221 protein-coding genes, 4 tRNA genes, 13 pseudogenes and 4 other annotated features (2 of these 242 running past the window's edge) are annotated in these 229,744 nt (G+C 57.8%); of the genes and pseudogenes, 95 read left to right on the top strand and 143 right to left on the bottom strand.

The annotated features are described in order from the left end of the window. Window positions 1-75, top strand: partial view of a cold-shock protein gene (locus BI364_RS09385; protein ID WP_070078517.1) — the end only. Its footprint begins 129 nt before the window's first position; 75 of the gene's 204 nt are visible here — the last part of the coding sequence; its start codon lies beyond the left edge, outside the window; the stop codon is at window positions 73-75. 181 nt (window positions 76-256) lie between these two features. Next, window positions 257-520: an RNA recognition motif domain-containing protein gene (locus tag BI364_RS09390; RefSeq protein WP_070078518.1), complete on the top strand. Its 264-nt coding sequence runs from the start codon at window positions 257-259 to the stop codon at window positions 518-520. A gap of 172 nt (window positions 521-692) precedes the next feature. On the opposite strand, the gene BI364_RS09395 is transcribed toward BI364_RS09390, so the two are convergent. Then, complete coding sequence (locus BI364_RS09395) at window positions 693-1,958, bottom strand: diguanylate cyclase (protein ID WP_197495656.1); 1,266 nt, start codon at window positions 1,956-1,958, stop codon at window positions 693-695. A gap of 254 nt (window positions 1,959-2,212) precedes the next feature. Further along, window positions 2,213-10,834, bottom strand: a pseudogene (locus BI364_RS09400) (GH36-type glycosyl hydrolase domain-containing protein). Window positions 10,835-11,105: 271 nt separating this feature from the next. Here BI364_RS09400 and BI364_RS18675 point away from each other — a divergent pair. Beyond that, window positions 11,106-11,391 (top strand): annotated as a pseudogene (locus BI364_RS18675) (IS3 family transposase); the annotation flags it as partial. Then, window positions 11,234-11,350 (top strand) — a sequence feature (AL1L pseudoknot). Its footprint overlaps the pseudogene before it by 117 nt. Before the next feature lie 78 nt (window positions 11,392-11,469). Here the strand turns inward: BI364_RS18675 and BI364_RS09405 are convergent. From BI364_RS09405 to BI364_RS09425, 5 genes are read right to left on the bottom strand one after another with little or no spacing between them, the layout of a single operon-like run. Continuing rightward, window positions 11,470-12,465: an ABC transporter ATP-binding protein gene (locus BI364_RS09405; RefSeq protein ID WP_070078519.1), complete on the bottom strand. Its 996-nt coding sequence runs from the start codon at window positions 12,463-12,465 to the stop codon at window positions 11,470-11,472. Next, window positions 12,462-13,484 carry an ABC transporter ATP-binding protein gene (locus BI364_RS09410; protein ID WP_197495657.1) on the bottom strand — a complete coding sequence of 341 codons (1,023 nt, stop codon included), beginning with the start codon at window positions 13,482-13,484 and terminating at the stop codon, window positions 12,462-12,464. Before BI364_RS09410 ends, BI364_RS09405 begins: the two co-directional genes overlap by 4 nt. Next, window positions 13,474-14,448 carry an ABC transporter permease gene (locus BI364_RS09415; protein WP_070078520.1) on the bottom strand — a complete coding sequence of 325 codons (975 nt, stop codon included), beginning with the start codon at window positions 14,446-14,448 and terminating at the stop codon, window positions 13,474-13,476. Before BI364_RS09415 ends, BI364_RS09410 begins: the two co-directional genes overlap by 11 nt. A 1-nt stretch (window position 14,449) precedes the next feature. After that, window positions 14,450-15,496: an ABC transporter permease gene (locus BI364_RS09420; protein WP_070078521.1), complete on the bottom strand. Its 1,047-nt coding sequence runs from the start codon at window positions 15,494-15,496 to the stop codon at window positions 14,450-14,452. Between the two features lie 5 nt (window positions 15,497-15,501). Continuing rightward, on the bottom strand, window positions 15,502-17,205 hold the full coding sequence (locus BI364_RS09425) for an ABC transporter substrate-binding protein (RefSeq protein WP_197495658.1): 1,704 nt from the start codon (window positions 17,203-17,205) through the stop codon (window positions 15,502-15,504). A gap of 1,739 nt (window positions 17,206-18,944) precedes the next feature. Here BI364_RS09425 and BI364_RS09430 point away from each other — a divergent pair. The 7 genes from BI364_RS09430 to BI364_RS09460 all read left to right on the top strand — a co-directional run bounded on the left by BI364_RS09430 (window position 18,945) and on the right by BI364_RS09460 (window position 25,186). Beyond that, entirely contained in the window at window positions 18,945-20,228 is a 1,284-nt protein-coding gene (locus BI364_RS09430) for a tyrosine-type recombinase/integrase (protein ID WP_070078523.1), read from the top strand. A gap of 95 nt (window positions 20,229-20,323) precedes the next feature. Continuing rightward, window positions 20,324-20,791, top strand: coding sequence for a hypothetical protein (locus tag BI364_RS09435; RefSeq protein ID WP_070078524.1), 468 nt, complete (start codon window positions 20,324-20,326; stop codon window positions 20,789-20,791). Window positions 20,792-20,871: 80 nt separating this feature from the next. After that, entirely contained in the window at window positions 20,872-21,375 is a 504-nt protein-coding gene (locus BI364_RS09440) for a hypothetical protein (RefSeq protein WP_156782694.1), read from the top strand. A gap of 92 nt (window positions 21,376-21,467) precedes the next feature. Next, window positions 21,468-21,998, top strand: coding sequence for an SGNH/GDSL hydrolase family protein (locus BI364_RS09445; protein WP_070078526.1), 531 nt, complete (start codon window positions 21,468-21,470; stop codon window positions 21,996-21,998). A 386-nt stretch (window positions 21,999-22,384) separates the two neighbouring features. Next, complete coding sequence (locus tag BI364_RS18340) at window positions 22,385-24,079, top strand: DnaB-like helicase N-terminal domain-containing protein (protein ID WP_322111779.1); 1,695 nt, start codon at window positions 22,385-22,387, stop codon at window positions 24,077-24,079. Next, complete coding sequence (locus BI364_RS09455) at window positions 24,076-24,438, top strand: hypothetical protein (protein ID WP_070078528.1); 363 nt, start codon at window positions 24,076-24,078, stop codon at window positions 24,436-24,438. Before BI364_RS18340 ends, BI364_RS09455 begins: the two co-directional genes overlap by 4 nt. A 10-nt stretch (window positions 24,439-24,448) precedes the next feature. Then, window positions 24,449-25,186: a hypothetical protein gene (locus tag BI364_RS09460; protein ID WP_070078529.1), complete on the top strand. Its 738-nt coding sequence runs from the start codon at window positions 24,449-24,451 to the stop codon at window positions 25,184-25,186. A 133-nt stretch (window positions 25,187-25,319) separates the two neighbouring features. On the opposite strand, the gene BI364_RS09465 is transcribed toward BI364_RS09460, so the two are convergent. Further along, window positions 25,320-25,646, bottom strand: a complete 327-nt coding sequence (locus tag BI364_RS09465; protein WP_156782695.1) for a hypothetical protein — start codon at window positions 25,644-25,646, stop codon at window positions 25,320-25,322. Window positions 25,647-25,748: 102 nt separating this feature from the next. On the opposite strand from BI364_RS09465, the gene BI364_RS09470 reads away from it, so the two are divergent. Continuing rightward, on the top strand, window positions 25,749-26,423 hold the full coding sequence (locus BI364_RS09470) for a hypothetical protein (RefSeq protein WP_070078531.1): 675 nt from the start codon (window positions 25,749-25,751) through the stop codon (window positions 26,421-26,423). Window positions 26,424-26,787: 364 nt separating this feature from the next. Here BI364_RS09470 and BI364_RS09475 read toward each other — a convergent pair. Both BI364_RS09475 and BI364_RS09485 read right to left on the bottom strand, forming a co-directional pair. Then, a tRNA-Pro gene (locus tag BI364_RS09475) sits at window positions 26,788-26,864 on the bottom strand. Between the two features lie 342 nt (window positions 26,865-27,206). Further along, window positions 27,207-28,435, bottom strand: a protein-coding gene (locus tag BI364_RS09485; protein WP_156782696.1) for an IS3 family transposase whose coding sequence is annotated in 2 segments (ribosomal slippage) — window positions 27,207-28,147 and window positions 28,147-28,435 — 1,230 coding nt in all. Because the reading frame shifts where the segments join, the coding sequence is not laid out codon by codon here. Continuing rightward, window positions 28,041-28,157, bottom strand: a sequence feature (AL1L pseudoknot). (Overlaps the previous gene by 117 nt.) Window positions 28,436-28,494: 59 nt before the next feature. Between BI364_RS09485 and BI364_RS09500 the strand changes: the two genes are divergently transcribed. Continuing rightward, window positions 28,495-29,552, top strand: a protein-coding gene (locus BI364_RS09500) for an IS3 family transposase (RefSeq protein ID WP_407639354.1) whose coding sequence is annotated in 2 segments (ribosomal slippage) — window positions 28,495-28,717 and window positions 28,717-29,552 — 1,059 coding nt in all. Because the reading frame shifts where the segments join, the coding sequence is not laid out codon by codon here. 426 nt (window positions 29,553-29,978) lie between these two features. Beyond that, on the top strand, window positions 29,979-30,851 hold the full coding sequence (locus BI364_RS09505; RefSeq protein ID WP_233279481.1) for a diiron oxygenase: 873 nt from the start codon (window positions 29,979-29,981) through the stop codon (window positions 30,849-30,851). 658 nt (window positions 30,852-31,509) lie between these two features. Here BI364_RS09505 and BI364_RS09510 read toward each other — a convergent pair. After that, entirely contained in the window at window positions 31,510-31,770 is a 261-nt protein-coding gene (locus tag BI364_RS09510; RefSeq protein ID WP_070078536.1) for a BufA1 family periplasmic bufferin-type metallophore, read from the bottom strand. A 382-nt stretch (window positions 31,771-32,152) separates the two neighbouring features. Between BI364_RS09510 and BI364_RS09520 the strand changes: the two genes are divergently transcribed. Beyond that, window positions 32,153-32,890: a hypothetical protein gene (locus tag BI364_RS09520; RefSeq protein WP_070078529.1), complete on the top strand. Its 738-nt coding sequence runs from the start codon at window positions 32,153-32,155 to the stop codon at window positions 32,888-32,890. Window positions 32,891-33,023: 133 nt separating this feature from the next. Here the strand turns inward: BI364_RS09520 and BI364_RS09525 are convergent, their stop codons facing one another. Then, on the bottom strand, window positions 33,024-33,350 hold the full coding sequence (locus BI364_RS09525; RefSeq protein ID WP_156782695.1) for a hypothetical protein: 327 nt from the start codon (window positions 33,348-33,350) through the stop codon (window positions 33,024-33,026). 102 nt (window positions 33,351-33,452) lie between these two features. Between BI364_RS09525 and BI364_RS09530 the strand changes: the two genes are divergently transcribed. Further along, window positions 33,453-34,127, top strand: coding sequence for a hypothetical protein (locus tag BI364_RS09530; RefSeq protein ID WP_070078531.1), 675 nt, complete (start codon window positions 33,453-33,455; stop codon window positions 34,125-34,127). A gap of 364 nt (window positions 34,128-34,491) precedes the next feature. Here BI364_RS09530 and BI364_RS09535 read toward each other — a convergent pair. Continuing rightward, window positions 34,492-34,568 (bottom strand) — tRNA-Pro (locus tag BI364_RS09535). Window positions 34,569-34,910: 342 nt separating this feature from the next. Beyond that, window positions 34,911-36,139, bottom strand: a protein-coding gene (locus BI364_RS09545) for an IS3 family transposase (protein WP_156782696.1) whose coding sequence is annotated in 2 segments (ribosomal slippage) — window positions 34,911-35,851 and window positions 35,851-36,139 — 1,230 coding nt in all. Because the reading frame shifts where the segments join, the coding sequence is not laid out codon by codon here. Continuing rightward, window positions 35,745-35,861, bottom strand: a sequence feature (AL1L pseudoknot). (Overlaps the previous gene by 117 nt.) A 59-nt stretch (window positions 36,140-36,198) precedes the next feature. Here BI364_RS09545 and BI364_RS09560 point away from each other — a divergent pair. Both BI364_RS09560 and BI364_RS09565 read left to right on the top strand, forming a co-directional pair. After that, a protein-coding gene (locus BI364_RS09560; protein ID WP_407639354.1) for an IS3 family transposase occupies window positions 36,199-37,256 on the top strand; the annotation gives its coding sequence in 2 pieces (ribosomal slippage) (window positions 36,199-36,421 and window positions 36,421-37,256; 1,059 coding nt in all). A 426-nt stretch (window positions 37,257-37,682) separates the two neighbouring features. Beyond that, window positions 37,683-38,555 (top strand): diiron oxygenase, encoded by an 873-nt coding sequence (locus BI364_RS09565; RefSeq protein WP_233279481.1) that lies wholly within the window; start codon window positions 37,683-37,685, stop codon window positions 38,553-38,555. Window positions 38,556-39,213: 658 nt separating this feature from the next. Here the strand turns inward: BI364_RS09565 and BI364_RS09570 are convergent. After that, a complete protein-coding gene (locus BI364_RS09570; RefSeq protein ID WP_070078536.1) occupies window positions 39,214-39,474 on the bottom strand; it encodes a BufA1 family periplasmic bufferin-type metallophore in 261 nt (86 codons plus the stop codon). A 156-nt stretch (window positions 39,475-39,630) separates the two neighbouring features. On the opposite strand from BI364_RS09570, the gene BI364_RS09575 reads away from it, so the two are divergent. Then, window positions 39,631-40,230 (top strand): sigma-70 family RNA polymerase sigma factor, encoded by a 600-nt coding sequence (locus tag BI364_RS09575; protein ID WP_197495660.1) that lies wholly within the window; start codon window positions 39,631-39,633, stop codon window positions 40,228-40,230. Next, window positions 40,227-40,511, top strand: a complete 285-nt coding sequence (locus BI364_RS09580; protein ID WP_156782698.1) for an anti-sigma factor family protein — start codon at window positions 40,227-40,229, stop codon at window positions 40,509-40,511. The genes BI364_RS09575 and BI364_RS09580 overlap by 4 nt, the downstream gene beginning before the upstream one ends. Before the next feature lie 94 nt (window positions 40,512-40,605). Here the strand turns inward: BI364_RS09580 and BI364_RS09585 are convergent, their stop codons facing one another. Both BI364_RS09585 and alaC read right to left on the bottom strand, forming a co-directional pair. Beyond that, window positions 40,606-41,916: a homoserine dehydrogenase gene (locus tag BI364_RS09585; protein WP_070080005.1), complete on the bottom strand. Its 1,311-nt coding sequence runs from the start codon at window positions 41,914-41,916 to the stop codon at window positions 40,606-40,608. A gap of 63 nt (window positions 41,917-41,979) precedes the next feature. Then, entirely contained in the window at window positions 41,980-43,158 is a 1,179-nt protein-coding gene (alaC, locus tag BI364_RS09590) for an alanine transaminase (protein ID WP_070078538.1), read from the bottom strand. A gap of 105 nt (window positions 43,159-43,263) precedes the next feature. Between alaC and BI364_RS09595 the strand changes: the two genes are divergently transcribed. Continuing rightward, window positions 43,264-43,638, top strand: coding sequence for an Mth938-like domain-containing protein (locus BI364_RS09595; RefSeq protein ID WP_070078539.1), 375 nt, complete (start codon window positions 43,264-43,266; stop codon window positions 43,636-43,638). 36 nt (window positions 43,639-43,674) lie between these two features. On the opposite strand, the gene rpoS is transcribed toward BI364_RS09595, so the two are convergent. The 4 genes from rpoS to surE form a co-directional block, all read right to left on the bottom strand. Then, complete coding sequence (rpoS, locus tag BI364_RS09600; protein WP_070078540.1) at window positions 43,675-44,790, bottom strand: RNA polymerase sigma factor RpoS; 1,116 nt, start codon at window positions 44,788-44,790, stop codon at window positions 43,675-43,677. Window positions 44,791-44,861: 71 nt separating this feature from the next. Further along, entirely contained in the window at window positions 44,862-45,638 is a 777-nt protein-coding gene (locus BI364_RS09605; RefSeq protein WP_070078541.1) for a peptidoglycan DD-metalloendopeptidase family protein, read from the bottom strand. Between the two features lie 428 nt (window positions 45,639-46,066). Then, window positions 46,067-46,741 carry a protein-L-isoaspartate(D-aspartate) O-methyltransferase gene (locus tag BI364_RS09610; protein WP_070078542.1) on the bottom strand — a complete coding sequence of 225 codons (675 nt, stop codon included), beginning with the start codon at window positions 46,739-46,741 and terminating at the stop codon, window positions 46,067-46,069. Continuing rightward, the gene (gene surE / locus BI364_RS09615; protein WP_070078543.1) at window positions 46,729-47,481 is read right to left on the bottom strand and encodes a 5'/3'-nucleotidase SurE; all 753 of its coding nucleotides are present in this window, start codon (window positions 47,479-47,481) and stop codon (window positions 46,729-46,731) included. The genes BI364_RS09610 and surE overlap by 13 nt, the downstream gene beginning before the upstream one ends. A 77-nt stretch (window positions 47,482-47,558) precedes the next feature. On the opposite strand from surE, the gene BI364_RS09620 reads away from it, so the two are divergent. The 5 genes from BI364_RS09620 (at window position 47,559) to BI364_RS09640 (ending at window position 51,705) form a co-directional block, all read left to right on the top strand. Further along, the gene (locus tag BI364_RS09620; RefSeq protein WP_156782699.1) at window positions 47,559-48,113 is read left to right on the top strand and encodes a Smr/MutS family protein; all 555 of its coding nucleotides are present in this window, start codon (window positions 47,559-47,561) and stop codon (window positions 48,111-48,113) included. A gap of 184 nt (window positions 48,114-48,297) precedes the next feature. Continuing rightward, window positions 48,298-49,890 (top strand): cytochrome ubiquinol oxidase subunit I, encoded by a 1,593-nt coding sequence (locus tag BI364_RS09625; RefSeq protein WP_070078545.1) that lies wholly within the window; start codon window positions 48,298-48,300, stop codon window positions 49,888-49,890. A gap of 19 nt (window positions 49,891-49,909) precedes the next feature. After that, entirely contained in the window at window positions 49,910-51,061 is a 1,152-nt protein-coding gene (cydB, locus tag BI364_RS09630) for a cytochrome d ubiquinol oxidase subunit II (RefSeq protein WP_070078546.1), read from the top strand. Between the two features lie 46 nt (window positions 51,062-51,107). Continuing rightward, window positions 51,108-51,302 (top strand): hypothetical protein, encoded by a 195-nt coding sequence (locus BI364_RS09635; RefSeq protein ID WP_070078547.1) that lies wholly within the window; start codon window positions 51,108-51,110, stop codon window positions 51,300-51,302. A 91-nt stretch (window positions 51,303-51,393) separates the two neighbouring features. Next, window positions 51,394-51,705: a cyd operon YbgE family protein gene (locus tag BI364_RS09640; RefSeq protein WP_070078548.1), complete on the top strand. Its 312-nt coding sequence runs from the start codon at window positions 51,394-51,396 to the stop codon at window positions 51,703-51,705. A gap of 292 nt (window positions 51,706-51,997) precedes the next feature. On the opposite strand, the gene BI364_RS09645 is transcribed toward BI364_RS09640, so the two are convergent. After that, window positions 51,998-52,867 carry a decaprenyl-phosphate phosphoribosyltransferase gene (locus tag BI364_RS09645; RefSeq protein WP_070078549.1) on the bottom strand — a complete coding sequence of 290 codons (870 nt, stop codon included), beginning with the start codon at window positions 52,865-52,867 and terminating at the stop codon, window positions 51,998-52,000. Here BI364_RS09645 and BI364_RS09650 point away from each other — a divergent pair. From BI364_RS09650 to BI364_RS09660, 3 genes are read left to right on the top strand one after another with little or no spacing between them, the layout of a single operon-like run. Next, complete coding sequence (locus BI364_RS09650) at window positions 52,866-54,401, top strand: ArnT family glycosyltransferase (protein WP_070078550.1); 1,536 nt, start codon at window positions 52,866-52,868, stop codon at window positions 54,399-54,401. The two genes, BI364_RS09645 and BI364_RS09650, sit on opposite strands and share 2 nt — an antisense overlap. Beyond that, window positions 54,398-55,753: an FAD-binding oxidoreductase gene (locus BI364_RS09655; RefSeq protein WP_070078551.1), complete on the top strand. Its 1,356-nt coding sequence runs from the start codon at window positions 54,398-54,400 to the stop codon at window positions 55,751-55,753. Before BI364_RS09650 ends, BI364_RS09655 begins: the two co-directional genes overlap by 4 nt. Then, window positions 55,746-56,486 (top strand): SDR family oxidoreductase, encoded by a 741-nt coding sequence (locus BI364_RS09660; RefSeq protein ID WP_070078552.1) that lies wholly within the window; start codon window positions 55,746-55,748, stop codon window positions 56,484-56,486. Before BI364_RS09655 ends, BI364_RS09660 begins: the two co-directional genes overlap by 8 nt. Here BI364_RS09660 and BI364_RS09665 read toward each other — a convergent pair whose 3' ends face one another. After that, entirely contained in the window at window positions 56,487-57,701 is a 1,215-nt protein-coding gene (locus BI364_RS09665; protein ID WP_197495661.1) for a methyl-accepting chemotaxis protein, read from the bottom strand. Window positions 57,702-57,992: 291 nt separating this feature from the next. Between BI364_RS09665 and BI364_RS09670 the strand changes: the two genes are divergently transcribed. Together BI364_RS09670 and BI364_RS09675 are read left to right on the top strand one after the other, a co-directional pair. Continuing rightward, a tRNA-Ala gene (locus BI364_RS09670) sits at window positions 57,993-58,068 on the top strand. Window positions 58,069-58,666: 598 nt separating this feature from the next. Beyond that, entirely contained in the window at window positions 58,667-59,146 is a 480-nt protein-coding gene (locus tag BI364_RS09675; RefSeq protein ID WP_197495662.1) for a DedA family protein, read from the top strand. Between the two features lie 318 nt (window positions 59,147-59,464). Here the strand turns inward: BI364_RS09675 and BI364_RS09680 are convergent, their stop codons facing one another. From BI364_RS09680 to BI364_RS09695, 4 genes and pseudogenes are all read right to left on the bottom strand, one after another. After that, window positions 59,465-60,232: an SDR family NAD(P)-dependent oxidoreductase gene (locus BI364_RS09680; protein ID WP_070078554.1), complete on the bottom strand. Its 768-nt coding sequence runs from the start codon at window positions 60,230-60,232 to the stop codon at window positions 59,465-59,467. Between the two features lie 42 nt (window positions 60,233-60,274). Then, window positions 60,275-61,527, bottom strand: a pseudogene (locus tag BI364_RS09685) (thiolase family protein). Beyond that, a complete protein-coding gene (locus BI364_RS09690; protein ID WP_070078555.1) occupies window positions 61,524-62,318 on the bottom strand; it encodes a crotonase/enoyl-CoA hydratase family protein in 795 nt (264 codons plus the stop codon). The pseudogene BI364_RS09685 and the gene BI364_RS09690 overlap by 4 nt, the downstream one beginning before the upstream one ends. A gap of 48 nt (window positions 62,319-62,366) precedes the next feature. Continuing rightward, the gene (locus BI364_RS09695; protein ID WP_070078556.1) at window positions 62,367-62,825 is read right to left on the bottom strand and encodes a MarR family winged helix-turn-helix transcriptional regulator; all 459 of its coding nucleotides are present in this window, start codon (window positions 62,823-62,825) and stop codon (window positions 62,367-62,369) included. A gap of 147 nt (window positions 62,826-62,972) precedes the next feature. Here BI364_RS09695 and BI364_RS09700 point away from each other — a divergent pair, with 147 nt between their 5' ends. The 3 genes from BI364_RS09700 to BI364_RS09710 all read left to right on the top strand — a co-directional run bounded on the left by BI364_RS09700 (window position 62,973) and on the right by BI364_RS09710 (window position 66,804). Then, entirely contained in the window at window positions 62,973-64,058 is a 1,086-nt protein-coding gene (locus tag BI364_RS09700) for an IS5 family transposase (protein WP_070077189.1), read from the top strand. A gap of 326 nt (window positions 64,059-64,384) precedes the next feature. After that, window positions 64,385-66,295 carry a feruloyl-CoA synthase gene (locus BI364_RS09705; RefSeq protein WP_083251295.1) on the top strand — a complete coding sequence of 637 codons (1,911 nt, stop codon included), beginning with the start codon at window positions 64,385-64,387 and terminating at the stop codon, window positions 66,293-66,295. A 104-nt stretch (window positions 66,296-66,399) separates the two neighbouring features. Next, window positions 66,400-66,804, top strand: a complete 405-nt coding sequence (locus BI364_RS09710) for a hotdog fold thioesterase (RefSeq protein WP_207644988.1) — start codon at window positions 66,400-66,402, stop codon at window positions 66,802-66,804. Between the two features lie 23 nt (window positions 66,805-66,827). Here BI364_RS09710 and BI364_RS09715 read toward each other — a convergent pair whose 3' ends face one another. Further along, window positions 66,828-67,991 carry a glycerol-3-phosphate dehydrogenase/oxidase gene (locus tag BI364_RS09715; RefSeq protein WP_070078559.1) on the bottom strand — a complete coding sequence of 388 codons (1,164 nt, stop codon included), beginning with the start codon at window positions 67,989-67,991 and terminating at the stop codon, window positions 66,828-66,830. Further along, the gene (locus tag BI364_RS09720; protein WP_070078560.1) at window positions 67,991-68,725 is read right to left on the bottom strand and encodes a glycerophosphodiester phosphodiesterase family protein; all 735 of its coding nucleotides are present in this window, start codon (window positions 68,723-68,725) and stop codon (window positions 67,991-67,993) included. Before BI364_RS09720 ends, BI364_RS09715 begins: the two co-directional genes overlap by 1 nt. Window positions 68,726-69,076: 351 nt before the next feature. Here BI364_RS09720 and BI364_RS09725 point away from each other — a divergent pair, with 351 nt between their 5' ends. The 3 genes from BI364_RS09725 (at window position 69,077) to BI364_RS09735 (ending at window position 71,541) form a co-directional block, all read left to right on the top strand. Continuing rightward, window positions 69,077-70,180 (top strand): porin, encoded by a 1,104-nt coding sequence (locus BI364_RS09725; RefSeq protein WP_070078561.1) that lies wholly within the window; start codon window positions 69,077-69,079, stop codon window positions 70,178-70,180. A gap of 166 nt (window positions 70,181-70,346) precedes the next feature. Continuing rightward, window positions 70,347-70,736, top strand: a complete 390-nt coding sequence (locus BI364_RS09730; protein ID WP_070078562.1) for a hypothetical protein — start codon at window positions 70,347-70,349, stop codon at window positions 70,734-70,736. 136 nt (window positions 70,737-70,872) lie between these two features. Further along, entirely contained in the window at window positions 70,873-71,541 is a 669-nt protein-coding gene (locus BI364_RS09735) for a DUF502 domain-containing protein (protein WP_070078563.1), read from the top strand. 9 nt (window positions 71,542-71,550) lie between these two features. Here the strand turns inward: BI364_RS09735 and ispD are convergent, their stop codons facing one another. The 10 genes from ispD to BI364_RS09785 form a co-directional block, all read right to left on the bottom strand. After that, window positions 71,551-72,249: a 2-C-methyl-D-erythritol 4-phosphate cytidylyltransferase gene (gene ispD, locus BI364_RS09740; RefSeq protein WP_070078564.1), complete on the bottom strand. Its 699-nt coding sequence runs from the start codon at window positions 72,247-72,249 to the stop codon at window positions 71,551-71,553. Next, window positions 72,246-72,593: a cell division protein FtsB gene (gene ftsB, locus BI364_RS09745; RefSeq protein ID WP_070078565.1), complete on the bottom strand. Its 348-nt coding sequence runs from the start codon at window positions 72,591-72,593 to the stop codon at window positions 72,246-72,248. The genes ispD and ftsB overlap by 4 nt, the downstream gene beginning before the upstream one ends. Before the next feature lie 19 nt (window positions 72,594-72,612). After that, on the bottom strand, window positions 72,613-73,890 hold the full coding sequence (eno, locus tag BI364_RS09750; RefSeq protein WP_070078566.1) for a phosphopyruvate hydratase: 1,278 nt from the start codon (window positions 73,888-73,890) through the stop codon (window positions 72,613-72,615). Window positions 73,891-73,914: 24 nt separating this feature from the next. Further along, window positions 73,915-74,772, bottom strand: a complete 858-nt coding sequence (kdsA, locus tag BI364_RS09755) for a 3-deoxy-8-phosphooctulonate synthase (protein WP_070078567.1) — start codon at window positions 74,770-74,772, stop codon at window positions 73,915-73,917. Then, window positions 74,772-76,424, bottom strand: a complete 1,653-nt coding sequence (locus BI364_RS09760; RefSeq protein ID WP_070078568.1) for a CTP synthase — start codon at window positions 76,422-76,424, stop codon at window positions 74,772-74,774. The genes kdsA and BI364_RS09760 overlap by 1 nt, the downstream gene beginning before the upstream one ends. 112 nt (window positions 76,425-76,536) lie before the next feature. Continuing rightward, on the bottom strand, window positions 76,537-77,106 hold the full coding sequence (locus tag BI364_RS09765; protein WP_070078569.1) for a YqhA family protein: 570 nt from the start codon (window positions 77,104-77,106) through the stop codon (window positions 76,537-76,539). 26 nt (window positions 77,107-77,132) lie between these two features. Beyond that, on the bottom strand, window positions 77,133-78,284 hold the full coding sequence (tilS, locus tag BI364_RS09770) for a tRNA lysidine(34) synthetase TilS (RefSeq protein WP_233279483.1): 1,152 nt from the start codon (window positions 78,282-78,284) through the stop codon (window positions 77,133-77,135). 167 nt (window positions 78,285-78,451) lie between these two features. Further along, on the bottom strand, window positions 78,452-79,408 hold the full coding sequence (gene accA, locus BI364_RS09775) for an acetyl-CoA carboxylase carboxyl transferase subunit alpha (RefSeq protein WP_070080007.1): 957 nt from the start codon (window positions 79,406-79,408) through the stop codon (window positions 78,452-78,454). A 56-nt stretch (window positions 79,409-79,464) separates the two neighbouring features. Beyond that, a complete protein-coding gene (gene dnaE / locus BI364_RS09780) occupies window positions 79,465-82,983 on the bottom strand; it encodes a DNA polymerase III subunit alpha (protein WP_070078570.1) in 3,519 nt (1,172 codons plus the stop codon). 28 nt (window positions 82,984-83,011) lie between these two features. Continuing rightward, on the bottom strand, window positions 83,012-84,010 hold the full coding sequence (locus BI364_RS09785) for a sodium:calcium antiporter (RefSeq protein WP_070078571.1): 999 nt from the start codon (window positions 84,008-84,010) through the stop codon (window positions 83,012-83,014). A 93-nt stretch (window positions 84,011-84,103) separates the two neighbouring features. Between BI364_RS09785 and cysZ the strand changes: the two genes are divergently transcribed. Then, entirely contained in the window at window positions 84,104-84,835 is a 732-nt protein-coding gene (cysZ, locus tag BI364_RS09790) for a sulfate transporter CysZ (RefSeq protein ID WP_070078572.1), read from the top strand. A gap of 133 nt (window positions 84,836-84,968) precedes the next feature. Then, a complete protein-coding gene (locus BI364_RS09795) occupies window positions 84,969-86,204 on the top strand; it encodes a hypothetical protein (protein WP_070078573.1) in 1,236 nt (411 codons plus the stop codon). A 59-nt stretch (window positions 86,205-86,263) separates the two neighbouring features. Here BI364_RS09795 and BI364_RS09800 read toward each other — a convergent pair whose 3' ends face one another. After that, the gene (locus BI364_RS09800; protein WP_070078574.1) at window positions 86,264-87,163 is read right to left on the bottom strand and encodes a LysR family transcriptional regulator; all 900 of its coding nucleotides are present in this window, start codon (window positions 87,161-87,163) and stop codon (window positions 86,264-86,266) included. A gap of 136 nt (window positions 87,164-87,299) precedes the next feature. Here BI364_RS09800 and BI364_RS09805 point away from each other — a divergent pair, with 136 nt between their 5' ends. Then, window positions 87,300-88,859 (top strand): MFS transporter, encoded by a 1,560-nt coding sequence (locus tag BI364_RS09805; RefSeq protein WP_070078575.1) that lies wholly within the window; start codon window positions 87,300-87,302, stop codon window positions 88,857-88,859. 22 nt (window positions 88,860-88,881) lie between these two features. Here BI364_RS09805 and BI364_RS09810 read toward each other — a convergent pair whose 3' ends face one another. From BI364_RS09810 to BI364_RS09900, 19 genes are all read right to left on the bottom strand, one after another. Next, a complete protein-coding gene (locus tag BI364_RS09810; protein ID WP_070078576.1) occupies window positions 88,882-90,057 on the bottom strand; it encodes a pyridoxal phosphate-dependent aminotransferase in 1,176 nt (391 codons plus the stop codon). Further along, window positions 90,054-91,508, bottom strand: coding sequence for a ribosome biogenesis GTPase Der (der, locus tag BI364_RS09815; RefSeq protein WP_070078577.1), 1,455 nt, complete (start codon window positions 91,506-91,508; stop codon window positions 90,054-90,056). Before der ends, BI364_RS09810 begins: the two co-directional genes overlap by 4 nt. Before the next feature lie 91 nt (window positions 91,509-91,599). Next, on the bottom strand, window positions 91,600-92,766 hold the full coding sequence (gene bamB, locus BI364_RS09820; RefSeq protein WP_197495665.1) for an outer membrane protein assembly factor BamB: 1,167 nt from the start codon (window positions 92,764-92,766) through the stop codon (window positions 91,600-91,602). A 2-nt stretch (window positions 92,767-92,768) separates the two neighbouring features. After that, entirely contained in the window at window positions 92,769-93,419 is a 651-nt protein-coding gene (locus BI364_RS09825) for a YfgM family protein (protein WP_070078579.1), read from the bottom strand. Further along, window positions 93,416-94,705: a histidine--tRNA ligase gene (hisS, locus tag BI364_RS09830; RefSeq protein WP_156782701.1), complete on the bottom strand. Its 1,290-nt coding sequence runs from the start codon at window positions 94,703-94,705 to the stop codon at window positions 93,416-93,418. Before hisS ends, BI364_RS09825 begins: the two co-directional genes overlap by 4 nt. Before the next feature lie 16 nt (window positions 94,706-94,721). Next, window positions 94,722-95,669 (bottom strand): helix-turn-helix domain-containing protein, encoded by a 948-nt coding sequence (locus BI364_RS09835; protein WP_070078581.1) that lies wholly within the window; start codon window positions 95,667-95,669, stop codon window positions 94,722-94,724. Window positions 95,670-95,673: 4 nt separating this feature from the next. Further along, the gene (gene pilW, locus BI364_RS09840; protein WP_070078582.1) at window positions 95,674-96,441 is read right to left on the bottom strand and encodes a type IV pilus biogenesis/stability protein PilW; all 768 of its coding nucleotides are present in this window, start codon (window positions 96,439-96,441) and stop codon (window positions 95,674-95,676) included. Then, window positions 96,438-97,547 (bottom strand): 23S rRNA (adenine(2503)-C(2))-methyltransferase RlmN, encoded by a 1,110-nt coding sequence (gene rlmN / locus BI364_RS09845; RefSeq protein WP_070078583.1) that lies wholly within the window; start codon window positions 97,545-97,547, stop codon window positions 96,438-96,440. The genes pilW and rlmN overlap by 4 nt, the downstream gene beginning before the upstream one ends. Before the next feature lie 9 nt (window positions 97,548-97,556). Further along, entirely contained in the window at window positions 97,557-97,988 is a 432-nt protein-coding gene (gene ndk / locus BI364_RS09850) for a nucleoside-diphosphate kinase (RefSeq protein ID WP_070078584.1), read from the bottom strand. 159 nt (window positions 97,989-98,147) lie between these two features. Then, a complete protein-coding gene (gene iscX, locus BI364_RS09855; protein ID WP_070078585.1) occupies window positions 98,148-98,348 on the bottom strand; it encodes a Fe-S cluster assembly protein IscX in 201 nt (66 codons plus the stop codon). Between the two features lie 19 nt (window positions 98,349-98,367). Beyond that, entirely contained in the window at window positions 98,368-98,706 is a 339-nt protein-coding gene (fdx, locus tag BI364_RS09860) for an ISC system 2Fe-2S type ferredoxin (RefSeq protein WP_070078586.1), read from the bottom strand. A 52-nt stretch (window positions 98,707-98,758) separates the two neighbouring features. Beyond that, a complete protein-coding gene (hscA, locus tag BI364_RS09865) occupies window positions 98,759-100,630 on the bottom strand; it encodes a Fe-S protein assembly chaperone HscA (RefSeq protein WP_070078587.1) in 1,872 nt (623 codons plus the stop codon). Between the two features lie 35 nt (window positions 100,631-100,665). Next, window positions 100,666-101,217: a Fe-S protein assembly co-chaperone HscB gene (gene hscB, locus BI364_RS09870; protein WP_070078588.1), complete on the bottom strand. Its 552-nt coding sequence runs from the start codon at window positions 101,215-101,217 to the stop codon at window positions 100,666-100,668. 15 nt (window positions 101,218-101,232) lie between these two features. After that, a complete protein-coding gene (iscA, locus tag BI364_RS09875; protein WP_070080008.1) occupies window positions 101,233-101,556 on the bottom strand; it encodes an iron-sulfur cluster assembly protein IscA in 324 nt (107 codons plus the stop codon). A 32-nt stretch (window positions 101,557-101,588) separates the two neighbouring features. After that, window positions 101,589-101,996, bottom strand: a complete 408-nt coding sequence (iscU, locus tag BI364_RS09880) for a Fe-S cluster assembly scaffold IscU (RefSeq protein ID WP_070078503.1) — start codon at window positions 101,994-101,996, stop codon at window positions 101,589-101,591. 33 nt (window positions 101,997-102,029) lie between these two features. Next, window positions 102,030-103,253: an IscS subfamily cysteine desulfurase gene (locus BI364_RS09885; RefSeq protein WP_070078589.1), complete on the bottom strand. Its 1,224-nt coding sequence runs from the start codon at window positions 103,251-103,253 to the stop codon at window positions 102,030-102,032. A 23-nt stretch (window positions 103,254-103,276) separates the two neighbouring features. Beyond that, window positions 103,277-103,789, bottom strand: coding sequence for an Rrf2 family transcriptional regulator (locus BI364_RS09890; protein WP_070078590.1), 513 nt, complete (start codon window positions 103,787-103,789; stop codon window positions 103,277-103,279). Window positions 103,790-103,842: 53 nt separating this feature from the next. Further along, window positions 103,843-104,652, bottom strand: coding sequence for a serine O-acetyltransferase (gene cysE / locus BI364_RS09895; protein ID WP_070078591.1), 810 nt, complete (start codon window positions 104,650-104,652; stop codon window positions 103,843-103,845). A 37-nt stretch (window positions 104,653-104,689) separates the two neighbouring features. Continuing rightward, the gene (locus BI364_RS09900) at window positions 104,690-105,445 is read right to left on the bottom strand and encodes an RNA methyltransferase (protein ID WP_070078592.1); all 756 of its coding nucleotides are present in this window, start codon (window positions 105,443-105,445) and stop codon (window positions 104,690-104,692) included. An 86-nt stretch (window positions 105,446-105,531) separates the two neighbouring features. Between BI364_RS09900 and BI364_RS09905 the strand changes: the two genes are divergently transcribed. Beyond that, window positions 105,532-106,320, top strand: coding sequence for an inositol monophosphatase family protein (locus BI364_RS09905; RefSeq protein ID WP_070078593.1), 789 nt, complete (start codon window positions 105,532-105,534; stop codon window positions 106,318-106,320). A 100-nt stretch (window positions 106,321-106,420) separates the two neighbouring features. On the opposite strand, the gene secF is transcribed toward BI364_RS09905, so the two are convergent. The 5 genes from secF to queA all read right to left on the bottom strand — a co-directional run bounded on the left by secF (window position 106,421) and on the right by queA (window position 111,783). Then, on the bottom strand, window positions 106,421-107,350 hold the full coding sequence (gene secF / locus BI364_RS09910; protein WP_070078594.1) for a protein translocase subunit SecF: 930 nt from the start codon (window positions 107,348-107,350) through the stop codon (window positions 106,421-106,423). Window positions 107,351-107,364: 14 nt separating this feature from the next. Then, entirely contained in the window at window positions 107,365-109,218 is a 1,854-nt protein-coding gene (gene secD, locus BI364_RS09915; RefSeq protein ID WP_070078595.1) for a protein translocase subunit SecD, read from the bottom strand. Window positions 109,219-109,242: 24 nt separating this feature from the next. After that, window positions 109,243-109,581, bottom strand: coding sequence for a preprotein translocase subunit YajC (gene yajC / locus BI364_RS09920; RefSeq protein WP_070078596.1), 339 nt, complete (start codon window positions 109,579-109,581; stop codon window positions 109,243-109,245). Between the two features lie 64 nt (window positions 109,582-109,645). After that, complete coding sequence (gene tgt / locus BI364_RS09925; RefSeq protein WP_070078597.1) at window positions 109,646-110,761, bottom strand: tRNA guanosine(34) transglycosylase Tgt; 1,116 nt, start codon at window positions 110,759-110,761, stop codon at window positions 109,646-109,648. Next, on the bottom strand, window positions 110,758-111,783 hold the full coding sequence (gene queA, locus BI364_RS09930) for a tRNA preQ1(34) S-adenosylmethionine ribosyltransferase-isomerase QueA (RefSeq protein ID WP_070078598.1): 1,026 nt from the start codon (window positions 111,781-111,783) through the stop codon (window positions 110,758-110,760). The genes tgt and queA overlap by 4 nt, the downstream gene beginning before the upstream one ends. Window positions 111,784-111,855: 72 nt before the next feature. Between queA and BI364_RS09935 the strand changes: the two genes are divergently transcribed. Next, window positions 111,856-111,942, top strand: a tRNA-Leu gene (locus BI364_RS09935). Between the two features lie 48 nt (window positions 111,943-111,990). Here the strand turns inward: BI364_RS09935 and BI364_RS09940 are convergent. Continuing rightward, window positions 111,991-112,752, bottom strand: a complete 762-nt coding sequence (locus BI364_RS09940) for an EAL domain-containing protein (RefSeq protein WP_070078599.1) — start codon at window positions 112,750-112,752, stop codon at window positions 111,991-111,993. Between the two features lie 130 nt (window positions 112,753-112,882). On the opposite strand from BI364_RS09940, the gene BI364_RS09945 reads away from it, so the two are divergent. The 3 genes from BI364_RS09945 to BI364_RS09960 all read left to right on the top strand — a co-directional run bounded on the left by BI364_RS09945 (window position 112,883) and on the right by BI364_RS09960 (window position 116,069). After that, entirely contained in the window at window positions 112,883-113,449 is a 567-nt protein-coding gene (locus tag BI364_RS09945; protein ID WP_197495666.1) for a hypothetical protein, read from the top strand. A 370-nt stretch (window positions 113,450-113,819) separates the two neighbouring features. Further along, complete coding sequence (locus BI364_RS09955) at window positions 113,820-115,352, top strand: ATP-dependent DNA helicase (RefSeq protein ID WP_267887980.1); 1,533 nt, start codon at window positions 113,820-113,822, stop codon at window positions 115,350-115,352. A 429-nt stretch (window positions 115,353-115,781) separates the two neighbouring features. After that, window positions 115,782-116,069, top strand: coding sequence for a hypothetical protein (locus tag BI364_RS09960; RefSeq protein ID WP_070078602.1), 288 nt, complete (start codon window positions 115,782-115,784; stop codon window positions 116,067-116,069). A 217-nt stretch (window positions 116,070-116,286) separates the two neighbouring features. Here the strand turns inward: BI364_RS09960 and BI364_RS09965 are convergent, their stop codons facing one another. Further along, entirely contained in the window at window positions 116,287-119,544 is a 3,258-nt protein-coding gene (locus BI364_RS09965) for a DEAD/DEAH box helicase (RefSeq protein WP_070078603.1), read from the bottom strand. A 266-nt stretch (window positions 119,545-119,810) separates the two neighbouring features. Here BI364_RS09965 and BI364_RS09970 point away from each other — a divergent pair, with 266 nt between their 5' ends. Further along, the gene (locus BI364_RS09970; RefSeq protein WP_070078604.1) at window positions 119,811-120,527 is read left to right on the top strand and encodes a hypothetical protein; all 717 of its coding nucleotides are present in this window, start codon (window positions 119,811-119,813) and stop codon (window positions 120,525-120,527) included. Between the two features lie 66 nt (window positions 120,528-120,593). Here the strand turns inward: BI364_RS09970 and BI364_RS09975 are convergent, their stop codons facing one another. The 3 genes from BI364_RS09975 to relB form a co-directional block, all read right to left on the bottom strand. Continuing rightward, window positions 120,594-122,297, bottom strand: a complete 1,704-nt coding sequence (locus BI364_RS09975) for a hypothetical protein (RefSeq protein WP_070078605.1) — start codon at window positions 122,295-122,297, stop codon at window positions 120,594-120,596. 128 nt (window positions 122,298-122,425) lie between these two features. Then, a complete protein-coding gene (locus BI364_RS09980; RefSeq protein WP_070078606.1) occupies window positions 122,426-122,695 on the bottom strand; it encodes a type II toxin-antitoxin system RelE family toxin in 270 nt (89 codons plus the stop codon). Beyond that, the gene (gene relB / locus BI364_RS09985; RefSeq protein WP_070078607.1) at window positions 122,679-122,906 is read right to left on the bottom strand and encodes a type II toxin-antitoxin system RelB family antitoxin; all 228 of its coding nucleotides are present in this window, start codon (window positions 122,904-122,906) and stop codon (window positions 122,679-122,681) included. Before relB ends, BI364_RS09980 begins: the two co-directional genes overlap by 17 nt. 216 nt (window positions 122,907-123,122) lie before the next feature. On the opposite strand from relB, the gene BI364_RS17425 reads away from it, so the two are divergent. Together BI364_RS17425 and BI364_RS09990 are read left to right on the top strand one after the other, a co-directional pair. After that, window positions 123,123-123,443, top strand: a complete 321-nt coding sequence (locus BI364_RS17425; RefSeq protein ID WP_083251298.1) for a type II toxin-antitoxin system RelE/ParE family toxin — start codon at window positions 123,123-123,125, stop codon at window positions 123,441-123,443. Next, window positions 123,430-123,738, top strand: a complete 309-nt coding sequence (locus tag BI364_RS09990; RefSeq protein WP_070078608.1) for a helix-turn-helix domain-containing protein — start codon at window positions 123,430-123,432, stop codon at window positions 123,736-123,738. The genes BI364_RS17425 and BI364_RS09990 overlap by 14 nt, the downstream gene beginning before the upstream one ends. Window positions 123,739-123,830: 92 nt before the next feature. Here BI364_RS09990 and BI364_RS09995 read toward each other — a convergent pair whose 3' ends face one another. Together BI364_RS09995 and BI364_RS10000 are read right to left on the bottom strand one after the other, a co-directional pair. Next, entirely contained in the window at window positions 123,831-124,034 is a 204-nt protein-coding gene (locus BI364_RS09995; RefSeq protein ID WP_070078609.1) for a hypothetical protein, read from the bottom strand. After that, the gene (locus BI364_RS10000; RefSeq protein WP_070078610.1) at window positions 124,031-124,210 is read right to left on the bottom strand and encodes a hypothetical protein; all 180 of its coding nucleotides are present in this window, start codon (window positions 124,208-124,210) and stop codon (window positions 124,031-124,033) included. The genes BI364_RS09995 and BI364_RS10000 overlap by 4 nt, the downstream gene beginning before the upstream one ends. On the opposite strand from BI364_RS10000, the gene BI364_RS10005 reads away from it, so the two are divergent. Together BI364_RS10005 and BI364_RS10010 are read left to right on the top strand one after the other, a co-directional pair. Further along, window positions 124,209-124,838: an IS607 family transposase gene (locus BI364_RS10005; RefSeq protein ID WP_070078611.1), complete on the top strand. Its 630-nt coding sequence runs from the start codon at window positions 124,209-124,211 to the stop codon at window positions 124,836-124,838. The genes BI364_RS10000 and BI364_RS10005 overlap by 2 nt on opposite strands. Further along, window positions 124,835-126,037 carry an RNA-guided endonuclease InsQ/TnpB family protein gene (locus BI364_RS10010; protein ID WP_070078612.1) on the top strand — a complete coding sequence of 401 codons (1,203 nt, stop codon included), beginning with the start codon at window positions 124,835-124,837 and terminating at the stop codon, window positions 126,035-126,037. Before BI364_RS10005 ends, BI364_RS10010 begins: the two co-directional genes overlap by 4 nt. 123 nt (window positions 126,038-126,160) lie before the next feature. Here BI364_RS10010 and BI364_RS10015 read toward each other — a convergent pair whose 3' ends face one another. The 4 genes from BI364_RS10015 to BI364_RS10030 form a co-directional block, all read right to left on the bottom strand. Next, complete coding sequence (locus BI364_RS10015) at window positions 126,161-126,346, bottom strand: hypothetical protein (protein ID WP_070078613.1); 186 nt, start codon at window positions 126,344-126,346, stop codon at window positions 126,161-126,163. Beyond that, window positions 126,343-126,735: a hypothetical protein gene (locus tag BI364_RS10020; RefSeq protein ID WP_070078614.1), complete on the bottom strand. Its 393-nt coding sequence runs from the start codon at window positions 126,733-126,735 to the stop codon at window positions 126,343-126,345. The genes BI364_RS10015 and BI364_RS10020 overlap by 4 nt, the downstream gene beginning before the upstream one ends. 149 nt (window positions 126,736-126,884) lie before the next feature. Further along, window positions 126,885-127,472 (bottom strand): DUF5983 family protein, encoded by a 588-nt coding sequence (locus BI364_RS10025; RefSeq protein WP_156782702.1) that lies wholly within the window; start codon window positions 127,470-127,472, stop codon window positions 126,885-126,887. Further along, a complete protein-coding gene (locus tag BI364_RS10030; protein ID WP_156782703.1) occupies window positions 127,465-127,878 on the bottom strand; it encodes a hypothetical protein in 414 nt (137 codons plus the stop codon). Before BI364_RS10030 ends, BI364_RS10025 begins: the two co-directional genes overlap by 8 nt. Before the next feature lie 167 nt (window positions 127,879-128,045). Between BI364_RS10030 and BI364_RS10035 the strand changes: the two genes are divergently transcribed. After that, window positions 128,046-128,237, top strand: a complete 192-nt coding sequence (locus BI364_RS10035; RefSeq protein ID WP_156782704.1) for a hypothetical protein — start codon at window positions 128,046-128,048, stop codon at window positions 128,235-128,237. A gap of 455 nt (window positions 128,238-128,692) precedes the next feature. Here the strand turns inward: BI364_RS10035 and BI364_RS10040 are convergent, their stop codons facing one another. After that, complete coding sequence (locus BI364_RS10040; protein ID WP_070078618.1) at window positions 128,693-129,187, bottom strand: hypothetical protein; 495 nt, start codon at window positions 129,185-129,187, stop codon at window positions 128,693-128,695. 272 nt (window positions 129,188-129,459) lie between these two features. On the opposite strand from BI364_RS10040, the gene BI364_RS10045 reads away from it, so the two are divergent. Continuing rightward, entirely contained in the window at window positions 129,460-130,494 is a 1,035-nt protein-coding gene (locus BI364_RS10045; protein WP_070078619.1) for an IS630 family transposase, read from the top strand. On the opposite strand, the gene BI364_RS18680 is transcribed toward BI364_RS10045, so the two are convergent. From BI364_RS18680 to BI364_RS10075, 9 genes and pseudogenes are all read right to left on the bottom strand, one after another. Further along, entirely contained in the window at window positions 130,481-130,798 is a 318-nt protein-coding gene (locus BI364_RS18680) for a hypothetical protein (RefSeq protein WP_233279651.1), read from the bottom strand. The two genes, BI364_RS10045 and BI364_RS18680, sit on opposite strands and share 14 nt — an antisense overlap. A gap of 36 nt (window positions 130,799-130,834) precedes the next feature. After that, window positions 130,835-132,195, bottom strand: a pseudogene (locus BI364_RS18990) (DUF4942 domain-containing protein); the annotation flags it as partial. 67 nt (window positions 132,196-132,262) lie between these two features. Beyond that, on the bottom strand, window positions 132,263-132,511 hold the full coding sequence (locus BI364_RS10055; RefSeq protein WP_070078620.1) for a phosphate-starvation-inducible PsiE family protein: 249 nt from the start codon (window positions 132,509-132,511) through the stop codon (window positions 132,263-132,265). Beyond that, window positions 132,493-132,651, bottom strand: a complete 159-nt coding sequence (locus BI364_RS17905; RefSeq protein WP_156782705.1) for a hypothetical protein — start codon at window positions 132,649-132,651, stop codon at window positions 132,493-132,495. Before BI364_RS17905 ends, BI364_RS10055 begins: the two co-directional genes overlap by 19 nt. Before the next feature lie 121 nt (window positions 132,652-132,772). Continuing rightward, window positions 132,773-132,883: a DUF7230 family protein gene (locus tag BI364_RS19305; protein ID WP_456049106.1), complete on the bottom strand. Its 111-nt coding sequence runs from the start codon at window positions 132,881-132,883 to the stop codon at window positions 132,773-132,775. Window positions 132,884-133,035: 152 nt separating this feature from the next. Beyond that, the gene (locus BI364_RS10060) at window positions 133,036-134,766 is read right to left on the bottom strand and encodes a cobaltochelatase CobT-related protein (RefSeq protein WP_070078621.1); all 1,731 of its coding nucleotides are present in this window, start codon (window positions 134,764-134,766) and stop codon (window positions 133,036-133,038) included. A 405-nt stretch (window positions 134,767-135,171) separates the two neighbouring features. After that, entirely contained in the window at window positions 135,172-136,158 is a 987-nt protein-coding gene (locus BI364_RS10065; protein WP_070078622.1) for a DUF3150 domain-containing protein, read from the bottom strand. Window positions 136,159-136,220: 62 nt separating this feature from the next. Continuing rightward, a complete protein-coding gene (locus BI364_RS17910) occupies window positions 136,221-136,430 on the bottom strand; it encodes a hypothetical protein (RefSeq protein WP_156782706.1) in 210 nt (69 codons plus the stop codon). A 155-nt stretch (window positions 136,431-136,585) separates the two neighbouring features. Continuing rightward, window positions 136,586-137,041, bottom strand: coding sequence for a nucleoside/nucleotide kinase family protein (locus tag BI364_RS10075; RefSeq protein ID WP_070078624.1), 456 nt, complete (start codon window positions 137,039-137,041; stop codon window positions 136,586-136,588). 203 nt (window positions 137,042-137,244) lie between these two features. Between BI364_RS10075 and BI364_RS10080 the strand changes: the two genes are divergently transcribed. Further along, on the top strand, window positions 137,245-137,463 hold the full coding sequence (locus BI364_RS10080) for a hypothetical protein (RefSeq protein ID WP_070078625.1): 219 nt from the start codon (window positions 137,245-137,247) through the stop codon (window positions 137,461-137,463). 39 nt (window positions 137,464-137,502) lie between these two features. Here BI364_RS10080 and BI364_RS10085 read toward each other — a convergent pair whose 3' ends face one another. The 10 genes and pseudogenes from BI364_RS10085 to BI364_RS17915 all read right to left on the bottom strand — a co-directional run bounded on the left by BI364_RS10085 (window position 137,503) and on the right by BI364_RS17915 (window position 144,661). Beyond that, window positions 137,503-137,841 (bottom strand): type II toxin-antitoxin system PemK/MazF family toxin, encoded by a 339-nt coding sequence (locus BI364_RS10085; RefSeq protein ID WP_156782707.1) that lies wholly within the window; start codon window positions 137,839-137,841, stop codon window positions 137,503-137,505. 218 nt (window positions 137,842-138,059) lie between these two features. Next, window positions 138,060-138,920, bottom strand: coding sequence for a WGR domain-containing protein (locus tag BI364_RS10090; protein ID WP_070078627.1), 861 nt, complete (start codon window positions 138,918-138,920; stop codon window positions 138,060-138,062). Window positions 138,921-138,924: 4 nt separating this feature from the next. After that, a complete protein-coding gene (locus tag BI364_RS10095) occupies window positions 138,925-139,884 on the bottom strand; it encodes an AAA family ATPase (protein WP_070078628.1) in 960 nt (319 codons plus the stop codon). A 199-nt stretch (window positions 139,885-140,083) separates the two neighbouring features. Beyond that, window positions 140,084-140,980 (bottom strand): annotated as a pseudogene (locus tag BI364_RS10100) (YqaJ viral recombinase family protein); the annotation flags it as partial. Window positions 140,981-141,285: 305 nt separating this feature from the next. Continuing rightward, window positions 141,286-142,032: a hypothetical protein gene (locus tag BI364_RS10105; RefSeq protein WP_070078629.1), complete on the bottom strand. Its 747-nt coding sequence runs from the start codon at window positions 142,030-142,032 to the stop codon at window positions 141,286-141,288. Window positions 142,033-142,121: 89 nt separating this feature from the next. Continuing rightward, the gene (locus tag BI364_RS10110; protein WP_197495668.1) at window positions 142,122-142,640 is read right to left on the bottom strand and encodes a hypothetical protein; all 519 of its coding nucleotides are present in this window, start codon (window positions 142,638-142,640) and stop codon (window positions 142,122-142,124) included. Beyond that, window positions 142,582-142,878 (bottom strand): hypothetical protein, encoded by a 297-nt coding sequence (locus BI364_RS10115; RefSeq protein ID WP_070078631.1) that lies wholly within the window; start codon window positions 142,876-142,878, stop codon window positions 142,582-142,584. Before BI364_RS10115 ends, BI364_RS10110 begins: the two co-directional genes overlap by 59 nt. A gap of 120 nt (window positions 142,879-142,998) precedes the next feature. Next, entirely contained in the window at window positions 142,999-144,102 is a 1,104-nt protein-coding gene (locus BI364_RS10120; RefSeq protein WP_070078632.1) for a ribonucleotide-diphosphate reductase subunit beta, read from the bottom strand. A 165-nt stretch (window positions 144,103-144,267) separates the two neighbouring features. After that, window positions 144,268-144,456 (bottom strand): hypothetical protein, encoded by a 189-nt coding sequence (locus tag BI364_RS10125; RefSeq protein WP_156782709.1) that lies wholly within the window; start codon window positions 144,454-144,456, stop codon window positions 144,268-144,270. Window positions 144,457-144,502: 46 nt separating this feature from the next. Further along, a complete protein-coding gene (locus tag BI364_RS17915; RefSeq protein ID WP_156782710.1) occupies window positions 144,503-144,661 on the bottom strand; it encodes a hypothetical protein in 159 nt (52 codons plus the stop codon). A 143-nt stretch (window positions 144,662-144,804) separates the two neighbouring features. Here BI364_RS17915 and BI364_RS10135 point away from each other — a divergent pair, with 143 nt between their 5' ends. Then, window positions 144,805-144,996: a hypothetical protein gene (locus tag BI364_RS10135; RefSeq protein ID WP_070078635.1), complete on the top strand. Its 192-nt coding sequence runs from the start codon at window positions 144,805-144,807 to the stop codon at window positions 144,994-144,996. A 68-nt stretch (window positions 144,997-145,064) separates the two neighbouring features. Here the strand turns inward: BI364_RS10135 and BI364_RS10140 are convergent, their stop codons facing one another. The 4 genes from BI364_RS10140 to BI364_RS10155 form a co-directional block, all read right to left on the bottom strand. After that, window positions 145,065-145,289 carry a hypothetical protein gene (locus BI364_RS10140; protein WP_070078636.1) on the bottom strand — a complete coding sequence of 75 codons (225 nt, stop codon included), beginning with the start codon at window positions 145,287-145,289 and terminating at the stop codon, window positions 145,065-145,067. 279 nt (window positions 145,290-145,568) lie between these two features. Next, complete coding sequence (locus BI364_RS10145) at window positions 145,569-145,835, bottom strand: hypothetical protein (protein ID WP_070078637.1); 267 nt, start codon at window positions 145,833-145,835, stop codon at window positions 145,569-145,571. Window positions 145,836-145,845: 10 nt separating this feature from the next. Continuing rightward, window positions 145,846-146,994, bottom strand: coding sequence for a DNA polymerase III subunit beta (gene dnaN, locus BI364_RS10150; RefSeq protein ID WP_156782711.1), 1,149 nt, complete (start codon window positions 146,992-146,994; stop codon window positions 145,846-145,848). 180 nt (window positions 146,995-147,174) lie between these two features. Continuing rightward, complete coding sequence (locus BI364_RS10155) at window positions 147,175-147,696, bottom strand: lytic transglycosylase domain-containing protein (protein WP_156782712.1); 522 nt, start codon at window positions 147,694-147,696, stop codon at window positions 147,175-147,177. A 171-nt stretch (window positions 147,697-147,867) separates the two neighbouring features. On the opposite strand from BI364_RS10155, the gene BI364_RS10160 reads away from it, so the two are divergent. The 5 genes from BI364_RS10160 to BI364_RS10180 all read left to right on the top strand — a co-directional run bounded on the left by BI364_RS10160 (window position 147,868) and on the right by BI364_RS10180 (window position 151,183). Beyond that, window positions 147,868-148,608 (top strand): hypothetical protein, encoded by a 741-nt coding sequence (locus BI364_RS10160; protein WP_070078639.1) that lies wholly within the window; start codon window positions 147,868-147,870, stop codon window positions 148,606-148,608. Between the two features lie 5 nt (window positions 148,609-148,613). Continuing rightward, complete coding sequence (locus BI364_RS10165; protein ID WP_070078640.1) at window positions 148,614-148,814, top strand: exonuclease domain-containing protein; 201 nt, start codon at window positions 148,614-148,616, stop codon at window positions 148,812-148,814. Between the two features lie 247 nt (window positions 148,815-149,061). Beyond that, window positions 149,062-150,348 carry an RNA-guided endonuclease IscB gene (gene iscB / locus BI364_RS10170; protein ID WP_070078641.1) on the top strand — a complete coding sequence of 429 codons (1,287 nt, stop codon included), beginning with the start codon at window positions 149,062-149,064 and terminating at the stop codon, window positions 150,346-150,348. A gap of 176 nt (window positions 150,349-150,524) precedes the next feature. Beyond that, on the top strand, window positions 150,525-150,827 hold the full coding sequence (locus tag BI364_RS10175; protein ID WP_070078642.1) for a hypothetical protein: 303 nt from the start codon (window positions 150,525-150,527) through the stop codon (window positions 150,825-150,827). Window positions 150,828-150,940: 113 nt separating this feature from the next. Continuing rightward, on the top strand, window positions 150,941-151,183 hold the full coding sequence (locus tag BI364_RS10180) for an AbrB/MazE/SpoVT family DNA-binding domain-containing protein (RefSeq protein WP_070078643.1): 243 nt from the start codon (window positions 150,941-150,943) through the stop codon (window positions 151,181-151,183). A gap of 20 nt (window positions 151,184-151,203) precedes the next feature. Here the strand turns inward: BI364_RS10180 and BI364_RS10185 are convergent, their stop codons facing one another. From BI364_RS10185 to tnpA, 5 genes are all read right to left on the bottom strand, one after another. After that, a complete protein-coding gene (locus tag BI364_RS10185) occupies window positions 151,204-151,797 on the bottom strand; it encodes a DUF4400 domain-containing protein (RefSeq protein ID WP_070078644.1) in 594 nt (197 codons plus the stop codon). After that, window positions 151,797-153,626, bottom strand: a complete 1,830-nt coding sequence (gene traD / locus BI364_RS10190; RefSeq protein WP_070078645.1) for a conjugative transfer system coupling protein TraD — start codon at window positions 153,624-153,626, stop codon at window positions 151,797-151,799. Before traD ends, BI364_RS10185 begins: the two co-directional genes overlap by 1 nt. Continuing rightward, entirely contained in the window at window positions 153,623-155,419 is a 1,797-nt protein-coding gene (gene mobH / locus BI364_RS10195; protein ID WP_197495669.1) for a MobH family relaxase, read from the bottom strand. The genes traD and mobH overlap by 4 nt, the downstream gene beginning before the upstream one ends. A gap of 208 nt (window positions 155,420-155,627) precedes the next feature. Next, window positions 155,628-157,025 carry a zinc ribbon domain-containing protein gene (locus tag BI364_RS10200; RefSeq protein ID WP_070078647.1) on the bottom strand — a complete coding sequence of 466 codons (1,398 nt, stop codon included), beginning with the start codon at window positions 157,023-157,025 and terminating at the stop codon, window positions 155,628-155,630. A 73-nt stretch (window positions 157,026-157,098) separates the two neighbouring features. Next, window positions 157,099-157,506 (bottom strand): IS200/IS605 family transposase, encoded by a 408-nt coding sequence (tnpA, locus tag BI364_RS10205; RefSeq protein ID WP_070078648.1) that lies wholly within the window; start codon window positions 157,504-157,506, stop codon window positions 157,099-157,101. Between the two features lie 180 nt (window positions 157,507-157,686). Between tnpA and BI364_RS18695 the strand changes: the two genes are divergently transcribed. Continuing rightward, a complete protein-coding gene (locus tag BI364_RS18695; protein ID WP_267887981.1) occupies window positions 157,687-157,926 on the top strand; it encodes a DNA methyltransferase in 240 nt (79 codons plus the stop codon). Window positions 157,927-158,128: 202 nt separating this feature from the next. Here BI364_RS18695 and BI364_RS10210 read toward each other — a convergent pair whose 3' ends face one another. Then, the gene (locus BI364_RS10210) at window positions 158,129-159,163 is read right to left on the bottom strand and encodes an IS630 family transposase (RefSeq protein ID WP_070078097.1); all 1,035 of its coding nucleotides are present in this window, start codon (window positions 159,161-159,163) and stop codon (window positions 158,129-158,131) included. Between the two features lie 308 nt (window positions 159,164-159,471). Between BI364_RS10210 and BI364_RS10215 the strand changes: the two are divergent. From BI364_RS10215 to BI364_RS17920, 6 genes and pseudogenes are all read left to right on the top strand, one after another. Further along, window positions 159,472-160,518 (top strand): annotated as a pseudogene (locus tag BI364_RS10215) (IS630 family transposase). 57 nt (window positions 160,519-160,575) lie between these two features. Beyond that, the gene (locus BI364_RS10220; RefSeq protein ID WP_070078649.1) at window positions 160,576-160,788 is read left to right on the top strand and encodes a hypothetical protein; all 213 of its coding nucleotides are present in this window, start codon (window positions 160,576-160,578) and stop codon (window positions 160,786-160,788) included. Between the two features lie 383 nt (window positions 160,789-161,171). Further along, a complete protein-coding gene (locus BI364_RS10230; RefSeq protein WP_156782713.1) occupies window positions 161,172-161,654 on the top strand; it encodes a hypothetical protein in 483 nt (160 codons plus the stop codon). Between the two features lie 70 nt (window positions 161,655-161,724). Next, on the top strand, window positions 161,725-161,958 hold the full coding sequence (locus BI364_RS10235; RefSeq protein ID WP_070078652.1) for a type II toxin-antitoxin system Phd/YefM family antitoxin: 234 nt from the start codon (window positions 161,725-161,727) through the stop codon (window positions 161,956-161,958). Next, window positions 161,955-162,353, top strand: a complete 399-nt coding sequence (locus tag BI364_RS10240; protein ID WP_070078653.1) for a type II toxin-antitoxin system VapC family toxin — start codon at window positions 161,955-161,957, stop codon at window positions 162,351-162,353. The genes BI364_RS10235 and BI364_RS10240 overlap by 4 nt, the downstream gene beginning before the upstream one ends. 27 nt (window positions 162,354-162,380) lie before the next feature. After that, window positions 162,381-162,527 (top strand): hypothetical protein, encoded by a 147-nt coding sequence (locus tag BI364_RS17920; RefSeq protein WP_156782714.1) that lies wholly within the window; start codon window positions 162,381-162,383, stop codon window positions 162,525-162,527. Window positions 162,528-162,529: 2 nt separating this feature from the next. Here BI364_RS17920 and BI364_RS10245 read toward each other — a convergent pair. Further along, window positions 162,530-163,078 (bottom strand): annotated as a pseudogene (locus BI364_RS10245) (IS630 family transposase); the annotation flags it as partial. A gap of 226 nt (window positions 163,079-163,304) precedes the next feature. Next, window positions 163,305-164,417 (bottom strand): phosphohexomutase domain-containing protein, encoded by a 1,113-nt coding sequence (locus BI364_RS10250; protein WP_197495670.1) that lies wholly within the window; start codon window positions 164,415-164,417, stop codon window positions 163,305-163,307. A gap of 690 nt (window positions 164,418-165,107) precedes the next feature. On the opposite strand from BI364_RS10250, the gene tnpC reads away from it, so the two are divergent. Next, on the top strand, window positions 165,108-166,670 hold the full coding sequence (gene tnpC / locus BI364_RS10255) for an IS66 family transposase (protein ID WP_156782848.1): 1,563 nt from the start codon (window positions 165,108-165,110) through the stop codon (window positions 166,668-166,670). 629 nt (window positions 166,671-167,299) lie between these two features. Here the strand turns inward: tnpC and BI364_RS10260 are convergent. Both BI364_RS10260 and BI364_RS17925 read right to left on the bottom strand, forming a co-directional pair. Next, the gene (locus BI364_RS10260) at window positions 167,300-168,262 is read right to left on the bottom strand and encodes an IS5 family transposase (RefSeq protein WP_070078194.1); all 963 of its coding nucleotides are present in this window, start codon (window positions 168,260-168,262) and stop codon (window positions 167,300-167,302) included. Between the two features lie 644 nt (window positions 168,263-168,906). Continuing rightward, window positions 168,907-169,083 carry a hypothetical protein gene (locus tag BI364_RS17925; protein WP_156782715.1) on the bottom strand — a complete coding sequence of 59 codons (177 nt, stop codon included), beginning with the start codon at window positions 169,081-169,083 and terminating at the stop codon, window positions 168,907-168,909. 217 nt (window positions 169,084-169,300) lie between these two features. On the opposite strand from BI364_RS17925, the pseudogene BI364_RS19175 reads away from it, so the two are divergent. Further along, window positions 169,301-169,513 (top strand): annotated as a pseudogene (locus BI364_RS19175) (DUF899 family protein); the annotation flags it as partial. 339 nt (window positions 169,514-169,852) lie between these two features. Here the strand turns inward: BI364_RS19175 and BI364_RS10270 are convergent. Continuing rightward, window positions 169,853-170,890 (bottom strand): IS630 family transposase, encoded by a 1,038-nt coding sequence (locus tag BI364_RS10270; RefSeq protein ID WP_070078656.1) that lies wholly within the window; start codon window positions 170,888-170,890, stop codon window positions 169,853-169,855. Window positions 170,891-171,051: 161 nt separating this feature from the next. Here BI364_RS10270 and BI364_RS17930 point away from each other — a divergent pair, with 161 nt between their 5' ends. The 4 genes from BI364_RS17930 (at window position 171,052) to BI364_RS10290 (ending at window position 173,047) form a co-directional block, all read left to right on the top strand. After that, a complete protein-coding gene (locus BI364_RS17930; RefSeq protein WP_407639355.1) occupies window positions 171,052-171,192 on the top strand; it encodes a transposase domain-containing protein in 141 nt (46 codons plus the stop codon). Then, window positions 171,189-171,776: a plasmid pRiA4b ORF-3 family protein gene (locus BI364_RS10275; protein WP_070078657.1), complete on the top strand. Its 588-nt coding sequence runs from the start codon at window positions 171,189-171,191 to the stop codon at window positions 171,774-171,776. The genes BI364_RS17930 and BI364_RS10275 overlap by 4 nt, the downstream gene beginning before the upstream one ends. 406 nt (window positions 171,777-172,182) lie before the next feature. Next, complete coding sequence (locus tag BI364_RS10285) at window positions 172,183-172,548, top strand: DUF488 domain-containing protein (protein WP_233279487.1); 366 nt, start codon at window positions 172,183-172,185, stop codon at window positions 172,546-172,548. 94 nt (window positions 172,549-172,642) lie between these two features. Further along, window positions 172,643-173,047 carry a hypothetical protein gene (locus BI364_RS10290; protein WP_070078659.1) on the top strand — a complete coding sequence of 135 codons (405 nt, stop codon included), beginning with the start codon at window positions 172,643-172,645 and terminating at the stop codon, window positions 173,045-173,047. A gap of 37 nt (window positions 173,048-173,084) precedes the next feature. Here BI364_RS10290 and BI364_RS10295 read toward each other — a convergent pair whose 3' ends face one another. The 9 genes from BI364_RS10295 to BI364_RS10320 all read right to left on the bottom strand — a co-directional run bounded on the left by BI364_RS10295 (window position 173,085) and on the right by BI364_RS10320 (window position 181,250). Next, window positions 173,085-173,426: an RrF2 family transcriptional regulator gene (locus BI364_RS10295; RefSeq protein WP_197495672.1), complete on the bottom strand. Its 342-nt coding sequence runs from the start codon at window positions 173,424-173,426 to the stop codon at window positions 173,085-173,087. Beyond that, the gene (locus BI364_RS18935; protein WP_267887955.1) at window positions 173,386-173,514 is read right to left on the bottom strand and encodes a hypothetical protein; all 129 of its coding nucleotides are present in this window, start codon (window positions 173,512-173,514) and stop codon (window positions 173,386-173,388) included. The genes BI364_RS10295 and BI364_RS18935 overlap by 41 nt, the downstream gene beginning before the upstream one ends. A 128-nt stretch (window positions 173,515-173,642) precedes the next feature. Then, entirely contained in the window at window positions 173,643-173,900 is a 258-nt protein-coding gene (locus BI364_RS10300) for a hypothetical protein (RefSeq protein WP_156782716.1), read from the bottom strand. Next, window positions 173,897-174,850: a transaldolase gene (gene tal, locus BI364_RS10305; protein ID WP_197496031.1), complete on the bottom strand. Its 954-nt coding sequence runs from the start codon at window positions 174,848-174,850 to the stop codon at window positions 173,897-173,899. The genes BI364_RS10300 and tal overlap by 4 nt, the downstream gene beginning before the upstream one ends. A 9-nt stretch (window positions 174,851-174,859) precedes the next feature. Further along, window positions 174,860-174,988 (bottom strand): hypothetical protein, encoded by a 129-nt coding sequence (locus tag BI364_RS18940; RefSeq protein WP_267887956.1) that lies wholly within the window; start codon window positions 174,986-174,988, stop codon window positions 174,860-174,862. A 343-nt stretch (window positions 174,989-175,331) separates the two neighbouring features. Next, window positions 175,332-176,723 (bottom strand): glucose-6-phosphate dehydrogenase, encoded by a 1,392-nt coding sequence (gene zwf, locus BI364_RS10310; protein WP_070078661.1) that lies wholly within the window; start codon window positions 176,721-176,723, stop codon window positions 175,332-175,334. Between the two features lie 13 nt (window positions 176,724-176,736). Continuing rightward, window positions 176,737-177,744, bottom strand: a complete 1,008-nt coding sequence (gene gnd, locus BI364_RS17440; RefSeq protein ID WP_083251302.1) for a phosphogluconate dehydrogenase (NAD(+)-dependent, decarboxylating) — start codon at window positions 177,742-177,744, stop codon at window positions 176,737-176,739. A 301-nt stretch (window positions 177,745-178,045) separates the two neighbouring features. Beyond that, window positions 178,046-180,574: an alpha-glucan family phosphorylase gene (glgP, locus tag BI364_RS10315; RefSeq protein ID WP_070078662.1), complete on the bottom strand. Its 2,529-nt coding sequence runs from the start codon at window positions 180,572-180,574 to the stop codon at window positions 178,046-178,048. Between the two features lie 40 nt (window positions 180,575-180,614). Next, window positions 180,615-181,250, bottom strand: a complete 636-nt coding sequence (locus BI364_RS10320) for a histidine phosphatase family protein (protein WP_070078663.1) — start codon at window positions 181,248-181,250, stop codon at window positions 180,615-180,617. Between the two features lie 411 nt (window positions 181,251-181,661). On the opposite strand from BI364_RS10320, the gene BI364_RS10325 reads away from it, so the two are divergent. Further along, window positions 181,662-182,138, top strand: coding sequence for a CBS domain-containing protein (locus BI364_RS10325; protein ID WP_197495673.1), 477 nt, complete (start codon window positions 181,662-181,664; stop codon window positions 182,136-182,138). A gap of 129 nt (window positions 182,139-182,267) precedes the next feature. Here the strand turns inward: BI364_RS10325 and BI364_RS19180 are convergent, their stop codons facing one another. The 5 genes and pseudogenes from BI364_RS19180 to BI364_RS10335 form a co-directional block, all read right to left on the bottom strand. After that, window positions 182,268-182,630: an ArsR/SmtB family transcription factor gene (locus BI364_RS19180; RefSeq protein WP_083251303.1), complete on the bottom strand. Its 363-nt coding sequence runs from the start codon at window positions 182,628-182,630 to the stop codon at window positions 182,268-182,270. Window positions 182,631-182,802: 172 nt separating this feature from the next. Then, complete coding sequence (locus tag BI364_RS19185; protein WP_407639356.1) at window positions 182,803-183,204, bottom strand: tetratricopeptide repeat protein; 402 nt, start codon at window positions 183,202-183,204, stop codon at window positions 182,803-182,805. Then, window positions 183,196-183,462: pseudogene (locus tag BI364_RS19190) on the bottom strand (tetratricopeptide repeat protein); the annotation flags it as partial. The gene BI364_RS19185 and the pseudogene BI364_RS19190, both read right to left, overlap by 9 nt. Window positions 183,463-183,480: 18 nt before the next feature. After that, window positions 183,481-183,663 (bottom strand): hypothetical protein, encoded by a 183-nt coding sequence (locus BI364_RS17940; protein WP_156782718.1) that lies wholly within the window; start codon window positions 183,661-183,663, stop codon window positions 183,481-183,483. Between the two features lie 279 nt (window positions 183,664-183,942). Then, entirely contained in the window at window positions 183,943-187,770 is a 3,828-nt protein-coding gene (locus BI364_RS10335) for an EAL domain-containing protein (RefSeq protein WP_083251304.1), read from the bottom strand. A 1,011-nt stretch (window positions 187,771-188,781) separates the two neighbouring features. Between BI364_RS10335 and BI364_RS17450 the strand changes: the two genes are divergently transcribed. Further along, a complete protein-coding gene (locus BI364_RS17450) occupies window positions 188,782-189,276 on the top strand; it encodes a disulfide bond formation protein B (protein ID WP_197495674.1) in 495 nt (164 codons plus the stop codon). A gap of 171 nt (window positions 189,277-189,447) precedes the next feature. On the opposite strand, the pseudogene BI364_RS19310 reads toward BI364_RS17450, so the two are convergent. Next, a pseudogene (locus BI364_RS19310) lies at window positions 189,448-189,771 on the bottom strand (winged helix-turn-helix domain-containing protein); the annotation flags it as partial. 378 nt (window positions 189,772-190,149) lie between these two features. Between BI364_RS19310 and BI364_RS10360 the strand changes: the two are divergent. From BI364_RS10360 to BI364_RS10420, 13 genes are all read left to right on the top strand, one after another. Continuing rightward, window positions 190,150-190,377, top strand: coding sequence for a hypothetical protein (locus tag BI364_RS10360; RefSeq protein WP_070078671.1), 228 nt, complete (start codon window positions 190,150-190,152; stop codon window positions 190,375-190,377). Between the two features lie 3 nt (window positions 190,378-190,380). Further along, entirely contained in the window at window positions 190,381-192,135 is a 1,755-nt protein-coding gene (locus BI364_RS10365; RefSeq protein WP_070078672.1) for a type IV secretion system DNA-binding domain-containing protein, read from the top strand. Then, the gene (locus BI364_RS10370; protein ID WP_070078673.1) at window positions 192,132-192,536 is read left to right on the top strand and encodes a hypothetical protein; all 405 of its coding nucleotides are present in this window, start codon (window positions 192,132-192,134) and stop codon (window positions 192,534-192,536) included. Before BI364_RS10365 ends, BI364_RS10370 begins: the two co-directional genes overlap by 4 nt. Window positions 192,537-192,555: 19 nt before the next feature. Then, a complete protein-coding gene (locus BI364_RS10375; protein ID WP_070078674.1) occupies window positions 192,556-192,828 on the top strand; it encodes a hypothetical protein in 273 nt (90 codons plus the stop codon). Then, complete coding sequence (mobF, locus tag BI364_RS10380) at window positions 192,792-195,590, top strand: MobF family relaxase (protein ID WP_070078675.1); 2,799 nt, start codon at window positions 192,792-192,794, stop codon at window positions 195,588-195,590. The genes BI364_RS10375 and mobF overlap by 37 nt, the downstream gene beginning before the upstream one ends. 4 nt (window positions 195,591-195,594) lie before the next feature. Further along, window positions 195,595-195,909, top strand: coding sequence for a hypothetical protein (locus BI364_RS10385; protein ID WP_070078676.1), 315 nt, complete (start codon window positions 195,595-195,597; stop codon window positions 195,907-195,909). A 5-nt stretch (window positions 195,910-195,914) separates the two neighbouring features. Beyond that, a complete protein-coding gene (locus BI364_RS10390) occupies window positions 195,915-198,023 on the top strand; it encodes a DotA/TraY family protein (protein ID WP_070078677.1) in 2,109 nt (702 codons plus the stop codon). A gap of 9 nt (window positions 198,024-198,032) precedes the next feature. Further along, window positions 198,033-198,236: a hypothetical protein gene (locus BI364_RS10395; RefSeq protein ID WP_070078678.1), complete on the top strand. Its 204-nt coding sequence runs from the start codon at window positions 198,033-198,035 to the stop codon at window positions 198,234-198,236. A 347-nt stretch (window positions 198,237-198,583) separates the two neighbouring features. Beyond that, on the top strand, window positions 198,584-198,808 hold the full coding sequence (locus tag BI364_RS10400; protein WP_070078679.1) for a hypothetical protein: 225 nt from the start codon (window positions 198,584-198,586) through the stop codon (window positions 198,806-198,808). Beyond that, window positions 198,805-199,320: a RadC family protein gene (gene radC / locus BI364_RS10405; RefSeq protein WP_070078680.1), complete on the top strand. Its 516-nt coding sequence runs from the start codon at window positions 198,805-198,807 to the stop codon at window positions 199,318-199,320. The genes BI364_RS10400 and radC overlap by 4 nt, the downstream gene beginning before the upstream one ends. A gap of 210 nt (window positions 199,321-199,530) precedes the next feature. Next, window positions 199,531-200,097 carry a hypothetical protein gene (locus tag BI364_RS10410; protein WP_070078681.1) on the top strand — a complete coding sequence of 189 codons (567 nt, stop codon included), beginning with the start codon at window positions 199,531-199,533 and terminating at the stop codon, window positions 200,095-200,097. Between the two features lie 118 nt (window positions 200,098-200,215). Further along, on the top strand, window positions 200,216-200,554 hold the full coding sequence (locus BI364_RS10415) for a type II toxin-antitoxin system RelE/ParE family toxin (RefSeq protein WP_070078682.1): 339 nt from the start codon (window positions 200,216-200,218) through the stop codon (window positions 200,552-200,554). Further along, window positions 200,551-200,832 (top strand): helix-turn-helix domain-containing protein, encoded by a 282-nt coding sequence (locus BI364_RS10420; RefSeq protein ID WP_070078683.1) that lies wholly within the window; start codon window positions 200,551-200,553, stop codon window positions 200,830-200,832. Before BI364_RS10415 ends, BI364_RS10420 begins: the two co-directional genes overlap by 4 nt. An 84-nt stretch (window positions 200,833-200,916) precedes the next feature. On the opposite strand, the gene BI364_RS10425 is transcribed toward BI364_RS10420, so the two are convergent. Beyond that, window positions 200,917-201,756 (bottom strand): hypothetical protein, encoded by an 840-nt coding sequence (locus tag BI364_RS10425; RefSeq protein WP_083251307.1) that lies wholly within the window; start codon window positions 201,754-201,756, stop codon window positions 200,917-200,919. A 125-nt stretch (window positions 201,757-201,881) separates the two neighbouring features. Continuing rightward, window positions 201,882-202,943 carry a site-specific integrase gene (locus BI364_RS10430; RefSeq protein WP_070078685.1) on the bottom strand — a complete coding sequence of 354 codons (1,062 nt, stop codon included), beginning with the start codon at window positions 202,941-202,943 and terminating at the stop codon, window positions 201,882-201,884. Window positions 202,944-203,709: 766 nt separating this feature from the next. On the opposite strand from BI364_RS10430, the pseudogene BI364_RS18700 reads away from it, so the two are divergent. Then, a pseudogene (locus BI364_RS18700) lies at window positions 203,710-204,059 on the top strand (Crp/Fnr family transcriptional regulator); the annotation flags it as partial. A gap of 60 nt (window positions 204,060-204,119) precedes the next feature. Here BI364_RS18700 and BI364_RS17460 read toward each other — a convergent pair. Further along, window positions 204,120-204,275, bottom strand: a complete 156-nt coding sequence (locus BI364_RS17460) for a DUF3309 domain-containing protein (RefSeq protein WP_083251308.1) — start codon at window positions 204,273-204,275, stop codon at window positions 204,120-204,122. Between the two features lie 104 nt (window positions 204,276-204,379). Then, entirely contained in the window at window positions 204,380-204,532 is a 153-nt protein-coding gene (locus BI364_RS17465) for a DUF3096 domain-containing protein (RefSeq protein WP_083251309.1), read from the bottom strand. Window positions 204,533-206,095: 1,563 nt separating this feature from the next. Between BI364_RS17465 and BI364_RS10440 the strand changes: the two genes are divergently transcribed. The 4 genes from BI364_RS10440 (at window position 206,096) to BI364_RS10455 (ending at window position 211,909) form a co-directional block, all read left to right on the top strand. Beyond that, window positions 206,096-208,453, top strand: a complete 2,358-nt coding sequence (locus BI364_RS10440; RefSeq protein WP_070078687.1) for a glycoside hydrolase family 15 protein — start codon at window positions 206,096-206,098, stop codon at window positions 208,451-208,453. After that, window positions 208,450-209,250 (top strand): glucose 1-dehydrogenase, encoded by an 801-nt coding sequence (locus BI364_RS10445; RefSeq protein ID WP_070078688.1) that lies wholly within the window; start codon window positions 208,450-208,452, stop codon window positions 209,248-209,250. Before BI364_RS10440 ends, BI364_RS10445 begins: the two co-directional genes overlap by 4 nt. 146 nt (window positions 209,251-209,396) lie before the next feature. Next, on the top strand, window positions 209,397-210,773 hold the full coding sequence (locus tag BI364_RS10450; protein WP_197495675.1) for a GMC oxidoreductase: 1,377 nt from the start codon (window positions 209,397-209,399) through the stop codon (window positions 210,771-210,773). Next, window positions 210,770-211,909, top strand: coding sequence for an MFS transporter (locus BI364_RS10455; RefSeq protein WP_070078690.1), 1,140 nt, complete (start codon window positions 210,770-210,772; stop codon window positions 211,907-211,909). The genes BI364_RS10450 and BI364_RS10455 overlap by 4 nt, the downstream gene beginning before the upstream one ends. A gap of 82 nt (window positions 211,910-211,991) precedes the next feature. On the opposite strand, the pseudogene BI364_RS18350 reads toward BI364_RS10455, so the two are convergent. Both BI364_RS18350 and BI364_RS19195 read right to left on the bottom strand, forming a co-directional pair. Then, window positions 211,992-212,566, bottom strand: a pseudogene (locus BI364_RS18350) (hypothetical protein). A 23-nt stretch (window positions 212,567-212,589) separates the two neighbouring features. Further along, on the bottom strand, window positions 212,590-212,724 hold the full coding sequence (locus BI364_RS19195) for a hypothetical protein (RefSeq protein WP_197496037.1): 135 nt from the start codon (window positions 212,722-212,724) through the stop codon (window positions 212,590-212,592). Window positions 212,725-213,100: 376 nt separating this feature from the next. Here BI364_RS19195 and BI364_RS18370 point away from each other — a divergent pair, with 376 nt between their 5' ends. Further along, window positions 213,101-213,244, top strand: coding sequence for a hypothetical protein (locus BI364_RS18370; RefSeq protein WP_197495678.1), 144 nt, complete (start codon window positions 213,101-213,103; stop codon window positions 213,242-213,244). A 449-nt stretch (window positions 213,245-213,693) separates the two neighbouring features. Here the strand turns inward: BI364_RS18370 and BI364_RS10470 are convergent, their stop codons facing one another. The 12 genes and pseudogenes from BI364_RS10470 to BI364_RS10540 form a co-directional block, all read right to left on the bottom strand. Continuing rightward, window positions 213,694-214,791: a TQO small subunit DoxD gene (locus BI364_RS10470; RefSeq protein WP_083251310.1), complete on the bottom strand. Its 1,098-nt coding sequence runs from the start codon at window positions 214,789-214,791 to the stop codon at window positions 213,694-213,696. A gap of 380 nt (window positions 214,792-215,171) precedes the next feature. Beyond that, window positions 215,172-216,364 (bottom strand): IS3 family transposase gene (locus BI364_RS10475; protein WP_407639316.1). Its coding sequence is split into 2 segments (ribosomal slippage): window positions 215,172-216,088 and window positions 216,088-216,364, totalling 1,194 coding nucleotides; the frame shifts between segments, so codons are not numbered across the junction. A 99-nt stretch (window positions 216,365-216,463) separates the two neighbouring features. Beyond that, window positions 216,464-217,691 (bottom strand): annotated as a pseudogene (locus tag BI364_RS10485) (IS3 family transposase). After that, window positions 217,298-217,413, bottom strand: a sequence feature (AL1L pseudoknot). It overlaps the preceding pseudogene by 116 nt. Before the next feature lie 435 nt (window positions 217,692-218,126). After that, window positions 218,127-218,843, bottom strand: a complete 717-nt coding sequence (locus BI364_RS17945; protein WP_156782721.1) for a hypothetical protein — start codon at window positions 218,841-218,843, stop codon at window positions 218,127-218,129. A gap of 706 nt (window positions 218,844-219,549) precedes the next feature. Beyond that, on the bottom strand, window positions 219,550-219,762 hold the full coding sequence (locus tag BI364_RS10505) for a transposase (protein WP_070078698.1): 213 nt from the start codon (window positions 219,760-219,762) through the stop codon (window positions 219,550-219,552). 307 nt (window positions 219,763-220,069) lie between these two features. Beyond that, entirely contained in the window at window positions 220,070-220,768 is a 699-nt protein-coding gene (locus tag BI364_RS10510; protein WP_070078699.1) for a cysteine hydrolase family protein, read from the bottom strand. Window positions 220,769-220,826: 58 nt separating this feature from the next. Beyond that, the gene (locus BI364_RS10515; RefSeq protein ID WP_070078700.1) at window positions 220,827-221,759 is read right to left on the bottom strand and encodes an acetamidase/formamidase family protein; all 933 of its coding nucleotides are present in this window, start codon (window positions 221,757-221,759) and stop codon (window positions 220,827-220,829) included. 35 nt (window positions 221,760-221,794) lie between these two features. Beyond that, window positions 221,795-222,727 (bottom strand): ABC transporter permease, encoded by a 933-nt coding sequence (locus BI364_RS10520; RefSeq protein WP_197495679.1) that lies wholly within the window; start codon window positions 222,725-222,727, stop codon window positions 221,795-221,797. A 51-nt stretch (window positions 222,728-222,778) separates the two neighbouring features. After that, entirely contained in the window at window positions 222,779-223,702 is a 924-nt protein-coding gene (locus tag BI364_RS10525) for an ABC transporter permease (protein WP_083251311.1), read from the bottom strand. Continuing rightward, on the bottom strand, window positions 223,696-224,553 hold the full coding sequence (locus BI364_RS10530) for an ATP-binding cassette domain-containing protein (RefSeq protein WP_070078702.1): 858 nt from the start codon (window positions 224,551-224,553) through the stop codon (window positions 223,696-223,698). The genes BI364_RS10525 and BI364_RS10530 overlap by 7 nt, the downstream gene beginning before the upstream one ends. Further along, window positions 224,550-225,575 (bottom strand): ABC transporter ATP-binding protein, encoded by a 1,026-nt coding sequence (locus BI364_RS10535; protein ID WP_070078703.1) that lies wholly within the window; start codon window positions 225,573-225,575, stop codon window positions 224,550-224,552. Before BI364_RS10535 ends, BI364_RS10530 begins: the two co-directional genes overlap by 4 nt. Window positions 225,576-225,717: 142 nt before the next feature. Next, entirely contained in the window at window positions 225,718-227,364 is a 1,647-nt protein-coding gene (locus BI364_RS10540) for an ABC transporter substrate-binding protein (protein ID WP_070078704.1), read from the bottom strand. Between the two features lie 319 nt (window positions 227,365-227,683). On the opposite strand from BI364_RS10540, the gene BI364_RS10545 reads away from it, so the two are divergent. The 3 genes from BI364_RS10545 to BI364_RS10555 all read left to right on the top strand — a co-directional run. Continuing rightward, the gene (locus tag BI364_RS10545) at window positions 227,684-228,082 is read left to right on the top strand and encodes a hypothetical protein (RefSeq protein ID WP_070078705.1); all 399 of its coding nucleotides are present in this window, start codon (window positions 227,684-227,686) and stop codon (window positions 228,080-228,082) included. 358 nt (window positions 228,083-228,440) lie between these two features. Further along, complete coding sequence (gene petA, locus BI364_RS10550; protein WP_083251313.1) at window positions 228,441-229,100, top strand: ubiquinol-cytochrome c reductase iron-sulfur subunit; 660 nt, start codon at window positions 228,441-228,443, stop codon at window positions 229,098-229,100. 62 nt (window positions 229,101-229,162) lie between these two features. Beyond that, on the top strand, window positions 229,163-229,744 hold the 5' portion of the coding sequence (locus tag BI364_RS10555; RefSeq protein ID WP_197495680.1) for a c-type cytochrome. 261 nt of this gene lie beyond the right edge of the window; the window shows 582 of its 843 coding nt (coding positions 1-582); it begins with the start codon at window positions 229,163-229,165; its stop codon lies off the right edge, out of view.

The following is a 229,744-nucleotide window of genomic DNA, read 5'->3' on the forward strand; positions in this document are numbered from 1 at the left end:
GAAGGTCAGCCAGTCAGCTTTGACGTGGAGAACGGCCCCAAGGGTCCGCAGGCGAGCAACGTCTCCGCGCAGTAAACGCCTCGTGAAGCCGTGCCGGTGTTCATGCACCGGGACGGTTGCGTATCGGGCCGGTGCCGTCCCTTCCGATAACGAAGGGCCTATGCATCCGGCCCGATTCGCATTTCCAGCCGCTAAAGCCACCACGCCTGGTGCAGCTCGGCGGCATCGTTCACATTCATCATTCGGGGGCTCACCGATGAAAACACTCTTCGTCGGCAACCTTGCGCCGCAAACCACGGAAAACGACGTCAAGGAACTTTTCTCGGAATACGGGACCGTTCGCAAGCTCGAACTACCGCGCGATGTCTTCTCGGGCAAGTGCAAGGGTTTCGCCTTTGTAGACATGGAAGGACATGAAGCGCGTGCCGCGATGGCAACCCTCGACGGCAAAACTTTTTTGGGCAACAGCCTCAAGGTTCGGGACGAAAAACCCAAAACCAAGGGACGCGGCCGGCGCTGACGCTGCGACGATAATTACAAGCTCGGCCCCGGACAAATCTCCCCTCGGGCCGGGCGACCGTCAAAACAGAGCATTACCTAAGCGAACGCAACAACCTACGCAACACCCCTATTTCCATCCTCGCAAATGCCGGAACGGCACGACCCACCCCACACTCGACATAGGGCCACGACTACCCTCCGCCCCCCTCCCAACGAATGCAATTACGGCCCGCCTGTTTTGCCTGATAAAGCGCGCGATCTGCCCGCTCGAATAGCGCCTCTATCCGCACATCCTCTGCCTGGCAGGCTGTCGCGCCGATACTGACTGTCATACGCAACTGCTCGCCTTCACGCGGGGTCAGCCGAAGATTCTCTATGCAGACACGTATGCGTTCACCCACCGTCTGCGCCTCGGATACCGGACAATCCTCCAACACGATGCCGAACTCTTCACCGCCGAGCCGACCGAATAGATCGACATCGCGCAGTTCCGATCCAACCGCCTTCGCAAAGGCGCGTAAAGCACCATCACCGCCCAGATGGCCGAATCGGTCATTGATTTTCTTGAACCAATCGATGTCTAAAATCATCAGCCCCATCGGCCGCCGCTGCCGCTGCGTGCGCTGCAACGCCGCCGTGGCGCGCTCGAAAAACACCCGACGATTGCAAATGCCAGTCAGTTCATCGGCGGTTGCCAGTACACGTAAGCGGCGTTCCAGCTGCTTACGCTCGGTCAGATCCCGAATAACGCCCTCGACCGCGATGTAATTGCCTTCGTCGTCAAACAGGGCATGCGAGCTGATCGAGACATCTACCAATTGCCCTTGCTTGCCGCGTAGTCGAACCTCGTAATCGGCGATACGCTTATCTCGCAGAAGCACCTCGATCAACGCGTCACGGTCTTTCGGGTCGGCATAGAATATGCTCGAATCCCGTCCCAGCAATTCGTCGCAGTGGTACCCTAGAATGCGCTCCACGGCTGGACTCGCCATCAGCAGCTTGCCCTGTGCATCGATACGGTAGTAGATATCCGTGGTGTTCTCGAATAGCCGAACAACGTTGCGTTCAGTTTCGCGTAGATAGGTCTTCATCCGACGGCGCGTAATATCCACCGCCACAGCAACTACCCCGTCCTCCGGCAACGAGGCCGCAGTAGCTGAAATGCTCACGCCACGCAACTCGCCACGACAGGTTCGGATCAACATTTCAACACCGCGGTAACGCCGCGCCTTGTCCTCAAGGCGACTCAGGCGCTTGGCGATGCGTACGCGGTCCAGCGGGTGTACAAAATCAAGAATCGATCGTCCTAGTACGGCGTCAGGTGAATCTGCCTCCAGCATTTCCAGAGCGGCAGGATTCACATACCTCAATACCGCGCCCCGCACACGTACAACCGGCACAGGAAGGCCATCAAAGGCCAAATTTTCCGCATCCCCTACCGTCATGCTATCGCCCATCTGGCCACTTCCTCTATCGTCCTTTGGCCTTGGCAACATCTCATCTGGATGCGACACACGCCCCGCCCACGCGACAGTTTAACGTCCACCGGGCGCCATGCCCAAAACTCTGATCGAATGGAAGATGCTTGCTAAGCCGTGACTCAGAAAATCTGGGCAATCGGATAAGTCAAATCGCAGCATGATCGCGAGCGATGCCTTTCCCGAAGATGGATGTAATGACGAGTCCAAAAGCCCGTTGGCACCATATGCCGTTAATTCAATTCCACCTCGACGAAATGATCTCGGCGGTCATCCACCAGGGGAATCATGCCTTGCAATTTCTCACGCCCCTCGATACTGGAGTCATTGATCACGACACCGTCCAGTGTCACGTGAATCACATGTTCCGGCTTCGCCCGAATGCGCTTGATTGTGATGTGGTAGAAGGTGTCGTGAAAGCGATATTGGATTTTGTACGAGGCCCAATCGGCTGGGATACACGGCGCAATGCGCAGATGATCCCCTTCCAAATGCAAGCCCAGCAAGGTTTCAACGGCCAGCCTGTACATCCACCCTGCCGCCCCGGTATACCAAGTCCAACCTCCCCGGCTGGTGTGAGGCGATGCGCCATAAATATCAGCGCACATGACGTACGGCTCAACTTTGTAGCGTTCAATATCTTGAGGCTGACTACCGTGATGGATAGGGTTGAGCATGGTGAATAATTCCCACGCACGCTCATTTTCGCCCAGCATGGCAAATGCCGTCGTGGCCCATATCGCGGCATGGGTATATTGCCCACCGTTTTCGCGCACGCCGGGCACGTAGCCCTTGATATAACCCGGTTCAAGGTCTGATGTGTCGAAGGGCGGATCAAGCAGCTGAATCAACTGTGCATCCCGCCGCACCAGGTGTTTGTCTACCGCCTCCATCGCCTGAATCGATCGCGCCGGATCACCGCCGCCTGAAATGATGGCCCAACTCTGACTGATCGAATCGATTCTGCACTCGTCATTTTCGACCGAACCCAGGGGTGTGCCATCATCGAAATAGGCTCGTCGATACCATTCACCATCCCAGGCATGGGCCTCGATGTGGGTGCGCAGTTGCGAGGCCTGATCTGTGCAAAGAATGGCAAAAGCTGCGTCGTCCCGACTATGCGCCAAGCTGGCAAACTGCTGCAGGTTGTCATACAGAAACCACGCCAGCCAAACGCTTTCACCCTTACCATCGCGACCGACGAGATTCATGCCATCGTTCCAGTCGCCGCAGCCCATCAGCGGCAATTGGTGCTCGCCGAAACGCAAACCGTGTTTGAGTGCGCGTACGCAATGTTCATAAAGGCTTGCCCCTTCGGCCGAACGTTGCGGATGATCGTAGTAAGCCTCCTCTTCCGGATTCAATTCGCGGCCCTCGATAAAATGCACGCACTCGTCGAGTACGCCCGTATCGCCGGTCGTGAGCACATATCGGCAGGTTGCATACGGTAGCCACAAATAATCATCGGAAAAATGGGTACGCACACCCTGTCCACCGGGCGGGTGCCACCAGTGTTGCACGTCACCCTGGAGAAACTGGCGCTCAGCGCACCGGATTAACTGTTCGCGGGCAAGCCAGGGTGTCGCATGGATCAGCGCCATGGTGTCCTGCAATTGGTCACGGAACCCGTAGGCACCACCAGATTGGTAGTAGCCACTGCGGCCCCAGAGTCGACATGAAAGTGTCTGATAAAGCAGCCAGCCATTCGCCATGACATCCAGTGCCGGGTCCGGTGTTTCCACGCGCACCGCGCCCAGGGTGTGGTTCCAATATTCCCACACCGATTCCAATGCCTGCCTTGCACCGGCTTCGCCACCGAATCGCTCGATGAAATACTGTGCTTCGTTGCTATCCTGCGCTGCCCCGAAAACGAACACGATCTCGCGTTCTTGCCCATCGGCGAGTTCGATTTGAGCCTGGATCGCAGCACACGGATCAAGTCCTGCACCGGTCTTGCCCGACAAACGCTTGCGTCGCATGGCTGCCGGGCGGCTCAAAGAGCCGTTACGACCGATGAATTCGGTCCTGTTTCCGGTCACAGAGCGTGATCGCTCGCTGAGATGCCCCCCGCCGACATGGGCAAAGACAACCCGATTGGCGCATTCGCGGCCATACGCATTGCGGGCAAACATCGCCCCGCTGCGCAGATCCGTTTCGGTCACGATGTGCATGAGATTGGCATGTCGCCATTCGCCCAGCACCAATTCCCAATAACCGGTCAATGACAACTTGCGCGCCCGCCCAGAATGGTTGCGCAACTTGACCACCATGAACTTCACCGGGGCATCCATGGCGACGTAGGTAAACATTTCAGAGGCAATGCCGGCTTCATAATGCTCGAAGGCGCTATAGCCAAATCCGTGCCGACATACATACCCGGATTGGCCACGGGCAGGCATCGGCGTCGGCGACCAGAACGTACCGGTTTCCTCATCACGGATGTAGAGTGCTTCTCCGCTACTGTCAGATATCGGATCGTTATGCCAGGGCGTCAGTCGGAATTCGTGCGCGTTTCCCACCCAGGTATACGCGCTCCCACCCTCGCTCACCACGGTGCCAATGTACGGGCTGGCAATAACGTTAACCCACGGTGCCGGCGTGGTCTGACCCGGCTCAAGCGTGATGACATATTCATGCCCGTCGGGTGTAAATCCCCCCAGGCCGTTACAGAAAATACGCTCGCGCGGCGACAGCGGATTGACCGGTTCGGCAACCGGAGGCAGCCAGGGCTCAAGAAGATCCGATACCCGCTCTGGCGATACCCGGCGATCTAATGTCTCGACCAATATTTCAGCCGCATCGGTGAGTACAACGCGAGCGACTGTCTGCAGCAAGACCCGCTCATCCTCTGAAAGATCTTCTGCGCGGCGAACGAAGACGCCACCCGGTTTATCGATGATTTGCGCATCAGGGCCCGCGTTGATCAGTCCCATGATTTGGTCGTGTAGCACTGCCCTGTAGCCTGAGAAATTTTCGTTCACGATGATCAGATCTGAAGCCAAGCCCTTCATCCGCCAATAAGCATGAGCTTGCAATATCTGCTTGACCAACTCGATTCGATTCAGATCACCGATGTGCAGCAGGATGATCGGCAGATCACCGGAGATAGCAAAGCGCCACAGCCCGGACTGCCTCAACTGGTTGCGGGCAATGACGCTGGGCGCAGCGCGGCGCAATGCATTGCCGTGAATGACGGAGCTGGCCAGGCGACCATAGACCTGGGCATCGGCCTCGCTTGCGTTGAGATGACGCAACACTTCCTGGCTCTGGAACCAGGCCATTTCAAATGCACGCTCAACGAAGTGGCGATCGCAATATTTCTCAAGCAAAATCAAGGCCCCTTCGCGCGTATCTGCAACACCGGAAATGATCTGCACGGTCGCCGATTCATCGGGAGACAGCGTAAGCGTGCGACGGATCGATACGATGGGATCGAGCACCGAGCCATCGGTGTTCGACAATTGCTTCCGACTACCGGCGTTATCCAGCATCACCGGGTTGCTCGCCGTTCGGCCACGCCCGATGAATTGAGCCCGGTCAGTTTCAAAAGACGGCTCGTCTATCGTCGCGCCGGGCGCCGCAAACAAGTGAAACATCCACGGCACCTGCTCCCCTGGGGTGCGGCGTCGCCGCGTGCAGAGGATCGCCTGCCGGTCTGACAAAATTTCAGTTTGCACGAACAGGTTACTGAAGGCGCGGTGGGCAAGGTCGGCATGCAATGGCGCCAACACAACTTCCGCGTAACTCGTCACCTCAATATAACGAATCCTGGATGAATGATTGGTGAGCGTAACCCGGCGGATTTCGACGTCGTCTTCCGGCGAAACGCTGATCTCGGTGTGTGTTTCGATCCTGCGATCACGCCGCCGGTATTCGGCCCGCGCCTGCACGAAGATGGCCTCGTAGTGATCGGCTTTCTGCAAGGTGGGCTGATACGCATTTGACCAATAACGTCCCGTATCGAGGTCGCGCAGGTAAATGAAAGTCCCCCTGTCATCCGAGGTGGCGTCCTCGCGCCAACGGGTGACGGCCAGGTCGCGCCAGCGACTGTAACCGCCACCGGCATGGGTCGCCATGACGTGATAACTGCCGTTGGACAACAAATGGACTTCAGGTATCAGCGTGTTCGGGTCGGTGAACACACGTATGTTCGCGCCTGTTTCTTCTGCAGGGCGCGCAGCGGCACTGACCTCAGCCGCATGCGGATGCAAAGTCGCGCCCTTCTTCGGCACACGCTCCTGCAGTAATAATTGCGTCGCCTGTACGAACGGATCGGACAAAAATCGGCGCTGCATCGGCTGATCGAGCAGCACATGCGCAAAGGCCAGTAAGCTCATGCCTTGGTGGTGCGCCATGAATGACCGCACGATGGCATATTGCCTACCCCTCGGGACTCGGGATGGGGTGTAGTCGACCGCTTCGTAGAAGCCATAGCCGCCGAGGAAATCCTGGGCGGCCATGGCCTGCAGGTTGATACACGCTTTCCGCGGCATCACCGTCAGCGCCAGCGCGCTGGCGTAGGGCGCGATGACCAGATCGTCTCCCAGACCGCGCTTAAATCCCAGCCCAGGCACACCGAACGCCCGATATTGGTAGACCTGATGCATATCGGTGGCGTTATAGCAGGACTCGGAAATGCCCCAAGGCACTGCGCGTTGGCGACCGTATTCGATCTGGCGAGACACGGCCGCCTTACAAGTCTGTTCCAGCAAGGTGTTCGCGTAACTCGGCATGATCAACTGCGGCATCAGGTACTCGAACATCGAGCCGCTCCACGAAATCAGACTCACGGCCCCACCATGACTGGTCAGCAAACGACCAAGCGAGAACCAGTGTTTTTGTGGGATTTGACCCTGCGCGATGAGCAAAAAACTGGTCAGGCGCGCCTCGGATGCCAGCAGATCGTAGCAAGCGGGATCGCGGCGCCGCTCGCCTACGTCATAGCCGATAGCCAGCAAACCGCACGACGTATCGTAAAGAAATTCAAAGTCCATCATCGCCAGTGCGTGGCAACGATCCACCAAATCATCAATAGTTTTAAGCCGTTCCTCCGCACGCTTATAACGGGATATAGGTGTCCCCACTTTGTGGCCGGCAACGCTTTCTCTGCCTAATTCCGCCAGGGTCGGCACCCTCTTGAAGTGCTCTGTCTCGGGCGTCAAAAATCCCAGCTCATCTCGAAGTGCGCGGGATTGCTGATCGAATGCCTGCGCCCAGTAATAGAGCTCGCCATCGATATCACACTCAGTGGGCAACCAGGCAACCAGTCCACCGGCAGTCCGGTGGATCTCTTCCAGCAGATCTTCGACGACAGAAAGCGCCTGGGGTGGCCCATTTACCGTGAACGGATGGAGTATGTCCTGCAGAAGCTTGATTTGGTTCGCAAGATCCGGAAGGGGAATCGCGGGCAGATGTTCGGCCAGTACTTGCAATGTATCGTGCAGTCCCTGAAACGCATTAGCGGACAGGATGGGCCGATCTTTCAGCTCGATCAGGCCTGCCTGCAAGGTGAGCAGGCTACCCGCCAGATTGCCACTATCCACCGAAGAGACATATTGCGGGTGCATCGCTTGCAGCGTGTGCGTGTCATACCAGTTATAGAAATGGCCTCGGTAGCGCTCCAGTTTTTCCATCGTAGCCAGCGTGTTTTCAACACGGCGTAGACAGTCTCCGGCGGACAGATATCCGAAGTCATACGCGGCCAAATCAGACAGCAGCGCCATGCCCATGTTGGTGGGCGAGGTGCGCGACGCGATGACCGGCGCCGGATATTCCTGGAAGTTGTCTGGTGGCAACCAGTTGTCCTCCTCGCCGACGAAATCCGCGAAGAAGCGCCAGGTTCGCCGAGCCGATGTTCGCAAGAATGCCCGTTGATCACCGGTCAAATCCGGCGCTGGAATCACGAGTGGCAAACTGATCCACCAGCCTACGACCGGCGATATCAGCCAGAGCATCAAGACTGGAGCCCAGAAAATCCATTCCGCCGACCGGATCTGCCCAAAAGGCCATGCGCCGATCAGAATCGCGGCCAGCACGAGCGCCATCGCCGGTGCGATCCACATTTCCTTGGAAAAATCAGCCAGTGACCGGCTAGCGTTGCGAATTGAGTAGGATCGCAGTTGCCAGAGCAACAATCCGCGTCGCGTGACCAACATTCGCATGCCCGAACGCATGATCGCATCCAGGCAAATCAGCGCCTCATAAGGCAAAAACACCACCGTCAGCAAGGCGAGCGCGAGGGGCCGCCCTGCGGACTTACTGGTCAAGATCAGATGCACCAGCCAGTCCCGTTCTGCAGGTTTCCGGATGAGGTCGATCAAGATTCCCAGCAAGATGGGCGCAAACAACACACCCGTGACCAGCAGCGTCCAGAACCATGCTGACCCTGCCCCCAAAGCCAACCACCTGCCAGCAAAGCAAGCAGCGCCGGCGATACCAGGCTGCGCCTAAGGTTGTCGAACAGTTTCCACAGCGACAAAGCGCTAAGTGGATTGGGTTGCCGCTTCGGCTTCGCACCATTGGGTCCGGGTACGCGCGGGAGCAGCCAGCCAGCCAGCTGCCAGTCGCCGCGTATCCAGCGGTGCCGACGGCTGATCTCGATGGCATAACTGGCCGGATGGTCTTCAATGAGATCGACATCGGTCACCAGTGCCGAACGCGCATACCCGCTTTCGAGCAAGTCGTGACTGAGGATGAGATTCTCCGGAAAGCGACCATCAACGGCCTGACGAAAAGCATCCACATCGTAGATACCCTTGCCGATGAATGCCCCCTCCCCGAAAAGATCCTGGTAGACATCAGAAACTTCGCGCGTGTAGGGATCGATGCCTGACTCGCCGGAAAACAGCTTCGTAAAGCGTGACTGACCGGCGCTGGTCAGGCTGATCGAGGCGCGCGGCTGCAGGATTGCGTAACCTTCGACAATGCGCCCCTTGTCTGCGTCATACACCGGTCGATTGAGCGGATGGGCGAGATTGCCTATCAAGGTGCGTGCGGAGTCGCGGGGTAGTTGCGTGTCCGTATCCAAGGTAATGACATATTGGACCGAACCGAGAATGGATTGATCGCCGACGATGTCCGCGAAGGCAGTTCGCGCGCCACCTCGCAGCAAGGCGTTGAACTGCTCTAACTTGCCGCGCTTGCGCTCATAACCCATCCACACCCGCTCGATTGGATTCCACATTCGCGGACGATGAAACAAATAGAAAATGCCTGGACGATCTTCCTGGTAACTTTCATTGAGCGCCTGGATCGCTGCGCGTGCGTGGGCGAGCAAAGGCGCATCCTCATCCTCTGGCAGCGATTGCTCAGGCGCATCACCGAAATCTGTCAGTAGAGCGAAGAACAGATTGGGATCGCGATTGCCGAGATATCGAATCTCTAAGGCTTCAATAAGGCTATCAACATCTTGCGATCGGCTCAGCAAAGTGGGAACGACCACCATGGTGCGGTGATCATCCGGAATGCCCTTCGAGAAATCCAGCCGGGGCAACGCACGTGGCGGCAAGATTAAGTGTGACCAACTGATTCACCAGCTGGATAGCGAGCGCCGAGCTTCCGATCAGGGTGGCAATTGCAAAAAACCCGATGCGCCAATCTCCCAGCCCGGATGCATTGAAGGAAATAAGCGCCCACGCGGTTGCCAGTGAGGTGAACAGGAAGATCGGGCTGAGGTAAAAAAACAGGCCGAAACGTCGACTCGCCCGACTGGCCTGCAATGTCCACGGCAGACGGAAACCGACCGCTCGCTCCAGATCAGGACGTCCGTTATCTATCAGGTAATAACCGACATGTGCGCTGCGGTCCTGGGTACTTAATTGCTCTACCGCGGTTTGCGCGAGAACAATGGCCTCGCGCGCCACCGCCCATTCACTACGGGCGCTGCGCCTCGACAGATCTTCAATGACATGCCGGTAACGGTCGCGCGTGGCGAAATCCTGACTGGCGTACAGATCCATCGGGTCTTCGCGCAAGATCTGTTCGACGACACTGAGAGACTCGACGTAAATCCTCCAGTCCATTGCGCCGATGAAACGCAAACTCCCGATGCTGTTTGCGATGGATATTTGGTTGGTTGCGGCCGCGCGACCGGCAGCTTCTGACAACTGCGTCGCCGTCACCCCCTGTTCGTGCAATTTCTGCTCGACCCAGATTTGAACGAACGCCATGGCCGATCCCTGTGCCTGGAGTCGCGCGTAGAATTCCTCCACAAACGGGGCAGTCAACGGCACATCGGCACTGGCAAACTCAGCCAGCAACTGGATAAGCTGTTTGGGTTCGCTTTCAGCCGTCGCGAGCATACGGTCGGCCCAGGATATCGCCGCGTCGATATCCTCGCGCCGACGCACGATACGTAGTCCAACGCGGCGCAGATTTTCCAGTAACGCCAACTGCAGCATGATTGGAAATGCCCACAACTCACCCAGTTTCAAGGGTTCAGCGGTCTGGTAGGCAGTGATGAATTGGGTGGCATTGTCACTGTCGACTCGGCCATCCATGTGCGAAATCAGCTCCAGTGCCAGGTCATAGATACGAGGGAAGCCCGCTGACGGGCCACTGGCCAGTCGTGGCAACTGTCGACTATAGCCGCGCGGCAAATGGCGACGCGCCAAGGCAATTTGCTGTTCGATGAGATAAAAATTGTCGAGCAACCAAGCCTCTGCCGCGACAATTCGCTGTCCTGGCGAGACTGCAGCTGTCACGACGTCATACGCAGCCAGCAGAACACGTTCATTGTCCACCAGCCGCGGTAGCAAGCTATCCGGCCCCGGATGTGGGTCGATTTTATGTTGTCCGGCCAGTGTGACCGCGTGACGCTTCAGTTGTTCGATGCTGAACAGCTCTGAGCGCAACAGCTCAGTATCATGATCGTCACGCAGCACATGGCGCGCACGCGCCATCAACCCGAATTCCTTGATTGTTATGACATTCTCCTTACCCGAGCGTTGGGTGTCAGCAATGAGGTGATTCCAGCCAGATCCTTGGGAACTTAAAACCGCCAACGATTCGATAACTGTTCAATAGACGTTTCTCAACGGTGTAGCTTTGAAACGACGTTTTGTCCGCAAGACATGACAGACTATTCCTGATCGGTAACGTCAGCTCATTTATTTCTTAAGGCAGGGATGGGTCAAGCGCACGGAGATCGATGCTGGTATGCGCCCGGTGTGACGAGCATCGAAATCAATGCATCAAGGAGTTGGAGCGAGCGGACAAGGAGCTGCCACCGTGCCAACGAGATTCTGCGCACGGCCAGCGTTTTTTACGCAGGCGGAACTCGACTGCAAACTCAAGTCGTAACGACCTATATTGATCGACATCGCGAGACCTACGGGGTCGAGCCGATCTGCCGCGTGTTGCAGGTCGCCCCGTCGGATATCGTCGCCGTGTCGCACGACTGCGATACCCGAGTTGTACAGTGCTTGTGCCCACAGCGCGATGCGGTGCTGTTGCCCGCTAGTATGGACGGCCCTTGGCTCAGCGCGGCCAACTACACTAACGGAAAATGGCACGCTACCGATCTCCCGTCTCCGAAAGCTTTCAACTGTGGCCTCTCCTGCCGACACAACGCTTGCGCCTGTGGACATCGTGTCTGGAACCGGCACCCCGAAGGCGGGTTCATCGGGCTCGGCAGATCGCCCTTGAGCAGGATGCGTCGTTTACGGCGCTCGCTGTCCAGTTCGGGTACCGGGACGGCCGAAATCAGTGCTTGCGTGTAGGGATGGGCCGGTTCGCGATACACCGCCTTGGTCGGTCCGATCTCGGCGATAGCGCCGAGGTACATGACGGCGGTGCGCGTTGAGACTTGGCGTACCACGCTGAGATCGTGGGCAATGAAGACGTAGGTCAGGCCGAACTGCTCCTGCAGGTCTGCGAAAAGGTTGACGATCTGGGCCTGGATCGAAACATCCAGTGCCGATACCGGTTCGTCGGCCACCACCAGGCGCGGATTGAGCGCGAGGGCACGAGCAATGCCGATACGCTGGCGCTGGCCGCCGGAAAACTCATGCGGGAAACGATGGAAGTGCTCCGGTTGAAGGCCGACCACCTGCAACAACTCTCCCACTCGTTCGGTGATTTCCGCGCGGCTCTGCCTAGTGTGCACACGCAATGGTTCGGCGATCAGGTCGCCGATTCGCCGGCGCGGATTCAACGAGGTGGAAGGATCCTGGAACACCATCTGTAGGCGCGGGCGCAGCGGCCGCAGCTCACGCATGCTTTGGTGCGAGATTTTATTGCCCTCGAACCACAATTCGCCTTCGCTGGGCTCTTGCAGACGCACCAAGCAACGCCCAAGCGTCGATTTGCCGCACCCAGACTCACCGACCAGGCCGAGCGTCTCGCCCGGATAGACTTGCAGCCAAACACCGTCGACTGCTATCACGCGCCGCCGAGTTTGCCCTAGCAGCCCGCTGCGTCCACCGTCGAAAAACTTACTCAGCCCCCGCGCCTCGAGCAGCGGCGCCTCTACGATGGCAGTGCTCATGTGGAAGCCTCCTGATCTGGATGCCGATCAACAGCACGGCGCCGGCCGGGCGGCAAGAAACAGGCGGCCAAATGTTCGCGCGTGCCACTCAGCGGTGGCAGCTGGTCGCAGGTCTCGAAACGGTAGGCGCAGCGCGGCGCGAATGCGCAGCCATCAGGTCTTTCGCTCAACGCAGGAGGACTGCCGGAGATAGATGACAGGCGCGTCGGTCGGCGACCTTCCAGCGGTGGGATTGAGTCGTACAGCCCCCATGTGTAAGGGTGGAGCGGCTCGCTGAACAGCTCGCGCGTAGTGCCGTATTCGGCGACGCGGCCGGCGTACATGACAAGCACCCGGTCAGCCGTCTCGGCGACCACGCCCATGTCGTGGGTGATGAGAATCACGGAGGAGCCGAACTCGTCCTTGAGTCGGTGAATGAGTTCCAATATTTGCGCCTGCACCGTCACGTCCAGCGCGGTAGTCGGTTCGTCGGCGATCAGCAGGGCGGGCTGGCAGGACAGCGCCATGGCAATCATGGCGCGCTGGCGCATGCCGCCGGAGAGCTGGTGCGGATAGCGGTCCACCGCCGTATAGGGCTGGGGGATGCCGACCGCATCCAGCAGTTCGACGGCACGCCGGCGTGCCGTCCGGCGCGAGAGCTTCTCGTGCGCGCGCACCTGTTCGACGATCTGCCAACCGACTGTGTAGACCGGCGTCAGCGCCGTCATCGGATCCTGGAAGATGACCGCGATCTCGCTGCCGCGCAGCGGACGCAATGCCGACTGAGACAGACCGATCAGCTCGCGGCCCTTGTAGCGTACAGAGCCCTCGATCACCACGTTGGGATCGCTGATCAGCCCCACGATGCTCATCACCGACAGTGACTTGCCAGAGCCAGACTCGCCGACTATGCCGACGATCTCGTGGGCACCAACCTGGAAAGAAACACCGTCGACGGGGCGGATCAGCCCATCTTCGGTGCGAAAGGACACACGCAGGTCGCGTACGTCCAGCAACGGCTCGGCGGCTTCAATCGTCACGTCGCACCCTCGGGTCCAGCACCACGTAGAGCAGGTCGACTGCGGCATTAGCCATCACCACGAAGAACGAGCCGTAGATCACGGTGGCCATGATCACGGGCAGATCGAGATTCTGCAATGCGTCGTAGGTCAGCTTACCAATCCCCGGTAGCCCGAACACGACTTCGGTCAGCACGGCCGCGCCGCCGACCAGCGCACCGAAATCCAGCCCGAACAATGTGACCAGGGTGATCAGCGAGGTGCGCAGCGCGTGGTGCAGCAGGATGCGTGTCTCGCTCAGGCCCTTGGCGCGAGCCGTGCGGATGTAGTCCTCCTGCATGGCCTCAATTAGATTCGCCCGCAGTACGCGACCGTAGAGTCCAATGTACATCACGGCCAGGGTGACCCACGGAATGACGAGTCCTTGGAACCAGGTCAGTGGGTTGCTGGCGAAGGAGTGGTAGCCAAGTGCTGGCACCCAGGAGAACAGCACCGTGTCGTGCAGGCGGCTCTGTGAGAGCAGGTTCAAGATCTCGCCCACCCAGTACACCGGCATCGAAATGCCGATCAACCCCAAGGCCATCAATACGCGGTCGAGCACACTACCGCGGGTGGCGGCCGAGAGCAGACCGATGCCCACGCCGAGCACCATCCATATCACCGCCGCGCCGGTGACAAGCGAAAGCGTGACCGGTGCAGCCTGCAGCACTTCTGGGATCACCTCCTGGCCCCGGTTGACGAAGGAGGTCAGATCGCGAGTGACGAACAATTTCTTCATCAAGATCGCGTATTGCACGGGTAGTGGCTTGTCCAGGCCGAAACTCGTCCTGACGGCGATCAGGGTTTCTGGCGAGGCGTTGCGCCCAGCGATGCGCGCAGCTGGATCGGAGCCCGGAGTAGCGAAAAAAATCAGGAATACGATGATGCTGATGCCCAGCATCACAAAGAACATGTGGCCGAGCCTGCCCAGAACGATTCCCAGCATCTCAGCCCACCCGGATGCGTACTTTGGAACGCGGATCGAGCGCGTCGCGTACGCCGTCGCCCAGGACGTTGAGCGCCAGCACGGTCAGCGCGATGGCCACACCCGGCGCGACCGCCACCAGCGGGCGTGTATACAGCAGGTTCTGCCCGTCCTGGATGATGGTGCCCCAACTGGCCGCAGGCGGCTGCACGCCGATGGACAGGAAGGACAGCGCCGATTCGGTGAGGATGCACAACGCCATCATCAACGGCACGAAGACGATAATCGTGGTGCTGACGTTGGGCAGGATGTCACGCAGCAGAATGCGGTGCGCGGGCACACCCAAACCGATGGAGGCGAGGACAAACTCGCTCTGCTTGAGTGACAGCACTTGGCCACGGATCGGCCGTGCGACATAAGGCACGTAGACGATGCCAACGATGAGTATCGGCAGCCACAGACTGCCAGAATTGATCGTGATCGGGCCGAAACTGATGCTTTTGTTGATCAGCACGATGGACAGAGAAATCGCCAGAAAGAAGATCGGAAAAGCCCACAACACATCGAGCAGACGGGAGACGACGGTGTCGACCACGCCGCCGAAAAAACCTGAAAAAGTGCCCAGCAGCGCGGCCAGAAACAGGCAGATCAGGGTCGACATGGTGCCGATCAGCAACGAGTTGAGCCCGCCGTAAAGCAGCCTGGCGGCGACGTCGCGACCCTGGTCATCGGCACCCAGCATATATGGGCCCAACTGCCAAGTCGGGCCGAGCGGCGTGACGCCCAGACCGAGGCCTGTGGTCGATGGCTGCATTACCGCCACCATCTTGCCATCGAGTATGAAACTGCCACTCAGGTTGGACTGGAACGGATTGCTCTTGGCGACGTAGGTGGCATACAGCGGTGCAGACAAACATAGGACGACGATGATGGCGAGCAACGCAATCGCCATCATCGCGGCGCGGTCGCGGCGCAGCTTGCGCCACGCCGTTGCCCACGGCCCGCGGCTCATGCGCCGCGGGCGGGCTGCGGGGACGCCGCCGTCCCCGTAGAACTTGTCCTCACCCATACCGCCTATTTCACCCAAGCCTGCGACATGACCCAATGGCGTTGGCTGCTATACATATAGTTACCGACGCGCGAGGAAACAAAGTCGATGTGCTTGGGATTGAACAGAATCGCGGCTGGTGCTTGTTCCGTAACTTGTTTATCGATCTTCGCCCACAGCTTATTCGCCGTTGCCAAATCGGTGATGGCCACCTTCATGGCATGCTGCATCTGCACATCGATCTTGGGATCGCAGAAGCCCGAGATGTTGACCGACGAATCCGAACCCGGATGGAAAGCATCGCAGGAGAACAACACGTTGAGGAAGTCCGAAGCCGCGGGATAGTCTTGGTACCACTGAGTCAGACTAATCTGCACCTTGTTCTTGGTGTTCTGGATATAGGTGAACTCGATGTTCGGCGAAATCGCCTTCACGCTGGCCTGGTAGCCGAGTTCGTTTAGCACGCTCTGTAAGTAGGTGCCGATGGCACGCGAGACAGCGGTATCCTCGACGATCAACGTAACCTTCTCGCCCGCTGTGCCGGACTCCTGCACCAGCTGCTTGGCTTTAGCCATATTCGGCGCGCTCCACGTCGCGCCTGGATTCTTGGTGTAGGGGCAATAGGGCTCATAGCCAGGGAAACCGGGGGGCAGAATCTGGCAAGATGGCTCGCCCAGACGCGGGCCACCGAACAGGTTGACTACCGCTTTCCGATTGATCGCGTAGCTAAGCGCCTGTCTGGCTTTCACGTTGTTGAACGGCGCGAGGCGCGTGTTCATGGGCGCATACCAAATCGCCTCCAGCGGACTCACATGCACCTGTTTCGCATAGCGGGTGCCAATTTCACCCAGGCGATCGGTCGGCGGCTGGTCGAACATCCAATCAGCCTGACCGTTTTCCACCTCGGTGACTTCCGCCTCGTCGGTCAGACCAAAGTGGTAGACCATCGCGTCCACATAACCGATCGGCTGCGCATCCACACTCCACTGCTTGAAGTAAGGGTTGCGCACAATCTTCATTTCCGTGTTTGGGTTGTAGTTAGCGATCATATACGGCCCGGTACCCGGAATCGGCGTGGTACCGGCATCCTTGTCAGGCGTCGACGCCGGCAAAATAGCGGCATGCGGCAGCGCCAATTTGTCGAAGAACTCTGAATCCGGCTGGGTCAGATGGAAGGTGATGGTCCCTGCCGTGGCGTCGGCGACAACGCCGCCAGCGAGGGTACAGGTGGCAGGCGTCTTCAGGCACTTATCCGCGCCGACGATATTGTTGTAGAACGTTCCCGAAGTCGGGCTAGACACCTTAAAAATACGTTGGAACGAGGCCACCACGTCGCTGACCGTGACCGGCTGACCGTTGGAGAATTTGATCCCCTTGCGCAGTTTGAAAACGTAGGTCTTACCGCTGCTCTTGGCCATGGGCAGAGCTACGGCCAGATCGGGCACAAGCTCAGAGCCGGCGTTTCCAGGACCCTTCTTGAACGCGACCAAGCCATCGTAGACGAACTGGTAGATCTGCCAAAACTCGGATGTGTAATTGATCTGCGGATCGATCGTTCCTGCCGCTGATCGCGCCACCAGCTGCAAGGTGCCGCCCTTATGTTTTTCCATTAGAGCAGGCGTCCAGAACTCCGACGCGTGCGTAACCGAGGAAACGAACAACAGGGTTATTGCCGAACCGCGAACCAGGGCGGTCATGAAACGCTTGTTCAATTTAATGATGTTTCGCACACGAAATTCCTCGCTATAACTCTAACGATAGCGCTTATCGAAAACATTCGAATTAGAGCCCCGTACAGACTTGATGACCTGCACGATCCACCCCCATGAAGCCATGGAAACGGTAGCAATCTACATGCCAGAATCCCCAGGCGCGTGATTGATAGATGGAATCGGTTTTTGTTCCGCTCGCGCTGTTCATCTGGGCGATCGAGCGCACCAATTACATGCGGCAAGCCCCCTCACCGCCCAAACTTGAGCCTGCATTCGTGCCTGCAAGACTAGGCTTGCAGACCAGGATTTCCTTTTCGCATGACCCAATCACGACAAAATCGACACTGCAATACGATCCAGACGGGCGATGGCACTCCAATTCATCATGGCCTGCTCACTTGGAATTCGCTCTGCCCGTTCATCGCGTGATAAACGGGTTGGCCGAGGCCAGAATGGCCCCAAATGTTCGAGCGACTCACCCGGTCTCGGCTAAATCCGAAAACGTGGCGGTCGTAGGACACTCGTGAAACTTTGTGATACTCGACGGGATCGGATGTGCGTCAAACTCTTCGTTTCATTCCGTGTTAAGGCTTCCCACTCTTCCTGCGACAAGGCTGTGCGCAAACGCTGAACCTCTCTCGACCAGAGCACCATCGAGGGGTGGTAAATTGGCGATAATGAGCGCGAGCAGACCACCTTGGACGACGGACTGCATGTTCAGCCACGAACATGCCTCCCCAGGATTACCCTAGCAGCGCAAAACTCCCGTCAATACCCCGTGTTTGTGGAAAGTTGTACAGTTCGACGCGGAAGAAATCGACGGTCCGGAACAGCCCAGAATGTCGGCTCAGCACCTGGCAGATACGTCGATCTGCCATTTTGCCGATCTGATCGCAGCCCCGCCCACTGACGGCCAGATCCTTGGCGCTGCTGACGTAGTCGCATGTCGCCGGCTACGCCGTGGAGGACCATCAAAGGCGTTTTGCCCTTTCCAAGCTCCCTGGTAATTCGATACCAGGTTTGGTAGCCGCAGAAATTCCGCAAACACTTCTTCTCTAGGTCAGGATTTCTCCCGATCCCAGACAGCAGTTACCGCACGCGTAACTAGAAAAGTGTATGGTTTTTTATGTCGAGTTCCGGAACTGGCGAGGAACAAATACAGGTCGAGCAACTGGCATTTGATGGCTTTGACCACCACCCGATTGCTGGCCCCGGATTTGAGCACCGCGGAATTGAGATGCAGGTGATTGTCGCGGTCAAACGATTCAATCTAGCGGTTATACGGTCGCATCGGTCAGGAAAACATGCGCCGTAGCCTGAAAGGGTCACGCCGTAACTTGTCAGAACCTTGTATGGTGAAGTTTCTGTGGCTCATAAAAAAGCGCACAATTCGGCCAAGATTCTGGCCAACGGTAACCTAAGGTGTAACCTAGATGCGCCGGAAATAAAAAGGGGCTAGCTAAAAAAGCTAACCCCTTGATTTTATTGGTCGGGGCGAGAGGATTTGAACCTCCTATCACCTGAACCCCATTCAGGCGAAATGCCCTTTCAATGGGAATCATGCCGTTCCAGGAAAATATATAACCCATTGGTTTTAATGCATTAGCTGTTTCATGTCGATTCAGCTAGAATCACTCAAAAGCACGCCACTGGTAAACGTGGCGGTAAACGTGAGAATCTACGTTTACCGTAATCAGAGGTGGTATGGTCGCTGCAGCGCCACGTTTACCACCGGGACTCCAGAACGAGGTCCGTAGATGGGCAAACTGACGGTCAAGCAAATCGAGAACGCTAAGCCTGGCGCCAAGGACGTCTACCTGCGCGACGGCGACGGGCTGGAGCTGCGCCTCTACCCGAGCGGCATCTGTGCGTGGCAGTTCCGGTACCGCGCCGGCGAGCAACGCCGCGTCATGGCACTGGGGCGCTACGAACACAATACGCTCAAGGAGGCCCGCACCGCGGCGCAGGCGGCACGTAAGCTGCTTGACCAAGGCATCGACCCCATCGAAGAACAGAAGCGTCAACAGGAAACCAGGGAGGCCGAGCGCAAGGCTCGTGAGAGCCGCCGCACATTCGGGCAGGCCTTGAACCGCTGGGCCGAGCTGGAACTTGCGGGAACCAAGGATGGGGGTTCCGAACGCATGCGCGCCATGCGCAAGGACGTACTGCCCATCCTGGGTGATCGCGACCTCGAAAGCGTCTGCCGTGGCGATCTGGTGGACATACTCGACGGCATCACCGCCCGAGGCGCCCGCATCCTTGCAAACAGAGTGCTAGGCGACCTTAAGCAGTTCCTGGGTTGGTGCGAAACCCGCGATTGGATCGAGTCCAATCCCATGCGCAGCGTGATCAAGGAACGAATCGGCGGCCGGGAAACAGAGCGCGACCGCATCCTGAGCCCTGATGAGATGGTAGAGCTTCGTGACAAGCTGCCGGTCGCCAACTTCGAGCAGCAAACGATCGCCGCCATATGGATCATGCTTTCGACGTTGTGCCGGGTGGGCGAACTGATTCAGGCGCGCTGGGAGGATATCGACCTCGAGGGCGGCACCTGGCGCATCCCGGCCGGAAATTCGAAGAACGCCAAGGAACACATCGTCTACCTATCGACCTACTCCCGGTACTGGTTCACGGTGCTGCACGCGCGCACCAACTGGAGCGGCTGGTGCCTACCCTCGAGTTTGAAGGACAACGCGCATGTGTGTTCGAAATCCATTACCAAGCAGTTACGTGACCGGATGCGCGACGTGGCCATGTCCAATCGCACCAAGGCCACAGGTGCTCTGATCCTATCGAGTGGCCCCTGGACGGCCCACGACCTGCGCCGCACCGGCGCGACACTCATGGGCGAGCTCGGCGTGCTGTCTGAAATCATTGAGCGCTGCCTCAACCATGTGGAGCCTAGCAAGATCAAACGCACGTACCAACGGCACGAATACACCGCAGAGAAGCGCGACGCCTGGCGACGGCTCGGGGATTACCTGGATGAGCTGCTGAATGGCAACGCGCGAAAGGTGGTGAGTATCGCCGAGGCAAAATGAAGAAACCGGCCCGGCGGATCCGGGAAAGCGGCGTACCAGGTGAAGCAACACCTGGCACGCCTGACCACAAACCGCCTACATAGGAGGCGAGAGTCATGGCTACCGAGAATCCTACAACCGCTGCAGGCGCTGTCAACATGGAAAGCGTCCAGCGACGACCTACTATTCAGTTCCCTCTATCGGGCAGCGAACTTGTCCTGAGTACATACGGAGCCCTCGAAAATGTTGTCGAACTACTAGGCGCTGCTGCGCCCATCGGGTACTCCAAGAAGCTTATGTGCCACGTTTATGGACCGGACCGAAGAGGAGCTAAAACCGCGGCCGGATGGCTCGCCGATGCCGGAGATCAGGCCCTGAATGGGCTTAAGGCAATAGGCTTTGTCCTCTCGGCGCTCGGCAGCGATAGCATCGAAAGCCATGGCGATCAGCTCATGGGGATCGGCAACGCAATCACCGCTCTCTCCGTGATCGCACAGAAGTCGCGCGAAGGCGCCTCTGAATTGGAGCACTACGCCGAACAACTCAAGAGCGCAGGAGTCGATTTCGTAGAGCCCGACGCCTGACAATCTCCGGGAGGAACCATATGAGAACGTTTCCAGAAAGACGCCGGCTCGAGGCCACTCAAATCGGAGAAACTGAAACAATGACCCAAAAACACACTGCAAACCCCTTACTTGACCCACCTTCTGGGGGGGCAATGTGTATCGGGGCATTCAATAGTGCCAACAGTGCCGCATCTCTGCCCGTACAAAATAGCGCGGCAGGAATGGCGGGTTTGGCAGAAATGGACTATGGCGCGGGTTACAGAGGTGGTTCCGTGGGTAGTTCTGCCATTCCTGCCAACACTGCCAAACCCAGCAAGTCGGGCATAGATGAGGACGACACCATGAGCATTCAACAGTCCGCCATTGGCGACCAAGTCATTCGAACTGAGTTCTTCGTAACCACCGACATTCCGTGTGACAAGAGATCAGGAAAGCTATTCCTGCATGGCGAGTTTCCGGCTGACGGTGGTGTCGTACGCATGCACCCCTTGGCCGGTCCCTTCGATACGGAACAGGAAGCGCGCGATGCGTTAGCGCATGTCCAGTTACCCGAAAATGCGCTGTGCGAGAAAGGGATAATTAAAAGCCAGCAGCTCCGATAATCTGTTGCGCCGCGTCTAGGCCGACGGGCCGAAAACCTGCTCCCTGGCAGGCTGGCGCGGCCCCCCCCTTACAGGGGCGTGAAAGGGGCGCCATGACAAACTCAAAGCTGCCGCTGCAGTTCATTCAGTCCCGCGTTTCTCAACTCGCCGTCGAACTGAAAGACGTGTTCGGAGATCGCGTCCTCAATGCCGATCCCTATGAGCCTTGGCGAGCCTTCCTATTGCCTGATAGACGCAAGCAGGTATCCCCTCGCTTCTGGTGCGAATATCGATTCCCCCCACCCGAGCTCCCCAGAAAAAGTAGCGCATACGCCTTGGACGACTTGAGAGAGGCGATTTGGGCGTACTGCGCAGGCCTCGAGTGCTTGCGGGAGTTTCAACCAGAAATTTACGAGGTATTCCTAGATTCGTTATCCGAGTGGAACAGGTGGAAACGAAGACTCGCGGATCATTGCGCTGCCAACGCATCTCGTAGCGGCCTGCGCCGATCCGACAACGAACTAAAAACTCGCATAAAACAGCTCTTTGAAGAAGGGCGCACCAGCAAAGAAATCGCAAGCGACGTGGGGCTAGGGATTAGAGCGATTCAAAAGCGCCTAAAAAAATACAGCGAACCTTCATAGCAGGTTCGCGCTCATCTTTCAGATGATGCCCCGGCATTACCAATCGCTATCAGCCGGGGGCATCATATGACAACCAACAGTAGTCAAACAGCGAGCCGTGATCGGCTCGTGCGCAACAAAGCGTCCGCCGATTTTCTAGGCATCAGTTACGCGACATATTGGCGCCTTGTGAGACGAGGAGAATTGCCACAGCCGGTTCGAATTACGGCGCAGATTGGTGGGCAACCCGAGCATGTGCTCGTTGATTTTCTTCGGTCGAAGGGCGCCGCATGAAAAATGCCCGCCGGGGGAACGGCGGGCATTTGGCCTCTCAGCCCGTAGATTTGTCGGCGAAGTCGACCGAGGCCAATTATCCGCGCTCAAAAAACTCTAATCAACCCGCGCCAGTGCGCGTTACACCTCACTCTATCGAGGCCGAGCAAGCAGTGCTCGGAGGCCTCATGCTGGACAATTCGACCTGGCACCAGGTCGCAGAGCGGATATATGAGGAAGATTTCTACCGCTTCGATCACCGTCTGATCTTCCGGGTGGCCAAACGCCTGGCTTCGCAGAATCAACCCCTTGATGTAATCACACTGTCAGAAGCTCTAGAGCGCACGGGCGATCTCGAACAGACGGGTGGACTAGCCTATCTAGGCGTTCTGGCACGTGACACGCCCAGTGCGGCCAATATTCAAGCCTATGCGGAGATTGTGCGGGACCGCGCGCGGTTGCGAAGCCTTATCGCCGCAGCCACCCATATCGCCGATAGCGCGTTCAATCCTAACGGCCGTGACTCGACCGAGATCCTCGACGAAGCACAGCGTGCCGTGACGGCCGTGGCTATTCGGTACGCCAACACATCTTCTGCGGTCATTCTTCTGCGCGGTGACCAATTAGAAATATCCGCAATTCAATGGTTATGGGTGGGATGGATCGCTCGCGGCAAACTTCACCTTCTTGTCGGTGCACCCAGCACTGGGAAAACCACCTTACTGATGGCATTGGCCGCGATTGTAAGCCACGCCGGCATGTGGCCTGACGGCACGACTGCCCCCGGTGGTCATGTAGTAATTCTGAGTTTCGAGGATGACCCACACGACACCCTCGTGCCAAGGCTGAAGGCCGCTGGCGCAGATATGAGCAAGATAGTCATCGTCGGTGATGTGCGTGAGGAAGATGGCGATCGCTGTTTCGACGCCGCGCGCGATATTCCGATTTTGGCAGCGGCTCTGGCCAGCATGCCGGAGCCGCCTGCGATGCTCATCATTGATCCGATCGTGAATCTAGTTGCCCGCGACTCAAATGCGAGCTCGGACGTACGACGCTCCTTGGCGCCATTGGTCGACCTCGGGCATCGAATCGGTTGTGCGGTGATCGGCATCTCGCACTTCACCAAAGGCACAACCGGCCGTGATCCTGTTGAGCGCGTCACTGGTTCAATTGCGTTTGGTGCCCTAGCCCGGGTGGTTCTAACCACGGTCCGCCGGCCAGATGACCATCCGGAAGGCCCCGCACGCGTGGTGGTACGCGCGAAATCAAACATAGGACCGGATGGCGGCGGGTGGAGCTATGAGATTGAACCCATCGAACTTGATGACCACCCTGGCCTGTTCGCGACTCGAGCCAAGCTAGGCGACGCGATTGAGGGAACAGCTCGGACACTCCTCACTGAGGCAGAAACCGTAGCCGAGGAAGATATGTCGCGCTCCTCGGCACTCGATGCGGCCGCCGATTGGCTAAAGAGGTTCCTGGCAGGTGGTGGTGAGTCCGCAGGAAAATGCCTTACCGAAGCGGCCAAAGAGAATATTAGCGAGCGCACACTCCATCGCGCGCGTCGCGAACTCGGCATCGAGAGCACCGTCTCCGGATTCGGGCGCGAGAAGACCTCGGTATGGTCGCTGCCCGCCGGGACATTCAATAGTGCCAACAGTGCTGCATCTCTGCCCGTACAAAATAGCGCGGCAGGAATGGCGGGTTTGGCAGAAATGGACTATGGCGCGGGTTACAGAGGTGGTTCCGTGGGTAGTTCTGCCATTCCTGCCAACACTGCAAAACCCAGCAACTCGGGCATAAATGACGACGGCGAGGTGGCCATATGACGCCCGACACCATCCGCCGAGCCTGCGCTGCAGAAGGACTTGTGCTCCAACTGCGCGAACCCGACACCATCGTCCTCAGCGGCCCGCAGGATGCCCGTGAGCGCTGGGCGCCAATAGTCCGCGAACACAAAACGGAATGCCTCCGGCGGCTGCGCCAAGAAGTCACCCACGGAGCCATGGGGCGTCGCCAGTTGGAAGTCCTGGCGCGCGAATTCCACGTCGACGCGCTCGACCTAGTCGACTGGTACCTGGATGACCTGGAAGAAATCGCGGCCATGCCACTGGCAAAGCTGCGATCCACTGTTCGCGATTACATCAAACACCGACCATTCTATCGCGGCGGATGCCGCCTTTCATGAGGAGCAAGCCATGCACGAGATCAAGCAAGCAGCAGAAACTGTCAATCAGAAACGAGAGGAACTCCAGATCGCGCAGGAGAAACTAGCCGACGTTAAGACAGCCGCCCAGCTACCACAGGCTGCACGTACACGCGTAGAGCAGATGCTGGCCGACCCTCGAAACGACCCGGCAAACCTTGTGCGGATTTACCGGGGTCCAACGGGTGGCGCGCAAACGTATGAACTCCATGAGCGCATCGAACAGCCGGCCGAAGATGACATCCTCGAACGCCTGCGCCAACAGCTGCAGGCAGAAGTCGGAAACGCTCACCTCGAAGATCGGACACCTGATGTCGCTGAGATAAATGCCGAGATCCGTGAGATCGAGGGCGCGCGCGCAGCCATGGCAGTGCAACAGGCGCGGGTGGCCAGCCTGTCGAATGAATTGGCGCAGCTGGAGAAAATTCTCGCAGATGCTGTCATAGAGTTTGCCCGTAGTCACTTTGACGCCGGTCGAACCGCATACAGGAAATCCCTGGATGCGACGTTGAATGCACTCACGATGATGGCGGCCGCCAATGCTCTGGGTTCCCAATGGTCCGCCCGAGGCGCGCGTGCATGGCCAGATCAGATCGAGCCATACCTTAATCAGCCCAACCGCCCGCAGCATCAGCCGGTCGACTTCCGCGCCGCGGTAACAGGAGATGCCTTCCAACGTGCTCGCGGCTTCTTGATAAACAAGCTCACGCAGTTGGGCGTCGAGATTTGATCAACGTGGCCCCGGCGACGGGGCCGCATAAACTCTAGGTGACGAACATGAAAATAAATTTTCCGATTCGGACAAGTGGCCTACGCGATCAACCCGGGCATGCGGTGGTTGCCAAGAGGCCGCGCACGCCGCTTCAGAGAGCAAAAGGAGCATCCGTGATGCCCAATGGCCATTCGGCCAAGAAATCGCCCCAGAGAAAGCCTGACGCGTCGCCAAGACCATGGATTGCCAGCGCGTCCAAAATCAAAAGCGCAATTATCAATGAGCGCACACGGTGCAAACGGATTTTTTCCGCCGGTATCGAACACGATTCCCTTGCGACAGCCTGCACGTTGGCCTTCAACACCAGCCTGTCGGCATACAAAGCGAAGCTTGTTCTCGCAGGAACAGCAGCCGATCGCCAGCGCCGCCAGCCACTGCGAAGCTCATATCGGCATGAGCCCATACCTTCGATGATCATCCCACACGTTGTACCGGATGGCGGCGAGAATCCAGATGGGAGGGTGCATATACAAGCGAAAGCGATCCATGCTGCAGCTGCTAAGGCGCGAGGTGCGGCGGCATGATCGAAATTTCCGTAAGGTCAAATCTCAAAGAGATCGAGAGGTCGCTGGAAGCATTCGTGCGCAAGCAGATTCCATTTGCAACTGGCCGCGCATTGACTGAATTGGCGGTTGAAGTGAAAAAAGCCGAGGTCAAGAACTTGCTGACCAAAATGCCTACGGCAACACCATTTACCCAGAAATCCATCGGATCGACCAAGGCCAACAAGCTGTCTCGTAGTGCGACGGTTTATGTGCGCGATGTCGCAGCTTCATATCTCTATCCGTACGAGTTCGGTGGATTGAACAAGCTCAACGGTTCAGCTCTATTGAAGCCTGAGAATGTTCGCCTCAACAAGTACGGCAACTTGCCGCGCAAGAGACTCGCTCAACTATTGTCTAAACCCGATGTGTTTGTGGGCAAGATCAAATTCAAGTCAGGCGATGTGGTGGATGGCATTTGGCAACGCGGCCTATATGGCAGTCGTCGCAAAGGCGGCTACATGGGTACCAAAGGAAAGCATCATATGATCGCAGGCAATCGATCAACATTGACGCTGCTCGTCCGTTTCGCTGATGCACATCCTGCCAAACCTAGACTTGGCTATCGTGTCACTGCTGAGTCTTTGATTGCTCGACGGTTCAACAAAATATTCGGGCGCGAACTGGCGCGCGCCATGGCCACGGCCCGATGAATGGGGTGGTCCTGGGTCCCTCCTGGCGACTTTGCATCAGGGGCATTTGCGAGCTGCGTTGTTTCCCCAGCTATGGGGGCAAAAAGCCGGTTAACACAATAAGTTAACTCTAGGCTTTTTCGTTAACCCAGCAAGAGTGAGGGTTTCAGCCAGAAGAATCGTAGTCGCCGTCTGCATCAAACTACTATCGAGCGATGCGTTTTCCGAGCTCGTATCATCGCTGCCCGCGCTACCAATTCTACCGAGTGCGCCGATAATTGGAGCACCTGCGCCTATCCACCGCCGCTGGTAAACGTGACGGTAAACGTGGAGCGCCAGAAACAAAAAAGGGCCGGCGCGAAAAACGCCAACCCCTTGATTTTATTGGTCGGGGCGAGAGGATTTGAACCTCCGACCACCTGAACCCCATTCAGGTGCGCTACCAAGCTGCGCTACGCCCCGCAAAGAGGCGAGAGATTACCCGAACGGACAGACCAAGGCAAACCTTCCTAACGTACATGCGGTCGATGTCACCAAGCGTCGACCATTTGGATGAAGGTTTAGGATAGATAGGCCCTCAGTGCCCAATCGGTCATCGCGACCCATAAGAACGCGAAGATGCTGACGTGCAACAGGCTTTTGCACGTATCGAGCGTAGTCGCCGCGCTTGGGTAATCCCCCCTCAAAGTAGTAGCGTTCAGAAGTGGAATTTTCCGATACTCACCGGTAAGGAGATTCCGCATGAAGAAATCGCGATACACGGACTGAATCGCCCCGGGTATCGCGGAGGCTGTTTGGTTTAAGTTAAGCAGCTACCGCTGTTTGACGGTTGAGTTGCTCGTAATAGTTTGCCTCAGCTTCTGCGGGAGGTATATGACCCAGTGGTCCCATCAATCTTTGATGGTTAAACCACGAGACCCATTCCAAGGTCGCCAGTTCCACAGATTCCCGCGTCTTCCAAGGCCCTCGACGATGGATAAGTTCGGCCTTATACAGTCCGTTGATGGTCTCGGCCAGGGCGTTGTCGTAGCTGTCGCCCTTGCTGCCAACCGACGGCGCGATGTCTGCCTCGGCAAGCCGCTCACTGTAGCGGATGGAGACATACTGCGAGCCCCGGACGCTGTGGTGGATCAGGGTATCCTCCGAGCTGGGCTGTCGGTCGTACAGCGCCTGCTCCAGGGCGTCGAGTACGAAGTCCGTGGTCATGCTGGTGCTGACACGCCAGCCCACAATGCGTCGGGCGAACACATCAACGACGAAGGCCACGTAGAGCCAGCCCTGCCAGGTTGAGACATACGTGAAGTCCGACACCCAGAGCTGGTTGGGGCGATCCGCCTGGAACTGACGATTGACCCTGTCCAGCGGGCAAGGTACCGATGTGTCAGGCGTCGTGGTGCGAACGATCTTGCCCCGACGTACGCCCTCCAGGCCCAGGCGACGCATGAGCCGCTCCACGGTACAGCGCGCTACGACAATGTCCTCGCGGTTCATCTGCTTCCAGACCTTCTCGGCACCGTAGACCTGCATATTGGCCTGCCAGACACGCTCAATATGCGGCATCAGCCATTCATCGCGCTTGGCCCTGGCGCTGCGCAGTTCCGGATTGCGCTGCCGTGCCGCATGACGCCGGTAAGCCGATGGGGCGACCTGCAACACGCGGCAGATCGGCTCGACCCCATAGGCATCCCGATGCTCGTCGATGTAGGCGTTCAGGACTTCAGCTTGCGGTCGAGCTCCGCTTGGGCGAAAAAAGCGCTGGCCGTGCGCAGGATGTCATTGGCACGCCGCAACTCCTTGATCTCGCGCTCCAGCTCCTTGATGTGCTGTGCCTCGGCTGTGGTCGTACCCGCGCGCGACCCGGCATCGATCTCTACACGCTTGACCCATTCATGCAGGGTGTTGGCCGAACAGCCGATCTTCGGGGCGATCGACTCCACCGCGGCCCACAGCGAGGGATACTCCCCGCGATGCTCCTGGACCATTCGCACCGCACGCTCACGGACCTCAGGGGAAAATTTGTTCAACTTGTTCATGGCTTCATTCTCTCAAGAGTTGAAGCCTCCTCAAAACCCGGGGCGATTCAGACAGCCAGATCATCAGCATTCTCAAGCAGGCCGAGGCCGGCACGCCCGTGCCTGAGCTGTGCCGCGAGCACGACATGAGCAGCGCCACGTTCTACAAGTGGCGGGCCAAGTACGGCGGCATGGACGCTTCGCTGATGGCCCGCCTGAAGGAGCTGGAGGACGAGAACCGGCGGCTGAAGAAGATGTACGCCGAGGAGCGTCTGGTTTCGGAGATTCGCAAGGAAGCCCTTGAGGGAAAATGGTAAGGCCCTCTTCGCGCCGGGAGAGGGCCCAAGACTGTGTGGCGCAACGGGGTATCAGCATCGGCCTGGCCTGCCGTGCGTTTGGGATCAGTCAGACATGCTATCGGTATCAAGCGAATCCGTCGGAAGAGAACGCGCGCATCGCCGACTGGCTGGTTCGGCTGACGCACAAGCAGCGCAACTGGGGCTTTGGGCTGTGCTTTCTGCACCTGCGCAACGTCAAGGGCTTTGGCTGGAATCACAAGCGCGTGTACCGCATCTACCGGGCGCTGGAACTGAACCTGCGGATCAAGCCCAAGCGACGGATCGTGCGCGACAAGCCCGAGCCATTGGCCGTGCCCGAGGCGCTCAACCAGAGCTGGTCGATGGATTTTATGCACGACAGCTTACAGGATGGGCGCCCGTATCGGCTGTTCAACGTCATTGACGACTACAACCGCGAAGGATTGTGCATCGAGGCCGACTTCTCGCTACCGGCCGAACGGGTTGTGCGCGCACTGGATCGGGTCATCGAATGGCGCGGCAAGCCGCAGGCGATCCGCTGCGACAACGGGCCAGAATACGTCAGCACGACCCTGGCCGCCTGGGCAGCCAAGCACGGCATTGCGCTCAACTTCATCCAACCCGGCAAACCTCAGCAGAACGCCTATATCGAGCGCTACAATCGCACCGTGCGCTACGACTGGCTGAACCAATACCTGTTCGAGTCGATCCACGAGGTCCAAAACTTCGCCACCCGCTGGCTCTGGACCTACAACCACGAACGGCCAAACATGGCCCTCGGAGGCATCACCCCAAAACAGAAGCTCGCCCTGGTGGCTTAACCCTTCCATTTCTGAACATCGCTAAAAATGGGGGATTACCCTTGTTGCGATCGTTTCAGGATCGATTCACCCTGGATACAGGCGAGATCACGGCAACGGTCGGTGACAGGCGAGTGGCCTTTCCTCAACGGTTACTGTCTCACAAGCAAGACCGATAGCGAAAATACCGGGTATGTTGGCAACATTCATCGATTGACACTGGAATGCATACCCAGCTCGCGACACGTGGGCTGATCAAGGCGCGGTGAGGACGATTGCGGTTCGTACGTCCTCTACCGGTGTTGGCAATAACGGATCAGCAACGAGATTATCACTCCGACCTCGCGCTGAAGATCTGGTGCGCCACATTCGTGCATCCGATTCATCATCAGTGCGCTCTGTCACATGGCGGCGTAATGCCTTAGAATACGGCGGCAAACCTCCAGCATGCACTCACTCATGGTTGCGCAAGCCAGCGCTCTTACAGAACAGCTCAATCGCAGCAGCAACCCCTATCGGGATCCGCTGAGTCGCATCGACTGGCAATCCCTGGACCTCGATCACTGGTGGTTGCCAGAAGCCGCCGTTAGCCTTCATGGCATCCCAGCCTACGATCACCTGCCTGAAGCACAGCGTAAACGTCTCTCGCAGTATGAATTCATCAACTTCATCGAGAAGGCCCTTTGGCTGGAGGGCATCTTCATGGAGAGGATCAGCCGCGCATTGGCAGATTCACTCGGCCAGCCATCAGAAACCCTTTACCGCCTGCATGAGTTACGCGAGGAAGCGGGCCACAGCCTCATGTTTATGGAGTTGATCCAACGCAGTGGATTGCCCATTGATCCGGCCGCCTTCAAGCGGCCACGACTGGCAACCTGGGTTGGCCGCCACGCGCCCTACCGTTCGGCCGCCTTCTGGATCGCGGTGCTGATCGGAGAACAGGTTCCAGATCACATGAACCGTATGATCCGCAAGCACCGCGCCCAGATTTCAGACACCATCTACGAAATCATCACCCTCCATGCAATCGATGAAGCACGCCACATCGTGCATGCCAGAGCAACCCTGGAGTATTGCCTGCCCATAGCCGGCCGCTTGGCCCCGATTTATCTGCCTCTTCTGAATCACGTTTTTCGCCAATTTGTCGAGGCCTTCTACTTCCCCGCTCCCGCGCTGTATCAACTTGCAGGCTTGGATCAGCCGGCACGCTGGGCACAGCGTGCCCACGCTAACACCGCGCGCATCACCTTTGTTGACGAATGCGTGGCCAGCACGCTACGTCAGCTGGCCGGCAAAAATTTGCCCATCAGCTGGCGCTAGCCGCTCTTCTCCACCGCAAATCGCATCCCAGACACGCCTCGTCATAACAACGAAGCAGCCTTGGCACTCCCAAACAACCGACTTGGGACTCGGGACCCAACACATAACTCTCAATTTATTGATCAGCAGGTTGGATCGCATATCCAGCTGATACATTCGATGGCGCTATCGGCCATTTCATACATGAAGAAATCAAAGTCGCCCTCTTCCAGCTGGATGAGCATTCAACATGTAGTGTGGATTGCACTCCTGCCAAAAAAATCATATACGCTACCCATGTGCATGTCCGCAAAGCCTATATAGCCGGTTTTTTTATGCTCATCTCACCTACCCCGTCGACTCTACGCTTCTGATGCTTTCTTTGGAGCATGCCTATGGTATGGCCAATATAAATAAAATATGAACGCTCAACAGAAAACAACCATTGAACAGCGGTGATGAATATATAGATACACGCCTAATCATCGTCACTTCCATGGAAATAAAAGACTCGATCAATAAAAAAACAATTTCACGCTGCGCAAGCGCCAATTTGGCGCGCACTTGGGTTCGAACCAACTCTTTACGCGCACACTTTAATTCTCAGTCTTCCAATTAAGTCGAGATAAAAATATCCGATGCCGCACAAATACGGCATCGGATGAATTAACACGCGTGGCTATGGCTTATCCAAATTCCCGCCAGAAATTTTCTGGCACACACCTACCGGCACAGCAATAAAGGCATGCGGGTCCCGGTCAACCGTGGTAGTGCCGGCACATGAATTCGTTGCTGTAGCGCAATCGTTGTGATGCGCCTTGCTAATGCCGTAGCATTTTTCCATCGCGGGTGCCGCGTATACGGTTGTAGTCATGCCGCCGACACCCAGTGTCAGCATCGCAGCCAGTGCATAGGTCAATTTGCGTTTACTCTTGTTCATTCCCATCCCCTTTTCGATTATTGTAGAACCAGCTCTTGAGGACTTTGCCTCAATTGCACTGTCGTTTCAGCCAATATTTTTCTTACAGGATGGAGCTACACGGGAATCCCAATACGATGTGCTAAGCTCAAAGTCGGGCAACGTGGTAATCGCATTTTGACAATCCTCACACACGAAACGACCACCCAACCGGATCTCTGGTTGGAACGCTATGGCAGCTCTCTGTACCGCCACGCATTGATTCGCACGGGCGACCCTGCCGTCGCTGAAGACAGAGAAATCGCGGCCATGCCACTGGCAAAGCTGCGATCCACTGTTCGCGATTACATCAAACACCGACCATTCTATCGCGGCGGATGCCGCCTTTCATGAGGAGCAAGCCATGCACGAGATCAAGCAAGCAGCAGAAACTGTCAATCAGAAACGAGAGGAACTCCAGATCGCGCAGGAGAAACTAGCCGACGTTAAGACAGCCGCCCAGCTACCACAGGCTGCACGTACACGCGTAGAGCAGATGCTGGCCGACCCTCGAAACGACCCGGCAAACCTTGTGCGGATTTACCGGGGTCCAACGGGTGGCGCGCAAACGTATGAACTCCATGAGCGCATCGAACAGCCGGCCGAAGATGACATCCTCGAACGCCTGCGCCAACAGCTGCAGGCAGAAGTCGGAAACGCTCACCTCGAAGATCGGACACCTGATGTCGCTGAGATAAATGCCGAGATCCGTGAGATCGAGGGCGCGCGCGCAGCCATGGCAGTGCAACAGGCGCGGGTGGCCAGCCTGTCGAATGAATTGGCGCAGCTGGAGAAAATTCTCGCAGATGCTGTCATAGAGTTTGCCCGTAGTCACTTTGACGCCGGTCGAACCGCATACAGGAAATCCCTGGATGCGACGTTGAATGCACTCACGATGATGGCGGCCGCCAATGCTCTGGGTTCCCAATGGTCCGCCCGAGGCGCGCGTGCATGGCCAGATCAGATCGAGCCATACCTTAATCAGCCCAACCGCCCGCAGCATCAGCCGGTCGACTTCCGCGCCGCGGTAACAGGAGATGCCTTCCAACGTGCTCGCGGCTTCTTGATAAACAAGCTCACGCAGTTGGGCGTCGAGATTTGATCAACGTGGCCCCGGCGACGGGGCCGCATAAACTCTAGGTGACGAACATGAAAATAAATTTTCCGATTCGGACAAGTGGCCTACGCGATCAACCCGGGCATGCGGTGGTTGCCAAGAGGCCGCGCACGCCGCTTCAGAGAGCAAAAGGAGCATCCGTGATGCCCAATGGCCATTCGGCCAAGAAATCGCCCCAGAGAAAGCCTGACGCGTCGCCAAGACCATGGATTGCCAGCGCGTCCAAAATCAAAAGCGCAATTATCAATGAGCGCACACGGTGCAAACGGATTTTTTCCGCCGGTATCGAACACGATTCCCTTGCGACAGCCTGCACGTTGGCCTTCAACACCAGCCTGTCGGCATACAAAGCGAAGCTTGTTCTCGCAGGAACAGCAGCCGATCGCCAGCGCCGCCAGCCACTGCGAAGCTCATATCGGCATGAGCCCATACCTTCGATGATCATCCCACACGTTGTACCGGATGGCGGCGAGAATCCAGATGGGAGGGTGCATATACAAGCGAAAGCGATCCATGCTGCAGCTGCTAAGGCGCGAGGTGCGGCGGCATGATCGAAATTTCCGTAAGGTCAAATCTCAAAGAGATCGAGAGGTCGCTGGAAGCATTCGTGCGCAAGCAGATTCCATTTGCAACTGGCCGCGCATTGACTGAATTGGCGGTTGAAGTGAAAAAAGCCGAGGTCAAGAACTTGCTGACCAAAATGCCTACGGCAACACCATTTACCCAGAAATCCATCGGATCGACCAAGGCCAACAAGCTGTCTCGTAGTGCGACGGTTTATGTGCGCGATGTCGCAGCTTCATATCTCTATCCGTACGAGTTCGGTGGATTGAACAAGCTCAACGGTTCAGCTCTATTGAAGCCTGAGAATGTTCGCCTCAACAAGTACGGCAACTTGCCGCGCAAGAGACTCGCTCAACTATTGTCTAAACCCGATGTGTTTGTGGGCAAGATCAAATTCAAGTCAGGCGATGTGGTGGATGGCATTTGGCAACGCGGCCTATATGGCAGTCGTCGCAAAGGCGGCTACATGGGTACCAAAGGAAAGCATCATATGATCGCAGGCAATCGATCAACATTGACGCTGCTCGTCCGTTTCGCTGATGCACATCCTGCCAAACCTAGACTTGGCTATCGTGTCACTGCTGAGTCTTTGATTGCTCGACGGTTCAACAAAATATTCGGGCGCGAACTGGCGCGCGCCATGGCCACGGCCCGATGAATGGGGTGGTCCTGGGTCCCTCCTGGCGACTTTGCATCAGGGGCATTTGCGAGCTGCGTTGTTTCCCCAGCTATGGGGGCAAAAAGCCGGTTAACACAATAAGTTAACTCTAGGCTTTTTCGTTAACCCAGCAAGAGTGAGGGTTTCAGCCAGAAGAATCGTAGTCGCCGTCTGCATCAAACTACTATCGAGCGATGCGTTTTCCGAGCTCGTATCATCGCTGCCCGCGCTACCAATTCTACCGAGTGCGCCGATAATTGGAGCACCTGCGCCTATCCACCGCCGCTGGTAAACGTGACGGTAAACGTGGAGCGCCAGAAACAAAAAAGGGCCGGCGCGAAAAACGCCAACCCCTTGATTTTATTGGTCGGGGCGAGAGGATTTGAACCTCCGACCACCTGAACCCCATTCAGGTGCGCTACCAAGCTGCGCTACGCCCCGCAAAGAGGCGAGAGATTACCCGAACGGACAGACCAAGGCAAACCTTCCTAACGTACATGCGGTCGATGTCACCAAGCGTCGACCATTTGGATGAAGGTTTAGGATAGATAGGCCCTCAGTGCCCAATCGGTCATCGCGACCCATAAGAACGCGAAGATGCTGACGTGCAACAGGCTTTTGCACGTATCGAGCGTAGTCGCCGCGCTTGGGTAATCCCCCCTCAAAGTAGTAGCGTTCAGAAGTGGAATTTTCCGATACTCACCGGTAAGGAGATTCCGCATGAAGAAATCGCGATACACGGACTGAATCGCCCCGGGTATCGCGGAGGCTGTTTGGTTTAAGTTAAGCAGCTACCGCTGTTTGACGGTTGAGTTGCTCGTAATAGTTTGCCTCAGCTTCTGCGGGAGGTATATGACCCAGTGGTCCCATCAATCTTTGATGGTTAAACCACGAGACCCATTCCAAGGTCGCCAGTTCCACAGATTCCCGCGTCTTCCAAGGCCCTCGACGATGGATAAGTTCGGCCTTATACAGTCCGTTGATGGTCTCGGCCAGGGCGTTGTCGTAGCTGTCGCCCTTGCTGCCAACCGACGGCGCGATGTCTGCCTCGGCAAGCCGCTCACTGTAGCGGATGGAGACATACTGCGAGCCCCGGACGCTGTGGTGGATCAGGGTATCCTCCGAGCTGGGCTGTCGGTCGTACAGCGCCTGCTCCAGGGCGTCGAGTACGAAGTCCGTGGTCATGCTGGTGCTGACACGCCAGCCCACAATGCGTCGGGCGAACACATCAACGACGAAGGCCACGTAGAGCCAGCCCTGCCAGGTTGAGACATACGTGAAGTCCGACACCCAGAGCTGGTTGGGGCGATCCGCCTGGAACTGACGATTGACCCTGTCCAGCGGGCAAGGTACCGATGTGTCAGGCGTCGTGGTGCGAACGATCTTGCCCCGACGTACGCCCTCCAGGCCCAGGCGACGCATGAGCCGCTCCACGGTACAGCGCGCTACGACAATGTCCTCGCGGTTCATCTGCTTCCAGACCTTCTCGGCACCGTAGACCTGCATATTGGCCTGCCAGACACGCTCAATATGCGGCATCAGCCATTCATCGCGCTTGGCCCTGGCGCTGCGCAGTTCCGGATTGCGCTGCCGTGCCGCATGACGCCGGTAAGCCGATGGGGCGACCTGCAACACGCGGCAGATCGGCTCGACCCCATAGGCATCCCGATGCTCGTCGATGTAGGCGTTCAGGACTTCAGCTTGCGGTCGAGCTCCGCTTGGGCGAAAAAAGCGCTGGCCGTGCGCAGGATGTCATTGGCACGCCGCAACTCCTTGATCTCGCGCTCCAGCTCCTTGATGTGCTGTGCCTCGGCTGTGGTCGTACCCGCGCGCGACCCGGCATCGATCTCTACACGCTTGACCCATTCATGCAGGGTGTTGGCCGAACAGCCGATCTTCGGGGCGATCGACTCCACCGCGGCCCACAGCGAGGGATACTCCCCGCGATGCTCCTGGACCATTCGCACCGCACGCTCACGGACCTCAGGGGAAAATTTGTTCAACTTGTTCATGGCTTCATTCTCTCAAGAGTTGAAGCCTCCTCAAAACCCGGGGCGATTCAGACAGCCAGATCATCAGCATTCTCAAGCAGGCCGAGGCCGGCACGCCCGTGCCTGAGCTGTGCCGCGAGCACGACATGAGCAGCGCCACGTTCTACAAGTGGCGGGCCAAGTACGGCGGCATGGACGCTTCGCTGATGGCCCGCCTGAAGGAGCTGGAGGACGAGAACCGGCGGCTGAAGAAGATGTACGCCGAGGAGCGTCTGGTTTCGGAGATTCGCAAGGAAGCCCTTGAGGGAAAATGGTAAGGCCCTCTTCGCGCCGGGAGAGGGCCCAAGACTGTGTGGCGCAACGGGGTATCAGCATCGGCCTGGCCTGCCGTGCGTTTGGGATCAGTCAGACATGCTATCGGTATCAAGCGAATCCGTCGGAAGAGAACGCGCGCATCGCCGACTGGCTGGTTCGGCTGACGCACAAGCAGCGCAACTGGGGCTTTGGGCTGTGCTTTCTGCACCTGCGCAACGTCAAGGGCTTTGGCTGGAATCACAAGCGCGTGTACCGCATCTACCGGGCGCTGGAACTGAACCTGCGGATCAAGCCCAAGCGACGGATCGTGCGCGACAAGCCCGAGCCATTGGCCGTGCCCGAGGCGCTCAACCAGAGCTGGTCGATGGATTTTATGCACGACAGCTTACAGGATGGGCGCCCGTATCGGCTGTTCAACGTCATTGACGACTACAACCGCGAAGGATTGTGCATCGAGGCCGACTTCTCGCTACCGGCCGAACGGGTTGTGCGCGCACTGGATCGGGTCATCGAATGGCGCGGCAAGCCGCAGGCGATCCGCTGCGACAACGGGCCAGAATACGTCAGCACGACCCTGGCCGCCTGGGCAGCCAAGCACGGCATTGCGCTCAACTTCATCCAACCCGGCAAACCTCAGCAGAACGCCTATATCGAGCGCTACAATCGCACCGTGCGCTACGACTGGCTGAACCAATACCTGTTCGAGTCGATCCACGAGGTCCAAAACTTCGCCACCCGCTGGCTCTGGACCTACAACCACGAACGGCCAAACATGGCCCTCGGAGGCATCACCCCAAAACAGAAGCTCGCCCTGGTGGCTTAACCCTTCCATTTCTGAACATCGCTAAAAATGGGGGATTACCCTTGTTGCGATCGTTTCAGGATCGATTCACCCTGGATACAGGCGAGATCACGGCAACGGTCGGTGACAGGCGAGTGGCCTTTCCTCAACGGTTACTGTCTCACAAGCAAGACCGATAGCGAAAATACCGGGTATGTTGGCAACATTCATCGATTGACACTGGAATGCATACCCAGCTCGCGACACGTGGGCTGATCAAGGCGCGGTGAGGACGATTGCGGTTCGTACGTCCTCTACCGGTGTTGGCAATAACGGATCAGCAACGAGATTATCACTCCGACCTCGCGCTGAAGATCTGGTGCGCCACATTCGTGCATCCGATTCATCATCAGTGCGCTCTGTCACATGGCGGCGTAATGCCTTAGAATACGGCGGCAAACCTCCAGCATGCACTCACTCATGGTTGCGCAAGCCAGCGCTCTTACAGAACAGCTCAATCGCAGCAGCAACCCCTATCGGGATCCGCTGAGTCGCATCGACTGGCAATCCCTGGACCTCGATCACTGGTGGTTGCCAGAAGCCGCCGTTAGCCTTCATGGCATCCCAGCCTACGATCACCTGCCTGAAGCACAGCGTAAACGTCTCTCGCAGTATGAATTCATCAACTTCATCGAGAAGGCCCTTTGGCTGGAGGGCATCTTCATGGAGAGGATCAGCCGCGCATTGGCAGATTCACTCGGCCAGCCATCAGAAACCCTTTACCGCCTGCATGAGTTACGCGAGGAAGCGGGCCACAGCCTCATGTTTATGGAGTTGATCCAACGCAGTGGATTGCCCATTGATCCGGCCGCCTTCAAGCGGCCACGACTGGCAACCTGGGTTGGCCGCCACGCGCCCTACCGTTCGGCCGCCTTCTGGATCGCGGTGCTGATCGGAGAACAGGTTCCAGATCACATGAACCGTATGATCCGCAAGCACCGCGCCCAGATTTCAGACACCATCTACGAAATCATCACCCTCCATGCAATCGATGAAGCACGCCACATCGTGCATGCCAGAGCAACCCTGGAGTATTGCCTGCCCATAGCCGGCCGCTTGGCCCCGATTTATCTGCCTCTTCTGAATCACGTTTTTCGCCAATTTGTCGAGGCCTTCTACTTCCCCGCTCCCGCGCTGTATCAACTTGCAGGCTTGGATCAGCCGGCACGCTGGGCACAGCGTGCCCACGCTAACACCGCGCGCATCACCTTTGTTGACGAATGCGTGGCCAGCACGCTACGTCAGCTGGCCGGCAAAAATTTGCCCATCAGCTGGCGCTAGCCGCTCTTCTCCACCGCAAATCGCATCCCAGACACGCCTCGTCATAACAACGAAGCAGCCTTGGCACTCCCAAACAACCGACTTGGGACTCGGGACCCAACACATAACTCTCAATTTATTGATCAGCAGGTTGGATCGCATATCCAGCTGATACATTCGATGGCGCTATCGGCCATTTCATACATGAAGAAATCAAAGTCGCCCTCTTCCAGCTGGATGAGCATTCAACATGTAGTGTGGATTGCACTCCTGCCAAAAAAATCATATACGCTACCCATGTGCATGTCCGCAAAGCCTATATAGCCGGTTTTTTTATGCTCATCTCACCTACCCCGTCGACTCTACGCTTCTGATGCTTTCTTTGGAGCATGCCTATGGTATGGCCAATATAAATAAAATATGAACGCTCAACAGAAAACAACCATTGAACAGCGGTGATGAATATATAGATACACGCCTAATCATCGTCACTTCCATGGAAATAAAAGACTCGATCAATAAAAAAACAATTTCACGCTGCGCAAGCGCCAATTTGGCGCGCACTTGGGTTCGAACCAACTCTTTACGCGCACACTTTAATTCTCAGTCTTCCAATTAAGTCGAGATAAAAATATCCGATGCCGCACAAATACGGCATCGGATGAATTAACACGCGTGGCTATGGCTTATCCAAATTCCCGCCAGAAATTTTCTGGCACACACCTACCGGCACAGCAATAAAGGCATGCGGGTCCCGGTCAACCGTGGTAGTGCCGGCACATGAATTCGTTGCTGTAGCGCAATCGTTGTGATGCGCCTTGCTAATGCCGTAGCATTTTTCCATCGCGGGTGCCGCGTATACGGTTGTAGTCATGCCGCCGACACCCAGTGTCAGCATCGCAGCCAGTGCATAGGTCAATTTGCGTTTACTCTTGTTCATTCCCATCCCCTTTTCGATTATTGTAGAACCAGCTCTTGAGGACTTTGCCTCAATTGCACTGTCGTTTCAGCCAATATTTTTCTTACAGGATGGAGCTACACGGGAATCCCAATACGATGTGCTAAGCTCAAAGTCGGGCAACGTGGTAATCGCATTTTGACAATCCTCACACACGAAACGACCACCCAACCGGATCTCTGGTTGGAACGCTATGGCAGCTCTCTGTACCGCCACGCATTGATTCGCACGGGCGACCCTGCCGTCGCTGAAGACATCGTTCAAGAAACGCTGTTATCGGCATGGCAACATCGTGAACAATTCGCGATGCGCTCCAGCGAGAAAACCTGGTTGATCGGCATACTTCGGCATAAAATCGCGGATCACTACCGCCAACACAGCCGCTCAAGGGAAACCAGTGTCGATTTTGATGCGCTCGAACAAGATGGATCGAACCTTGAGCGACGCGTCTTCGATGAAAATGGACATTGGCGCCAGGATCTAAGCAAATGGGGGCGTGATCCCCTCAAGGAAACCGAGGCCGATGCCTTGTGGGATGTGCTGGCGGTTTGCCTGGGCAGATTACCCGAGCTGCAGCGTGAAGCTTTTAACCTTCAAGAGTTCCAGGAAGGTAGCAGCGACGAGGTTGCATTGGCACTGGGCGTCAAACCCAATCACCTATATGTACTGCTGCACAGGGCCAGACTATCCATCAGACAGTGCCTGGAGGCACTCTGGTTCGGAGGACGCGCATCATGATGGGTATGCTCAGTTGCCGCGAAGCGGGATACTACCTGTCTCTGGAAAGGGATCAGACACTTGCGTGGCCGCTGAAAACGAAGTTGTCGCTACATTTGGCGGTCTGCAAAAACTGCCGCCGATACCGCGTGCAGCTTCAATGGATCGACGATGCGGTGGACACTATGGCGGAGTCGTCTCGCTCACTGACACTACCGGAGGAGGCGCGTTCGCGTATCGCCGCACGCTTGCGAACGCTGCATCAAGGCAACCCAGAGGACGACTCAACATCCTATCCCTGAGTCCCTAGCCTGTGTAACCCACCGGCCGCTGGCCTGCAAGAGGAAACGCGCCTCCTCGATTCTGCGCATCGCAGATGCTTGCGCCTGGCATAACTCAGCTCAGATTTTCCAGGCGTATCCGAGTCACGTGATCGGCCGTGGTTTCCAATGCTTCGATACGCCGTATCGCCTCATCCATATTCGCCTCGCGAACCGCTGCTGTAATGATGACAATCGAGGCATCCGTCGCTTCTTCTGCGGGCTGACGCTGCAATACGGCTTCGATACTAATCGATAGATCACCCAATATACGCGTGATATCAGCCAATACGCCGGGTCGATCCTGCGCACGTAAGCGCAAATAATACGCGGTAACTGCCTCGCCGATGGGCAATACCTGCAAATCGATAAGCGAGTCCGGGTGAAAGGCCAAGTGAGGGACTCGATTATTCGGGTCAACGGTCAGTGCACGCGTCACGTCGACCAGATCCGCAACCACCGCCGAGGCAGTCGGCTCAGCGCCGGCACCTGGCCCATAGTACAGTGTTGAGCCTACGGCATCGGCGCGCACCAGGACTGCATTCATGACGCCATCCACGTTAGCGATCAGCCGGCGATGCGGAATCAGTGTCGGATGCACGCGCAGCTCGATACCGGAATCACGACGACGGGCAATGCCCAGATGCTTGATGCGATAACCCAGTTCAGCCGCATAAGTGACATCCTCGCGGGTGATTCGAGTGATGCCTTCGGTATAAACCCGTTCGTATTGCAGCGGAATGCCGAAGGCAATCGAAGCCAGTATGGTCAACTTGTGCGCAGCATCAATACCCTCGACATCGAAGGTCGGATCAGCCTCGGCATAACCCAGACTCTGCGCCTCGGACAGAACATCCTCGAAGTCCCGCCCCTTGTCGCGCATTTCACTGAGAATGAAATTCCCGGTACCGTTGATGATGCCAGCAAGCCATTCGATAGTATTGCCGGCCAATGCCTCGCGTATCGCCTTGATGATAGGAATGCCGCCGCCGACCGCCGCCTCGAATGCCACGGTGACGCCTTGTTCGCTGGCGCGCGCAAATATCTCATTGCCATAGAGCGCAATCAGGGCCTTATTGGCGGTCACCACATGCTTACCCTGATCGATGGCGCGCATGACCATCTCGTATGCGATCGTAGTCCCACCGATAAGCTCGACAACGATATCGATTTCGGGATCATCAACCACGTCCTGCGCACGATTGGTCAACGCGATACCACTTAGATCACAATCGCGGCTTACCGACAGATCACGCGACGCGGCGCGGACAATGCGGATGGCTCGCCCTGCGCGGCGTGCAATCTCTTCGTCATTGCGCGCCAGCACACGCACAACCCCACAACCGACGGTGCCGAGCCCCAAAAGGCCGACTTTTACTGCTTCCAATGCTTCCTCCAAGGATCTTTATAATCCGCGTTTCAAATCGAACGCATTCAATCGTAATACAGGCTAGCCCGCCCGAAACATTTGTTTAAGGCCACGAATAGCCTGGCGTGTGCGATGTTCATTCTCGATTAGCCCGAAGCGGACATGATCGTCGCCATACGAACCGAAGCCAATACCTGGCGAAACCGCGACCTTGGCTTCCTTGAGCACGCGCTTGGAAAATTCCAGCGAGCCCAATTCGCGATAGCGCTCTGGAATTTTTGCCCACACAAACATGGTCGCCTTCGGGCGTTCGACTTCCCAGCCGATACCATTGAGTCCCTCGCAAAGCACATCGCGACGTCGGCGGTAGGTTTCACGGATTTCTGACACGCAATCCTGCGGGCCTTCCAGTGCCGTAATCGCGGCCACCTGGATCGGCGTGAACATGCCGTAATCGAGGTAGGATTTCATTCGCGCCAGCGCGGCGACGAGCTTCGCATTGCCGCACATGAAACCCACGCGCCAACCTGGCATGTTGTAGGTCTTGGAAAGCGAATAGAACTCAACGGCGACATCCTTGGCATCCGGCACCTGCAGCACGGAGGGAGCGACGTACCCATCGAAGGTGATTTCGGAGTAAGCGATGTCGTGCACAACCCATATGCCGTGTTCACGGGCGATCGCCACAACCTTCTCGAAGAAATCCAGTTCCACGCACTGTCCGGTAGGATTTCCGGGGAAATTCAGGATCAGCATTTTCGGACGTGGCCAACTGTCCTTGATCGCCTTATCCAGCTCTTGGAAAAAATCGACATCAGGCGTCATCGGTACATGACGGATATCAGCGCCCGCGATCACGCAACCATATGGATGAATCGGGTAAGCCGGATTCGGCACGAGAACCGCATCCCCAGGCCCGAGGGTCGCCAATGCCAAGTGCGCCAGCCCCTCCTTCGAACCGATGGTTACAATCGCCTCGGAATCCGGATCGAGCTCAACGTCGAAACGGTCTCGATACCATTGGCAGATAGCCCGTCTCAGGCGAGGGATGCCGCGGGAAACCGAATAACGGTGCGTGTCGCCCCGCCGCGTTGCCTCAATCATTTTTTCTACGATGTGGGGCGGCGTCGGGCGATCCGGATTACCCATACCGAAATCGATGATGTCTTCGCCACGGCTACGGGCCTTAGCCTTAAGCTCGTTGACTATGTTGAATACATAAGGCGGAAGGCGCTGAATGCGCGGAAATTCGTCTTTCACACAAAGGCCTACAGGGCAAAAAGGTGCCGATTTCAAAGCGATCGACATTACGCATGTGCATCGGGACTGTCAATCGCCCAGCCGAGTAATGATAAACTTACGGGTATGCGATTTACCGAAGACACCGCAGATGCCAGCTATGTCATTGATGCCTATGGCCCAGGCTGGGTCAGCATCAATCATGTTGCGTATACGCATAGCGTGATTGTGATGCCGGATCAGCTGCACACGCCGTGGCGGCCGACACATCTCACCGAGTTCACCGCCGACGACCTAGGGAAAATTCTGGCGATGACCCCCGAGATCATCTTGGTTGGCACGGGACGCCATCAACGCTTCCCTGAGACCGACATTCTCAAGCAGCTTGCGGCAGAAAGCATCGGCTGCGAGTTCATGGACACTGCTGCTGCATGCCGTACCTATACGGTACTAATGGCCGAAAAAAGACGGGTTGCCGCTGCATTACTGATGGCCGACTGACGCCCTCCTTGCAGAGAGGGCGACACCACCTGGAGATCAATTCTGCAGCAATGCCTCTTCCGAAAACCCGGTCCCTTCCAGTATTTGACGCAAACGGCGCAGCGCCTCCATCTGGATTTGCCTCGCTCGCTCCCGCGTGACGCCCAGGGCGCTACCGACCTCTTCAAGCGTCGCCTTCTCATATCCCATGAGACCAAAACGTCGGACAATTACCTCGCGCTGCTTTGAATCAAGCTGCCCTAGCCAATGACTGACATAGGCGGAGATATTTTCATCCTGAAGCAGCTCGGCAGGCTCCTGGGATTGCTCGTCGGGTATCATCTCCGACAGTGATCGCCCACTATCCTGCCCAATCGTGATATCCATGGACGTCGCCCGCTCACTGAGCTGCAACAGACGCTTGATTTCATCGACCGGGCGCCCCATTACCTCGGAAATTTCGTGCAAAGTCGGATCTCGGTTGAATTGCTGAGTCAGGGCCCGGACTGTACGCAAATAAACGTTCAACTCCTTGACGACATGAATCGGTAAGCGGATCGTGCGCGTCTGATTCATAATCGCACGCTCAATGGTCTGTCGGATCCACCAAGTCGCATAAGTGGAAAAGCGAAACCCACGCTCTGGATCGAATTTCTCCACTGCACGGATCAGGCCGAGATTGCCTTCCTCGATCAGGTCCAGGAATGCAAGCCCACGGTTCATGTAGCGACGTGCGATTTTGACCACCAACCGAAGATTGCAGACGATCATCTTATTCCGGCCGGTCTCATCACCACGCTGAGCAAGACGAGCGTAATAAACCTCTTCCTGCGGCGTGAGCAGCTTGGAATACTCGATTTCCTTAAGATACAGACGGGTAGCGTCCATCTCCGCAGACGATGCGGTAAGTCGCGGCTTCTTGACAGACTTAGGCTCTGGCTCGGCCGCCGCCGCCGCTACCTGAAGGATTTCGACGTCGGCGACGGTTTCATCTTCGCTCTCATCGTCGTCGTCATCGTCCGTCAATTCATCCAACCCCGACCCGGCAGCATCGACTGCTGGCACTGCGGTAAAATCCACCTCGATTCGCGATTCTCCTACGCCATCATCACCTAACTCGCGCTTTTCCAGATCGACCAGCGCTCGCGGATCCACATCTCCCCTGATATTCATACTTCACAACCCTCCATTCCACGTCAGTGGTCCCCGGTTGTTGATGATTTGTTTTAATTATATTAAATGTGCTATTTAGCCCTTCCAGGTAGATAGGTTATAGGGTTTACAGGATCGCCGTCCACTCTGATCTCGAAAAACAGCATCGGCTGGGTAATACCGGTACCAGTTTCACCCATCAAGGCGATTTTCTGCCCCTGCTTCACCACATCACCTTCGTTCACCAAAAGCTTCTGGTTGTGCCCGTAAGCACTCAGATAATGGCCATTGTGCTTGATGATAATGAGGTTGCCATAACTGGGTAGGCCATTGCCGCTATACACAACCTGTCCGGCAGCAGCGGCTATCACCGGCTGCCCCAGGCGACCGCCGATTTCGATCCCCTGTTCAGTCTTTGAATAGGCCTGCAGCAAACGGCCCTGGGTCGGCCACAGCCAGTGCAATCGGCTGGGTGCCGCCGCCTCTGCTGGGCGCGAACGGCCGATAGGCGAGGCCGGTGGCGGTGATGCGGGTCTATAGGGCCGCGCCTCACCAGGTGACGGCACCGCCGATGACTGAGGTCTGGCTTGAGGCGGCGCTGCACGAGCAAGCTGCTGATTCTGCCCGGGCGGGTTCATTCGAATCCATTGCCCTGGCGTCAGTGTGTAGGGAGCTGACAATCCATTCCAGCGAGCCACCTCGTGATAATCCAGATCAAAGCGCCAAGCAATCGCATACAGTGTTTCACCTTTGCGAACTTGGACGTAACCAGCATGAAAACCGCTTCCCTGATAAGGCATCACCGAACAGGCGGATAGCCAGGAAAGCAGCAAGGCAAGGATCAGACAACGCACAGAGCGATACATCATCCGTCAACATCTCTTACGGCACACCCTCCCCGATGCATCCACTCACAGGGCGAGGTGACGGGCAATCCAGTACACGATTTCAGGAAAGGCTGCATTTCTCGTTCTACCAGCGACTTGAGGGCGACACTTCAAGCTTACCCGAGATTAGGCCAGAGTAACGCGAGGGTTGCCAACAGGCTCCCAGCACAGCCCTTCTATAGAGTTTCGAAACTAGAGGGCAGCATACGACCCTGGCCAGAAGACGGAGACAAAAGACGCGAGCAACAGGGTCGCCAGACCCACCGTCATCGTGAAAACCTTCATCACATCGGGCGGGACTGGGGAGAGCATGGGGATTCAGCCAAACTTAGGCAGGCGAAACGCCGCCATGTCGCAGGACGTTCAACCCATTCGAGAACACCTCGGCATAAAGACCGACGAACAGGGCTTCAGGCCTCATGACCGGCACGCATCGGCACAAAGGAAACCGCATCAAGCGTGCGGTGGACAAAAATGTTTCCTTCACGCGTCACCATGACCAGGTGTTGTCGTTCGCCCGCACCAACCGGCGCCAGCAGACGTCCACCCGGAGTTAATTGCTGAAGCAGGGATTCCGGAATCTCTCCGGGTGCTGCTGTGAGCAATATCGCCTCATAAGGCCCCTGCTCCAGCCAACCCATATGGCCATCATCGAGCTTAAACTGGATGTTGCGGAAGCCGACGCCGTCCAGCAGACGCCGCGCCCGCTGTGCCAGCGCACCGATGCGCTCGACCGTGTACACCCTAGGCACCAGTTGCGCGAGCACCGCCGCCTGATAACCAGATCCCGTACCGATCTCCAATACACTGGTCGGCATACCAGCCTCCAGCAGCAGCTCCGTCATTCGGGCAACGACATAGGGTTGCGACAACGTCTGACCAAACCCGATGGGTAAGGCCGTATCTTCATATGCGCGCGTAGCCAGTGCTTCATCCACGAACAGATGGCGCGGCGTCGCCGCCATGATCCGTAATACTGAAGCGTTCTGAATGCCCTGGGTACGTAGACGCTCAACCATGCGGTCACGCGTACGCTGCGATGTCATGCCGATACCGCTAAGGGAATCCGTCGTCAAATCGGGCATGTGAGCAACCATTCCTGCAGATGCTCCACCGCTTCATGACGCGTCAAGTCGACCTTGATCGGCGTTACTGAAACGTAGTCATGATTGATCGCATGAAAATCTGTGCCCGGCCCGGCGTCTTGTTCCGGACCAGCCTGCCCCACCCAATAGATACTACGACCACGCGGGTCTGTGGTCTTAAGCATGCCCTCGGCACGGTGGCGGTTACCCAAGCGGGTCGCCTGAAACCCCTTAAGCTCGGTCAACGGACGATCAGGCACATTGACGCTGAGAATAGTATCTCGCGGCAGCGGATCGTCGCACAGCCGGCGGATAATGCCCAACATAGCGCTGGCGGCCGCCTCAAGATGCGCCGGCTGAAAGCTGGTTGACGATACTGCAATCGCCGGCAACCCCAAGAAACGCCCCTCCATGGCAGCCGCCACGGTGCCCGAATACAGGACATCATCGCCCAGATTTGCGCCATGATTGATCCCCGCGATCACCATGTCCGGCTCATTTTCCAATAAGCCGGTCAAGGCGAGGTGCACACAATCGGTTGGCGTCCCATCGACGCGGATATAGCCATTGGGCATCTGGGTTGCGCGCAACGGGCGCGTCAGCGTTAGCGAATTACTTGCGCCACTGCGATCCCGATCCGGAGCAACCACAGTGACGCGCCCCAGCGTACCCAGGGCTTCGGCCAATACCGATAGCCCCTCGGAAAGATAGCCGTCGTCATTACTTAGTAAAAAGTGCATAGGACCCCCGTACGATCGCGCGCTAATATACTGCAAACAGGCGGACTCCGCCCCTATGACCCGCGGGAGGATCGCGCATGCCAGATATGGACGACGAGGACGGAGAACTGTTCCGGCAAGCCATCGGTCAGGTGCGGCCCGTACGCACGGACCAGCACCCAGATTATCGCCCAGCCCCGCCGCCACGGCCGTTGCAGCGAGATCCAGCGCCAAGGCAATTGATTGAAGATTCGCTCCAGGACCCACCAGACGATCCCGATCTGCAACCCGGCGACATTCTCAGCTATGCGCGCCCAGGTACCTCACGGCAAATGATTCGGCGGCTTCGGCGTGGGCAGTATCGCATCGATGCGGAACTCGATCTCCACGGACTTGGGCTGCGTGAAGCGCGCCAGGCCCTGCTCGCCTTCGTACGTGAAAGACATCTGCAACGTCTAGGCTGCGTACGCATCATTCACGGCAAGGGCTGGCGCTCAGGCAACCACGGCCCGGTACTCAAACCGGGTGTCAACCACTGGCTCCGTCAGCTGGATGAGGTGCTGGCTTTTGCATCTGCGCGCCCGGTAGACGGGGGCACAGGTGCGCTGTATGTGTTGCTACGCGCCAATTCGACCTCAGCTAATTCAACTTAAATTGACCGATGTCAATTTTTCAGTATTAGCATATCAACATACTCTCTTCAGCGGCGCGGGTTAGCCTAACTGAATCATAACCAGGGGCACAGGCACCCTTGCCGCTAGCCAACGCCGTGCCGTGCGGTATCGAAAGGATGTTGCCGCGCTAAGGCTACCCCCATTCTGCTGAGGAGAGGAGAGCATGGTTCCAAGCGATCTCGTCGTGGACCTATCGCGTTGGCAATTCGCCGCCACCGCGCTTTACCATTTTTTGTTCGTGCCACTCACGCTGGGATTGAGTTTCATCCTGGCAGCCATGGAAACGGTCTACGTTACCACCGGACGTACGATCTACAAGGAAATGGCGCAATTCTGGGGCAAGCTCTTCGCGATCAATTTCGCACTCGGCGTGGCCACCGGGTTGACCATGGAATTCGAGTTCGGCACCAATTGGTCCACCTATTCATATTACGTCGGCGACGTATTCGGGGCGCCCCTGGCGGTTGAAGGCCTAATGGCCTTCTTCATGGAATCCACCTTTGTCGGCCTGATGCTACTGGGCTGGCATCGACTGAATCGTGTGCAGCACCTGACCGTCACCTGGCTGGTCGCGCTCGGCTCGAACCTGTCTGCATTGTGGATACTGATCGCTAACGGCTTTATGCAGGACCCACATGGCGCCACGTTCAATCCGTTCACTCAACGCCTTGAACTTACCAGCTTCATGCACTTACTGTTCAATCCAGATGCGCAGGCCAAATTCGTACACACCTCGCTCGCGGGCTACGTGACCGCGGCGATTTTCGTCGTCGGCATCAGTGCCTGGTATCTGAGCAAGGGCCGTCACATCGAACTCGCACGCCGCTCCTTGCGCATGGCTGCACTGTTCGGCGTGCTGTCCTCGGTTGGTGTAATCACTCTGGGAGACGCGCTCGGCTTCATTGACGGCGGTAAGCAACCGACCAAGTTGGCCGCGATGGAGGGTCTGTGGGAAACCGAGCAGGCACCGGCCAGCTTCAACGCCATCGCCTTCCCGAGTCAGGAGGAACAACGCAATCTGTTCGCAATCAAGATCCCCTACCTGCTCTCAATACTGGTCAAACATGACTTGAGCACACCCATCGTCGGCATCAATCAACTTGAACAGGAGGCCGCTCAGCGCATCAAAAACGGTATCCCAGCGCTGATGGCTCTGCAGGCAATCCAGAAAAACCCGGACAACAAGCAGGCACTGGCCACATTCGATGCACACAAACAGGATCTGGGCTATGCCTTCCTGCTCAAGCGCTACGCACCCGATGTAGCCAAGGCAACCCCGACTCAGATCGAAAAGGCCGCAAAAGACACGATTCCGGAAGTCTGGATACTGTTCTGGTCATTCCGGTTGATGGTTGCAGCCGGTTTCGCGATGCTCGTATTCCTGATCTTCGCCACGCTGTATTCGCTCAAAACGGACTGCAGACGGACCGGCTTCCTGAAGATAGCCCCCTGGTTCATTCCAGTCCCTTTCTTCGCCTGCGAGATGGGCTGGGTAACCGCCGAGGTGGGCCGTCAACCTTGGACGGTATACGAGCAGCTACCGACCTGGATATCCGCCTCGACGCACAGCGCCAGTTACATGATTTTTTCGCTGACGGGCTTCGTCCTCCTCTACACCTGCTTCATCGTGGTCGAGATGTATCTAATGACCAAGTTCGTCCGCCAAGGCCCCGATGAACCGGGCTCGCGCGCCGGCGGTAGCTTGGCCGGCCAGCCTGTGTTCGCCCATCCCCTGCTGGCCCCCCACCGCGACTGAGTGATCGAAAGAGGACATCATGGAAGTATTAACGACCTACGCAATACTCAAAATCACCTGGTGGCTACTGCTCGGCGTTCTACTCATGGCGCTGGCCATCATGGTCGGCATGGACATGGGCGTCGGCACCATCCTGCGCTACGTCGGGCGCACGGACGAGGATCGCCGCATCGCGCTCAACATCATCGGACCGCACTGGGACGGCAATCAGGTCTGGTTCGTCCTCGGCGGCGGCGCGATCTTCGCCGCCTGGCCGACACTCTACGGCACTGCCTTCTCGGGCCTCTACGTAGTCATGTTGGTATTGTTATGGTCGATGATCCTTCGACCACTGGGGTTTGAATACCGCAGCAAGCTCGCCTCCGCAAAGTGGCGTAACCTATGGGACTGGACCCTGTTCGTCAGTGGTTTCGTGCCAATGCTCGTTTACGGCGCGGCAATCGGCAACATCCTGGTCGGTTTTCCCTTCCATTTCGCTCAGGAAGGCACGGCGGTCTCCGTTTACACCGGTAGCTTCATCACCCTGTTCAACCCCTTCGCCATCCTCGCGGGCCTGGTCTCAGTATCTATGTCCACCCTGATGGGCTCGCTCATGCTGATGAATCGTGGCGAAGGTGCGTTGTACGAGCGTGCACGGCGCGTAGCGGGATTGGCCGGGCCGCTCGCCCTCATTCTGTTCACGATTGCGGGCATCTGGGTCGCCAACATGAAAGGCTTCGTGATCAACGGCACGCTCGACCCAGGCATGCAGGCATCGCCACTTACCAACCTACCCGTGAGCATCGTTTCTGGTGGCTGGCTGCAAAACTATGCCAATCACCCGATTCTCTGGCTGCTGCCGCTGCTCACCTACATCAGTGTCATGCTCGCCACCCTGCTGGCACGAATGGGACGCTCGCATGTGGCTTGGTGGCTGGGCGCCCTTGGCTGGATCGGCATCCTCGGCACAGTTGCCGCGGCCACCTTTCCGTTTCTCATGCCATCGGTAACAGACCCCGCCCACAGCCTCATGGTTTGGAACGCCTCATCGAGCGCCAACACGCTCGGCTGGATGCTCGGTTGGACGATCGTATTCGTGCCCACCATCATCGTCTACACCAGCTGGTGCTACTGGGTGATGCGTGGCAAGGTCACCGCCAAGCAAGTAGCCGAAGACGACCACGCCTATTGAGCACGCCGCGCACATCGGACGCCAAACTTCGAGGAAACCCAAAGCGATGCGATATCTTGTTTTTACTGTACTGGCGTTACTACTGATCTTCTTGACGGTCATTATCGGTGACTACGGCCCCTGGTACTTCGCCTGGATCGTGGGTACCGTCATGATCGTACTGGTCTCGGCCGCAGGCGGCGCCTTACTCGACACACAGATCGAGGCTCGGCAGGCGCGCGACGAGCACCCCAAGCACTAAACACATCACGCCCATGCAGCGCGGGCCACCTCTCAAAGGCTCGCGCTGTGCTTGTTTAGATCAACCATCCACCCTCACACTCGGGTGCTATATGCCCATCGGAATACGCACACACCTGATCAATGGCATCGCCCTGTTGGGCGGAGCCGCCGTTGCCTTGCTTGTTATGTCTTATCCCTGGACCATCGCCTTTTCAGGGGAAGGCATTCGCGAACCACTGTTCGTACTGACGACACTGGCCGCCGCAGGCGGCTTCGTCTATGGACTGGGATATCGTCCCGGTAGCGCGTTATTTCGACGTATCGTCACACCGTGGACCGTCTTCCCACTGATTTTGGTCAGCCTCGGTTGGATCGCCTACGCGCTTCACCTCGGCCCAGGCGCCTTATCGAGCGGGGGTTAAATACTCGTACGAACTGCACGATACCCCTCGAAAAAAATTACATAAGAGATTGAAATAAAATAAAAAAGAAGGGGCGCCAATGGCGCCCCATAAGCAGGAGGAGTCGACCAGGATCAAGGCATAACTTTGATCCTGTCTGTGTATAAGCAGGTAGCGTGCCAAATAAAAATCCGGGAAATCGGGCATATTTCATCCACTTATTGCACCAAAGTAACGCGACCGCGCATCGGAGCGCGTTACTTTGGTGCTGAACGAACAGCCCGAAGCGCCCTGCAAGCGTCTTGCAACTGCATCAGCGCAGCAAAACCAGCGTGGCACCCGCCCACAGTATTCCAACAGCCAGCAAGTGCGGATCACGGAACAGATCTGTGGAAGGATCACCACCACTGCCATGGCCGTATAGCCGGTACAAATAGCGGAACAAGCCGTAGATTACGATCGGCAGGGTATAAACAAGATTGGCAGTACCCTGCATCCGAATCACCTCGGGACTCATGGTGTAGAGCCCATAGGTAATAATGCTGCCGGTAGCCGTGATCCCGAGAATCAGGTCCAACAAAGCGGGGCTGTATTCGCTCAGCACCCGCCGCTGCCGAGTTTCGCCACCAGGCGATTCGACCTCCATCAGCTCGGCCCGACGTTTGGCCGCACCCAGGAACAGCGTCAACATGAAACCGCACAGCAGCAGCCAGCGTGAGGGTTCGATCGCAACGCCCTCGGTACCCACGAGTATGCGCAGCATGAAGCCCGCAGCGATGATAAAGATATCAAGGATCACGACGTGCTTAAGGCGCACCGAATAGGCCCCATTCATCACCACGTATCCAACCAACAGCCAGAAAGCCGTAAGCGATACCTGGAGGGATATCGCCAATCCCAGCAACAGGCAACCGGCTCCAAGCAACAAAGCCTGCAGCGGCGATACCGCACCGCTCGCCACGGGACGATGGCGCTTACGTGGATGGGCACGGTCCTGCTCCCGATCGGTCACATCGTTAAGCGCGTAAATCCCGCTGGAAGCCAACGAAAACGCCACTGCAGCGGAAATGACCTGATACCATAAGCCCGCCTCGCCCCAGCGGTGAGAAAACACGATACCAGTGAAAACAAACAGGTTTTTGGTCCACTGATGGGGTCGCAGCAGTCTGATGTATGCACGCATGTCTGGCGATGAAGTCCATAATCTGATGAGTCCGGCCGCGCGATCCGCGCGCCGCATGTTTTATGCCGCCCTAGCGGGGACGCTCATTCTAAGGCTTCTGTTCGCTGCGGTCCTGCCAATGACCGGTGACGAGGCCTATTTCGTGGTCTGGGGCATGCACCCGGCGCTCGGATATTACGATCATCCCCCGATGGTCGGCTGGTGGCTCACTGCGCTGCTTGCGCTCGGCAAGGCCGAATGGTGGCTGCGCATGCCAGCCATCCTACTCAGTGCATTCACCGCCTGGGGCATCATGCGCATCCTGCGCCCGCAAACCGGCGTCATGGCGTATTGGACGGCAACACTGTTCTTGATCTCGCCTGTCAGCCTCTACAACGTCTTCATCACCACCGACACCCCGGTCATCCTGTTCATTTTTCTCAGCGGGTGGGCCTTCTATCAGGCCAGCCGACATACCCGATTGCACGACTATGCGCTAGCCGGTCTGGCCGTGGGACTCGGCATGCTCTCGAAATACTTCGAGGGCCTGATGGCCGTTGCCATCGCCTCATACTGGCTACTGATCGATCGGCGCGCCAAGGCATTCCTCGGGCTGCTTTTAGTCGCCGGTATCAGCGCCCTGTTGTTCGCTATCAATCTTTACTGGAATTACGAGCATTGCTGGGACAACTTCCTGTTCAATCTGGCCAATCGCACACATAAAGGCCTGACCCCCAGCGGTCCTCCACTCTATCTGCTCACCCTGCTCTACCTGTTTACTCCACCGTTACTGTATGGACTCTATCGCGCACGCGGCGCCATCCGCTCACGCATTCGCGAACCCCTGGTCGGTGGTTTCGCCGCATTCGCTGGCATCCCCCTCCTCCTGTTTGGGTTACTGTCATTCAAGAACGTGATCGGTCTGCACTGGCTATTGGGTTTTTACCCCTTCGTATTCGTACTGTTCGGTGCCACCGCCGATCATCGATCGCATCGGCAGAGCCTGCGCTTCATGGCCGGCTTTTCCGCACTGCATATATTGTTGCTGGGAACCCTCTTGGCCTTGCCCGTCCACGACCTGCACTTTACCGGCAAAAACTACCCCATGGTCGTACTCGGCACGCAGACAGACAAAATATGGCAGGCCGCCCAGCCCTATGTGCAGGGCCGACACTTGGCCACGCGCGGCTACGCCTCTGCCTCCATACTCGAATATCACACAGGACACCACTTCGCTGTCTTCGGTAGCGGCTCTGACCACGGGCGTGAGGACGATGCACTCACGAACTTCATGCACTGGAACGGACAAAATGTGCTGCTAATCAGCACCAACAACCTACCGGTTTCGGTGTATACCCCCTACTTCGATCACGTCGAAAAACGCGTCGTCGACATCGACGGCGCGCCGATCAACCTGATCCTGGGCGACGGGTTCCGTTATCTGGCCTATCGGCGAGAAATCCTCACGCAGATACACCAGCGCTACTATCACTTCCCAGGCTGGCTACCGGTTGGCGCCTGCCCCTTCACTCAACGGTACTTTGACACCCGATGACAAGTCCCGAAAGCATTCAGACACTCGCCGGCTGGGGGCAATATCCCCGCTATGAATCGACCGTCGTACGGCCCGAGCGCTACCGCCTGCTCAGCGAACTGGACCATACAGACACACTGATCGCACGCGGTTGCGGCCGTAGCTACGGCGATGCCGCGCTGAGTGAGAGTGGTCGCGTGGTCGACATGCGCCGGCTGGATCGCATTCTGGACTTCGATCCAGACAGTGGCCTGCTGCGCGCCGAAGCCGGGCTCACACTAGAGGCATTGATCGACTGCCTGCTGCCACAAGGCTGGTTCCCGCCCGTGACCCCAGGCACCCGCCATGTCACCCTGGGTGGCTGCATTGCCAGTGACGTACACGGCAAGAACCACCATCATGAGGGCAGTTTTTCGACGCACCTGGATGGCTTGAGTCTGCTTGACGCCCAAGGCCACTCGCACTGGATCGACCGCGAATCCGCGCCCGATACATTCAACGCCACCACAGGCGGCATGGGATTGACCGGCATCATCGGCGAGGTCGCGCTGCGCCTGCGGCGGGTAGAAACCGCCTACATCGAAACTCGCCACCATCCGGCACGTGATCTGCGCGAACTGATGACACTGCTGGCCGATCCTGAGTATGACGACGAATACACCGTCGCCTGGATCGACTGTCTACGCGGAGGCCGCGGCATCCTGATGCGAGGCCATCATGCCGCGCTGGAGCGCCTGCCGAACGCATGGCAACCACACGCCCTCACACCACCGGCACGCGCGACAAGACGCATACCGTTCACCCCGCCACGCGGACTGCTCAACCGCCACACGGTCGCCATCTTCAATGCGTTGTATTACCGCCTGAACTTGCGTGGCAAGACGCAGGCAGGCCTGAGCGACTACCGACGATTCTTCTACCCCCTGGATGGACTGGGAGAATGGTATCGGCTCTACGGGCGCGGTGGATTCGTGCAGTATCAATGCGTATTGCCTGAAGCTGCGGCAACGGAGGGCCTGGAAGCACTACTGGCGCGCATCCAAACCGCCGGACTATCGCCCTTCCTCGCCGTCCTCAAACGCATGGGCCCGGAGAGCGCGGCACCGCTCAGTTTCCCACTCGCGGGCTATACCCTGGCAATGGATCTACCTCTGAGTGGCGACCGGGCGCAACAGCTGTCTGCCGAGTTAGACGCCATCACTTTGGCACACGGTGGCCGTCTCTATCTGGCCAAAGACACCTGCCTCGATGGCAGTCGTTTCCGGCACATGTACCCACGTTATCCAGAATGGCTACGCGTCAAGCGCGCCCAAGACCCGGATAACCGCTTCACCTCGGCTCTCGCCCGCCGATTGGATATCCCCAATGACTGAACCCGTGCTGATCGTCGGCGCCACCTCGGCCATCGCCAGGGCGCTGTCTCGTAAACTGGCGGCCGCAGGCCACGATCTCTATCTGGCGGCCCGGGATACCGATGAACTTAGACGCCTATGTGCCGATCTGCATACGCGCTACCGCGTCCATGTCGCCTTTAGCGTCTTTGATATCGAAGATACCGCGAGCCACGACATGCTACTCGCGGCGGTTGACGAGACGCTTGGCGGCCTCGGGGGTATCGTGCTGGCCAGTGGTGCATTGGGAGATGGCGCGCGCATACGGGAGGACGATGCCATGGCGGCACACGTCCTCGCCGTCAATTTCACAGGGCCAGCACTATTGTTAGGCCGCTGTGCACGCATGCTGGAAGCAAAGGGACACGGTTTTATCATCGGCATCACCTCCGTCGCTGGTGACCGCGGTCGCCAGAGCAACTACACCTATGGTGCCGCAAAAGGTGGGCTAGCGCTTTACCTCCAAGGCCTGCGAAACCGCCTGTATCGCGCAGGCGTTCATGTCATGACGGTCAAACCCGGTTTCGTGGATACGGCGATGACCTATGGACTTCCCGGTATGTTCCTCGTCGCTTCGCCCGAGGACATCGCGACAGACATCATGCGAGGTCTGAAACGCCGGCGTAACGTGCTGTACACCCCGTGGTTCTGGTTCGGGATTATGTGGATCATCCGCCATATTCCAGAACGGATATTCAAACGCCTGAGTCTCTGATCAGCCCAACCTGAACCGTGTAGTCGCCTTGCGTACCTGCCCGGCCAGGGTCTCCAGTCTACCGCTCTGATCGGCCGCATGTCCGGCGCTATCGCGAGCACGCCGCGTCCCCTCGCTAATCGCGGTCAGGCTTCGATTGACCTCTTCGGCTACAGCACTTTGCTCCTCTGCCGCCGTCGCGATCTGCGTTGACATCCGGTCGATGGTCTTGATCGCCTCGGCTATCTCGGCCAAAGAAATGGCCGCCGCCTCCACCTGCCCCTCGCTGTTGGCGGCCTCTTCGCGTACACCAACCATCACGGTCACGGCCTCCCGCGCGCCCCCCTGAAGACGCTCGATCATGCCCTGAATCTCCGCTGTCGACGCTTGCGTGCGATTGGCCAGCGAACGCACCTCGTCCGCCACCACGGCAAAGCCTCGTCCCTGCTCGCCTGCACGCGCGGCCTCGATAGCCGCATTAAGGGCCAGTAGATTCGTCTGCTCGGTGATGAGCGAGATCACCTCCAGAATCTTGCTGATGTCTTCGGTTTGCGACTCCACCCGCTGGATCACTTCCGTGGCCTTGACCACGCGCTGGCTCAGCATATCGATACTCGTAATCGCAGTCGTCGAGGCCAACGCACCTTGATGCGACAGTTCCTGGGCGTTATGTGTCGCGTCGGCGGTTTCCACCGCGCTACGCGACACCTCCTGGCTGGTAGAGGCCATTTGATTCATCGCGGTGGCGACCTGGACCGTTTCCGAATCTTGGAGCGAAAGCTCGCGATTGGTCCGTTCGGTGATGTCCTTGAGATCAATGACCGATTGGCAGACCTCGTCACCCGCCGTACGCATTTGACCGATAATTTCACCAAGCGCTTGTTGTACCCGCGCCGCCGCGACTGCGATTCGTCCCAGCTCGTCGTGCGTTCGCACCGTGCTCACACGTGAAAAATCGCCCTCAGCCAAACGCTCTAAATCCACAACCAAGGCCTTGGCCGGACGTACGATTGCCGCTTCGAGCACGGCGACAAACCATACGAACGAAATCAGCACGGCCAACGCCATCAATCCGAAGCTCAATTCGATATGCCAACGCATCCCTCCGCTCAGTTGCAGCATCTGCTGAACACCCGACGCATCCAGGGATTGCGCGCCCGTGAGCCGCATACCTATCGCCTCACTGCCGGACCAGGATACCCAAAGCCCATAAACGGAGGCCGCCAGCAGCATCATGGTTGCCAATCCAGTGATTAAAATCAATTTGTTACGAATACTTTCTCGAATGAATTGCATGTTCGCGTCATTCTCCTCAACCGCTGCGCAATCCAGCGTTATTGTTATGATTGCTTTACCGCCACGCACCACGATACGGCAGATTTACCGCTCTCTCAGCATATCGGCGGCAGACGGACCTTTCTTTAGGCAACAGATACCAACCCGCATATTCACAGTATCCGATTACGCCAAGCGCCATCACAGGGCTAGTCAGCGCACACGATTATCATTAGAATACGCGCCTCTGATGGGGCGGTAGCTCAGCTGGGAGAGCGTCGCGTTCGCAATGCGAAGGTCGGGAGTTCGATCCTCCTCCGCTCCACCAAATTTCCGATCACGCCTACAGCATAGTAGGCGAGCAACTTGGCCACGACATGAGTCGCGGCCAGATGTATGATCGTTTCAACTGACGTTTGGCGTCGGTTGCTCTCCAACACCAATCACCACACCGGCTAGCCCGTCGAACGCGATCAGCAGATCGAACCTTATATCGCTTCTCATGTACAACGCCCCAACCCGCTGAAACTCGGAGCCTAGCCGTAGACGCGCGATAGCACCAACACGGCGACCCGCTGCTCGACTACCTCATACACCCCCGCCATGCTACGTATCGGGCATCTGCCAATAGAAGTATTTACCGGTGATTGGCGTCAGATTTTCTGCGGTAGGCGTACGCGAGTGGAACAGATAAACTACACGCTGTATTTTCGGTGGTTTGTGGTGTTATTACTCAATAATCCAGCCAATGGCCGCTTGGTCCCTGGCACTCAAACACCCCACCAAATCGCACGCACCGACACAACGGCCTTGTCACATACCATTCCGCCTATCATGCCCAGACACCCATCTAACAACACATGAATGCCGTCGCCAATTTCTTTCTAGAATATATTCAACCGCTTATAAAGGATGTCGCCCCCATCTTGCATGAGTACGGACTGGTCGCTCTGGTCGGCATTCTATTCATCGAGAATATGGGGTTGGTGTTTGCGCCGGGCGAATCGATGGTGGTCGCCGCAGGTTTTCTGGCCGGTCGCGGCGTATTACCGGTCTGGCCATCCGCTACCGCAGCGATCATCGCGACCACGCTAGGCAGTTATCTCGCCTGGTGGCTGGGCGATCGTTATGGTCATCCGCTTGTGATACGTTATGGCCGTTATATCGGCATTACGGCGCCCCGCTGGGAAAAAGCACATCAGTTTTTCAACCGATTCGGCCCGGTCGTCGTCGCCGGCGGGCGGTTTATCGTGCCCCTGCGTCAGCTTCAGGGTTACGTCGCCGGTAGCGCAGAAATGCGCTTTCGTTCGTTCGCCCTGTGGAGTTCGCTCGGTGCGATTATGTGGGTGATCTGCTGGGGTGGCATCGCCTTCTGGCTGGCTGACCAGATGCCCATCGGGCATTGACCGGCACGCACATACCTTAAAACCTGAGAACGTCGACCTAGGCTCCTTGGGTACAGATACCAAGCCGCGCACGCCCACAGATGAAAGGCTTCGCCCTACTGCCGTCCATGCGCACCAGAAGGCGGTCTGCACGGATTTGGCAGCCTATGCGCCGTTTCCAAACCTATGCCCACAGCGACGTCGCCAGCAACACGCCCCCGAGTCCTTGCAATATCCCAGTCCTTTTCATGCGCCCCCTGCCTGATGGGGACCCGATGGCAAGCAATTCAGGTGATCGGATCGCGACGCAATAACTGCCGCCATCGCACGTCAACATTCTCAGCGCATCGGCAAGCGCAGCGCGCCATCGAGGCGGATCACCTCTCCATTGAGCGCGACATTGCCGATGCAATGCATCACCAGATCGGCGAATTCATCAGGTCGCCCCAGGCGCCTCGGGAAAGGCATCGCCGCCGCCAGTGCGTGGCGTGTCTCGGGTGTCAGACTATCCAGTAGAGGCGTATCGAACAGCCCAGGTGCGAATGACAGCACGCGGATGCCGAACTGCGCCAACTCGCGCGCAGCCGGCAAGGTCATGGCAGCGATCGCACCCTTGGTCGCGGCATAGGCCACCTGCCCGATCTGTCCATCGTAAGCCGCAATCGACGAAGTCAGTATGATGATGCCGCGCTCGCCATCCCGGCCCAGGGGTTCAAGCGTAGACATCTCATCTGCGGCCAGACGTAGCAGATTAAACGTGCTGAGCAGATTGTCGTTCACGATCTGGAGAAAATTGGCCATCGGCATCGGCCCCTCGCGGGTCACGAGCCGTGCTGCGCCGGCGATGCCTGCACAAGCAACGACGATACGAGCCGGGCCCTGACGGTCATGCGCCTCCGCCAGCGCACCGGCAAGCGCGTCTTCGTGCGCCACGTCACAGGCCACGCCCATGATATCCGGCCGCACCTTTGCCAGACGCGCCAAGGCCTCGCGGTCGCGATCAAATACCGCAACACGTGCCCCGCACGCACGCAAATGCTGTGCCGTGGCCAATCCCAGTCCAGAGGCGCCACCGCTGACAATCGCGGCCTGCCCGTCAATCTCCATATGCCCTCCTGACCCATCTCCCCAGGCACAAATGATCGGGCTTTATGACTCCGCTGACCATGCCCCGGTACATTCGAGCAGGAGAGCAATGCCCTGGCCGCCACCGATACAGGCCGAGACGATACCGAAACGCCCCCCGCAACGGGCAAGCTCGCGGGCACAGTGCATCGCCAGGCGGAGGCCGGTTGCCGCGAGTGGATGCCCAAACGCAATCGCACCGCCATTGACGTTCAGGCGCGATTCGTCAATCCCCAGTGCATGCACACAGGCCAACACCTGAGCAGCGAAGGCTTCGTTGATTTCGACACGGTCGATGTCTCCGACCTTCAAACCGTACGCGGCGAGCAGGCGATGGATCGCGGCCACAGGGCCAATACCCATTTCGCGCGGTGCGACGCCTACGATCGCTGCTGCGACCAGCCGCGCAAGTGGCCGCCTCCCGGCCCCTGCTGTATCGCGCCCGCCGGTCACCAGTGCTGCAGCCGCGCCATCGCAAATTCCGGCGCTATTGCCTGCCGTTTGCACGCCACCAAAGACCGGTTTGAGCGTCCCCAGTATTTCCACCGGGGAATGCCGGGGATGGCTGTCGCAATCCACACTGATCGCGCCGCGCAGGCGCAGATGACGGGGCACGAGGTCGCCACACTCGAAATCCTCGTCTTGCAGGCTCACCATTTCATCATCGAGGAATCCCGCTTCCCGCGCATCCAGTGCACGCATGAAGCTGCGGGCTGCATAAATATCGACGGCGCGGCGATCGATGTCGTATTGCTTCGCTAGGCATTCGGCCGTACCCCCCATATCGAGATCGCAGGCAGTATCGCGCAATGCCTCCCAGAGGAAATCGCGACACTCCGTACTGCCGATTTCATCCCTGCGATGGGTGTAACTCGTCATCGGATTACGGCTCATCGATTCGGCGCCCACGCACAACACTGTACGCGCGCGTCCCAGTTCGATGGCGTCTGCAGCCTGCACAAGCAGCTCCAGCCCGGTGCCGCAGGCACGTTGTGCCATCAGCGCCGGGACTTCAACCGGCACCCCGCGTACAAGCCGATATGGCGTGGCATCATGTAGGTGTCGTAGCTTGCTTGCGCCATATTGCCCACGATGACGGCATCGACTGTCTCCGGGGAAATTCGGCTACATTCGAACAGGCCTCGTGCGGCCTTAATGCCCAGATCCGTCGGCGAAATCTCGCTCAGAGCACCTCGATAATCGACAAAGGGCGTGCGCACGGCCACCTGCAACCATGCGTCAGTCCAGGCCGCGTAGAGACCACCCGAGGCACTCATGATGGGCCTGCCTTCTTCGCCCGCCCAGACAGAAAGTCCTGCAGGCGCAGCTTGGCCTCGTCATCGCCCTGTGCGATTGCCGCCATCAGGGACTCAAGGAGGTAGCCGGCGGCGTCATCGGCTCGGGCGATGCGCGGTAAGGCCTGCAGCACCGCGTAGTTGCTCAGCGGTGCATTGCATGCCACACGCGCCGCCAGCGCGAAGGCCTGATCCAGCCCTTCGCCGGGGGGCAACAAATATTGCGACAGACCGAACTGCTGCCCTTCCTTGGCCGAGAGTACTCGACCAGTCAACAGCATGTCGGTCATTCTCGCCACGCCGATCAGCCGCGGAATCCGAACCGCACCGCCGCCGCCCACGAAGATCCCCCTGAGCCCCTCAGGCAAGGCGTAATACGCCGATGTTTCGGCCACTCTCAGATGCGCGGCGCTGGCCAGCTCCAGTCCACCGCCGACAACCGCGCCCTGCATCACCGCGATCACGGGTACCGGGGCGTTTTCCACGGCATCAAAGGCACGTTGCCACAGACGCGAATGGGCAATGCCTTCACCCACCGACATTTCCACCGCTTCGTTCAAATCCAGCCCCGCACAGAAATGCGCGCCTTCGCCGCTGAGCACTATGGCCCTGATGCTCTCTGGCAAATCATCCATCGTCTGTAGGAGTGCTCGAATTGTCGTGAGATCGAGCGCATTACGCTTGTCCGGCCTTTCCAGCCGGAGCCATGCGATCGTGTCGCGTAGCTCGACTTTAAGTCCGGTTGCAACGACAGCGCCTGCCTGTTCATTCATGATCGAGTCTCATTCGGACACCAGCGCGAATCGAAGGTATCGATGCGCTCACCCGATCTTGTGCAGCAATGTAATCAGGGTCTCGCGCTCATCGGCGCTCAAGCGGGATGTCAGGTTCATTTCGTGTCGGTCGATGTACCCCAGCGCATCGTGCAGCGTCTTTTTGCCCTTGGGCGTCAGACGTAGCTCGTTCTGGCGCCGATCCACAGCCGAGCGTACCCGACGAATGAGGCCGCGCTCAGTCAAACGGTCGAGCGTGGCCACCAGTGTGGATTTATCCACACCAATACCGTAACTCAGCGTCTGCTGCGTCAATGCGGGATTACGGTCGATCAGGATCAGCACGCCTACCTGCCCCGGCGTCAAACCAGGTGCATCTTGACCCGTCATGAATCCCTGATAGGCTGCGATCTGGGCCTTGCGGAGCCGATAACCTACCAGATCCGTCAGTGGTCCAAAATCGAGTTCGCGTGTGATGTCTTGGATGCTGTTCGGTGTTTTTGCCATAAGCCGTTAACAGTTGAATTATGATCGCATGCTCGATTGTGCCTTGCATACGTAGGTTACGGTAACTGCCTTACCTTTAACAGGCTGTTGAAAAACTCCCCAGATTGTCGAAGATGGGGTCTCGGATAAATAAGGACGATAGCGAAGATGCGAGGAGCTGATATTCAGCAGGACGGGCTGTTCAGCACGGTGAGTCCGGAGCAACGAGTGCCGAAGGATCACCCACTTCGGCCGATCCGGCAGATGGCCGATGAGGCGCTTGCGGCATTGGATGGCGACTTCGATGCGCTTTACGCAGGACTGGGGCGCGACTCGATCCCACCGGAGAAGCTGCTGCGGGCCCAGCTGCTGATGGTGCTGTACTCGATTCGAAGCGAACGCCAGCTGATGGAGCAGCTCGACTACAACCTGCTATTTCGCTGGTTCGTGGGCTTTTCGATGGATGACAAGGTCTGGCACCACTCGACGTTCACCAAGAACCGCGATCGGTTGCTTGAGGGCGAAGTGGCGCACCGCTTTTTTGCCCAGGTGCTCAAGCAGGCCCGGGGTGCGGATCTGCTGTCCAGGGAGCATTTCAGCGTCGACGGCACCCTGATCGAGGCCCTGGCTTCGCTCAAGAGCTATCGGCCGAAGGATGAAGACGAACCGCCGACGCAGGGCGGCGGCCGCAACCCCTCGGTGGACTTCCGCGGTGAGCGCCGCACGCGCGACACCCATGCCTCGAAGACCGACCCGCAGGCCTTTCTCTTTCGCAAGAGCCAAGGCACGACCGCCAAGCTCAGCTACATGGGCCATCTGCTGATGGAGAACCGCCACGGCCTGGTGGTCGATGCGCGGGTCAGTCAGGCGACGGGCCGGGCCGAACGGGAGGTGGGTGCCGAGATGGTCGAAGCGCTCACAGGCACGCATCGGGTGACCGTGGGCGCGGACAAGAACTACGACACACGGGGCTTCGTGCGGCGGCTTCGCGAGGCGAACGCCACGCCACACGTTGCGCAGAACGACACCCGGCGTACGTCGGCGATCGATGGACGTACCACGGCACATCCTGGCTACCGCAGCAGCCAGACGATCCGCAAGCGGATCGAGGAATGCTTTGGGTGGGCGAAGACGATCGGTGGGCTGCGCAAGAGCCGGTTTGTAGGTCCCGAGAAGCTCGACTTTCAGTTCGTGCTGACGATGGCCGCCTACAACCTGGTTCGGATGCGCAATCTGGGGGTGGCGGCATGTTGAGGGCTGTCATTCGAGGGATTACTGCGTCCGAAACACCGATTTCCAGAACCATTGACCCAACAATTGGCGTAATTCATCCGTATCGGCATTTGCAGACGATCTTTCGCGCCCAAAATGCCGAGAAATCGCGGCCAATTTCAACAGCCTGTTAAAAATCCGAGCATTCCGCCTGGCTTTTGGTTTGACATGCCAACATTGTTGCCGGAATATTCTACAGCACTCACATCATCTGGAAGGTAGTCTTTCAAGGTTTCAGGGTAGCGCGCCAATCATCGCAACCCGACTTTCCCATCCGCGGATGCAGTGCAGTGACACAGAGGCCGCCCATGAACATTCCTCCTTATCGACCGGTTCGGCTGGCGGACTACCGACTTATCCTCGACAGTCGAGAGGATGGCACACACTACCTTCGGAACGAAATTCCGTTAGGTCCCTACCCCACATGCATCACCGAACGCTTGACCGAATGGGCCTCGCGCGCACCGGAACGCCTCTTTTTGGTCGATCGCGACACCGACGAGCAATGGCGTGGTGTGACCTATCGCGAAGCCCTGTCGATGGCGCGCCGACTTGGCCAGGCGCTGCTCGACCGAGGTCTGTCCCCCGAACGCCCGCTCGTGATCCTATCCGGCAACGACCTTGAGCATGGATTGCTGGCCCTCGCCGCTCAGCATGTCGGGATTCCATTCGCACCGCTGGCACCGGCCTACTCGCTGAACTCGCCGGATTACGCCAAACTCCGTCACGCACTCTCGCTGCTCACGCCAGGCATGGTCTATTTCAGCGATGGCGCCGCCTACCGCCACGTGCTCGATCTACTCGACCAACTCCCTGAACCCTGCGAGCGTGTGTGTCGGCAGCACCCACCGCCCGGCCAGTGCGTACGACTGTTCTCCGAGCTGGCGGCGACCACCCCGACCTCGGCCGTGGAGACCGCCCATGCCGCTATCAATGGCGACACGATCGCCAAATTCCTATTCACCTCCGGTTCCACCGGTTGGCCCAAGGCTGTCATCAATACCCAGCGTATGCTTTGCAGCAATCAGCAGATGAAACTGCAATCCTGGCCATGTATGACGGATGAGCCGCCCGTGCTAGTCGACTGGCTGCCATGGAGCCACACATTCGGCGGCAATCACAACTTCGGGCTCGTGCTCTACAACGGTGGGACGCTGTATATCGACGACGGCAGCCCCACCCCCAAAGGCATCGGGCGTACTCTGCGCAATCTTCGTGAGATTGCACCGACGCTCTATTTCAATGTACCCAGGGGTTACGAATTACTTATTCCTTCGCTGATGCGCGACCAGACACTGAGCGCGCGCTTCTTCGAACGATTGAGGATGTGCTTCTACGCCGGCGCCCACCTCAGACAACACACCTGGGAGGCATGGGATCACTTGGGCACCGCCCATTGCGGCTCGCGTATACTCATGATGACGGGGCTGGGCGCGACCGAAACCGCACCCTTCGCACTCTGTGCCAACCGCGACAGCCGTCAATCCGGGCTGGTCGGTCTGCCCGTACCCGGGGTTGAGCTCAAGCTCGCACCATGTCAGCAAAAACTAGAGGCGCGCATACGCGGCCCGAATGTCACGCCAGGTTATTGGCGCCAACCCGGCCTCTCGGTCGATGCCTTCGATGATGAGGGTTTCTATCGACTCGGCGACGCTTTGCGCTTTCTCGATCCCCTGCGGCCACAAGCTGGCTTGCTATTCGACGGACGTGTTGCCGAAGATTTCAAGCTCGTGACGGGCACTTGGGTGAGTGTCGGTCCCTTGAGAGCGAAACTCGTCGAGGCCGGGGCCCCACATATCAGGGAGGCGGTCATCACCGGACAAGATCAAAACACGATCGGCGCACTGATTTTCCCGGACATCGATGCCTGCCGCCAGCTGGCAGGCGCCACACCATCCACCGACAAAGATCACATATTGGCTCACCCGCGCGTGCGGGAACGCTTCGCCGGCATCCTTGAACAGCTTGCCAGCTCGGCAACCGGGAGCTCGACCCGCCTAACCCGGCTGTTGCTCGTCTCTGATCCACTCTCGCCTGCGCACAATGAACTCACCGACAAGGGCACGGTCAATCAACGGGCTGTACTCGAACGACGCCGCGAACTGGTCGAAGCGCTCTACGGTGCAAACGAATCCGCGTATCGCATCACCCTGAACAACCGACATACGACGCCCTCAACGGACACCTGTGCCGTTCACCATAGCTACTCAACAACATGACACGCAACGACGCAACGTGTCTCAGCCCCGCACCCTCGCCGCCTGAGCGAATCTGGAAACAGGACTCGGACCTGTCCGCAATCGCGGCCCTAGCATACGGCAGCATGAGTGCACACTTGGGCATTCGATTTATCGAAATCGGCCCGAATTTCCTGCGTGCCAGCATGCAGGTCGACCACCGCACGCGCCAACCTTTCGGGCGCCTACACGGTGGCGCCTCATGCGTATTGACCGAAGAAATCGGCAGCATGGCCTCATGGCTGTGCCTGGAAGATCCCGCCGTAGAAGCCGCCGTCGGCATACAGATCAGCGCAAACCACCTGCGCGGCAAACAGGCCGGACAGGTGATCGCCACTGCACGCCCACTGCATCTTGGACGTTCGACGCACGTCTGGGATGTACAGATCGAAGACGAGGAATATCGCCCAATTTGTATATCCCGACTGACTCTGGCAATTATTCGTCGGACCAGCACAGAGGGCATAACCGAAATCTGTTCACAAACCTGAGCACGATTAGTTTGTCGGAGACTTCATTGCGCCCGAAGACTAAGCCGACGCGTGTCGCCTCTTGCCATGCGTTCGGGCAGTTCGAGTTTATTCATAATACGTTCGGCGGTAGCCCGATACGCCGTCAATTTTCCACCAAGTACACTGAGCACGCGCGGCTTGTGCTTCCGGTCGGTCAAGAACAATGTCTCTCGTGGACGACGATTCGGATCGCCGCCCGAAGGCAGTACGCGCAGCCCGGCAAAGGCATTCGTCATCTGCGGTATTTCACCGGGGAAATAACGTCGATAGGTATCAAGCAGATAATCGACTTCGCCGGCCGTGGGCTTGATACATGTGGGATCGCCGTTAAAGACACGCTCTGTCGTACCGATCAGCGTCTGCCCTTGCCAAGGCATGATGAAGACCGGACGTCCGTCGCTTGCTTCAACATAGTAAATACCGACATCAAGCCGCCGATCGAGTATCACATGCGTACCCGCCACAAGCTCAACCGGCACTATGGATTGGGCTGGCATCACCCTATCCAGCACACGCAACGCCCAAGGCCCTGCAGCATTGACCAGCGCACGTGCTCGACAGTGAAATTCCCCTGCGTCCGTTTGAAATGTCACCTCGACACCAGCCGGATTCAATTCGATACACTCGGCCGTATGTGAAAGCCTCAATTCGGCGCCAAGTTCGATCGCAGAAGTCATCACCGCACGTGTCAATGCAGCGTCATCGGCCTGCCCATCGTAATAGCGCAGCACGGCACGTAGACCGTCTGTGCGCAGCCCATCCAAGCCATCCCAGGCACTTCGGGGCAATCCGTTAAAATGTGAATCCGCACGCAAGCCATTGAGCAACGCGTAAGCAGCCAACCCAGCCTTGAGCATGAATACTCCATGCCGCGCGCCTTCATACACCGGGATGTGAAAAGCCTTCAAACTCACCAAATCCGGTGCATTTTTAAGTAACAATGCGCGCTCACGCAGGCATTCACGCACCAGCGAAAACTGCCTCGTTTCCAAATACCGGAGGCCACCATGAATCAATTTACTGGAACGAGAGGAAGTGCCTTGCGCCAGCATATCGTACTGCTCGAAAAGTGCGACGGAATGACCTGCGGCAGCCGCCGCCTGTGCCACGCCGGCACCCTGAATACCACCCCCGATCACAATCAGATCATATTGTTCCACAGACATCAGTTTCTCATGGCATCAAGCATGAAACCCAAGCGGTCCGTTTCATAATCAAAAACATCTAATTTTTCAAGATAAATGACGTCATCAGGATGATTCACGCCATATATCACCCAGCGCCATGACCCCGACCATACCGAATGGGAAGAGGACTCCAGTGCGTGTAGCGAGGCGAATACGTAGTCAGGCCCCAATGCACGCAGACGACTTTCATCCCAAGCCTCATCCTCCGACAACACCCAACCGATCTTCCAACCCAAGCGCACTCTTGCTTGACGAATGATTTCATCATCGAAGGATATCAATGTCCATGAAAATTCAGCTCGGCACATGACTTCACTCAAGGACTTTAGCACTCGTGCCCAACCGTGACGCACGATACTCTCCTCTTTGATTTCGACAAAAATTTCTGGGTATTCATGTTGATTAAACAAGTTGATTGCATCAATCAACATTGGCAAACAAACACTTGAATATTGCTCGCCAAACCGTGCTGGCTCATGTGCGGAGATCCTCTCAAGCTGCGCCTTCGTCGAATCCAGAATGCTCCCAGAAATACCGCAGCATCTATCCAGATAGTCATCATGGCTGATTACCGCTTCACCATCTGCGGCAATCTGAACATCGAATTCAATGCCGTCCGCACCCAGCTTCAACGCAGATGCAAACCCGGCCAAGGTATTCTCAGGAAAAAACTCACGATCTCCACGATGGGCGATGAAACGGTATTTTTTCATGATGCGTCCTCAAGGCATACGAGACAACTTTATTCCATTGATATTTTTTTAATATAAACAGACGACATTAATGCTCTGCCAACATGGTCATAAAAACCTTCTCTCCCTTGCCCAAAGGGCGCGCAACATACCAAACCCCATCGACATCAAGAACATCTCAACAAAAAATCCACAAAACATTGATGTCCAGGTCGCCACCCCAACCAGCCGTCAATCAAGCATATGAATTTTTCGTTTAAATATCGCTTTGTTAGCCGCACGCGATTGATAAGAAAATAGAATCATCTGTATAAGTGCGGCCACCCAATATGGGTATTTCATCGACATTAAACTTCTAAGGGGTCAACGCACATGAAAAAGACGGTTATTGCAACCGCACTTAGCCTCCTGGCAGCCACACCTATCGCTGCGCAAGCTGCCAATGCCACATTGTATGGTCGGGTCTGGCTCGAAATGTACAACGCCGGCAAAACCAGCGCCACGGGCAACTCGTCGACCTATTTCGGTGACGACTCGAGCAACATCGGTGTCAAGGGTAGCGAAAAAATCAACGACTCCGTCACCGGCTACTACAAAATTGAGGCCGGATACAATGCCATGAATGCCAGCGCCAACGTTAGTGCCTACCATACCCCCAGCCCCGGCTTCTATACCCGCTTCGGCTACTTGGGCGTCAAGGGCAGCGACTACGGCAGCGTCACAATCGGGCGTCAGGTTGATTACTACTACTCGCTCATAGAAGACGCAACCTACGTGACCGACGTGGTTGCAGCCCCGATCAATCCGATTAACGCCAACGGCTATACCTACCGTGTCGATGCAATCAACTACCTTAGCCCGAACATGGGTGGTTTCCAATTGGGTGTGGCCTACGTCGGGGCCGGAACCGACAGCCAAGGTCAGCAGCAGGGGATGATCCAGATCGGTGCCAAGTACGCTTTCGGCGCCGGCGGCTATGTGAGCGCGGCCTTCATGTCCATTCCCAAGGACAATGTGGGCAGCAATACGGGTTGGTATCTGTCTTCACTCGGCGCAACGCGACTGGGCGATGCCAAGAACATGGCGGGTATCGCGGCCGGTTACAAATTCGGCGCCTTTGGTGTGGACGCCAACTTTCAGCGCCTGAGCCCGCGCGCGGATGGCCCAAGTCAGCTCGGCAACGTCACGGGCACTGCGGGCAGCGTCACAAGCGCCGTGCAGACTATCGCGCTGCAGGGCTCGTATGATGTGGGCAACAATTACACCTTCGTCCAGTATAGCCAGGCCAAGTGGGCCGCTGTCAGCAACAAAACAGCTAATCGAGTGACCCTGGGGCTGAACCATCACTTCAGCAAGCAATTCAGCGCGTCAGGCGAGCTCGAACTGAATAACCGCTACGCCAACAGCAAGTTGGTGGATAGCGTTAGTGCCAAGGCCAATACGGTGGTTGCCATCGGTATGCGTTACAACTTCTGATCACCCCTCATTTCGTAGCAAAAACAGCGGCTCGCGGTTGGTAGACAGCCATCGCGAGCTGCTTGCGAAGACAGCACAAAGACAAAGCTGTCAAGGCCCTTGAAGCCTATGCTAGACTTTTCTTATGAGACGAGGCAGGGCATGCCTCCGTATATGGGGGGGCGCAATGGCACGCGAATACATCAAAGGCAACAACGGGATCGAAATCACGCCCGAACGTCAGCAAAAGATCGACGATATTCTGCAAGGCGTCGATCTCTCCATCGATCAGCGTGGCAGTGCGACGCTGTTACCTGCCGAATTTTGGGCGGAGCACACGCAGCCACCACAACCCATCTATATCAACTTGAGCACCAGTGATGGTCAAGTCTTCACTCTGGTCAGCACGCATGAAATTGCACCACAAACCACGGGACGCATACGCTGGACTCGACGGGATGGCAGCACGGGCGTGACGACATACGGGACCGTTAGCCACACGCGGCACGGCAACCGGCAGGAGGATGGACGTTACCACCGTTTCGTCTCCAGATTCATCGCCGCAGAGCCGCTTTAGCACTGGTGTAATGCTATCAATGCGTTCGGCAACGTATATCCATCCTTCACGCACCCACGGCTTCCCAGGATAGGCAGCGACGTCCTGTGCGTCGGAATCGTCAAACTCAGGAAACACATACGCATCGGAATCATGCATGGCTGACACCGGCAGTGGATTCACGCAACGGGTCCAACGCTACCTGATCACGGGTGTTCTCACAGCCATACCACTATGGATCACATGGCTGGTATTCGACTTCATCTTCGCGCAACTCTCTGGATTCGGCATTCCCTGGATTCGAGCCCTAACGGACACGCTGGTTGATGGCACGCCTGCATCCCGCGTCTGGCTTTATCCATGGGTGCAGTCGTTATTGGCGATTGTTCTAACGCTCCTCGCGCTCTATCTGCTTGGCTGGGCCAGCACGCGCATTGTGGGGCGAAAATTGCTCAACCTCGTAGACCGACTCATGAGCCACATCCCGATGGCACATGCAATATACGGCTCGACCAAAAAATTGCTCGCGGCCTTGCAGCAGAAACCAGAAAACGTCCAACGCGTTGTACTGATCAATTTTCCATCACCAGAAATGCGCTCGGTGGGCTTAGTGACCCGCACGCTCATAGATGCCGATACCGGGCGCGAACTGGCCGCCGTCTATGTCCCCACAACGCCAAATCCGACTTCAGGCTATCTGGAAATCGTGCCCGTTGAGGATTTAATACCGACCGACTGGAGCATGGACGAGGCGATGAGTTTTATCATTTCAGGCGGCGCTGTGGCGCCAGAGAATATACGCTTCACGAAACGCCCACTGGATTGATTGAATCCGTCAACAATTGAGACCCGACAAAAGAAACTCCGCGAGTGGCAGATCCTCCGGACGCGTGATCTTCAAGTTGTCAGAATGACCTTCCACAACGCACGGCACATGGCCTGCGAGTTCCATTGCAGAGGCTTCATCCGTAACCGGATGGCCAAACGTAAATGCTTGATCCAACGCTTCAGCCAGCATCGCCAGGCGAAACATCTGCGGCGTCTGTGCAAGCCAAAGCCCCTCGCGCACCACGGTATCGGCAATCACACCCTCTGCAGACACGCGTTTGAGCGTATCCCGCACCGGGATTGCCAGAATCCCGCCAATCGGGTGCTCGTGCAATGTATCAAGCAGATTGTCGAGATCGCTAGCGCGCAGGCAAGGCCTCGCCGCATCGTGCACCAACACCCAATCATCCGGCGCGGCTAGTTGCGCCAGTTCACGAAGGGCATTGCGTACCGATACGGCCCGCTCTGGCCCACCCGCCACACAACGTATCGAAGACTTGCCAAGAAACTCAAGCGCCGGCCAATAAGAATCGTCGGGTGCCAAGGCTACGATAATGCCAGCAATATCCTGGCGAGACATGAAATGCGACAAGCTATGTTCGAGCACGCTCCGCCCGAGCAGGGGCAAATACTGTTTCGGTAACGCGGCGCGCATCCGCTGGCCGGTACCCGCAGCGGGAATGATCACCCAGCAACGCGTATTCACTGCTTGTTTGGCCCGCTCGACTGAGACGGCTCAGTCACGGCCGCATCGGGTGGCGTCCTGGCAGGCGCTACATATTGATAAAAAGTATCACCCTGTTGAATCATGCCCAAGCGGCTACGTGCCAATTCTTCCACCGCAGCCGTCCCCTGCTTGAGGGCGACAACCTCTGCGGCAAGTGCAGCATTACTATCCTTCAGCTTGGCATTTTCCGCGCTCTGCGCAGCCAGTTCCTGACGTAAACGATGGATATCACTCAGGCTGCCTTCGCCCAGCCAGAGCTTGTACTGCAACAGGATCAACATAGCCACCAGGGCCGTGATCAGCAGCTTGCTCCCCGTACTCATGGGATTCTCAGCGCGGGGATTAGCGCTTGAAGGCGTCCCGGCCAGGATAGCTTGCCTGCAGGCCGAGTTCCTCTTCGATGCGGATCAGGCGATTGTACTTAGCCACCCGGTCTGAACGAGACAGTGAACCAGTTTTGATCTGCCCGGTTTGCATACCGACTGCGAGATCCGCAATGGTAGTGTCCTCGGTCTCGCCCGAACGATGCGAAACAACGGCGCTGTATCCAGCCGTGTTTGCCATGCGGATTGCCTCAATGGTCTCGGTCAGGGTGCCGATCTGGTTGACCTTGATCAGGATCGAATTGGCCACGCCGGCCTCGATACCACGAGACAGGATTTCAGTGTTGGTGACGAAAAGATCGTCGCCAACGAGCTGAACGCGTCCACCCAGCGATGCCGTCAAGATACCCCATCCGGCCCAATCGTCCTCTGCCATCCCGTCCTCGATCGACAAGATTGGGTACTGGTCGACCCAAGCGGCCAGATATTCGGCGAAGCCGGTGGCATCATAATGGCGCCCCTCGGAGGCGAGCACGTACTGCCCATCCTTGTAGAATTCGGAGCTGGCCGCATCGATGGCGAGTGCCACGTCGTCGCCTGGGCGGAAACCCGCCAGACCAATCGCCTCCAGAATCACATGGATGGCCGCTTCGTTTGAAGGCAGATTGGGCGCGAAACCACCCTCGTCGCCAACCGCCGTCGCCATCCCCTGCTTTTTGAGTACCGACTTGAGTGCGTGGAACACTTCGGCACCATATCGCACGGCCTCCGTCAGCGAGGATGCCCCCACGGGTACGATCATGAATTCCTGCAGGTCAATGCTGTTGTCCGCATGCGCTCCACCGTTGATAATATTCATCATCGGTACCGGCATGGTCATCGCCCCATTCCCTCCCAGATGGCGATACAAGGGCAAACCGGCCTCGCTTGCAGCGGCCTTTGCCAGTGCCATGGAAACGGCAAGAATTGCGTTGGCGCCCAGGCGTGCCTTGGTCGGCGTGCCGTCAAGCTCGATCAATCGGCGGTCGATGGAAACCTGTTCTCGCCCATCCAACCCGAGGAGGTCCTCGCGGATCTCACCATTGACATGCTCGACCGCCTTGAGCACACCCTTGCCGCCATAGCGCTTCGCATCGCCGTCACGCAGCTCGACCGCCTCACGCGTACCGGTCGAAGCACCTGAGGGTACCGCCGCGCGGCCGAAGGCGCCGCTGGCCAGGCGTACATCCGCCTCTACGGTCGGGTTACCGCGTGAATCAAGCAGTTCGCGCGCGTGGACGTCGACAATCTCGGACATGGACGTATGCTCTCCTGAAGGGGGTTATTCGATTGATCCGGTGGCGATGAGCAATGCCTGCTCGGCCAGTGGCGAGGCCTTCACCAAGGCGTCGATCTGGACGAGCTGGGCCAGCAGCGGTTTCAGCTGGCCCAGCGGCCAAGCATTTGGCCCGTCGCTCAATGCCTGATCGGGGTTCGGGTGTGTTTCCATGAACAGACCGGAGACGCCGGCCGCCACGGCGGCACGTGCCAGTACCGGCACGAATTCGCGCTGCCCACCCGAAGCTGTCCCCTGCCCACCCGGCAACTGGACCGAATGGGTAGCGTCGAACACTACGGGACAGCCCGTATCGCGCATCACCGCAAGCGCGCGCATATCGGAAACCAGATTGTTGTATCCGAAGGACACGCCACGCTCGCACACCATAATTTGTGCATTACCCGTTTCGCGGGCCTTATCGACCACATTGCCCATGTCCCAGGGGGCCAGAAACTGCCCCTTCTTGATGTTCACGGGCAAACCCAGACGCGCAACGTTTTGAATGAAGTTGGTCTGTCGGCATAAAAAGGCTGGCGTCTGCAGCACATCCACCACCTCCGCCACCTCATCGAGTGGCGTGTCCTCATGCACGTCAGTCAGCACCGGCACGCCGATTTCGCGCCGCACACGTTCGAGAATACGCAGACCTTCGCTCAGGCCCGGACCGCGGAAACTCTGACTCGATGAGCGATTGGCCTTGTCGAACGAAGACTTGTAGATAAACGGGATACCCAGTTCATCGGTCATAGCCTTGAGGACGGCGGCGGTTTCGAGCGCCAGGGCCTCACTCTCGATGACGCACGGGCCGGCGATCAGGAAGAAAGGGCGATCTAGGCCGACCTCGAATCCGCACAGCTTCATCATGTCGACGACTCCAGCTTGCGCAGTTGTTGTTCGTGTCGTGTGCGAGCGGCCTTGATGAAGCCACTGAACAGCGGGTGGCCGTCGCGTGGCGTCGAGGTGAATTCCGGGTGAAACTGACATCCCAAAAACCAGGGGTGATCCGGCAACTCAACAACTTCGACCAGTGCGCCGTCAAGGGATTTGCCCGAGATGTGCAGGCCTGCCGAGGTCAATGGATCGAGGTAATTGTTGTTGAATTCGTAGCGGTGGCGGTGGCGTTCGGTAATGGTGTCTTCGCCATACAACTGATGCGCAAGGCTCCCGGCTACCAGTCGGCAAGCCTGCCCACCCAAGCGCATGGTGCCGCCAAGATCGGAATCCCCATCGCGGCGCTCGATTTGCCCGCTCTGATTCTGCCATTCCGTAATCAATGCGATCACTGGGTCCGGTGTCTGGGGATCGAACTCGGTGCTGTGCGCGCGTGGCAAGCTGGCCACGTGACGTGAAAACTCGATCACGGCGACCTGCATGCCGAGGCAAATGCCCAGATAAGGGATGGCATACCGGCGCGCGTATTCAGCCGCCTGAATTTTGCCCTCGATGCCACGTCGCCCGAAGCCACCCGGCACGAGAATCGCGTCCAGATGCGCGAGTAGCTCAATGCCATCCGCCTCGATTCGCTCCGAATCGATATATTCGATACGCACGCGTGTCTGCGTATGAATACCCGCGTGGGTCAATGCCTCGTTGAGCGATTTGTAGGATTCGGTCAGGTCGACGTATTTTCCGACCATGCCGACCACGACCTCAGCCTCCGGGAACTCCATCGCATTGACGACGTGCTTCCAGTCCGACAGATCGGCGGCGGGCGCCTCGATATGAAATTTGCGCAATACGATCTCGTCGAGTCGTTGCGCGTGCAACCACAGCGGTATCTTGTAGATATTGTCGACATCTATGGCCGAGATAACCGCCTTTTCCTCGACATTTGTGAACAATGCGATCTTACGCCTTTCCGTATCCGGCAACGGCATCGTGCTGCGACACATCAGTACGTCGGGCTGTATGCCGATGGAACGCAATTCCTTGACCGAATGCTGTGTAGGCTTGGTCTTGATCTCGCCGGAGGCTGGCAAATAGGGCACCAGCGTCAAATGCATGAACAGCACGCTTTCTCGCCCGAGCTCCACGCCCATCTGACGAATCGCCTCCAGAAAGGGCAACGATTCGATGTCACCTACCGTACCGCCGATCTCGACGAGGGCAATATCGGCGTCGTCTGCGCCATCACGAATGGAGCGTTTGATCTCGTCTGTGATATGCGGGATCACCTGTACCGTCCCGCCGAGATAATCACCTCGACGCTCTTTGCGGATGACGTTCTCGTAGATCTGGCCAGTCGTGAAATTATTGCGCGAGGTGGCCCGGAAACGCACGAAACGCTCGTAATGCCCGAGATCAAGGTCGGTTTCCGCCCCATCCTCGGTCACAAACACCTCCCCGTGTTGAAACGGGCTCATGGTGCCGGGATCGACATTGATGTACGGATCAAGCTTGAGCAGCGTCACCTTGAGGCCACGGGCCTCGAGTATGGCCCCCAGCGAGGCCGAGGCAATACCCTTCCCCAGTGAGGAGACGACTCCACCGGTAATAAAAATAAAACGCGTCATAGTATTACGCCCACGGGGCGGATGAAGTCGGGGGGATCACGGGGCGCGAGTTTAGCAAAGATCGGGCCGACGCCTCAATCGAACTGACCGGCACAAACCAACTATTGATCAATTATTCCTCGTGCTCGACCAAACGCGGCCGGGATAACACGCCCGGTTTATGTTCGGAGGAATGCGAAAAGTACAGGGCCAGCCCGATCAGCGCGATCCCGCCAGCGAAGTACAGCAGGTCGAGTGGGCTGGCGAATTTCATGCCCAGCGCGTGCTCGAAAAACTTGACGATCAAGATCATCAGCACGACCTTGCCCAGCCGCGCCTTGAGATCATCGAGGCTATGGATGACAAGCACCTTGGAGGCCATCTCGGAGCGCTCGGCCTCATCTATCTTACTGATAAACAGCTCATATAAGCCCAGCGCAAATATCAGCAGCACCGTAGCCAATAGGTAACCATCCAGTATTTCTACCACGTACGCGATGGTACTACCGCGCATCTGCGCGCGCGCGGCCTCGGTCAGCGAGGGAGAAGCATACTCACTCAGATGAACGATCATGTACCAGGCATCGATCGTAGCCGTGTAGAACATTGCCAGCGCGGAGGCGAGGCTGGCCACAACGGCGGCGAGCACCACCAAGCGACTCCGCCACAAAAAACCCTCGAATAGCCTTTCCAGTCGATTCATCCCTTACCCCTGGGCGTTAAGTCAATTCATGGCGGTCGCAGCCCGTCCTCGGCCTGATGGTCTTCGTGGCAACGCCAATAGCCTATCACCTCGACCAAATGCTCATCGGCATACAGCAGGGGTATGCGGTCACGCAGCCAAGGTGGCACACCCGCCTCCTGCAACAGGCTTTTGAGGGCACGACTGCGGCCTCGGGGTGACATCTTGCAGCGTTCACCGCCCCTGCGAAAGCGAATCGTGAGGTGCGCGCCAGCAGACATCAAGCTGGACAGGTCGCAACGCAGGTCCTCTTTCCTCAACACCAAACCCAGCCCCGGCAGATCCAGCGGGGTCGCCGGATCCCATTGGAATACCCGAGTCGAGTCATGCGATGATAAGGGGATGTCCGCATATAGTTCATCGCGGTAGCGGCGCAGCTCGGCCCCCGGCCAGCATAATTGCGCACGACCATCCCGCCTGGCTTCCAAGACCCGCCGCAGATCGGACAGACGACGTGCGTTTGGCAATGGCAGCCCCTTGTCGGAGAGCCACACGCGCACCGCATTGTGCAGGCGCGCATCCGGCAAGACACGCAGGGCAGACACACTGAGCACGCCAGGCCACTCGCCGGACGCCGTTTCAAGGTCGCGACGTCCCAGATGGCTCAGCAAACCCTGAGATTCTGCCTGCAGGCCGGCCGCCCTACCGAGCGTGGTGACGGTTGCAGGCCAGCGCGCCTCGATCAAAGGCAGAATGCGATGGCGTAGGTAATTGCGCGCGGGCGATAAATCGCTATTGGTCGGGTCTTCGATCCAGCCGATCCCTGCGCGTGTGAGGTAATCGCGTAATGCGGTACGGCGCAAGGCCAACAACGGGCGGGCATGCCAACCGCAGCCGAAGGGGGCAAGCCGCGGCATGGCCGCCAATCCAGCCGGGCCGGCACCGCGCAAGAGTTGTAGCAGCAACGTTTCGGCCTGATCATCGGCATGATGCGCGGTAAGCAGGCCATCGCCGCGCGCCATCACCGAACGCAAAGCGGCATAACGCAGCTCGCGCGCACGCGCCTCCGGGCTGTCGCCGCTACGCGGCGAAGCCGCGATCCGCAGAAGCTCGAATTCGATCCCCCATTCGGCACAATGCGCGGCGCACGTATCAGCCCAGGCGTCCGCATCGGCCTGCAAACCGTGGTGGACGTGCACAACACGTAGCGAACGCCCACCCGCCCCCCCTGAACGAGGGCATGCAGCAAAGCCTGAGAATCGCCGCCGCCGCTGTAGGCCAGAAGCCAACGCCCCGTGACGGGCAATTTGTCCAGCTGCTGCGCCAACCAAACAGGGTCGAGTGCCTCGACCTTTGCCATGATGGGCTATTCGACGATCGTGCTGTAACGCATGAGTCGTTCGTAACGACGCTGCAGCAACGCGTCCGGACTACTCGCGTTCAGGTGCTCAAGCGCCCGCCATAACGATTCACCCAACTGCCGACTGACCGTTTCGATGTCGCGGTGCGCCGCACCAGCCGGTTCTGGAATGACCTCGTCAATGAGATTGAGTGATCTCAGGCGCTGCGCGGTAATACCCAACGCCTCGGCGGCCTCAGGTGCCTTGTCGGCACTCTTCCAGAGAATCGAGGCACAGCCCTCGGGTGAAATGACCGAATACGTACTGTATTGCAGCATCATCACATGATCACCCACACCGATCGCGAGCGCGCCGCCGGAACCGCCCTCGCCAATCACCGCACAGATGATCGGTGTACGCAGACGTGACATCTCGAACAGATTGCGCGCGATGGCTTCACTCTGGCCGCGCTCCTCGGCACCCACACCCGGATAGGCGCCAGGCGTGTCGATAAACGTGATGACGGGCAAACGGAAGCGTTCAGCCATACGCATCAGGCGCAATGCCTTGCGATAGCCTTCCGGGCGCGGCATACCGAAATTGCGCTTCACTTTCTCGCGGGTATCGCGCCCCTTCTGGTGCCCGATAACCATCACCGGCTGGTTGCGCAGTCGCGCTATCCCACCCACGATGGCTGCGTCGTCGGCATAGGCGCGATCACCATGCAATTCCTCGAAGTCCGTAAACAGACGCTCGATATAATCCAGCGTGTAAGGACGTCGCGGATGCCGCGCTACTTGGGATACCTGCCAGGGTGTAAGCGAAGCGAATATGGACTGGGTCAGCGTGCGGGCCTTGCGCTCCAATCGGCTGATCTCTTCACTGAGATTGACCTCGCTGTCGTTGCCAACATAGCGCAATTCCTCGATTTTCGCCTCGAGTTCGGCAATCGGCTGTTCGAAATCTAGAAACTCAGGATTCATTGAAATGTCCGTGATCTGCCCGCTACTGGCCGTGGGCATGGATTGTAACCGGGGGTTCAGCGCTTGTCAGGGCCGTAGCGGAGTTTGAGCTGTGAAACGCCATGCAAGCGCTCCAGTCGTCGCAGCAGTTCGTCGCTCGGCCTGACGCGCCACTCGTCGCCCAGCACCAGCCTGGCATCCGCCTGCGAGCTGCGGTAGCTGAGCCAGACCGGACAACCGCTATCACGATAACAATAAGGTTTGAGGGTCTGCACCAAGCTCCCGGCAAGACCATTCAAGTGGCCGTCGTTAACGATTTGGATATCCAGCGCTTGAGCGAACCGCGCACGCGCCTGATCGATGGTATAGACATGCTGTGCTCGCACCCGCCGCCTGCCGCTGAAGGCATCGAAACCGATACTGCCCTCGATCACCAGCAGAACGTCCTTCGCCAGTAAGTCGGCATAATTCTGGTATTCCTCACCGAACAATCCGACGTCGAGCCGTCCGGTGCGGTCGTCCAGGGTGACGAAGGCAAAGCGACCCGAGGAGGCTGTGCGCACCGAGAGACCGACCACGAGCCCAGCAATGACCATGTCACGGTCATTACGCGCGCCACGGCCGCGACCTTCGGGCTCGTCCTCCTGGAGCCACGCAGCGATCGGGCGCGTGACGATGCGCGATAGCTCGTCTGCATAACGATCGATCGGATGCCCGGTCAGATATAGTCCCAGCGTCTCTTTTTCGGCATGCAGGCGCTCGTCGTCCTCCCACTCGGGCAGCTGCGCCAGCTCGATGATCACGGCCGCCTCTGGCGCATCGCCAAACAGGTCGACCTGTCCCTGATCGGCGTCTCGCTGCGCCTGCTCCGCCGCACGGATCGCTTCCGGCAGGCGCGCCATGTGGGTAGCGCGATTAACACCCAATGCGTCGAGCGTGCCGGCACGAATCAAGGCCTCTAGCACGCGTCGGTTCACCTTGCGGCCGATTACCCGGCGGCAAAGATCGCCCAGATCCGCAAACGGACCCCCGACCGAACGTTCATCGAGCAGCCCCTCGATGGCAGAAGCGCCAATGCCCTTGATCGCGCCCATGCCGTAGAGAATGGTTTGCTCATCCAGGACGGTGAAGCGATGAAAGGAGCGATTCACGTCCGGCGGCACGACCTTGAGCCCCAGCTGGCGACATTCCTCGATGAGATTGACCACCTTGTCGGTATTGTCCATGTCGGCGGACAACACTGCGGCCATGAAGGCTGCAGGATGGTGCTGCTTGAGCCAGGCGGTCTGGTAGGAAAGTAACGCATAGGCCGCCGAATGCGACTTGTTGAAGCCATAGCCGGCGAACTTCTCCATCAGGTCGAAGATGTAGGTGGCCACTCCGGCGTCTACGCCTCTGCCCACCGCACCCTGCATGAAGATTTCGCGCTGCTTGGCCATCTCCTCTGCTTTTTTCTTGCCCATGGCGCGCCGCAGCAGATCGGCGCCGCCCAGGGTGTAACCTGCCAGAACCTGGGCGATCTGCATGACCTGTTCCTGATACAGGATCACGCCATAGGTCGGCTTGAGGATTGGCTCTAGCTCGGGATGCGGGTACTCGACCTTGGCCCGCCCGTGCTTGCGATTGATGAAGTCGTCGACCATGCCCGATTGCAGTGGCCCCGGGCGGTACAAGGCAACGAGCGCGACAATGTCCTCGAAGTTGTCCGGCTGCAGACGCTTGATCAGCTCCTGCATGCCGCTGGATTCGAGCTGGAACACCGCCGTCGTCTGATGACGCTTGAGCAGTCCATAAGTCTGCGTATCGTCAAGCGGCAACTGGTTGACGTCGAGCTTCGCCTCGCCCTCGGGTCGGCGGGCGTTGATGGTCTCCACCGCCCAGTCGATGATGGTGAGGGTACGCAGACCGAGAAAGTCGAACTTGACCAGCCCGATGGCCTCGACGTCGTCCTTGTCGAACTGCGTCACCAGACTCTGTCCGCCTTCTTCGCAGTACAACGGCGAGAAATCGGTCAGTGGTCCCGGCGCGATCACTACGCCGCCGGCGTGTTTGCCAGCATTGCGGGCGAGTCCCTCTAGCTTGAGAGCGAGGTCGATCAGCGCTGTGACTTCCTCCTCCTGCTCATACGCGCGTCGCAGCTCTTCTTCCTGCGCCAGCGCCTTTTCCAACGAAATGCCGATCTCGAAGGGAATCAGCTTGGCGATGCGATCAACGAAGCCATAAGGGTGACTGAGCACACGGCCGACATCGCGCACGACCGCCTTGGCCGCCATGCTGCCGTATGTGATGATCTGCGAGACACGGTCGCGTCCGTAGCGCTCGGCAACGTAATCAATCACCCGGTCCCGCTTCTCCATGCAGAAATCCACATCGAAGTCGGGCATCGAGACGCGTTCTGGATTTAGAAATCGCTCGAAAAGAAGATCATAACGTATTGGATCAAGGTCAGTTATACCCAGCACGTATGCCACCAGCGAACCCGCACCCGAGCCGCGACCGGGGCCGACTGGAATCTGATTTCGCTTGGCCCACTGAATGAAATCGGCGACGATCAGGAAGTAGCCGGGGAAGCCCATCTGAATGATGACATCCAGCTCAAGAGCCAGACGTTCATCGTATTCAACCCGTCGTTGCTGCGCATTCGGCGTCGCCGGATCGATCACTTGCGCCAGTCTGGATTCGAGCCCCTTTTCCGCTTCCCGACGTAGAAAGGTATCGGTATCCATACCCTCAGGCACCGGGAACTGGGGCAGTACCGATTGGCCCAGCGTCAGGCCGAGCGAGCAGCGCCGGGCAATCTCGACGGTATTTTCCAGCGCCTCCGGCAGATCAGCGAACAGGATAGCCATTTCCTCCGGCGTGCGTAGATATTGCTGCTCCGTGTAGCGCCTGGAACGGCGGGGGTCAGCCAGCACGTCCCCATCATGGATACACACCCTGGCCTCGTGTGCATCGAAATCCGCTGACGACAGGAAGCGCACGTCGTTGGTGGCCACCACCGGGGTATCGGTGGCGCCCGCTAGGGCGATAGCGGCCTGCAGGTATTCCTCTTCACCCTCACGCCCCGTGCGCTGCAGTTCCAGATAGTAACGATCCGGGAACAGACGTCGCCAGAATTCCAGACGCGCCTCGGCCTGCGATTGCCGCCCCGCCAGCAGCGCGCGCCCAACATCTCCGGTACGACCACCCGACAACACAATCAGGCCGTCGCTCCTGCCCTCCAGCCAGTCGTAGTCGAGCATGGCGATACCGCCGTGCTGACCTTCTTGATAACTGCGTGAAACCAGCCGCGTCAAATTGCGATAACCCGTCTCGTTCTGACACAGGAACAACACCCTGGCGGGTGCTTCGGCCTCACCGCCCGGCATGCCAGGCGGCTCACGCAACCACGCGTCGACGCCGATGATCGGTTTGATCCCCGCACGTTGCGCTGCGCGGTAGAACTTGACCATCGCAAACAGATTGCATTGATCGGTCAACGCCACGGCGGGCACGCCTTGGGTGGCAAGCGCCTTCATCAATGGCCCGATGCGGAGCACGCTGTCGGTCAGCGAGTACTCGGTATGCAACGACAAGTGTATGTAAGTGGGTTCCATCGGTTCCGCTATCGATGCCGCACGGCCCTTAATAGGCCGCCAACAGATAAAAATAGGCCGCGTAGCACGCAGCATTCAAGAGCAGCCAGCTGGGGCGCAGGCCCTCCCGTCGGTTCGCGAATCGCAACCAACTGACCGCAATCAGCGTCAGCAATGCCGCATACAGCACCTCTCGGCTCGGCTGCCAGGGCGTGAGCCACAAACCAAGCGCAGGCAGCAACGAACCTTGGAAGACCAGCGCACCGCTCAGATTGCCCAGCGCGAGGGTATCCTTCCCCCGCTTCGCCCACAACAGGCTATTGACCTTTTCCGGCAGCTCCGTGGCCACTGGCACCACCAGCAACGAAAGGACGAGCACCGATAGACCCAGTGCACCCGCCAGATGCTCCACTGCCCCCACAAAACCATGCGCCGCCCAAACGATCAGGCCCACGCCGAACAGCAGTTGCACCCACATCTGCACGACGCCATGCCCCCAAAGCCGTGCCGTGAACAGTCCATTATCCGCACTGGCACCGTGACCACCCGCCACCAACCGGCTCGAGGCCCGCAGCGTAGTCCACAGATATCCCGCGTATCCGGCCACCAGAATCAGGCTAACCGCTAGGCGTAGCGCATGCGCCTGGGACGGAATAAACAGCGCTGCCATGCCAAGTCCGAACAGCATCTGGAACCACAGGAGGTCTCGCGCCAAACCACTGCGTTCCGGCTTCAATCGACGCCGCCATCCACCCTGGACCAGCATGAACGCGCCCAGCAACCCGAAGGACAGCGTCGAAATCATCAGTGGGGCGCCCAGAATAGCGCCAACGCTCACGGCTTGCCCTACCGCCTCCGCGCCACCAGAGAATAATGCCACCACCGGCACCATGGCCTCCGGCAACGCAGTCCCGATCGCAGCGAACACCGAGCCGACAACGCCTTCGGACAGGCCATAGCGCGCTCCCAGATGCTCCAGTGCATTTGTGAACAATTCCGCACCGAGCAAGATGCCCAACAACGCCATTCCGCCTATCAGCCAATCCATGCCCGCCCGTTCCCATCCGAATGCATACGCAATGCTGGCCCGAAATCATCCGAACCGGCACAATAAAAAGCCCCATTCTGTAGAGAGATACCCTTGATCGGCGATTTCGTGACCGGATTCGTGTACATCCCTCGGGGCCTTGCGCTCATTCTGCGCCCCGGTCTTCGCCGCTACGTCATCCTACCGGTTATCATCAACGTCGTGCTGTTCACCAGCGCCTTCGTATTGTTGCTCGAACACCTTGGCGGCTGGCTGGATGGTCTGTTGCCGCACAGCTTCGCTTGGCTGGCCTGGCTGATCCTACCCTTGCTCTTTCTCGCGCTGTCGCTGGGCGTGTTCTATACCTTCAGCCTGATTGCCAATCTGATCGCCTCCCCCTTCAGCGCGCTACTGGCCGAGCGCATAGAACTGCAGATGGGCGGACGCCCACCAAGTGCCAACGCCGGCTTGAAACAAGCGCTGCGCAGCGCGCTCATCGGCCTGATGACGCAACTCTCCGCCCTGGCTTATCAATTGATCCGCTTATTGCCGCTCTTGCTGCTGTTTCTAGTGCCCGTAGTGAATCTGGTCGCCACCTCGGTACTGATCGCATTTTCCGCCTGGATGCTCGCGCTGGGATATCTTTCGACACCCATGGGCAACCACGATATCGCCTTCCGCGAGGTTCGTTCGATCTGCAAGCAGCGCAAGGCCCTCATATTGGGGCTCGGCACCGGCCTGGTATTACTGACCTGGATTCCACTACTCAACTTGCTGGCCTTACCGGCTGGGACCGCCGCCGCGACGGCCTTGTGGGTTGAAAAGCTCTCGCCGGCACACCGTTAATCGGTTCGCACCTCCCGATAGACGTACCAATCGACCGGCGGGGGTGGTCCTACTGTGCCTGCTGCGCGATACTTAAAACTAATCGTCGCACGAACGGCGAGACGCCCAGACCCAAGCCCACAAGGACTCCGAAATGACCGTTTCACTGGATTTTGCGCGTCATGGTGACAAGCGCAATTCCGACTTTTTCGAAACATACCTCTCCCGCCTGCTCGAAGAACGCGATCGCGTCGGGCTGACCGATATGGTCCACGAGATCGATGCGCTGATGATCACCGTGGAACCCGGCCACTCGATCGACTACATCGCCGAATTGGCGCTGATGACGCCCTACCACTACCTCGTCACGCTCGAAAGCGAAGGCCATCTGACCCATGTCCTGCGTATCGACCTCGACAGTCCTGATGTGCTCATTCGTGAGGTCAAGGACCCGAATACGCGCGGTATCTTCCGCAGCCTCAACGAGGTCTACCCCGTCGGTACACACCGCCCTTACAGTCGCTACATCGGAGAAATCATCCGGGTCAGCAACCTGCACGAAGTCGTTCGCCTGCAGCGAGAACGCGAATTCCGCTTCTTCGGCGCCGACGACGTTCGCAAGCTCGAATTCCCCGGTAATTTGGCGGTCAGCAAGCCCTCGCCCTACACCCACAACATCGTCGCCTACCTGGAACGCGAGGCACATGATCCACGCGTCTATGCCCTTGGCGTCAGCCGTGTCGATGTCCAAACCCAGGCAGCCTACGAAGCCGCCAAAGAACTGCAATACAAGCTCGGCATCCACACGCTGCTGCTACCCATCGACCATTTGGCCACGCGCGTCTACAGTCAAAATCGCGAGGTCGCCATCCTTGAGTACCTGTCATCGTCCAGCTACTACTACTGGGGTTCCTACGACATCAAGGATCAGAACTCCTCGACCAACGTGACCAAGAGCGTTCACCACGCACAGGAATTCCGCAGCCCGGCCAAGGTATTCACCGCCAATAACACGCCCTATTTCGTGAATCACCTCGAACACCTGCCTTCACCTACGGAAACCTTCGTGCGCAACTATGGCCCGCGCCTGCACCACATCGCAGTCGCGGTGCGCGACGGCGAGACCGATGGTGTTGAAAATATCGAATATGCAGTCCGCTGCATTGCCGAACAGGGCAAAGACTTCCTGCTCGACGTGATCGGCTCCAAGGAAGAGGGCCTCAAACAGATATTTTCCAGTGCCTCGGAGCATTCCTCCTTGATCATCGAGTATGTCCAGCGCTTCGGCGACTTCGATGGCTTCTTCGCCAGACACAACGTCGCTGAACTCACCCGCGCAGCGGGTGTCGACGAATCGCTCAAGGAACTCGAAGCCTCGGCGCGCAACTGAGAGCTTCGCCAGCAGTCCGAACGTTCATGGCCGGCATTCACCCGCCGGCCATGAACGTTCTAATCTGCGTGCAGGATATCCAGAAAGGCGCTCAGCGCCGCCGAACGGTAAGTCGGCTTCGGCGCCGCCAGATACAAGGTCCAATACAAACCCTTCGGCGGATCCAAGCGCAGCGGCACCAATGCCCAGCGTGCCCGCCGCAAGGCGCCGACTGAGGCGAAACCCACACCCAAGCCTGCGGCAACCGCCTCGCGCACCGCCTCCACGCCCGTCACCTCGACGCTGTATTGCACACTCAAACCAGCCGCCAGCAAGGCATTTTCGACGGCTCGCCGCACACCCGAACCGGGCTCTCGCCAGATGATCGGATGCGCCAGCAGATCCTCCCAACCGACACCCACCTCCGCGTAACGAACCAGCGGATGGTCACTACGCACTAAGGCGACAATCTCATCCTCCATCCAAGGCTCCAGAGTACAAAATCCAGGTAGCCACGCTTGTGGGTTCTCGAATATCCCGTCGAGAAACAACAGGTCCCAGGTGCCTACCGCCTGTATGGCCCAGTCCAGCGCCCCGGTCTTGAGCACCAAGCGAATATCCGGATAGCGGCGACGAAACGCGGCCAGGCGTTCGGGCAGGAAGTAACTTGCCACCGTATTACTTGAGGCTATACGCAGACAGCCGTCCTGCAGCGTGCGCCTGCGTCGCACCCATTCCTCGACATTATCGAGCGCGGTACGTAAGCCTCGCGCCTCATCGAGCAACGCCTCGCCGGCCGGCGTGAGGGCAATCCCTCGCCCCACACGATGATACAGCGGCTCCCCCACCGCCTCGGTTAACTGGCGCAACCGCTCGGAGACCGCAGGCTGGCTACGATGCAAAGCGCGTGCACCCGCCGCAACACCCTTGTGTTCAGCCACTTGCAGGAAGGTCATCAGATGTTCTGGTTGTATTTTCATCCAAATTTTCGATGAATTATTCTCAAAAAACAGATTTGATCGATGATTGTGCCCGACTTAGTCTAGTCCTGCACGCACACCCAGCGACGACCGTACCGATCCCCGCTGTGACGCCCCGCAGATATTCAGACAAATCATGCAAGTAGACCAACCGCACCCCAACTCACCCCCATTGATACCCCTTTTCGTCGGCGTAGGCCTTGCCCTCGCCATCGGGTCGTTCGAGGGTGCCTCAGTCCTCGGCATCCTGCCCTACATTGGCGGGAGTCTCTCGACCAGCAGCGACCATGCCCTGTGGACATTGACCTATTTCATTGTCCATTGGTCTCTCGGTATCACCGTGATGCCCTGGTGCATGCGCCGCTGGGGCGCCCGCAAACTGTTCGAGCTATCCGTGATACTCACCTTACTGGGTACGCTGCTCGGAGCGGAGACAGGCAATCTATGGATCATGCTGATCGCCCGTGCGATGCAGGGGTTCGGTGCAGGATTGTTAGTACCGCTGAGCCAACATCTGTTTCTCCAGCGCAGTCCCAAAGCGCGTCATGGATTGGTCACCATCATCTGGAGCAATGCCATGTTGATCCCCTTTTTCGTCGGGCCGGCGATTGGCGGGTATCTGGCCACCACTTCCGGCTGGCGGGGAATTTTCTGGGTCTGTGCGCCGCTGTTGCTCTTGGCGGGATGGCTCGGCCGGAAGGGAATCGATGCCAGACCTACCGATCAAAACACGCCGCCCTTCGATTACATTGGCTTCGGGCTGCTTTATGCAGGTCTGTTATGTCTGCAGATGGTGATGGATCAAGGACAGGACGACGGTTGGTGGCATGCACACCTGATCGACTGGCTCAGTCTCGCGGCCACCAGCCTGCTGCTCGCATTTGCCTGGTGGGAGCACCGTTATCCATACCCCTTGCTCAGCTTCCGCTTCTTTCGACAACGCAACTACACCCTTGGTCTGCTGCTGCTATGCCTGGGTTGGTCTCTGTTCATGGCCTGGGCCGCCCTATTGCCCCTCTGGGCGGAGAGCGATCTTGGCTACAACGGTTTCTGGGGCAGTGCCTTGTTACTGCCGATAGCACTGGGCGCGGTGCCCGTCGCCTCCGCAATGGATCGGCTGCGTGGACTCATTGGCCTGCGTCGTCTGGCGACACTGTGTTTCCTGCTGTTCGCCACGGGCTACGGCATCGCCTACGTCAGTCCCGCGACCGGCCTCGCCGATCTCTTTCTACCCATGCTGATCGAGGGCCTGGGGGTCGGCATGCTATTCGTACCGCTGACCCTCATCGTGCTCTCCGGCATCGGGCCACAGGATATCCCGACCGCGGCCACGACCAGTAACTTCATCCGTGTCTTCAGCGCCAATGTCGGCGTGACGCTGCTGAGCGTCTACTGGATACGGCAAAGCGATGTCGCCGCCGCTGCGCTGCGCGCGGACGCCATACCAGGCAACTTCAGCCCGAGTGCTCAAAGCTTGGCGGGGCTCTATCGGATGATGGAAGCGGAGGCGCAGACTTTAAGTCTGGACAATTTGCTCAAGCTCTCCAGCTGGGTATGTCTTGCCTCTGCGGCATTGGCTTACTTCGTACTCAAGCCGCCTGCGGCGGTGGCCGCGCCGCATGGGCCACGTGGTTTCGTACAAGAACAGGAGATGGAATCCACGCTGCCCCCGGCTTCAAAGAACCCTGCAAACTAAAAAAGGCTGTAGCCCCCGACGCTCATGCACGCGCGAAAAAATCGCGCAGGCGGCCGACCGCCTCCCGCAGATCGTCCAATCCGGTCGTATAGGCAAAACGGATATGATGGGCCGCCCCGAATTCTCCGAAATCCACACCCGGCGTCACTGCCACGCCGACTTCTTCCAGAAGACGCGTTGACAGTTCTTGTGCATCCAGACCGAAACGCTCGCAATTGGCATAGAGATAAAAGGCCCCATCCGGGGTCACCGGAATGTCGAACCCCAGCTCACGCAAAGCCGGCAACAGATAATCTCGGCGCGCGCGAAACTCGGCGCGCCGAGTTTCCAATATTGCCAAGACCTCTGGGCGGAAGGCCGCAAGCGCGGCATGCTGAGAGGGCGTCGGTGCGCACAAGAAGAGATTCTGCGCCAATTTCTCCAAGGGACGGACATAGGCCTGAGGGGCCACGATCCAGCCCAGACGCCAACCGGTCATACCGAAATACTTAGAGAAGCTATTCACCACGAACACCTGATCGCTGATGCTCAAGGCCGTGCTATCCGGGCAATCGTAAACCAAGCCCTGATAGATTTCGTCGACGATCAGCGCACCGTCCCGATCTGCGACATAGGCCGCCATTTCGGCCAGCATTTCCGGGGCAATCACGGTGCCAGTGGGATTGGCCGGCGAAGCGACCAGCGCTGCGACCGTGCGCTTACTCCAGTGCGCGCGCAATAGATCCGCAGTGAGTTGGTAACGGGTATCCCGATGCACGGCCACCTGCCTGGCCCGCCCTTCGAACAGGCGCACGAAGTGTCGATTGCACGGATACCCCGGATCGGTCATCAGCACTTCGGTATCCGGGTTGACCAGCACGCCCAATACGAGTTGCAGAGCCCCCGAGGCACCGGGCGTCACGATAATGCGGTCTGGCGATATCTCCAGGCCATGACGCACGGCGTAAAAATTCGCAATGGCCCTACGCAGCTCGGGCAAGCCCAGAGCGGGTGTGTAGCGGGTGGCGCCGGCCAGCAACGCCGCACGTCCAGCCTCAACGACAGGTGCTGGCGTATCGAAGTCCGGTTCGCCGATTTCCAGATGGACGATACGGCGGCCCTCGGCCTCAAGCTCACGTGCCCGCGCCAGCAGATCCATGACGCGAAACGACGAGATATCGTCGATCCGACGAGCCGTACGCGGGGAACCCCCACTCATCGGTCGTTGCGTTTAGCGTGCTGAATCAAGCGCCGGCGCTTATGTTCCTGATAGGGCGTCAGGGTGTTACGACGCCCTGCGAAGGGGTTATCCCCGGTTTTGAACTCAAGCGCCACGGGAGTGCCTACGAGCTTGAGCGCGCGGCGGAAAGCATTCGCCAGATAGCGCTTGTACTCGCCGGTCAAACGCTCGGTCTGGTTGCCGTGGATCACGATTGTGAAGGGACGATGGCCGCCAAGATGCGCATAACGCAGCTTGATACGCCGGCCGCGCGACAGCGGTGGCTGGTGCGCGGTCACGAAGCCCTCCAGCAAGCGGTTGAGTTCAGCGGTGGATACCTGTCGGCGCGAGCTATCATCGGCTCGATGCGCCGCCGTCAGCAGATGACCCACGCCGGTGCCATGCAGGGCCGAGATAAAGTGTCTCTCGGCATAATCCAGGAAGGTCAACCGCAGATCCAAGCCACGACGGACGCTGGCCCGATCGCCTTCGGACAGTCCATCCCATTTGTTGATTGCCACGACCAGGGGGGCTCCCGCGTCGAGTGCCAAACCGATCAGATGCGCATCCTGCTCGGTGATCCCCGCGCGCGCATCAAGCACCAGAACCACGACATCAGCCGCGTTGATCGCGTCGAGAGCCTTGACGATACTGAATTTCTCCACCATTTCGTTGACGCGCGCACGTCGCCGGATACCTGCGGTGTCGACCAATACATAACGCCGGCCATCACGCTCGAAGGGCACGTCGATCGTGTCGCGCGTCGTGCCTGGCTGGTCGAAGACCACCACGCGGTTTTCACCGAGTAGTCGGTTCACCAAGGTCGACTTGCCGACGTTCGGCCGCCCCACAAACGCAATCCGTGTACCTTCGCTGCGAGGTGGCCGCGTTGTGTTCGCGGGTGCCTCCGTTGAAGTCGCCTCACCCGCTTCATCGGCAGGGGGAACTTCACCCGGAACTGCGGGTGGCATGGGTACGACGAGGTCGATCAAAGCCTCCAACCCGCTGCCCCGGGTGGCTGAAATCAGCATCGGCTCACCCAAACCCAGGCGATAGGCTTCGGCCAAGGCCGCCGTTGGTGCGGTCGTGTCGATCTTGTTGACGACCAGAACAACCGGCTTACCCATGGCCCGCAGCTCCTCGGCCAGGGCCTCGTCGCCGGCGGTCACGCCCGCTCGGCCGTCGATCATCAACAGCAGATGCGTGGCCTCGCGCATGGCGGCACGGGTCTGCTCGCCCATCAAGGCGTCGATGGCATCGGTTTCCTCGCCAAGACCGCCCGTGTCGATTACCAGATAGTCACGCTCACCCAGCCGGCCAAGACCGTATTTACGGTCACGTGTCAGCCCGGGCAGATTGGCAACCAGTGCATCGCGACTGCGTGTCAGGCGGTTAAACAGGGTCGATTTGCCGACGTTCGGCCGCCCGACCAGGGCGAGGATGGCTTGCATGTGTTTAAGTCTGCCCCTTGGGCTTGCTACGGCGGAATTGCCGTAGGTGAGTCATACCCGTTGGCGACGAAGAGCCGACAACGGGACATTTCTACTTGCCAATACGATACATCGCTAACGTGCCGTCCGCCGCTTGCACATAGAGATCATGCCCGACCACCACCGGCGGTGCGTCGATGGGGCTGTCGGTCAGGTGTTTACGAGCAACGAAGGCGCCATTCTGCAGCGACAACCAGTGCAAATACCCTTGATAGTCGCCCACCACGAGATAATCTCCATCGATAACCGGCACGGTCGCTTCGCGAAAACGCAGGGCGGACTGCTTCCACAGCGAGGCGCCCGTCGCAAGGTCGAGTGCCCAGATAGCACTGTGTGAGTCGGTAACATAAACCGCGTGGGTACCGACCGCCAGTCCAACGTAGGACGACATCGGGTGCGACCAGAGCAGCTGGCCCTTGCCCAGCGTTGCCGCAACGACCCGACCGTGATAGCTCGCGGCAAACACCACACCATCGATCACGTCGATACGGCCACTCACGTCGACCATGCGTTGCAGCTCCGAGGCGCCACGCGGCTCGGCAACCGTCAGTTGCCACAAAGGCGTGCCATCGCTAAGACTGAAAGCCGCGATCTGACCCGTCGAAAAACCAGTCACGACCGTATTCCCGCTGATCACGGGCGCCGTCTTACCACGCAGGATCAGATTGGGCGATTCAATCCCTTGATTCCAGATGATGTTGCCCGTGCTCACATCCAGAGCGATCACCTTGCCTGCATTGGTGTGAATCACGACCTCACCCTGCGCTGGCTTTGAAATCGCCATCACCTCGCTACCGAGCTGCGTACGCCAGATCACCCCGTGGGTCTTGATCGAGACGGCGACGACATTCCCGTTCTGGGTGCCCAGAAACAGCATGCCCTCGCCTCCACTGACCCCGGCGGTCAAGTGCTGGCCAATTTTGACGCTCCACAAATGATCGCCACTCGCCGCCTTGAACGCGTAGAGCTTGCCTGCCTGATCCGCGGCATACAGCACACCGCCGCTCACCCAAGGCTGGAGTCTCAGCAGATACCCCCGATTGCCACTGCCCAACGAGGCACTCCAAACCTGCTTCACTGCCAGCGATGACTTGATCGGCGCCAACGGTGCGGGTGGGCGGGTATTCACCGGCGTTTCGAATAGGCTGCAGCCACCCAACACCAGACTTGAAATCACAACGAGGCCTGCAACAGCCGCTTGCCGGAAAATACCTTGCATGGTCATTTGCCTCCTTGTGCCGCTGGCGCCGGCAATGCATCAAGCTTCATTTCGAGGGTACGTGTCGGCAAGCCCATGGCCTGCGCGCCCGCCAATGCTTCCTCGTAAGCGTCGCGCGCCTTGACGCGGTCGCCTTTGGCTAACCAGGCATCACCGGTCAGGGCCTGCGTCAGCGGCAGATAGGCTTCGCTGAATCCACTGGACAGCAGCTTCAGGGCCTCATCGGATTTCTTCTGCGCTATCAGAACTCGCGCAAGCCGAAGCGCCGCGATCTCGCGCAGCGCCTTTTGTGAGCCATGATCGACTACCCAGCGCAGATGCTTAGCGGCTGCATTGAGATGCCCATCGAGTACGGCCTGTTTGGCCAGCATGAATGAGGCGAGCGCGGCATAAGGGGTTTCGTCGTATTGCCGGATCAAAACCTCCGCCTGCCCCTCCCATTGCTTAGCATCGCCGCGCTTGCTGGCGGTCTGCAACTGGCTGTAGAGCGTCGAAGCCTTCAGGTCTTCGCGCCCGCGATAATAGGCCCAGCCCTTCCAGGCGAAAAAACCGATCAAGCCGACCACCAGCGCCAATACCAGCCAGCGACCATAGCGCCGCCACCAGCGTTTGGCCGATTCGAGCTCCTCGTCTTCCACATGGTATGCCGTCATGAATCCAGACTCTCCTTCGCGCACAGCGCCAACAAATTCGTGACCAATTCAGTTTGTGCCACAAGCCTCTGAGGCTCATCATCGCGCAACGACTTGAGCGCCACTGTGCCATCGCGCAACTCATCTTCGCCGAGGATCACCGCCACACGCGCACCGAGCTTGTCCGCGCGCTTGAGCTGAGCCTTGAGGTTTCCATCGCCGCAATGCGTAAGCACGCGCAAGGTCGGAACCGCTTCACGCACCGCCTCCATCAGCTTCGTCGCGGTGGCTCGCGCGCCGTCGCCGAGACTCAGACAGTACACATCCGGCGCCTCTTCGGCGGGCAGCAGTTGCTGTGCCTCCAGCAACGCGAGCAGACGCTCCAGACCCATGGCAAAACCGCACGCCGGTGTAGGCCGTCCACCCAGCTGGGGTATCAAGCCATCGTAACGCCCACCCGCGCAGATCGTGCCCTGTGCACCCAGGTCATCGGTAATCCACTCGAACACGGTATGCGAATAGTAATCGAGTCCGCGCACCAGGCGGGGATTGATCTCGTAAGCCACACCATTGTCGTCCAACAATCCGCACAACAAGTCGAAGTGCTGGCGCGAAGCCTCGTCGAGCGCGTCCAGTAGCTTTGGGGCGTCTCCCAGCACCGCGCGCGTACCTGCATCCTTGCTATCGAGGACACGCAGCGGATTGCTCTCAAGCCGACGGCGACTATCCTCATCGAGCGCGTCTTTGTGTTGCCGCAGATAGGCCGTCAGCGCCTCGCGGTAATGTATACGCGTCTCGGGACTACCCAGCGAATTGATTTCAAGGCGGATATCGCGCAGGCCAAGCTCGCGCCACAATCGCGCGCTGAGCAGAATCACCTCGACATCGATATCCGGCCCGGCCATGCCATAAGCTTCAACGCCGAGCTGATGGAATTGCCGGTATCGGCCCTTCTGCGGACGCTCGTGCCGAAACATCGGGCCGACATACCACAGGCGATGGAGCTGATTGTGCAGAAAGCCATGCTCGATGCCGGCGCGAACGCAGCCAGCGGTGCCTTCCGGCCGCAGACTCAGCAAATCGCCGTTGCGATCTGCAAAGGTATACATTTCCTTTTCGACGATATCCGTTACCTCGCCGATCGAACGCGCGAAAAGCTCGCTCTTCTCAACGATGGGCAGCCGAATCTGACGGTAGCCGTAGGCCGTGACGACACGACGCGCCACCTCTTCCAGGTGGCGCCAAGCCGTGGCGTGCTCGGGCAGGATGTCGTGCATCCCGCGAATGGATTGTATGCGGTCGCCCATGGAATTCCTTTCGTATTTAAGGGCTCGTCTTCGTGCCGGCATCGGACGACGGCGCCGACACTTCAAACCGTGCGGTATGGTTGGCACGGATATGCGGCGCAATGTCGATGGCGTGCCCGTCGATGCTTAGTTGGACACCCTGCGCGTAGCCCAGGAATATCGAAAAGGGCGCGGCCCCTGTCAGCAGACGCTGTGTACCGGTATCCAACAGGCCATAGACCAACTGCTTGCCGTTGGCATCGTCGATTTGGACCCAGCTGCGATGTGTGAGGTTCAGACGCAACTGCGATAGTCCGGCCGCCTGTACAGCGGCAGTGGAGCGGGTTGGGGACTGCTTGGGCGCTTCGACCGCTGGGAGAGACACCGCTGGGACAATTGCGACATCAGTCTGCGAGGCTGCAACCGATGGAATCGACGCCGCGATCGGGGTTCTGAGTGTGGATAATACCGGCAAGGCAAGCGTGCCAGAATGCCCCATCGCAGGCAATATCGAGGTTTTAGATTCGGGGACGCTCGGCTGCTCGACAGCCGCTACGGTCCGGGCAGCTGTTGTTTGCAGGTGGGTATACCACCATGCGGCCACCAGGATCAGCACCAGCGCGGCTGCGCTGCCGAACGCATAAATACGCCCACGCAGTGCCATATGATCGGTCATGTCCGTCGCCGACCGAAGAAGCGGCTCGGTGGGATGGGCCAGTGCCTGATAGCTGTCGATCAGCGCCCGCGTATCCAATTCGAGCAGTTGGCCATAGGCCCGCAGATAGCCCTTGATATAGGCTGGACCCGGCAAGGCCTCGAAGTTGTCGGCCTCCAATTCACGCAATACGTTCACATCCAGGTGCAGATGTTTGGCCGCATCCTCCAGCCGCAGCCCCATGGCCTCACGACGCAACTGCAGCTGACGGCCTATCGGCTCGGGGCTGACATCGGTTTCAGGCAACGGCTGGGCGCGGTCGTCATCCATGTCTTCACCGATTTTGTAACAGGGCGCGTGCCTGCGGTGAATTTGGGAACATTCGATACAGATCGCGAGCACAATCTGCGGCGCCGTTCATGTCACCCACCGCGCGTTTGACCTTGAGGCACAAGGCAAGGATATTGGGTGAGTAACGCGCCTCGCCAGTTATCCGCCCCAGATAGGCATCCGCCTTTTGATTATGCCCCTGATCAGCCGCCAGTTTGGCCAATTGATACAGCGCCGGCGAAAAACCCGGCTGTTCGTGTAGTGCTTGTTCGAAGCGCTGTTCCGCGAGTTTTTTGTCGCCCTGTTTGAGCGCGCAGATACCCGCATTTGCGTAGGCGAACTCGGGGGTGTTATAGAGCGGATTACTCCAGGCTTCCTTGAATTGCACGTAAGCGCGGCTGTAATGCCCCTGTTCGCACAAAAAGACGCCGAAATTATTATGGACATCGCCGTCGCTAGGTTTGAGTGCAACGGCCTTGGAGAAATTATCTTCCGCTTCATTATTCTTACCCAGGCGCTGCATCAGCAGCGCGTAGGCATTGCGCACGATGGAGGAATTCGGGTCCTGATTCAGTGCGCGTTTGAGTTTTTCATCCGCAAGCTTGAGATTGCCGGTACGCATGTAATCGATGCCAAGCTGGGCGTTAAGTACCGCGGCGCGATGTTGTTGCGCCTCTTCCTTGCGCTCCTGCGGCGAAGTCGCGCAGCCCGCCAGACTCGCGAGGGCGATGATGACCAGTACGCGTCGAATCCATGTGGCCCCAAGGCTCATACGGTCAAGTCCCGCTCAAGTCTGGCGAAGCGCAATGCGCGGCGGCTACGATCCTGAACCTTGCCGGCCAACTGACCGCAGGCGGCATCGATGTCGTCACCGCGCGTCTTGCGCGTGATCGTGGTCAAACCTGCCGCTATCAGAATATCGCGGAAACGATTGATCGTTTGTGGTTCGGAACGCGTAAACCGCGTTTCGGGGAATGGGTTGAACGGGATCAGATTGATTTTCGACGGCACGTCGTGCAGCAACCTGGCCAATTCACGGGCGTGTGCCGGACTGTCGTTCACATCCTTGAGCATGACGTATTCAAAGGTCACTCGCTGCTTGTGCTTCTTGCCTTCAACGAAACGACGGCAAGCTGCCAAAAGTTCAGCGATCGGGTACTTCCGGTTAAGCGGTACAAGCTGATCGCGCAGCGCGTCATTGGGCGCGTGCAACGAAACCGCAAGACTGACATCCAAACGATCTTTAAGCCGATCCATTGCCGGGATGACGCCTGAGGTACTGAGTGTCACCCGCCGCTTGCCCAGCCCATAGGCCAGATCGTCCATCATCAGCTCCATCGCATCGATCACCGCATCGTAGTTCAGCAGCGGCTCGCCCATGCCCATCAGCACGACGTTTGTGATGACTCGCGAACGGCCGGGATCCGGCTGCAGGTGGCGTTTAGCCACCCACAGCTGGGCCACGATCTCAGCGGCACTGAGATTGCGATTGAAACCCTGGCGCGCGGTAGAACAAAAGGTGCAATCGAGGGCGCACCCAACCTGCGAGGAGACGCACAAGGTGCCACGCCCCTCCTCTGGAATGAATACCGCCTCGATGCAGTTGCCATCGTCCAGGCGCAGCAACCATTTACGGGTGCCATCCGCCGAACACTGTTCCATCACCACCTCGGGTGCGCACACCTGCGCCTCTTCGATGAGACGCAGGCGCAAGGATTTCGCAAGATCGGTCATCTCCGCAAAATCCGCGACACCGTGATGATGCATCCATTTCATAAGCTGACGGGCACGAAATACCGCCTCCCCCCGTTCGCTGAAGTAGGATTCCAGCGCTTCGCGGGGCAAACCGAGGAGGTTCGTTTTCGTGTCAGACATCATGGATAGGGCTCAGCGCGTACGCGCGCAGACTTCATCGGGACCGAAGAAGAAATTCACTTCCTGGCTCGCCGTGTCGACCGCATCGGAACCATGCACCGCGTTTTCGTCTATGGAATCTGCGAAATCCGCACGGATGGTGCCCGGCTCCGCTTGCTTGGGATCGGTTGCACCCATGATCTCACGATGGCGGGCAACGGCATTCTCTCCCTCGAGCACCTGGGCCATCACGGGACCGGAAATCATGAAATCCACCAGATCCTTGAAGAATGGACGTTCTTTATGCACCGCATAGAACGCCTCGGCCTGCTCGCGCGGCAGGTGCAGCATGCGGGCGGCAACGATCTTCAGTCCAGCGCGCTCGAAACGGCTGTAAATTTCGCCGATGATGTTTTTGGCTACCGCATCAGGCTTGATGATGGATAGCGTGCGTTCAACCGCCATTGATTCAATACTCCCTTCCGTCGATAAATAACTTCAAGACGCCATACAGAACAATCGTCGTCTACTGTAGACCCATGCGAAGAACCCGCGTCTGACGCGGGTTCTTCGTGCCCATAGGGGCGGTAAGTTTACTCGCTGTCAAGCCACCCTGACAACGCACTAGCTCCGCTCTTCCATCCAGGCCATCTGAATCGCCTCCAATATCCGCTCATTCGAGCGCTCCGGATTATCCTCGAAGCCATCCAGTGCGCAAATCCATGCGTGCAAATCGGTGAAGCGCACAAAACGCGGGTCGACGTCCGGATGAGTCTCGTCTAGCGCGATTGCGATTTCCAGGCTGTCCTTCCAGGTAAGCGTCATGGGCGATATTCCTAATCCGTCAATGGTTTTCGGAAGCCAGATTGAGGGTATAGCGGGGGATTTCGATCTCAAGATCATCGTCACCCACCGCACTTTGGCAGCTCAACCGAGAATCTGGCTCCAGACCCCAGGCCTTGTCGAGCATGTCTTCTTCGTCCTCGCTCGGATCCTTAAGCGAATCCATACCCTTGCGCACGTAGACATGACAGGTCGTACAGGCACAGGCCTTTTCACAGGCATGTTCGATTTCGATGCCGTTGGCAAGCGCGGCATCGCAGATAGTGGTACCGCTCTCAACTTCGATGACCTTGCCATCGGGGCATAAGTTGGTGTGCGGCAGAAATGTAATACGCGGCATATGATCTCCTGAGCCCCCGGTGGAAACCAGGTCTCCCTGGCCTCCTTCATTATCAAAATTCGTCGACGCGGTGGCCGGACATGGCCGAACGGATCGCCGAATCCATGCGCCTGGCCACAAAATCTCGACTCGCCTCCTCGACCGCCTCGATGGCACGACGGATTACATCCGGATCATCGCTCGTCCGGCAACGCTCCAGCTCGGCGCGCGCCGATTCGATGGCAGAGCGCTCGATGTCGTTAAGCAGACGCTCGCCATCCGCGGCCAAAGCGGCATCCAACGCCTCGATGACGCGGGCGGCATCGACCTGCTCCTCCCGTCGACGACGCGCAAGCATGTCATCGCGCGCATGTTCGATGGAGGCGAGCAGCATTTGTTCGATCTCCTCCTCGGCAAGCCCGTAGGACGGCTTAACCTCCACGCCAGCTTGCACCCCGCTGGTCAATTCTTCGGCAGTCACGCCGACCAGGCCATCCGCATCCACTTGGAAGGTCACGCGAATACGCGGGGCACCCGCCACCAATGGCGGCAGACCGGACAATACGAAACGCGCCAGCGAGCGACAATCGTCGACCAGCTCCCGCTCGCCCTGCAGCACGTGGATTGCCATCGCGCTCTGTCCGTCTTTGAAGGTGGTGAATTCCTGCGCGCGCGCCACCGGAATCGTGGTATTGCGCGGAATGATTTTTTCGACCAGCCCACCCATCGTCTCGATGCCCAAAGACAAGGGGATCACATCAAGCAGCAGCAACTCACCGTCGGGTTTATTGCCGGCCAGAATGTCCGCCTGAATCGCAGCCCCCACGGCCACGACCTTGTCAGGATCGATATCGACGCGAGGCTGCCTGCCGAAGAAAGTCTCGACACGTTCACGCACACGCGGCACGCGGGTCGAGCCACCCACCATGACCACATCACCGATCGCCTCCTGCGATACACCGGCATCGCGCAGTGCGCGGCGGCATGCGGCCAGGGTTTTTTGGATCAATGGGTCAAGCAACGCATCGAGGCGCTCGCGAGTCAAGCGACCCTCCCAACGGCGCCCATCGTCAAGATCGAGCGCGACATCGACGACCTCTGCGTCGGTCAGTGCTTCCTTCGCAGCGCAGGCCTCACGCATCAGACGACGCATGGTGTAGTGGTCCGCCGAGGCATCGAGCCCGGCTTCGGCCATCATCCAAGCCGCGATCTCACGATCGAAATCGTCCCCACCTAGGGCGCTGTCACCCCCTGTGGCCAACACTTCAAACACGCCTCGATTAAGACGCAGCACCGAAATATCGAAGGTTCCACCGCCCAGGTCGTAGACCGCAATCAGGCCATCTCCCCCCTGATCCAGACCGTAGGCTACCGCAGCGGCCGTCGGCTCGTTCAGCAGGCGGAACACGTTAAGTCCAGCCAGACGCGCGGCATCCTTGGTGGCCTGACGCTGGGCGTCGTCGAAATAGGCCGGCACCGTAATCACCACACCCGCGAGTTCGTCGCCCAACGAAGCCTCTGCACGAGCGCGCAAGCTGCGCAGGATTTCCGCCGAAACCTCGACGGCCGTCACATCGCCGGCTGCGGTACGTATACGCGGGACCGTGGATTCGCCCGGAACGAACTGATAGGGCACATGGCCGGCCAGGGTCTTCAAATCCCCTGCAGCCCGCCCCATCAGTCGCTTGATCGAGGCCAATGTATTGAGCGGATCGTCGACTGCGGCGGATTTGGCGACCTCGCCGACGACAGGATCGGCGCCCGCACGATAGCGTACGACTGAGGGCAGGATATGCCTGCCTGCTTCATCGGCAAGCGTTTCCGGCACGCCACTACGTACCGAGGCCACCAGCGAATTGGTGGTCCCGAGATCGATGCCCGCCGCAAGGCGATGAGCATGGGGCGCGGTGGACATGCCGGGTTCGGCAATCTGGAGTAATGACATGGCTCAGGTATGTTTTCAGTCGGTTCGAGGTGGGGTTAGGCGTCTTGATCTTCCAGCCGCTCAGCCATTTGATCAGCCTCATTGAGAAGGCGCGCGTAGAAACGCAGCTGGAGCACCGCGCGCTTGGCGTCGTCCAGTTCGCCCACCGTGTAAGCTTCATTAAAGTGTTCGAACAAAAGCTCGCAATCTTCGCGCAACCCGCTCATCAGCACTTCCAGCGCCGCGAGCGGATTTTCGGCATCCGCAGTCGCCTCCAACGTCTCACGCAGCTCCAGCTGCCGCATCAAGAAGTCGGTATCCGAGGTCGTGTCACGCTCATCGTCGAACGAAACACCCGCAAGCTCCAGCAGATAGCGCGCCCGGCGTGCCGGATCGCGCAGCGTCTGATAACCCTCGTTGACCCAGGCCGAGGCCTGCACGGCCAGCCGCCGGTCACGTGCCTCGCCACCGGCATGCCGGTCGGGATGGTATAGACCTTGGAGTTCACGATAACGAGTATCGAGGGCGGTCGGGTCAATCGCGAAAAGCCTCGGTTGACCGAACAGCTCGAAATAGTCGCGCCCGAAATCGAATCCACTTAGATCCATCGGGGCGCTCCAACGCTAGACATTGAAGCTTTCACCGCAGCCGCAGCGATTTTTCTCGTTCGGGTTTGAGAACTTGAATCCCTCATTCAAGCCCTCGCGGACATAATCCAGTTCGGTCCCGTCGAGATAGACCAAGCTCTTGGCGTTGATCACGATCTTCACGCCTTGATTATCGAAAACCTCATCACCCTCATCGAGCGAATCGGCAAATTCCATGACATAAGCCATGCCGGAACACCCGGTAGTTTTCACACCAAGGCGCACGCCCACCCCCGCACCGCGATTCGCCATGAAGGTTCGCATACGGTTGGCCGCCGATTCAGTCAGAGAAATCGCCACTGGCTTCACCTCCAAAGTATTCAGCGCGTTGTTCAAGCGGACTGTGCCTGCTGTGTGTTGACGTCCTGCTTGTTCTGGTAGTCCTCGATCGCGGCCTTGATCGCGTCCTCCGCCAACACCGAACAGTGAATCTTCACCGGCGGCAATGCCAGCTCTTCGGCGATCTGCGTGTTCTTGATCGAGCCCGCTTCCGCCAGCGTCTTGCCCTTGACCCATTCCGTCAACAGGCTCGAACTCGCAATCGCAGAACCACACCCGTACGTCTTGAACTTGGCGTCCTCGATCACGCCCGATGCGTTCACCCGGATCTGTAGCTTCATCACGTCGCCACACGCCGGGGCACCCACCATGCCGGTCCCCACGCTCGCGTCGCCCTTGTCCAGGGTGCCCACGTTACGCGGGTTCTCGTAGTGATCTATTACCTTGTCGCTGTAGGCCATCTTCAGGTCCTCCGTTCTATCCGTCTCGCTGCCTTAGTGCGCAGCCCATTGAATGCTTTTGATGTCCACGCCGTCCTGGTACATCTCCCACAACGGCGATAGCTCGCGCAGCTTGCTCACCGCGCTACGTACCTGGGCAATCGCGTAGTCAATCTCGGCGGCATTCGTGTAACGACCGATCGAGAAGCGAATCGAGCTGTGCGCCAGTTCGTCGTCGCGGCCCAGGGCGCGCAGGACGTAGCTCGGCTCAAGACTCGCCGAGGTGCATGCGGAACCCGAGGAGACGGCCAAGTCCTTGAGCGCCATCAGCAGGCTCTCGCCTTCAACGTAGGCAAAGCTGACGTTGAGTATCCCGGCATAGCCGTGCGCCATGTCGCCGTTGAGATACACTTCTTCAAGGTCGTTGACGCCGTTCCACAGCCGGTCGCGCAGCCCGCGTATCCGTTCGAGGTCGGCGCCCATCTCTTCACGCGCTAGCCGCGCGGCTTCGCCCATGCCGACGATCTGGTGGGTCGCCAGGGTGCCAGATCGCATCCCGCGCTCGTGACCCCCGCCGTGCATCTGCGCTTCCAGTCGGACACGCGGCTTGCGCCGGACGTATAGCGCACCGATCCCTTTGGGACCGTACATCTTGTGTCCCGATACGCTGACCAGGTCGACTTCCAGCGCCTGGACGTCGAGCGGAATCTTGCCTGCAGACTGGGCGGCGTCTACGTGTAGCAGTACGCCACGGGCCCGCGTCAATGCCCCGATCGCGGCCAGGTCCTGGATCACTCCGGTCTCGTTGTTCACGTGCATCAGCGAGACCAGTACGGTGTCTTCGCGCAGCGCGGCCTCAAGCTTGCCTTGGTCGATCAGACCGCTCGGCTCGGGATCAAGATAGGTCACTTCGTAACCTTCTCGCTCCAGCTGCCGACAGCTGTCGAGCACGGCCTTGTGCTCGGTCTTGCACGTCACCAGGTGTCGCCCTTTGCGCTGGTAAAAATGCATCGCGCCCTTCAGCGCTAGGTTGTCAGACTCGGTCGCGCCGCTGGTCCATACGATCTCCTTCGGGTCGGCATTGAGCAATCGCGCCACTTCAGCCCGCGCATTCTCGACCGCCGCTTCCGACGACCAGCCAAAACTGTGGCTGCGCGACGCCGGATTACCGTATACACCTTCCCGCGTCAAATACCCGCACATCAAATCCGCAACACGACCGTCCACCGGCGTCGTCGCCGAATAGTCCAAATATACCGGTACCTTTACTACGTCCATCGCTCGCCTCATCCCTAACAGATTCAAATGCTGGTTTGCGTACCAACCGTGACCGTGACCGTTTCCTGAGCGTTCTCAGAGATGCGCAGACGCTGGTGATGCATCGCAATCTGGCGCTCCGCCACCTCGCGGACGCCTTGTCGGCGCATCAGCGCTCCCAGGCTGACGCCACCGAGAAATTCGCGTATCTGGTCGCTAAGATCACTCCACAAGTCGTGCGTCAAGCAACGCTCACGGTTTTGGCAATCGCTCTCACCACCGCAGCGGGTCGCATCGATCACCTCGTCTACCGCACTGATCACATGACCGACCGCAATCGCATCCGCGTCACGCGCAAGGTTGTAGCCACCACCAGGGCCGCGCGTACTCACTACCAGATTCGATTTGCGTAGCCGCGAAAACAACTGTTCTAAATAAGACAGAGAGATACCCTGCCGTGAGGAAACATCTGCCAACGTCACCGGTCCCGCGTCGTTGTGCAGTGCGAGATCCAGCATCGCGGTCACGGCATAACGGCCTTTCGTGGTCAGTTTCATTGCGAACCCCTAGACAACTCTTGAGCTAGACTAGCAATAACATAGCGAAACAGTCAACTATTAGGCGGGGCGGATGGGCGCGCTTCATCCCTATCTATTTCAGATGGTTCGGTCACGCGACTATCGAGTTCGCAATTGACGATCGGAGGCAACTTGCCCGCGTCGACTTCACCACCGAGGTCGCGCACTGTCTGACAAAGCTGAGCCAAACGCTCATCGACCAGATGCGTGTGATCCAATAGACAGTCGATCGCATGCGCGACCGGGTCCGGCGCATCACGAGTGACGCCGTAGGCATCGAAACCCAGCCGGCTCGCGAGTGCCTGCCGACGCTCCGCATCCTCGCCCGTACGCTGGCGAACGATATGCGCCGGAATGCCGACTGCGGTTGCGTGAGCAGGCACATCCTTGAGTACGACTGCATTCGAGCCGACACGACTACCGTCCCCCAGGTGTAGCGGCCCGAGAATCTTGGCGCCTGCGCCGACAACAACGTTGTTGCCCAGCGTCGGATGGCGCTTACCCGGTTTCCAGGAGGTACCGCCGAGCGTCACGCCATGATAGAGCGTGCAATCGTCGCCAATCTCAGCGGTTTCGCCGATGACCACGCCCATGCCGTGATCAATGAAAAAACGCCGACCGATGGTCGCGCCCGGGTGTATTTCAACGCCCGTCCACCAACGTCCGAAGGCGGACAGCATGCGGGCGGGCCAGCGCATGCCCAGATACCATAGGCGATGGCTTCCACGGTGGATCAGCACCGCGTGCAAGCCCGGATAGGTCGTCAGCACCTCAAAGGTGGTGCGCGCCGCGGGATCCCGCTCTAAAACGCAACGAACGTCCTCACGCAGACGATCAAACATGAATAATTCCTCAGTGGGCCGTCGGGAACGATGCCCGCTAGCCGCCGCGCGCCAGCTTGGCTTGGCGCTGTGCGGCGGTCAGGATACCACGCAGCAGATTGACCTCGGTGCGCAGCAAGCGTGTGCGGTTGAACAAGCGTTTCAGGCGTCGCATGAGCTGACGTGGATTCTCACGATCAAGAAACTCGATCTCAGCCAACGCCGCCTCAAGATGCACGTAAAACCGTTCGACTTCGATCTGCTCCGCGTAAGCCTCGCGCGGATCTTCTTCCGATATTGCGGGCGTCGGGTCGTCGACCGGCCCCGCTTCCGCGGCCAATGCCAGCTCGTAACATAACAACTGCACCGCCGCCGCAAGATTCAGCGAACTGTATTCCGGGTTGGCTGGGATATGCACGCGGTAATGGCATCGCTCAAGCTCCGAGTTCGTCAATCCGCTACGCTCGCGGCCGAAGACAATCGCAGCCTCCCCACCCGACTCGGCATTAATACGTTCGGCCGCCTGTCGTGGCGGAATCGTCGGCCACTCCAGACTGCGTGCACGCGCGCTGGTACCCAGCACCAACGTCACCCCACGCAAAGCCTCGTCCAAATCCTGACAGACCAGCGCCCGCGCGAGCACGTCGTCTGCACCCGAAGCACGTGCGGTGGCCTCTGCATGGGGATACGACTCGGGTGACACGAGATACAGCCGTGACAGCCCCATGGTTTTCATCGCACGAGCCGCCGCACCGATGTTGCCGGGGTGCGAAGGCGCCACCAGTACGATCCGAATCTCCTCCAGATCAATCATGCTGGGCGCCCTCATACCAGAATGTGGCATCAATCCAGACCTGAGTCTGGTATTCTTTCGCCCCCGTTTTGATTCGATCAAGCATCATGCATCCTTTTCTTAATACCGCCATCAAGGCCGCTCGTGCGGCTGGTACAGTCCTGCTCCGCAGCAGCGAGCGCATCGATACATTGACGATCGAGAGCAAGCAGCGCAACGACTTCGTCAGCGAGATCGACCGCCAAGCTGAAGAGGTCATTATACGAACCCTGCGCAAGGCTTACCCCGATCACGGCATCCTCGCGGAGGAAAGCGGCCACATCGACGGCAACGAATACGAGTGGGTGATCGACCCACTCGATGGCACCACTAATTATCTCCACGGCTTCCCGCAGTATGCCGTCTCCATCGCATTGCGTTACCGCGATCGCCTGGAACAGGGCGTAGTCTACGACCCATTCAAGGACGAAATGTTCGCCGCCACGCGTGGTGCGGGCGCCACCCTGAACAATCGCCGCATCCGCGTCAGCACCCGTGCCGGCTTAGATGGCGCACTGATCGGCACAGGGATCCCCTTCAGGGAACACCAGGAAATCGACGGCTACCTCAAGATCCTGCGCAGCTTCGTCGGGCAGCCCGCCGGCATCCGACGCGCAGGCTCCGCCGCGCTCGATCTGGCTTATGTCGCGGCGGGTCGCCTAGACGGCTACTGGGAATCCGGGTTGATGCCCTGGGATCTAGCCGCCGGGGCTTTGCTGGTGATGGAAGCTGGCGGTCTAGTCAGCGACTTTTCCGGCGGGGATCGCTATGCCGATAGCGGTGACATCGTCGCGGCCAGCCCTAAGGTGTTGCGTCATATGCTTGGCAATATCCATCAGGGCATGAAGAAGGACTGAAGCCCCTACCCCTTCTTTGCCCGCCGGAAGCACGCGCGCGGACCGGAGAAGGAAGCGTGGGGCACCTAGAGCCCCCGCTCTTCCCACAAGCCCGAGCACATCAAGGCCGGTCGTCGACCTCGCCCTTCTTCACCGGCATCAGATCGGCCTTGCTGATACCGAGCAGCAACGCCAGCGAACTGGCGATATACACAGAGGAATAGGTACCGAAGACCACACCCACCAGCAGCGCCACGGAGAAATTGTGGATCACACTACCGCCTAGGAAGAATAGCGAAAGCAACACCAACACCACCGTGAGCGAGGTCATCACGGTACGCGACAGAGTCTGGTTCACCGCCGTATTGACCACCTCCACGGGAGAACCTTTGCGCATTCTGCGGAAATTCTCCCGAATACGGTCATAGACCACAATCGTATCGTTGAGCGAATAGCCGAGCAGCGCGAGCAAAGCCGCGAGCACCGTCAGATTGAATTCGTATTGGGTGATCGCGAACACGCCCAGGGTCACGATAATGTCGTGCATCGAAGCGATGACCGCACCGATGGCCAGGCGGTATTCGAAGCGAAAGGCGACATAGACCAGGATCGCAATCATGGTATATAGCAGCGCCAAGCTACCATCCTGTCGCAATTCCTTGCCGACGACCGGCCCGACGAATTCCACCTTGCGCAACACGACCTGCCCCCCGGCCGACGCCTGTAGCACGGAAAGCACCTGATCGCCGATCTTGGAGCGGTCTTCATGCAGCTTAGGCGCCACCCGGATCATCACGTCCTGCGCCGTACCAATATTGGTGGCCTGTGCGTCCTTAAAGCCATGTGCATGCAGACTCTCGCGCACCTTTGACAGCGGCACGACCTTGTCGTAATGCACCTCGACCACGGTGCCGCCGGTGAAATCGATGCCGAAATTCAGTCCGCGCGTAGCCAAGGCCACGATAGAGAGAATCACCAGTATCACGGACATCGCCATCCACAAATGGCGTTTGCTCATGAAATTGATGTGGGTCTGTTTGAACTGAAACATGCTGTGTCGCGCTCTCAGATGGCCAGGCTCTTGACGCGCCGACGACCATATACAAGGTTGATAACCGCCCGCGTACCCATGATGGCGGTAAACATGGAGGTCACGATACCGATCGAGAGCGTGACCGCGAAACCCTTCACGGGCCCAGAACCAAAGGCGAACAGCATCACCGCCGCGATCAGCGTCGTGATATTGGAGTCCGCAATGGTACCGAAGGCACGCTCATAACCTGCGTGGATGCTCGCCTGAGGCGTGTTTCCGTTGCGTAGTTCTTCACGTATTCGCTCGAAAATCAGCACGTTGGCGTCCACTGCCATACCAACGGTCAGGGTGATACCTGCGATACCCGGCAATGTCAGCGTTGCCTGGATCATCGACATCACGGCGACGATGAGCACCACATTGGCGATCAATGCGAGGTTGGCGACCAGTCCGAAGATACGGTAATACACCGCCATGAACAGCACCACGAGCAGGAAGCCGATCACCGCCGAATTGAAGCCTTGCTGGATATTTTCCTTGCCCAGGCTCGGGCCAACGGTACGCTCTTCGATAATAGTCATCGGCGCGGCCAGGGAGCCTGCGCGCAACAGCAGTGACAGGTTGCGGGCCTGCTGAGGGCTGTCGAGGCCCGTGATCTGGAAGCGTTTACCCAGTTGTTCCTGGATACGCGCCACGTTGATGACCTCTTCGCTCTTCTGGTGACTCACGACCTTTTTGCCGGCGACCATATGCGTCACCGGTTTGCTCTCGATGTAGACCACCGCCATCATTCGGCCGACATTATTGCGCGTGGCATCGCTCATCAGGTGCGCGCCCTCGGCATTCAGGGTGATGAATACCGCAGGCGAATTGCTCTGCTGGGCAAAACCCGAGGCTGCGTTCACCACATAATCGCCGGTCAGGATGACGTGGCGCTGCAGCAAGATCGGCGAACCATTGCGTTCATGAAACAAGCGGGTATTGGGGGGAAGATTCCCAGTACGCTCGACGTTCGCGGCATTGCCCTGCTGCGACACCAGCCTGAACTCCAGCCCGGCCGTAGCGCCGAGGATATCCTTGGCGCGCGCGGTGTCCTGCACACCCGGCAACTCGACCACGATGCGGTCCTTGCCCTGCTGCTGGATCACCGGCTCGGACACACCGAGTTCGTTCACGCGATTACGTAATGTCGTGATGTTCTGTTCCATCGCATAACGCTGGGTCTCCGCCAGCGCAGCAGCACTCATGTGTACGGCAAGCGCGGGCACCCCGTCGCGTTGGACAGGCGAAAACGTGAGATCCGTATATTCCGTGCCCAGCGCCGTCTCCGCCTTGTCACGCTGCGTTGCGTCAGGAAAGCGGATGTATAACGCTTCCTTATCTCGGCTGACTTCCGTGTAACGGATCTGCTGGGCCATCAGGAAACGGCGCATGCCTGTCTCGTCGCGATCAAGCACCTGCTCCACCGCCGCACCCATGTCGATCTGCAGTAAAAAATGCACGCCGCCACGCAGATCGAGGCCAAGATACATCGGTTGCGCACTCAAATCCCGCAACCACTTAGGCGTCGCTGGCGCAAGATTGACCGCCACCACGTAACGACTACCCAACGCGGTTTTCAGTGGCTCGATGGCCTTGAGCTGCTGCTCGGTATCGTAGAAACGGACCAGATAGGTATCGCCTTCGTGCTCGATACGCTTGTAACGTATGTGGTCCTTGTCGAGAACAGTCCCAATCTCGCCACCCAGAGCAGCGCTCACCGGGGTGTCGCGATGGGAGATCTGGATCGCGGGATCTTCTCCGTAAAGATTGGGCAGGGCATAAAGCAGCCCGACCGCAATGACGGCGACGATCAGCAGGTATTTCCAGAGGGGATAACGGTTCATCCGGCAGTATGTCCTGGTGTCGGGTCAGAGGCCCTTGATCGTGCCCTTGGGCAGCACGGAGGTCACCGCCTGCTTCTGCAGCTTGACCTCTACACCTTCCGACACCTCGACCTGCACGAAATTATCGCCAACCGTGGTTACCTTGCCGACGATCCCGCCGGTGGTCACCACCTCATCGCCCTTGGAGAGCGCCTCGACCAAGCGCTTGTGCTCCTTGGCGCGCTTGCTTTGCGGACGGATGATCATGAAATACATCACCGCGAACATGATAGCGATCAAAATCATGAAGTCGAGACCACCACCCGGCTGGGAGGCGACCGCGCCACCCGCCTCGGCGTACGCGTTAGGAATCAAAAAACTCATCGCTCGCTCCTTAAAAAGGCATCGTGAGGTGCGAGGGTGCCCGTACCCCCGCAAAGGCGGCGTATTATGGCACAGCGTTGGCTGGATTTGCGCGCAGGGCCCGGAACTCGCTCACATAAGCCTCCAATCGCCCGGCCGCAATGGCCTCGCGCAGCTCGCGCATCAGCGTCTGGTAGTAATGAAGATTGTGAATCGTATTCAGTCGTGCCCCGAGAATCTCGCCGCACTTGTCCAGATGCCGCAGGTAGGCGCGCGAATAATGGCGGCAGGTATAGCAGCCGCAACCCGCCTCCAACGGCCCGGTGTCGTCGGCGAAACGCGCGTTGCGGATACGCATCACACCCTTGCGGGTGTACAAAAAACCATTACGGGCATTGCGCGTCGGAATCACGCAGTCAAACATATCCACACCGCGCTGCACCGACTCGACGATGTCCTCCGGCGTGCCCACACCCATCAAATAGCGAGGTCGATCGACCGGCAAGGCCGGCAGAGTCGCCTCCAGCGTCCGCAGACGCTCTTCCGCCGGCTCTCCAACCGCAAGCCCGCCGATCGCATAACCATCGAAGCCAATTCCCTGCAGCCCGGCAGCTGACTCCAAGCGCAGCGCCTCGTACATGCCACCCTGAACGATGCCGAACAACGCCGCCGGACTATCGCCATGCGCCACCCGCGAGCGCGCCGCCCAACGCAGCGACAGACGCATTGACTCGCCCGCCTCAGCCTCCGTGGCTGGATATGGCGTGCACTCGTCGAAAATCATCACAATGTCGGAACCCAGCGCGCGTTGCACCTCCATCGAACGCTCCGGCGTCAACATCACCTTGTCACCGTTCACCGGCGAGCGGAAGCTCACCCCTTCCTCGCTGAGCTTACGCAGCTTGGCAAGGCTAAAGACCTGAAAACCACCGGAGTCGGTCAGGATCGGTCGCTCCCAATGCATGAAATCATGTAGGTCGCCATGACGCGCAATGATCTCAGTACCCGGTCGCAGCATCAGATGGAAGGTATTGCCGAGCACGATCTCGGCCCCCAGCCCCTCCAGTTCCTCGGGTGTCATGCCCTTGACCGTGCCATAGGTGCCTACCGGCATGAAGGCTGGCGTCTCCACCGTGCCCCGCGGGAAGTGCAAACGTCCGCGCCGGGCGGGGCCATCCTGGGTCAATAGTTCGAATTTCATCGGGTTCGGGTCAAAAACATGGCATCGCCATAGCTGAAAAATCGGTAGGACTCGGACACCGCGTGCCGGTAAGCCGCCATCACGGGCTCGTAACCCGCGAAGGCGCAGACCAGCATCAGCAGCGTCGATTCCGGCAAGTGGAAATTGGTCACCAAAGCGTCCACCACATGAAAGCGGTAGCCCGGCGTGATAAACAGGCGGGTATCGCCAGCGAATGGACGCAATTCTCCATCCGCCGCAGCGCTTTCCAAACTCCGTACACAGGTCGTACCGACCGCCACCACGCGCCCGCCACGGGTGCGGCAGGCACGCACTGCCTCACAGGTGGCCTCATCGACCTCGGCATATTCCGCATGCATATGATGCTGCGTCGGATCGCTTACGCGCACCGGCTGGAAAGTACCCGCACCCACATGCAAGGTTACGCGCGCCGTCTCCACGCCTCGCTCGCGGATACGCGCCAGCAGCCCCTCATCGAAGTGCAGCCCAGCCGTCGGCGCCGCCACCGCCCCCGAGCGTTGCGCAAATATCGTCTGATAACGCGCACGATCCTCATCTGTGTCCTGGCGTCGGATATACGGTGGCAACGGCATGTGACCGTGGCGTTCCAGAGCATCCAATACACTGGGGACACCCACGAACTCAAGCACGAACAGCTCGCCCTCGCGTCCCTGAACGCAGACTTCCAGCCCGCCTTCGAGCATCAGCAAACTACCCGCCGGCGGACTCTTGCTGGCCCGCACATGCGCCAGCGCGGTGCATTCGCTGGTGATGCGTTCGACCAACACCTCCACGCGCCCGCCCGTCTCCTTTTGCCCGAACAAACGGGCAGGTATCACACGGGTGTCATTGAACACCAGCAAATCGCCCGCGCTCAGAAAGGTGGGCAACTCGGCGACAAGACTATCGACAAGACCGCGCCCGGCATCGAGCGCGAGCATCCGGCTGGCACTCCTGGGCTCTTGCGGCGCCTGGGCGATCAGCGTCTCGGGCAAATCGTAATGGAAGTCACGGGTCAACATGGCGCGCGATGTTAGCACGCCACACGCGCCGATTTGCCTACGCGACAAATTCGGGTACACTCCCGCGTCCATGCCGGGATGGCGGAACTGGTAGACGCGCCAGACTCAAAATCTGGTTTCCGCAAGGAAGTGCGAGTTCGATTCTCGCTCCCGGCACCACTGTTACTTATGGATTCAATAAGTTATCTGTTTTTGGCGTAATTAAAATCAAGCGCCCATTCTGGCAAGCTGCCGTTCCAGTGCGCGGTCGAAGTAGCGCCCCTGCAGATATCGACACCCGATCTTTCGCGCGTAGGCCACATGCGCATCGCGTTCCACCCACTCGGCCACCACCTCGGCGCCCAGGTTTCGGGCGATCTCAACGATCCCGCGGCACGCGATGTCTGCGGCACTCCGGTAGCCCGCCGCCCCGGCCTGAAACAGCGCGCCATCGATCTTGATCCAGTCGGGCCGCACACGGGTCGCGCGGTCCATCCAGTCGTGGCCCGCACCGGCATCGTCGATGGCGACGCCTACGCCCTCCGATTTCAGCGCATGCAAGCGTTTCGTGGCCTTCTCAAGCTGCGCTGGCAAGGCCGGCGTTTCCACCCATTCGACGACAATGCGCCCATGCAGCGGCAGGCGCTGGATTTCACGATAGATTCGATCGTCCGCCAATTGCCGGGTGGTCAGGTTGAAAGTGACATAGGGCGCGCGGTCGAGCGCAAAGGCCATGCCGCGGTCGGCCAGATGGCGGTACCACGATAGCCAGCGGCGGCTGTCTTCCGACGGCATTGCGCGAAACGGGAACTGCGGCCGGTACAGGATCTCAACCCCGCAGACCTGGCGCAGGCTGCTGGCGGACACCAGCGGTTCGAGACACAGGCGTCCAGGACGCATGCGCGCGGTGGCCCAGTGAGTTTGATACAGGCTGCCGGCTGCGGTACTTGCCGCCTCAACGCCCGTCAACAGATGTCCGATCGGTAGCATCGCTTCACCTCGAAGCCAGTCTATCAAAGATCGCGATGCGGGTGCCGCCTATCAAAACCTGCACAATCGGCTTGCGTTCCGCGCTCTCGCAGTAAACTGTGGATACATAGGTTTTTTCGGAGCTTTTCTAATGTACTGGCGCCCCGTGTTTCTCCTGACGGCCACCCTGTTCGCTGCGTTCTCAACGTCGCCGGCCAGCGCCTGGTGGCATGACTACCGCGACGCCAGGCACCCGGTGTTCCCGCGCCGCGATGCGCTGCCAAATCCGCGCCTCACGCCGGGTGCCCTCAACCCTGCCGTAACCCAGGCGAACATCCACGAAACCATTTGTGTGCGCGGCTATACGAGAAGCATACGACCGCCTGAACGGTATACCGAATCGCTCAAGCGGCGCCAGATTCGAGAATACGACTACCCACACGGTATGAACCGGTTGTGGTTCTTCGAGGAAGACCATCTCATCAGTCTCGAATTGGGCGGATCGCCGTCTTCGCCTCGCAACCTCTGGCCTGAGCCTCATCGCGTTGCCGGCGGATGGGGGTCCTATGCCAAGGACCGTCTCGAGAACAAGCTCAACCATCTGGTCTGTTCCGGCAGGCTGCCGCTCGCCGCCGCTCAGCACATGATCGCGCACGACTGGATCTCGGCCTATCGTCGTTACATCGGCCCGGTTCCTGACGATAAAAAGGTCTGGTGATGCCACAGAAATGGAATCAAGCTAATGAATATTGTTTGCGAACACGGACGACTCAAGCGCGAGTGCAAATTTTGTGAGAAGGACGCAGAAATTGCTCGCCTGCACTCTGAAATTGAGGCCCTGCAAGCGTGCCGTATACCGACTGAACCCACGACGGAGATGGTCCAGGCCGGCGTGTCCTTCGCTCTGCGGACATCGGTCGGCGATAGCTGGCATCGGTACATTAGCGATCTTTACCGGCACATGATAAGGCACGCGCCAAACCAACCACAGATGCGCTCCACACCTGCGCTGCGCTCGGGCGACGGACATGATTCGAACGACTTCTAATATGGCGGCTGCATTGGCACCGCAGGCACCTCCCGTGTCGATGAATGCAGATCAGGCGCGCGCGTTCGAGGCCCTGCGCCGCTTCATGCGGGGGCCGCCCGGGGAATGCGTGCTCAAGGGCTATGCCGGTACCGGCAAGACCTGGCTGCTGGTGCAGGCGGTGCTGCTGGCAGCCGAACTCGGCATCAAAACCGCAGTTTGCGCACCGACCCACAAGGCCGTCGCCGTCATTCGTGACAAACTGGACGCTGCGCTCGCCAGCGCTGGCAAAACCAGCGACCAGATAGCCATCCGGACGGGCACCCTGCATGCGTTGCTGGGTCTGCGTCTCAAAGAGGACCGATTCGGCGCTTATCGGGTGGAAATCGACAGAAACCCCGGCAACGAATACTTCGACGATTACCCGTTGGTCGTGATCGACGAATCTTCCATGGTGGGCGACACCCTGCTCTATCACATACATGAAGCGATGCAGGACAGCGATGTTCGGGTGCTCTATGTCGGCGATCCGGGACAGTTGCTGCCAGTCGAGGACAAGCCCGATAAAAACGCCGGCACGAGCGCTTTGCTGGCGAGGCTCCCGCCCGTCTTTGAAACCGTTTCCATGCAGCACGAGCTGAACGAGATCGTGCGCCAGAAAGCGACCGGACGCCCCCATCCGATCGTGCAGTTCGCCCAAGTCGTCCGTGGTTATATCGAGGGTGACACAGAGGGCGTGTTTACGCCGGAACGCGTCCGTGAATATGTCGTTCGGCAAAGCGATAATCTGGCTGGCCGGGTCCGCATCGCCTCGGTTTCGGATGTCGGAGCAGGACTCGTCAAGCTCAGGCGCGCGAGGCCCGATCAAGATATTCGCGCCGTCGCATGGCGCAACCGCGTCGTCGACCAGCACAACGCCTTCGTGCACCGGGAACTGGCCGACCTGTACGAGAGCCAAGAAGGCACGGGTGACGCACCCTTTTGGTCCGGCGAAACGATCATCGCGCGCGAGATGCTGCATGCGTTCCCCGCCGGATGCGGCAGCGAGTGGCGAGACGAACTATTCTGGGAGGCGATGCTTTCGCCCGGGAAAACATCATATGGGCATGGCAAAGCCAAGCGCAAAGAACGGGAAAAAGCCGCGGCCGGGTTCAAACCCATTTCCATTCAGAACAACACTGAAATGATCGTGCGCGAATGCCGTGCGATGGAGCACCCTTATCTGCATATCCCCAGCTGGCGAATACTGACCTCGACTTCAGAGGACGGCGAGGTCGAATTCTATATCGCCGACGATGCGGACGAGCATACCCGCATCAAGACAGCAACCTGGGCGCATTACCGCGAGCAGCAAAACCACCGGCTGCGCGAAGAAGAATTCGGCCGGGCCTGGGCGGTGACGCGCGCCTGCGCGCCGGTCATGCACGGCTATGCCATGACCGCGCACAAATCGCAGGGCAGCACATTTTATTGCTCGATTGTCGATGTCCGCGATCTGTATGGCATGGTCCGCAAGTCCGGCGCCGAAGATTATCATCGCGCTCTCTATGTCGCCGTGACTCGGGCGAGTGATTATGTCTGGCTTTGTATTTGAGCCCGAGCCGCCTTGTCCGGAATCCGCCGCATCGTCGAGCAGGTCGTGGCCGATATGACGGCAACCGGCGAGCCGGTGCCGCAGCCTTGGGATTCAAAAACCATGCGGCGCTGCGTGCAGCCCTTGCCGGCCGCGCAACCGCAGAGGCGCAGAAGCCGAGTAATGCCCGGCTGGTGCAGCGCCTGCGGCAATTCGGCTACGCCGCACCCGACGACCTGCGGCTGCCGAAGTTCAAGCGCTCCTATTCGCCGTTCAAGACCTTCCCGCTGCGAACGCAGCGCAGCGCGCGCTGGTGGGTCTGGCGAAATCTGATGGTGTCGGCTTGTCAACGCTGGCCTCGAACAGCGCCTGTTCGGGCTGTCGGAAGGCGAGAACTGGCCCGGTGGTGCCGAAGACAGTCATCACTGCGAGCGCAGCACCCATCGCTTCGTGTTCGATGGGGATCTGCCGGCGGTCGCCAGTGTGGATGCGATCAGCGGCGGCGAGCTTTCCATCAATGTTGTTCTCAAGCCTCAGAAAGCTGACATTCAGCCGGAGTGGTATTGCGATTTGAGCAGTGGGGACGCGGTGGCTTCTGGTAGGGTGGAGCGGCACTTGGGTGCCTGGCTTCAGGATGGTGGCGAGGATGTTCACTGCAAGCGTGCGTTGCAGTCGCGCATTGCAGATGTTGGGATCGAGCCTGCGGGTTACTCCGATCAGGGCAACTTCTTCATGTAGTTGACCTGCGGCGTAATAGCAGTCTCGGAGCAGGGGCGTGTCGGCGCGATGCGCCGCCGGGCTTTCGGACTGCGCCCCATGCCGTCTTTGCCGTCACAACCATTCGGCTTCAATCCCTCACGCCTTCGTGCCTATGGCGCTGCGGCTTCGCTTGCCTCCAGCGGATCTATGCAAGACCCGCACGCGCATCGCTCCCAGCCCAGCACGATTACTAAGGTTAGGGCGCCACTATCGCTTCGCACTCGGGAAGGCACTGGAGCGGCAAGAGATCCATGACATCGCGAAACAGCGACCGGTTCTGCCAGTCGTTCCGGTCGCCGATAACATAAAAACGTCGCTTGGCCCGCGTCGCTGCCACATTCAGCAGGTTGGGCTCTGAGACCGCCCAATCTCGTGCGCCAGAACCTTCGGTATTGCCGCCCAGCACCATGATAACGACTGGAGCCTCCTTGCCCTGCATGGCGTGGATGGTTCCGGAAACCATCGAGTCACCGAGCAGGCGTTTGAGGTTTTCCTGAACAGCCTTGAAGGGCGTGATCACCGAAATTTCGGCCGCATCCACGCCATCCACGCGCAACAGGGCGAGCAGCGCCCGCAAGGCCTCTCCTTCGGCCGGCACCCAGTTCCCGTCGGATGCTCCGCTGGCGTGAATCCATCCCGTCGGCAGGCGGGCGCGCGTCTCTTTGTCGGCGCGCGGTGCGAGGGTGCCATACACCATGGCACCGTCGTAGGCGATACGGTTGGCCAGCCTGTACATCGGCTTGTCGCAGCGCCGATGCACGACCAATGGCAACCCCACCCACGTCTTGCTGTCGGCTGGCCCCGCCAGGCGGCCCCATGTCGTGGCCTGATCCGCCAAGGTCTGCGCGGACTGTCTGTTGGGGAGCCAATGCGCATCGACGCGATAGCGTGTGCGCATGTGTTCCAGCACAGCGTCGGACACGGTGACGATGGGCTTGATTTGCAGTGGATCGCCCACCAGCAGCGCGCGTCGGGAGCGCCACAGCGCACCCACCGCCGCTTGCGGGAGGGCCTGTCCGGCCTCATCCACCAGCAGCCAGCCGATCTCCCCCGGCCCCAATGAGCGGAAAGAGCTTGCGAACGAGGCAAAGGTGCTGCTGAGTACCGGCACGACCATGAACAACGAGGCCCAAACCGAGCGAATCGCCTCGCGCGAGAATCCCTGCAGGTGCGCGCCGGTCAACATCGCGTTGATCAGAAACAGGTTGAAGCGCATCCGTGCCGCCTCCAGCTCGAAGAATGTCCGATGTAGCTTCAGTGCCTGAATGAAGACACGCGCTCGGGCCTGTCGCCAGCCCTCGATGTGCCAGGGTTCGGCCAGTTCGATGGCGTCGCCACGGCCGATCACGCCGTCGCGCAGCCATGCCAGTAGATGGTCGGCTCGACAAGCGCTAGCCAAATCGCTGGCCTGTTGCGTCAGGGATTGATCTTCCGCCCGCATTTTTTTCAACGCCTGCTGCGCATTGGCGATCTGCCTATCCAGTTGCTGCCTGGAGTCCTCGAATTGCTTGGCAAGCCGTGCGATGCGGTCGAACTCAGCCTTGGCGAGGCCATGCCGGTCTTGCAGCAGTTTCAGCGCAGTGTTCCAGGTGCGTGACGCTCCCCACAGACTGCATAGGTTCGCCCAGAACCCTGGTTTGCTGGCCTGGTGTTGGGCAAGCGCCTCCAGCGCATGTTTGAACGCCGCATTGGCGGGACGACCTTCATCGGCATCCAGGCGTGCCTGTTGTTCCGCCGTGTGCGCCAAGCGCTTTTCAAGCGCCTGCACGGTGGCAGTCGTTTCGGTGATCTTCTTCCTGGTCGTTTCCAGCGTCTGGATCAGAGCGCGGATGCGGGAGGCTTCGGCGCATACCAAGCGAACCTGCGCCTTGGCCTTCTCGTACTCGGCGACCGCCTGCTGCCACAGGGCTTGGCGTTCTTCCGGCCTGCGCTCCTTGTTGCGCTGGCTGTGCTCGCCCAACCATGCCATCAGGCCTTGCGGCGCTTTCTTCAGCGGTTGCTGAGATGCTTGCTGATCATTGGTCTCGGCAGCGGTGGCCGGGCCGGCAAACAGGGTCTTGGCGACATTCTCATCGTCGATTTCGTCGCTGGCTTCCTCGTTGTTGTCCACCTTGTCTTGGCCGGCCGCTGGACTCTGCCCATAGAAGTAGCGGTCTACGAACGCCTTGCGCCGCGCCTTGCTGCCCAGCGCACCAGAGATCAATCCCCAGGCCGGCTTGCCAGTGATCAGCTCACCCAGGTCGGCGAAGTGCTCGGCCTCGGGCAGCCAGTTCTCGTCGATCTTGTCGCGCTGGGGCAGTTCAAGGGTGACGTTCTCCACGGCGCCGTTGTTGGACGAAGCGACCACGATCTCGAAGCCGTACAGCGAAGGATTGAGCTTGAAGGCAGCCCGCTCCTTACCGCCATCGTTGCCGGTTTCGCGCGCGTTGCTGGCAAAACCGTCGGATGCGCGGCGCAGCGTGGCAAGCACGTCCGCCCGGCTGGTGATGATGGCGGCTATCAAATCGCGCAGCAGGGTCGTTTTGCCCGTGCCCGGCGGGCCATTGACTCCTAGAAGTCCCTGTCCGTCAGCGAGCTTGGACAGAACGGTGTTCACGGCCAGTTGCTGGGAATGCACAAGCCCCAGGTGCCGTTCGGAGGGCCAGCAGCTATCGGCATGGGCCTGCGGCATAAGCCGCTCGATCAGCGATGGGGAGGCGTCGTCGCTGTCGATATGCAGCCGCAGTTGCGGATCGTGGCGGCGCAGGTATTGGTTCAACGCTTCGCTCGCCACGCCCTTGCTGAGGCTGTCAGCAACGGTGGCTAGGTCGTCGAGCAGGAAGCTGTTGAGCGGATCGTCCTCCGATGCGGGCTTGTCGGGTTTGACAGGTTGGGAACAAAATCGCAGTGGCGGGCGCTCAATAGTCGCAAAGAAATCCGCCACGCCGAGAAACTGCAGCACCCACCGGGTGAAGTCCCGCAGCGCATCGCCGGAGACCTGGCCTTGTAGCTGCGTTCGCGCCTGCTCGGCGGCGGCCCGCTGATCGTCCTCGAATCCGCGTGTCCAGTCCTTTCTCGCCAGCGCCCGTCCGAGGAACCAGGCCTCGCTGGAGAGCACGAAACTATCTTCCACCAGTTGCCCGCGCATGGTGAACTTCGCGGCGAACATCGCAGACTCTCGGTGCTGTGGTTCGCGGTAGCCCTGGTCGGCGCCGTACAGTTTCTGGAGCGCGGCGGCGACGAGCCGGCTGTCGTACAGGTGTGCATAGAGCCTATGGCTCCATTCGCGCTTCTCGGGAAGCGCCTGCTTGCTAACGATGCTCTGGGGTGCCCAAGGAGGGATAGGGCGCGTGCAGGGCGTATCGTGAAGGAATGCACCATAGGCGCTGCTGCGTTTTTTGATCTTGGGGGCCGATTGCGGCTGCAGCAACTCGACTGCATGCCAGTACCGGACGATGTTCTCGGGCTCCTTCAAAATGCCTTTCCTTTCTTGTTCTTGGTTTGCTTCACGGTCTACTCTGCGTGGTATTTACTGTCCATCGGCATGAATTGTCATGGATGTCGAGTCCCCTTGCCACCCCCCATCGGCCGCCCTGACGCTGGCGGGTCGCGGACCGTCCATGGTTGCTTCTGGGGATGAGTCAGCGCGAAGCTTTCCGGCGATACGACCTGAGCTTGCATTCCCCCTCTCCCGTGCGATCCTAACCCTGTCCAAGAACACGATACACAGGAGAGAACACCATGATCCGCCCGCTCGCCCTCGCCGCCGCCCTGCTCGGCCTGCTCGCCCTCGGCGGCTGCGCCTTCAACCACGGCGTCACCCTCAACAACCCGCCCCCGGCCGCCAAGACCGCCTTCCTCAAGGGCCGCGCCTTCACCGTCGGCAAAGTCACCGTCGCCCCCGACGCCCGCCCGGTACACGAAACCGTCTACCACTGCCTGCCCGACCCGATGTACGCGAAGATGATGAAGTACAACCTCGAACTCGCCTTCCAGCGCGCCGGGCTGACTCAGGGCAAAGGCCCCGCCGTGCCGGTGAACTTCGAGATTACTTATCGAGCGTTCAAGGACAACATCGCTCAGGGGCTTGGCCCCTCCGGCCTTGTCGGAACCCTCACCTTCGCGGGGTTTCCGGTGATCATGCATATTTACGGGGTGGGCGGTGCCGGTTGGTTCAACACAGGTCCCTATTGGACGCGGCAACAACGGATCATGCCGGCCATGGCTGCAGCGATTACGGGTGGGCTGAAAGGTGTGCAGCACGGTAAGAGTTTCTACAGCAACCTGGATTTTTTCGGGTCGGATTCGGTTGGCGGATATTTCGGCGACAAAGGCGGATTCACCCACCACATCGTTACCCTGCCCTATCCGATGACGGTCAAGGAGTACGAGCAGATCACGGGCAAGTCGGCCGCGCAGCTGGCGGCGATCTGCAAGGCGAGGATCGCCGGGAAGTAACTTTCCAGGGAAGGAACGCAAAGGGCCGGGAGCACCCCGGCCCTTTTTGTGGAAGCAACCAGCCCCTTACGGCGCAGGCGGCAGTGCGCCGTAGATCGAACTCGACTGCCCGTTGGTGTACTGCCGGGTGATGCTGTCGGGCGTGTCGGGCGTCACGTTGTCGGCGCCTTTCAGCGTCGTGCGCGCCTGACTGCCGAGCGATCCGGGCGCGGTCAGCTGGTCGCTCGTGGTCGCGTTGGTCAGCGCGCCGATGACGCCGTTCGAACCGCCCGAGACGTTCGGGTTGCTCGCCTGCGCCGTGGTCGAGGTGCCCGCCGTGACGTTGGCCGAGTCCAGCGCCGCGATGTAGGCCGCGAGATTGTACTGCGAGACCGCGGCGCTTCCGGTCTTGCTGTTGCCGTTGCCCGCTAGGGAGCCCCACTGCGACTTGACGCCATAGGCCGCGCCCGCATTCGGCGTACCGGCGATCCCCAGGAACCCGGTGTCGTACAGCAGCGAGGCAGCGGCCGAGAAACCCGCCCCCGCGAGCGCGCCACCGGCAAAATCAGCCGAAAGGCCCGCAGCGGTCATGGCCTGGGTTGTGGCCAATACGGCCCCACTGCCAGCTACCCCAGAAGTCAACGCATACGCCGCCAATCCTCCCGTCACTGCGCCCAGGGCGACGGCAAAGACGGCCATCGTAAACAGCGAAAATCCGCTCTGCGACTGGCTGTACTGATACACCGGCCAGGAACTGGTATCCAGCCCGATCGGGTCGGCGCCCTGGTGGATGTACTCGACCCCCGCCGGGATCGTCAGCGCCGCCCAGTCCTGGCCCTTGTAGGTCATCGAGGACACCCCGCCCTCGGTCGTCGTGTCCGACCACAGCTGCGCTTGCTGCTTCGCTTGCGACAGCGAACCGGCGGTCATCGGCGTACCGCTCACCGGATTGCACAGCGGCAGCTTGTAGCCGGTGGTGAACCCGCCCGGCACCTCGCCAGACGGCAGCACCAGCGTCCAGATCGGCTTCGCGTCGTAGGTCACCGTCTCCTTGGTGTGCTTGACAAACAAGTTGCCCGACGACTGCGTGCTCACGTGCGGCGTCACGTCCATGGTCGCGATCAGCCCGCGCTGCGCGCTGAATTTGCGCAGCACCATGCCCACCGCCGCGTAGAAACCGTTCACGCCGGCATTCACGAAGGCGTAGGGGTCGCTCACCGTCGGGTTGCCGGCATTGCCCGGCACGAACTGCCAGAACGGGTTGTTCTTGTCGTAGCCGTAGGACAGGATGATGCCGTCCTCCGGCGCGAACGGCATCTGTTCGACCAGCACCTGACCGTTGACCCGGATGGCCCGGTCGATCCAGATCCGGCCCACGGAGGTCTGCGGGTCGTAGAAGGCCATGACCACCGGCGCCGCACCCATGGACTCGAAGTCGATGCGGCCATTGAGGTCCTTCTCGGGCACCTTGAGCAGAATCGCCCCGGTCAGGTTGTCGACGTAGGCGATGCCGGCGTCCATCGCCTTGAGGCTGTGCTTGCCCTGCAGGGTATTGTCGACATGGTGGGCGACCGCGCCCCACTGGTTGTAGATCGGCGTCGAGTCGTCCATGCGCTGCTCCGTGTTGGTCACCTGGCACTGGCCGAAGTAGTCGATCCCGTCGTGGAACGCCGGCGGCGCCGCGTAGGACGCCACCGGCAGCGCCAGCATGGACAACAGCGCCGCGCCCGTCAGCGTGCCGGCAGCCGTGCGGTAGAGGGTCTTGTGAATCGATCGAATGAGGTTGTGCATGGCGAGATCTCCTTGTGGAAGATCCCATGATCCATGGGCAAACCACCGCGTAGTAACCCAAATAACCCTAAATAGCGCGAACATTCGGGTTTTTTGCGCGCTCTATGCGCCCGGCAGCCTCGCGCGGCTCAACGGTATACGTGCCGCCTGTTTCCAATTCTCAGAACGAGAACGCAAAGTTCGGCGTCCTCGATGCTGGCGATAACGCGATAGTCGCCAACCCGGTATTTCCAGAATGCGCCCAGCTTGGCCCCTTTCAGCGCTTCGCCAATGCTTCGCGGGTCATCCAGCTGCGCCAGGCGGTCATGCAAGAAAACGAGAATGCGGCGCGCGATCTGCGGATCGAGTTTGGATAGTTCGCGCTCGGCCGATCGCTCGAACTTAACCGTCCAGACCATACCGCGCCATCAGATCATCAAGCGAAACAGCGTCCGACTTGCCTGCGCGCAGGTCTACAAGACGTTGCTCGGCGAGGTATACGTCTTCGAGATCATCAAGGTGATCGATGATCGCTTCGGTGGCGTAGAATGTCTTGCTGCGTCCCGTGCGCGCCGCCAACTCGTTAAGCCTGGCTTCAACATCGCTGGGGAGTCGGATTGAAATCGGCATGGTCTCGCTTTCCGCTCAAATGCGATACAAGTATCGCTCAAAGGGCCGCGCTCGTCAAATCTGCCGGCGAGACAGAGCAGGAAACTTTTCTGACCCCCAAAAAAGTATCCGAATTATCTGGTTGAAAGCCTCACCGGCACATCACTTCCGTATCTCTAACTAGATGCCGGGTAAGCGTGGTTGCCAATCCTACGGCAATGCCGTATATTATTCGTTATGTTCACGCTCATCGAATCTCCAATTTTTACCCGGCTGTGGCCGGACTACTGGACTGAAGAAGAGCGTGGTGAATTTGCAGCTTGGTTGGCCGAGAATCCTGAAGCTGGAGATGTAGTTCCAGGTTCAGGAGGTGTGCGGAAGGTTCGTTGGTCACGGGCCGGTCAAGGCAAGCGTGGTGGCGTGAGGGTTATTTACTTCTGTCAAACTGGCGAAAGCCTGATTTGGCTGCTAACCATCTACGCCAAGTCTCGTCAGGAGAATGCACCAGCACATATTCTCCGAGGATTGCGGCAGGAGTTGATCGATGGACAAGAGTGAAAAGGAACTGATTGAGCGTGATCTCAAGCGAGACGTTTGGCAGGAAACCTTAGATGCAGTTAAGAGCATCAAGGCCGGGGAGGTAGGTACTGTTCGCACAGTGGAATTATCCCCGGTCGTGGAGGCTCGCCGCAAATCTGGCTTGCCGCAGTCTCAGTTTGCTGAGCTTTTAGGTGTGTCTGTCCGTACTCTCCAAGATTGGGAGCAGGGTCGTAGGCAGCCAAGTCGAGCTGCTGTATCTCTAATTCAAATTGCCAGGCAGCGGCCTGATGTACTCCGTGAAGTTTTTGGCTGAAAAGCCTTGGCAACTGGTATCCAGTCTCAACCAGATAATTTGGATACCCAAAAAAAAGCGCGCCCCGAACTGGTCGGAGCGCGCTGGATGAACTAGTCGCCGATGGCGGACCAAACGGCCCAAGCCAAAACGATAACGACAATGGCGGCGGCCACAGCCCCTAGGGGTGTGATGCCGTGCATCAGTTTGAAAATGGCCGCGTAAATAACACCGTGGATCATGGCTGAGCCGATCGCATGGCCCAGCCAGTGGCTATGATAGCCGCCATGGTGCCAATAGACTTTGCGATAACTCATGTCGAGCCTCCGGTGACGTGATCGGCATTGAGTTTGTCGCTCAGCGCCTGCAGACCATAAACCAGGTCGTTGGCCCGGTCGATCAGTGCCTGCACGTCGATCTTGTAAGCTGCCGGGGCTTGAGCAGTTAAGCAATTACTTGCTCGATATTGCGCGTTCATATACAATTTGAACATGTCTAGTAAGATGGTCAGTATTCGCGAAGCCGCCGAGTTCCTGGGCGTCGTGCCTCAAACGCTGCGGCGATGGGAACGCGAAGGCAAACTTTTGCCCGATGAACGCACACCGGGCGGACGCAGGCGCTATGACCTTGCGCGGCTGCGTCCTGAGCAGTTTCGTGCGGATGATGCGCCACGTCGAACCATCGCCTATGCCCGCGTTTCAAGCCACGACCAGAAAGACGATCTGGAACGCCAAAAGCAGGTGCTGGAACTGTACTGCGCCCGCCAAGGCTGGACGTTCGAGGTCATTGCCGATCTGGGTTCCGGCATGAACTATCACAAGAAGGGCTTGAAGCGCCTGCTCAATGCCATTCTTGCCGGGAATGTCGGGCGACTGGTCATCAGCCACAAAGATCGGCTGCTGCGCTTCGGCGCGGAACTGGTGTTCGCCATCTGCGAGGCCACAGGCGTTGAAGTGGTGATACTCAACCAGGGCGAGGATACGACCTTCGAGGAAGACTTGGCCAAGGACGTGTTGGAAATCATCACTGTGTTCTCGGCACGACTGTATGGCAGCCGCTCACGCAAGAACCAAAAGCTGCTCGATGGCGTGAAGAAGGCCGTTGACGAGGCGCAGACATGATCCTCGCCCACAAAATCGCGCTTGACCCGAACAACGCGCAGGCGACCTACTTTGCCCGCGCAGCAGGCACGGCCCGCTTTGCCTACAACTGGGCGCTGGCCGAATGGCAGCGCCAGTACGCGGCATGGAAAGCCGACAACAGCCTGTCCAGGCCATCGCAAGCGGCGCTGCGCCGACAATTAAACGCCATCAAGCGCGAGCAATTTCCGTGGATGCTCGAAGTCACCAAGAACGCCCCACAGATGGCCATCATCCAGTTGGGACAAGCGTTCCAGAATTTCTTTGCCGGTCGCGCCCGTTATCCGCAGTTTCGCAGGAAAGGCGTACACGACCGTTTCACGCTCACCAACGACCAGTTCGCCATCGACGACTGTCGCATACGCATCCCCTATATCGGTTGGGTGCGCATGCGCGAGCCGTTGCGCTTTGCGGGCAAGATCCTGTCGGCCACAATCTCCCGGCTGGCCGACAGGTGGTTCGTCAGCATTGCCGTGGATGTACCCGACGCTTCACACCTACCCAAAGCCGAAAACCAAGGCGCGGTGGGCGTGGATTTGGGCGTCTCGGCACTCGCGACGCTCTCGACGGGAGAAACCATCAACGGCCCGAAGCCACACAGGGCGCTGCTGGCCCGGCTGCAACGGCTCTCGCGTAGTCTGAGCCGTAAACAGAAGGGATCAGCGAACCGGCACAAGGCCAAAGCTAAACTGGCCCGACTGCACGCCCGCATTGCAAATATCCGCAATGACGCCCTACACAAGCTCACGTCCGACCTCACGCGCCGGTTCCATACCATCGGTATCGAGGATTTGAACGTGCGCGGCATGATAAAGAACCGCCGTCTGTCCCGTTCAATCGCAGACATGGGTTTCTTTGAGTTCAGGCGGCAACTGGAGTACAAGGCGGCGATGCGAGGTGGCGTGGTCGTGGTGGCGGATCGTTTTTTCCCGAGCAGCAAGATGTGTTCAACTCCCGTCTGTAAATACACGCTGGATGACCTTGCATTGTCGGTGCGTCAGTGGACATGTCCAGAATGCGGCACAGTCCACGACCGTGACGTGAATGCCGCGATCAACTTGAAGAACCTGGCGGTGAGTTCCACCGCATCAGCCTGTGGAGAGGCGGGCACTGGCTCCGGTCGCAAGACCGGAGTGAAACCCGCCTCGACGAAGCAGGAAGTCAGCTTTGTTCCTGTTTGATCAGGAATGAGTAAGTCTGATGGAACGGCAGCTTTCTGCATATCCACCAGGTCGTTAACCAGAAAGACAGCCGAATGGCGGCTTTTGGTGCAGGTCTCTTCCAGAAGATTCATATCTCGATCCTCAGTTAGGCAATTTGCCGATGAGCCCGCGGTACCTCCCCCATCGTTCGGGATAGCGATTGACCAATGTTTCGAGGTCGCTATTGGTTAGCGGGTTGGTTGGATGCCGGGCCAGTTCCATCACGTGCCGGTCGGCTTCTGCGATACGCTTGTGCGCTTCCCAGAAAATCTCCTTTTGCGTTTTCATCGTTCAAGTCCTATTGCCAGGCGGGCTTTTTGGTATGCTTCAAAAAGAAGATCAGGCGAGAACCCATCGGATGGATTTTCCGGCTTGAAAGCTTCAACGAGATCTTCGCACGCCTTTCGTGCGAAATTTTCCCGCCTCATCTGAATCACCGATGCGTCCGGTTTCGGAAAAGCCTCGACAGCGGATTCGATATTGAATTCCAGGGATGAGCCCTCGACCTCATCGAATTCGTCGTAGAGCAACGGCATTTCAGGCGTATCGTCCCATATCGTGCCTTCGTCGAAAGCGTTCGCAGCTTTCTCAAGGGCTTTTTCTTCGTTTTCGGCCTCGATGCCCACATGCACTTCGTGAGCGTAGTCGAGTGAATACGAAACAACGTACTTCGTCATTGGATCTCTCCTGTTCTGTTAATCGATCATGTCATGGCCGGCATGCGGTCCGGCGGCCGTTGGAGTGTTTTTTTGCCGCATTTTTTCGTCAAAAAAACATGGGCGCCAAAGGCGCCCATGAGGATATGGATTGGTTTTTTCAGAAAGGCTTAATTGATCGTATGCGTCGAACAGGAATCTTCTTCACAACACTGGATATCCGGAATCGGTTCTGCATCCGCATCCAGGTTGAGAATGTACGCGCCGTTGGACATGGCGTAACGAATCAGACCGGACAGTTCATCGCTTGCGCCGAGCGCGGGGTCCAGGTAAACGAAATCTTCGTCGTCAAGCAGTTCCGGCAGAAACAGCGTCCAGCCATATTCGTGCGAAACAGTCCTGGGAAATCCGGCTTGGTTACGCGCGGCCATGTCGTCCAAGAGCTTGATATCGGAAGGCGAGAGGTGCGCGGTCGAAGCATCGACCATAGGCACCACGCCGGCCGGCAGTGTCTCGTCTGGCAGGTTGTTTGCCAACGCATCCAGCGTTGTCGCCAGTGCCTCACGATAGGCCTGAGAATCGATATCGAATCCAGCGCGCTGTTGCGCCAGTACCATGGATTCCAGTGCATCGATTGCGGCCGCCTCCGGCGACCCCGGTTCCAGTCCTTCATGCAATGTCTCGAGACTGAGTACGATGTCTTCCGGAATGTCCGGCATTACACGAATGTTCTTGCATTGCTTGCATCCATCACACATCGCCGATCTCCTTGAGCAGAAGCCGAGCGGCTTCGATGTAATTCATCAACGCCTGGTGAGACTCGATATAGCCGCCATCCGGTCCTTCGCATTCGGCTGTCGGTCTCCCCTGATCGCAGTCCCATTCCCACAGCGGCAAGTCTGCAATGGATTCGACAAACCGACGCATTTTCTTTTCGGGGGACAGTACCGCATATGTCTCGTCACTGAATTCGGCGACAGTCGCTTCATACCCACATCGAGGACACTTACAGCTGGACACATCCGTCCAGTTGTGATCACCGAATGTTTCGCTGCCATCGTCATGCACTACGCACATAACGTTGGTCGCGATATGAAAAGGCCAGAAGCTTCCGCAGTTCTGGCACTGCATGCCTTCAAGGCAGTTTGTGTTTGGATTTTCCATCTTGCCTCCAACGAGATTTTATGCCGGTAAGCGCCGGCATTCGCCTGTAAACGTTTTCGGGGCGGAGGCAACCCTGAAAACGCGCCCCGATAAGGGGCGCAGGCGTATATTGCATCTATCCTTTTATGCGCTATGCTTCAAGCAACATGAAATATGAGATGTATCACATGCCAGATCTCGAACTGATAAAGGGCCATCGAGACCAAGCCGTAAAACGGCTCGGCGAGTGCCTGCTTGAAAGCTTACGACGCGCTTCACAAAAAGATCGTGCTGATGCTGAACGTGAAATGCTCAACATCGATCGCCGCCTATCGAAAAAGGCAACCCTTGTTAGCGTTCAACGCGGCGAGCAGCCATAGACTCGACCCTGGCTAACATTTCTTCATCGATCAAGCGTATAGCCCTCTTGATTTCAGGCCGCAAATCCGAACTTTTGAGTTTTGCATAGAGAGAGACCAGATATTCCCTGTGTGACAAAAGGGATTCTTCGGTTGCGTTTTCGATTAGCGCATAAAATTCCTGCCAGAATTCACGATTCACTGTGTGCCTCCAAAATGAATATTGGATGCCGGTAAGCGCCGGCATTCGCCTGTAAACGTTTTCAGGGCGGAGGCAACCCTGAAAACGCGCCCCGATAAGGGGCGCAGGCGTGTTCAACTTTGCTTTGTTTTGCTTCGATGACTATAGGTCCGCTCTAGCGCGCGCAACCGCGTGCGGGCCTTGACGTAGGCCGGTGTGGCCTTTCTATGTTCTAGCTTGAGCAAACGTTTCCTGGCAACGCGAAGGCGTTCCAGCAGGCTTTTGTCTCTCCTGTTCATGCGCGTTGATCCATGAGGCTGGCCGCGCCCACGGTGGCTTCGTAACGATGTTTTGAACCACGCTTTGTGAGCAGCAGCTTTACCTGACCTTTGGGGAATCTCGCTGTTATGACGCCGCTGCTGAAACGCTGGCTTCCAAGTTGCAGATTGCGATATTTCTGACCCACCCTGACGTTCAACGTGGCGGCTGCAACCTCGTTTCTGGTGTCTGCGCGCCACTGTTCGACGCAACGCCTGGCGTAATAGACCTCCATGCCTCTGATGCCGTTTTCGACGCTTTTCAGTTCCGGGTCGTTCGGGTAGGCGAAAGTCTCACCCATCCGTTTCTCGACATAGCTGAAAACATCCGTTGTGTAAAACAAACCTTCGTCGAGCGCTTCTGTAATCACGGCCATGAGTATGAGCCGTTCGGGTTCGGATTCTCGACGTTCGTTTTGAATGTCGTTCCAAATCATAGATGCCTGATTGGTGTTCTCTGGGAATGGATACATGACAGTCATCCTCTTGAATGCGCGGCCTTGCGGTCGCGCGAATTAGATTGCTGAATGTTTTCCCGCGACGAAGCGCGAGAGAGAAGGCCGCGAGAGTCTGCGGCGGGACGTGAAATCCATTCCGAAATCGCCGGACGGCGTCTTTGGAAAGGCCCGAGCGCGCAAGGCGCTCGGGTGATGTTTCAGGCAGCGAACAGATCGTTCTGCCGATGAGTTACTCATAAGTCAGTAGATTAGGGAACAAATGGCGTCGACTTCGATCATAATTGGGTATGAAGAACGATGGACGGACATTGACCCGCGAGACGCTGGAAGCGATGCGCTTCATGGCGCTGGAGCGGATGGCGGAAGGCGAATCGCCGGCAGCGGTCTCGGCGTCGTTCGGGATGCACCGGACTTGGGCGTACAAGGTACGGCTGAAGGCGCGCGGGCGCGGCCAAGGCAAGCAGGCCCTGCAGTTGCGGCGGGCCCCCGGGCGGCGCCGGAAGTTGACCGATGCCCAAGGACGGCAAGTGTTCCGGTGGGTCAACGGCAAGAACCCGCGGCAGTATGGCTTCGACTTCGGTTTATGGACACGCCAGATCGTGCGCGAACTGATCGCACAGCGATTGGGCGTTTCGCTGAGCTTGGCCTCAGTGGGCGCGTTGCTGGCGCGGGTCGGCTTGACTGCGCAAAAGCCACTCCAGCGTGCGTATCAGAGGGACCCTGACGCGATCGAGCGCTGGCAACGGGAAACCTATCCGGCGATTGCCCGCCAAGCCAAGCGGGACAAGGCCGATATCTATTTTTGGGACGAGTCAGGTTTTCGTGCCGACTCGGTGCATGGCAAGACATGGGGCGCCAAAGGACACACGCCGGTCGTCTCGGTGCCCGGACAGCGTCAAGGGATCAGTGCCGCCTCGGCGGTCAGTGCCAAGGGGGCGTTCTGGTTCGCGACTTACAAGGGCGGCTTGAACGGCGACCTGTTCGTGACCTTCCTACAGCGCCTGATGCGCGGCCGACGCAAGCCGCTGCATCTGATCCTCGATAATCTGCCTGCGCACAAGACCCACGCCGTCAAAACGTATGTCGCCAAGTCAAAGGGCAAGTTGACGTTGCACTTCCTGCCCGGCTATGCCCCCGAACTCAATCCCGACGAGCTGGTCTGGAGCCACGCCAAGCGCACGGGCAATGCCCGCCGGCCGTTGCGTGCCGGAGAACGTCTGGAAGATCGCATCCAGTTTCAACTCGCCAACATGGCCGCACAGCCGAATCTGATCCGCTCGTTCTTCAGGCATCCAAGTGTTGCCTATATTACTGACTGCTGAGTAATGCGGGCAAATCCCGTTTTTCGTGCTCGATGACCGTGTCGATATCGATACCCTTTTCTTTCTGGATATCTTTCAGGATCTCATCGAGCAATGCGTTAGCTTTAGCCTGGTTTTCAGAATCGGCCGTACGAGACACCTCGCGAATCAAGCCATTCCAGAACGTCCTGTTCCCAGGATGCGCTTTAGCCCGACGGCAAACTTCCTTGTCGAACTTCTCGGCGTTTTCGTACTGCAGCCAGAATGACTTGTCGACGCGTTCATCTTCCGGCGGCAGCCATTGCCGATGTCTTCCGACAATCATGTTCAGTCGGTCGATATGCTTCCTGTTACCGGGGAAGAAATGAATGGTGCCCGTCCCAGGGTAATAGCGAATGTCGAAGAAATCGCACGAAAGCCTGTTGCCGGCCGCGAGTTCTGCGTACTGCGAATTAAAAAGATCCACCAGCCCGAAATGTTTTGCCTGTGGATTGCCGTCCAGTAGCGCAAAGGCCTTGTCGAAATCCTCCAGCTTGTTTTTGGCCTCCCAATCCAGGGCTTTGCCGGAATAATTCGGCTTGAAATAAGGCAGCACAAAACGCGTGCCCTTGATGCGCATACCGCAAGTGCGATGCTTGTCGTTGGACTTCCATCCGCGATAATGCACGCGATTTCCCGTGTGATACTTTGTGATCTCGTCAAAGATATCGCACAGCATTTCAACCTGGATCCCCCCTGATTTTCGACAAGACCAGAGAGAAAACCGCGAACATTGGCCACGGTAAAGTCCAAATCTTTGATTTCTTCGAAGCGTCGAGCGAATTCAGCCTTCATACCGGCTGTCAGCCGCGAGTTGATCTCAGTCATCCGAAGAATGTTGGCCCAGGCCGAGTTCTTCAGTTTCTGATATCGATCATGCAGCGCATCCCTGACCCACTCGGCTGAACGATGATCTCTTACATCGCCCTGCTCGCCGACGATCTGCTCGAACGTGGGACCGAGCAGATTCTGGTAATACTCGGCGCGGGCTTCCGCGCGCACCAGTTCCTGCGTGGCCACCCAGGCCGCATTGAATGCGAGCACTGCGTTTTCGATGTTTGAGTTCGGAATCGCCAAATCCTGATGACAATCGATCTCGATGCCATCCGCCGCTCCGCTGTCTTTGCTGAGATCGGCCAGCAATGTTCCCAGTAAATCCCGGCTGTCCGCCTTCTTTTCAAGGTGCACCAAGGCGATGTCGACATCGGTTTTGCGTTCGGCATTCGTGAAAGCGCCTTCAATGAACTCCACGCTGCCGTGATCTTCAATGAGATTGAGCAGATGCTGACGCTCCTGGCTAAACGGATTGCGTATCGTTTCAGCATTGAGAATCGCTACAATCTCTCCATGCCAAAGAATGTCCCAGGCATGCAAAACATGCTTGACGCCTTCGGCAAAGGGCGGGTTCATGATGATGTGAGAATACTGGGCGCCCTTGTCGTAAGACAGGAAGTCCAAACCCAGCACGGTCGCGCCGAGTTCGCGCAATCTTGGATGATGCCGCATGTCGATCTCGAGACAGTCGAAGTTCCGACGATACTCGTATTTATTCGGCATCCTTTCGAGCAAAGCTCCGCTTCCTGCTTCCGGCTCCAGCACGCGCTCGAACCGTCGATTGCGAAACAATGCCCACGCGCGGTCCGCCAAATCCGGCGGCGTTGGATAAAACTGATTGTCGATCATAAAAGTCTCCTGAACGCGGAGACACAGCCCAGCGGGACTGTGCCCCGCTGGGGTTGATGATGTCGGCTCAAGTCAGCCTGTAAATTTTCCCGGTCAACCAGCGCCCACCAAGGAGCGCCAGGAAGACGCCGATGAGGACGCCGGCACCCATGGGGGTGACATGGCCCGTGTAGGTCTTGTCGATGATTTCTCGCGCGATGAAAATCAGGCACACGTCCAGCAGAAACGCCAGGCGCAAGGCATGCTCCATCGCCCAGGTCGCACTCATCCAGGCGAGTTCAATCAAGGCAAGCGAGGTCAGAACGTCAGTGACCATCGAACGAATGTCGAGCGGATTGCTCGGGGGATGGCCAGATCGATGGCCACATGAACGAGACCGATCAGCGCCATCAGTTGCAGCAGCACCGACGCGACCCACATGAGGATCGCCGTGCCCCAGTAATGCAGTTTCTGCATGTATTTTCTCCCTGTGTTCCGCGATAACGCCGCGGAGACGTGAAAATGGGAGGCGGTGTCAAACCGTCTGCGATCATCCGTCTGCAAGGAGACAGGTCCGGGATATCCGGGCCTGCTTGGTTTACCGGCCTCTGCAGGCCTTGCGATTTCTCTGCTTCTTCTTGTCCTGAACCACTCGCGGCCGAAACCGTGGCGTACGGACTTGCTTGGCGACCGGGTTCCTGCGTTTCATCAGTAATTCCTCAACCGTTTTGCATGAGTTTTATCCGAATTTTGCTTTATTGAGTTATCCGGCGATGACCGCGCCGGAGCGGTATCAATCTTTTCGCAGCGCGAATGCGCTCTGGAAAGATCCCCGGCCGAAGCCGGGGTAAGGAAAAGACGTTATGCAGCCGCCATCAGGCGCGAACGCAAGGCGGACAGCACCGCTTCTGCGATCTGCGTGGGATTGGACAGCACGGAATAACGCGGGCAGAACTGCTGGACCGCATCCGCGCCGATACCCAGCCCATAGAGTTCGATGCCGGAATTCACCACACGCTGCGCAACTGCCTGGGCCGCCGGTAGATTGTTCGGCATCCCATCGGTTGCGATCATCAGGAGCTTGCGCTCCTCGCGTCTGGCTGCCAGCCTCAACCCGGCATGCCACAAGGCTTCCGCCGTCGGCGTGCCGCCGCTGGCGGCGACGCCGCCAATGATGGCGTGGGCGGTTTGCAGGGGCTGCTCGAAGTGCTTGAGGATGTGAACGGAACTGCCTGCAAATGCCAGCAGTTCGGTTTTGACGTTGATGATCTCGTTGACTTCCGCCAGCACGATCAACGCCTGCTTCGCCAGCAGGATTTCCTGTCCAGCCATGGACCCGGAACAATCCAGCACCACGGAAACCGCGGGGTATGGCAACGGCCGCTTGACCTTGTGACGATAGATGCGCCGATCGCCCATCAGGGCTCGATGAAGACGCCGACTATCCAGGCGGCCTTCCTCACTAACCATTTGACGGCGACGAGTCATCGACTGATATTCGGCGACGATGCGCCGCTGCAGTTCGCGGGTTTCGCCCCACACGGTCTCTTCCAGCTGATGATAGGCATCGGCATTCTTGCCGCCAAAACCATCATGTAGCGACTCGCCGGCCGTGAAGCCGCCTTCGGCTTCCGCCGTCGCCTCATTGATGGCCTGCTCGGCCGCTTTCGACCGATCGAGCAACGATTTGACTTCCGGGTTGTCATTCATCATTGCCCGGATGGCTTCTCCGCCGCCCGCGCCGTGGCCGCCCGTCTGCGCTTTTTCGTCACCAGCGTTCGGCGCGTTCTGACCAGAATCGTCGCCAGACGGCTGTCCTCCCGATGCAGGTGCGCCGGAATCGTTTTCAGTAGCGTCGTTGGAGGCGCCGCTTCCATTGTCGTTTCCGGCTTGATTGCCTTGAGCGCCCTGATGTTGTTGGTCTTGCTGCTGCTGTTCTTCATCGGCTTCGTCAGCGATTTCCTCGAGTAGTTTCTCGATTTTTCGCGTCAGTTTGAAACCGGCTTCGGTCGAATCGACCGAATAAAGATGCTGCGACAACAGGGCGTTAAGACGCACCCTTCCGTTTTCGCCCAGGGCTTCTTCGACGGGCTTGATCAGAGGTGCGTGAAGCTTCTCCACGTCGTGCCCTAGCACGTGCATCCTGCCCCAGGTGTCCACGTAGTGCGTCAACGCGGGACCCGGTGCGAGGGTGCTGGACGGCGCTTTTTCATCTTGCGCCATGTATTCCACCGAAAGTTTCAGGTTTTCACGGCAACCCAGGTATTCCTCGCCCAGGCGTCGTTCGATGAAGGTGTCCTCGATGGCATTGTGCAGGTTGTGTACGAACTGCCGACGCTTGGGGTCGACACTCCCCAGCTGCTTTTCGGCTGCAGAGAAATCCGTATAAAGCACATGCCCGCATTCGTGGTCGATATCTCCCGTGATGATGCGGGTCTGGCGTTCATCGGCGTCCAACGGCAACGGGTTCGAATAGATTGTGTTCCCGTCGGTCCGTGGTGGACCCCTGAAAACAAGCTTGATGCCTTTTTGCCCGGTCAGCGCCCGACACACGGCCGGTAACGAGCGAGCAAGATTCTTCGCCTTGTTCATGGGCGATTCTCCTTACGGTGTGCGCGCCGGATAACGCCGGCGCTCGTGGTTGAAATCCCAAACCGATACAGGGAACGGCCTGTATGGGATAGGGACAACAGGAGGCAGAGCAGGAAGGACCCGGTTGAGACGAACGCGGGCTGATTTATGGAAAATTAAAGTCGAATGTGCTTTAAGGCAGGCGATTATTTCACCCGAAAAGCATGAAGGGCGCCAAAGCGCCCTCCATGTGTGCCGAAAACCGGCGAATTATTTGTGATGTGTGTCCTTGCGATGGTCGGAATCGTGCTCGTTCCACCACACGACGATGCCGAAAGCCACCACAAGAAGGGTCACAACGATCAACCCGGGTACCGGCTAACGTGTTCCATTGATATTCTCACACGTGGCTGTAGCAGACGGAATTTACCAGATGACAGCTGTCTCGCTCTCGATTTCTCCATCGGCATCAGCTTCGCATTCTGCTTCTGCTTGGGTTTCGACCTCAAGATCTTCCGCCGTCACGGTTTCCGTTCCGGTTTCAGTCCCGGCGGATAACAGATCAGACGGCAGCGTGACATCAAACAGCTTTTGCCCATTCTTCAGCGCGCGCGCGAAGTCGCTTTCTTCGCTCAGGCGAAGCAGCATCTGACTGAGCGCAAGCGCGTGCAGCGGGCTGTAATCCGCGTTGCGGATGCCGCGAGGCACGCTGGCCAGTATTTGCTTGAGTTCCTGCGCAATGAGACGAAGCGGCGGCGCGATGTAGCCCAACCCCTCGACCTTGCGCGCGATTTCATCGAGCGCGGAAAGCTTGGCTTTCGGCGTCTGCGATCCCATCGCCTGCGCTGCGCGCTGCGCCACTTCGTGCAACGCGCTACCCAGTACGCCCTCGCGGACAATCCCTTCTTCAGAAGGCACCAGTTCGATGGTCTTGGGATTCAGATACTCGAACCTCAGCTGCTCGTCCAGGTAGTCCTTCGAAGGCTGCGCAGCGCTGACCACGCTGATAAAGGCATCGGTATGTTCGAAGCCTTCGGCGTCGCACGATTCTCGCAATGCAGCCAGATGTTGCTCACAGACTTGATCGTAGTGGTCGAGCAGAAGCTGCTTCTCGGCGTAGAACTCGGCCTTGATGGTTTCGAGTTCGCGCAGCAGTTCATCCTGCCGGCCCGGGTTGATGACCCAACCAAAGAACTCCGAACGGGTCGCATGCTGCATCAGCAGCGAACGCGCGCGGCCGCGTTGTTTCGCCAGGGGGTTGATGGCTTCCTGCGGCAGCACAGACTGACGCAGCAGCGGTTTCATGGCCTGCGGGATATGGTCAATCCCCAGGATGCGCTTGATGTCGTTCTCGCCGGCCAACCGTGACGGCGAGATCAGCGAGATGGCGACATTGAATACATGGACTTTCATGCGTCCTCCTTGTTGCCCGTGTGGGCAAGTGTTCAGTGACCGAAGCCGAAGCGACGGATGCGTCAGGAAAGAGAAGGGTCTTTCGGCCCAATGTGGAAATCGTGATCGCCGCACTCTGGCGGACAAGGCTTCAGATAACCGGCCTCGCAGTCTTCAAGAACTTGGCCGCAGGGCGCGATATCTCCCAATTTGCAGGCGCACTCGCCAGGGGAGTACAAGCCGTCGAAGCCGTTGGCTTCCAGGTAATTGATGATTATTTCGATAACACTCATTACGCCACCTCCGAATCGAGCAACATCCGGTCGACGACGCACTGCAGATCGTGAATCGTTCCGTGGTTGGGGACGATTTTGTCTACAAGCGCTTCGGCCAGAGCAGTTTCTGAAATATGCGCAGATACTGAAGAAATGCCCGTCCGTTCAATACGCTAAAAAAACGCATTCAGCGACATGAGCGCAGCGTGTTCATTCGGGAATCTCATGTCTGATACGACATGATTCATCTGTGGCTCGGCACGGATGTCTGGAATAACCGGCTCAACGAAATAATCCGGCTCCTTCGCCCGGCGGAAATCTCCCCATCGCTGGAGGATATAGCGCGGCGAAAAGACAGCGTCCAATTTCGGCCCATCTTTAGCCACGAGGTACGCCGTGAAGTCCGCCTTATGGCAGCGACTTAGTTTCAGCGCGTCCATCGGTCGCTCCTTGGTATCTCGCCTTGCGAGGACCTTGAACGGCACATCGAACGCCGCCGAAACCTCTTCGTATAACAGGTCTGCGAACGCATGGCGTTTGAATCCGTGTGCGCTCACCAGATAATTGGCGACCGTGTCCTTTCCGGAGCCGGCCGCGCCCGTGAGTCCTAAGATCATCTTGATCTCCATAGGTGTTCAGCCGACAGGCTGATAATGAATCAATACTCCAACTCAGAGCCGTTGGAGAGGCTGTTACGGCGAAGCCAGACAGGCTTTGCGGTAAGAGCGGTTAACTGTCAGCGTTGATTGCGATGAGTTGCATTCCGTTGTCTTTTGGTATGCTTTAGGCAGCTATTAGCGGCAAACACAGTTGCGAAAAAGAGGCAATGTCTATGTCCGATGAACTTGACTACGAATCGCGCGTGAGTGAGCGTAAACGGAATCGAATACCGCTTTCTGAAACGGACGATGAAAACCTAGAACACACCCTGTTTTTTACCGTCTTCTTGACGCCTGAGCAGCAGGCTGAAGTGCGAGGCACGGACGATTACTTGGAAAAGCGGCGGCTCATTGTTCGATATTCGGAAGAGTTCGCGGAAAGCGATGATTGAATATGCGCGCCACTTATAATCAGGTGGCGCGCATTATGCTTAATCCTTCATGCCTGCTGCGAGCGCAGCGTAATATAACTTGCGTAATGTTTGCTTAGGCAAAGAAGATACGTGCCCTAGCTTTTTCTTGACATCGACAATGGGAATATTCACTCTTTTCCCAAAATCAATCCTGCTCGATCGCGACAATCCAATCATGATGGCTTCTTCTTGGCTTAAAACTATTTCCGTTTGGAAAGCCTCGACAAGTTTTTGTGTCGAGATATAAACCAGCCTGGCGGAGACTGGCGTAGTTTCCCACACCAAAGCCGGCCTATATTTTTTAATTTCGTTTTCCATGTTGGGAAATAAGGCAAGCACAATATCGCCTTCTTTCACGAAGACCTCCAAACCTGACGCACCAGGTGTTTACCGGAGGTGCATATTTCCCGCGCCGGGGCCATATGCCCCGCCGGGGTTAAAAAATCCGCAATGCGGAATTCGATAATCCGACTCAAAGCCGTCGGAGAGGCTGTTACGGCGAAGCTCGTTACGCTTTGCGGTAACACAGCCGGAAAGGCTGGAAAATGCGCCCCCAATCAATGGGGGCGATGTGATTACCAGTAAACGTACTCAGAGGTGTTCGCATCTTCAAGAATGCGAACCTTTGTGTCGTTCGTAAACCAGCGCTCGCGCACAGCGCGCACCAGGTTTTCCTCTGGGTACCCTTGGGGGATTTTTATCCGATCCCAGTCCAGGCAGATACCCAATTTTCCCTTGTCGTCATCTACAGCGGAGAAACCGTCGGCGTTTCGAATCAAAACGGCAAGAAACAACGGCACGGTCAACTGATGCAGCGACTCGCCGTACTCCAGCGTTCCGCTGCCCCCACCATTGAGAGACAGCCAGCCGTCGCGGCTCACGTTGCGCTCCATAATTGCCTTGCGCGCTATTGGGCTCAACAAGCCATCTATGAACGCTTGCGGCGGATAACCGAAATGAAGGTCGTCGTCATCTACGGCGGAAAAAGTCACCTGCCCTTCTGGCGTCAGATGAACGCAAGGCGCCAGTCCCGCCGTATTCAGCACGGTATTGACCAGCGTGACCGCATCATTGAGATGGTCGATAGTTATAGGCTTTGGAGCTAACCATGCGACGCTGCGACCCGGGTTGGCGGGCGGTTCTTCCGAAACACCCTTGCCGACAAGCACCCCGTGTTCCAGAAACTTTTCGTCAAAGAATCGTTCCTGGTCGAAGTTGGGATCATTTGCGACAGCCGGGCCATAACCTTTTCGGGTTTTTTCATCCACTTTGGCGCGGGCACAGGCATTCGCTTTATAGGGCGAACTGAACGAATAGGTTTTCACTTGCCCCTTGGTGCCGTTACGCCCCCAGAAGACATAACACGTGCGGTTTCTGACGGAGACGGCCCAGAACTTGTCTGAGCCGTTTTTATCGTGGAAAAGGACGCTTTCCATAGCATCACCCCAGGTTCAAGCCGAACATCCGCTGGAACACTTCTCCGACAGCTGTGCGTTCGGTTTCGCCGAGCATGTCGAAATAGGCGTCGGCAAAGGCCTCTCCAATGTCTCGGAAAGCCAGCGTAGAACCCGCCCACTCCTTGAGGTTGCGAACCGTGAATGGCAGAGAGACTTCCTGCTCGGCCACGAGCGACCTGATAGCGCAGGCCGTTTCGACCATCAATGAAGACAAGGTCTTGTTGGTCTCAGGCAGTTCCACCACCGCGTTGATGCGCGGGAACGACCGCGTGATGATCTGTTCTTCCAGGTCGGGGGGCAGGTAATTCACCCGCAATCCGGCGAACCGGGAGCGCGTCGCGCCATTCTGAGCCTGGGAGCCGGCGTAAATGCCGGACTCGTCGATCCCGCCAGCGGTGTTGGCGGTGACCACGAATGTCACGTTATCGGCCGCCTTCACGGTTTCGCCGGTTTCCGGGATGGTGACCTCCCCGGTTTCCAGCAAACGGTTGAACTGCGCGGCCACCGTCGAGGGCGCCATGTTGAACTCATCGAGCACCACGATGGCGCCGGGTTCCCGCATGGCCTGAGTCAGCGTGCCGTAACGAAACGCCGTCTCGAACCCGTTCTTGCTTTCAGCCGCCTTGAGCTCGAAGGTTCCCAGCAGCTCGCGCAAACTGGTTTCCTCGCCGATGCTGATGACGTGGACGGGGCGCTTGAGACGCGCGCCGACCTGAACCATCAACTCCGTCTTGCCGCAGCCTGACGGACCGTGTATCCACATCGGTTTGCGGTTATTGATGTTCTTGAGCACGCGCTTGAGATTGCGATACTCGAACACATAGTTCGGGTCCGGCTGGACCTGCTCGTGGTCGCCCAGCGGGCAGATCTTGTCGAGCGGGATCTGCTTGGTATCCGCCACCGGAGAAGTCACGCCGAAGGCGTCGTAAAGGGAAATACTCATGAGTTATCCTCCTGATGGAGGCGCACACCCCTGTTCGGGGTATGAGCCCCGCGGGGGTTGATGGAAGGCCGGTTGTACGGTCCGGCTCCGTTGATGGAATAACGTGCACTGGCGCGCTATCCGATCAGCCGAATGTTTGGCGTTATTTCAGCACAAGGGCATCACCGGCCCGTTTGGGCCGGTGATGCCTTGAATCAAATCACCAGGCGAACTGACCCTCGCCTTCCTGTTGCTCGGCTTGCGCCGATTCCGCGATTGCGGCCTTGACATCAGCTTTGGCTGCCTTTTCGGAAACTTCCGAGGAAGGCGCCATGCGCACCTGCTGGCGCGGCTTCTTGCGATAGCCGTCCAGTTCCGCGTCACTGAGGTTCGGCAACAGGTCCTCGCGGACCTTGTTCCAGTCTACTGATCCCTGGACCTGAAAACGTGTCAGCTGCACGCCGAACGCATTGGCCCTGACGAATTCACCCATCAGTTGAACGAGCTTGTCCTGCTCGGCACCCATCGCCTGCTTGAGGTCCTTCACCTGTTCCTCGAGACGTTTGAGGTTGGACTGATGTTCGAGCCAAGCGCCGGCAGATGCTTTCCAGGCGCGAATGTCCGCCAGATTCTCGGGCACGAACTCATCGCGCTCGGGGTCCTTGGGCGGTTCTTTCCGGTCCTTGACCATCTGCCAGAAGGCCACGCCAGCTACGAGTATTTCGTCGATCGCCTGCGGGTCGCGCGCGATCTCGAACTCTTTCCAAACCTCTTCGCCGGTGTCGCTCTCTTCTGGTGTCAGATAAAAGCAAAGCACGCCCTTGTCAGCTTCGGTCACCAGCATCTGGTGCTGTACCTGCCACCAATACAGCTGGTAGGCCTCTGATGCCTCGCCTTGCTCAAGCACCTCCGCCATCACGCTGGATGACGGCGCCTTGAGTTCGACCGGGATGCGTTTATCTGTCAGACCGTCGAGCGAAGCGCGGAATAACGGATTTGCCGACCATTCGGCGCAGACAGGCAGCAGAACAACGTTGTGTCGTTCCTCATAGCATTGACGCGCTCTGTCTTCATTGCCCACGCCACGCCTGACGTTGGGGTTTCGCGACAAATCTTCGGGGCTACCTTGCCCGTTTTTTCAGCCCACAGACGCCAGGGGGTCTTGTACGGACTATGCCCGTGGTCACGGGGCTTTCGCTGGCCGTGATGCCATTTCTTCGCCAGTCGAGCCAGGCCTCTGACTTCTGGTCGAGATTCACTATCTTCACATTGATTACCTCCTTGCCGTCCAGTCAGTAAGGCGGACGGTGCCGTCATGAATCGGCGGTTACGGCAAAACCGGCTGGGCTTTGCGGTAATGAAATCCAGAGGTTTTTATTGGGGAATGAAGTGCCCGGATTTACCCGGGCACTCAAAGGGTTTTCAGTGATGGCTGTGCTCGCGCACGTCTTCATAATCCATCGCCTCGTCCAGAGGCATGGGTTCGAAGAAATCCGGGTCGATTTCCGGCGGCAGTTCCGCCGGCTCCGGTTCGGTCGCCGCAGGTTGCCGACGCTCGTCCAGATGCACGACCTTGGGATGCTGCACGCGCGGGGTGTCGGGATTCAGACTGACCCGCGTCTTATGGATGATGGCCGAGACGATCGCGGCGGCTTCCTCGGCATAAGCGCCCGAGAAATGCACTTCCTTGCCGCGGCGCACCGCGTTGACCACCTTCTCGATGGACTGACGGCCTTCCGACTGCCAGCGCGCACACATGTGCGCCGTGTAATCGCCGGCAAAGCCGGCCGGAGGCGCGAACGCTCCGCGTTTTCCGGGCGTGGTGTCGACCACGATCCGGTTTTTCGCCGCCGCCTTGATTTCGGCTTCGGCCTGCTTCAAGGCTTCCGCTTCCGCCCGCTTGCGGGCTTGGGCTTCCACCTTCTCACGCGCTGCCTGTTCGGCACGCGCGGTTTTTTCCGCTGCAGCGGCCTTGAAGGCGGCTACAGGCGCTGCCGCCGCTTCACCTGACGCGCGAGCGACAGGCTCGACCGCTTTGGCGGCCTTTCTGGCAAACAGCTTCGTACCCCTGAACATGAGGCGCAAGGGCAAATAAACCATCATCGCAATGATGGCGGAATCGAACAGGAAAAGCATGAAAAACCCGACTGCATTTTCCACTTGTTGCATGATAAACCTCCCATGGTGAGGCTGATGTTCAGCGGCGTCCCGCTGATCGTTTGTTCGACCTATGCCCCGGTCGAAATAGGGTGAAAACCCTAAGGCGCGGTCGCGCCATCATGGTGAAAGATCATGCGGGCGGCGCGCAGCGTATTGACGCTCAGCTGGCGACCAACCCACGGCACGCGAAACACGTATTGGTCGCGCACGGCGTCGTATGTCACCTCGTCGCCATCCGGCGTCCAGGCGGCTACGTCGAGCAGATACGACTGACGCACCAGGGCCGAATTGAAGGTTTCTTCGTCAGGCAGGCGTGAGCGCCACCAGCCCGTCACCAGTTCCCGATAGTCAGGCCCCAGTTTCTCTGCGGCCTGAAGACCCGGTTCCCACCAGATTGCGCTGACGCCTTCGCCCGGATTGAAATCGCCCACGGATCGAGGCGGCAACCGGCGAAAAGCCAGCAGCCTGTCTGACCTTACTAAAAACTGCAGACGGCGCTTGTGATGCGCTTCTCCCGTCAACCCGTCTTCCGGGTCAACGAGTTCCAGCACCTGACCATCAAGGGCGACGCTGATTCGGCCTTTGAGTTTTTTCATCAGCGGATGATTGAATGACATGGTGTTCCACCACTCCTTTGGGGTTGCTGTTTTTTCCGATGAACTGCCGGTACACGACCGACATCGGCTCGTCTCTGATTTCCCAGGTCACGAACCGTCCTTTGCGTTCGATCAGGTAGGCGGTTTTACCGCCGAAGATCGACCAAAAATGATGCGTGGCGTCAGGCGTTCGACACGCGCAGGAATCCTGCACGCGCGCGCCGCCCATGGCCGCCGCGAGTTCGGCAATAATGCTCATTGGGGTTTCCTCTCGATTGCTCCGCGAATGAAGGGAGGCGGAGACTCCGGTCTTCTGCTTCGCTTCGAAAAGCGGTTCAGAAGACCGCCGGCTGATGCCGGCGGGAGGAAGGTGGAGGTATCAGTCCCAGCTTAATGCGCCGCCGGTCTGATATTCAGTGACGCGCGTCTCGAAGAAATTCTTCTCCTTGCGCAGGTTCGCCTGCTCGTCCAGCCACTCGATCGCGTTCTCCGCGCCCGGGAAAGGCTCTTCGAGGCCGAGCTGCTTGGCGCGGCGGTTGGCGACGAAGCGGAACTGGTCGCTGTGCATCTCGGCGGTGTAGCCGAGGATCGGGTCGGGCAGGAGGTAGCAGGCGTAGCCGCTTTCGGCGGCCTCGGCCTCGTCCCACATCTCGCGGATGGCCTTGGGATCGGGGCGGATGTTTTCCTCCAGCATGATCTGCTTGGCCACGCGGATGCCGAAGCTGGCGTGCATGACCTCGTCGCGCATGATGTATTGCAGCTGTTCGGCGGTGCCCTTCATCAGGCCGCGGCGCTGCAGGGCGAAGATAGGGGTGAAGCCGTTGTAGAACCAGCTGCCTTCGAACACGGCGGCGAAGAAGATGTACGCCATGAGGAAGTTCATCAGTTCGCCGCGGTCCTTGAGGTCGATGTCGGGACGCAGGACGGAGTCGAGCCGGCGGTTGGCGATGCGGATCTTGGCGTGGATCTCGGGGACCACGCGATAGCGGTTGTAGATCTCGCCCTGGTCGAGGCCGATGGTTTCGATGCAGTGCTGGTAGGTCCAGGTGTGCAGGGATTCCTCGTAGACCTGGCGGGCCTGGTAGATCTGCAGCTCGGGCGCGGACATCTTTTCCATCACCGCGAGGCCGATGTTGCGCATGGCCAGGATGTCGGAGGTAGTCAGGTAGGCGAGCACGTTCTCGTAGACGTGGCGTTCTTCCAGGGTGAGCTTGTGGAAGTAGTCGTGCACGTCGGAGGCCATGTTGATGTCGAGCGGCGTCCAGTGGTTCTTGTTGGCGTTGAGGAAGTAGTTCCACGCCCAGGGGTACTTGAACGGCGCGAGCTGGTTTACGTCGGTGAGGCCGTTGACGACGCGCTTGTCGTCGGCCTTGACCGGCTGGCTCTCGCGTTCATCTTCGGCGGACCCGATAATGTCTTGCGCACCCGCGTTATCAGGCTCGCGCCTGACTGCGGGCGCAAGCGGATCGTCCCAGTCTTTCATGACGAGGCTCCTGTGGTTTTTAAGGGATAGGCCGGGCTGCGCGCCGGCTGACGTTGAAACCAGACCCTATGCGTGCGGGCATCCGGATAGGGTTTGGCTGGCCTAAAGTCGATGGGATAGCGTGACAGCCGCAGCGATGGCGGCGGAGTCACCCGCGACGGTGGATTACCGCCGCGAGTGTTTTTCCACGAAATACAGGACCATCATCAGCAGGCCGCTGATGATGCCTGTGCCTGTCGGAAGCCAAAAACTCACGGCTCCGCTCATGAACATGGAAACGAATACGGCCGAAAAAGTCGCGGCTACCAAAACCCAGGCGATCGCATGACGTGCTTTGGCGTGTGTTCCGTTCATGTTCGTGCTCAAGGGCTGTTGGCGGGCGTGCATGGTCTGCTCCATTCTATTTCGAAAGGAAAAGCAAGACAAATGACACGCCCGCCGCGAGCGCGGTTGCCCCGATATCCCAGGGCGTCGGGTCACCACCTGCAGCCAGGTGCTTCATCCCGAGCACAACCGCTCCCCACAGCCCGAGAGACATCAGTCTCAGGGCGTGTTTCATCTTCATTTCCTCATTCTTGATTAACGTTGGCGTTGTTCGACGGAGAAGGCCGTCGATCCTTTGGAGAACCCCATCATTCTGGCATGCCCAGGAAGGCATGCTAGGATGATGGCATCTCTCAACAAACACACATGAGGGCATCGATGAATACCGAAGACACCATCGACTTTGTCAGCTACCGCAAGCGTCCCGAAGTGCGCAACCGAGTGCTCACCCGTCGGCACGAGCGTCTCCGCAAAGAGAAGCCGGATCTGGCCGAAAAGCATCACCGACTACTGGAGGCAATCTTCGAAGATCCGGAAGTACAGAAAGTCTGCGAAGAAAACGACATTTAGACGCCGCCAGGCACCGAATCGAGTAAAAGAAGAGCCCGCATCAAGCGGGCTCTTCGCGATAGGGCGTATCAGTTGTACCGATACCCCGCAAGAAAGCCGTGAACCTCCTCGCTGGACAATCCGATCCTGTCGGCCGCCTCCCAGACCTTGGCTTCCGCCAGATCCGGATCTTTGGCATACAGGGCGTCGAAACGCGCTTCCAACACCGCAAGCGGCCGCACGCGACGGTCACGCGAATGCAGGTTGATGAACGCAGCGACGATAGGGTTTTCACGGTCGTTAATCATGGTCATGACAGTTCTCCTCGGGGCCGCTACTCCCTGAAGAAAATCTCATGTCCCATCCGCGTAGCGGAGAGGACATCATGACTCCCATCGCGGGAGAGATGTCCCGCAGATGGGTGCAATGTCCGGGATGCCTCCCGGAAGTTGTCTTGCGATAAGCTCGCAAGCGGCTATGTGAAATCTGATCGTTACGCCTGGCTGCCCACGCTGTCAAGCGCTCGCATATCGGGCATCGCTCAATGCCTGAAATGCGCCGCCCCGAAGGGCGGCAAATCGGTGTTAATTACGTTATGGGAACAGCCGGATTTGACCCTGGCTCTCCAATTTTGTGCGATACGACTGATCAGTGCAGTGCTCGATCGCCTGAACCTCCGTCTTGCAATATTCTCCGCATTCGGAACAAACCCAGTATTCGACCTCGCTGATCGTTGGCGGACAGCATTCCCGCGCCTCGTCATAATCCTCGTATTCCGCGCCGCATTCTTCGCAGCGGAATAGTTCTATTTTCTCGACGATGTGATTCGCCGAAAAATCTGGTTCGTTCAGGGTTTTCATTGGCACCTCCTTAGATGAGGCACTGAGACAGCGTGACCGAAAGTTCCGGGTCCTCGCTGGTCAGCAGCATCGGTTTGTTGCTGGACGCGATGTGGATGCTGACTTCTTCCCCGGACAATACTGAAATTGCGTCCTGCAAATAGCTGAGCGTAAAGCCAACCCGACAGGTGTCACCCTGATACTCGCAGTCGATCTCAATGTTGCCGGCATCGGCGCTCATCGCTGAATGGGCATTCAGCGCCAGCTTTCCGGGAGCAATATCCGCGGCCACGGCCCGATATTTCGCATCAGAAAAACCGCCAATCAAATCGACGGCCTCACGCAATTGCTCACGGTTGACCACGACCGGTGTCGGCACTTCTTTCGCCAGTATTCGACGATAATCCGGGTAAGTGCCGTCGAGCAGATTGGTGGTCAGGGCAAAGCCCTCCACCTCGAAGCGCGCTTGATGCTTATTCAACTTGATGACCATCGTCCCGTTGCTCTTCGGCAATGCACGGCTCAATACCGTCAAGGCTGCATGCGGAATAATTCCGCTCACCCCGGAGGCATCACCCGTGTAGATCATGCTCTGTACCAGGCAACGGTGACCGTCGGTAGCCACGCAGGTGGCGATTCCGTCGTCGAGCTGCAGATAGGCCCCGTTGAGATAGGTGCGCACGTCGTTTTCCGCGGCGTGCATAGCGGTGGACTTCATGGCCGCGTGCAGCGCCGATGTGCCAACCTCGATGCGGGTATCGTCTTCACCCGGTTTTTCTGGCATCGGGAAATCGCCGACCTCATAACTCGCCAGCGTGAAGCGGCCACGACCGCAGGTCACCTTGATCTTTGGCTCAACACCTTCTTCCGGCATGAATTCGATGTATTCGCCAAAACCGCCGGAAGCGATAGCCGTCAGCTTGTCCAGTGGGGCTGTGAACATTGCGTTACCGCCTTCGGCAGGCAGCATCGCGAACGCCCAGGACTTCAAATCTGTCGCCGTGATGACGAGCGTATCCTGTGTCACCGATACCAGCACATGACCGAGTATCGGCAGCACGTTCGCGCGCTTGACCAGCGCGGCAACACGACCGAGCGCGTCGGCCAGCGCCTTGCGTTCCACTTTGAACATGAGGTATCTCCTGTTTAAGACGCGCACGCAAAAGCCCCAGACGCGCAAAACGCGCGCACGGGTATCCCGCGTACACAAAAACCAATAGGAAGTGCGCCGTTCGGCGCGAATGAGTGCGGCGATTGCCGCGGTACAGATGTCCGGTTGCCCGGGAATTCAGTCCGGCGTTGCCGGAATCATTGGCCGCGATGCGTTCGCGGGGACGGTTTCCAGAAAATATATATCACGCTATCTTGGGCTGTGCAAGCCCGCGAGATCGCGTATCGAGGCGGCCACTTTCAGCTGGTAGCCGGCGGCCAGCCGGCGCGTGTGCGAGTGATACCAGCCGATCGCGCGGGCGAGATTGCCGTGAGCCTGCGACAAGTAGTTTTTCAGGATGGCGGCGGCCACCGCGAGGTTGATGCAGCCGTCATTCTGTACCTCCGCCCGCGTGATGCCAATCCGCGCCAGCTTCGGCATCCAGAGCGTGTTCACCTGCATCGGGCCTAGATCGTAGGTGCCGTTGCCGTCCTTCACCGCCTGCCCTGGCCGCCCGCCTTCCGTTTGCATGATCCCGAGCAATGCCCAGGGGTTGAGCTTGTCGGCTCTGGCCACCGTCAACACGCATTGCGGTGTCGGCCAGCGCGGCGCGGGCGCCGGAGCGCTCCACGCGGGCATCGGCAGACTGCCGGCGGCCATTAGGCCGACCGCGATGATCGTCCTGCTCACGAAACGAAGGTTCATGCCCGGATCATGTCCCGATTCGGGCATCAATGCCCGTCTCGCGAATCGGAAATCACGAAAAGACCCATTATTTCGGATTAGTTGAGGGGAAACGACCCAGACAACCACATCATCATGTCCTCGTTCGGGACGCGGCTTGCGTTTTCTCGGAAACCATTATCCTGATAATCAGAACATCTTTTATCGGAGGATTTTGCCGTGGATTTCGAATGCCCCAACTGCCACAGCCAGCAGGCCAAGCGCCTCGCGCTCACCTGGGCGTCCGGCCTCTCAAAGACCAAGACCAAGAGCGTCGGTGCCGGCGCCGCTCTCTTTTTCAACCACATGCCCTGGTCGCTCGTCGCCATGGTTTTCAAATGGGTCGTCATACCTTTCACCCTGGCATTCTCATTCCCCGCCGTGTTCGTCCACGCGGGTTACTCGTGGGGCACCAGCCAGAGCGTGCTTTCCGCCGCGACTCGGCCGCCCTGGCGGTTTCGCGTGCTGCGCAGCTTGGTGCAGGCCGTTTTCTTCACGCTGATCGTCGGCTGGGTGTTCGAGGTGTTCGGTTTCTGGGCCTCAGCCCATGCCCTCGTGTCGCTGTTTCATATCAATCCTCAGCATGCCTCGCATGCCGAGCAGCAGCGCATCCTTTATGCCGCTATCGGAATACCGGCCTCCGTCATCGCGTCCATCGTAATCGCCGCGTTCGTTCTCGGTATCCGTTACAACCTCAAGGTCTGGCCGAAACGCGAAGCCGTTTGGCAGCGGACGTTCTCATGCCAACGCTGCGGCACCCTGTACGTCGTACCCGAATTCACCCCTGCCGGCGAAAACGTCGTCCGCTCCGATAGGGCAGAAAAAGGCGGCTTGCTCCCGCGCTCGCCCGAACGCAAGAGCGAGGCCGAAGCCCTGGCCGACGCCGACAATGCCGTGTTGCGCAAGCGCGTTCGAGGGTAAACGGGATGCTGTTCGACACCACTTTCGCTGTCATCGATTGCGAGGCCACCGGGCTTGATCTGGAACAAGATCGGCCCGTCGAGGCCGCGGTTGCCCTGCTGCATCCCGACGGCCGCATAGAGCCCACGATCGATACCCTGATCGACCCGCAGATCCCGATTGTCGAGTCGCCGCCTTGCCACCTTCGCGCAGTCATCCATGACTGAACGGAGGCGCCAGGAGACTTGACCAGCCCGCCCTTCGAGGCAGACGACGCAAAGTGAAGTGAAAACGACTCACCGCCGGGTGCTTCTCCAGCCCGGCGCTCTGAGGCCAAAGTGGACACGGTAGGACGCGGCATACCGCCGACCATCAGGCTGAACGACCTTTGCGATCCGGGCGGGGAGACCGTAACCGTCTAGGCCTTCGGGCCATGGCGAGTCTATCGAGGCGCGTAAGCGCCATGAGGTAACAATGAACCGAGTATTTGTATTGAGCCGTACCCGCACGCCGCTTATGCCCTGCCATCCAGCACGAGCAAGAAAGCTGTTGCGCCACGGCCGCGCGGCTGTTTTTCGGCGGCAACCGTTTACCATCATCTTGTCGGATCGAGAGGCCGGTGAGATCCAGCCCGTGGTCTTCAAGGCCGACCCTGGCAGCAAGACCACTGGACTGGCGCTGGTAGCCGAGTTCCAACGGGGTCGGCAGGTCGTATGGGCGGCCAACCTCACCCACCGCGGGCATCGCATCAAGGCGGCCCTGACCGACCGACGGATGTTCCGCAGGGGGCGCCGTGGTCGTCATTGCCGATATCGCCCGGCACGTTTTGACAACCGCACGCGCAAAGCGGGCTGGTTGCCGCCCTCGCTCATGTCACGGGTCAACAACGTGAGCGCCTGGTACAGTCGTTTGCTCGACCGGACGCCAATCACCGCGGCCCAGGTCGAAACCGTGCGCTTCGATACCCAGGCGATGCAGACCCCAGGCATCTCCGGCGTCCAGTACCAGCAAGGCACGCTTGCCGGTTACGAGGTGCGCGAATATCTGCTGGAGAAATGGTGTCGGCGGTGCGCCTACTGCGGGGCAGAAAACGTACCGCTCGAAATCGACCACATCCACCCCAAAAGCCGAGGTGGCTCCGAACGCATCAGCAATCTCACGCTGGCCTGCGTGCCATGCAACCAGGCAAAGAGCAACCGGCCCGTAGAGGATTTTCTGGCCCGAGATCTTAAGCGTCTCGCCCGAATCAAGGCGCAAGCCAAAGCGCCGCTCAAGGACGCCGCGGCCGTCAATGCCACACGCTACGCCATCGGCGACACCCTCAAGACATTCGGCCTGCCGGTGTCGTTCTGGTCGGGTGGCCGCACCAAGTTCAACCGCACAGCGCAGGGTTACGCCAAGGCGCACTGGATCGATGCGGCCTGCGTGGGCGAGGAAGGCAGCGACGTGAAGGTCCCTTACGGCTTCCAGCCTTTGATCATCCAGGCCACGGGCCGAGGCCGACGCCGGGTGCGGGGTAACGATCGGTATGGCTTCCCGCGTGGGAAACCGCGCACGCAAAAGCGCGTCTACGGGTTCCAGACCGGCGATCTGGCCGAGCTGAAATGTCTCGCTGGAAAATCGGCTGGCGCGCACGTCGGGCGCATCAAAAGCATCCGCAGTCGCGGTTGGTTCGTGCTGGACAAGCATGACCGCCCGGCGCGGGAGTTTCGTCTGCTGCAACGGGCGGACGGCTACGCTTACACGGCGGCGACGGCATGAAGATCGCGCCGGCGCGTCCGTTCGCGGATCGGACAACGCACGGGTTGAAGCGGGTCCGCTCTGCCGCCGCACATGACTCAAGGCCGGCGGGTCGCAGCCCGTCCATGGGCTGCTTCGCGGCATGCCGCCGCGCTTTGGCTTGAACGTTATAGGGCCATTTAGCCGGAGGCCCGGCCATGCTTTCCGAACACGCGCGAAAACATCTGGATGCGGCCAAGGCCTTAACCGGCGACAAAACTTCCGCCAGGGCGTCCCTGGAGCGATTGCCCGGCCCCCTGCCCCGGTTACCCGAACAACGTACCAGCCGCAAGGCTGCCTGTAACCGCATTCAGCAAGAAGCACCGGATGTCGCAGAACTGATCCAGGAGGTCTCATCCGTTTTTGGCAAGCTGGCTGGATTGCGGGTGGTTATTCGTGGCGAAACTATCGTCGATACGACTACGAAGCCGTCGACAGACGGTCTCCGCCCCAGGTCCTAACTCATCAGTTGTGCGATGGTTGCCGCATCACGTCCTGTGCCCTCTTTAAATGGCATCCCGTTTGCAACCCGCCAGACCTTACATTAATGTAAGGATGAACGGGAGGCGCCTACATGACTACCGCTACCATCACTTCCAAAGGCCAGATCACGATTCCAGCCGATGTGCGCCATGCGCTCGCCGTCGACGCCGGGGACCGGGTGGAGTTCGTCCAGATTGAACCTGGGCAGTTCCTGTTCGTGGCGGCGAATCGGTCTGTAACGGAGCTCAAGGGCATGTTCGGCAAGCCGGTCAAGACCGTGTCCATCGCGGACATGAACGCTGCCATTGCATCTCGCGGAAAATCGGCGCGATGATCGGACTGGATACCAACGATTCAAATCCGCTTCTGCATCGACGCCGCCCACCACCTGAGACTGATCGCCACCAGCAGATAACCGCTTATGACGACCGCGGGCGGCAACGGGATCGGCAGCGCCACCAACAGCAGGGCAAGGTCGATTGCCCACAGCACCGTGCTGCGCGCCATCGTATGCCGGGCCGTCGAGGTGTATTCGTACCGCCACTGCAATATCCGACGCGCGATCATGCCGTCGAACAGTGCTCCGGCCAGCACCGGCGAAAACAATATCGCCACGCCCATGAAAAAAAACAGCCGCCACATGAACAGATAGAGCCCCATGTAGCCGGACTCAAGACGCTCCCGGAAAAACCCGGTCGCCTGTTGGTAGATGTTCGCCAGCCCCGTGGACGCATAGATCGCACGGGTGGCGTGCAACGCCATATGATCGAAAAACGCCACCGTGCCCAGACCCATCTCGCCGCCCGTGGCCGTTTCCTGCGCGTGTTGCAGTACCTCCAACCAGGGCAGCGGGGCGAACAGCACGATGGCGATCCAGGATACCAGCCAGATGCCCACCAGCTTGCGCTTGCGATCGAAGCCGCCGCCCTTGTTCCCGCCGCCGGCCATCAGCGCCTGTCCTCGCCCACGATGGGAAAACGGGCCTTGACGATCCGCCCGTCCGAAAAACGCGCGATGTAGTGCAGCGGCGGCAGACGCATCAGCAGGTCCGGCGTCACAAGGTCCACCTCTTGTTGCTCCAGCCCTTCGCTGTAGCCGCCGCCCCAGGCATCCCCGGGCGTCGGCTGTATCGACTGAGAGAAGCTGCGCTTGACCGAGCGCGCTTGATAGCGCGGCAGCGCCTTGGCCAGCATCTCGGCAGTCTTCGGGTCCTGCAAGCCCAGAATGATGACGTTGTTGAGGTTGCCGATCTGCTGCAGGGCTTCCGGTTCTCCGCCCAGACGAACCACCAGATCGGCCAAGGTCTGCGTCGCGATCAGCGTCCTAAATTTCGCGCTGCGTCCCTTGTTGAGCAGCTGCGTCAGCTGCTCGTTGCTGATCTCGGCCACTTCGTCCGCTAGGAGGTTGACCGTCGGACCGATGTCCCCGCTGTCGTAACGCTCACCGGCAAGCGCCGTCGTGTCGGCCAACAGAATCGAGCCGATCGCCGCGCCGATAATGGGGTCCGACATCGAGGACAACGACACATAGAGACCGCGTCCCTGCTTCACGATCTTGTCGATTGTGGTGATCTCGCGGGTATCGCCAGGCGTCACCACGGGCGACAGCAAGTCATCCAGCGGCGGCGTGGTCAGCATGGTCAGGATCGGCGTCAACGACACCACCATCTTGCTGAAATGTTCCTTGTCGTGATTGAAGTCCTGGATCAAGCCATCGATTTCGGGGGAATGCCCACTGCCCTTGCCCTGCCGTCTGCTCAGCACGCGCTCGTAAAACTCGATGTATCCCTGTACCTCCATGCCGGTCTTGGTCTTCGCATTGTTCACGTAGCCCATGTATTCCTCGGGCTGGGCGTATTGGGCGCACCAGGACTTGAGCACCTCGAGCACCAGGCCCGCAGAACCCATTTCCACCAGACGGCGCAGGGACATCAGGTTGGGTTTGCGACCCGCCAGCAGCTCGCCCTGCACCAGGTTGTTCAGGACTCGCCAGACGAAGGCCTTGAACGTGCCGTCCGCCTCGACCAGCGCGGTGACTCGCGAGGCCACCTCTGTCGAGCGACTCCAGTTCGCCAGCGGGTCAAGACGCACCGAGGTCTCCGGACGGGAAGCCCGGAACGCCGCGAACTTCTCGGGTACACCCAATCTCGCATAGGTATCGCGCATCAGGTCTTCGAGATCATGGTCGCCCTTCGGATCGAACGCGATGACCGGTTCTCCGCGTAGTATCGCCTGCGTCAGAAAATGGTCGAATAGCCGGGTTTTGCCCTTGCCCGTCGAGCCCACGATGAGCACATGCCCGTCCATCATGCGGTCGTTCAGCAGGACCGGCTTCGGCGCTTCGATCTGCTGTACCCACCCGGCGCTTTCGCGCCCATCGCGTTGTTTGAGATTCAGCGTTTCGCCCAGTCCTCTGGCGGCTACAAAGCGGATCTTTTCGGCCGTCGTCGGCGTGATCTCGAATCCTTCGCCCAGCCAGGTCGAGTGCTGCGCCCTGGCCCAGGCGTACCATTGGTTGGCCCGCGATCTTGGCATGAACCACAGCGAGTCGATCTGCTTGAGGCGGTTTCTCGCGATTTCGAAGGGGCGCCCTTTCCAGTATCGGTATCCGGCCATGCCGAACGACCCGCAGGCAATGCTCAGCCCCAGCGTGGCTGGCAAGCGGGTTGCAACCGTCATTCCCAGCGTGCCCAAGCCGGAAACCACCCAGCCGACGGCCGCCTTGTATTCATAGGGTGCGCGGAACGGCGGTTCGTAACTCAGCGTATCGTTGTTCATGATTTTTTCGCCTTCGCGGATGATTGAAGACGCGCGTAGCGCTTGTCCTTCTGCTTGCCGTTATCCAGCACGCCCGTCACGATCAAACCTTCGGATTCCAGCCAATCGACGATAGCGCCCTCGCCTTCGAACAAACGCCCCCAGGACTCGAACAAGACGACCGGAACGTAGCGTTGCGCCTTGATGTCCCGAACATCCTCCGTTTGATGACCTATCCATTCGGCCAGCCAGTCGCGAGCCGCACTACGCGCGTACACGGGGCCGAAGCCGGACAGACGCACGCCTTTGCCGCCCTCGATGTCGTGTGCGATTTTCTTGCCTTCGGATTCGGCAAGGCCCCCTTCGACCAGATCCTTGGCGACTTGCAGCGGCGTCATGCCGTAGCCGGCAAAGGCTTCCGGATAGCGCAGATAGACCGCGTCTTCGGCAAACACTAAGAGCGTTGAAGCCTTCACCCCGCTGGCAAGGTCTCCGAATACGGCTTCCGCCGCCGGGCATTCAAGCACCCGCTCGCGGAAGCTTTTGGCCTCCGGCGCCTGCGCCGTCTGGTGCGGCTTCTCCCCTCCTGCCGACGTATCCGGCGCGGCGGGTTCGCGGGCCTGGTCGGCCGCCTGCGGCGCCAGAGTATTGGTGGACTCGACCGCCTCGCCTGTAGGCTTCTCGTCGCCCAGCCATTCGCCGGCAACGCGCTCGCCTTCCACTTCTAGCGCGCCCGGCTTGAGCCTGACGCCCGCGATGGTCAATCCTTCCGGCAACCGATACCGCCAGGTAGGCGCCTCGTCAGGTCCCGCCTTGGCCGTACCCGTGTCCAGGAGCACATTGAGAATGGCGTCCGGCTGACGCATGACGCCCGGTATCCGGTGATTCGACAGCCAGTTTCCGATATCGCGCAACGCCTTGGGCCAAGCCAGCAGCACATGATCGTCATGGGTACGCAGGCACACCTTGCCGCCGGGTTTCCATTCGCCGGTACGCAGCAGACTCCGCGCGGCATCCAGAATGTGCGATTCGGCCGCGACGCCGGGTATCCGGTGGTCTTCGTTCATCTGCCCGCGACGGGCAAGGTCCTGCGCCACCGATATCCTATCGGCTTCGAGAATGATTTCCGGCAACAACCCCTGGGTTGCACCTGTCGTCACCGCGTCCACCAGTTGTAGCAAGGCGTCCTGTCCGCAGATTTCGCACAACCAGGCCATCTCGTCCGCGCCGGCCAGCCTCGGCAACATGACGGCGGCACCCAGCTTATGGCGATCCTCACGTCCAGACCGCCAGCGCAAGCGGTACCGCCGTTCCTTCCCAGCCGCGAGCCACGCAGTCAGGCTGCCCTTGACCGGATTCCAAAGATCGCCCGAGCGGTCGCCCACCACATCCACGTCCGTCAAGGGCTTCGCGCAATCGTGCAGCATCGCCCCGATAACCGCTGCCCATCGCATGCCTTGCTGGTAACGTTTGCGGTCCGCGGACGGCACTTCCAGGCCCACCACTCGGCGATCGTAAAGCCCGGCCGCCGCCAGGGCCGCCTCGAGGCCGTGCCGCAGCAATCCGCCTGCGCCGTAATGATGATGTTCGCGCGAGGCCGGCAACAGATGTATCCAGCGGGCATAGCGACGAATGACCGGCTGGTAGTGGCGAACCCATACGTCCGGCGATTCGCCCACCCCCTGCTCCAGTGCGATCAGCAGCTCACGCTGCGTCGCCAGTAATTTGTGCTCCGATATTGCAGGAATGCCCTGCTCCACCGGCGGCCAGCGCGGCGGCTCTGTGATATCCGTTTCAAGGGAGATATTCGACATGCACAACAGCATAAACGCAGGCTGCTACCGATAAATCTCCGAATGTTCTCCCTGAGCACGGTTATTCGGTGATTTCCTTGCCCTCTATATGGCGCATGCTGATTTCAACGGACTTGGATTTGCGTTCTCTGCGATTCGGGTATCGTCTGTTCATCGCTCATTACGGACCCGCAGCGGGGGTTAATCCGCTGGGCCAGCCGGCGGTGCCCTAACACCGTCTGTCTCTGGCACGAATGCCAAAGCTGGCGGGCAATGGCCCGCCCTTCGCCGCTTGAACAGCACCGGACACCGCTTTCCCCAGCAGCGATTCCACAGCGCACCAACCCTTGCGGGCTGATTCGGTGTCCAGTTTCCAAACGCCACCGTCCTCAAGGACATGCAGCGCCAGATACGCACTATACAAATCCCGCTGCGCACGCACGCCGCACGCGCAATCGTGCCAGCGCTTGCTCAACGGTTTCTTCACCACAGTCCCGCATTGACAGCTTTGCGAGAGTTTCGTGGTCCGGGTCGGAAATTCGATTATCTCGCCGCCGGCGCTTGCAGCCTTGCGACGTAGGTGCTCCATGAATTCTCCGGGCGCCCGGTCGCGGACACTCTTGCCGAACATCCGCTGAAAGGCTTTGTAGCTTAACTTTTCGGCCATGACCGTATCGCCCAAGGCGATAACGTGATTTGCCAGCCTGCCGTGCTCCGAGCGCCGGTAAGCGGCCAGCAATCGGTGCAATTCTCGCCGTTGGGCGCGCAGACGCAGGTAGCCGTTGGTGAACACCCATTGCAGACGCCGGCCATTTGCCGACTTTTTGATGGTTCCGTCCTTGTTGTAATTATCCGGATTCGACCCACGCTTCGACCGATCCATGGCCCGTTGTATTCTGCGAATCGCTTTTTGCAGATTGGGCACGTTGGCGCAGAACTGCGTCAGAAAGGCGTCTGTATCGCTGACGGCGGCGATGGTGGACGGGCCGATGTCGATGGCACTTTTCCCTGGGCGTACGGTTTTTTTATCTTTCCACTTTGGAACTCCAGCAAGGATCAACTGCACGAACCAGCGGGTCTTGCCATTCAGTATCCGTCGTACCAGGCGGCAGTATTTGACCGAGTTTTGCAGGGCAAATGCCTGGACACCGTGTGTATCTTTACAGTCGTAAATTGCCTTGAGTTTGAGTCCGTTCCATTCCAGATGATCGTTGCGCCAGCGCAGGCCGGTCGCGTTGCTCTTGCCCTCCATGGACGCCAGCGACTTCCACTTGGGTTTGAAGCGGGGTCGGCCACCCGTGCGGAACTGATAGCGTTGTGCAGCCTTGAATGCCCGTGTGCCGATTTTCCGGGTGGCGTGGGCATCCAGATGTTCTCCAATCCAGCAAGCATTCTTGCACTGCGTGGCATAGGCTTGCAGGTCGTAATCCGTAAAGCCAATCGCTTTGGTGATCAGCGAAAACTCGGTGGCGCGTGCTTTTTGTTCGGGGGAACCCGGCTTTCCTTTGGTCATCTTCCGAGCCGCTTGCCAGACCCTGGATTGCTTCATGAGATCCAGTCGCCGTAGCGCCTCGCCCAGCACCGCGTTATAGAGCTGTCGGCCCGCCTCAAAACGCACGCTGAGCATCCGGCTTTCGTGTGGGTTTGCCACCAAGGGCAACTCCAGAACGAAAGTGGGTTTCCCAGACCGGGCGCGCGGCTTAGACATGCTTTTGCTGCTCGATGTACTGTTTGACGATTTCCAGCGGTGCACCACCTACGGTGGAAACGAAATAACTGTTGGTCCAGAGGCTGGGCAGCCGGGTACGGCACCAGCGAAACTCCTGGCGCAGCAGGCGCGAAGAGCGACCCTTGATCAATTTAACCAGATGATGCACCCCAAACTGCGGGTCTACTTCGACCAGCAGATGCACATGGTCTGGCATGACTTCCATCTCCAGTATCTCGCTGTCCGTCTCGGAACACACCTGCTGTATAATCCACTTGAGTCGCGCATCAGCGCCGTTCACCAGCACGTCTCGTCGGTACTTCGGGCACCATACAACGTGGTACATACAAGAAAAAACCACGTTTCGATTCGATTTATAGGTAACCTTGTATTCTGACATGTGTATATTATAAAAGTTGAGTATCAGATAATAAACTGTATGCCGCTCACCCCATGTCTAAAGCCAGGGGCTTGCGCGGCAATTTAGGTCACTTCTGGGCGTATTCCGCGCAACTTTCTTGACCTGCCGCATGGATGCGCCTCGCAAAGCGCCTATAAAGCGGCTGCGAAGGCGGCTGGCCTGCCGGTTCACGGTGCGCCGTTTCCCGCTAAACTGGCCGAGTTTTTCATCAAGTTCCTGACGGTCGAGGGAGACCTGGTTGCGGACTTTATGGCCGGGTCGCTGACGGTGCCCGTCATGGCCGAATTGCTGGGGCGTCACTGGATCGCCTCTGATTTGATTTGGGAATATCTAGCCGGCGGCGCCCTGCGTTTTCCGGGGGCAGCACTGACCCCGCAATTTCAAGCATGCGGAGCCTAAGTGTTAATTATTAACGGAGCATGATTGATGCCGAGGTTTACGCAAAAAGCATTGATGCGAGATATTGTGTACGGCGCTATTGGCGACCGGAGAGAATATCTAAATTTGGTTTCCGGCGGCAGTAAAGATGACTTCGCCGAAGCAACACATGAGCTAGAGATGGTCTGCGGTTTGCGCGGAAAAACGCTCCGACGGGCATTACTCAGCAGTCAGTAATATAGGCAACACTTGGGTGCCTGAAGAACGAGCGGATCAGATTCGGCTGTGCGGCCATGTTGGCGAGTTGAAACTGGATGCGATCTTCCAGACGCTCTCCGGCCCGCAACGGCCGGCGGGCATTGCCCGTGCGCTTGGCGTGGCTCCAGACCAGCTCGTCGGGATTGAGTTCGGGGGCATAGCCGGGCAGGAAGTGCAACGTCAACTTGCCCTTTGACTTGGCGACATACGTTTTGACGGCGCGGGTCTTGTGCGCAGGCAGATTATCGAGGATCAGATGCAACGGCTTGCGTCGGCCGCGCATCAGGCGCTGTAGGAAGGTCACGAACAGGTCGCCGTTCAAGCCGCCTTTGTAAGTCGCGAACCAGAACGCCCCCTTGGCACTGACCGCCGAGGCGGCACTGATCCCTTGACGCTGTCCGGGCACCGAGACGACCGGCGTGTGTCCTTTGGCGCCCCATGTCTTGCCATGCACCGAGTCGGCACGAAAACCTGACTCGTCCCAAAAATAGATATCGGCCTTGTCCCGCTTGGCTTGGCGGGCAATCGCCGGATAGGTTTCCCGTTGCCAGCGCTCGATCGCGTCAGGGTCCCTCTGATACGCACGCTGGAGTGGCTTTTGCGCAGTCAAGCCGACCCGCGCCAGCAACGCGCCCACTGAGGCCAAGCTCAGCGAAACGCCCAATCGCTGTGCGATCAGTTCGCGCACGATCTGGCGTGTCCATAAACCGAAGTCGAAGCCATACTGCCGCGGGTTCTTGCCGTTGACCCACCGGAACACTTGCCGTCCTTGGGCATCGGTCAACTTCCGGCGCCGCCCGGGGGCCCGCCGCAACTGCAGGGCCCGCTTGCCTTGGCCGCGCCCGCGCGCCTTCAGCCGTACCTTGTACGCCCAAGTCCGGTGCATCCCGAACGACGCCGAGACCGCTGCCGGCGATTCGCCTTCCACCATCCGCTCCAGCGCCATGAAGCGCATCGCTTCCAGCGTCTCGCGGGTCAATGTCCGTCCATCGTTCTTCATACCCAATTATGACCGAAGTCGACGCCATTTGTTCCCTAATCTACTGACTTATGAGTAAACGATAGTCCCGAGGCACTTTTCTTGGCATGTGTTTGTACTGAAACCTGGTATGAAGGTCTTGCCACTGGTGGCACAGATGAAATTAGCCGTGATGCTGCCAAGAGTTACAAAGCCATCAAAAAATTTCGGCATGTTTATTTTGGGAAAAGTCGATTGGAAATCATGCTGGAGAGGGCGGAGAGTGTTTCTTTATAGATTCGGCACGCAAATAATACGAACTATCAAGTAATTGTCATGTCGAATTTTGCATGGACAAACAAGACGCAAGAAAACTGGATCCGGCGGCGCAATACGAACTGCGCAAGCAGGTTATCCGGGCATGGAAACGCGGGCGCAATCGAGTTCAGATCAGCGAAGAGATTGGTTTGAGCTACGTTGCGGTCTGCAACATCGTCAAGCGCTACCGCGCGAGCGAAGACAAAGGCATCAGCGCACTGGCTCCTGCACGACGAGGGCGTCGCGAAGGAGAATCCCGCACGCTCACGGCAGAACAGGAAACACACCTGCAGCGCCTGATCTGCGAGAAGCGCCCGGAACAGTTAAAGATGGTGTTCGCCTTGTGGAGCCGGGCTGCGGTCATGCAACTGGTCGAGCGCGAATGCGGCATCAAGCTATCCGTACGGGGTGTTGGCAATTACCTCAAGCGCTGGGGATTCACCCCGCAAAAGCCGATCAAGAAGGCTTACGAGCAACGTCCGGAGGCAGTTCAGAACTGGCTGGAAGAGGAATACCCCGCTATCGAGAAACGCGCCAAGACTGAGGGTGCCGAGATTCATTGGGGCGACGAGACGGCGGTGGTGAACACCGATGTACGTGGTCGCAGCTACGCACCGGCTGGAAAAACACCGGTGACTTTTGCGGTGGGCGGCACGCGCCAGAAACTGTCGATGATCGCCACCGTGACCAACCAGGGCAAGACGCGCTGGATGATTATTGATGAGGCGTTCAATGCGGACAGGCTCATCGAATTTTTGGGTGCTTTGATCAAAGACGCGGGACGCAAAGTGTTTTTGATTCTCGACAATCTGCGGGTACACCACAGCAAGGTGGTTAAGGCCTGGGTTGCTGATCGCACAGACAAGATCGAGTTGTTTTACCTGCCCAGCTACAGTCCTGAACTGAACCCGGAGGAGCGGCTCAATGCGGATTTGAAACAAGCGATTTATACAAAAGTGCCGGCGCGCACCAAAGCCAAACTGAAGGCCGCAACCGCCGAATAGAGGCAGACCTTGGAGGGCTCGCCAGAGCGCGTCAAAATGTATTTCCAGGACTCGCGCGTGAAGTATGCCGCTTAATACTATTTGCTGGCCGGATCAATAAGGTTGTGAATTAGTGGAGAACGGAGAACCGATATGCCTGACGAAATGATGCCTATTCAGCCTGTGCGTGATGGTAGATTTGTGTCGAATCGTATCGTCGAAAAGTTGCTGGAGCTGGAGGTTGCGCCGATCGATTTGAACGACATAGCCGCTATGAATTTTTCCCAAGCTGAGCGCGAACAGTTCGCTCAGTTGATTGGGTACTCACTTAGCGGATTTTCAGAGCTTAGCTATGTGAGTGACTAAACCTACGCTGTGGCGTGCAAGGTTGCCGGGGGCAAGAGTGAGTGCGAGTCCCGCAATGAGGCACTGAGAGAGCAGTTGGACGAGATTCGGCGCGGACTGCGAATTGCCGCTGCCGGGGCATTTAGAGTCCAGCCAGACGACTTGGTTGTTTGATTGGATAACGTGGAGCAGGAATGCACATCTTCATATTGCGGTATAAGGACGGCCCGGTTTCGCTCGAACGCGTGGTCGAAGCAACCGGGCGAGGACGACGCGACCCCGCAGAGCTTCTTGCCGATCTGTTGCGAGAAGCTGGTAGGCAGAGATGCGTGTTGAGTTGCGGAATTCCGCGTGGCCAGATCACCGCCATTCAGCGCCTCAACTGAGTGGAAGACGGCATTCGGATGCGAGCAATCGATCCTGCATTGCGCTACATAACTGAGGCGCACACAACTCGCAATGGCAGCTATTTCTTGGTGCGGGTTCCAGGGAAGCCTCAAAAGACGTTTGCTTATAAGTGCAAACAAGGGCGACTGGTCGCATTGGAATCTGCCAAGACGTACCGAAACAGTTTGTTCCATGATGGCAAGGCGCCGCCACAGAAGACGAAGTACGAAGCATCGGCCTCTAACACGAGCGGTTACATAGGGTTGCATCGCGCGCTGCGCTTCAAACGCGGCGCGTGGCAAGTGTACTGGGTCGCAGTGTTTCCACCGTCCACGGGCCAGCCGTACAACAAGGCGTTTATGGTGGGTAGCAGGACAGAGTGTGAAGCGTTCAAGCTTGCCGCTGCAGCGCGCTACGAGCGCTGCGGCGATCTGGTGCAGGTATCGCGAAACCCGAACGCCCCGTGTAGTCCTGGCGTGCCAGTTGAAAAGAGGTTTTGAGCAAATGACTACTTGAAATGGTCTTTTTTTGGTACAGTAGTGACTATCGTAATATGACCATGGTGAGTATATGCAAGAGCAGGTATCGAAGTCGCAGTTCAAAGCGAAGGCCTTGGAGATGTTCCGCCAGGTAGAGTCCAGCGGTAAAGCGGTGGTGGTCACTGATCACGGCAAACCAACCATTGAAGTTCGCCCATATCGCGACACGACTCGGAGCCCGCTGGAGCAGCTGAAGGGCAGCGTCGTTGAGTATGTCGATCCTTTCGAGCCGGTGGGCGATGACGACTGGAATGCCCTCGCATGATCGTACTGGATACGCATGCCTTGCTCTGGTGGGTGAGCGGCGATAAGCAGCTCTCCACGAAGGCGCAAAAGGCCATCGAAAATGAGCAGAGGGGAAATGGCCAGGTAATCGTTTCCGCGATCACCGCTTGGGAGATTGCCATGCTCGCATCCAAGGGGCAGCTGGTGCTGTCGAAAGATGTTGATGACTGGCTGGCGACCGTGGACGCTATCGAGGTCGTGGAGTTTGCCCCGGTGACTCAGGAGCTGGCCGTTCAGTCGGTACGCCTACCCGGCGACTTTCATCCCGACCCGGCGGATCGGATGATCGTCGCATTGGCTCGACACCTATCGGCTTCGCTTGTGACAGCAGACTCAAAAATCCGCGCCTATCGTCACGTTAAGACGATTTGGTAAACACAAGACATCATTGGAGACCGAACGATGAATCTTGCAGAAGTCCTGACCACTCCAGCAGTGAAGAGCGGCGATGCCTGGTTTCGTCCTGTTGCATGGCGTGGCGCCAACTGCGCCTATGCGCTCAAGGACGGACGCACATATCGGGTGCCTATTGATCCGGCCGGCAAATAGTATTACGCGGTATACTTCACGCGCGGGTCCTGGAAATACGTTTTGACGCGCTCTGGCGAGCCCTCCAAGGTCTGCATGTATTCGGCGGTTGCGGCCTTCAGTTTGGCTTTGGTGCGCGCCGGCACTTTTGTATAAATCGCTTGTTTCAAATCCGCATTGAGCCGCTCCTCCGGGTTCAGTTCAGGACTGTAGCTGGGCAGGTAAAACAACTCGATCTTGTCTGTGCGATCAGCAACCCAGGCCTTAACCACCTTGCTGTGGTGTACCCGCAGATTGTCGAGAATCAAAAACACTTTGCGTCCCGCGTCTTTGATCAAAGCACCCAAAAATTCGATGAGCCTGTCCGCATTGAACGCCTCATCAATCATCATCCAGCGCGTCTTGCCCTGGTTGGTCACGGTGGCGATCATCGACAGTTTCTGGCGCGTGCCGCCCACCGCAAAAGTCACAGGTGTTTTGCCAGCCGGCACGTAGCTACGGCCACGCACATCGGTATTGACCACCGCTGTTTCGTCACCCCAATGTACCTCGTCACCTTCTACCTTGACGCGCACCAACTATCCCAATCGCATGACCTCCCATATGCTTACCAAGCCATTAAAGCTCCCATTCACTCCGCACCACCCTATCTTGTTTCATGTTGTCTATCATTGCGCGATTTGTCGAGAGCATGACGTTTTGATCGCATGGTGGCATTCGCCGAGTTGCTCATACCTCAGTATCGCAGTCATGTACTCGGGATGCGCGAGGACAATGTGTTCCCCGAGTAACTGGGTTTTATCTGTTTGAAGACATGGATAACAGTTCGGATAGTGTTGTACCCCGCTCATCTATGTATCTGATCAACATCATGAGCGCGAACAGCGCATTGGACGTACCGGGTATGTCTGAGAACGCATAATGACCGTGATCATCAAAATAAAGGCTGGCGGCGTTTTTGTGTAACGCTCCCCATGCTTCGAAGGCACCTCCACCCACTGCTTCGGCGGTTTCGATATCCGATGGGCGAGGATGGCAAGCTGGATCGAACAAGATTTTGCGGTCAGGATACACTTCGGTTTGCTGACGTGCCAACAGCCAACCTAATGCTTCGGGCGACACGCTACTGCCTTGCTCATCGACTACAGCCAAGCATTCACCGCTGACATCAATGGCCGCTCCGAAATTGCAACCGTTATCCTTCACCACTCGAGCAAGACGTTTTAATTTATTGCGACCGAATGGATTAGGCCCACTGGTCTTAAATCCAGGATCTGACTCAAATCCCAGCGGCCAGACACGGATGCCATTGAGGTGCGAAAGGATTGCGTCTACTTGTACGCCAATCTGACCGTTCCCCGCGTCGAGCGCCAGCTTCATCAGCGCGACTGACCTCACCCACTGGCGAAGGGATGCCGCATAATCTGACAGCATTGGAAGCCGGCACAGTGTCTGGGTGCATTCCGTACTGAGCAAATCCTCCATACGGGACCAGCGGGAGGCGGCTTCTGCGATGGGTGCGACCGGCATAGGCTGTGCCTGTTTATGATAGAAGCGCAATCCATTCCAGTCGGGTGACGCATGCCCGCCTGTGATCATCATGCCACCACACAAATTGAGTTCCGAAATCGACCACTCCAAGCAGGGCGTAGTACATTCATCCAGGTGGGTGACGTGATGCCCTCCCGAACGTAAACCGATGCTGACCAGCTCTGCCAGCGACGCGGAACTGGCGCGCGCGTCGTGACCAATGGCGAACATGCCATCGCCTTGCGGCGAAGCAAGGTCGCCATAGGCTCTGGCCAGCACCAACACATCTGCGCAACGCAGTTGCGAACCCACCTCACCCAGAAAGGCGTAGCGCTGAGCCAATGTGTGATAGTGGTCAAGGTTAATATTAATTCCATTCACGGGGAGTCCCCTCTCTTTTGACTCAACTCCCGAGAATTTGCCAAAGTACTGCCGATCCATTACCTGACTTCTATCCGTTGATCACTTTGATGATGGATTATGCCAGCCACCGATAGACAGATGCTCCGCATACCAGAGTTATATCTCTAGACTGGCGAATAACATTGAAGTTCATGTTTGTCCAGCACGGGGAGCGAATCTTCCAGAAATATAGGTTATACGGGGTGAAAAGTGACCGTCCGCGTCGAAGAACGCTATGCCCCCGTCACCAGCCGCCCCCTCCCAGCTCATCGCCCCTGGCTAGATCGGCACGCCCGCGGTACACGGTAACTGAACGAGGTTTTTCCGTTTCGCGCCGTGGTGAGGACAATGATTCTCCGGTTCAATGCTCGGAGAAGAAACGATGTCAGGTATCAGGTGGCAGCGGCGAAGTGCGGAAGGGTGACGAGCGTTGTTGACGCGGTTTGCCCACTGTGGCCAGACGGCCAAGGTATTCTGCCAGCACGCGTCGGTCAGCCCGGCGAGCTTCTAGCGTTGGCGCTCGCACGGGATGGATTGGACCGCACTGAAACTGATGCTCGAAGGCATCGAGCCTGGACGCCAGCGCAAGCGTTGTCGGCTCAATCAATAGTGACCAAAACAGCCGTCAATACGGCCATGCATGTCGATGCTTCGGGTAAAAATACAGGCATGCAAAAAGCGACATCTACCCGCACGGAGGACACGACGGACATCGCGTCATTGAGCGTGCCGCAGATGATCACCCTAGTGCAGTCCGAGGATGCCAAGATCCAGACGCTGAAGCACCAGCTCGACTGGTTTAAACGCCAGTTGTTCGGGGCACCTGGCGCCGCTGCCCGATCCGACCCAGAGCTGTATCTGGGCGAGATGATATCGCCGCCGTCCACGCCGACAGCGCCGCCGTCCCGCACGGTAACTGCCCACACGCGGCGCGTCGCCCAGCGCGACCTGACGACCGACAGCGAGGCGGTACCCTTTTTCGACGAGTCTCGGGTGCCGATCCAGACGATCCATGTGCCCGATGCCGCCACGGCCGGGTTGACGGAAGATCAGTTCGAGGTGATCGGCGAGAAGGTCAGCTACCGCCTGGCACAGCGGCCAGGCAGCTTCGTGGTGCTGAAGTACCTGCGCCCGGTGACCAAGCGCCGCGACACCCAGGTGATCAGCTGCCCGCCGGCACCGATCAGCGTCATCGAGGGTGGCCGCGCCGACGTCAGCTTCGCCGCCGGGCTGCTGGTGGACAAGTTCGTCTATCACCTTCCGCTGTATCGCCTGAACCAGCGGCTGGCCGATAACGGGATCACCGTCAGCCGGCCGTGGTTGACCCAGCTGTCGCAGAAGAACATCGCGCTGCTGGAGCCGATCCACGACGCTCAGTTCGACGTGATTCGCGGCGGCCGGGTGATCGCCATGGACGAGACGCCAATCAAGGCCGGTCGACGCGGCGATGGCAAGATGAAGGTCGAGTATTTCGGGCCGGTGTATGGCGAACACGACGAAGTGTGTTTTCCGTTCTTCCCCTCGCGCGCCCATGCCAACGTAATCAACCTGCTGGGGCTGTCCCCTGCCGAGGGCAGCGTGCTGCTGTCCGATGGCTATGGCGCCTACGCCAGCTACGCGAAGAAGACCGGCCTGACCCACGCCCAATGCTGGGCGCATACACGACGCGGCTTCTTCGAGGCCCAAGCGGCCGCGCCTGAGGGCGCACGCGAGGCGCTGGAACTGTATGTCGTCGAGGAGCAGATCCGCGAAGGCAAGCTGACCGGCGAGAACAAGCGCCTGCATCGGCTGACCCACAGTAAGCCGCAGGTGGAACGGTTCTTCGACTGGATCGATCGCCAGTTCCAAGGTCTGTTGCCCAGCAACCCATTCACCAAGGCACTAGCCTATGCGCGCGAACGCCGACTGGGTCTGGAAGTCTTCCTGACCGATCTGGATGTGCCGATCGACACCAACCATCTGGAACGCGCCCTGCGGGTGATACCGATGGGCCGCAAGAACTGGAATTTTTGCTGGACCGAACTCGGTGCCAAGCACGTCGGCATCGTGCAGAGCCTGATCGTCACTTGCCGTCTGCACGGCATCGACCCCTATACCTATCTGGTCGATGTGTTGCAGAGGGTCGGCCAGCATCCGTCCTCGCGGGTCGCCGAACTCACCCCGCGACAGTGGAAGCAGCACTTCGCCGAGAACCCGCTGCGCTCGGATCTCTACGCTATCGACGCCGGCTAGGCAACAACGCCGCCCAGTTACCGCTGGTGGCATAACAGCCTCTCTGCTGTGCACCATGTGCTGTGACGATTGCCTACTTCGACCGGCTGGAAATCCGCGTCTCATGACCTCGATTTCTCAAACCGCCCGGTGCGAACCCGCATGCCGGCTGGTGCGACAGGGGAATCGTCAGCTTAGCTGATCGCCTCTAAGTCGATTACGGGTTGTCTGTTGACCCACATTCGTGTAAGTATTTGTGCGTGGTGGTCATCTCCCTCTAGCATCGGCCACTGTATTGGTATCTGCCCGCCCATGTGGCGGGCCTTTTTTTTGGGGGGGCATGTGATTTGTGTCACAGAATCACCCCACATAGGATGAGACCATTGTGGATAGCTATCGGCTCGGTAACAATCAATGGATGAACATGGATCTCACCGGGCGTTGTTGCTAGAACGGCTAAAGAGGGCAGAAGCGACATTACGCGAAAAAGAAATTACGTACCTTAAGGCAACGCTGAATAAGTCGTCACAATCAATCAACCCTCAAGGTTGATCAGTTTTGCCCCTGATCAGACGTCTAGATCCCGGTTTTTGCTCTCGGTTTTCACCCTTCTCGCGCCTTGAGGCACGTTGTGGGCCCTCAACGCGCTATCAGGTGGGTACTCGGGTCCGTGATAGGTACAGGTTAGCTAACCCGAGGACCACGAAGCTGCGGTTGGCATTCTTGTCCAAACCCCGGTAGCGCACTTTGCTGAACCCCCACAGCCGCTTCACCACCGCAAAGACGTGCTCGACTCGGGCCCGGATCCGCGATTTGTTGCGGTTACGCGAACGTTCGGCCTCGTCAACTTCGCCACGCTTGCTGATGCGTTGATTGGTAAAGTCCTTCGCCCGAGGGGCATGCGCCCGAATCAGCGCTTTTTGACTGGCGTAGGCACTATCGCCATAGACTCGACGCTCCTCGCCGTGCAGTAGGTCCGCGAGCAGGTGTTTGTCGTGCACGTTGGCGGCGGTGACCGCCGCGCTGTGCACCACGCCGGTACGACTGTCCACACCGATGTGTAGCTTCATACCGAAATACCACTGTTGGCCCTTGCGGGTCTGATGCATGTCGGGATCACGTGTCTTGTGGGCATTCTTGGTCGAGCTCGGCGCACCGATGATCGTGGCGTCGACGATCGTTCCAGTACCGACCTTCAGGCCCCGATCCTGCAGGGTCTGATTGACCTGTGCGAACAACGTCGCACCCAGGTCGTGCTGCTCCAACAGGCGACGAAACTTCAGCAGGGTCGTTCCGTCCGGGACCCGCTCGCGGCCCAGATCAATGCCCACGAATCGCCTCAGCGACGTGCTGTCCAGCAGCGCTTCTTCACACGCCTCGTCAGCCAGGTTGAACCAGTGCTGCACGAAGTACATCCGCAGCATCCGTTCCAGCCCCACCGGTGGACGACCTTTCCCTGCCTTCGGGTAGTGGGGCTCGATCACCGCACACAACGCGGACCACGGCACGAGTTCCTCCATCGTCGATAGAAACACATCACGACGCGTCGCCCGCCGATAGACCTCGAATCCTTCGCCTGAGTCCGCTGCCATCGCCAGTGTCTGCTGTTTCATCGTTACGGTCCCCATTGGTTGTCAGAGCAACTCAATTTTCGCAGAGGTAAGAGACTTTTTCAGCGTTGCCTTAAATTTCCGCCGGTGTAGCCATCGACGGGATTTTTTATGCGCACTAATATCCATTCACACTAATTTTGATAAAAGGACTACCTGGCAATTACCGCGCAACAATACAAAATCATCGAGCCTCCGTTGCCCATTCCGCGCGGCAACGTAAAAATATCGAACTTACAGGTGCTTAACGCAGACCAACCAACAGGGTTACAACCAGAAGCACGCCGGAGACATCCAAATATTCATCGGGCCGTCTGACAATGGCTATCCCGTGGCGATCACTGATCATGAAGAGGCAATCGCCGCTTACATATCTTGTCTGCCCGGTTTTCGGGTAGAAACCGCATTGCCGTATGGACCCTATCCTGCGCAACATCGTCATTTCACAGCAGGCCGTGCCAAGCGGACCTCACTCCCGCCGTTCACGCGCAGGGTCAAGCGTCATGCTGGGCGGTCTCGAAGTACGATGGGTAATTTGTAATGGTTAGCGGATCCCGGAAACAACCGCCGGAAATCAATTACGGGCCTGGCAACTGAACCAGGCCCGCGTGGTCCCGTAAATGTTTAGCTTAATGGCGTATTAACCGTCAATCCTGGCCACTACGAACACCGACAAAGGCTGCCCAGGTGAAAAAGATCATGACGATGGTCAACGTCCCGGTACCTACCGCACCGGTGGTCAGCCCGGTTGAAAGCAGAACACCCGTCCAAATGGCAAGACCAATGATGGTCAGAAGAACGATTACCGTACTCACGAGTGACATCGACGTATCCTCCTTGCAGGTAGATGACGAACCCGCGCCGATGGGTCGACTCGCTCATCGCTAGGGTTCGGCCGTCCTGGCGACCTTGGCGAACTCCGCGCAGGGAAACAGGACTCCAAGGAGTATAGACATCACAAGCTCAAACACGTGGCCACAGGTTTTACGCTACGCATCGAGCCGGTCGTCGATTGACGACCGGCTCGATCAGCCACTTGTGATGCGCGCTTACAGTAAGGCGAAAGAACCGGAACACGTGAGGAATGGCTGGCAGTGCGACGACGAGCTGGCGCGACAGCGGCAGGAGCTGCCATGGGTTCAGATCGACAAGGACTATCGATTCGAGACCGACGAGGGGAGCGCATCGCTGGCTGACCTCTTCCGAGGGCGCTCGCAGCTGCTCGTCTACCACTTCATGTTCGGGCCCGACTACACGGAGGGGTCCGCACAGCTCTGCGATCGCAGATGGCTTCAACGGGTTCGTCACGTACGATGTCATGCTCTGGGGGACGTCTCGGGCGCCGCTCGTAAAGCTGCAGGCGTACCAACGGCGGATGGGCTGACGTTTCCCTTGGGCCTCGTCGGGCGGAAGCGACTTCGCCACAGACTTCGGTGTCGCATACACGGACGAGCAACTGTGGTCCGGGGTGGCCCCAATACAATTTTAGGTAGGTGGCGTGGCCGCCGCTGCCGATCGGCGAAGTGGAGATGCTCACCGAGCTCACGGCGGGAACCGCCACGAACTATTGATCCGGCCACATTTATCCGCGAATCACGCTGCATATTTTACGCGAGCATCCTGGAAATATTTTTTGACGCGTTCAGGCGACTTCTCCAGTGTCCGCATGTGCTCGGTTGTCGCTGCTTTCAGCCTGGCTTTGGTGCGTACCGGAACTTTCGAATAAAGAGCCTGTTTCAAGTCAGCATTAAGCCGCTCTTCCGGGTTCAATTCCGGGCTATAGCTGGGCAGATAGAACAACTCAATCTTGTCTTTATGCGCTTCAACCCAAGCCTTGACCGGCTTGCTGTGGTGTACTCGTAGATTATCCAGAATCAGGAACACTTTCTTTGCTGCGTCCCGGAGCAGTGCTTCCAGAAACTCAATCAGCCTATCCGCGTTGAACGCCTCATCAATAATCATCCAGCGAGTCTTGCCCTGGTTGGTGACGGTGGCGATCATCGATAGTTTCTGGCGTGTGCCGCCCACCGCTAAAGTCACCGGGGTCTTTCCCACCGGCGCGTAGCTGCGACCACGCACATCGGTATTGACCACCGCTGTTTCGTCTCCCCAATGAACCTCGGCACCTTCTGCCTTGGCGCGTTGCTCAATGGCCGGGTATTCGTTGTCCAGCCAAGCCTTCACCGCCTCTGGGGATTGCTCGTAGGCTTTCTTGATCGGCTTTTGCGGAGTAAATCCCCAGCGCTTGAGATGGTTGCCAACACCCCGTACAGATAGCTTGATGCCGCATTCGCGCTCAATCAGCTGCATAACCGCTGCCCGGTTCCACAGCGCAAATTCCATCTTCAGCTGTTCCGGCCGCTTGTCGCAAATGATTTGCCGTACAGCCATTTCTTGCGATCCGCTCAATCTGCGTCCGCTTCCTTGTTTCTTGCCGCGCGCAGCAGGCTTGAGGGCCACCGCCCCCGCAGTTGAATAAGCCGTGATCGCAGCGTTCACGGCATACCAACTCAGGCCGCTATGCTCAACAATTCGCATCACGGGCATTCCCTTGCGGTACAGGCGGATGACTTGCTTGCGTCTCTCGTGCAGTACTTCTCGCGACTGCTTGCGGGCGTCTTCTTTTTCCATGACCAATGAGACACATCACCGCACCTTAAAGTTCACGGATTAATCGTGCCGAGTCTATAGGCGACGTACACACGAGAGACTCCCGGCATGAGTACTTTCGTGCTGAAGGACTGCCTTGTCTACCACACCTACCCGATCTACGTGCACAGGCTGGACGGCCTATCAACGGCCTTGATCCGATGACCTATTTGCGGCAGGCTCTTGCCATGATCGCCACTCATCCGATCAACCGAAACGACGAACTGCTGCCCTGGCAACTGCCATTGCCGTCGGTGCCCGATGCCGCCAAGGAGGTCGCATGAGCAAGATTCAGCGACTGGGCCCGACGGCGCAGCTGCAACTGCGCATCGAACTCGAACACAGCCAGCCATTGATCTGGCGCACGGTCGTGGTACCGAGCAACATCACCCTCGTCAAGCTGCACAGCGTCATCCAAGCGGCGATGGGCTGGTGGGGTGGCCACCTGCATGAGTTCGTGATCGACCATTGCCATTATGGTCAGGTGTTCGACGAGGCTCCATTCCTGGGCATGGAACCTGAACTGGTCGACGAACGGCGCAAGAAACTGATCAACCTGCTGGGTCGAAAACGGCAGTTCGAGTACCTGTACGACTTCGGCGACAACTGGTGGCATAAGCTTCGCGTTGAGGGTGTTCTACCGCTCACAACAACACCTCGGCCCCAAATTCTGTGTCTGGCCGGTGAAATGGCTTGTCCGCCGGAAGACGTGGGCGGACTGGTTGGTTACTTCGAGTTCCTCGCGGCGGCGACCAATCCGCTACACGAAGAACACGAAGCCATGATCGAATGGTGCGGCGGTCACTTCGATCCGACCGACTTCGATATCACGCTAACAAATCAGCGGCTCCAACACATCAAGTGCTGACTGAATAGGGCATAGCTGTCGGACGCTTGCCGGGATTCTCCTTCGCGACGTCCACGTCGTGCAGGAGCCAGTGCGCTGATACCTTTGTCTTCACGCGCGCGGTAGCGCTTTACGATGTTGCAGACCGCGACGTAGCTCAAACCAATCTCTTCGCTGATCTGAACGCGATTACGCTCGCGTTTCCGTGCCCGGATAATCTGCTTGCGCAGTTTTTTATTGCGCCGCCTGCTCCAGTTTTCTTGCGTCTTGTTTGTCCACGCAAGGTTTTTGCATGACACGGTCAATAGTTCACATCATTAGTGTGCTGAATCTATAATTCATCAGTGCCAATGAAGGGTGAGTAGTTACGAGATGCCTTATAATACCGCTATAGAGGAACCCGCACTTGGCTGATGAGGAAAGCACCATGCCGACGATGCTTGTGGTGAAACGTGTCTATGCGCCAGTAGCCGAAGACGACGGGTTTCGCGTGCTCGTTGATCGACTATGGCCGCGAGGCCTGAGCAAGGCCGCTGCGCGCATCGACTTGTGGGCGAAGGATGTGGCACCGAGTGACGCCTTGCGCCAGTGGTTCGGACACGACCCAGCAAAGTGGGACGTGTTCCAACACCGTTATTCTGCTGAACTGGCGAAAAACGTCGACGCAATGGCAGCACTTCGAAGCGAACTTTCCGCGCACGTGCGCGGTGCTACGCTACTGTACGCCGCGCACGACGAACAACATAACAACGCCGTCGTGCTGTTGCGCTACCTGCAAGCACAACACGCGTGACCCTGCTGATCAAGATCACGAGGCGCGCGACGTTTCGGTTTGATCTCACCGTCTGAGCGTGACACCACAGCAGAGCCATTGATCCCGAACGACCATGCCCCAGCATTTGATCGACGCGCTGACTCATGAACATCAAGCGATGTTGCAGGCAATGCAACGCCTGCGTCTGGCATTGCTCGACGGCGACATCAATTCCGCGCACGAGGCACGCGACGTCTTGCAGCGACTGCACGTCGCGCACATCGCCGCCGAGGAAACCGAACTGATTCCGCAGTTGCCGGCTGCCGCGCGTTGGCAGGCCAAGGTTTACCTAGCCGAGCACGCCAAGCTCGCTGCGATGATCGAACAGTGGCACGAACGTCTGCAACAGCACGGCGCACATATCGACTCGTCCGTGCTGCGCCTAGCCCTGCTCGACGCTTCGCTGCCACTGCAACACCTACTCGAACACCATTTCGAGCGGGAGGAGAAAGGCTTGTTCCTCGAAACCGCGACTTGAAGCTGCACGTGACGGCCAGAACCATTTACGCCACCTGCTAGGGCTGGCCGACAAACTCGCGCAGCGCCGGGTTCAGGCCATCGGCCAAACTTGCCGAGTCAAGCTCGGCATAGAAGGCGCGGCGCGCACGCTCAAGCCTAAGGCGCAGGGCGCAAAATCTGGGGAGCAAACAATGCCCGCCATCGTCACGAAAACATTCAGCGAGTGCCGATTCATCCTCTAGCCAATCGAACACCTCACTCAGGCGAATCACCGACGCTTCCTTGGCCAGCTTCACCCCGCCGCCCGCACCGCGCGTGGTCAGCATATAGCCGCCGGCAGCCAGTCGTCGCAGTACCTTAACGAGATGATCGCGCGAAAATGTCGAGCTTGCCCGCAATCTCCACGCTCGACCAGGTCTCACGATCGCTACCGGCCAATACCAGCAAGGCGGGCAGGCCGAAGTCGGAAAAAGAAGTCAGTCGCATGGCTCGCTCCGAAGAGGTAATTGCAAATACCAGTCATGAATCCGATAGTGATATTCATCATATCCGTTTGCTTCACATTTCTACTTTTTTCGCCGTTTCCGATCAGGAGATTCCGACACACACAGTGCTCAGCCCCGAGCCAGATCAACCAGCAATGTGAGTGTTTCGTCGGTGATCCGGTTTTTGGAAAAGTCCAAATAAAGCCCGGCCGCTTCGACCTGCAGGCGTTCTCCGCGCTGGGGATCATCGGCGAAAAACTGGCGCAGGTGCCGCGCACTCATGCTGCGGTGATGATCGACAAGTGCCTGCCACGCGGGAAGTTGAATCAGTGTTAGTGTCGATGGGTTCGGCAAGCGGGACGATGCGGAAGATGCTGTGCGAATCATGACGCGCTGCTCCTCGCAAGATGCGCTGCTTTGGTGCCGATCGCTTGCAAGAGTTGACGCCACGACGCGACAAACGCCTCAGCACCTTCACGCTGCAGGCGCTCGGCCAGGACATCAATGTCGATGCCCTGGCGGTCGAAGTCCGCAAGCACGGCGCCTGCCTCGCCTCCATCCATTGGCAGCACCTGCTTGGCTTGGCCGTGGTCGGCAAAGGCGAGTAATGTTTTTTCTGGAATGGTATTGATGGTATGCGGTGCGGCCAACGCCTCGACATACAAGGTGTCAGACGCCTGCGGGTCTTTCGTGCCGGTGCTGGCCCACAGCACGCGCTGTGCGCTGGCGCCAGCCGCAGCCAGCGTCTGCCAACGGGACGACGCGAGTAAGTCACAATAGGCCTGGTAGGTCTGCATGGCCACAGCAATGCCGAGACGATTGCGCGATTGCGGTGAAACGGTGTCTTTCACCGCAACATCCCAACGGCTGATGAAAAGCGATGCGACCGAGCCGACATTCGCATCGAGCCCGGCCTCGATGCGCCGCTCGATGCCGCGCAAATAGGCCTCGGCCGCAGCCAGGTATTGTTTGCACGAAAACAGCAGCGTGACATTCACGGGAACGCCGGCAAAGATAGACGCTTCAATCGCCACCAAGCCTTCGGTGGTGCCCGGAATTTTGATGAACAGGTTGGGCCGATTGGCACGCGCATGCAGTTCTGCCGCTTCCTTGAGGGTTTTCGCGGCGTCATGGGCCAGCAGTGGAGACACCTCCAGCGAGACCCAGCCATCCACCCCGGCGCTGGCGTCGAAGGTGGGGCGGAATAAATCGGCCGCCTGGCTCAGGTCTTCCAGCGCCAAATCGAAAAACAGGCTTTCGTCCGATTTGTCATTGTCCGACTGACTGCGAATTGCGGCGTCGTAGGCGGTGGAGTGTCCGATGGCATGCTCGAAAATGGTTGGGTTCTAGGTCAGGCCCGTCACCTGTAAATCGCGTATATAGCCGGCCAGGATGCCGCTGGTGAGTAGCTCCCGCGTAATATTGTCGAGCCAAATGCTTTGGCCGAGATCGTGCAACTTTTGGGTCGAGTTCATGGCGATTCCTGTGTTGAACGACGGGCTGATTTTTGCCCCAGCAACGTGGGGAAATCGATGGCCAGCAAATCACCGATACAATCGATGCTATCGCGAACAGACTGTCTCTCTGGAGGGGCGCGGTACACCCTGTGTACTCGACGGACACAATACATCTGCACGGCGCAACCGAGATCCAACTTCGTTCAGAATAACAGAGCGTCGCATCAACCCATGAGGTCGATCAGTATTTTGGTTACAATTTTTCATATGCATCACACCTCTTAGAGACCCTCTCGAAAAGTCGTTGGTTTTGTTTATTGATTTCCGACCTCAATTGGATTGTTACAATATTTCCATTCGATTATGGGTTATGCCAAGTACCGTTTTTTTTGATCAGTGCATCGGCCTGCGCTGGACCCCAGCTGCCAGGTGAATATGGATAGATATGGTCATGCACCTTGAGAATAGGTTCAACGACCGCCCATGCCGCTTCGACTGCATCTTCACGAGTAAAAAGCGCCCCATCACCTGCCATAGCATCGCTTAATAATCGTTCATAAGGTTTCTCCTCTCCCGACTGTTCTTCGAGTAGATATAGTTCACGTTGATCACCGACGAATTCCTTACCTGCTCGCTTGACGCGAGCAGCGAGGGCGACAGCAGAATTAGGAGACAATCGAAAACGCAGATAGTTGGCACGGATCCCTTTTTGTACGGAATCATCAAAAAGCATCTGCGGCGGTGGATACAATTCCACGAGTACCTCAGCCGCTGTAGTGCCGAGCTTTTTGCCAGAGCGGAGGTACCATGGCACCCCACTCCAACGCCAGGAATCGATGTACAGTTTCAACGCACAAAATGTTTCAACATCAGAATTTGGCGATACGTCTGGCTCATTTCGATAACCTACATACTGGCCTCGTATAATATCCTTCCGTTGCAAGGGCCGCATCGCTTGCAATATTTTTGCTTTCTCGTTATGAACTGCACCAAAACCTTGATAAGCAGGAGGCTCCATAGCCAACAGGGCTACTATCTGGAAAAGATGATTTTGTATAACATCGCGCAGACAACCTGTGTCTTCATAAAATGCGCCACGACCATCGACTCCGAATTCTTCGGCTAGCGTGATCTGAACGCTTGCCACATAGTTGCGATTCCAGATGGGTTCAAGAAATGAATTTGCAAAGCGAAAATAAAGGATGTTCATGATCGCTTCTTTTCCCAGATAGTGATCTATTCGAAAGATCGAATCTTCGGGGAAAACTGCACGCACAGTACGATTGAGTGATTGTGCCGAAGCCAGATCGTGGCCAAATGGTTTTTCAATGATGATGCGTGCACGCGTCGCCAGACCACACGCATCAAGTCCTTCAATCACCGTAGAAAATAGAGCAGGCGGAATCGCAAGATAATGTGTTGGTTGCTGGGCGTGGCCGATTACTCGTTTAAGTGTAGTGAATGTTTCCGGATTCGAATAGTCACCGCTCACATATTCTAGCAATAAAAGAAATTTCTCGAGCGTTTCCAGGTCCGTGTTTTCAACAGCTTGGGTTATACTGGCCTTCGCTCGATCACGCAATTGCGTCACACCCCATTTAGATGAGGCGACACCGATAACCGGGATATTAAGGCGATCATTCAAAAATAACGCAAAAAGCGCTGGAAAAATCATTTTATACGCGAGATCTCCGGTTGCGCCGAAAACCACCAGGACATCGGACAACTGCTTTGAGTGCAATTTACTAGCCATCTCAGCTCTCCGATTATGTTTCATTGTGCCCGCCAAACTGCTTTCGCATCGCGGACAAGACACGATTGGCGTAATCCGCCCCATTTCGTGAAGCAAACCTCTCAAATAGTGCGGCGCTAATAACAGGTATTGGCACACCTTCGTCTATCGCAGCCAATGCAGTCCACCGGCCCTCACCTGAATCTGATACGCGTCCTGAATATCCGTTAAGCTCTGCATTTTCGACCAAAGCAGCTGCAGTTAAATCAAGCAGCCACGAAGCCACTACACTGCCACGCCTCCAAACCTCTGTTATTTCCGGAAGATTAAAATCATACTGATAATATTCCGGATTAGGCATCGGTGTTGTTTCGGCATCATTTTCCTGCGCATGCCTACCAGCATTCGCATTCCGTAATATATTTAAACCCTCGGCACAAGCCGCCATTAATCCATATTCAATGCCATTGTGAACCATCTTGACGAAATGACCAGCACCTGCTGGCCCGCAATGGAGATAACCTTGTTCGGATGGATCAGGTGGCCCCACTCTTCCGAGAGTGCGTGATGCCGAACCCACACCAGGCGCAATACTTTCGAAGATAGGTGTCAGAAGTTGCACGATCGAGGCTTCTCCGCCGATCATCAGACAGTATCCACGTTCCAGCCCAAACACACCGCCACTGGTACCGCAATCAATGTAATGTATCTCTTTTGATTTGAGCATTTCCGCGCGCAAAAGATCATCCCGATAATAGCTGTTTCCGCCGTCGATTATGATGTCGCCGGCACACAGATGTTCAGCTAATTCTTCAACACTTTTTTGCGTTACGCTAGCAGGCACCATTAGCCAGATGATCCGTGGCCCCGAAAGTTTTTCAGCTAGGTCTTCAAGCGAATCGGCACCTATAATCCCAGGCCCATGGAGATCCTTTACAACGTCTTCATTTACATCATAGACTACACATTGGTGGCCATCTTTGACAAGACGTCGCACCAGATTTGCACCCATGCGTCCTAATCCGACCATTCCGATTTGCATTCCCTATCTCCTCAACTTATTTATCCAGATATTGCTCTATGACACAAGGCTATAATTTACTCTTGATTAACAGGCATTAAAACCAATACCTAATAGATAGCGTAATAGATAACCCGTTGCCATAAATCTCTTTATGAGAACGACATATGCTTTAATTCTCGAGAGACACGACGCTCTTTATTTCGTCCTTTCATCGAATACCGGGTTTATGTCTAAAAAAATCGATTACCTTCATTTCTGATATGCTATTCTCCAATGGTTCCATTCTGGATGAGAACCATCTCTATGGGCATCCGATGCATCATCGTGACCATAGAATATGAGGTTCTTCAAGTGGCACTTCAGCCAACGGATGTGCAGGTCTCACACGTACGGTATAGTCATTGCTCGGACGAGTTGTCGTCAATGACACCCGATAGCGGAAACCGTTAACCGCTCCAGCCAGGGTTTGCACGCGCTCCATCCAATAACATTCCGATGCCCCATTCGCCCCTATACCATCAGCATACAGCTCCACGGCAATATCATCAGGTGGCAAACCATCGAGAAATATTTGCGCATTGGCAATCATCCCGTTGTCCTGTTTCTGACATTCAAGATCGCCGATACGCACAGCCGACCAATGTGCTGCAACACGTGCCGACCACTTACGCAAGTCGCATGCACCGCGGCCATTATTTGCAATCCGCCTCGAGAATGCTTCCGCACGGGGTAAATAATAGTTCTCAACATATTCACGCAGCATGCGATTGGTCGAATAGGCAGGCGTAAGTCGCGCCATACTAGCGCGCACACGCGACACCCACCGTGAGGGTATCCCATCGTCATTGCGCTCATAGAATTCAGGAACAATGGATGTTTCAAGTAGCTGGTATAGGGCATCGGCCTCCTCGAAATCCCAGGCTGGATCAATCCCATGCTCGTTACCATCGCCTAACGCCCACCCGACTTCTGGACTGTAGGCCTCTGCCCACCAACCATCCAACTCGGAGATGTTAAGCCCACCGTTAACCAGTATCTTCATGCCGCTGGTGCCACTGGCTTCCCAGGGTCGACGTGGTGTATTGATCCATGCATCAACACCTTGTACCAAATCGGACGCCACTGCCATATCGTAGTCTTCGATAAAGACCACTCGACCTTGTATATCCGCTCGGGCAATGAACTCGATCCACTGGCGAATCATGTCTTGCCCATCAAGATCACGCGGATGCGCTTTGCCTGACAATACCAATTGAACTGGGTGTCGTTGATTACACAATAGACGTGCCAGACGCTCAGGTTGCACCAATAATAAATTTGGACGTTTATAACCGGTGAATCGTCTTGCAAAACCGAGTGTAAGCGCATTGGGATCGAATAGAAGACTACATTCTTCGATCCGGCGTTCCGATTCAGCACGTCCAGCACGCTGGTGTGCGGCATGCACACGGACTGTACTGATCAACCGTTGACGTTGTCGGGTGCGAAAATCCCACAGGGTGGTGTCATCAAGTGTAGTGATTGCGACTTCGATGCCATCCAAGCTGGATATCCATCGATTCTCTCCACAAGCTTTTGTCCACAGGTCATCGGCCTCAGCAGAATCCCAGCTAGGGGTATGTACACCATTGGTCACATGCCCAACCGGAATCTCAGCTAGAGGCCATCGTGGGAAAAGAGGGGCGAACAACTCTCGGGAAACAATACCATGCAAGCGTGATACACCGTTGATTGCTCCGCTTGCCCGCAAAGCGAGAAACGCCATGTTAAACAATTCACGCTCATCACCTAAATGAGTACGCCCCAAGTCGAGTAACGCCTCAATATCGACCATCCACTGCTTGGCGAAGCTATTGAAATATTTACGAATGAGCGCAGACGGAAACTGGTCGAATGCCGCAACCACCGGGGTATGCGTGGTAAACAGATTACCTGCGCGTGTCGCTTGTAATGCCGTGATAAAATCAAGATCATGTTGCCGTGCACATTGTGCCGCCCGTTGCAGTACCGCGAATGCCGCATGACCTTCATTAAGATGACTGACTGTGGGAGTAAGTCCTAGTGCGTCTAGCATCCGCCAGCCGCCGATTCCTAAAACGATTTCCTGCTGTAAACGCGTTTCCTCATCTCCGCCATAAAGTTCCCCAGTAATGCCGCGATCACGGGGATGATTGCTCATGCCGTTGGCATCGAGCAATAATAGACGTACTCGACCAACGCGTGCTTCCCAACAACGCAAGCGGAGCATACGCCCAGGAAATTCGACATTAACATGCAACCAACTGCCGTCACTCTTTCGTACAGGAAGTACCGGCAACATGGCAGGATTGTTATAAGGAAAATAAGCCTGTTGCTGACCTTTGACGTTGATCATTTGTCGGAAATAACCTTGCTGATAAAGCAGACCGACCCCCACCATCGGCACACCAAGATCGCTGGCGGTCTTGAGCATATCGCCAGCTAAAATACCGAGTCCACCAGAATAAATTGGTAGCGCCTCACTCAACCCAAATTCCATGCTGAAATACGCGACCAAGTCGAGCTCGCGAGTATCATCCTGCTCACTAAACCAAGTGGGCGCATTCAAACTTTCATCGCGGGCCCGAACTTGACCTCTGAGTTTGTCGAGAAAATCGTTATCGCGTGCGAGCGCTTCCAAATGGTCGCGAGAAGTGTTCTCCAGTATCAACCAAGGATTACCGGTAGCCTCCCACAGCTCTTGATCAATCCGTTTCCAGAGAGTATCTGAGGCATGACTCCAGCTCCAGCGCAGGTCCAAGGCCAAATCACCCAGGGATTCCAGGCCCGCTGGCAATTCTCGCGCGAAGTAGTGTTGCATATGGACCATGTGAAGCTGTCCTCTCGAGAAAGTGGATAAGGGGAAGGCATCAACTGCGGTTTATCACACCTGTCGGAGCAGGATCATTTGCAAGGTTGATTATTTTCGGTGAGCGCAGGTTCCAGGCCAACAACGCCGCCTCGCCATGCAAACGTCCAAGTAAGCCAATTGCACCCGAGTCGAGCCCTAGCCGGGCACCCAGGCGGATATCATGACCCAACCAGCGTGCCGCCAGTGAACGCAGCACGTGTCCGTGAGCGAAAGCTAGCACTGGTTTGCAATCCTGGTCCCTAATGCGTGTGATCAGTTGATCTACACGTTTGGCAACCGCCATCGGACTCTCGCCGCCGGCACCAGCGCCCCCCCCAACAAAGACCGTCCAACCTGGGGAATCAAGGTGAATTTCCGGGGTCGTCAGGCCCTCATAGTCACCGTAGTCCCACTCCTGCAATTCCGGCACCACTTCGGCTTCGGCATAACCGCAAATGGCAGCAGTCTCGCGGGCACGGCGCAAGGGACTGGTCCAGACCGCCGCAGGCGACCATTGTGCAAGCCAAGGCTGCAGACGTTCTGCCTCAATACGACCGGCCGCAGTCAGCCCGAGATCGGTATGCGATGTATGCTGACCACTGACGCTCCAGGGCGTCGCGCCGTGTCGCACGACAATGAGGTCGAGTTCTTCCATTGAATAGATACTCCGCATACCCCGAGTGATACGTTGGACTGATGAACCGCATTGAGGTTCATGTTTGTCCTGCACCGAAGGCGTATCTATAGGAAATAGGCGCTGTACAGGGTGACGGTTTGGCGTGCCTCAAGTAACATGAAAAGAAGGTCTCCGGCTGAAAAATCCGACTGGATTGATCAACGCGAATCGATACGCTTAACAAGTATCATTACCTGAATGCTAATCACTCAGAAGGCATCAGCGCATTGCCGTCGCCACTGAGATGGTCTGCATCTACCATCATAAGGAAATTTGGATATGCCCTCGCTACGATTGAACCTTCATCCACTACAGCCTGCCACGCGTGTGGAGCAGAAACATTCAGATCATCCTCAACACATCAGAGGCGAGAGTCCAGCGATTGATGTAATGACCGATCTACAGCATGTCCGTGCGGTCACCACAATCACCGGAGCGTCACTTAGTAACGCACACCAACGCATGATCCATACGGGTGTGCGTTTATTGTTCGTGCTCGACAGGGAGGGGTGCGTGGCCGGTCTAATTAGCGCGCGCGACCTAATGGGTGAGCAACCCATGTTGGCGGCAGTCCGTGAGCATTTATCTTACGATCAACTGCATGTAGAACACATCATGACGCCCGCCAGTGCCATTCAAGTGTTGGATTTTACAGAGGTCTTACGCGCCCAGGTTTCAGACGTCATCCAGACATTACGCGAACATGACCGCCAGCATGCCCTTGTCGTCGAGTACCATACAGACGGGGAGCAAAGAATACGTGGTATTTTCTCGCTCAGTCAGATCAGTCGTCTGCTCGGTATTCCGCTTTCCCCGTCGGGCATCGCACAAAACGTCGCAGAGCTAGACCATATACTCAACCATTGAGCCAAGAGAAACGGGACGCCCCCACACACCGAATATCAAAAAAGGATGCCAGTCTCGTATGCCCCCTGAATACAATCTGTTTCAGTTTGATTACCAGCGATCACACCCCATTGCCATGAGGGAAATTGATCAGCGTCGCAAGTTGCCATGCGAGCAGAAAACATCTCGTATATTCTGGATGATGACCATGGTCCGGTGATGGTTGACGCGATAGTAATGTCGCACACCAAGGCGACGTCGTACCATAACCCTACTCCGAAGCAGAATATTCAGATGTTGTGAGACATTGGTTTGCGTGGTGTTGAGTAACAAGACTAGCTCATTTACGCACAGCTCACTATCTCCCACTGTGCATAATAGTCGCAGACGCAACGGATGCCCCATCGCTTTCAATACTGCGGCAACAAGCTCTAAATCCTCAGCATGATCGAGTATTGCATGCTGCACATCAGGCAAGATGCGCGCCTGGCCAATTATAATACTACGAATCATTATTTTTACCGCCGATAGTAGATGAATGTCTATATTGTCGCGATCATTGGCCACATGAAGTCACAATTCTCATCACAAATTAGCGCGTAGCGGTATTTTAGGCAGAACTCCTGGCAAGGCTGAATGAATGCCGGAATTTAATGGGCATCGATTCTCTTACAATCTCGCAAGCTCATCGCGTATCCGGCGTGGTGTAAGCGGCTAAATCCATACCTTTATTGGCTAGGGGTTCATCTTGCGCTGAAGCCATTTCCCACCATTTCATGGCTTTTGCGATATCCTTCTTCACCCCGACGCCCTTGTAGTACAAGGTGCCAAGATTATATTCAGCATCCGGGTTTCCTTGCAGGGCTGATTTGTGCCACCACTCGACAGTATTCTCGATGTTTTTAACGAATCCATGTCCCTTGTAATATAGGACACCCAAATTATATTCCGCTCTGGGGTCATTACCTTTGGCCGCCATTCGCCACCAGCTGATGGCATTCGGGAGGCTTTTTATCAGTCCATTGCCCTCATAATAGGATAGCGCAAGATTGTATTCTGCTTTTGTGCTACCTCGCTTGGCCGCCATTTCATACCAATGAATTGCCTTCACATGGTCCTGCATCACACCCCAACCAAGATCATAATAAATCGCCAGATTGTATTGTGCGGTCACATTGCCCGATTCCGCAGACTGTCTGTACCAGCGGGCTGATTCTGCATAATTGATCGGCACACCCTCGCCGTTGTAAAAGGCGAGTCCAAGACTGAGCGACGCTCTCGAGTCGCCCTCGCCAGCGGCTTTTTTGTACCAATATATTGATTTACTGGGTGATTTTTTAAGCGAGTAGTATACACCAAGCCATTATTGTGCAGCTGAGTCACCTTTTTTCGCATAGTTGGATAATTCAGAAAGCATCTGCTGATTGCCAACGGCCGCGTTAGCGGCCAAACTCTCCGCCCGCTGCTGTGTCAAGGCCAGCGCTTGTGTGCTGAATAAAGTCAATCCAACTGACAATGCAATTATCGTTACGTTTCTGCTTGGCATAATCGATTCCTCTTAGCAGCTAGTTGCGAAACTCAAAATTTGATTGATAAATTGCCCTGCTTTCCAAAAGATACCGTTTTCGACCTGCCAGGTCGAGATGCGTTTGCGGACCCAATAACGAAAAACCTGACCGCGACGTGTTCCGGTGCTCCTTTAGCCAAGCCCTCACGCGTGGTGTAAATCGAGGGCATCGCATTGATGCGAAAACCGTTACTTCAGGCAACGCTGTATAAGTCTTCACAAGCAATCAACCTCAAGGTTCATCAGTTTTGCCTCTGGTCAGACGTCTAGAACCCGTGCGGCCAAGTGTTCAATTCCATGATCACTTCCGACCCATTGAAATAGATGGCGCAAGGCAACCATCCGGTCACCTTTGGAAATGCTGGCGTCATGCAGTCGACGATGCCAGGCATCGACCTCGTCACCCTCATTGACATCTAGCGTGGTGAAGACCGTCTTACCCGGACAGTTGTCGTAGGTAATCGTAGACATGGATTTACCGGGCAGATGCTGAAACAAAAGTGCCAGCAGTCCCAATCGGCTAGTTGGTAATGTGGGTTTAGACGGAAGACGAAAATGTGTCACCCAGTCAGGCAAGTCCTCGATCGGCATGGGTCTAGCAATTGCAAAGCCCTGCCCCAGAGGGATTCTCAGCCATTGTGCGACTTCGATAAGATCTGGCGTCTCCAACCCCTCTACGACCAGTGCCTGGTCTAGATCATCAGCCAGCCGGATTAAAGTCGACAACAATATCAACGTCGACAAAGGATCTGCAGTCATGCGTCGCACCACGTTCTGGTCGATCTTGAGGACATCAAAAGGCTCCTGGATCAGTCGTAGCAAACTACCGTAACCGCCACCGAGATCATCTAAAGCCAGTTCGACACCCAATTCGCGGAGTGATTTCAATGTTTCGTGTGCACGACACGGATCAACCTCCTCCGTTTCCAACACTTCAAACGCGATTCGGTGGCGAAGTGCATCGTAGACGTCGAGAACCTTGGTAAGGCGGGCAACAAGGTCCGATTCTAGCAAGCATGAAGGTGGCAGGTTGACCGTGACTTGGAGTGTCGGAAAGCAATGATTGATCCTCTTCAATGCTGCCAGCGCCTGTTGCAACGTCAACCAAAAGAGCCGATAGCGCTCAGCCGCGCCTAGAATAGGGAGGAATTCACCGGGTAACAGTGGCTCGCCATTTTCCAGATTCAATCGGGCCAGCGCTTCGATCTTGACCATCTGGCCTGTGCGCAGGTCGATGACCGGCTGGAAATAGAGCATCAATCCCTCGCCAAACAAGCGCTGACGTAGATGTGTCTGTTCTTTATGCGTGAGCAGTGGAATAGATCCGGTCTTCGGGGATGAGTTTGGCATCAACAGCAGGTGTTCCGCGATTGTCTGCAACTGGTGCACGAATGCTTGGGCATCTTCGTGCGTGAACTGGTGCGGATAGGCGCCGTAGAGCGCGAGCACCATCAACACATGGCCCTGTGCGTCACGCAGGGGCATCGCCACAGCGGAGCGCACGTCCAATGCCAACTGCATATCCCGCCACAAGGTCATGCCGGCGTCTTTTTCCACATGATCGACGGTTTCAATACGCAAGGAATGCCAAGCGCGAGTGACGACCCCTTTCCCGCGAGGGTGCCCGGACACGAGCCCAACCCGGTAGGTAGGCTCGGACAATTGCACGCGCCCCCGCGCAGCCGCAGGCCCTTCAGCCTCCACGATGTCAAAAAATCCTTCCGCATCGGGGCGATACAAGACGACGGCCCTGATACCAAATAGCGCTCCCAGTTGACTGATCAGCGCGTGCAAATTGTCCATGGCTCCTAGAGCTGCGTTGGCTACAAAGGACAGTACGTCCCGAAGGGCAAGCCGCGCTTGATTCATGGCATCAACTTGGTTCTGAATATCCAAACCCAGGCGTGCATCGATAATATTGAGCAAAGACAGCGCCGCGCGGGCATCAACCGTGAGGTTCAGGTGCGAACCGAGTAAATCTCGGTACGCAGCGTTAGCGCGCAGTAATAGCGCAGCATCGACGCCAGTGAGAAAGTGGATGCGTCCGAGCCGTTCGGACACCGTTTGGAGCTCGTTGCGCTGCAGACTCGGGGTCGCGAGAAAACGCAGGTGCCCGGCCTGGGCTTGCTTGAGCTGGACCATCTCGGTGTCGGTCACGGAGGCCAGAATTGGGGCAATCAAATCATCCTGAACAAGCTGTTGATAGAACGCTTCAACAAAGCCATCGAGCCACGGTCCGAGTGCATTTTGATATCGGTCTAGCAAATGAGCAGCCGACGCCGAGAAGGGATTGATGGGGCTGAACTCAGGCTTTGGCGCTTGCGCCGCCCTCCCCAACGTCTGCCACCAGGAGCCCCCTGACTGACGATCTTTGGCCTGATAGAGTGCGGCATCCGCTTCGCGCAACAACGTGTCGCCTTGCCGACCGACACTGGACAGTGCGACCCCGGCCGATATATTGATGCGAATACTCGCGCCCTCGCATTCGAACGGCAATTCCACCACGCGGTGTAGCCGCTCCATGCTACGGGATAGATTATCCTGAAAGTCGTTGCCATCGAGATATTCGAGTACGAGGACGAACTCATCACCGCCCAGGCGAGCGATGAAGTCGCTCTCACGCAGGATTTTTCTCAGGCGTGTGGCCAGTTCAATCAGTAAGAGATCGCCGACGGCGTGACCGTAGCGGTCGTTGACCGGTTTGAACCCATCCAGATCCAGCATGACGATGGCATAAGGTCGTTTCAGACGCGTCGAGCGCATCTCGACTTCGCGCAGACGCTCCTCCAGTGACAGGCGATTGGGCAGATCAGTGAGATAATCACTGCGGGCGGCATGTGCTTCTTTCTGTTTCAATGCAACCAGGTGTTGCCTGAGGTCGATTTGATCCAACCCATGGCCAAGCAATGCGGCTATTCGTTGGCACAAGGCCTCAATGTCGCCATCAAAAACCTGTGGTTGATCGGCCGCAAATACCAAAATCGCCCAGGAGACACCGGCTCGCATAATGGGGGTGGCCAGAGTGGCAATCCAGTGATGGTGTATGGCCCAGTTCTCCCAGGGCGTGCCATGCACGGCTGCAAGGTTGTCGTTGTCGCAGAGAGATCGGCCCTCGCGCCACGCGCGTGCGATCAACGAACGTTCGTCAACCAAGGGCAACAGGGTCTCAATTTGGCGGCTGCCAGGACCCGCTGCCGCCAAATTGCGCCAGCCATCCTGGGTTGGCTGGACAATCATCACAGCGCAAAAGGGTGTGTCGTGTACGAGCGTTTTGCAGGTATCCTGAAGTAATTCATACTCGGTGTCTGCTCGCAACACGAGGTCATCTTCTTCCACCAGTGCCCGGTAAATCTCGAGTTTTCGCGTTAGCTGACGTTGCAGGTTATGGCGGTGTTCGAGGTTCGCCGCATGCTCCAGTACAATGGCCGTCGCAGTCGCAGCGGTTTGCAACAGTTGACGATGAAAGTCAGCCGGATGACGAGGTTCAAAACTCGACAGTGCAAAGCTACCGACGATTGATCCGTTGCGGTCAACTATCGGGTGCGACCAGCAGGCAAGCACGCCATAATGATTGGTCAGTGGCAGGAGATTAAGCCAACGATCATCGGTGAGGGCATTGGTGATGAACTGCGCCTGACCCGAGCTTACGGCATGGCCGCATGAACCGGCCTGTGTACCCGGCAGCAAACCTTCCAGATCGGCGCGCGCGCCCATTGGCACATCGGGTGCGGCGGCGATGTGCAATCGTCCATCTTTTCCCAGCACCATGATGCTGGCAACCGAGCGCGACAGACACTTCTGGGTAAGGCGACAAATCTGATCAAGCAGTTGTTGGGGAGGCTCATGGGCTAGCGTCGCCTCAAGAATGCAACTTTGCAGTGTCAGTAAAGATTCTTCTGGAGAAGGAGCCTTGGCCGTCATAAGCGTGTGCCGTGTAAAGTCGTGAAATATCCGGGTTGCGACAGCGGTCGATAGGCAACATCGAAGTGCTGCGCCAAACTTGCCAGGGGTTTGTCTAGCCTCCACAACTGTGCGCCCGGCTTCACCCGTATGGAAGCGAGCAGCATAATATTTTCCAGCCTGCATACGAGCCCGCACAGCCTTTTCCGCTCAATGAACGCTCGCGCTTCGATCTGGCTCGCCTGGTTGTAAGGCAGCAGGAGACCAATGGTGTTAAGCATCTGGGCACGCTTTTGGCAGCGTTCCGCAGGCCAGCTTAGCCGAGGCCATCGTGGACGGGATCCGTCCCGGTTTGGCAGTGGCCGCGCCGCTGACGCCGCCAATATTTCGCGGGGTGCTGCGACGACCTTTGATCAATGCGCACATCTCGAGCATCAGTTGACCGGCATCCCTTGTCGCGGGTGCTGGCAGGCATCGCCAGGGTGGAAGACAGCATTATACTTGGGGGCATCTGCACGACGGTCACGGAACGCGAAATTTCGGGGTCATGCAAGCGCCAAATGTCTCTGATAGTTTCTGCTCCGTCGTCGCTTTGAGATCACGCGCGCGCTGCGCCATAACGTCTTCGCCAACGTGCTCGCGGCTTCCTACAGTCTGTCGCGCGATTATCTCTACGGGATGGCAATTGGTCGCTGGCCGTCGAGTCCTGTCGCGTTGCTTACGTTTTTCCAACAGCGCATATTATGCCACGCGCGTGATAAGTTTTACGATGCGGAATGGCTTCACCCCCAACCCGTACGCAGGCCATGCGAATACGAGTAATCATGGCCACGATGTCGAACTCGCGAATATTGCCAACTGAGGCTCGATTGAGGAAAAAAATGCCTGAGACAGCATCACAAGCACAGACCTCGACCGCGATCTTGATGTCTGAATCTCCTTCCGAAGACGCCATTGGCGAAACGAAACTGCGAGCCTTTTTGAATGCGTTTGCGAGGCATTTCGGCCGCTGGCTGGAATTCGCTGGACATCGCATTTGCCGATTCGATTATGCGCTCAAGCTGGCATACGGCGCGCGTTCGCATCGGCGCTATTGCCGCCCGGATTGCTGCCGCATCGCTTCGTTGTGACGCGTCATCACATGATTACCCGGACACTCGTCGAGGCCCGGACTGGAGTCGACGGGGAGCCGGTCAAATGAAATGGCCTCTAAATGGCCCACCTGCTCTGGTGAAGTCACGTTCCGGCCCACATATTCGGCGCGTACTCGCTTGGTTGGGTGTGCTGCTGGCGATGGCGTCGTTGCTGGCGGCATTCTGGTTGCAATGGGGGGACGGCTGGCGACCGTGCGCCTTGTGCTGGTTGCAGCGAGGCTGTTTGTCGCTTGCGATGGTCGGGTTTGGGTATTACGCGATCGGCGCCCGCAGGCCGCTATGGGGTCTGCGCCTAGCTTTTGCCCTCGCGCTTGGGGGGCTGGTCGCGGCCTGGATTCAATTTGGCGAGGTGAATGCCGGAACCTTCGTCTGTCCGTTGCAGTTCACGGGTGCCATCACCAGTTGCGCGGCGGCCGGCGCTCATCCCTTGATGGGCCTACCTATCGTTGATTGGTCGGTTGAGCTGTTCATGGCACTGCTGTTGTTGGCCACCTTGATCGAAATCTTGAGTTTCTTGCACGGAAACGGAAATGCCTGAGCCTCGCCTACCCTTTGTCGAGGAATTAACGCGTCTGGGAATCGATGGGCTTGTACTCGATATCTGCGATCAATTCACCTTGAAAAAAGGAATGCTCAGGGTGATTCGCGAGATATTACTCAGGAGTCAGGAATATAGGCAACAGTTGGATGCTTGAAGAAAGATCGAATCAAGGATCGCCGGATAGGTTTCCCGTTGCCAGCGCTCGATCGCGTCAGGGTCCCTCTGATACGCACGCTGGAGTGGCTTTTGCGCAGTCAAGCCGACCCGCGCCAGCAACGCGCCCACTGAGGCCAAGCTCAGCGAAACGCCCAATCGCTGTGCGATCAGTTCGCGCACGATCTGGCGTGTCCATAAACCGAAGTCGAAGCCATACTGCCGCGGGTTCTTGCCGTTGACCCACCGGAACACTTGCCGTCCTTGGGCATCGGTCAACTTCCGGCGCCGCCCGGGGGCCCGCCGCAACTGCAGGGCCTGCTTGCCTTGGCCGCGCCCGCGCACCTTCAGCCGTACCTTGTACGCCCAAGTCCGGTGCATCCCGAACGACGCCGAGACCGCTGCCGGCGATTCGCCTTCCGCCATCCGCTCCAGCGCCATGAAGCGCATCGCTTCCAGCGTCTCGCGGGTCAATGTCCGTCCATCGTTCTTCATACCCAATTATGACCGAAGTCGACGCCATTTGTTCCCTAATCTACTGACTTATGAGTAATCGCCGATAAATCTGCGATTAATTAGGCGGGATCTTACGTAACCGCGTAATCAATTTTATTGCAGGCACTTCGGAGCGATTGTTGACAGGCTTTGCGTAATCTCGCGATTACGCGGTTACTTGAAATTTCTGGATTTTGGAATCGGGTAAACAAAGGATCATCTATGAAAAATCAAAATGTGGCATTCCGAGTCCCTGCGGCGATCTACGATGAGGTTTGCAGCCGCGCCGAGGCGGACCGACAAACCTTGGCGGACTGGTTACGTAGGGCGGTGCGTAATGAGATCGAGCGCCAACAGGAAGGTGATCGGCTGGCTGCTATGGAGGCTCGCCTGGAAGCTCAGATCGCCGATCTGAGCGCGCTCATTCGTCGCCTGGCCGTCGAGGACTGATTTGTGCCCCGCGACTGGCTTTCGACGGCAGGCATAGCAGTTGGCGTCGGTCTTCCCCTGAGCGCGCTGGGCGCGGCCGCAGCGCTCTCAATTGGCGTCGCGGGGCACCAGCTGCCGCCACTGAGCACGCTTGCCAGAGCGATCGCCGGTGCGCATCTACCCTCCTTGCTTTCAGATGCTCTCAGGCTCCCGAATCCCATCTATTCCCAGGTGTGGCTCGCAAGATTCGCACCAACCTGGCCCGCATGGGCAACAGTCGGCGCTGCCGCTGGTATCACCGCTGGCATCGCCCTCGGTTGGCTCGCCGGGTCGGTCGCCGAAATCAAGGCCGAGCGCGGGCGCTCAGTCGCTCGGGGGCATGCCGCTGCGCGCGCCGAGGCGGCCATCGAGACCAAGGTCTCCGGCCCAGGCATCCAGATTCACCCCCAGTTACAAATCTCTCGTGATCGCGAGACACGCGGCATTCAGTTAACCGGATCCCCTGGCTCCGGCAAGACCGTAATCATTGTGTGGCTCCTGCAGCAGATCCTCCGCGACCCGGGCGCGCGGGTCTTAATCCATGACATCAAAGGAGACTTCACGTCGCGCATATTCTCAATCCTCCGCGAGGACGAACGTGTTTCGCTCGTTGCCCCTTGGGACCGACGCTCCGCGCGTTGGTCCGCCGCCGCCGACATTCGGTCTGCAGCTGATGCACGCGAGCTCGCCACGCGACTGATCGCCACTCCCACAACGGGGAACGCGCAATGGGCGCAGGGCGCGCAGCTGATTCTGGCGGGCTTGGTCGTGACGCTTGCGAAGGGAACGAAAGGCCGCTGGACATGGGCTGACCTGCAGGATGAAATCGCGCAGCCCTACTCACAGATGCGTGCGTCGGCAATCACAGGCGCGCCGATGGCGGCGGGTTTGCTCCCGGCCGAACCGAATGCCACAACGGCCTCTTACATGGCCAACCTGACGGCCGCCGCCGGCGGTCTGATTTCTGATTTAGCCGCCGCTGACCGTGCCACACGAGGGTCTTGGAACGCCCGGTCCTGGCTTGCCGGCCGCGGCCCCCGAATCGTTATTTTGCAAGGCTCGACACGCTTCAGCGAGCTCTCAAAGGCCGTCAATTCCTCAATCATCCGCGCCATCTCGGGCAATTTGGATTCGATGCCTGACAGCAGAACAAGGCGGATCTGGCTCGTCATGGATGAGCTCGCGCAACTTGGAAAGGTTGAGTTATCACCGCTGATCGAAACGGGGCGCAGCAAAGGCGTTTGCTTGATTTCGGGATGGCAAGACGTAGGCCAACGCCGAGCAATCTACGGCCGAGACGTGGCCGACAGCTGGGATTCGATGATCGGCACCCACTTAATTTGCCGTTTGATCGGCCCGGACTCGCAGCAATGGGCGAGCGCACTAGTCGGACGCCGCCAGGTACGCCGGCAGGTCAGGAGCGCCAGCGGTGATCCTACGGCTCTAAGCTCGCGCAACATGTCGAGAGCGCGAAACGTGAGCATAAGCGAGCAAATCGCGGACGAAGATGTCGTTCGACCGGAAGAATTCGCGGCGCTGGGTCCGAGAGCAGGCGGCGTAGAGGCAATGCTGATTACTGGCGGGCAGACCGTGCATCGAATGGTTTGGCCGTTTCCTCAAAACTGGAGAGAGGTCGCGCCAGCGCACGTTCCAGCAGCGTGGACTCAGGGGCTAGCAACAGAGTCGGACGACTCCGCCGAAGAAAAGTCTCCCCAAACCCTTCTGCGCCCTTGGCTGTGAACGACAACAACAAGCAAAGCCGAGCGACAGTCCAGATTGAGACCGAGGCCGAATCGCCTGCCGAAGAGTCGGCCCCACTGCCCACGCCCATAATCACCCTAGACGAAAACACCACTGCAGGCTCTACAAGCGAGCAATTCATCGCCGACGCCGATGAATCGCCATCTGATGAGGTCGGAGACGAGCTCGTGGATGAGGTTTTGAAGACCACAATCGACGCCGTCATCCCCGGTGCTGGTATAGCGGCCGACCTAGCTGAGGCCCTTGATGATGCTGCCGGACCTCCAAGCGACGCCGGTACACCAACGGCAACACCTGCCGCGCCCCCAGAAGACCCCAAGCCTCGGAAACGACGGCTCAGGCTCCGGCCAGAAAACGAAGCAGCAAGCGACGACATCTGATCAATAAGGAGAATTGATAATGCAACGCCAAGCCAGCGACCCTCTAGTTTTCCCAGTTCCATCGTTCTTCGCAGCGGCTCGCATCATCTTCAACCACACAGCAGCTGGAGGAGAATTCACCTCACGCGACCTCATGAAAATCTCGGGGTTGACCGACTCTCGAATGCTGTTCGAAGCAGCCTGGCTCGCCGCCGATCAGATCCAGGGTCTCGCGTGGTTCAACTCGAGGAGGTTGGCCAATACCTGGTGGCGTGAGTGGGTTCTCTGCGTGCAGCCGCCGAGGCTGCACTGATGCTGAGCATCAGCGCGCGCGGATCTGCGGCCGAGGCCGTTTCTTACTACCTACACCTGAAGGACGAGCGCGGCAGACAGGATGAATATTATTCATCCGAAGGCGCCGGCCAGTGGTTCGGTGCAGGCGCCGAGGCGCTGGGCATCGCCGGTGAAATCACGCCGGAGGCCTTCGCGCTCGCAGCCGCCGGCCGCTCGCCAGACGGCGAGAACCTGGTGCAAGGTGCCGGCGATAAGCATCGTGCCGGGTGGGACCTGACGCTTTCAGCTCCTAAATCGGTATCCGTCTTATGGGGGATCGCGGACGCTTCCCGCCAAACTGAAATCCAAGCCGCTCACGGGCAGGCCGTTGAGCGCGCGCTGCAGCATATTGAGCAGGAATTCACCCTTGCCCGACGCGGCAAAGGTGGCGTGGAGCGTGAACAGGCAAAGCTGCTGTGGTCCGTTTTCCAGCACGGAACCAGCCGCGAACAAGACCCACAGCTGCACAGCCACGCGTTCTTGCACAACCTCGCGCAGCGCGCCGACGGCACCTGGGGCGGAATCGACCCGCGCGAGCTGTATCAGTGGAAACTAGCCCTGGGTGCGACCTACCGTGCCGGGCTGGCCAGTTCTATGCGGGAACTGGGTTACAAGATCGAGGCCGACGGCGACAGCTTCCGGGTCTCGGGCGTGCCCCATGAGGTATGCCGGCAGTTTTCTAAGCGCCGCGAGCAGATCGAGGCTGCTCTGGCGGAGGCTGGCCAGAGCAGCGCGAAATCGTCAGAACTCGCCGCGTTGGGAACTCGCCAGGCCAAGTCCAGGGATCTCAACCTCGATGAATTGCACGCCCGTTGGCAGGATGAGGCCAGCGCTCTGCACTTCAGCGCCGACCAGGCGCTGGAAGTCGAAACCAAGGATGACCTCGGCCCGATGCCCGCACCCGAAGAGCTGCTGCGTCGAGCCACCGAACACGACGCAGTGATCGAGGACCGCCATATCTGGCAGGCAGTCGCAGTTGCTGCCCAACATCGCGGCATGGGGCTGGACGCGATCCGCACGCACGTTGAGGACGTGCTGGCGTCAGACGCGTGTATGCGCCTGGTGCACCCAGAAACTGGCGACGTTCGCTACACGACCCGCGAGCTGTATCGCCAAGAGCGCCAGATCATCTCCGCAGCGCAAGAGCGCGCCGAAGAGGATCACCACGCCGTCCCGGCGGCGCTGGTGGACCAGGCGCTGGAGCAATTCAGCACAGAAAAGGGGTTCGCGCTCAGCGCCGAGCAGCAGACCGCTGTCCGGCATGTCACTCAGCGCGACGGCGCGGTACAGGTGATCGTTGGCGACGCCGGCACCGGCAAATCGACTGCGATGCTTGCCGCGCGCATGGCCTGGGAGTCTGCCGGCCAGCGCGTGATCGGCTGCGCAATATCAGGTAAGGCCGCCGCCGGGTTGCAGGAAGGTTCGGGCATCGAGTCCCGAACGATCGCGTCGCTGCTGATCACGCTGGAGCCCACCACAGACCCCCAGACAGGAGAGGTGCGTGCTCCCCGCGATGCATTGTCTTCCACCGACGTGCTGGTCATAGATGAAGCTGGGATGGTTGATAGCCGTACCATGCATCGACTGATGGAGCATGTGAATGCCGCCTGTTGCAGGGTCGTCATGGCTGGCGACCACAAACAACTGCAGAGCGTGGGCGCTGGTGGGGTTTTCAGGCATTTGGCCGAACGCGACAGCGCGCGAATCACAGAGATTCACCGTCAGCGCGAGGGTTGGGCGCGCGATGCTGTTCGGGAGTTCAGCCGCGGCGACGCGGCGGAGGCTATCGGCCGATTCCTCGACCGTGACCTGGTGCACGTCGCCGATGACCAACAGACGGCCATCACCCAGGCGGTAGATCGCTGGGCGGCGCACGCAGCCGAAGTTGGCGCGTCCGAAGCGCTACTGATGGCGAGCACAAATGCCGAGGTGGCGGCACTGAACACTGCAGCGCGCGCCCGAATGCAGGCCGAGCACCGGCTATGCAATGAAATCGAGATTCAGGTCCACGACCGCCAAGGCCGGTCCGCGGGAAAGCTGGCCGTAGCCGAGGGCGACAGGCTGCTAGCCAAAAAAAACGACCGCGCCACGTCGCTCAAAAACGGGGATTTGATGACAGTCGAGCGCATCGAATACACGCCCTCGGGCGTACAGGTCATCGCGCGCCTCGACCGCACGGCTGAGCTAGTACGGTTTGACCCGGCCGAATATTCCCAGCTCCGTCACGGCTATGCCGTGACGACGCACGCCGCGCAGGGTGCGACCGTAGACCGAGCGGTGGCCCTAGCCGGCGGCTCCATGACCAGCCGCGAATCGACCTACGTACAGATGAGCCGAATGCGCGAGACCGCTGAAATCATCGCAACACGTCAGCAACTTCGCGATGCGGCCGAGCAGATCGGTCCGACCGAGAAGATGCTTGAGCTGGCTGCGACGGTTGTCGCCGAGCAGGCAACCGATCTGCCTCCCGAGTGCGCTGATTCCTTTTCTGAATGCCGCGCCTGGCTGAATGATCACGCTAGAAACGAACTCGGCGGCGTAGAAGTAGATCGCCTGGCCGAACTGAAGGATCTGATTGAGGCGATGGGCGCGTCGCGCCAGAAAGAGACGACGCTCGATTATCAGATTGCAGTAGATCGTGAGGCCGAGCAGCATGCCGAAGCTCCCACACATGCCGCCGAACCCGTCCAGCCCGAGCCCCACCAGGCGCACGAGCACCACATGACGATGGAAATGGAGTGATCAAATGAATAAGAAAATCGAATCCGAGAAAGCCCAGCAGCTCGTCACCGTGCGCCTCGCGCGTCCCGGGTATATCCCCGTGGCTATCCCCGCGAAGCTCCGAATGACTCGCTTCCCCTTGAAACTTATTGCTATCACACGTTTCGGAGATTTCGAGCTCCTGCCTACCCCGCATAAGCACGTCTACTCCCAGGAAGAGTTTGAATCAAAGATGGATTCTGAGCCCCCGCTCGATCCAGATCCGTTTTATATCGACGCGGAAGGCTGGTTTCCGGAATTCGATGACGAAGATGAAGAGCTAGATCGGAACCAAGGATAAGAACAATGAATTACACAAACGCTACCGGCCCGGACGCCTCGACAAGCCTGCTCGGGCAATTATTCGATCTCAAACTGTTTCACGCCGCGATCGCAGGAGGTGCCAGCGCGCCGAGCGCGCTCGGGACGATGTTCGGCGCGCTGAACGGTTTTGCGCTGATCGCGACAGGTTTGGTTTTGCTCTACATGTACTCGGTCGCCATCATGCAGACCGCGCATGAGGGCGAGCCCCTGGGCAAACGCTACAGCACGCTGTGGGCGCCATTGCGATCGGTGGCCGCTACCGTATTCGTCAGTCCGTTCCCGGGATTGGGCGGCTTCTCCGTGCTGCAGGCGATCGTTTTGTCGATGGTCGCGGTATCGATCAACGGCGCCAACATCCTATACAAGGCAGAGCTCGGTTTTTTCAAATCCAACAACTACTCGCTGATGCCGATCAGCGCGAGTGCGCAGCCGAGCAAACAGCTCGCCAGCCAGATCCTCCAGTCTGAAACCTGCACCGCCGCCCTCAATCTGGAGGAAAAGTCGCTTGGCGTCAAAGCGAAGCGCATCGGTCTCGATACCGCCACAGGTAATCCAGAAGTGTATGGCTACACTTGGCAATCAACCTCGGGCGGGGTCCCCGTGAGCTGCGGCCAGATCGAGGTCAACTGTTCGAAGGTAGGGAAGAAAACGCCCGTCGGGCAGGCACTGTGCCAAGCGACAGGCCTCGCGACCGAGCAGCTGGCGATCGACCTCAACCCGCTCGCGAAGTACCTCGTGCAGGGCAAGGCAGCCAATGAAGGATATGTTCGCTGGGCGCTGGAAGACTATGGCTACACGTGGAAAGAAGCAGCAAAATACGCTGAGAAAGCCGAAAAAAACAGCCAAAAATCGGCCTTGAACGCCTTTATCAAGCAGGCCGATGCTCAAGGCTGGCTGACGGCTGGCATGTGGTACTGGACCTTGGCTGCGACGAGCCTCCAGGACCAGGCCGCCGGCGATATGCGTCCGGCATACAAGTCGCCTGACTGGAGTTCGATACCGCTCCTTCGCCAGTCGATCATGCCCGACATCGGGCAGCTGAGGGCTTATCTTGCCAGCGCGCCAGGCCTCGATGGCTCGGCACCGTCTCAGGACTCCAGCGCCACCACCAACACCGCGTCGCAGCAGTCCGGCGGTCCTCCTCAGGCGCAGGAAATTGTCAGTAAAATCTTCGGTCACAGCCTGGGCGCTTCTGGCCAGGTCCTGAGCGGCCTATTGGAAAAAGGCAACGACCCGATCCGTGCACTCGCGAGTTTTGGCCAGTACCTCATAGGTGGTGCTTATGGAATCGTCGCCACTTATGCAGTTGCTGAGGGTGCGGTCGGCGGCGTCCACGGGATCCCGCTCATTGGTTCGGTCGCGGCCGGCGCTGAATCCTCGATACTCCACGCAATCGGGCCGGTCGTCATGATCGTCGCCGCAGCCCTCTGGAGCGAAGGCGGCGTCCTCGCCTACTACCTGCCGGCGATCCCCTTCATCTTCTGGAGTTTTGGTGTCCTGGGCTGGTTGCTGCTGATCGTCGAAAGCATGATCGCCGCGCCACTGTGGGCGGTATCGCACGCGGTACCGGAAGGGGAGGGATTCGCCGGTCGCTATGCGTTGCAGGGTTGGCAGATGTTCGTCAACGTGATTTTCCGTCCGATCTTGTTGACGGTCGGGCTGTTCGCGTCACTGCTGCTGATGCAGTTGATCGTTCGCTCCGCGCTCCACGGCTACCAGGTGGCGAATCTATCGATTGTCGACAGCACCAGCATGGTGAGCCTGACCGGTTTCCTATTCACAAATCTGATCATGATCGCCCTAGCGATCGCGCTCGCGCACAAGTCACACGAATTGATCTATGAGACGGCGGACAACGTCATGAAGTGGATTGGGTTCGGAGTCCCCGGGCTCGGAGGCGAGGCCAACGGCGCCGCTGCCGTTGGTAATAGCGCGCGAGCCGGCGCAGGAACCGCGAACTCGGCTGCGCAGTCCATCGTAGCCGCCGGTAAGAAGGCGAAGGAAGGCGGTGATGACGAGGGCGGACAAGCACCGCGCCGCTTACCCAACGATGCCGACAATGGCGGAGCCGATGTCAAAAGGCCTCACTGAGGAAAAAACATGAGTTACTACCATCATGCTTACTACGGCGGCCACGGCATCGCCCACATGATCATCAGCGCGGTGATTCATTCGGTCATATGGGCGGTTGTCTGGAAAACGATGCGAGGTCTAGGCCTCGCGGATAGCGCGCTACTGGCGGTTGGCGCGATCATGGTGATCGCTGCTGGTATTTGGTTTTTACGCAGAATCAAAAGTACGTGAGTCCGGGAACATTTCCCTAAATCACAAAAAAAACCCGCCAAAAGACGGGTAAATGAGGGGTACTCAGCATCGCAACATCGCGCTCCCACACGATCCCCGCGAGCAGAATAACAAAAAACCCCCTAAGGGGCTCTGCCCCTCGCGTCGGTCAAGGATGCGCTCCGCTTCGCTGCGCCGTGAGGTCGGGTCTCCCCAACCTTCCGCGCTCACTTTGTTCGCTTGTGCAGGCCGGGTGATTCCCCTCCCGACCTCACGCCCTTGACCTTTGCTACCCCCGCGCTTCGCCAGCGTGGCAGGAGCCATGCGCGGCATGACTCCATGCCCGACGAAATGCGGAGGCAAAGGCGATGAACCCAACCTTAAACAGACTCGACCGGATCGTGCATCAGGTGCTGCACGGCGACGACGATGCGGCGGCGGGACTCTCTACGGCCGAAAGACTGTACGTCGCCCTGGCGGCGTGCCGGACCGAATGGCTGGTAAACAGTGGCTACACCATCCCTGCCGCACTCGGACGCATTGGCCCGGAGTGGACGGCGGAACTGGTCGCCCGTTGGGAGTATCGGGCATGAGCGCGCAGCAGCAGGGCATCGAGGCCTGCGGGTTTGTGCGGGATGCGGCGGGTAACTACTGGATTGCGCAGACGGTCAGCCCTGACGAGATCATCGAGCAAGCCCGGCAGATCCTAGCCGAGCGCGTAAGACGCGAAAGCGTCATCGACTGCCCGCAGACCGCGCGTGACTTCGTGACCATGAGCCTTACAGGCCGTCAGTCCGAAGTCTTTTGCGTGATGTGGCTGGATAACCGGCACCAGATCATCGCGTTCGATGAGCTGTTCCAAGGCACCATCGACGGGTGCAGCGTGCATCCGCGCGAGGTCGTGCGTGCTGCACTTCACCACAACGCGGCAGCTTGCATCCTGACCCACAATCACCCCTCGGGTGTAGCCGAACCCAGCCGGGCCGACCAGGCCATAACAGACAAGCTCAAGCAGGCGCTGGGACTGATCGATGTACGGGTTCTGGATCACTTGGTCGTGGGTGGTGCCGAGGTCACAAGCATGGCGGAGAGAGGTCAGCTTTAGGGATTTCACACCCCCGTATATGGCCGCAGCTAACCCATATGCGGGTTTACAAACGCCAGTTTTTGGGACAACAAATCCCTATAGGGACGAGCAATCCCATATATGGGATGAACTACGCAGTAACAGATTGATTAATCGATGTTTTGTGTGATTCATACGCCGCAATATGGCGGCACACATTAAGACCAACAAGAACGAGAGGACGAAATCATGTCTGATAACTCAACATTTTATGCGGTGTTGGCCGGCAACCGAGCAGCCGAAGCGGCTGAATGGCAAGCCGCTGCCGAAGGCTGGGCGCGCAGCTACATCGAGATGTATATCTTCCGGGATATCCTACTGGCCGAGATCGAGCGCCTATCGGGTAAAAGCTGGTTTGATCGACTGGACACGTTCGAAAGGCGTGTTGAGCACTACCGCAGCATGAACGAGAAGGTCGACAAGTACGCCAAGTCCCTTGGCATCGTTTGCTACCAGCGCCAGCCCTCTCGATCGCCTGAGGCAGTGGCAGTTGACCGGATGCAGGCAGCTGGCTTGGAGGTCACGCCTGAGCAGAAGAAAGCCGCTCGCAAAACGGAGCGCCGACACCAGGTGAAAGGCCGCCGAGTGCAGATCTGGATCGATCGGCTGGTTGTGCTGGCGATCATTGCGGGTGCGAGTTATGTGTTCCTTGCAGTGAAGTACCCGCATCAGCCTCAAGTGGCAGCGGCCACAAGCTGGCTAAGCGGTCAATTTCACGCCCTGATCAATTGGATATCAACGAGGCCCTATAAGTAGCGCAGGCTGCCCACGGGCCGTCCACAGCGGGGCGACTACGTCGGCCCCAGAGCTGTGGGCGGGCGGTGGGCAGGCTGTGACCTAGATAAACCATACAAAGTTTTGTATAATCCGAGTTATGAAGATGCCCAAACCAGTCGAGTTCCGCGGTAGCGCGCTGGATGATTTGCGGTCCTTCCCGTCGGATGCTAGACGGGAAGCCGGTCATCAAATCGACCAGGTGCAAAACGGGCACGAGCCGGCCGACTGGAAACCTATGCCGACAGTCGGCAAGGGTGTCCGGGAGATTCGCATCCGCGATGCGGGCGATGCGTTCCGAGTGATCTACGTCGCAAAGCTGGGCGATACCGTCTACATACTGCACTGCTTCCAGAAGAAGACGCAGAAAACGGCCAAGGGCGACTTGCACTTGGCGGAGCAACGCTACCGCGATCTGTTGAAGGAGCTAGGACGATGAGCAACGAACGATACGCCAGCGTGTGGGACGCCATCGAGGACACCCCCGAGACGGCCGAGAACATGAAACTGCGCTCGGCGCTCATGATGGCGCTGAAGAAGCACATTGAGGCCGCCGGACTCAGCCAGGGGCAAGCCGCCAAGCTGTTTGGCGTGACGCAGCCTCGCGTGTCCGACCTCATGCGCGGCAAGATCAACCTGTTCGGCCTCGATGCGCTGGTCAACATGGCAGCGGCAGCCGGGATGCACGTCGAGTTGCGGGTGAAGGACGCGGCTTGATGGCAGCCGCTGGCGTTGTATCGCACCCCCTAACCGAGGAACAGCGACGGACAGTATCAGCGTATCAGCTGCTTTAATATTAGCTCAATCAATGGGCAAATTAATTTGAGCAGCTCCAGGGCGATGATCAGTGACTAGCAAGATTGTATATTCCGTTCTAAGACCTTCTGCAGTTTGCCAGTGAGTTATCTTGGTATCAGCGATTAAGATATCGCCCTTAGCAAAGCGCTCCAGATTTTTGTTCACTCTGTCCAAGAAGTCTGTATCACCGATAGTGACATATACCACCGATTGGCCATCATAAAGCCGCCATTTATTTTCTTCTTTGAATGACAAGCTGATGATAGAAAAGGGTATAACTCTGTTTTCTTCGCCGATCAGGCTATCTTCTGGTGGTGGCACATGAAAATAAGAGGCTTCTTTCCTTTCAATTACAACATCAATCTTATCATCAGTACCAAAAGACACCGTATCAATCCCGTCCCTCTCGATAGGGTCAATCATTCGCTGCAAATGGCTGCGAATTTCGCGGCTTCTCAGTAGAAGTATTACCGCTTCTTCGACGGTAATCTCATCGCCATCTTCCGTGAGAATCCGCCGCCCATCAGGGGTTGTCTCAATCCTTTTGATCCGTCGATTCTTAAGCCAACGTAATACAAAGATAAGTCCCTTTCCAGAAGCACCAATTATTCCCAGAATGCCGGCGCCATTTACGATCGCAGTCGCTGTATTCCCATGCATCCACCCCATGAGTTGCTGCATTAGCTGGGGTGTGACGGTCAGATCGATTCCAAACGAACCTGTTCGGAAGCTCGCTTTGACTTCTACTCTTGTAGTTGCCGCATCCCCGTAGAGTAACTTTCCTGTTTCCTCACATAAATCACCAAATGCAAGCAAGGCAGGGGCTAGCGTACGCACGTCCATCGTATGCGTCTGTAATGCAGGGCCATCATAAGTTATACGAATATGCGATGTGCTCATGGTCTGGCTGAGTTCAATCTAGCAAAAGGAGTATTCAGAATAGTTAGAGTCCATAAGGAACGCATTACCTACTCTCCACGCACCGCCTGTACCAAAGTAGCTGCCTGCAGGTGAGTATACCGCTTCAACATCTGCACCGTCTTATGGCCGGTGACTGTTTGTATGAGCATGGGATTCAAGCCGCGCTCAAACAAGCGGCTAGTCGCCTCATGTCGTAGATCATGGAACGTCAAGCCTGTGATACCGGCACGCCTGCGGGCCTTCTGCCAACTTGCCCGCAAGCCCTCGCCTGTATAGTTCCAGAGTGGCCTGACTTGGCCTGGCTCCTCGTCGCCACGCCTCCGTCCCGAGGCTTCACGTCCCGCCAATCGTGCTAGCTGTCTCCCGATAGCGGCCTCGGCTCGCACCGTAAGCGGCACGGTTCGACGTTCGCCATTCTTCGTATCAGCCAGAAATACAGTATGACGCTGAAAATCGACCACGCTCGCATTCATGGACAGGATCTCTCCCTGCCGCATGGCAGACTCGATCGCGAGGATGATGATATCAGCGAGCTCGGGATTCACGATCAAAGCTGCCTCGATGAGATCGCTTTCTTCTCCATTCAACAATCGCCGCTCACGGCCACGCGGCAAACGTGGCTTACGGACGAGCTGGACGGGGTTGTTTAGGAACTCCATTCCCCATTCTTTGGCACTGATCGTGAAGCAATGGGAGAGCGTCGCAAGGTATAGCCGAATGGTGTTCGGTGAACGCCCGCCCTCCTCCAGTTCCCGAACGAACACAGATACATCACGTCCGCGGACATCGGCCAACTTCATAGCGCTGAGTCTCATTGCCTGGATAACGCGAATACGGCTGAGCTCAGACCGCTTAGAATCCTCGTTCTTCTTCGTCGGGACTATCTCCAGCGCGTAGCGTTGGAGTGCGTCACCTACCGTTAACTGCATTGCTTCGGCCAAACCGTCATCTGCTCGGCCTAGCTTGCGCTGCTCTCTAAGCTTTCGTTCCAGCAGTGTCGCCCAGCGTTGGGCCTCCGCCTTGGAATCAAAAGTTCCTCGCTGAACCGGAAAACCCTTGAGCCGGACGATCGCCCTCCAGCTACCTCCACGCTTCTCAAGCGTCGCCACGCGACTCGATTTCCTTATTCAAAGTGGTCTGAGTGATTTGAGTGATTCCTGAGTGACGATAGCACGCGCGGGACACTTTGGGACACTTTTAAGGGCGTTTTGATGATTTCAGATGTACTCAGATGATCTGAGATGTATTGCTTTTCCATATTTTTCAGTTGCTTATAATCTAAGTTCTTATTTTACATAAACCCCTTCACTGCCTGTTAATCACCGGGTCCGTGGTTCGAGTCCGCGCTGGGGAGCCAAACAAAACAAGGACTTGGTGAATTAGCCAGGTCCTTTTTTTTGCCAGAATGGGCTCTACACATGCCCGCGCAGCGGGCGTCCTCTGCCCGCACCTAGGGTCAATGTTGATGCCTTGGCACTTCTGGACTTCGTTTCCTTCCGTTTTAATTCCACCGACACCAGCTGCCCAGCCCTCTCGAGAACACTCACCAGGAGAACGTGTCGTCAATCTTGGCTTTTTTGCCCTGCACCGCCATAGATTCCCGATCATGGGCACCCTACGCCCCGAGAAAATCATCAGCCCGCCCCCCCAAAAGGCATCAGTAATAATTCGGTGCCAGCGGCTCTCGGCTAAGCTTGATTCTCACAGCAACCGATCTATTTCATGGAAATCTGATGCTGCGAGGGTTTCCGGACCGCTTATTTTCAGTAAGTTTGCAGTTTCCAGCCCACCACCTGACTGGCCCAGGGATAAGGAACATAACTATGGCTCGCTATATCATGGAGAACGGCGCCTCAGCGAAGATCGCCGCTACATTTGCTGCTGCGCTACACGCAAGTGCTGATCACTCAAACCGGACAGACGGCCGTATGTAACCGGCACCACTCACTAGGCCAGCAGTTATGCCGCTGGCTGTTTTGTGCCTAGATCGACTGCCGTCCAACAGTCTGGTCATGACTCAAGAATTGATCGCTAACATGCTCGGCGTGCGTCGTGAGGGCGCGACCGAAGCTGCCGGTAACCTATAGCGGACCGGACTGGTCAAATACCAGCATGGGCACATCACCGTATTGGACCGGGCCGGGCTTGAGCAGCGGGTATGCGAATGCTACGCCGTGGTCAAACACGAATACGAGCGTCCGCTACCGAAACAGCGCCCAACCTGATCACAGGCGCAAGGAAAGCGCTCCGAGGTATCCCCACGAACGAGGCAATACAGCAGCGACTTAGATGCGGCCCATGAGTAGCAAGATAATCACAATCATCAAGACAATACCCAAGGCGCCGCTAGGTCCATACCCCCAGCTTCTGCTGTGTGGCCAACGCGGAACTGCGCCGATTAAAAACACAATTAAAACAACCAGCAATATCGTGCCAAGCATTGGTTTTCTCCCTGTGTTACGGGCAGCAAGATAGGCCGACTACCGCCATGCATGGATCGCTTGGCGGGAATACAGCACGGGGTCGCTGCAATGTACGGTACGACTCAGGCATGCAGGGCACCCGTGCCAAAGAGTCCGACCAGCCCGATAACGATCAGATAAATTGCGACGATGTAACCCAGCAATCGCGGCATAATCAGAATAAGCACACCGGCAATCACAGAAACCAGTGGTCCGATACTCAGATGTAGGTTCATGACGATCTTATCCTTTGATCACGTGATGGTATTCACCAGTTCATTGGTCCGCAGTCGCCCCGTCTTGGATCTGCTGTAAGCGTTTGAGCACATGCCCCCCGGACTTCACTTCATGAATCAATTGGTCGATTATTGATACTTACCGTGCGAGACAGACATCACCCTCAATCTAAACACATGAGCAAATATATTTAGGGTGCCCTCATCGCCCACATCTAGATCGACCACCACGCAAGCAGGGACCTCAAAATCCAGGCCTCCTGCAATCAGACACACCTTGCAGCGACATAACCGATACGCACCGTGGCGTACCCAGCGAGCACCATCAGGCTGAGCCTACTTCCCGAAACACGCCAAGTCCTCGCAAGACTTGTCACCGCCAGACTTTGCATGCTCATGATCGGATTCACGCTTCTCGCGATTCCCAAGTGCGCAAGTGCTACGCTTGTTTCTTGTCGAGACCGGAGGTGGGTGACTTGTTGCGGATGTTTTGTTTTTGAATATTCATCGCGTTGATTCCGCATATAACCTTCCGTTTTGAGGATTGACGAATCGCCACAAGTCAGCGCACCCATTGAGTGCTGTCACATTGCATACTACGATTGTCATGCTGATGCGTCTGTACGCTAACGCACCCAACAGCATGCGTCTTGTGAGTGTATTTTCGGCCCATTATGGCCAATCACTGCGATATCCCGCCAGCAGATGTTCTGTTATCTGCTATAGCTTGTTCAGTGCGCCCCACGGATAAGCGCAACGCAGCAGACTCGATCAAGATCATCCACCGAGAAATCACCTTCGTGATCATGGGAATCGAGGTCATTCCCAGGCCCGCCTTCTTCGTAACCCGTCGCAATTGATCGGCAAACCGATCAAGAGGCTGTACAAATACTCCTCATCGTCTCACAACCATGGCTGTTGCGAGACGACCGCTCATAACGAATCGGGTGTTAACTCGCGATACATCATCAAACTGAACCTGGATAGTAATCATATCGACATATGGATGACTGCCCTTACATTGTCTCGCATCCAAGTCCGTCACGCGGGGAGCATGCAATCGCCATGAAGGAGACGCCCGTCAATCATGTTCTGGCGAATGTGGGAGCCAAGATTGAGATTGCCGCCAGGTAATCGGTGCCGAGATGCAAAGGTCCATTCATCCATACACTCATCCAAGCTGAGTCGCAATTTCGGCGCACAACCATCATCGGATTTCACCCATGCACCGATAAAACGCAGAAATAGAGTCATGGCTTCGCACTGGGATTTCGCCGGAGTCAGGTATCCCGGATTCGTATATTTTGCAAACGGCATTCTATTCGGCGTTGCCAGTCTGATGTTCTATGGTCACCTGCCCGACCGGGGTTAATCAATGCCCAACACAAACGCATCAAACGGTAATCTGATAGATCATTTTTACCTGATGCTTACCCTGTAATGAACTGATTCGGGAAAGCACGACCTAAAGCAATAACCCCAAGGGGAAACGCCTGCCCCTGCCAGGCACGGCTTCGTCTCCATTCAGATCGAATGGATCGCGCACTATTAGGAGCATGCCGCATGCCCAATCAAGCACCTCGTTCATCTTGGCATCATCCATTTTGGTCAACTGCACGCAAGGATTGCGTAGGTACGGCGCTCAGTAGCTCAAGAGTATGGTTTACCGTAGGTAGCGGCATCATCACCGAGGTTTTTTATCCGCGCATCGACATTCCGCAAATTCGCGACCTGGGTTTCATCATCGCTGACGCGCGAGGATACTGGCAAGAACTCAAAATTTTACCAAACTCGCGCACCACACTGGATAAACCCAACATCCCCTTGCCGGTTATTCAACACCGCAACGACCGATTTACCTTCACACTGAAAGTCTGTGTAGATCCACAACGCGACGTATTGTTAGTGGATTACGCGCTTGAGGGCGACGATTCTCTCAAGCCTTATTTGCTATGCGCTGCTCGATTGGGTGAAGACACGGAAAACAACTTGGCGTGGGTAGACGAATGGGCAGGCAGGACAACTTTATGGGCGGAACAAGGCCCTTTCGGTATCGCCTTGGCCTGCCGCGATCCCGCCGGGGTTTCCGCGTTGAGAATGTGTTCGGTGGGTGAAGTTGGCATCAGTGATCTCTGGCAAGATTTTCAGCAACACGGAAAAATGCACTGGCAATATCAGGAAGCCGGACCAGGGGAAGTATCCCTTGGCGCAGAACTCTCCCGCAGCGGGACCATTGCCTTGGGCCTGGGTACCAGTAAGGAAACCGCTGCCACGCTTGCCTGGTCCTCTCTGAGCCAAGGTTTTGATTCGGTCTGTGATGCCTATTGCCAAGGCTGGGAAACCTGGCAGCAACAACATCCAGCCCCTGCCGATCTGCTGCGCAAGTTACCTGAGCCCGCCCAAATCCTCTATCACCGCTCAACCAATGTGCTTCGCTGTCATGAAGATCGAACCCTTCCTGGGGCATTGGTAGCCAGCCTCTCCGTTCCTTGGGGAGAAGCCAGTGACAGCCGAGGAGGCTATCACCTGGTATGGGCCAGAGATCTAGTGGAAAGCGCCGGCGCACTGCTGGCCATGGGAGCGCATACGGAAGCGCGCCATGTCCTGTGCTACCTCATCAGCACACAACAGGCAGACGGCCACTGGCTACAAAACCAATGGTTAGGCGGAAAACCGTTCTGGCAAGGCATTCAGCTTGATGAAACTGCCTTTCCGGTCCTGCTTGCCGCTGCGCTAAAGGAATATAAAATCCTGGGCGACATTGTCGTCGACGATGTAATTTTTCGCGCCTTGCGATTCATTCTGCAGGAGGGTCCCTCAACCGATCAGGACCGCTGGGAAGAAGACAGTGGGGTCAATACCTTTACCCTGGCAGTGACGATTGCCGCACTGGTCGAAGGCGCCCAATTTCTAGATGGCAAGGCCAAAGATTGCGCGCTGATGGTTGCAGATTACTGGAATGCCTGCCTTGAAGACTGGACCTTCGTTCAAGACACTGACATGGCTCGCCAATTCGGTGTTGGGGGTTATTATCTACGCATCGCCCCAGCGGATATTCTGCTACACGACGGCACCAAGAATGAATGGCTCCTAATCAAAAATCGTGCTCATGACCCTCATTTATCGGCCAGCGAGCAGGTCGCGACGGATTTTCTACAACTGGTTCGCTATGGCCTTCGCGCGGCGGATGATCCTGCTATCGTCGATTCCGTCAAGGTCATGGATGGTTTACTCAAGACCGACACGCCCAATGGCCCCGTTTGGCATCGCTACAACGGCGATGGTTATGGCGAGCACACCGACGGGACCCCTTTCAATGGCTCCGGCAAGGGACGAGGTTGGCCCTTACTAGTCGGAGAGCGCGGACATTACGCCATTTTAGCTGGAGAAGACCCGCTTCCCTATATCGAAACCATGACCCGGATGACGGGTGTTGGCGGGCTATTACCTGAACAGGTTTGGGACAGCGAGCCCATACCGGAGAAGGGACTTTTCCCGGGCCAACCGAGTGGGTCCGCCATGCCCCTAGTCTGGGCACATGGTGAATTCATCAAGCTTTGTCACAGCTACGCCTTGGGATATCCGGTGGATCGACCGGCCGCTACCTGGGCGCGTTATCAAGGCAAGCGCCCACAGCTGGACTATCGGCTCTGGCGACTGCGTCAGCATCCACACGTTATCAGCATTGGCCAGGAACTCCGTGTGTTGCTTCATGCTCCCTTCACGCTGCATTGGGGGATGAATGGCTGGCAAAGCGTTCAGGACATTACCTCCAGTGACTGGGCATTAGGACACGTGGCCATTATTCCAGCGCACAAGCTCGTACAAGCCGCCAGCATTCAGTTCACCATCCATTGGCACGATAAAGACCAGTGGCAAGGCGAGGACTTCGAGCTAGAGATCATAGGAGAGACATCATGATTGGTATCGATCTCAAAAACCGCTGTGCCATGGTGACGGGTGGAAGTGGCGGTTTGGGGCGCTCGATCAGTGGGGTCCTGGCAGATGCGGGAGCGCGCGTGGTCGTGCACTATCTCAACGATGCTCAAGGACATAACGCGTCGGCAGCTGGCGACGTGGTGGACAACATCAAGACCCGCGGCGGAGAAGCCATGGCCTTTGCGGCCGACATTTCCGACCCGGCAGCGGTCGAGATACTTTTCAGACAGATCGATGAAGGCTTTGGCGGTCTGGATATCCTGATCAACAACGCCGGCATCGACGGAACGCACGCCCTCGTTGGCCGTGACGACCCACATACCTGGGAAAAGGTGCTCGCGGTGGATCTCATGGGCCCCTATTACTGCGCCCGTGCCGCGATTCCGCACATGGAAAAATCCGGCCATGGCATCATCATCAATATCACCTCGGTACACGAATTCATCCCCTGGGAGGGCTATAGCGCCTATACCAGCGCCAAGGCTGGGCTCTCCATGTTTACCAAGACCCTCGCGCAGGAAACGGCGGACAAGGGCATCCGGGTGGTTTCCATCGCCCCCGGCGCGATCCAGACGCCCATCAACGAGGCAGTCTGGAGCGACCCCAAATCACTCAAGGATCTGGATCAAAAAATATCCATGGGTAGGTTGGGAAAACCTGAGGAAGTCGCTTACGCCGTGGCCTTTATCGCCAGCGACCTCGCCAGCTATATCACCGGAACCACGCTGACTGTCGATGGCGGCATGTTGATTTATCCCGACTTTCGGCATGGTGGTTAAGTATGGATACGGATGTTCTGATTATAGGGTCCGGCGCGGGTGGCGGCACCCTCGCGCGCGCGCTGGCGCCCTCCGGTCTATCGATCCTCATCCTCGAACGTGGCGACTACTTACCCAGAGAATGGGGTAACTGGGATGCCCATACGGTGTTTGCCGATCATCGTTACCATACCGATGAAACTTGGCGTGATGAGAAAGGGAACCCTTTTTCTCCCGTCACCGGTTATCACGTCGGCGGCAATACCAAATTCTATGGTGCGGCAATTTTGCGTCGGCGCGAGCAGGATTTCGTCCCTCGCCAGCACCGGGAAGGCAGCACGCCGCCCTGGCCCATCGGTTATGACGATTTGGCGCCCTATTATGATCAGGCCGAGGCCTGGTATTTTGCGCATGGACAGGCCGGTGCAGATCCTACAGAACCGCCACGTGAACCCTACCCATACCCTGCACTGACGCATGAATCGGCCGTCGATGAGGTAAACAAAGCGTTACGCGATCTGCATTTACACCCGTTCCCACTGCCACTCGCACTGAATCGACTGGATGGAACACCGACACAAAGCGCCTGCGTGCGCTGCCCCACCTGCGATGGATTCCCCTGCCTGCTGCACGCCAAGGGTGATGCCGAAGTTTGCGGCATTGCGCCTGCTTTGGCATACGACAATGTCAGATTGCTGACAGGGCACCGGGTACGACGCCTCATTGCCAGCGAGGACGGACGTCGAATCACGCGAGTTGAAACCGATCAAGGTTCATTTGCCGCAGACGTTGTTGTGCTCGCTGCCGGCGCGGTCAACAGTGCCGCTCTATTGCTAGCCTCAGCCAATGCACAAAGCCCGCACGGTCTGGCCAATAGCAGTGATCAGGTCGGGCGCAATTATATGGCTCACCTGAACAGCGCCTGCATGGCTATCAAACCAGGGCAGGGAAACCACACGGTTTTCCAGAAAACACTAGCAGTGAACGATTATTACAATGACTCAGGTGATCCGGACTATCCCTACCCTTTGGGCCACATACAGAATCTCGGCAAAATCACCCCCGCTATTTTACGTGCGCAACATCCTCGCCTGCCCAGTCCAGCCACCGCCTGGGCTGCAATCCACTCCATGGACTGGTGGCTTACCACCGAGGACCTACCCGATCCAAACAATCGGGTGACGATAGATTCGGACGGGACGATTCGACTACATTGGCACCCCAAGAACCGGGAAAGCCATCAGCGACTACAGCAAGTCTGGCGAAAAATTCTGCACAAAATTGGGTTTCGTCTGGTTTTTTTTCAAACCATGGATATTTCCGCAACCGCGCATCAGGTAGGTACTTGTCGCTTTGGTGAAGACCCCAGGGAAAACGTTCTCGACGCTGCCTGCAAAGCACATGACCTGGATAACCTGTACGTGGTTGATGCCAGTTTCATGCCTTCTATTAGTGCGGTAAATCCATCCCTGACCATTATGGCCAATGCGATTCGAGTGGCCGGCCATATAACTGAAAGATTTTCGTTGCGCACCACGCGATGAAACGCGGCACGACCGCCACCTATCTCGCTGGATTCCTTCAGGGATCTGCGTTCGTCCTGATTCCCGCACTGGGGCCAACACTGCGCCAGGCACCTTATCATCTCAGCAACACGGTGTACGGCCTGCTGTACGCGCCAGAAATTATCGGCGCCATCATTGCGGCCCTAGCGGCAGGCACCCTGCACAAGCGCCTGGGAAGCAACGGGCTCTTCCGTCTCGGCGCCCTTTTCAATGCGGCCGCGATGGCGCTGCTCGTTGCCGCTTATTTTCTGCGCGGTCCCAGCGTGGTGATATCGCTTCTGTTTGAAACCTTGATGCTGGGGATCGGTTTTGGGCTAACGAACGCCTCCATTAATCGCGCCGCATCCCTTCTTTTTGCCGGAACCGCTGCCGCCGCCGTCACTTTGCTCAATGCGGTGATAGGTGCCGCCACGGCTATTTCGCCCATGATCCTAGTCGGGTTTCAACATGCGCTGATCTGGAGCGTGTGGCCATGCCTCCTGTTTGCCCTCTGGCTGTTCATATTGGCATTTCCACAAGTGAACGACGACGAGAGGGAACTCGGCGGATTGAGTGCTTGGCGTAAAACGATGATTCCCTTCGCGGTGGCCGTTCTAATCTATGCGGTCTGTGAGGGCAGCTTTGGCAGTTGGGCAAATATTCTGATCAGTGTTAATCGAAAACTACCCCCAGCGGATGGCGCATTTGCTCTTTCACTTTTTTGGGGTGGCATGACAATGGCCCGTTTCATACTGGGTGCAATCCCTGACACTATTCTGCCTAGGCGTGTAGTCCTCCTCCTTGCCCCCATCGGCATGGCAGCGTGTTTCCTTATTGCACCACATTTACAATCAGCGGCCGGCCTCATCAGTATTTTTGCTGCCGCCGGATTTGCATGCGGCATTTATTACCCCTACACCATGGCTTACGGCATTGCATCCCATGGCAAGGAAGGCACGCAAATGGCAGGGCTGCTCGTAGGTGCGTTGATGATTGGGGAAGGACTCGGTTCATTCGGACTCGGGCCCTTGCAACAGGTCATATCCCTCGGAACTATTTATAGTCTCTCGGCCATATGGAGTGTGCCATTATTCTTCCTGGCTTGGCACATCAGCCGAAAACCACAAAATGACTGAAAATTCCAGCAATTCACCCCATGTAAAATTCGACTCATCAATCCGATTGACATGCGCCCCCTCTCAAACAATAGATCCGCAATCAAGCTACGAGGATGCGTAAGTAAAATTCATGCAGGTCACCAACGGACTCTATGCCTGCACGCTCAACACGCGCGGCGGGCGCGACAACCAAGTTGGGAGAAAGCCGCAAGTGCAAATAATTAGCAAGCCCGGCCATCGGAACTGAATCGTCAAACAGCTTTTGCGGTCGCGGTTTTAATTCCACCATGACATTCGCCATCGATGCCGCCAGGTATTTGCCGGACACAGGTACCACTGCCCGCCCCTGCCAACGCCACGAAGCGATGAACAACCGCAGGGCACAAAGCGCCTCGACGTCTGACTCTCTCGCCACACCCGGCTCTTTGCGGTAGCCAGCGTATTGGCCGCGCACCACGTCGTCCAGTTGTAAAGGTCATATGGCCTGAAATACCTTAGCCTTCTCGTTGTGCACAGCACCATAGCTTTAATAGGCCTGCGATTCCATGGCCAGCAGCGCAATAATCTGAAGCAGATGATTCTTGATAACACCGTGCAGACAACCAACGCTTACATAAAACACACCGCGGCCATTCACGCCAAGTCCTCGGCCAGCGTAATCTGCACACTGGCCACATGATTACGTTTCCAGATCGGTTCTAGGAATGCGTTGGCGAAAGACTATAGAGAATAGTCATGTTCGTCTCATTCCCGAGATAATGATCGATACGGAAGATCGAGTCTTCCGGAAACATTGACAGCGCGATGTGGTTGAGCGACCGCGCCGATGCCAGATCACACCCAAACGGCTATTTCAACGATAACTCGGGTTTGACCAGCCAAGCCCGCCACACCAAACCCTTTGATCACTGTCGCGAACAGCGCAGCTGGGATGGTAATCCCCCATTATTAGCGGCGCCGGACATCCCCAACGTCTGCCTGAGTACCTTGAATGTGTTTGCGTCATTGTAAGCACGGCCCACATACCGAAACAGGGAAAGAAGGTGTGCGAGGAGGCATCCTGGTCATCAATCTTGCCGGCTTGCTTGATACTGTCCTTTGCTCGTTTAAGTAATTGCGCCAGATCCCATTTCGAAGCTGCGACACCCTCAACCGACACACTGAACACACCGCGCCTAGCCATCGCATAGGGTACTGGAAAAATCATTTATGAGCCGGGTCACCGAACGCGCCAAAGAACACCAGCGCATCGGTCACCGTTGTGCGGCTATCAGCATTGGTCATTCCCGCTTCCTTTTCCTTTGTTTGCTCGCCGAATTCCGTTTCATCGCGAATGGAACCTGGCTGGCATAATCAAGCGTTACCGTTCAATGCTGATCGCATGAATCGCGCCGCATAGATAATCGCCATCCCCACACTTCGGTAGCAGCCAGAGAACGGGGTCAAAATCCTGATATCTGCATCTTTTACCTACCCCATCACGATCAAATCGAGCAGCCATGACTGTTATCACACTACCTTGGCACCAAATTTCCGCGATATCGGACAAATCCAGCCCATATTGTTAAAATTTCAGGTCGTATGTCGATGCGGCTTCAGCGTCGCTATCAAGCAAGCACCTGCCAACGCTAGCATTGTGAGAAATATTATGGCCTTCGGCATATACCGAAGGCCATAATCGATATTGTTATTGACCATTTAGACGAAGTATCCGCGGCGCCGTACCTGCGTAAAATTCTTCCTACACTAAAACTCGGACATTCGATGAATTTACGCACTGGTACAAACGCCTATCCCAAAACTCATTGCATGCCAACGACCACTTGGGTCTTCCACTGTTTTCCATCGATACCGAGGAATATCGCCCGGTAATTCCCTGGCGCTAACGTTAACAATCCTTGATGTGGTAGTGAAATCGTGGCGCGTGCGCCTAGCGCTCCGACGAAACCGTACTTCGTTGGCTTGAAAAGCGAATAGCTGTATTCGTTCGAAAGTTCAGTTTTCGCCAATTCGCTCAGCACCTTTCCGCCCCAGGTTTCCACCACATGTCCACTCGCATCAACAATTGAGGCCTGAATCACGTATGCGCCCTGCGTATCCGGCCCGGCATCCACGTAGGCAACCAACGACAGATTACCGGATGAGGAAAGTACCGGCTTGCTCAAGGCAATATGATGATTTTTTGGGTTCGTCCTCGCCACCAATGGGCTATAGACCGCCCCACGTAGATAACTGTAAAAACCCACGGCAAAGACAATGGCGAAAATACCGAACAGCTTCGCGAAACGCGTCACCACCACAACAGGTAACGGACCACTGAATATCCAGGGAAACCAGGCATGGCGCGCGAGTCTGGGGAATTTCTTCGCCACCCAGTGATCCAGAGACCACCAGCTGCCACCCCCGGCAATCATGATGCCAAGTCCCATGGCAAAACTATTGGAAGCCATGGTCCATTCGTCGACACACGTGGAACCCAGCCAACCGAACATCAGCATCAAGGAAATCGCTAGGCCAACGCTGATCAAGCCAAAAAAGCGCGTCATGAAACCGAAAACCAAACCCAAACCAACCAGCAACTCGACCAGCGTGAATATGATGATCGCGCCATACAACAAGGTGGGATGATGCAGTAGGGCGCTGAGTGCATCCCCAGTTCCAAAAATCGCACCCGGTATCGCGGTGTTCATTTTGTGCCCCATATAGGCACTCGAACTTGGATCCAGCTTGCCTACACTATAGATCAACCGTCGGCTTGCCCCTCCCCAGTAAACCCATCCTTGAACCAGTCGCACACCAAGCATGGTGAGCCCCAAGAGCGTCCACATGTCGATATTACGCATCGTGGGGTCGGCCGCCGCAGCGGTAGTTTCCCGGGTTGTGGGCGATGAATCGGACATTTTGACACTCCTAGATGAAAAATTTTATGAGTTGTCAGGAGTCTGCCCTTCTTTACCAGGGTGTACCGTTCGATATCGCACATAACGACGCTATTTATTCACGATTGCCCGTCTTGTAAATCAGGACCACCAACACACGCGCTGTAATACTTCATTGGGTGCGGATTCAACTGGTGGATGCAACACGCTAGATTCTGAGTAGAAATCAGGAGTGTTGTCATGAAACAAAGACCGAGGATTTATTACACCGAGCAGCAGAAGGCGTTGATGTGGGAACGCTGGAGTACAGAGGACCCCTCCGTCAAGACAATAACGCATCGAGTTTAAGAGGGTAACCTTTCATGTGCAGCGGAACGGCGCTGCCCCGGTTTTCGGTTTCTTTATTTTGTTGCTATTTTTGGGTGGGATTTTTCTTTCTCTCTGTATTTGTCCACAATCCTTGCGCCGCCGCCAATTGCTGTTCGGTATACCTGATCCGGTGTTTCATAGTCCAGTGACTGGTGCGGTCTTTCCGTGTTGTAAAGCACGAAGTATTCCGTCAATCCGATCAGCAAGTCAGGCATCGTGGCGTAGCCTTTCAAATACACATCTTCGTGTTTGACGCTGCGCCAGAGCCGTTCCACAAAGATGTTATCCAATGCCCGACCGCGTCCGTCCATGCTGATCGTGATCCCTTCTTTCAACAGCACACCCGTAAACGCTTCGCTGGTGAACTGACAGCCCTGGTCGGTGTTGAATATCTCCGGCGTGCCATAGGCCTGCAATGCTTGCTCCAGGCAGTCCACACAGAATCCGCTATCCAGCGTATTCGATAACCGCCATGACAACACTTTACGCGAGTACCAGTCGATCACCGCCACCAGGTACACAAACCCACGCAGCAGGCGGATGTACGTAATATCCGTACTCCATACCTGATTGGGACGGATCACATTCACGCCCCTTAGCAAATACGGATAAACCTTGTGCTGCGGGTGCGGACGGCTGGTATTCGGCCCCGGCGCCATGCCGGCAAGGCCCAGTATGCCCATCAGTCGCTGCACTCGCTTGCGGTTGATCTTGTACCCCAAGCCACGCAGGTAACGCTTGATCTTGCGGCTGCCGTAAAACGGATGCCGCGTGTATTCAGCGTCAATCAGTCCCAGCAACTTCAATTCCTGCTCGTCCGGTCTTACAGCCTTTTGTGGCGCATAGACCGTTGAGCGGTTGACGCCCGCCAGTTCGCATTGGCGGGTCAGTGCCAGTGGTTCGATGGCACCGACCCATTGCTTGCGTGTTTCTACTGGCTGATCCCGGACTTTTTTTTCAGCCAGTCCAGCTCCATCTTCAATCGCCCGATCTCAGAATACAGGCGCTCCGGACTGGCTGACGGGTCGGCAGGTTTTGGGCCACGCTTGGCATCAAATAAACTCGATGCCTCTTCTTGCAGCAACTTCTTCCAAGCACCGACTTGCGTCGGGTGCACGCCAAATTCCTGGGCAATTTGGCTCACCGTCTTGACGCCTCGGATCGCTTCAAGTGCGACCTTGGCCTTGAACTCATCCGTAAAAGTCTTGCGCTTCGACTCACTCATCACCTGCTCCTCAATTGCAGCAGGTTACCACCTTAATTTAAGGTCTGAAAATCTGGGCCCTGAATCGCCCCGGGTATCGTGGAGGCTGTTTGGTTTAAGTTAAGCAGCTACCGCTGTTTGACGGTTGAGTTGCTCGTAATAGTTTGCCTCAGCTTCTGCGGGAGGTATATGACCCAGTGGTCCCATCAATCTTTGATGGTTAAACCACGAGACCCATTCCAAGGTCGCCAGTTCCACAGATTCCCGCGTCTTCCAAGGCCCTCGACGATGGATAAGTTCGGCCTTATACAGTCCGTTGATGGTCTCGGCCAGGGCGTTGTCGTAGCTGTCGCCCTTGCTGCCAACCGACGGCGCGATGTCTGCCTCGGCAAGCCGCTCACTGTAGCGGATGGAGACATACTGCGAGCCCCGGACGCTGTGGTGGATCAGGGTATCCTCCGAGCTGGGCTGTCGGTCGTACAGCGCCTGCTCCAGGGCGTCGAGTACGAAGTCCGTGGTCATGCTGGTGCTGACACGCCAGCCCACAATGCGTCGGGCGAACACATCAACGACGAAGGCCACGTAGAGCCAGCCCTGCCAGGTTGAGACATACGTGAAGTCCGACACCCAGAGCTGGTTGGGGCGATCCGCCTGGAACTGACGATTGACCCTGTCCAGCGGGCAAGGTACCGATGTGTCAGGCGTCGTGGTGCGAACGATCTTGCCCCGACGTACGCCCTCCAGGCCCAGGCGACGCATGAGCCGCTCCACGGTACAGCGCGCTACGACAATGTCCTCGCGGTTCATCTGCTTCCAGACCTTCTCGGCACCGTAGACCTGCATATTGGCCTGCCAGACACGCTCAATATGCGGCATCAGCCATTCATCGCGCTTGGCCCTGGCGCTGCACAGTTCCGGATTGCGCTGCCGTGCCGCATGACGCCGGTAAGCCGATGGGGCGACCTGCAACACGCGGCAGATCGGCTCGACCCATAGGCATCCCGATGCTCGTCGATGTAGGCGTTCAGGACTTCAGCTTGCGGTCGAGCTCCGCTTGGGCGAAAAAAGCGCTGGCCGTGCGCAGGATGTCATTGGCACGCCGCAACTCCTTGATCTCGCGCTCCAACTCCTTGATGCGCTGGGCCTCGGCTGTGGTCGTACCCGGCCGCATTCCGGCATCGACTTCCGCGCGTTTGACCCATTCCAGCAATGTCTGTGGCACGCAACCGATCTTCGGTGCGATCGACTCGACGGCCGCCCACAACGATGGATACTCCCCGCGATGCTCCTGGACCATTCGCACCGCACGCTCACGGACCTCAGGGGAAAATTTGTTCAACTTGTTCATGGCTTCATTCTCTCAAGAGTTGAAGCCTCCTCAAAACCCGGGGCGATTCACCCACCAGACAGCAACTGCCTTATATTGTTTTTTAATTATCATTCTATCAAGATAATTACGGACCACCGCTAAAATTTCAGAAGCAATTAATGCTCATTATAAGCAATGACTGTCTATGGTAGAATTATGGTTTAGAGTCCCAGCTGGTGAATTAAGAGAATAAAGTCCAAACAAGGGACACTCAAGCCACAGAATGGCTTTGAGATTTTTTCTATCAATTTCACGGCCCGTTCGCAAGGACACACCTTTCAGTATCATAACGATAGTCAGATATCACGATGCGTACAGTCCACCATAATTCGACCAAGGCGCCAAACGGCGCCTTGGTTTACCATCAAATACCCAGAAACTTCCAATTCAGGGGGTCTCAAAGCTATTGATTAACTAACAATCCCGGCGGTACTTCGCTTGACGGAAACGCAGACCAAGCATACCAACCAACAACAACCCAAGTCCCATCATGCCCAAATCGCTCGGTTCGGGAGCAGCAATGACATTCTTGATGTTCTGGTCTGTTGATGTCACCTGTGAGCCACTGCCTAACGTAAATAATGCATGCAATGTCAATGAATAAAGATCTGCAAACCCTTCCGTCGAGGATGAACTTCCCTGGAAACTTGTCGCGGTGAGCACGCCACTACTCGAGAGCGGCGTCGACGTATTAAATGGTTGATTATTACCATTGGCATAGCTCCAGAATTGGGCAGTTGAACCGCTATTCTGCGTGCCGCCGTAACTGCTGAGCAAGTGCAAAAATTGATGCTGCGAATAAAAACCCGTATCCGTCAACCACACATTGATTGTTGAAATTGCGGAACCACCATTTGTCAGTGATACGCTGGATAAATCAAAGTTGGGATTCTGGGACGAGCCGATAGCGGGCTTGGAATTACCGGTAAAGCTAAACGTAACCGAATTGAGGGTCCCATTGCTAGTGACAGTTCCGGCAGATGACCCTGTCACCGTGATGGGAGTTCCACCGTCTATGGAATATTTTAATATGGGCGTAGCTTGCGATACGGCCGGCAAGCCAACCAATACCGCTGCGGCCAGCGTAGCCGCGAGTGTTGCTTTTTTCATGCAGATGGACAGCGAACGCATATCTAACTCCTAATGATGGTTCTTCAGATTGAAGATTTCTTCAATCAAACGAAGCCACTGCGAACCTGTCTTCCCCTCCCCGGCCTTCCCGTCGTCTCAGCACACAATCAGTGCTGGCGAAAGATAGACCGGGCTGTCGTCAGCATGTCTCATGCCAATAATCACAAACAATTGTTTTACATAGTATTTAATTTAAAATCACGCTCTGACTGACACAGCTGACTGCCGGATCGGCAAACATCTCGACGGTTAGCCGCCCCCCTTTCGCCCCACCCATATAAGAACAATAGCAAAATGGAGGCGATCCGTTTAATATAATTCTTATATTTCAACAGCTTGAGCTAGCGAAATATAAGACATTCAAATGGTAAATAAAATCGACACAAAGCGATAAGTGTTTCTTAAAATTCAAACTATAGTAATCCTGTCGCACAATAAAATACGTCCTTGCTTTCTCATGCGGCGCTCCATAAAAAAACCGGACAAATCACATTGAATTAAAACACAACACATCGTCAATGCATCATGAAATTTAGCGGGCAGTTGAAAATGACTGCGGTTTTTTGTCAATCTCGACGCTGAATATCGCCAGCGTGCGCTGACGGCAGTGATTGACTCGAATTTTTCAGAGAATTCGACAGATATATTGTTCTGCACCCGTCTCGTGCGGTTGCCCTCAACATGCCGACGCCCCCAGATTCCGCATCTAAATCAGATTGTAGGCAGCCATCGTCAGCACAAACTGAAAGTCGAGTTTCGCCAGGCCCAGGGACCGGCTTTTGCGCAACCCGCCGGTCGTCTTCGACCGCCCAAAACATTCCTCGATCCGCTTGCGGATCGTCTGCCTGGTCTTGTAGCTGACGCGGCCGGCCGTGCGCCCATCGATAGCGAGGAGCGCCGGGTATCCGTTCTGCGCCACGTGCGCCGTGGCGTTGGCCTCGCGAAACGCTGCACAAAGCCCCGTGAGTCGTAGTTCTTGTCCGCGCCCACCGCCACCCGATGTGAGCCGGTGAACGCTTCGACTCTTTCGGCTGCGACCTCCCGCTCGGCCCGACCCGTGGCCTGACTGATCCGCGCATTAACCACCAGGCCGTGGTGATTATCCATCAGCATATGGCCAATATAGGAGCCATTCGAGAAATTTTCAGATGTCTTGACATCGGCATATCCAAGACACGAAAGACATGCTGGAATCCCGCGCCGGCATCGACGCGGGAACGATCCCATTAACGCGGTGACCAGCCGAATTCGCCCAGAACATCGTCGACGGACATGACCTGGCAATAGATATTGTTGAGGATGGTCAGTTCCTGTTCGTGCAAGGATTGACTGGCAGCGGCGCAAGCGTCGTCAATGACGATCACATCGAAGCTCTCGTCGGCAAGACTGCGCACGGTGGAAGCCACGCACTGATCGGTAAAAATCCCGGCGACGACCACGTGACGCACCGCCATGTTCTGCATCACCAGACGCAGATTGGTGCCGGTCAGCGCCGAGTCCGTGGTCTTGGTGACCACCACCTCGCTGCCTACCGGCGCGACCGCCGGCACGATTTGACTCGCGTGTTCATCCTTGGGCAACAGCAGGTTGTTGAACCCCGGACGCCGCTGGCTCAGCGAGCGGTCGCGCCCCTCCGGCGTCAGGCAGGCGATCCGGGCATGAAATACGTCGGCACCGCGCGCACGGAAGGCGTCAAGCAGACGCCGGGTGTTGGGAATCACGACGTCACGCATGCGTGTGTGGAACGGTGTCCACAGATCCCAGGCATGCCGCTCGCCCTCGGGCACTGCATCGCGCGACGGACGTTCGATGTAGGTATTCTGAATGTCGATCACGAGCAGCGCCGTGTGGGCGGGATCGAGGTCGATATCCGGAATCTCGGCATCGAGGTAGTAAAGTGATCGGTAGGCGTTTTTCCAGTCCATGTGTCGCTCCTGCTCGGATTAAGGCTTCAAAATGAAGACTTGTCGTCATCGCCGGGGTTCAGAGAAAGATGCCCTTCGGTAGCTGCGCCGCCACCACCCAGTTCGGTATATCGACTATCTCGCCGATGCGCATATCCACCGCCACCGAACACAGGGCGTAGGCCATCTCAGGCGCGAGGCCGTAGTGCTTACCGAGATGGTCGATCATGGCGCGAATGGCGTCGCGCGATGCCTGCATCAGGTCCGGACCGACTCCGGTGGTAACGTAAAAACCCTTGTCGTCGCGACGCGAACGGCGCAACGAACGCGTCGTTTCGCATTGTGGCGCTGGCAGGTTTGCCTGCTTGAGCAAGCCAATGCGCACAGTCACGCTGAACTGGGTTTCCACCGCAGTACCGCAGACCTCACCGTCGCCTTGCGCGGCATGGGTATCGCCCACGGACAGCAGGCCGCCGGGCACTTCGATAGGCAGATACAGTGTGCTGCCGCGCGTCAGGTCGCGTAGGTCGAGATTGCCACCTACCCGTCGTGGCGGCACCACGCTATGGTGTCCCGGTGCGGCCGGTGCGAGCCCAACAGTGCCGGGGAACGGTGCGGTTTCCAGCTCGATACCGTCCACGAAGCGCACGCGTTGATCGTCATACTCCGAAATATGCAAAAACGGGCTCGAGAATTCTTCGGCAAGCAGGCCGAAACCAGGAATGATCGCGGTCCATCCCCAGCCCACACCGGCGAAGTCGAGCATTTCGACGGCGATCGCGTCGCCTGGCTCGGCACCTTCCACATACAACGGCCCGGTCACCGGATTGATGCACGCGAAATCCAAACTCGGCACCGCCGATGCGTCCGATTTGGCAGTGAGCTGACCACCGGAAGCATCGCGAACCTCGAATTCAACGATTTCACCCGGTACGACGTGCTTGACCGGTACGAGAGTATTGTCCCAGCCATGATGCGAATGATGACTGTGTATCGTTTGATAGCTGCTCATGCCCTGCCCTCCTGACGGGGTGATTTTCGGTGGGTTCAACTCACCCGGATACGAGGATCGATGAGATAGGACACGATGTCGGCAACGATATTGGCCACTACCACGAAACAGGCCGCAAACAAGGTCACGCCCATGATGACCGGCACGTCGGTATTCTGGATGCCCTGCCACATGTATTGCCCGACACCCGGCCAGCCGAAGACCTGATCGATGATGACCGCGCCGCCCATCAGGAAGCCGAAATCCAGCCCGACCAAAGTTGGGACCGGCAGAATAGCGCCCGGCAGAATATGACGCAGCACGACCGTGCGCCGCGGGATGCCGCGGGCAAGCGCCGCCTCGACATAGGGCTCGCGGTGCTCGCGCACAATTTCCGAACGCACCACGCGGGTATGCCAGGCCGCATTGAGCAAACCCAATGTAAGCGAAGGCAAAATCAGATAGCTCAAGCCGCCGTACCCACCCAAGGGCAACCAGCCGAGCTTGAAACCAAACACATACAGAAACAGCAGACCGGTAACGAATTGCGGAGCTGCGACGGTCACATAGGAGAAGCCCATGGCCAGCTTGTCTGGCCAGCGACCGCGCCATAACCCACCGACGACACCTAGCGACACCCCGAGCAACACCTCCCAAAAAATCGCGCCGGTCACCAGCTCCAAGGTGGCAGGCACGCGCGAGAACAACTCGTGGGCAACGCTGGTGCGCTCCACGTAAGACCAGCCGAGATTGCCCTGCAACAAATGCCACATATAAATCCCGTAACGCATCCACAGCGGTTGATCGAGACCGAGCTGGGCATTGATTCGCACCAAGGTATCCGGGTTTGCGGCACGGCCAGCGATGAGGCTGGCCGGATCACTGGGTATGACGTATAGCAACAGAAACGTGATGATCGACACACCGATCAACACGATCACGCCCTGCCCCAGGCGTCGCAGCAAAAAACTCAGAAAATGTCCGTTCACAAGGCAGCTCCGCGCATGCGTGTCAGATACGATGCAACAATCGGCTTCGACTCAACCACCATGTTCGATTTCCCCCAATCGGGCCTGTTGATTATTTTCGATAGCCGCTCCATCCGCCCGCGCGCCACGCACTTCCATATTTTCCATACGCTCGTGCAGATACTCGCCGACGATATTAAAGGCCAGCGATAGCGCGAGAATGAAGGCGCCGGGAATAAGCACTGTCCACGGCGCTACCGTGAAGTAATTCTGGTTGTCGTGAATGATATTGCCCCAGCTTGGCGTCGGCGGCTGCACGCCGACGCCAAGGAAGGACAATGCCGCCGACATTTGCACGGTGGTAGCGATACCCAAGGTTTCCCAAACCAACATAATCGGCGCCAGATGCATCAGCAGATGACGCGTGAACAGATACCAGCGCCCGGCGCCGAGCATCCTCGCCGCCGTCATGTAATTGCGCTCCTTGATCGACAACGTCTTGGTGTAGGCCACGCGCGCGATCCAGGTCCAGTTGGCCAGTGCGATAATCAGCGCTGCATTCCACAGGCTGGGACCAATTACCGCCGCGATGGCGATGGCGAGAATCAACGCCGGGAAGGCCAGCATCAGGTCGACGAAGCGCATCACCGCTGCCTGCGCCCGCCCCTCCAGCATACCGGCGATACCGCCGATCAACGTGCCGATCAGGACTGCGATGGTATTGGAGACAATCCCGACCAGCAGGGTCGCCTGGGCGCCGTAGAGCACCCGAGAAAACAGACTGCGGCCGAGATTGTCGGTGCCAAACCAGTTGCTCCACGAGGGTGGCTGCGGCAGACCATCAATACTCAGACCATTGGCCAGCTGCAGATCTGGCGCATAAGGCGCGAGCACCGGTGCCAATACCGCACCCAGTACAATAAAGACGATGACGATCAGACTGAGAAGCAGACCGAGTCGAGGGCGCTTGCGCATAACCCAATGATTTTTCAGCATGTACCCGCCTCCTCTACAGACGTGGCCTGCGTGGCCTGCAACCGCACTCGACCGGGTAATCGGGGAACAGCGGCGATCAATTGCCGCGTGTATTCGCTCTGCGGCGCGCGATAAAGGTGTGCAGCCGGACCGATCTCGACCAGCTTGCCCGAGGCCATCACCGCGACGCGATCGGCAATCGCGCCAACCACGGCTAGGTTGTGTCCGATGAACACAATGGTCAGATCGAGATCACGCCGCAGTCGGCTCAGCAGCTCCAGTACATTGGCCTGGACCGACACATCCAACGAGGACAAGGCCTCGTCGAGTATCAGCAGGTCGGGGTTGATGGCGATGGCACGTGCAATCGCCGCCCGCTGCACCTGCCCACCGGACAACCCACCGGGCCGACGGGCTGCGAAGCCGGCGTTAAGCCCGACCAGCCCCAACAAATCCCGTGCACCTCGGCCCTGCGGATCGGTGATGGTGCCGTATTTGAGCCGCAGTGCCTCCTCGATGGAGCGCTGCAAGGGCCAAAGCGGATCAAACGAGGAATAGGGATCCTGAAAAACCAGCCCCACATGCCCGGCAACGTCGCGCGGCCGAGGCGAGACCAGCGTTCTACGGGTCTTGCCCGTTGTATCACGCAGCCACAGCCGCACCTCTCCCGTGGTCGCGGCAAGCTGTCCCGTCATCACCTGGGCCAGCGTCGACTTGCCGCTACCAGAGCCGCCGACCAGGCCCAAGCACTCGCCTTCGTGCACATCCAATGTGACGCCATCGACCGCTAGGGTCTGCCGGCGATTACGCCCCCAACCACTGTGATAGCACAGCGAAACATCCTGTAAGGCAATGACTCGATTCGCGCTCACAGGCTCACCTCGGATTCCATCGAATGGCCGCTCAGCTTTGCGGGATCTGCGGAACGATTGAGTGGATACCAACAAGCCGTGTCATGGCGGCCATCGCCTTGCAATACAGGCCGTTCAACACGACAACGCGCCTCGGCCTGCGGACAGCGGGGAGCGAACACGCAACCGGGACCACGCCGCCCCGGATCGGGCACCTCGCCGGGAATCGCTCGCGGCAACGTCTCATCGCCCAACCCCACGATCGCATCGCACAGTGCCGACGTGTATGGATGCCCCGGACGACAGGTCACTTCCTCCGCCGGTCCGCATTCCAGTACCTGCCCGCCGTAAAGCACATAAACCTTTTCCGCCATTTCGGCGATCAAGGCGATGTCGTGCGACACCAGCACCACCCCCTTGCCGGCCACGCGCGCGATTTCCATCAAGGTCTCGACCACTTGCCGCTGCGCCAACACGTCCAGGGCCGTGGTCGCTTCGTCGCAGAACAGAAATTCCGGGTCGGTTATCAGCGCCATGGCTATCAATGCCCGCTGGCGCATCCCGCCCGAGAGCTGGTGCGGGTATTTCGGCAATATGTCTTCGACCTCCGGCAGACCCGCCGCACGAAAACTCTCCGCAATCCGCGTCTCGGCACCCGGCGCCTTGGAAGCACGCAGGGTTTCACGTGCCATCGAGCCGATCTTGCGGACCGGCGTGAGCGACGAAAGCGGATCCTGAGGCACATAGCCGAGCACACGCCCGCGCAAGGCCTCACGGCTCGCCGCGCCCGCGGGCTCGAGCGCAAATTGCATTCCGTCGAGTTCAAGTGTGCCCGCCGTCACGGCCAGCCCTGGCGGCAACAAACCGAGAATGGCCTTGAGCAGCACACTCTTACCCGACCCGCTCTCGCCAATGATGCCCACACGTTCGCCGCGACCGAGCGCGAAATTCACGTCATCGAGCACCGCCGCACCCGAGGCATTGACCACCGTCAAGCCACTGACTGCCAGGGGCTCATTACTTGCGCCTGCATGTGTCACCATCGTTTCATCCGCCGCCCACCTGCTGTCTATCGGTCACCACGCCATTGCGGCGCGTCCGCCACACCTTCATCTTGGCGATCCACCAAGAAAAATGGCCGGCGAGACAAATGCCCGCCGGCCATCGGCCTTGCTTGATCCAGGCCTACGCCTTCACGCTGAACATGCGTGAATACGTGAAGGGATAAACCCCCGGATCGGCAAACACGTTACCGGGGCGACCCTCTATGTGCTTGCTGTGCATGGTGAAATCCACTTGGTTGAACACCGGAACCCAGGGCGCGTCGTGCATGACGGCACTGAAGATTTTCTTGTACAGAGCCATACGCTCATTGTGCTGATCGGCCTTGTACATACCGTCGGCCTTGGCCGCCAGTTGATCCAGTTTCGGATTTTTGTAGAACGCCCAGTTCCAGCCACCCTTGATCGCACTACTGCTGCCCAGGATGGGGCCGTAGAAATCCGAGGGGTCGGGGAAGTCGTCCACCCAGGCCAGCCCGCCAGACCACACCATCGGCGCCTTACCAGGCGTGCCGGCGATCGCGATCACTTGCGCCTGGCTGAGAATATGCAGCGTGACCTTAACGCCGATCTTCGCGAGCTGAGCCTGGATCGCCTGGGCGATACGCGGGTTCGGATCGCTGTTCATCGCATACATCTCGGTCTCGAAACCGTCCTTGTGACCGGCCTCTGCGAGCAGCTTTTTCGCGGCGCTCAGGTCGTAGGCATAGCCCTTATAAGCGGTGTCGTAACCAGGCATTCCCGGTGGCAGGATCTGGTTGGCTGGTTTTCCGCGTCCGTTGATCGCGCGAACGATGGCGGCCTTGTCGATCGCCATGTTGATCGCCCGACGCACACGCAAGTCGTCGAAGGGCTTCATTTCCGTATTCAAGGTGATGTAGCTGGTTTCAAGCGGGTGCCCCTCGACCAGCATGCCGCGATATTTAGGATTGCGCTTGACCAGCGCAAGCTGGGAACCCGGTACGCCGTCGCCAAGGAGATCCACCTCGCCGCGTAGCAGCTTGAAATAGGCGGTAAGACTGTCGATGCCCAGATCGAAACGCACCTCATCAAGATAGGGAATACCTGGAATGAAATAATGCGGATTTTTCTTGAACACAATTTCATTGCCTGGCTTCCACGATGTCATGTGGAATGGCCCGGAACCCACCGGATGATGGGCAACATCCTTGCTATAGGCAGCCACTGTCTTGGGCGACACGATGCTGGCGAAATTCATCGCGAGCACCTGCAGAAAAACCACATTCGGCTTGGCGATCTTGAAGCGAACCGTATGCGTATCCAGTGCCGTGACACCGGATAGTGTTTTGGCCTTGCCGTTCACTCTCTCGTCGTAACCGACGATCGGACTGAAGAAGCTCTGTCCAGGGCTGGCCGTCACCGGATCGACCACACGATCGATCGAGAAAACCACGTCCTCGGCGGTCAGCGGCGTACCGTCGCTGAACTTGAGTCCGGGGCGCAATTTGAAGGTGTATTCCGTGCCGTCGTCCGACACGCGATAGCTCTCGGCGGCATCCATAACCAGCTTTGTGGTACCGGGTTCATAGGTGACCAGCCGGCTGAACAGAGCGCGCATCATTGGCCAGTTTTGCCAGTTATACCCAATCGCCGGGTCCAAGGTACCCGGATCGCTCTTATAGGTCACCACCATGCTGCCACCCGGCTTGATCTTCATCGAAGCGGCAAAGGCCGCCTCGGTCAAGGACGCACTCATCGTGGTCGCCGCGGCGGCAAAGCCCAAGGCCTTGAGGAACTCTCTGCGTTGCATGCTTGTCTCCCGTTAGATGTACTGCACGCGGACACGTAATGCGAATAGCGTGCCACCCCATCAGCCCTGCATTCACTGGTCTGACTTAACCTACCTCATTGATCGAAAACACTTATCAAGCACGCTTTTGGCGCGCATACCAGGTGACGCGCCCCAAAATGAAGCGTCATCGCCCGATGAACGACATCCACTCGCCCAGGCAAGCACAGATTTAGTGCGGATATGATTCCGCCTGACTTCTACTCGCAGCCCACACTTACCAACGCGGTATCACGGGTCTATACTGCTTTTATATGCAGATCACATCGGTACATCGGCCATGAACATTACCGACTTATCCGCCTCGTTCTACCCGCAGGTAAATCCGCAGGCCACCCCGGCACAGCAAATCCAGAGCCAACTGCAACATATGCAGCAGGCGCTCGGTAACGGCAACCTAGCGGGTGCCCAGCAGTCCTACGCCACCCTGCAACAGGCGACCGCTGCACCGCAGGCACAGATAGGCAACAGCGTCGCGGGCAATTCCGCCTTCGCCACACTGGGTCAAGCACTGCAAAGCGGTAATATCGGTGGCGCGCGCGATGCACTCGCTGGATTGCTCCAGAATGCCAATCAGGCACAACAACCGGCTCAATCCAGCGCAGCAACCTCCGGCGCATCCAACAGCGGATCAAACACGGGTAACGGCGGGAATAACACCTTCCACGTCACTGCCTGAAGCGCCGACACCTTAAAAATACGATAAACGCCCCGTCATCGCCGGGGCGTTTTCATTCCCGGTACGCCTCCCGCTTGTCGCCACTTGATGTGCGTCAAATGAAGCCGGTTGATAGCGTGACGCTCCGCGCACACCACGCGTAGTATCCCTCCCGTAATGAGCAATAAACGAGCAACAAGCTCGTTCAGCCCTGGCGACAATATCCTGGGCATACGGAGGCAAGTGTGACTGCAGCGGCAACACCAGCAAGTCGCAAGGAGACCTCCGACGGGGTACGTTGGGAATCACGATCGGGAGGCCGGGATGACGTCAACAACGCACCCGGAGGAGGGGGGACCGTCCAGAGAGGACTTGCCCCATGGCAGACAGCGATGCAACACCCGTCGTCATCGATTCAATCGATTCGGAAGCAATTGACAATACCAAACGAAGATTTCTAATCGCTTCAGCAACGGTGGTAGGCGCCGCCGGGGTGGCTGCATGGGCCCTGCCCTTCATCAAATCGATGGAACCCGACAAGGCGGTTACTGCAGCCGGTGTTCCCATCGAGGTCGATGTCAGCAAACTCGAACCCGGCCAGCTCATCATCGCCGAATGGCGACAGCGCCCCATTTGGATTTTGCATCGCCAGCAATGGATGCTCGATACCTTGCCCAAAAATACCCCGCGCCTGAAAGACCCTGATTCGCTCGCTCCCCAGCAGCCGGACAAGGACTTCATCAACGGCGACTATCGCGCATTGCGCAAGGACATCTTCGTTGCCGTTGCAATCTGTACGCATTTGCAATGCTCGCCCAATTACGCACCCAAACCGAAATCCGTCAACACATGGTGGCCCGGTGGCTTCCATTGTCCATGCCATGGCTCGATGTACGATTTCTCCGCACGCGTGTTTGACGGCTCGCCGGCACCGCTGAACATCCCCATCCCACCGTATTTCTGGAAAACCGACACCCTCGTTCGTATTGGAGAAGTCGAAAACGGAAAATTCCAGAACTGGGTACCCGCCATCTGGTGATGGCAGAGCGGATATGCGCCCATCGAGTCGCGCTCAGACAAACAACCGGGGATTACAGCGACATGAAAATCAGCACACGCATTGTAAAACGAATATTGACGGCTACGGCTTGCATGCTTTCAGCAAATATTGCATACGCGGCGCCTGGCCTGAGCTATCTCGGAAAGGTCCCGAGCGGCGAACCGGCGCAGGTTAAATCGATCCTGAGCAACACCTGCTCTGCCTGCCACGGCGCGGATGGCAACAGCCTGATGACCCAATACCCGAACCTTGCCGGACAAAATGAAAGTTATCTTGTCAAGCAACTGGATAACTTCCATACCGGTGCGCGCAGCAATCAAATCATGCAGGCCATGGTCGCCACCATCCCAGCCGATCACTTCGCACAAGACGTGGAGGATCTTGCCTATTATTTCTCTCAACAAAAATTCAACCCCAAAATAAATGCCAACGCAACCGAACCCAAAACCACGCTCAAGATACTCAAGATTGGAGAGCAGATTTACCGTTCCGGATTACCCACTGCCGGAGTACCCGCTTGCATGGCCTGCCATGAAGCCGATGGCATGGGCAACGGGCCTATGGCCATCCCCCGTCTAGCAGGCCAGCATTCTGCCTATGTGATTACGCAACTTCTCCAGTTC

Origin of the sequence: Acidihalobacter yilgarnensis (genome assembly GCF_001753245.1) — a bacterium.
GTDB classification, from domain to species: domain Bacteria; phylum Pseudomonadota; class Gammaproteobacteria; order DSM-5130; family Acidihalobacteraceae; genus Acidihalobacter; species Acidihalobacter yilgarnensis.

Coding starts and splice junctions, on each gene's coding strand:
- BI364_RS09390 (WP_070078518.1), top strand. CDS start 257: ATGAAAACACTCTTCGTCGGCAACCTTGCGCCGCAAACCACGGAAAAC.
- BI364_RS09395 (WP_197495656.1), bottom strand. CDS start 1,958: ATGGGCGATAGCATGACGGTAGGGGATGCGGAAAATTTGGCCTTTGAT.
- BI364_RS09405 (WP_070078519.1), bottom strand. CDS start 12,465: ATGAGCACTGCCATCGTAGAGGCGCCGCTGCTCGAGGCGCGGGGGCTG.
- BI364_RS09415 (WP_070078520.1), bottom strand. CDS start 14,448: ATGCTGGGAATCGTTCTGGGCAGGCTCGGCCACATGTTCTTTGTGATG.
- BI364_RS09420 (WP_070078521.1), bottom strand. CDS start 15,496: ATGGGTGAGGACAAGTTCTACGGGGACGGCGGCGTCCCCGCAGCCCGC.
- BI364_RS09430 (WP_070078523.1), top strand. CDS start 18,945: ATGGGCAAACTGACGGTCAAGCAAATCGAGAACGCTAAGCCTGGCGCC.
- BI364_RS09435 (WP_070078524.1), top strand. CDS start 20,324: ATGGCTACCGAGAATCCTACAACCGCTGCAGGCGCTGTCAACATGGAA.
- BI364_RS09440 (WP_156782694.1), top strand. CDS start 20,872: ATGACCCAAAAACACACTGCAAACCCCTTACTTGACCCACCTTCTGGG.
- BI364_RS09445 (WP_070078526.1), top strand. CDS start 21,468: ATGACAAACTCAAAGCTGCCGCTGCAGTTCATTCAGTCCCGCGTTTCT.
- BI364_RS09455 (WP_070078528.1), top strand. CDS start 24,076: ATGACGCCCGACACCATCCGCCGAGCCTGCGCTGCAGAAGGACTTGTG.
- BI364_RS09460 (WP_070078529.1), top strand. CDS start 24,449: ATGCACGAGATCAAGCAAGCAGCAGAAACTGTCAATCAGAAACGAGAG.
- BI364_RS09465 (WP_156782695.1), bottom strand. CDS start 25,646: ATGATCATCGAAGGTATGGGCTCATGCCGATATGAGCTTCGCAGTGGC.
- BI364_RS09470 (WP_070078531.1), top strand. CDS start 25,749: ATGATCGAAATTTCCGTAAGGTCAAATCTCAAAGAGATCGAGAGGTCG.
- BI364_RS09505 (WP_233279481.1), top strand. CDS start 29,979: ATGCACTCACTCATGGTTGCGCAAGCCAGCGCTCTTACAGAACAGCTC.
- BI364_RS09510 (WP_070078536.1), bottom strand. CDS start 31,770: ATGAACAAGAGTAAACGCAAATTGACCTATGCACTGGCTGCGATGCTG.
- BI364_RS09520 (WP_070078529.1), top strand. CDS start 32,153: ATGCACGAGATCAAGCAAGCAGCAGAAACTGTCAATCAGAAACGAGAG.
- BI364_RS09525 (WP_156782695.1), bottom strand. CDS start 33,350: ATGATCATCGAAGGTATGGGCTCATGCCGATATGAGCTTCGCAGTGGC.
- BI364_RS09530 (WP_070078531.1), top strand. CDS start 33,453: ATGATCGAAATTTCCGTAAGGTCAAATCTCAAAGAGATCGAGAGGTCG.
- BI364_RS09565 (WP_233279481.1), top strand. CDS start 37,683: ATGCACTCACTCATGGTTGCGCAAGCCAGCGCTCTTACAGAACAGCTC.
- BI364_RS09570 (WP_070078536.1), bottom strand. CDS start 39,474: ATGAACAAGAGTAAACGCAAATTGACCTATGCACTGGCTGCGATGCTG.
- BI364_RS09580 (WP_156782698.1), top strand. CDS start 40,227: ATGATGGGTATGCTCAGTTGCCGCGAAGCGGGATACTACCTGTCTCTG.
- BI364_RS09595 (WP_070078539.1), top strand. CDS start 43,264: ATGCGATTTACCGAAGACACCGCAGATGCCAGCTATGTCATTGATGCC.
- rpoS (WP_070078540.1), bottom strand. CDS start 44,790: ATGAATATCAGGGGAGATGTGGATCCGCGAGCGCTGGTCGATCTGGAA.
- BI364_RS09605 (WP_070078541.1), bottom strand. CDS start 45,638: ATGATGTATCGCTCTGTGCGTTGTCTGATCCTTGCCTTGCTGCTTTCC.
- BI364_RS09610 (WP_070078542.1), bottom strand. CDS start 46,741: ATGCCCGATTTGACGACGGATTCCCTTAGCGGTATCGGCATGACATCG.
- surE (WP_070078543.1), bottom strand. CDS start 47,481: ATGCACTTTTTACTAAGTAATGACGACGGCTATCTTTCCGAGGGGCTA.
- BI364_RS09620 (WP_156782699.1), top strand. CDS start 47,559: ATGCCAGATATGGACGACGAGGACGGAGAACTGTTCCGGCAAGCCATC.
- BI364_RS09625 (WP_070078545.1), top strand. CDS start 48,298: ATGGTTCCAAGCGATCTCGTCGTGGACCTATCGCGTTGGCAATTCGCC.
- cydB (WP_070078546.1), top strand. CDS start 49,910: ATGGAAGTATTAACGACCTACGCAATACTCAAAATCACCTGGTGGCTA.
- BI364_RS09635 (WP_070078547.1), top strand. CDS start 51,108: ATGCGATATCTTGTTTTTACTGTACTGGCGTTACTACTGATCTTCTTG.
- BI364_RS09640 (WP_070078548.1), top strand. CDS start 51,394: ATGCCCATCGGAATACGCACACACCTGATCAATGGCATCGCCCTGTTG.
- BI364_RS09650 (WP_070078550.1), top strand. CDS start 52,866: ATGTCTGGCGATGAAGTCCATAATCTGATGAGTCCGGCCGCGCGATCC.
- BI364_RS09645 (WP_070078549.1), bottom strand. CDS start 52,867: ATGCGTGCATACATCAGACTGCTGCGACCCCATCAGTGGACCAAAAAC.
- BI364_RS09655 (WP_070078551.1), top strand. CDS start 54,398: ATGACAAGTCCCGAAAGCATTCAGACACTCGCCGGCTGGGGGCAATAT.
- BI364_RS09660 (WP_070078552.1), top strand. CDS start 55,746: ATGACTGAACCCGTGCTGATCGTCGGCGCCACCTCGGCCATCGCCAGG.
- BI364_RS09665 (WP_197495661.1), bottom strand. CDS start 57,701: ATGATGCTGCTGGCGGCCTCCGTTTATGGGCTTTGGGTATCCTGGTCC.
- BI364_RS09680 (WP_070078554.1), bottom strand. CDS start 60,232: ATGGAGATTGACGGGCAGGCCGCGATTGTCAGCGGTGGCGCCTCTGGA.
- BI364_RS09690 (WP_070078555.1), bottom strand. CDS start 62,318: ATGAATGAACAGGCAGGCGCTGTCGTTGCAACCGGACTTAAAGTCGAG.
- BI364_RS09695 (WP_070078556.1), bottom strand. CDS start 62,825: ATGGCAAAAACACCGAACAGCATCCAAGACATCACACGCGAACTCGAT.
- BI364_RS09700 (WP_070077189.1), top strand. CDS start 62,973: ATGCGAGGAGCTGATATTCAGCAGGACGGGCTGTTCAGCACGGTGAGT.
- BI364_RS09705 (WP_083251295.1), top strand. CDS start 64,385: ATGAACATTCCTCCTTATCGACCGGTTCGGCTGGCGGACTACCGACTT.
- BI364_RS09710 (WP_207644988.1), top strand. CDS start 66,400: ATGAGTGCACACTTGGGCATTCGATTTATCGAAATCGGCCCGAATTTC.
- BI364_RS09715 (WP_070078559.1), bottom strand. CDS start 67,991: ATGTCTGTGGAACAATATGATCTGATTGTGATCGGGGGTGGTATTCAG.
- BI364_RS09720 (WP_070078560.1), bottom strand. CDS start 68,725: ATGAAAAAATACCGTTTCATCGCCCATCGTGGAGATCGTGAGTTTTTT.
- BI364_RS09725 (WP_070078561.1), top strand. CDS start 69,077: ATGAAAAAGACGGTTATTGCAACCGCACTTAGCCTCCTGGCAGCCACA.
- BI364_RS09730 (WP_070078562.1), top strand. CDS start 70,347: ATGGCACGCGAATACATCAAAGGCAACAACGGGATCGAAATCACGCCC.
- BI364_RS09735 (WP_070078563.1), top strand. CDS start 70,873: ATGGCTGACACCGGCAGTGGATTCACGCAACGGGTCCAACGCTACCTG.
- ftsB (WP_070078565.1), bottom strand. CDS start 72,593: ATGAGTACGGGGAGCAAGCTGCTGATCACGGCCCTGGTGGCTATGTTG.
- eno (WP_070078566.1), bottom strand. CDS start 73,890: ATGTCCGAGATTGTCGACGTCCACGCGCGCGAACTGCTTGATTCACGC.
- kdsA (WP_070078567.1), bottom strand. CDS start 74,772: ATGAAGCTGTGCGGATTCGAGGTCGGCCTAGATCGCCCTTTCTTCCTG.
- BI364_RS09760 (WP_070078568.1), bottom strand. CDS start 76,424: ATGACGCGTTTTATTTTTATTACCGGTGGAGTCGTCTCCTCACTGGGG.
- BI364_RS09765 (WP_070078569.1), bottom strand. CDS start 77,106: ATGAATCGACTGGAAAGGCTATTCGAGGGTTTTTTGTGGCGGAGTCGC.
- accA (WP_070080007.1), bottom strand. CDS start 79,408: ATGAATCCTGAGTTTCTAGATTTCGAACAGCCGATTGCCGAACTCGAG.
- dnaE (WP_070078570.1), bottom strand. CDS start 82,983: ATGGAACCCACTTACATACACTTGTCGTTGCATACCGAGTACTCGCTG.
- BI364_RS09785 (WP_070078571.1), bottom strand. CDS start 84,010: ATGGATTGGCTGATAGGCGGAATGGCGTTGTTGGGCATCTTGCTCGGT.
- BI364_RS09795 (WP_070078573.1), top strand. CDS start 84,969: ATGACCGTTTCACTGGATTTTGCGCGTCATGGTGACAAGCGCAATTCC.
- BI364_RS09800 (WP_070078574.1), bottom strand. CDS start 87,163: ATGAAAATACAACCAGAACATCTGATGACCTTCCTGCAAGTGGCTGAA.
- BI364_RS09805 (WP_070078575.1), top strand. CDS start 87,300: ATGCAAGTAGACCAACCGCACCCCAACTCACCCCCATTGATACCCCTT.
- BI364_RS09810 (WP_070078576.1), bottom strand. CDS start 90,057: ATGAGTGGGGGTTCCCCGCGTACGGCTCGTCGGATCGACGATATCTCG.
- der (WP_070078577.1), bottom strand. CDS start 91,508: ATGCAAGCCATCCTCGCCCTGGTCGGGCGGCCGAACGTCGGCAAATCG.
- bamB (WP_197495665.1), bottom strand. CDS start 92,766: ATGCAAGGTATTTTCCGGCAAGCGGCTGTTGCAGGCCTCGTTGTGATT.
- BI364_RS09825 (WP_070078579.1), bottom strand. CDS start 93,419: ATGACGGCATACCATGTGGAAGACGAGGAGCTCGAATCGGCCAAACGC.
- hisS (WP_156782701.1), bottom strand. CDS start 94,705: ATGGGCGACCGCATACAATCCATTCGCGGGATGCACGACATCCTGCCC.
- BI364_RS09835 (WP_070078581.1), bottom strand. CDS start 95,669: ATGGATGACGACCGCGCCCAGCCGTTGCCTGAAACCGATGTCAGCCCC.
- pilW (WP_070078582.1), bottom strand. CDS start 96,441: ATGAGCCTTGGGGCCACATGGATTCGACGCGTACTGGTCATCATCGCC.
- rlmN (WP_070078583.1), bottom strand. CDS start 97,547: ATGATGTCTGACACGAAAACGAACCTCCTCGGTTTGCCCCGCGAAGCG.
- ndk (WP_070078584.1), bottom strand. CDS start 97,988: ATGGCGGTTGAACGCACGCTATCCATCATCAAGCCTGATGCGGTAGCC.
- iscX (WP_070078585.1), bottom strand. CDS start 98,348: ATGACGCTTACCTGGAAGGACAGCCTGGAAATCGCAATCGCGCTAGAC.
- fdx (WP_070078586.1), bottom strand. CDS start 98,706: ATGCCGCGTATTACATTTCTGCCGCACACCAACTTATGCCCCGATGGC.
- hscA (WP_070078587.1), bottom strand. CDS start 100,630: ATGTCATTACTCCAGATTGCCGAACCCGGCATGTCCACCGCGCCCCAT.
- hscB (WP_070078588.1), bottom strand. CDS start 101,217: ATGGATCTAAGTGGATTCGATTTCGGGCGCGACTATTTCGAGCTGTTC.
- iscU (WP_070078503.1), bottom strand. CDS start 101,996: ATGGCCTACAGCGACAAGGTAATAGATCACTACGAGAACCCGCGTAAC.
- BI364_RS09885 (WP_070078589.1), bottom strand. CDS start 103,253: ATGGACGTAGTAAAGGTACCGGTATATTTGGACTATTCGGCGACGACG.
- BI364_RS09890 (WP_070078590.1), bottom strand. CDS start 103,789: ATGAAACTGACCACGAAAGGCCGTTATGCCGTGACCGCGATGCTGGAT.
- cysE (WP_070078591.1), bottom strand. CDS start 104,652: ATGTTTGATCGTCTGCGTGAGGACGTTCGTTGCGTTTTAGAGCGGGAT.
- BI364_RS09900 (WP_070078592.1), bottom strand. CDS start 105,445: ATGATTGATCTGGAGGAGATTCGGATCGTACTGGTGGCGCCTTCGCAC.
- BI364_RS09905 (WP_070078593.1), top strand. CDS start 105,532: ATGCATCCTTTTCTTAATACCGCCATCAAGGCCGCTCGTGCGGCTGGT.
- secF (WP_070078594.1), bottom strand. CDS start 107,350: ATGTTTCAGTTCAAACAGACCCACATCAATTTCATGAGCAAACGCCAT.
- secD (WP_070078595.1), bottom strand. CDS start 109,218: ATGAACCGTTATCCCCTCTGGAAATACCTGCTGATCGTCGCCGTCATT.
- yajC (WP_070078596.1), bottom strand. CDS start 109,581: ATGAGTTTTTTGATTCCTAACGCGTACGCCGAGGCGGGTGGCGCGGTC.
- tgt (WP_070078597.1), bottom strand. CDS start 110,761: ATGAAATTCGAACTATTGACCCAGGATGGCCCCGCCCGGCGCGGACGT.
- queA (WP_070078598.1), bottom strand. CDS start 111,783: ATGTTGACCCGTGACTTCCATTACGATTTGCCCGAGACGCTGATCGCC.
- BI364_RS09940 (WP_070078599.1), bottom strand. CDS start 112,752: ATGCTACCGATCGGACATCTGTTGACGGGCGTTGAGGCGGCAAGTACC.
- BI364_RS09945 (WP_197495666.1), top strand. CDS start 112,883: ATGTACTGGCGCCCCGTGTTTCTCCTGACGGCCACCCTGTTCGCTGCG.
- BI364_RS09955 (WP_267887980.1), top strand. CDS start 113,820: ATGAATGCAGATCAGGCGCGCGCGTTCGAGGCCCTGCGCCGCTTCATG.
- BI364_RS09970 (WP_070078604.1), top strand. CDS start 119,811: ATGATCCGCCCGCTCGCCCTCGCCGCCGCCCTGCTCGGCCTGCTCGCC.
- BI364_RS09975 (WP_070078605.1), bottom strand. CDS start 122,297: ATGCACAACCTCATTCGATCGATTCACAAGACCCTCTACCGCACGGCT.
- BI364_RS09980 (WP_070078606.1), bottom strand. CDS start 122,695: ATGGTCTGGACGGTTAAGTTCGAGCGATCGGCCGAGCGCGAACTATCC.
- relB (WP_070078607.1), bottom strand. CDS start 122,906: ATGCCGATTTCAATCCGACTCCCCAGCGATGTTGAAGCCAGGCTTAAC.
- BI364_RS17425 (WP_083251298.1), top strand. CDS start 123,123: ATGTTCACGCTCATCGAATCTCCAATTTTTACCCGGCTGTGGCCGGAC.
- BI364_RS09990 (WP_070078608.1), top strand. CDS start 123,430: ATGGACAAGAGTGAAAAGGAACTGATTGAGCGTGATCTCAAGCGAGAC.
- BI364_RS09995 (WP_070078609.1), bottom strand. CDS start 124,034: ATGAGTTATCGCAAAGTCTATTGGCACCATGGCGGCTATCATAGCCAC.
- BI364_RS10005 (WP_070078611.1), top strand. CDS start 124,209: ATGTCTAGTAAGATGGTCAGTATTCGCGAAGCCGCCGAGTTCCTGGGC.
- BI364_RS10000 (WP_070078610.1), bottom strand. CDS start 124,210: ATGTTCAAATTGTATATGAACGCGCAATATCGAGCAAGTAATTGCTTA.
- BI364_RS10010 (WP_070078612.1), top strand. CDS start 124,835: ATGATCCTCGCCCACAAAATCGCGCTTGACCCGAACAACGCGCAGGCG.
- BI364_RS10015 (WP_070078613.1), bottom strand. CDS start 126,346: ATGAAAACGCAAAAGGAGATTTTCTGGGAAGCGCACAAGCGTATCGCA.
- BI364_RS10020 (WP_070078614.1), bottom strand. CDS start 126,735: ATGACGAAGTACGTTGTTTCGTATTCACTCGACTACGCTCACGAAGTG.
- BI364_RS10025 (WP_156782702.1), bottom strand. CDS start 127,472: ATGTGTGATGGATGCAAGCAATGCAAGAACATTCGTGTAATGCCGGAC.
- BI364_RS10030 (WP_156782703.1), bottom strand. CDS start 127,878: ATGGAAAATCCAAACACAAACTGCCTTGAAGGCATGCAGTGCCAGAAC.
- BI364_RS10035 (WP_156782704.1), top strand. CDS start 128,046: ATGCCAGATCTCGAACTGATAAAGGGCCATCGAGACCAAGCCGTAAAA.
- BI364_RS10040 (WP_070078618.1), bottom strand. CDS start 129,187: ATGTATCCATTCCCAGAGAACACCAATCAGGCATCTATGATTTGGAAC.
- BI364_RS10045 (WP_070078619.1), top strand. CDS start 129,460: ATGAAGAACGATGGACGGACATTGACCCGCGAGACGCTGGAAGCGATG.
- BI364_RS18680 (WP_233279651.1), bottom strand. CDS start 130,798: ATGATTGTCGGAAGACATCGGCAATGGCTGCCGCCGGAAGATGAACGC.
- BI364_RS10055 (WP_070078620.1), bottom strand. CDS start 132,511: ATGGTCACTGACGTTCTGACCTCGCTTGCCTTGATTGAACTCGCCTGG.
- BI364_RS17905 (WP_156782705.1), bottom strand. CDS start 132,651: ATGCAGAAACTGCATTACTGGGGCACGGCGATCCTCATGTGGGTCGCG.
- BI364_RS19305 (WP_456049106.1), bottom strand. CDS start 132,883: ATGAAACGCAGGAACCCGGTCGCCAAGCAAGTCCGTACGCCACGGTTT.
- BI364_RS10060 (WP_070078621.1), bottom strand. CDS start 134,766: ATGAACAAGGCGAAGAATCTTGCTCGCTCGTTACCGGCCGTGTGTCGG.
- BI364_RS10065 (WP_070078622.1), bottom strand. CDS start 136,158: ATGAAAGTCCATGTATTCAATGTCGCCATCTCGCTGATCTCGCCGTCA.
- BI364_RS17910 (WP_156782706.1), bottom strand. CDS start 136,430: ATGAGTGTTATCGAAATAATCATCAATTACCTGGAAGCCAACGGCTTC.
- BI364_RS10075 (WP_070078624.1), bottom strand. CDS start 137,041: ATGGAGATCAAGATGATCTTAGGACTCACGGGCGCGGCCGGCTCCGGA.
- BI364_RS10080 (WP_070078625.1), top strand. CDS start 137,245: ATGTCCGATGAACTTGACTACGAATCGCGCGTGAGTGAGCGTAAACGG.
- BI364_RS10090 (WP_070078627.1), bottom strand. CDS start 138,920: ATGGAAAGCGTCCTTTTCCACGATAAAAACGGCTCAGACAAGTTCTGG.
- BI364_RS10095 (WP_070078628.1), bottom strand. CDS start 139,884: ATGAGTATTTCCCTTTACGACGCCTTCGGCGTGACTTCTCCGGTGGCG.
- BI364_RS10105 (WP_070078629.1), bottom strand. CDS start 142,032: ATGCAACAAGTGGAAAATGCAGTCGGGTTTTTCATGCTTTTCCTGTTC.
- BI364_RS10110 (WP_197495668.1), bottom strand. CDS start 142,640: ATGTCATTCAATCATCCGCTGATGAAAAAACTCAAAGGCCGAATCAGC.
- BI364_RS10115 (WP_070078631.1), bottom strand. CDS start 142,878: ATGAGCATTATTGCCGAACTCGCGGCGGCCATGGGCGGCGCGCGCGTG.
- BI364_RS10120 (WP_070078632.1), bottom strand. CDS start 144,102: ATGAAAGACTGGGACGATCCGCTTGCGCCCGCAGTCAGGCGCGAGCCT.
- BI364_RS10125 (WP_156782709.1), bottom strand. CDS start 144,456: ATGAACGGAACACACGCCAAAGCACGTCATGCGATCGCCTGGGTTTTG.
- BI364_RS17915 (WP_156782710.1), bottom strand. CDS start 144,661: ATGAAACACGCCCTGAGACTGATGTCTCTCGGGCTGTGGGGAGCGGTT.
- BI364_RS10135 (WP_070078635.1), top strand. CDS start 144,805: ATGAATACCGAAGACACCATCGACTTTGTCAGCTACCGCAAGCGTCCC.
- BI364_RS10140 (WP_070078636.1), bottom strand. CDS start 145,289: ATGACCATGATTAACGACCGTGAAAACCCTATCGTCGCTGCGTTCATC.
- BI364_RS10145 (WP_070078637.1), bottom strand. CDS start 145,835: ATGAAAACCCTGAACGAACCAGATTTTTCGGCGAATCACATCGTCGAG.
- BI364_RS10155 (WP_156782712.1), bottom strand. CDS start 147,696: ATGCCCGAATCGGGACATGATCCGGGCATGAACCTTCGTTTCGTGAGC.
- BI364_RS10165 (WP_070078640.1), top strand. CDS start 148,614: ATGCTGTTCGACACCACTTTCGCTGTCATCGATTGCGAGGCCACCGGG.
- iscB (WP_070078641.1), top strand. CDS start 149,062: ATGAACCGAGTATTTGTATTGAGCCGTACCCGCACGCCGCTTATGCCC.
- BI364_RS10175 (WP_070078642.1), top strand. CDS start 150,525: ATGCTTTCCGAACACGCGCGAAAACATCTGGATGCGGCCAAGGCCTTA.
- BI364_RS10180 (WP_070078643.1), top strand. CDS start 150,941: ATGACTACCGCTACCATCACTTCCAAAGGCCAGATCACGATTCCAGCC.
- BI364_RS10185 (WP_070078644.1), bottom strand. CDS start 151,797: ATGGCCGGCGGCGGGAACAAGGGCGGCGGCTTCGATCGCAAGCGCAAG.
- traD (WP_070078645.1), bottom strand. CDS start 153,626: ATGAACAACGATACGCTGAGTTACGAACCGCCGTTCCGCGCACCCTAT.
- mobH (WP_197495669.1), bottom strand. CDS start 155,419: ATGTCGAATATCTCCCTTGAAACGGATATCACAGAGCCGCCGCGCTGG.
- BI364_RS10200 (WP_070078647.1), bottom strand. CDS start 157,025: ATGCTCAGCGTGCGTTTTGAGGCGGGCCGACAGCTCTATAACGCGGTG.
- tnpA (WP_070078648.1), bottom strand. CDS start 157,506: ATGTCAGAATACAAGGTTACCTATAAATCGAATCGAAACGTGGTTTTT.
- BI364_RS10210 (WP_070078097.1), bottom strand. CDS start 159,163: ATGAAGAACGATGGACGGACATTGACCCGCGAGACGCTGGAAGCGATG.
- BI364_RS10220 (WP_070078649.1), top strand. CDS start 160,576: ATGCCTGACGAAATGATGCCTATTCAGCCTGTGCGTGATGGTAGATTT.
- BI364_RS10230 (WP_156782713.1), top strand. CDS start 161,172: ATGCGAGCAATCGATCCTGCATTGCGCTACATAACTGAGGCGCACACA.
- BI364_RS10235 (WP_070078652.1), top strand. CDS start 161,725: ATGCAAGAGCAGGTATCGAAGTCGCAGTTCAAAGCGAAGGCCTTGGAG.
- BI364_RS10240 (WP_070078653.1), top strand. CDS start 161,955: ATGATCGTACTGGATACGCATGCCTTGCTCTGGTGGGTGAGCGGCGAT.
- BI364_RS17920 (WP_156782714.1), top strand. CDS start 162,381: ATGAATCTTGCAGAAGTCCTGACCACTCCAGCAGTGAAGAGCGGCGAT.
- tnpC (WP_156782848.1), top strand. CDS start 165,108: ATGCAAAAAGCGACATCTACCCGCACGGAGGACACGACGGACATCGCG.
- BI364_RS10260 (WP_070078194.1), bottom strand. CDS start 168,262: ATGAAACAGCAGACACTGGCGATGGCAGCGGACTCAGGCGAAGGATTC.
- BI364_RS17925 (WP_156782715.1), bottom strand. CDS start 169,083: ATGTCACTCGTGAGTACGGTAATCGTTCTTCTGACCATCATTGGTCTT.
- BI364_RS10270 (WP_070078656.1), bottom strand. CDS start 170,890: ATGGAAAAAGAAGACGCCCGCAAGCAGTCGCGAGAAGTACTGCACGAG.
- BI364_RS10275 (WP_070078657.1), top strand. CDS start 171,189: ATGAGCAAGATTCAGCGACTGGGCCCGACGGCGCAGCTGCAACTGCGC.
- BI364_RS10285 (WP_233279487.1), top strand. CDS start 172,183: ATGCCGACGATGCTTGTGGTGAAACGTGTCTATGCGCCAGTAGCCGAA.
- BI364_RS10290 (WP_070078659.1), top strand. CDS start 172,643: ATGCCCCAGCATTTGATCGACGCGCTGACTCATGAACATCAAGCGATG.
- BI364_RS18935 (WP_267887955.1), bottom strand. CDS start 173,514: ATGCGACTGACTTCTTTTTCCGACTTCGGCCTGCCCGCCTTGCTGGTA.
- BI364_RS10300 (WP_156782716.1), bottom strand. CDS start 173,900: ATGATTCGCACAGCATCTTCCGCATCGTCCCGCTTGCCGAACCCATCG.
- BI364_RS18940 (WP_267887956.1), bottom strand. CDS start 174,988: ATGAACTCGACCCAAAAGTTGCACGATCTCGGCCAAAGCATTTGGCTC.
- zwf (WP_070078661.1), bottom strand. CDS start 176,723: ATGGCTAGTAAATTGCACTCAAAGCAGTTGTCCGATGTCCTGGTGGTT.
- gnd (WP_083251302.1), bottom strand. CDS start 177,744: ATGCAAATCGGAATGGTCGGATTAGGACGCATGGGTGCAAATCTGGTG.
- glgP (WP_070078662.1), bottom strand. CDS start 180,574: ATGGTCCATATGCAACACTACTTCGCGCGAGAATTGCCAGCGGGCCTG.
- BI364_RS10320 (WP_070078663.1), bottom strand. CDS start 181,250: ATGGAAGAACTCGACCTCATTGTCGTGCGACACGGCGCGACGCCCTGG.
- BI364_RS10325 (WP_197495673.1), top strand. CDS start 181,662: ATGACCGATCTACAGCATGTCCGTGCGGTCACCACAATCACCGGAGCG.
- BI364_RS19180 (WP_083251303.1), bottom strand. CDS start 182,630: ATGATTCGTAGTATTATAATTGGCCAGGCGCGCATCTTGCCTGATGTG.
- BI364_RS19185 (WP_407639356.1), bottom strand. CDS start 183,204: ATGGCGGCCAAGCGAGGTAGCACAAAAGCAGAATACAATCTTGCGCTA.
- BI364_RS17940 (WP_156782718.1), bottom strand. CDS start 183,663: ATGCCAAGCAGAAACGTAACGATAATTGCATTGTCAGTTGGATTGACT.
- BI364_RS10335 (WP_083251304.1), bottom strand. CDS start 187,770: ATGCAGGCTGGAAAATATTATGCTGCTCGCTTCCATACGGGTGAAGCC.
- BI364_RS17450 (WP_197495674.1), top strand. CDS start 188,782: ATGAAATGGCCTCTAAATGGCCCACCTGCTCTGGTGAAGTCACGTTCC.
- BI364_RS10360 (WP_070078671.1), top strand. CDS start 190,150: ATGAAAAATCAAAATGTGGCATTCCGAGTCCCTGCGGCGATCTACGAT.
- BI364_RS10375 (WP_070078674.1), top strand. CDS start 192,556: ATGCAACGCCAAGCCAGCGACCCTCTAGTTTTCCCAGTTCCATCGTTC.
- BI364_RS10385 (WP_070078676.1), top strand. CDS start 195,595: ATGAATAAGAAAATCGAATCCGAGAAAGCCCAGCAGCTCGTCACCGTG.
- BI364_RS10390 (WP_070078677.1), top strand. CDS start 195,915: ATGAATTACACAAACGCTACCGGCCCGGACGCCTCGACAAGCCTGCTC.
- BI364_RS10395 (WP_070078678.1), top strand. CDS start 198,033: ATGAGTTACTACCATCATGCTTACTACGGCGGCCACGGCATCGCCCAC.
- BI364_RS10400 (WP_070078679.1), top strand. CDS start 198,584: ATGAACCCAACCTTAAACAGACTCGACCGGATCGTGCATCAGGTGCTG.
- radC (WP_070078680.1), top strand. CDS start 198,805: ATGAGCGCGCAGCAGCAGGGCATCGAGGCCTGCGGGTTTGTGCGGGAT.
- BI364_RS10410 (WP_070078681.1), top strand. CDS start 199,531: ATGTCTGATAACTCAACATTTTATGCGGTGTTGGCCGGCAACCGAGCA.
- BI364_RS10415 (WP_070078682.1), top strand. CDS start 200,216: ATGAAGATGCCCAAACCAGTCGAGTTCCGCGGTAGCGCGCTGGATGAT.
- BI364_RS10420 (WP_070078683.1), top strand. CDS start 200,551: ATGAGCAACGAACGATACGCCAGCGTGTGGGACGCCATCGAGGACACC.
- BI364_RS10425 (WP_083251307.1), bottom strand. CDS start 201,756: ATGGACGTGCGTACGCTAGCCCCTGCCTTGCTTGCATTTGGTGATTTA.
- BI364_RS17460 (WP_083251308.1), bottom strand. CDS start 204,275: ATGCTTGGCACGATATTGCTGGTTGTTTTAATTGTGTTTTTAATCGGC.
- BI364_RS17465 (WP_083251309.1), bottom strand. CDS start 204,532: ATGAACCTACATCTGAGTATCGGACCACTGGTTTCTGTGATTGCCGGT.
- BI364_RS10440 (WP_070078687.1), top strand. CDS start 206,096: ATGCCCAATCAAGCACCTCGTTCATCTTGGCATCATCCATTTTGGTCA.
- BI364_RS10445 (WP_070078688.1), top strand. CDS start 208,450: ATGATTGGTATCGATCTCAAAAACCGCTGTGCCATGGTGACGGGTGGA.
- BI364_RS10455 (WP_070078690.1), top strand. CDS start 210,770: ATGAAACGCGGCACGACCGCCACCTATCTCGCTGGATTCCTTCAGGGA.
- BI364_RS18370 (WP_197495678.1), top strand. CDS start 213,101: ATGAGCCGGGTCACCGAACGCGCCAAAGAACACCAGCGCATCGGTCAC.
- BI364_RS10470 (WP_083251310.1), bottom strand. CDS start 214,791: ATGTCCGATTCATCGCCCACAACCCGGGAAACTACCGCTGCGGCGGCC.
- BI364_RS17945 (WP_156782721.1), bottom strand. CDS start 218,843: ATGCGTTCGCTGTCCATCTGCATGAAAAAAGCAACACTCGCGGCTACG.
- BI364_RS10510 (WP_070078699.1), bottom strand. CDS start 220,768: ATGGACTGGAAAAACGCCTACCGATCACTTTACTACCTCGATGCCGAG.
- BI364_RS10515 (WP_070078700.1), bottom strand. CDS start 221,759: ATGAGCAGCTATCAAACGATACACAGTCATCATTCGCATCATGGCTGG.
- BI364_RS10525 (WP_083251311.1), bottom strand. CDS start 223,702: ATGCTGAAAAATCATTGGGTTATGCGCAAGCGCCCTCGACTCGGTCTG.
- BI364_RS10535 (WP_070078703.1), bottom strand. CDS start 225,575: ATGGTGACACATGCAGGCGCAAGTAATGAGCCCCTGGCAGTCAGTGGC.
- BI364_RS10540 (WP_070078704.1), bottom strand. CDS start 227,364: ATGCAACGCAGAGAGTTCCTCAAGGCCTTGGGCTTTGCCGCCGCGGCG.
- BI364_RS10545 (WP_070078705.1), top strand. CDS start 227,684: ATGAACATTACCGACTTATCCGCCTCGTTCTACCCGCAGGTAAATCCG.
- petA (WP_083251313.1), top strand. CDS start 228,441: ATGGCAGACAGCGATGCAACACCCGTCGTCATCGATTCAATCGATTCG.